Raw genomic sequence first — 230686 nt, 5'->3', positions numbered from 1 at the left:
CTTGCCGAACCTATTTTGAGATTAATATCATTATGTTTGGCCTCTATACCTTTGCCTATATGCTCTTCAAAAGTATCTAGAGTTACAATATTGTGTTCCTTCAGAATGCTATAAAGGCTTCTGCTCAGTGGATGGTTAGAGCCTCTTAGAGAATTTTTTAATACCAGGTTTTCAGTATCAGAAAGTAGCTCTCCATCGTAGATAGCATTGCTAGATTTGTTTGAAGTTATGGTTCCTGTTTTATCAAAAATTACAGTATCAATCTGTGCTAATTTTTCAATAACACTGGCATTTTTGATGTAAAATTTCAACTTACCAAATATGCGTAATAGGTTGCCAAAAGTAAACGGAGCAGAAAGCGCAATAGCACAAGGGCACGCAATAATAAGTACAGCAGTAAACACATTCATGGCTTTAGATATATCTGTGATAATCCAAAACATTGTTGCTACTAAGGCTATAAATAAAATAGCGATGGTAAAGTGCTTGCTTATTTTGTTTGTAATGGTAGCAAAACCATCGTCTTTATTTTTATTAAAAACGTCATTACTCCACAATTGAGTTAAATAACTTTGTTCAACAGATTTTAGGGCTTCAAGCTCAATAACACCAGAGGTTTGCTTGCCACCAGCAAAGAGTTTATCGCCAGAAATTTTGGATACAGTTTGCGATTCACCAGTTACAAAACTGTAATCTATTTTGCCTTTACCATTAATAAGAATGGCGTCTACAGGAATTAATTCTTCATTTCTAATGAGTATTCTATCTCCTTTTTCAATATCATAAACCTGTATAGAAGATTCGCTGCCATCAGGTGCTATTTTTGTAATTGCAATTGGGAAATAGGATTTGTAATCGCGTTCAAAGGACAAAAAATCATAAGTTTTTTGCTGAAAGAATTTTCCAACTAATAGAAAGAATATCAAACCAGCTAAACTATCAAAAAAGCCAGAACCTAAATCAAAAAGAATTTCAACTGTACTTCTAATAAATAATACCGAAATACCTAAAGCAATAGGAACATCTATATTTAGAATTTTTGCTTTTAAACCTTTGTATGCAGATATAAAATAATCTTGAGAAGAATAAAAGACTAACGGAATAGACATAATAAACATTAACCATCTAAAGAGGTGTTTGTACTGTTCTAGCCAATATTCATTGAGTTCAAAATACTCAGGGAAAGACAAAAACATAATATTGCCAAAACCAAAACCAGCAATGCCTAGTTTGTAAATTAATGAACGGTTAACTTGTTTTTTTTCGGTTTGGTAATCTTCTAAGCTTATATACGGTTCGTAACCTATAGAGCTTAGTAAAATTACAACTTGTTTTAAACTCGTTGTTTTTGGAGAATAAGAAACACGAACAGTTTTTTTTCCAAAGTTTACCAAAGAATCTGTGATACTTGTATTAAGCTGTTTCAAGTTTTCTAGTATCCAAATACAAGAACTACAATGAATGTGTGGAATGTAGAGCGTTACAATTTCTATTGTATCACTTCTAAATTCTGTAAGGTTTTCAATAATTTTTTCTTCCGAAAGAAAATCATATTTACCTTCTATTTCTTTTGGAACTGCGCCAGGAGAATTTTGTAAATCATAGTAGCAGGTAAGATTATTTTCGTTAAAAATCTCAAAAACGGTTTTACAACCATTGCAACAGAATGATTTTTCTTGAAACGTAATAGGATGATTACCACAATCATCACCACAGTGAAAACAAGTTTTGTTTTCCATTTTATTTGCTCATTTATACCTAGAGCAAAGTTGATTAATTGTGTAAGTTTAAAATATGATATTTGTCATGATTTCAATACTTTTACCGAACATCATTTAGTAACACGCTACATTCAATCTATGATTTTTCAAGACGATAAAGATGTTTTTAATGTGCTTTTTGAAGCGGTTTCAGAAGGCGTTATTGTTGTAGATAAAACGCAGCATATAGTAGCTGCCAACAAATCTGCTGAAAGCATGTTTGGATACAATAACAAAGAACTAATAGGGCAGCATCTAGATACATTAATACCAAAACCTTACAGAGCTAATCATGATACTCATGTCAATGGCTTTATGAAGCATCAAAAAAAGCGTCAAATGGGACACGGAAGAGATTTATATGGTGCTCATAAAGATGGTAGTGTTTTTCCTGTTGAAGCAGGTCTAAACCCTCTTCAAATTAATGGAGGTAACTACATTATGGCTTTGGTTATCGATATTTCGGTGAGAAAGAAGCAAGAGGAGGAGCTGCAAGAGTTAAATAACGAATTAGAACAAAAAGTTACTGCCAGAACAGAAGAGTTGAGTGCTACTGTAGAAGAACTGAAAATAGCCAATCAAAAACGTGATGCTGAAATACAAAAGCGTATTGAAGCCCAAAATAAAATCAGTAATGCGCTAAAAAAAGAAAAAGAACTCAACGAACTAAAAACAAAGTTTTTATCTCTGGTATCTCATGAGTTTAAAACACCATTAAGTGGTATTTTAACCTCGGCAATGCTGCTAAGTAAATACAAGTTGTCGGAGCAGCAAGATCGTCGCGATAAGCACATTAAAACCATCACTGATAAGGTACATTATTTAAATAATATTCTAAATGATTTTCTGTCGATAGAAAAACTAGAAACAGGAAAAGTATCTTACAATTTTTCAGACTTTATGCTAACTAAAGTTGTGGATGAGGTTGTTTATAACGCTAATATGCTTCTCAAAGAAGGACAAACTATTAAATATCCAGAGAATATTGATGGCTTATCATTGCACCAAGACGAAAAAATAATTGAGTTGGCTTTGAGTAATCTGGTACATAATGCTATAAAATATTCGCCAGAAAACACTGAGATAAGTATTGAAATTTCACAAGATTCAACCACAACAACATTTAGTGTTATTGATAACGGAATTGGCATACCAGAAAAAGACCAAAAACAAATTTTTAATCGATATTTTAGGTCAGAAAATGTATTGTTAATACAAGGAACAGGTATAGGACTTAATATTGTAAAAAGCCATTTAAATAATCTAGGTGGTGAGATTAACTTTGTTAGTAACGAAAATAAAGGAAGTACATTCACTATAAAACTACCCAATAAAGCGAAGTAATGAAACATATATTACTCATAGAAGACGACCCAATTTTAAGAGAAAATACAGCAGAATTATTAGAGCTTTCTAATTATAAAATTACAACGGCTCCAAACGGAAAAATAGGTTTAGAAACGGCTTTAGAAATTCAACCAGATATTATTGTTTGCGATATTATGATGCCAGAACTAGATGGTTATGGTGTTTTACAAGGGCTTGCAAAAACAGAACAGACAAAGCATATACCGTTTATTTTTCTTTCGGCAAAAACCGAGCGAAAAGATGTAAGAAAAGGGATGGATTTGGGTGCTGATGATTATATCACCAAACCTTTTGAAGAAAATGAGTTAATCAGTGCAATTGAGAGTAGATTAGCTAAAGCAGCTATTTTAAAAGATAATAGAGAAAGTGCTACTAACGAAGTAGAAGAAGAGCAGAGCATCAGAAATTTAAATGATTTAAAAAACTTTTTTGATGATAATGGTAAAAATTTCAGTTTTAAACAAGGTGAAATTATTTATAAAGAAGGTCAGCACTCTAACTACATCTATTTGATAGAAAAGGGCTTGGTAAAATGCCATAAACTAGACGATCAAGGCAAAGATTTAACTACAGCATTGCACAAAGAAGACGATTTATTTGGCTATACATCTTTTACAGAAAATACGGTGTATAAAGAGACTGCAGCAGCAATTAAGGAGTCGGTTTTATTAGGGATTTCAAAAAACGAATTCATTGAGATTATTAGTAATAATCATAAAGTGACCTTAGACTTAATACAACTTTTAAATGATGATTTGGTTAATGTAAAAGACCAATTATTAGAAATGGCTTATAGCTCAGTAAAAAAGAGAACAGCTCTTACCATATTAAAATTTGCAGATAAATTAGGAAGCAAACCAACCGATTTTATTAGGATTTCCAGAAATGATTTAGCAAGTGTAGCTGGTGTTGCTACAGAGAGTTTAATAAGAACCTTGTCGCGTTTTAAAGATCAAGGTATCATAGAAATTGAAGGACGAAATATTAAAGTTTTAGATCTGCAACAGCTAAAAAATATAGATTAGCACGCAGTATTAATCTCAATTACTGACAACGGTCATATTTCAGACATAGCCTTAACGCTACCTTTGTCCATACAATTATGGATAAACAAGCAATGGCTAATATTTTAATACCAACAGATTTTTCTGATAATGCTTGGAATGCAGTAGAATATGCAATAGAATTTTTTAAAAAATCAGCATGCAATTTCTATGTGTTGCATGTGTGTCGTGGTCCTAATGCTAAAGCAACTTTAGAGGATCAAAAGGTATGCAAAGAAAAATTGCAATCTCTATTGCAAAAAATAAATCAAGATCTATCGTATAATACAAAACACAAGTTTTTTTCTATTATAGACGAGGGTTACCTTGTAAGTTCTGTACGCAAGCAAATAGATCAAAATCATATAGATTTTATCGTTATGGGTACCAGAGGAAGTTCTGGCACTGTAAAGACTCCAATAGGTAGCAATGCATCTAATGTTATTACAAAAGTAAGATGTGCCACCATCGTTGTGCCAGAAAATGCCAAGTATTCTAAACTAACTGAAATTGCATTTCCAACAGACTTTCTTTCAGTGTATTCAGTAAAAATGTTAGAGTCTATTACCAATATTGTAGAGTCTAATAACGCTTCGGCAAGAGTTCTGCATATTAAAAACGATACATCAGTTTTAAATGAAGATCAAAAAAGAAATAAAGAATTGCTCGATGCTTACTTAGGCTCTAACGAGCATAGTTTTCATTTTTTATCTAATGCTCAGCTAGAAAATCAGGTGCAAGATTTCGTTGAAAAACGAAAAATTGATCTTATTACAATGCTGGCCAAAAACCTCAATTATTTTGAAAAGCTATTGTTTCATCCTAAAAATTCTCAAATAAAATACTACACAGATATTCCATTTTTGGTATTACACTAGAAATATTAGAGGAGCTGTATTAAACAATAAGTTATGGGCAAATGTGAATCTTGTATCATTAGAGAATTTAATTCTTTAAAATCATTAACTCGAGAAGAGTTAATCAGAATTTCGGCATGTAAAACAGGTAAGCGTTACAAAAAAGGAGAAATTATTTTTGAAGAAGGGGAGTCTTTAAATGGAGTTTACTGCATTAGAGATGGAGTTTGTAAATTAACTAAGCTAAGTGAAAATGGTAAAGATCAGGTTGTAAAACTTGTAGTTAAAGGAGATTTATTAGGAAAACGCTCATTGGTGGCAGACCAAAAAACAAATTTAAGTGCCATCGCTTTAAATGATATGGAAATGTGCTTTATTCCTAAAAGTGAAATTATGAACGATTTGGCCAAAAATCCTAATTTTACAATGGATGTATTAAAGGATATGGCTAATGAATTAAGAACCTCTGAAGAGTCTCTGGTTACCATGGCACAAAAGTCAGTAAAGCGTAGAATGGCAGAAATTCTTATGTACAGTCATGATAATTTTGGATTGGATGAAGAGGGTTTTTTAAGTATTGTGCTTTCTCGCGAAGATTATGCAAGTATCGTAGGAACAGCAACCGAATCTGCAATTAGAATACTTTCGCAATTAAAAAAGGAAGGTTTAATTTCTACTCATGGCAAACGAATAAAAATAGAAGATTACACAGGCCTTAAATGGATAGAATAAAGTAAGTAATCCATTAAGTAAAATAGTAAAGAGGTTGTTTGAAAAATATGAGAATCTGTCATTCTGAATTTATTTCAGAATCTCAACAGGTCGATTTTTAAATGGTTTTAGAATCTGAAACGAGTTCAGATTGACAATATATTAACTTTTCAAACAACCTCCTCTTGTTTTAGTCTACACTAAAGGTTTTGATGTCTTTAAATGGGTTAATTTTTAAATCCTTCATTGTGTTTTGATAATCTTTCCAGGTGGTATTAAAGAAATTATTGGTCTCGCCAAAAACCTTATTAAAAGCATCTTTAGCGTGCTGTATTAATGTGGTTTCTGTCGAAGTTAATCCTGTTTGGCTATCATATACATAACCTTGGGCAATTCTTAAACGCTGCATTGGTGTTACTTCTGGGTTTCTGGTAATACCTTGTCGCTTGTCTACTTTGCCCAAGTATCTGTCAATTAAACTCTCAATAGCTTTGATGGTTTCTTTAGAGCTTTCAATTTGAGCTTTGTACAATTCTTTATCAAGCTTAGATAGTTCATTTTTATAATCCTCAGCAATAGACTTACTTTTTACAAGCTGTTCAACGGCTTCAGCAGCTTTTTGTTGTAGTTGTTCTAACTCTTTTGATGCAGCATAAACTTCATCAATATTCTTTTGAGAAACATTTAGTCGAGGATCAGACTTTACAGAAATCGTTGTTTCAGAAGTTAAATTTCCATAATACAATACAGCTTTATAATTTCCTGGTTTTACAGTAACTCCACCAGGTTCTCTGTTTTGCTCACGAACACTTCTAGAAGGTCTGCTTACACCTGCTTCGTCCATGTACCACGTCCATTTATGTATGCCATTGTCTTTAGGTGCTTTTTGTTTAAGCGTTCTTATTAATCGGTCTCCGTCATATATTTTTAGAGTTAGAGAGTCCCAACTAATCTCGCTATCAACTTTTTTGTCACTTATATTTTTATCGCCTTTTTTAGCATCTGCTTTAATATCAGATTTAACGGCTTCTTTTTTATTAAACAAATACGAAAATTGAGCTCCATAAGCACGATTTTCGCCATGATACATAGCATCTGCACCAAAACGACTTCCGGTTGGTTGTTGGTAAGCGGCTTGATATGCTGTTGGTGGATTAAACAATTCAATATTAGAATTGATGATTGAATTGTTTTTAGCCAAAGCGCGCAATGGTCTAATATCATCTAAAACCCAAGCTGCTCTACCAAAAGTGCCAATTACCAAATCGTGCTCACGTGGATGAATTATCAAATCCTTAACCGACGTTGTAGGGAAGCCTTCAGTCCATTTGGTCCACTTTTCGCCTGCATTTATGGTTACATATAAACCATCATCTGTTCCTAAAAACATAAGGTTTGGTTCTTCTAAATCTTCAACTATAGCTAATGCATAGCTTTTTACATCTCTATCATCTACAATACGTTCCCAGGATTTACCATAATTCTTTGTTCTGTAGGCATAAGGTGTATAGTTAAAACGTCTGTAATCATTAGCAACTAAAAGCGCTTCGCCTTTATTTTTGTTAGAGGCTTTAATCTGTACAATCCAGCTGCCTTTTGGTAAACCAATAATGTTTTTAGAGACGTCGGTCCAGATTTGTCCACCATCTGTGGTGTAGTGTACACGACCATCATCTGTGCCAGCCCAAAGCATGTCTTTTTCAGCAGGTGAAGGCTCAATAACTAAAACAGTACAGTGATTCTCTGCGCCAGTAGCATCCATGGTTAAACCACCACTTTCAGATTGTTTTAGTTTTTCAGGATCGTTAGTTGTTAAATCTGGTGAGATAACCGTCCAGGTTTCTCCTTTATCAGTTGATTTGTGAACAAACTGGCTTCCAAAATAGATGGTGCTATTATCAAAAGGGTCTATGTTAATAGCAGAATTCCAGTTGAAACGTAACTCTACATTAGCATCAGGATGCGTTGGTCTTACACCATAATTATTACCGGTTTGCCAGTCGTAACGGCTTACGTAACCTTGCTGACTCATCGTCCAGCCGTAACGAGAATCGTCCTTATCTGGAATAACATCAAAACCATCACCAAAACTAATCTCTTGCCAGTAACTATTTCTAATACCTTGTGTGCGCCAAACGTATGCTGGTCCACGCCAAGAACCGTTGTCTTGCATACCTCCATACACATTGTAAGGAAATTCATTATCTACATTAATATGGTAAAATTGTGCCACAGGAAGATTACCAATAAATCGCCATGTTTTTCCTCCGTCTTTAGTAATATTCATACCTCCATCGTTACCATCAATCATAAAACTACCATCTTCAGGATGAATCCACCATGCATGATGATCTGGATGCACACCATTACTCACACCATAAGCAGGCATGAGTTGTTCAAAGTTTTTTCCACCATCTTCAGACACGTTTATGTATGTAAAAACTGAATACACACGGTTTTCATTTTGTGGATCGACGTAAATTTCAGAATAATAAAACGGACGATTACCGATATCGTTTTTATCGTTTATTTTTTTCCATTTAAAACCACCATCTTCACTCTTGTAAAGCGCATTTTTTTCAGCTTCTACAAGCGCATAAACTATATTTGGTTTTCCAGGCGCAATGGCTACACCAATACGACCTAAATCGCCTTTTGGGAAACCATCATCTTCAGTAATTTTTGTCCATGTTTTTCCACCATCGTGCGTCATGTGCAATGCAGAACCTTTTCCTCCAGAATTAAAAAACCAAGGATCGCGTTTGTGTTCCCACATGGCAGCAAATAATTTGTTTGGGTTAGAAGGATCCATCACCAAATCGGCAACACCAGTTTTGTTATTGGTAAACAAAATTTTTGTCCAGGTTTCGCCACCGTCAGTAGTTTTAAAAACACCACGTTCTGGATGTTCTCCCCAAGGCGAACCAATAGCACCAACATAAACCACATCTGGATTGGTTGGGTCTACAATGATTCTGTGGATGTGTCTTGTTTTTTCTAAGCCCATCAATTTCCAGGATTTTCCACCATCAATAGATTTGTAAACTCCATAACCACCATTTAATGAGTTTCTTGGATTACCTTCACCTGTACCAACCCAAATAACACTTGGATTGGATTGTTGAATTTCAACAGCACCAATTGAAGCTGTTACTTCATTATCAAAAATAGGTTCCCATTTTATACCTCCAGAGATTGATTTCCAAAGTCCGCCAGAAGCTGTTCCGACATACATAATATCTGGATTGTTGTTGACAACATCAATGGCAGTTACACGACCAGACATGCCACCAGGACCAATATTTCTTGGTGTCATATTCTTTACTAAATCCATTGAAAATTCTTGTGCAGAAAGCATCGTTATACAGCAAAGTATAGCAAGAGATAGAAAATGTTTCATTATTAATTTGGTAAGTTAATTTTCCTAAAAATAATGAAAAAGAAGCTTTAGAATTATAAAAGCGATGTTAAGTATTATTTATTCGTCTAATAAAACAGGAATAGTACTGCTGTTGTTACTGTAGTTTTCGTTAGATAACAGCCATTTTGTACCATAAACATCTTTGTATGTTATTTTATAAAGAATAGTTTTTTTACTTAGTAGTTCTTTTACAAAATCTAGATTTTTAGCGTTATTAATTTCTAAAACATTAATCTGCTCGTTTGCAGATAAAACAAAGCCTTTTATAAGTGTGTTTCTAAGGTAAGGTATAGTGTCTAAGCCTTTGGTGTTTTTAAAAATATAGTCAAATAAATCATCGGTATTATTGAACTTATGTTTTGCATCTAATTCAATTTCAACATCCTCTATAAAAGCTGGCCCAACACCTTTATTACCTATTACAAACTTAAAATTATTACCATATTCACTATACCATTGATTAAGGTGCGGAAGTACAGATGCACTTTGTTGCATTTGTGTAAGTTTGTTTTCTTCTCTGGCTAAATAGGATTGATATAGTAGCGCAATAAGAGAGATTACACTAATAAATAGCGCAGAGGTACTCATAATTTTATCAGTAGTCCAGTTGATTTTTTTTCTGGATTTTTTAGGTTTTTTTGGTTCGGTTTCCTCAGACATTTTAACTGTAAGTTTCTAGTAAAGTTAACAAAATGTTAGAATCTGAAAATATATAAATGTTACATATAAAAAGTAGTATTTTTATATTGCTATGAGTGAAAAACAAAACAGATCCGGATTCGTATTTAAAACATACGAAGCATCATATCAGTCTCCGTTTGATAAATTGTTTGAAATTTTCAAGGAATTAATCACGCATACCTCAGGAGATTTTGATGAAGCTATAGACTGGCTACGTCAATTAGATATAGAATACAAGCTTACCACACCAGAGTATACCATAGATGATTTTATTGAAGACCTTAAAAAGAAAGGATACATTAGAGAGGAAATCGATCCTAATGGTACTGGAGCTGGTAAAACGACCATTACCGCCAAAACCGAACGCGCTATAAGGCAACAAGCGTTGGATCATATCTTCGGAAAAATAAAGCGAAGCGGTTCTGGAAATCACAAAAGTAAAGGTGTTGGAATAGGAGATGAGCATACAGGTGAATTCAGGGCTTATCAGTTTGGCGATGCTTTAGAAAAGGTATCGATGACAGAGAGTTTGCGAAATGCACAAATTAATCATGGTGTAGGTAATTTTAATTTAACCGAAGATGATTTAGTTGTAGAAGAAACGCTTCACAAAAGCCAAATGAGTACCGTGTTAATGATTGATATTAGCCATAGTATGATTTTGTATGGCGAAGATCGTATTACTCCAGCTAAAAAAGTAGCCATGGCTTTGGCCGAATTGATTACAACACGCTACCCAAAAGATACACTTGAAATTTTAGTATTTGGTAACGATGCGTGGCCTATAAAGATTAAAGATTTACCCTATCTTAATGTAGGTCCATATCACACTAATACAGTAGCTGGTTTGCAATTAGCAATGGATATGCTACGTAGAAAGCGAAATACCAATAAGCAGATTTTTATGATTACAGATGGTAAACCAAGTTGTTTGCGTATGCCAGACGGACAGTATTATAAAAATAGTGTTGGGTTAGACCCTTACATTGTTAATAAATGCTATGCTATGGCACAACAAGCCAGACGTTTGCATATACCAATTACAACCTTTATGATTGCTGAAGATCCATACCTTATGCGTTTTGTAAGAGAGTTTACGCAAGCCAATAGAGGTAAGGCTTTCTATACAGGATTAAAAGGCCTTGGTGAAATGATTTTTGAAGATTACGAAAACAATAGGAAAAAGAGAATTAAAGGATAAAAATAGCTATTAGCTTTTAGGTATTAGCAATTAGTTTTATAAAAACAGAATAGCAAATAGCCAGAAGCAAATAGCCAAAAGCTAGAAAATGAAAGACATTAAAACACTAGGAGAATTAAAAACATCAGGATATCAATCTAAATCGATTAAAGACGAATTAAGAGATAACCTTATTGAAAATATAAAAAATAAAGTCACCACCTTTGAAGGTATTCACGGTTATGAAAATACTGTAATTCCGGAGTTAGAACGTGCAATCTTATCAAGACATAATATTAACCTTTTAGGATTACGAGGTCAGGCAAAAACACGTTTGGCACGTATGATGGTGAAGCTTTTAGACGAATATATACCAGTAGTTGAAGGTTCAGAAATTAATGACGATCCTTTGCAGCCAATGTCGCGTTACGCCAAAGAATTGATTGCCGAGAAAGGCGATAATACACCAATTACGTGGTTACACAGAGACGAGCGTTTTGCTGAAAAATTAGCAACTCCAGATGTTACGGTTGCAGATATTATTGGCGATGTAGATCCTATAAAAGCGGCAAATTTAAAATTAAGCTATGCAGATGATCGTGTGATTCATTTCGGGATGATTCCTCGTGCTAACCGTTGTATTTTTGTGATTAATGAATTGCCAGATTTACAAGCCAGAATTCAGGTAGCACTGTTTAATATTTTGCAAGAAGGAGATATTCAGATTAGAGGATTTAAGCTACGATTGCCATTAGACATGCAATTTGTGTTTACCGCAAATCCTGAAGATTATACCAACAGAGGTAGTATAGTTACACCTTTAAAAGATAGAATTGGTTCACAGATTTTAACGCATTATCCAGCCACTGTAGATATTGCCAGAACAATTACATCACAAGAAGCCAACCTGGACGAAAGACAAGCCGATAGTGTGTATGTGCCAGATTTGGCAAGAGATTTATTGGAGCAAATTAGTTTTGAAGCCAGAGATAGCGAGTATGTCGATGTAAAAAGTGGAGTAAGTGCCAGAATGAGTATTACGGCTTTTCAGAATTTACTCAGTACAGCAGAACGTAGAGCTTTAGTATCAGGTGATACCAATACGTCTGTGCGTTTATCAGATTTTATAGGAATTATTCCTGCCATAACCGGAAAAGTGGAGTTGGTGTACGAAGGAGAACAAGAAGGTGCAGATTTTGTTGCAAATACCTTAATTGAAAACGCCATAAAAACACTGTTTCCAAAATATTTTCCAAAGATTGAAAAATTAGAAAAGCAAGGGGAAGAAACACCATATGACACCTTGATTTCCTGGTTTTTTAATGGTGATGGTTTTGAGCTTTTAGATGATTTTAATGATGCTACTTACAAAGCAAAATTAGATGAGGTAACACCATTGGATGCATTAATAGCCGATTACCAGCCAGACATAGATCCAAAGGATGTATATTTTGAAAAAGAGTTTATTCTTTGGGGATTAACACAATTCAATAAGTTGAGTAAATATCGTTTTTCTGAAGGCTTACAGTTTAAGGATCCTTATGGAAGTTATATTAACGGCTTATAATCGTAAACACGAATTTAAATCTTGTTGCGCTTTATTTGTTTTGGCTTTTTCCAAAGCCAAAAGCCACTGAAGGACAAAAACAAAAGCCCAAATCCTATTAAAGAAGAATAGATAAGCTTAACAGATTTACTTTCAGAATTAAATAAAAAATCTACAATAGAACCGTCGTGTATCATTTCTATGATATCTGCGGTTCTTGTTTTTTCTGATAGTATTTTACCTGTATAACAATCTATTTGAAGCTCGGTAAAATGGGTTTCAAAACGCACTTTTGCGATGCCTTTTCTTGGTCTGTAATCAATACGGTTTATGGTAGCATCTAAGTTTGCATCCTTAATATGGTTAACAGCAATACTTTCAATTTTGCTTAATGGCAGTAATTCTAAAGTTGTATTCCCTGACTTTTCAGAAGGTGGTTTTAGTTGTAATTCATCTTTCCATGCCAGTAAAATGCCACTAAGGCTTATAATAGCAATAAATACCAGAAGCGACATGGCAATGTAGCGATGCCATTTTCGGTACCATCTTACAGATTTTGCTAAGGATTTGTTTTTAGATTTCACAGTTGAGCATAAACCTGCAAACTAAGAAAATTCCGTTGGTATTCTTCTTAAGAAGACGTTAACGAAATTACCAACTGTCACGAGTTTTTTTATTGGCGTCGCAAAGTTTAATAATCTCTTCAATTCTTTTTTGTCGAGTAGCTTGGCGCTTAGCACTGTGTAACCATGATAAGTAACTTTTTTGATAGCCTTTTGCAAAGTTTTTATAGTTATCAAAAGCCTGAGGATTGGCATCAAAAGCATCTTGTAATTCTTGTGGAATAATACCATTTTCTACATCATCCATTTCTGACCATTTACCAGATGCTTTAGCGAGTTCTATAACCTTGTAACCTGCTTCTTGGATGAGGTTGTTTTGTTCTAATTCTATTATGTACTTTTTGTTGAGCGCACTCCAAGTACTTTTAGGATTTCTTGGCGAAAAGTATTGTCTGCGCTTTCCATTGCCAAGACTTTTTACTGTAGAATCTATCCACCCAAAACACAGTGCCACCTTAACAGCTTCTTCCCAACGCATAGATGGCAAATGATGCTCTACTTTGTAGAAAATTAAATACACTGCTGTGTAGTTGGTATGATTGTTTAATAACCAATCGTACCAATCGGTATCGCGTTCAAAATAGAGTTCTGGTATTTGCAACTTACAGTTTTTGAGAATGAATGTAGAAATCCTTATCTATACTAAAATCTTCACCCTTAATAGGTTTAGTTTTCCATTCTGAATTTGGGAAAATCCATTCAGGTTTACCATCAATTTCAACTTCTATAGGCATGTCAAAATCTTCTACAATGTTGGTATAACAGAATTTTAATTGACCGTTTTCAATTTTATATTCTAAAGTTGGAATACGTGTATCTCTTAAATATTGATTGAAAAACGCTGTCAAATCTTTCTTGGTCATTTTACTGATGTAATCCTCAATTTGTTTGGTAGTCACAGTTTGGTGATAAAATTGAGTATTTAAACCTCTTAAGATATTTCGCCATAAAACATCATCTTCAACAAGTTGACGTAAGGTATGCAACATGTTGGCACCTTTGTAGTACATATCGCTAGAGCCTTCGTTATTTACATTGTAAAGACCAATAAGAGGCTTGTCGTTCATAATACTTCGACGTGTACCAATAACATATTCTGCACCTGCTTGTTTTCCGTAGTAGTATTCTAAAAATAAACTTTCAGAATATGCGGTAAAGCTCTCGTGAATCCACATGTCTGCAATATCTTTATTGGTAATATTGTTGGCAAACCACTCGTGACCAGCTTCGTGAATAATGATAAAATCGAATTTTAAGCCCCAACCAGTGCCAGATAAATCTCTGCCTAAGTAACCGTTTTTAAACCTATTGCCATAGGTGACTGAGCTTTGATGCTCCATACCTAAATAAGGCACTTCAACCAGTTTAAAGCTGTCTTCGTAAAATGGATAAGGTCCAAACCAATGCTCAAAAGCTTTCATCATTTTTGGAGCATCTTTAAATTGTTTTTTTGCTTTTTCAAGATTGTAAGAAAGCACCCAATAATCCATATCTAGATTGCCTTTTTCACCTTCGTAAACTTCAGAAAAGTTAACGTAATCACCAATATTTACATTAACACCATAATTGTTTATTGGGTTTTTTACAGTCCAGTGTGTGGTAATGGTTTTGTCGTGTTCTTCAGTATTCTTTAGTCTGCCGTTAGAAACATTCATAAGCCCTTTTGGTATGGTTACACTAATATCCATACTATCGGCTTCATCGTACATGTGATCTTTGTTTGGCCACCAAACACTGGCTCCTAAACCTTGGCAAGATGTCGCTATAAAGTGTTTTCCGTTTTTGTCTTTTTTCCAGGAAAAACCACCATCCCAAGGTGCATTAACAGCTTCTCTTGGATGGCCTTCATAATGCACTACAACAGAATTTACATCACCTGTATTTTGTTCATCAAGAGTTATGAAAAAAGCATTGCCATTTCGTTGTATAGTAAGCACCTTACCATTTTGAGTCACTTTGGTAATTTTCATAGGCTCTTGCAAATCTATTTGCATAACCTGATGTGGTTTTAAAACTTTGTACTGAATGGTATTAGTACCAGAAATAAATTTTTCCTCTGGCTTTACTTCAATATCGAGATGATAGTAGGTGAGATCCCACCATTGGCGCTCTGGAGTTATGCTTCCTCTGAGCGTATCTTGTTTTGTGAAGTTGTTTTTTTCTTGGAGTAATTGTGCGTTAGCTATTAGTGTACTAACTAATAAAAATGTAAACGCAATGTGTTTTTTTTTCATTTTGAATGAAGTTTAGATTCCTGTTTTTTTCAGGAACGACAGAAAACTATCTTAATATTTTGTTTGGAAAGGTAACTAAACTTTCGTGTCCGTCCTCGGAAACAGAAGCCACACCAAAAAAGAAGTTATCAATAACTATACCTTCTAAGGTAAATTCAGTAATGTTTTCTACATATCTACTGTGGTCCCAAGTAGGAGAAGTTGTGTCTCTCCAATAGATTTTATAACCTTTAGCGCCTTCAACTTTGTTCCATTGTAGTTTTGCTGAAGCTTCTACAATACCACCAATACTCACTTCGTTTGGAGCAGGTGGAGCAGAAGCAAGGCTAGCCATGGTAATTGCATTGACAGCAGTTAATTTTTTGCAATATGGAAAATTGACATGCTCAAACGTGTCTCCATAAGCAATACCATTTTCTATTCTAATATCTTGATGTTGCTGCGTGTAATTTTCATGTGCTTCCATAATTCGGATACCTGCAAAACCTAAATCGTTAAATGGTCTGTGATGTCCACCACGCCCAAAACGATCTAGACGATACACCATCATCGGATTCATTTCTGGCATATAAGTTTTGGTTGTTGTGTACACGTATCTTGCTAACTGTCGTGAAATTCCATCAACTTCTCCACCATAAAAACGTCTTGCTCTTGCTTGTCTGGCTAATTTTTCAGCATCGGTTTCGTCTGTTGTAATTGGTTCAGAAAAAATTCTGAAGGTACGATTGTCTATTACACCATCTACACCTTCAATGTTTCCAATCATGTCGTTATTAAGCACTCCAATAATTTGCCAATTATTATCCTTAGCATATTTGGCTAAACCTTGTCCACCAAAAAGTCCTTGTTCTTCACCAGATAAGCCAACAAAAATGATGCTGTTTTCAAATTTATATTTAGACAATACTCTGGCAGCTTCCATAGCACCAGCCATACCTGTGGCATTATCATTGGCGCCAGGAGCATCTGAACTATAATCATTAGGATCTGAAACTCTGGAGTCTATATCTCCGCTCATTATAATAAAGCGATTGGGATATTTTGTGCCACGCTGAATTGCAACAACATTAACCACATTCACATCTTTTACAATACGCTGATTAGTGCCTTTTTCTACCAAATTATTTTGATAAAACACTTCTAAACAATGGTTGCAATCTTTTGAAATGTTATCGAATTGCGATTTTATCCAGCGTCTTGCCGCACCTATGCCACGCGTATTAGAAATGGTGTCACTCAGTGTGTGACGTGTGCCAAAATCGGCTAAGGTTTTTACATCATTTTTTAAACGTTCTTCTGAAATGGCATCAACGATATCATATATTTTGGGATCGGTTTGTGCACCAATTAATATGATTTGAAACAGGAATAAAAATATGAGTGTTTTTTTCATTTTTAATCTATCAGTTTTAGGGTTCCAAAAATATTTGCATCTATCCAGCCACGGTTTTTATCGTCTCCTTCAACAGGAATAGAACCTATAAAATTTTCTCGTTCTACGCTGTAATCGTTGTCACAATAGGCAATGGCAAAACCTACCTTTTTGTTTGCAGCTAGTTTTACAGAATTATTAGAATTTGAATTATCATCATAGGTGTCTTTGTATAAATACATTTTAACTTCCCAAATAGAGGTCTTGTTGGTTGTTACAAGTTTAGACTCTACATGAGTGTTATATAGTTTGCCAACCTTTTCTGTAGACATATCTACAACATTACCATTAAGCGCAATGTGGTAGGCAAAAGCATTGTGATTATACTGATGTTCGCCACCACTATTATCTTCATCTATAAAAATCTCTAAGCAATCGTCATCCCACCATTTTACAAGAGGATCTTTAATGTTATCAATTAATGTATCGTCTTTTATTTCTGCTAAAACATAAAGCGCTTCATCATCCCAAGTTATTTTGAATCTTCCTGAAAAATCTTCTGCTGTTAAAGAATCGCCAAGCCAAACCTGGTCCATTGGATACCATTTTGCATTGGCCCAAGAAGCTTCATTGGCAATGCCGTCTATTTCAATGGTATCTTTTGTTTTTGAAATTTTGCGTAATTGATTTTCAGGTTTTGTGGATTTTATTGTGGCTTCTACAGTTTCTTTTTTGTCATTTTTGCAACTAAAAAAACATAAGGTAAGTAGTATGAGGATAATTGGGTTTTTCATGCAGTTTTTTATTTTTTATAATTGAATTTTACGGTTTCTATAGTGTCATCATCATTTTTAATATCTACATAAACATTCATTTCGTTTGAAGAAATTTTTTCAAACGTCATGCCTTCAAAGATAACTTTGGTTTCTGTAATTTCAATCAAAGGGAAGTCAATGGTTTCATTTTTAGTTTCCCATCCTTTTAAATCAGAGTCAAAATGTTTTAACTGAAGAATTAAAGAGTCTTCAATTTCTCGGATAACTTCAATTTCGTAGAATTGTACTTTTTCATCGACAATTAATTTAAAAGTAGCCATCATAGAGCCTCCAGAGGGTTCGCTCCAGATTTCTTCGGTTATACCACCAAAAGCTTCGCCATGCCATGTGCCAGCAATCCAAGCGATGTTTTCTAGCTTAGGTTCTAAGGTTTCTTTTTCTTGTGAAAAGCTATTTAAGCCAATGGCTAATACTAAAAGTATAATAATGTTTTTCATAGTAATATTATTGAATAAAAGTAACTTTTGAAATTAAGCCATCATTTACTTCGTAAATGGCGATGGCGTAATAAGTTTTTCCGTTAATGGTAACTTTTTCTTTATCAATGACCTTATTGCCTAAAACAATTCGGTTCATAATTTCTGCATTGAGATCAGGAACTTTTTGGAAAATTACCTTATATCTTTTTTCTATATCTTCAATTCCGCTAGAAGATATGTTTTCAGGAAATTCATATAGCTTAATGTCTTTGGTGTAAGTTTTTGTGAATTCGTCTATGTCTCTTTTGTTATAAGCTTCAAGCTGATCGTTTACAATCGTTTCAGGATTAGAAGTTGTGTTTTTATTTCTAATAAACGTCATGGATTTTATGCCATCTTTATCTACATTATAGATGGTAGCTTGTCTTATGGTTAAATTGTTTAATGTTACCAATTCTTCATCAATAACATAATTATTATGCACCATACGATTAAGCACCTTGACGTTAGATTTTTTATTGTTTTTAAAGAATTGTCTGTAGTTTTCTTTAAGAGCATTTCTGCCAGAATACATATAATCTTTAGGAAATTTATTGACAACAACATTGGCATCAAAAGCATTGGCAAAGTCATTGAGCTCTCTGTTATTAAATGGCTCTATGTGTTTTTGAACTACTGCAGCAGCTTCATCTTCTGATAGAATTGGATCTGTAACTGTTTGTTCTGTTACGTTGTTTTGAGTTTCAATATCTTGCTTATCTGATTGTAAATCTGCAGCAATCAATAATTTTGTACCGTTATTGTTTACTGCTAATCGGGTAATATCAGTAATGCCATAAGAGGAAAGATCGGCTATTTTTCTCCAGTTATTATCTTGTTTTAAGGTTAGTTTATACAAATTTCCATTTTTACCAGAGAGTAGAGTTTTACCATCTAACCAACAAATATCTTCAACATCTTTCATTGTATTTGCAATAAGCTTGTTAACTCCATTTTTAGGGTTTAAAGACCTTATTTGCCATGGTTTATTTGCTTCTTTATAGATGAAACTTACCAGATCTGAGTTAGGGATTTTATGAAATGAACGACCAACATTTGTAGCATATTTTCTGCTTGTACCATCCGTAATATTTACGACGTATAAGTTTAGTTGCTCATTCTCAATCACTGCAGAAACGATTGAGTGCTCATCGTACCAAGTATAATAAGCAACGACTAAGTCCTTGATAAGTTCTGTAGATTCGCCATTACTGAGATTATAGCTATATAAACGTTGCTTACCGTCAATGTCTAATCTAACAGCTGAAACAGCGTTTTTTTTTGGAATTTTTAATGGAGTATACTCACCTCCTTTGGTAAAGTTTATAAATGTTTTTGATTTATAATTGATGTTGTACTGAGCGATGTCTGTTTGCCCACTTCGTGTTGAAGCATATAGGATATTATCTTCGCCAAAAAAAGAAGGCTGATTATCGTAACCTTCATTATTAGATATATGAATTCCGTTTGAAACTTCAATTTTAGAGTTGCTCTGTTCTAAGTTAAATAGAAAGACTTCAGTATTAGCTTGAGAGAATGATAGGGTAGATAGAAAGGGAAATAGGATTAAAAAATAATATTTCATGAGATAGCAAGATTGATTCCCTAAATATAAGGATTATCTAGGTTGTTATAATGTGTAGATAAAATAAACATGAAGGCTTTGTACTTAAAATATCATCATAATTGAAGATACAATTTGACGAAGAAATATACAAATAAGTACATTTTAGCGAATTAATGAGCCTTTAAATGAATTAAATGATTACATAGTTCCTTTTTTTTCAATATTAGGACCACCAAACCAACTAAAAACATAAATCCTACAAAGGAGTTTAATCCCTCTATCTTATGAACTCGCCTCAACCAACCCTCAAATTCTATTGTTTTTTTATTAGCCTTTTATTCTTTCAAATTGGTATTGCTCAAAGCGCATTAGACACGGAAGATACAGACACTTTACCCTCAGATGATTTAAATGTATCTGCTGAGAGTTATACAGATAATAGACCTAAAATAAGACTTCAGTTTACGTCTTTAGGTATTATTAATAGACAAATTCTGTTAACAGTAGATGATAATTGTACCGATGGGTATGATTGGGGATATGATGGTTATTTAAATGATGTACAATTAGATGATATGTCCTGGTTAATTGAAGATGAGTTATTCGTCATTCAAGGGATAGGCCAAATTGATATGGAAGAAACATCTCTGCCGTTAAGTATTCAAAAAAGTAACATTGGAGACGTTGTAATTTCAATTCAATCTTTAGAAAATATACCTGATAACTTAAATATTATACTTCATGATACTGAATTAGATACGCATTATGATTTAAGAACCACTAATTATGAAGCTTCTTTATCAGCTGGTACTTACGATGATCGTTTTGTGATAGGGTTTCAAAACCCAAGTACGTTAAGTATTGACGATAATATAGACACGCAATTAGATTTTTATTATGAAATGAATACAAATCAACTGGTAGTTCGTAACCCAAAAAACTTAAATGTGACAGGTATTGAAGTTTATAACATTTCTGGTCAAAAAGTTTATATTATAGACGATGTTTTGAATGAAAATCATAGCAAATATGATATTACGAGCCTAACCTCAGGTATTTATATTATTAGAATGAGGACTGATGATAATGTTATTGTTTCTAAGAAAATTGTAATACAATAAAGGATAAAAAAAAGCCAATTCAACAGAATTGGCTTTTTTCATTTCTAACTTAAACTTAAACCTAAAAGCAGTATTTATTTTCTGCTTTTACTTTTTCGGCAATTTCGTTTCTTAAATCAACAATATCTGGATAGTTTTGATATTTAGTGAAACGTTTTAAGCCCATAAGCATCATACGTTGCTCGTCTCCTTCAGCAAACGATATAATACTTTCTTTACCTTTATCTTCAATGGTGTTTACTGCATTAAATAAATATAATTTAGACATTGCAATTTGCACAGCCTGAGTATCTTCACCAAAGCGTTTTGCATTCTTTTCAGTTCTTAAAATGGTAGACTCTGCCATATATATTTCTATTAATATATCTGCAGCAGCAACTAAAAGCTGTTGGTGTTTTTCCATATCTGGACCAAACTTTTGAACAGCTGCACCAGCTACCATTAAGAATACCTTTTTAAGCTTAGCAATCATTTCTTTTTCTTCAGAGAAAAGTTCTGAGTAGTCTGGTGTGTCAAACGACGGAATACCCATTAGTTCTTCTTGCACTTTCATTGCAGGACCTAATAAATCTACATGGCCTTTCATAGCTTTTTTAACTAACATACCAACAGAAAGCATTCTGTTAATTTCGTTAGTTCCCTCGTAGATACGAGCAATACGAGCATCTCTCCAGGCAGCTTCCATTGGTGTTTCTTCAGAGAATCCCATACCACCAAAAATCTGGATGCCTTCGTCAGCACAGTTTTGTACATCTTCTGATACAGCTACTTTAAGAATAGAACACTCAATAGCGTATTCTTCTACACCTTTTAGCTCAGCTTCTTGGTGAGAGTTTCCTGAAGCTTCACGAATTGCGATACGATCTTCAATATTTTTAGCAGCTCTGTATGTAGCAGATTCACCAGCATAGGCATCTGTTGCCATTTTAGCTAATTTCATTTTTATAGCACCAAAATCTGCAATAGGAGTTTTAAACTGTTTGCGCTCGTTAGCATAATTTACGGCTGTAGTTAAAATTCTTCTTTGAGAATCTAAACAAGCAGCAGCTAATTTAATACGACCAACATTTAGTGCATTCATGGCAATTTTAAAACCTTCACCACGACCAGCTAGCATGTTTTCTACAGGAACAACAGTATCATTAAAGAAAACCTGACGAGTAGAACTTGCTCTAATACCAAGCTTGTGCTCTTCTTCACCTAGAGTAACTCCGTTAGGGTTTTCTGGATCGTATTCTACAATAAATCCAGTAATGTTTTTATCATCTTCTATGCGAGCAAAAACAATCATTAAGCTACAAAAACCAGCGTTAGAGATCCACATCTTCTGGCCGTTAATTTTGTAAGATTTACCATCGGCAGATAACTCAGCAGTAGTTTTACCAGAGTTAGCATCAGATCCTGCCCCTGGCTCTGTTAAACAGTAAGCGCCAAACCATTCTCCTGTGGCTAGTTTAGGAACATATTTTTGTTTTTGTTCTTCAGTTCCGTAAAGCGTAATTGGCATGGTACCAATACCAGTATGCGCACCAAAAGCAGTACTGAAAGATCCTGTTCCTGAAGAGATATAATCACAAGTAAGACATGTAGAAACAAATCCCATTCCTAATCCTCCATAAGCTTCAGGTACAGCAACACCTAAGAAACCAAGCTCACCAGCTTTGCGCATTACTTCTTCTGTTAGCGCATAATCTTTAGCTTCAAATCTTGCTTTATGAGCAATAATTTCACGGTCATTAAATTCCATAACCGCTTCTTTCATCATTTGTTGTTCTTCTGAAAAATCTTCAGGTGTGAAGACATCTTCACAATTTGTTTCTTTTACCAAGAATTGACCTCCACGAAGGATATCTTTATTTTCTTTTGTTTCCATAAGCCTTTCCCTAACCCTTTCCAAAGGAAAGGGGATTTTTAGGGGTTTTAAATTATTACTGTATACTTTTATTTTTTGTTTTCTTTTTATTCCTTCCCTTTGGGAAGGTTAGGATGGGCTTCTAATTTAAAAATTCAAAAATTCCAGCTGCACCTTGACCTGTACCAACACACATTGTTACCATTCCGTATTTGTTTTTCATGTCACGCTTACGCATTTCATCAAATAATTGAACAGAAAGTTTTGCTCCTGTACATCCAAGAGGATGTCCTAGTGCTATTGCACCTCCATTAACATTTACAATTTCTTGGTTAAGGTCTAACTCTCGCATTACAGCTAAAGACTGAGACGCAAAAGCTTCATTAAGTTCAATTAGCTCAATATCTTTTTGAGATAAACCACCTTGTTTTAATGCTTTTGGAATCGCAGCTACTGGACCAATACCCATAATTCTTGGTGGTACACCTGCTGCTGCATAACTTACTAAACGTGCCACAGGCTCTAAGTTTAATTCTTTAACCATTGCTTCACTCATTACTAATACAAACGCAGCACCATCACTGGTTTGAGATGAGTTTCCGGCAGTGACTGAACCACCTTGAGCAAAGACAGGTCTTAATTTTGCTAATGCTTCTTTACTAGTTCCTTTTCTTGGTCCTTCGTCTTTTGAAACGGTGTATTTGCATGTTGCTTTTTTACCGTTGGCATCAACATAAGTTTCTTCTACTTCAATAGGTACTATTTGATCTTGAAATCTGTTTTCTTCAAGTGCTTTTAAAGCTTTCATGTGTGAGTGGTAAGCAAACTCATCTTGATCTTCTCTAGAGACGTTATATTTGTTTGCAACCGCTTCTGCAGTGTTACCCATTCCCCAATAATAGTCTTCATGACCAGCGTTTACGATATCGTAGTTTAATTCTGGTTTAAATCCTGTCATAGGAACAGAGCTCATACTCTCGGCGCCACCAGCAATTATACATTCTGCCATACCAGCTTGAATTTTGGCAACTGCCATAGCAATGGTCTCTAATCCTGAAGAGCAGAATCTGTTAACCGTTACACCTGGTACGTCTACTGTATTTAATCCTATTAACGAAATTATACGTGCCATATTAAGACCTTGAGATCCTTCTGGCATTGCATTACCAACAATAACATCATCGATACGAGTAACATCAAAGTCAGGGAGTTTACCCATCATATACTGAATGGTTTCAGCAGCAAGCTCATCGGCTCTTTTAAATCTAAAACCACCTTTTTTGGATTTACCAACTGCAGTTCTATATCCTTTTACTATATATACTTGTTTCATTTTTTTTAATTTCTTAAAGGTTTACCTGTTTTTAGCATGTGCTGAATACGCTCTAGCGTTTTACGTTCTGTACAAAGCGAAAGGAATGCCTCACGCTCTAAATCAAGTAAATATTGTTCTGTAACTAATGTTGGCTCAGATAAATCACCACCAGCCATAACGTAAGCCAGTTTATTAGCAATCTTTTGGTCGTGCTCACTGATGTAGTGACTTGCTTCCATGGAATCTGTTCCTACTAAGAACATTCCCAGAGCTTGCTTACCTAAAACCTTAACATCTTTACGTTTTACAGGTTGTGTATAACCAGCGTCTGCTAACATTTTGGCATGTGCTTTAGCTGTTGCAATCTGACGATCTTTGTTAACTACAACAACATCTTTTCCTTTTTGAAGAATACCTAAATCATAAGCTTCATATGCAGATGTTGCTACTTTAGCCATACCTATAGTTAAGAAATACTCCTGTAATACGTTAAGCTCTACATCACCTTTATGGAATACATCTTGTGCTCTCAACGCCATTTCTTTAGAGCCTCCTCCACCTGGAATAACACCGACACCAAACTCTACTAAACCAATGTAAGTTTCTGCTGCAGCAACAACTTTGTCTGCATGCATAGATAACTCGCAACCACCACCAAGCGCCATACCATGAGGTGCAGCAATTGTTGGGATAGAAGAATAACGCATACGCATCATTGTATCTTGGAAGTATTTGATAGCCATATTAAGCTCATCATATTCTTGCTCTGCTGCCATCATAAAAATCATTCCGATGTTAGCACCAACAGAGAAATTAGCTCCTTGGTTACCTATTACTAAACCTTCGAAATCTTTTTCTGCTAAATCCACAGCTTTGTTAAGTCCAGCTAAAACATCACCACCAATGGTATTCATTTTAGATTGGAATTCGCAATTAAGGATACCATCGCCAAGGTCTTCTATAACGACACCAGAGTTTTTAAATACTTCGTTAGATTTTCTGATGTTGTCTAAGATGATAAAACTATCCTGACCAGGAATTTTTTGTTGTGATTTTGAAGGAATATCGTAAGCAAAAGAAGCTCCGTCTTTTACAGTGTAAAATGATGTGCTACCTGATGCTAACATTTCGTTAACCCAAGCATTTGGCTCTAGACCTTCTGCTTTCATCATTTCAATACCAGCTTCGACACCAATAGCATCCCAAATTTGGAAAGGACCATGTTCCCAACCAAATCCGGCTTTCATGGCATCATCAATTTTATATAAATCGTCTGTAATTTCTGGAATACGATTAGATACGTAAGCAAATAAAGCGGCAAAGCTTTTTCTATAGAACTCTCCAGCTTTATCTTTTCCTTTTACTAATACTTTAAAACGATCTACAACTTTGTCAATTGTTTTAGTTAATTCTAAAGTCGCAAATTTAGCGCGTTGTTTTTCTCTATAATCCAGCGTATTAAGGTCTAAGGATAGAATATCCTTTTTACCATCTTTTGAAACCGCTTTTTTGTAGAATCCTTGTCCTGTTTTGCTTCCTAACCATTTGTTTTCCATCATGGTGTTGATGAAATCTGGTAAAGCAAATAACTCATGACGTTCGTCGTTAGGACAGTTTTCTCTAATACCGTTTGCTACGTGAACTAGAGTGTCTAAACCAACAACGTCTACGGTTCTAAATGTTGCAGATTTTGGGCGACCAATTACAGGACCAGATAATTTATCAACTTCTTCAATAGTTAAGTCTAAATCCTTTACCGTGTGAAACAGACTCATGATACTGAAAATACCAATTCTATTACCAATAAAAGCAGGAGTATCTTTAGCAACGACAGAAGTTTTTCCTAAGAATTGCTCTCCATAACCATTTAAAAACTCTAATACTGAAGTATCGGTTTTTGGGCCTGGAATAATTTCGAATAATTTTAAGTAACGCGCTGGATTAAAGAAGTGCGTACCACAGAAGTGTTTTTGGAAATCTTCACTTCTGCCTTCACTCATAAATTTAATAGGAATACCTGATGTGTTAGAGGTTATTAAAGTGCCAGGTGTTCTATACTTTTCAAGATTTTCAAAAACTTGTTGTTTAATATCTAATCGCTCTACAACAACCTCCATTATCCAGTCTACATCAGCAACTTTAGCAATATCATCTTCTAAGTTTCCTGTTGTAATACGATTTTTAAAAGATGGATGGTATAGTGGCGCAGGCTTAGATTTAATAGATGCAGTAAGAGCATCATTAACTAAGCGATTGCGCACAACCTTGTCTTCTAAAGTAAGTCCTTGTGCTTTTTCTTTGTCATTTAGTTCTCTTGGAACAATGTCTAATAGTAAGACATCAACACCAATATTGGCGAAATGACAAGCAATACCGCTTCCCATAATACCAGAACCAATGATGGCGATTTTTTTTATTCTTCGTTTACTCATTGTTTTAAAATGTGTTCTTTTTGATTGTATATTTTTTTATTAGAAATCATGTTATTTATAAGCTCAGCAACTTCATAGAAACTTTCAATCTTTTCAGAACTTATATTAGATTTTATGGCTTCATTAAAAGTTAAAACACGCTCTCTAGAATAGGTTCTTTTTTCTCTTCCAAATTCTGTTAGGTGAATAAGAACTCCACGTCCATCTTCTGGATTGGGTTTACGTTCTATAAGCCCTTTTTCTTCCATGCTTTTAAGTGTGCGTGAAAGGCTTGTTGCTTCCATTCCCATTTTAGGGCCAAGAGAAGTAGAAGGTGTGCCATTTTCTGGATCAATACTTAATAAAGCAAAACCAGTAGCCATTGTAGTATCAAACTTAGAGGCCTCTTCGTTATACATTTTATTTACTGCTAACCAAGTCGTTCTCAGTACGTAATCTATTGTCTTATCTTTCATTAAAATCTTGTTAGGATTCCAAAGATAATAAAAAATACTATGCATGCATAATAAATTTAAAAAAATTATGCATGCATAGTATAAGATGTTGTTTTTTGTAAAGTCCTAAGCGTTAGGTCTGTATATTTTTTCGTAGAGAGCGTCGTATTTTTCTCTAATAATACTACGTTTCATTTTCATGGTAGGAGTGAGGTGACCATCATCAATTGTCCATGCTTCAGGTGTTAATTCAAATCGTTTGATTTGTTCCCACTTTCCGAAGTGTTTATTGTATTTGTCTACTTCTTTTTGAATTCTATTGATAACAATATCTGAAGTTGCAATTTCGCTTTCTGATTTACCTATATTAAGATTTTTATGATCTATCCAGTCTCTGATAAAATCAAAATTTGGCTGTATAATAGCACCTGGCATTTTCTCGCCTTCGCCTACAACCATAACTTGTTCTATAAATAAGGATTGTTTTAAGTCGTTTTCTAAAAGTGTTGGTATAATGTACTTACCACCAGAAGTTTTAAACATTTCTTTTTTACGTCCTGTAATCTTTAAGAAGCCATCTTGATCGATAATGCCCTTGTCTCCTGTATGAAAGTAATTGTCTGTCATTACAGAATCTGTTTTTTCTGGGTCTTTGTAATAACCCAACATAACATTTGGTCCTTTGATTAAGATTTCACCATCTTCAGCAATTTTAACTTCAACGTTGTCTATTGGTTTTCCTACTGTGCCAACTTTATAGCAATTGTCTCTATACATACCTACGCCTACAACTGGAGAGGTTTCTGTAAGACCATAACCTTCCATAACTTGCATTCTGGCAGCTCCAAAAATTCTAGATAAACGCGGTTGTAGAGCGGCACTACCAGAGACCATAGTCGTTAATTCGCCTCCTAATGCTTCTCTCCATTTGCTAAAAATTAGTTTATTAGCGATGCTAAGTTTAAATTCGTACCAAGCTCCATTTGTTTTGTAGGGTTCCCATTGTTCACCTAATTCTACAGCCCAATAAAACAGCTTTTGTTTAATGCCAGAGAGCTCATCTGCTTTTAGCATAATTTTGTCAAAAACTTTTTCTAGCAATCTAGGTACTACACTCATTAAGTGTGGTTTTATTTCTTTGGCATTGTCACCAATTTTATCTAAACCTTCAGCAAAGTAAATACTTGTTCCTGCGTATTGATATATGTATATGAGTACGCGTTCAAAAATATGACAGATAGGGAGAAAACTTAATATTCTTGTTTCTCCATCTATTTTAGGTAATCGTTTTGAAGAATCTAAGGCATTACTCGTTATATTCCAATGCGATAACATAACTCCTTTAGGTCTTCCTGTGGTACCAGAGGTGTATATAATGGTGGCTAAATCATTTGGTTTTACGGCATCTTTTCTGGCTTCAACCTCATTTTGATTACTTTTATCTTTACCAAGTTCGAATAATTCAGAATAGTGTTTGCAACCATCGATATGATTGAAAGAATAGACTTCTTTTAATTTGGTGTTAGCCTGAACTTTTCTAACTTTTTCAAGAACTTCTTCGTCTGATACAAAGCAGTATGTGGATTCGCTATGGTTTAAAACATACTCGTAATCTTCAGCTGAAATTGTTGGATAGATAGGAATGTTTTGTGCACCAGTTTGAAGTATTCCGATATCCATAATATTCCATTCTGTTCTGTTGGTTGAAGAAATAACAGCTATTTTATCATCTTTCTGTACGCCAAGTCTTAATAATGCTCTACTTATGGTATTGGCTTTATCTATGTATTCTTGAGTTGACATTGGCGTCCATTTACCGTTGTATTTTGTAACCAAAGCTTTATCGGTTGGTTTATGTTTTAGTTGATAATATGGAAAATCAAAAAGTCGTTTTATGTCTGTCATAATCTAAAATCAGCAAAAAATATTAGGGGTATTTGCTAAAATAACAAATTTAGGGTTAATTATTTTGGAGTATAAAAATATTTCATGCTAAAAATATGTTTATTTATTATAACAAGCTTTTATTCAATACGATTGTAATAAAAAAAAGGGGCCATATAATTGAACCCCTTTTTTAGTATGATACTTGTTCCCCTAACTACTAACAAAATTTAAGTGATAACCCTAAGTGATTAATAAAGATCATCAGTAAAAAGTATCATTTCTTAGGCAAATATATCAATTACAGTTTATTTAAGTAGCTAGTTATTATTTAGTTTCAATTTATTTTCTGCTTTTTCATTCTTTTTAGCAATAAAAGGTTAAGGGAGTAATTACCTTAACCTTTTAAATTAGGGCTAATAACAGAAGTCTATTATAGTTTAGTAATTTTAAAACTTTGAGATTTGTTATCACTTGATATATTTAGGACATAAATACCAGTATGTAATGTTGAAAGATCTATGGTAGATGATGTAACGTTATTAGCCTTGAGAACCTCTTGACCTTGTATGTTGTATATTCTATAATTGTACTTTTGAATGTCTGTTTTTATATTAAGAATATTATTTACAGGATTAGGGTATATTTTAAAATCATTTGCTAAAGTATTGGTGATACTTAAAGTTGATTGAAGCTCGTAAGCACCAATATCTACCGTTGTGTCAAATATCCTTGGGTTGCCAGCAAGGTCTGTAGATTGGGTTACACCAGTATTAGTGCCTAAATTTACAACAGTAGAGTTTTCAGTTAATTTATAACCATTAACATTGTTTATACTATTGTATATAGGATCTGTATAGGTTATGTTATTTCCATCATTGATTATGCCTGATGGTATGTCACCATTGTTACTATCAGTTGAATTGAAGAATAAGCTATAAGATACATTTGCGCTACCAATACCATTATCGTTGTTAATATTACCATTAATACCAGAATTATTTGTGAAAATAGAATTTATGGCTACTAAATTACCGTTGTAAAAATGAATTCCACCACCTTTGTTACCAGTGTTATTAGCTATGGTAGCATTGGTTAGGTTAACGGTACCGCTTTCAATTGAGATAGCTCCACCATTACCTGAAGCATTATTTTTAAAGAATAATGAGTTATTAATGTTAAGTGTACCAGAAAAGTTTACAATTCCACCACCAATTCCATTCTCACCTGTACCTTCTGCATAATTTCTATGAAAAATACAATTAGATATAGTGTTATTACCTGCATTGTAAATTCCTGCGCCAGAACGACCAATAGCAAAGGTACTACCGTCTGTACTATCAGCATAAGAGTTTTGAATGATAAAGCCGTCTAATGTAATATTGTTTTTAACCATTTTTATTATTGTATGGCTATCTCCTGCATTAGAGGAGTTACTATTATTAATGTCTCCACTCAATGTGGTTGGATTATTCAACCAATTTCTATCGTTAACATTGGTTTCATTGCCACTAAACCCACCTAAAAGTGTTACACCTTCAGGTATTGTAAAAGTATCTGTATCTAAGGTTCCGGGTTTGTATGTGCCAGATGCCACCCATATTTCTTGTATTGTAGTACAGCTTTCGGCAAGACTCAAAGCTTCGTTTAAATCAGGTATTGCATTGGCCCAAGATAGGCCATCGTTTGTACCACCACTTACATTGGCATTTACAAAAATAACGTTACCGCTGTATATGGTACATCTACTTTCGTATGGTCCTATGTCTATAGTTCCATTTACAATTCTAGAGTTGCCATCTAAATCCTCAGTTTCATTGTTATAGCTGTTATTTCCAGCATCTAATAAAGGCGAACTGCTGCTAAGTCTGTAATTATCATTGGTGGCATCAATAAATTCAGGGTCAGAGTTTATAATATTGTTATTTCCAGAGATACCAAAATTAGAATCAAAATTAGTGTTGTTGGCAGTAAAAGAGCTTGAGGCGTCTCTTCCCATATCATTTCCTGGGTTTATAACTATGGTGTTTTGTAGTGTTACATTTGAATTTGAAAAAGCACCAATTCCGCTTCTATCGTTAGATGTGTTGTCCACCAAGGCATCGTTGGTGAAAATAGAGTTTGAGCTTTCTGTCAAATAAATTGTACCAGCTTGTATACTACCATTGTTTTTGGCGTAAAGGTTGTTTGTAGATGTTATATTACCAGCAGAAATTAAAATAGCACCACCATTTGTAGCAGTATTATTTATATACTCTGAATGCTTACTGGTGAGATTTCCAGAAATCATAATTATAGCTCCGCCATAGGCAGTAGATGTATTGTTAGAGAATTTAGAATGACTAATATTTAAGTTGGCATTAGCAACTAATATTGCACCACCTGAGCTTGAGGTTTGGCTTTCCGAGATTACTTGTGCATTACCATCTTTGAAATGAATGCCTTCAATAGTTAAATTTTTGCCATCAGAAAACAAATGTCTTTGATTGGCGCCTGCCTCCATTTGCAATATAGTTGTATCCTTTCCATTTCCGGATAAGGTTATGTTGTTTTTAAATATTTGAGAAGTTTCGGTAATTATTATTGGTGTATTGTTTGTAATAGGATCAAAAAAAACGGTTTTACCCTCACACAAGTTTAACACGGCTTTGCTAAATGAACCAAAAGCATTGCCAGTAACTTGTGTTACAACCTGATCGTTACATCCGTTCTCGTAGGCTCCTAAATCATAATTACTTCCAGTTTGCCTAGGGTTACCATCTAAATCCGTTTCGTTTAAATAGTTTGATAGTTCGCTATCACCAGCATTAATAGTTGAAGAAAATGCTAAAACTCTAAAGTCATTATTAGAGGCATCATAAAATCCAATATCACCTTGTACTTGAGTATATGGTTCTGAGCCAATGACATTAGGAACTGTTATTGTATTGTTTGAAAAAATTCTTTTAAAATCTATTCCTGCATTACTTTCACCATAAATAGTGTTTGCAACACTGTTGTTGTCAACGTGAATACTATTGTAGGTTTTTAGTTTCTGATTTACATCTAAATATATAGTGCTTGCATTTGCAGTTGCTGTATTGAAAGCAAATGTGTTGTTTCGTTCTTCTACTGCAGATGCATTAGAGCTACTTTCTAGTGCAATAGCACCACCATATTCTGCAGTATTGTCATTAAATAATGAATTATAGATTGTAGTGTATGGATTGCTTCTAAAAATAGCACCACCTTTTGTACCTGCAGTATTAGAAATAAATTTACAACGACTAAATAATGCAGTATCAGGGTTGCCACTACCACCACCTAATACAACAGCACCTCCACGTGCAGTAGCAGTATTGTTTTCAAAAGTACATTCTATAATGCTTAAATCAGTTGATATTGCTGTAATTGCACCGCCTTCTGTGGCATGGTTGTTTTTAAAAACACATCTAGAAAGGTTTAGTGATGTTGGGTAACTAGAGCTTAGGCTTTTTATTAAAATAGCGCCTCCATAAGCCTCATAAGTATTTACAACACCATTTGTGTAGCCATCCATAAATACAATGTCACTAAAGCTAACACCATTGGCATTTTCAATATCAAAAAGTCTTTGGTTAGCATTCATTTTAATGTATGCAGTTACAGGATAGTTTATAGGAAGTCCAGAAACTCTTCCCAAAATACTTACGGTTTTGTTGATGTATATTGATGAATTGAGCATTATTGGATTAGATTCAGAGCCAGCTATACCGTCAAAAATGATTTTATCACCTGGATTGGCATCGATTACTGCTTGGCGTAATGTTCCTGGTCCACTGTCGTTTGTACTGGTAACAACTATTGTTGCAGAAAATGCAGATGTTACAGAAAGCATAAATAATAAATAAAGTAGTGTTGTTTTCATGGTTATATTGATTTGATAGCTAAATTATTGACGATGATGGTTTTATTCAATACGTAGGTCTACGTAGTGTGAGTATGATAAAAAAGAAGAGGCCAAAACATTTTAAAGTTTTGACCTCTCGAAGGGTTGATTAATAGCCTCTTTTAATTTTGTTTTATGATTTTAAAACTTTCAAATTTATCATCAATAGACAGCTTGAGCATGTATATTCCAGAAGGTAGCTTAGATATATCTATAGTTCTGGCAGTTTGGTGTTTTGCTTTTAATATTTCTTGACCCTGAATATTGTACAAATTATAGCTGTATTCTATACTGTTTGTTTTAATGTTAAGTATGTTGCTTGTAGGATTAGGGTAGATTTTAAAATCATTTGCAAAAGTATTAGTAATGCTCAAAGTTGATTGAAGCTCGTATGCACCAATATCTATAATGCCGTCAAATATCCTTGGGTTGCCAGCAAGGTCTAAAGGTTCGTTTGCAATTGTATTATTTCCGGCATTAACTAAAGGCGAACCGCTTAGAATGCTGTAGTCATCACTTTCGGAATTGGTAAACATTGGACTGGTTACTGATGTTCCGTCTATATTTCCAGTTCCAATTGGGTTTTCATTTTGTAAATATGAATAATTAATTGAGTTTGTACTACTACCAGCATTGTTAATGTTGTTGTTTGAATTTGATGCTATGTTTTCATGAAGTACACTATTGGTAATATTTACAGTAGAAGAAAAGCTATGGATTGCACCTCCGTTGACAGAATTGTTATTTACTAAAGTATTGTTTATAATATTAAGTGTACCTCCTTGAGGCGATATAGCACCACCTTCTGCAGATGCTTCATTATTATAAAACAAGCTATTGGTTATAGTGGTAGTTTCTGGACCAAATTTAATAAAGGCACCACCAACACCATTACTGCCACTACCTATAGCTATATTGTTTCTAAAAATACAGTTGGTTATTGTTAAATTATCTGCATTGCGTGCATAGATTCCTGCTCCTGAGCGACCAATTGCTGCTTGTGAATTGTCTGAAGCATCGTCAGCGAAACCATTTTCAATTATTAAACCATCTAATATTACATTATTGCCATTAATGGTAATTATTGTGTGAGCATCTTGAGCATCTGGTAATGATGAATTGTTTAAGTCACCACTTAAAATGGTAGGATATAAAAAGTAATCTCTATCAGATTCATCTGTGACGTTATTTACAGGTGAAAAGCCACCTTTAATAATCAATTCAAAATCAATATTAAATGATTTTTCTTGTTTAGAGTTTTTGTTTGTAAGATATACGCCTTCTGCTATATGTATTTCGTTTATGTTGCAGTTTCTGGCATCTTTAATAGCATCTTCTAAAGTAAGAAATGCGTCTTCCCAGTTATAGCCTGTGCCTTTCCCTGATGATGCCGAAGCATCTACATAAACAATATTAGAGGGATTGCACAAATCAATTTTAAATAACTCTTTACCTACATCTATATCGTTGTATGTTAAATATAATCTATTGTTAGAAGGGGTTAAATTCTCAAAATCATCATCTAAAACAACTGTTGTTATTGTGTTGTTTTCATCTATAAAGTACAATTCATTTTCTGTACTCATAAAAAGCTTGTCTGCTACTATGGCAAACTCTTCAATGTACTGTACATTACCAACAGGTTCTGTAGTAGTGCCATTAGTTCTGTATAGCCATGTGCTATATGTTGTTCCAGAAGGGTTAGATTCAAAGTACAAATACCCATTATATTCTATAGAAAGAAAATCTGAAACCATATGACCTTCTTCAATTAGGTCGTCTACAAGAGATACTGAATTGCCATCGGTTTTATATAGTCTATCATTATTTTCGTTATTTTTTGCATTAAAATAGACATTGTCGTTAAAAGCAATAAGTTCACTTGGGTTAGAGCTTATGTCACCAAAATCATACGAAAATAAATCATCAATAATGTAAGTGCCTGCATCTGTCCCGTCAGATCGGTAAGGTTCTCTTCCGCTAGATCCATAAGCAGAAAATATTAAAATATCTCCTAAAGAAGTAAAATTACTAGGTGACGAAGGATTAGTACCAGATCTGATATTTTTTACCATTGTAGTATTGGCAAGTGTACCATCGGTTTTCCACAATTCTGCGCCTGTAGTTGCATTATAACCACTAAAATAAATGTAATTATCAGTATGCACATATAATTCTGTAGTATTACTGAAAATTGAACTATTTGCAACTGCTATTGTGCCAGGTTCTGTAAGGTTAGACTGCCATAATACAGAATCGTTAGTGTCACTGGTTGTTATAACGAAGTATAAAATATCATTAATCTCTACAAAGTTGCTTGAATAGTGATTTAAGCCACCATTTGTTAACGTTTTTACCAATTGCGTTCCTGCTACTGTACCATCACTTTTCCATAGTTCGTAATTAGAGTTTTTATTAATAATAAAAACATAATTACCATTGTAAGTTGTTGATTCTTGTATGTATTCTATTTCAGAGAGCATTGAGGTACCGTTTTCACTACCATCACTTTTCCATAATTCATATGTGTTACTGACCTCATTGTAGTAAGAAAATATCAATAATTCATCATCTATGACACTAAGCTTATCTATACTTGCATCTTGGGTTGATGATCCTGCATTTAAAATTTCGGTAGCTTCTCCAGTAGAGGTATTACAAGACCATATTGCGTTATAGTTGTCGATAAAATTACTACATACTATGTTATTTGAGGATGTGTAACCCATTACTTTTCCATTAATTTCCGAGCTTAATAAAGTTGTTCCGGAAGTAGTGCCGTTTGTTGTGTACAACCCTGTATTAGTATTTAAATAGTTTGTACCGTTGACTACTTTGAATCCAAATGAAAAGTTGTGCGAAAAAATAGTTTCTATTGTATTACCATCTAACTTATACAAGTGATATTGATTAGGTGTGTTTCCACTATAAAACAATAAGTAGTCATTTGTTTCTAATGAATTAAATTGTGTATCATACATTAATGGAGCGCCTGGCGAATTTGTAAATTGTGTGGTTCCAGAAGATGTGCCATCTGTTTTGTAGATATATATATTGCCATCTGAGTTAATTGCATTAAAGTATACGTGTCCGTTGAACGTTGTTAAGTAGTAAGGATTAGAACCACCTGAGGTGTTTATATTAGCTAGCATGGTATCTGTATTGGTTGCATAATCGTAGCTGAATATTTCTTTATTAAAAACACTAGCACCTTCTTGTCTGGTGTGTATAATTAGATTTCCTAAAACAGCATAGTTAAACCCTACATTGTCATCTATGTCTACGGTAGAAGTTCCTGCAACCGTACCATCACTTAAAAACATTCTTAAGTTATCATTTTCATTTTTATATATAGTCATAATCTGGTTGTTAAAAACGCTCAACTTATTTGAAGTTTGTTCTATAACTATATCCGAAGAAATTTTGAATGTTCCTGCATTAGTTCCATCAGTAGTCCAGATTTCACGATTACCATCATTTATGCCAACGAAACTATATTTATCATTGATAAGATAGTATAGGTTGCCATTTATATAATCTAGATCTAGGTCTTTTATTTTAATAGTACCGCTTTCAGTACCATCAGTTTCCCATAATTCTAATGAGGTTTCAGTCTTAATAAAAAAGTTAGCGACATTGTTAGCTGGTATCTTAAACAGAGCACTGAAATTAGTGTCTTCTATACCTGGTGTAATATCTTTAAGAAGATATGTACCTGCTGTAGTACCATCACTTATCCAAAGCTCAAAACCGTAAGTGTCTTCGCCTGAAGTAAAAATAACTTTGTTCCCAAAATTTACAGACCTTGAACCTAAGTTTGTAAAAGTTTCTGTATTTGCGTTTGTGTTGATATCTTTTATAAGATCTAGTTGTTGTGCTGTTCCTTTGTTGAATAACACAAGAGCAATAGTTGTAATAAGAAATGTAATTTTTTTCATAACTATATAGGTTATTGATTCTATATGCTAAATTATATTAGTGTAGAGCTCTATTCAATACGTAGGTCTACGTAATGTAATTAGGATATTTTGATACTGAATAAAAGAAAGTCCAACGCTACGTTTAAACAGGTTTTCAATGTTTTTGGTATCGTATTGATAGCGTTTAGAAAGTTGTTTTAGTGATGTGTTTTCGTTTAAAAAGTGAAGGTGAAAAATAATACTATCTAATATTGAAGGTGTAAGATCTTTAAGTTTAGGTGTATTTAGTTGCGCTAAAAATTCATCAGAATTGGTAGCCTCTATAGTTATATTATTCTGAGTAAGATGATCTACATATGTTGGTCTGCATTTAACTACAAATTGAGAATGTTTTAATTGAAAAGGGGTTGCAAGTGGCTTATGATAGGTTGTGTTGTTTTCTTCAGAATATAAAATATAACTATATCCATCGGGTTGTAATAGATGATAGTCTTTATTGCTTATGCTTACATAAAAGATATCTACAACCCAATAATTAATAGGTAAATGATATTTGTGCTTAGTGATAATAGGATGTTACAATTTTATAAGTTTCAAAATTATAACATATTGTTTGGTAGTAAAATACGTAGGCTTACGTATTAAAAAGATCTGGGTTTTGTTTTAACCAGACAAAAAGTGCATTTTGGTTGGTGGTATCTATCTCTAGCTTTTTTATAATGTTGCTTCGGTGTTTTTCAACAGTACGTTTAGAGATAAATAGCTCTTCGGCAATCTGTGTACTGTTGAGGTTTTTTTCTAAGTATTTTAATATTTTTAATTCGGTAGCAGTTAAAGTTTCAATAGATGTATTAGTGCTGCTATCAAAATGAACTGTGCTTTTTAGTTTCTTTCCTATGTACGTGTTGTTATTATTAATACTATCTAAGCATAGCTCTAACTCTTCTAAAGCACTATCTTTTGTAATGTATCCATGTATAGTTTTTCCTACTTCGTTTAGTAACGATTCTTGCTTATGAAGTGTTAAAATAATAACTTTAGTATTTATCTTATTGCGTTGTATTTCTTGTGCGACTTCGAGCCCATTTAGTTTAGGCATGTCAAAATCCAGTATAGCAATATCAGGAACTTGTTTTGAAATTTTGTTGTACGCAGTATTACCGTCGGTTGCAGTATCAATAACTTTAAACCACTTTTTTTCTAAAAATTCTTTTGTTCCATTAAGTAGTAATGGGTGGTCATCTGCAAGAATGATAGTTGTTGGCATTGTTTAACGTTTAGGAACTTTTATTTGTATCGTTGTGCCTTTTCCTTTAACAGAATCAATACTCAACTGAGCACCGATTATTTGGGCACGCTCTTTTAGAGTTTTTAATCCAAGGCTATCAATAATTTGACTGTTTTCAGACACGTCAAACCCAATACCATTATCTTTTATTTGAAGTAATACAGAATCGTTGAGGTTTTCAACCATGATGTTACAAGCTTTAGCTTTAGAGTGTTTTTCAACATTGTTTAAGCATTCTTGTAGCATTCTAAAAACAAAAATTTCTTTGTCTTTAGAAATTTCTAACTGTTCGATTTCAATAACTTCTGAATAGAAGATGTCAGAGTTTTTCTGAAAATTCTCAACCGTATTTTTAATTGAAGCTAATAAACCTAATTTTTCAAACTGAAAAGGATGAAGACTTTGAGATATATGTCTCACTTCATCAATAGTGTCGTCTATAATTTTGGTGTCTTGGTTTTGCGTATCGTTGAGCAAAACTTTATTTTTTATAAGTAACAGACTTTGGCCCACACTATCGTGAAGTTCGCTAGAAATACGTTTACGTTCGGTTTCTACATTTCTAATTAAATCTTGAGCAAAGGTTTTTTGTAGTTGTGCTTTTTTTTGTGAAAATCTTCGAGAACGCCATAAAACGATAATACTAAACAGTGCTATTAATGCTAAAATGCTAAACCATAAGGTTTGTTTTTTGAGTTTGTTTTGTTCATCTAGAAGTGCAATTTCACTATTTTGTTCTTCTATCTTTTTGTCTCGTTTTGCAGTTTCATAAAGCGTTTGGTAATAGGTTAGTGCTTTGGTTTTTTGTACAGACTGTATAGAGTCTTCAATTTTTTTTGAAGCTTTATAAAACGAAAGTGCTTCATCAGGTCTGTTTAATTTTTCGTAGACTTCAGATAAGAATTTCTGAGCCTTTCTCTTGCCTTTAATGTCGTTACTTGTAGAGACAATGTTTAAGTGCTCTATACCAAGTGTCTTTGCCTTTTCGTAGTCTTTTTCAGCAAAAGCTAGCTTTTTTATGGCTTTATAATATCTAGCTTTATGGATGCCTTCTGTGTTTTGTTGGTCTTTTTCAACTTCTTTTAAATAGAATTTTGCCTTTTCTAAACTATCATTTTCGGCATAAGCAATAGTGAGCGCATTCAATAAAATAGGGTTGAAGTAATTGAAATGATTTGATTTTTTACAAACCACCATAGCTTTGTGAAGATTCTCAATGCGTTGGGTTTCTAAACCTAGCTTTTTTAAATCGTTTGCTTCATTAACATACAAGGAAATAAGCTGTCCGTAACTTTTAGTTTCGGTGGCTAATTTTATAGTTTCTTTACGTTCTTTTTGAGCTTCTTGTATAAAACCATTAGCACTATACAATATGGCTAAGGAGTTTTTAGCAGCTATAATATTGAAAGTGTCTTTTTCTTGGGTGAAAATTTCTGAAGCTTGTTTTAGAGTTTGCGAAGCCAACGCAAATTTTCCTTCATCAGAATAGGCATAACCTTTATACAGAATAGCAAATCCTTTAACCCGATTATCATTAGCTTTTTCGGCATAAGTAATGGCTTTGTCGTAGTGAGACATTGCAGAGTCTACTTGCTTGGTAAAGTAATAACTATCGCCAGAGTCTATATATAAACCTGCTAAATTTCTAGCACTAATATTATTTTTTAAGGCTTTAAAATAAGTATTGAAAATAGCAATGCCTGTTTTAGGTTTTCCTAAAAAATTATTGTGATAATTAATAAGGTTTGTAGTATTGTAAGCCGCAATATTAAAAGAGTCTAGCTTTATAGCGAGATCTATAGTAGTACGTGCAATAGAGTCGTAAGGAAAACTAGATTTATCTCTAACAACCGATGTTAGGCTATCTAAAAGAAATAACTTTTTGGCATTATCCTTTTCAGATTGTATTTCAGTTTTTAGTTGATCTACGAGTGGTTTTAAATCTGAATCTTGAGCATTTACAGATAAAAAAAATAGTAGAGAAAATACGAGTGAAAGTTGTTTCATTTGGGGTAATTTCTCTACTAAATTAATTAAAAAAAATAATTAGTTGTTCTCAATCCACTTTCTAGCATTTACAAAAGCTTCTAACCAAGGCGACACTTCATCTTGTCGTCCATCAGGATAGTTAGCCCAATTCCATTGGAATGTAGAACGCTCAATGTGTGGCATAGTCACTAAATGCCTTCCAGTTTTATCAGTCATCATAGCTGTGTTAAAATCTGAACCATTTGGGTTGTGAGGATATTCAGCATAACCATACTTTGCTACAATATTGTATTGATCTTCAGCATAAGGAAGGTTGAATTTTCCTTCACCATGAGAAATCCAAACACCTAGTGTGCTACCAGCTAACGTTGAAAGCATAATAGAGTTATTCTCTTGAATTTTTACAGAGGTAAATGAGCTCTCGTGTTTATGAGAATCATTATGTACCATTTTACCATGCTGCTCATGCTCTGGATTAATAAGATCTAGTTCCATCATTAACTGGCAACCGTTACAAATACCAACCGAAAGCGTGTCTTCTCTTTCAAAGAAATTTTTAATGACTTCGTTGGCTTTGTCATTGTATTTAATAGCACCAGCCCAACCTTTAGCAGAGCCTAAAACATCAGAGTTTGAGAAACCACCAACAGCACCAAGGAACTGAATGTCTTCTAATGTCTCACGACCAGAAATTAAATCGGTCATGTGTACATCTTTAACATCAAAACCGGCTAAGTACATAGCATTTGCCATTTCACGTTCAGAGTTACTTCCTTTTTCACGTAAGATAGCAGCTTTAGGTCTTGGTTTGCTACTGTCAATACTAGGTAATTTACCTGTAAAATGACTTGGGAATGTATATTGAAGTGGTTGTTGCTTGTAGTTGTTGTAACGTGCTTCAGCTAAACCATTAGCAGTTTGTTTCTGGTCGAGTAGGAAAGAGGTTTTGTACCACATATCTCGTAATCTCGAAACCGTCATGGTAAATACGTCGCTTCCGTTGATGATGCTTAATACATCAGCATCAGTTACTTTTCCAATGTTATGGAAGGTAATCCCAGCTTCAGACAAGGTGTTTTCTATACTGTTATCTGTAGATTGAATAACAATACCAGCGTTTTCAGCAAATAAAACTTTGAATGAATCTTTTTCAGCCAATTCAGTAATGTCTAATTCTGCACCAAGATTGTTATCTGCAAAACACAATTCAAGTAAAGTTGTAATCAATCCACCAGAAGCCACATCATGACCAGCAACAATTTTATTGTCTTTTATTAATTGCTGAATCGTGTTAAACACAGTTTTAGTATAAGCTGCACTTTTTACACTTGGTGTGCTGTTTCCTACTTTATTATTGATTTGTGCAAACGAGCTACCACCAAGTTTAAAATCATCTTGCGATATATTGATATAATAAATATCGCCTTTATCCTTTTTGAAAACAGGCTCTACCACCTTGGAAATATCGTTACAATTTGCTGCAGCAGAAATGATAACTGTACCAGGAGAAATAACATCACCATCAGGATATTTTTGTTTCATAGACAATGAATCCTTGCCTGTTGGTACGTTAATACCTAAATCTATTGCAAATTCTGAAACCGCTTTTACTGCTTCATATAATCGAGCATCTTCACCTTCATTTTTACAAGGCCACATCCAGTTAGCAGAAAGCGAAACACTTTGCAAACCATCTTTTAATGGTGCCCAAATAATATTTGTTAAGGCTTCGGTAATAGAATTGCGACTACCAGCCACAGGATCTATTAATCCTGAAATAGGTGAGTGGCCAATACTTGTGGCAATGCCTTCTTTTCCTTTATAATCTAAAGCCATTACACCTACATTATTTAATGGAAGTTGTAATGGACCAGCACACTGCTGTTTGGCTACTTTACCACCAACACAACGGTCTACTTTGTTAGTTAACCAATCTTTACAAGCTACAGCTTCGAGTTGTAATAGTTGGTCTAAGTAATCGTAAAAATTATCTGAATTATAGGATAGATCACTGTAGTTTTTATCAACCGTATGATCTGTCATTATAGTTTTTGGAGAGCTACCAAACATGTCTTCTAAAGCCAAATCCATTGGTTTATCACCATTGGTTTTAGATTCAAAAGTAAAACGATGCTTGCCAGTAACCTCACCAACATCGTAGATAGGTGAACGTTCTCTGTCTGCAATTTTATGTAATGTGTCTAAGTGTTTTTCTGAAATGACTAATCCCATACGCTCTTGAGACTCGTTACCAATAATTTCTTTGGCAGAAAGGGTAGGATCACCCACTGGTAATTTATCTAAATCGATATGTCCACCTGTGTCTTCAACCAATTCTGATAAACAGTTAAGATGTCCACCAGCACCATGATCGTGAATAGAAACAATTGAATTTTCATCACTCTCTACCATACCACGAACCGCATTGGCAGCACGTTTTTGCATTTCTGGGTTTGAACGCTGTACGGCATTTAGCTCAATACCACTATCAAATTCGCCAGTGTCAGCAGACGATACAGCAGCACCTCCCATACCAATTCGGTAATTATCACCACCTAAAATTACGATTTTGTCACCTTCTTTAGGTGTGTCTTTTATGGCTTGATCTGCTTTTCCGTAACCAATACCACCAGCTTGCATAATCACTTTGTCATAACCGATTTTATCAGTACCTTCTTGGTGTTCAAAGGTTAAAACAGAACCACAAATAAGAGGTTGCCCAAATTTATTTCCAAAATCAGAAGCTCCGTTAGATGCTTTAATTAGAATATCCATTGGAGTTTGGTACAACCATTTGCGCTCAGGAAACGCCTTTTCCCAAGGACGCTCTTCTTCTAAACGCGAATACGATGTCATATAAACAGCTGTTCCGGCTAACGGAATAGAGCCTTTACCACCAGCAAGTCTATCTCTAATCTCTCCACCAGAACCTGTTGCAGCACCATTAAAAGGCTCTACAGTTGTTGGGAAATTGTGTGTTTCTGCTTTTAATGAAATTACAGATTCATAATCTTTGGTTTGGTAATATTCAGGAACATCAGCACGCTTTGGCGCAAACTGTTCTACAACAGGTCCCTTTATAAACGCTACGTTATCCTTATATGCAGAAACAATATCGTTTGGATTTTGTTTCGAAGTTTCCTTAATCATTTTGAATAACGATGTCGGTTTTTCTTCTCCATCAATAACGAATGTTCCGTTGAAAATTTTATGACGACAGTGTTCTGAGTTCACTTGTGAGAAACCGAATACTTCAGAGTCTGTTAATGGACGACCAATCTTTTTTGAAACACCTTCAAGATATTCAATTTCTTCGTCGCTAAGCGCTAAACCTTCTTGTTGGTTATATGCCGAAATATCTTCAATATTCTGAATCGCTTCAGGTTGAATGTTTATGGTGAAGATGTCTTGATCTAAGCTTGAAAACTTTTCAGAAATCATTGGGTCGTACCCTTTAAAATCTTCAGATGTAGAAATGAATTCTTCAATTCTAATGATGCCAGAAATTCCCATGTTTTGAGTAATTTCTACAGCATTTGTACTCCAAGGCGTTATCATGGCAGCTCTTGGACCAACAAAAAAAGCATCTACTGATGCTTGTTCTATTTTTGGCTGGTCGCCAAATAACCATACTAATTTAGATATGGTTTCTGTTGATAATTCTTTTGTGGCTTGAACAGCAAATACTTTGCTGTTTTGGTTTCCAAAGAAATGAATCATTTATGTGTTGTGTTTGGTGAAAAATTAAAAGACAAAGTTAATTTATTTTGTCAATATGAACGCTATTTATTTAAAGCTAAAGGAAAGACTTATTCAACAAGTTTTAAACAAAAAAGAGCAGCTAAAAAGCTGCTCTTTTAAATTATGATTTAATCAGTTTTTTACTGATTGTTTTGTTGTTTTGAGTAAACTTGATGATGTACACACCTGTCTTTAAACTCTCAAGGTTAAGACGCTTTGTACTTGATAACTGATTTTTGTAAACTCGCTTGCCTAAAACATCAAAAATCTCAATTGTTGTTGCTTGTGGATTTTTAAGGTTAACATTTAAATACGATCCTACAGGATTTGGGTAAATAGTAAGACGATCCAAATCATTTTCATTAATACTCAATGAAGAATAGCACGTCCATGATAAATCATCAATACCCACTCTTGCGTCTCCAGAGTCGTTATCAGAGATTTCTACAGTAACATTACCTTCTATATTAATATTGCTAATTGTGGTTGTTTGCTGAGTATCGCTGTAAGGTATAGTACCAACTATATTGCCGTTAACAACAACGTTTAGGTTGCCATCTGTGCCAGAAAAAATTCGTTGTGTTGTTACTGTAAGGTTGCCTATACCATCTGTTGCAGTTGGTGAGGTTAACACACCAGAATCAGAACTGCCTCTATAGTCTATTAAAATTGCTCTGTTGTTAATGCTTTGATCGGTTCTGGCTTCCGTTGCATTCCATGTACCATTAGTACCTGTCCAAGTTCTGCTTGTGTATTGCGAGCTGTTGGCAGGAATGTTTTCAAAATCTTCTACAACACAATCACTTCCTGGAGTACCAACTTCTGTAGTTGTACCATTTACAGCATTGCTTTGAGACGACTCGTTGCCTGAAGTATCAATTGCAATAACATAAAATGAATATGTAGTCTCAGGAGTTAGGTTAATAATATTTGCAGCAGTTGCAGTAACATTGGTGTTAAAAACACCATCTACATAAACATCGTAAGACTCTACACTAACATTGTCGGTAGAGGCTGTCCAGCTAATGTTTATAGAAGTAGAAGCTTCATTGGTAACCACTAAATTAGTTGGTGCAGTTGGCGCTTCGGTATCTGGAGTAGATACCCAAATAGCATTTACCCATTCTGGATGATCTACAAAAGGATTTCTATTACTCTGATGGTTGTAATAGATATTATTATTTCTGTCTATTTCTTTTTGAGAAACAGGATCGTTTTGATGCCATGTTAAAAGAATACTTAAAAATGGATCATCTAATACTTTGTCTGAGCTTCCGTCGAACATAGCATAGCTTCCCCAACTACCAACTTGGTCTTCGTATCGCGTTACAAAATAGAAGTATATACGAGCAATGTCTCCTTTAAATTCATCAATAGGTTCAAAAACGGTATTTGTATAACCAGCAGAATAACCACTATTGAGATTACCACCCAGTTTAGAACCATTTTGTGTTGGGTTAGAAATACCACTTTGGTTAACCAATTGGCTATCATCTACTACACCAAATGGGTAATTACTTCTAAAACCATTAACACGACCATCAGTAGGTAAGAGGTGGTGCGCATCGCTACGCATAGGTAAACTCTGATTAAAAACAGATTGCGGAATGATGTGTTCTTTGTTATAACAATCTCCTTCGCTATTGTAGTTTCCACATTCATCACTAACAGGTGAGAATGTATATGGGTCTGATCCTGTTGGGTTTTCTGAATAAGGGTCTAAAATAGTGTTGCTTCCGGTTTCATAATAGTTGTCTAAATCATAAGACGAAATAAAGCCATCCATAGCATTATAACCTTGATCGTTATGATTGTCTATGATGTTGTGAAGTTGCGTTTTTAAAGTGTATCCTGTGCCTGTTGCGCTATCGTAATAACCAGCAGGAATTTGTGCAAAAGCTACAGTTGAAAAAATTAAAGTAGCTATTAAAGTGTAGAATTGTTTCATCTATTTGGGTTTATTTTTTCTTTTCTAATAATGCCATATAAAATCCGTCAAAGCCAGATTTGTGTGCTAGGACTTTTTTGTCCTTTACAAGCGTAAATTCTTTTCCGTTTTCAGACTTTAAGAAATTTTCAACTTGTTTTTCGTTTTCAGAAGGTAAAATAGAGCAAGTTGCGTATACCATTTTGCCTCCGGATTTAACCATTTTTGAGTATTGTTCTAAAACTTCAGATTGAGTTTTTTTGATGTTTTCTATAAACTCAGGTTCTAGTTTCCATTTGGCATCAGGATTTCTTCTTAGTACACCCAACCCAGAACATGGAGCGTCAATTAATAAACGATCTGCTTTGCCATGAAGCTTTTTTATAGGCTTTGTAGAGTCGATAACTTTCATTTCAATATTATGAACTCCATTACGACGTGCTCTAACTTTAAGTTTCTTTAGTTTACTCTCGTAAATATCCATAGCAATCACTTGGCCTTTGTTTTCCATAAGTGATGCTAAGTGCAATGTTTTGCCACCTGCGCCAGCACATACATCTACAATTTTCATGCCTGGTTTTACGTCTAAAAAGTCCGCAACCAATTGAGATGATGCATCTTGAACCTCGAACCAACCATTTTGAAAAGCTTCTGTTTTAAAAACATTAGCACGTTTAGTTAGCTTTAATGCCCAAGGATGATCTGGTAAAAATTCGGTATCAATGTCTTCAGACTGTAGTTTTAGCTGTAAGTCTTTTTTGTTAGTTTTAAGTGTGTTAACTCTTAAGATAACATCTGCCTGCTCATTTTGCATGGCAATCTCTTCGGTCCAGATTTGTTCACCCAATTCTTTTACACCCAAATCATCTATCCAGTCTGGTATAGACTCGCGGAACTTTCTAATTTTAGAAAGTTCATCAAAACGACCTTTAATCTTGCGTGTTGGAGTATCTGTAAAATATTTCCAATCCGGAAGTCTTATTCCTTTTAGCGTTGCCCAAACAGCAAAAATTCGCCAAAGATTATCTCTGTCGTAAGGTGCTTTTACGTCAGCGATTTCAGAGTATAATCGTTTATATCTAACAATTTCGTATACGGTTTCTGCAACAAACCCTCTGTCTCTGCTTCCCCAACGTTTATCGCGTTTTAGTAATTGCTGTACTACTTTGTCAGCATATTCATTTTCATTGAAGATTTTGTGTAAACCATCAATAACCGCAAAACATAAATTTCTATGTAATCTCATTGCAAAAAATTAGCATGCAAAGGTAGTATAAAAGTTGGGAAGTGCTACAGTATTAGACCAAAGTCTTTTGCAAAACAAAAAAATAGAGAACAAGTTTTTGCTTGTTTCCGCATCTCAATTAAATTGCAGTAATTTCTTAAATATAATTTGAAAGAAGAGAAGATAATAGAACAACTAAAGGAAAGAAATACCGCAGTGTTTTCTCAACTTATAGATGATTACCAGCAAAAGGTTTTTGGTACCTGTATTTCTTTTGTGCCCAACAAAGAAGATGCAGAGGACTTAGTGCAAGAGGTGTTTTTGGAGGTTTATAATTCTATTTCAAAATTTAAGGGTAATTCTAAGTTATCTACCTGGATCTATAAAATAACTACTAACAAATGTTTAGAGTTCATCAGAAAAAAGAACACTAAGAAGCGAAGCGGTTTTTTAAAGCCATTGTTTAGCGAAGAATTTTCTATAGACAAGACCAATTATTTTACAGAGTTTAACCATCCTGGATTTTTATTAGAAAACAAAGAATTAAACGAAACCTTATTTAAGGCTATAAACAGTTTGCCAGAAAGTCAGGCTTCGGTCTTTACTTTGCATAAGATTGATGGAAAAAGCTATCAGGAAATTGCAGACATAACAGATAAGAGTGTGTCATCGGTAGAGTCTCTTATGTTTAGGGCTAAGAAAAACCTTCAGCAATTATTATACGACTATTACAAAAATGAAATTTAGCACAAGTTTTTTATAACTTATGCATCTAAATAACAAATGATTTATGATGAAAGATACTGAGATTAACAAAAAAGTAAATGCTACGCTAAATGTGGCAGATACTATCCAAGAGGTAAAGGTGTCGCCTTTTCTAAAGGATAGAATATTGAACAATTTAACCAATGAGGTTGATGAACCTCAAAAGGTTTGGGCATGGTTTTCTCCTAAGTTTCAGTTAGCAACTTTGATAATAGTCATTTTACTAAATGTGTATGCATATAAAGTACTGACATCGGATAATTATAATACAACCGTTGAAGAATTTGTAGATACTTATGATTTTGGAGACGAAACATATACTTCTATTTTTAATTAGTTGAGTTATGAAAAAACAAACCCTATTATACATATTGCTTGTAGTACTTTTTTTGTCTAATGCTTTTTTTATTTTTCATCATTTAACAAGCCAAGGAAATAACGATCATAAATCTCGTTTTTCTATGGTAGAAGAGTTAAACTTTAACCAAGAGCAACAAGATGCTTATAACAAGATGCGAAGTGAGCATTTTGATAAAATGAAATCCTATTCAAAAAGAATAGGTGAGTTAAAAGAAGAAATATATTCTAATAAAGGAGAAAATGAAATCTCTGAAGTGTTTTTAGATTCTGTAATAGATTTAATTGCAATAGAAGAAAAGAACAAAGATTTAGAGATGTATAAGCATTTTAGAGACGTAAGAGAAATATGTAACGATGAACAAAAAGCGCAACTCTCTAAAATTATAAACGATGCTATAAAGCGTCATGGCAAAAGAGGAAAGTCTAAAAACAAAGAATGAGTTAAGTTTATAATTTCTCTTTAAGTAGGCTTTATAGACTATTATTTGATTGATTATTGTTAATATGAAAAGCTTTGCGGTAATATCGTAAAGCTTTTTTATTTTTAAGCAAAATTGAAAGTATGCGAATTTTACTGTTTTGTTTGTTGTTATTTAACTTGTGTTCTTGTAAATCTGAAGAACCTTTAAAACAAAGAAATTTTTCTGAATTAGAAATTGAAACCTTATTGAAAGATTCGTTATTGAATGTTAGGGCTTTAGAAGTTGATAAATCTGGAACTGGTGTTTTTGCCACATCAAGAGGAGAAGTAGGGTTTATTTATCAGTCTAAGTTTTTGAATATGAGTTATACTCAAGAAGAAAAACTTATTTGCCATATATATTATGAATACAATTATGCTAAGGATTCTTTTCCAAATTTCAGAGCAGTAGCAAAAAATAGTAATTCTTTTTTTGCAATGAGTATTGGCAATCCCGCAGTTGTAGCGACTACTTCAATGGTAAATGATATGCACTTACCTGATTTTGCTTACAAGGAGATCAACGAAAAGGCATTCTACGACTCTATGGACTTTTGGAATGACCAAGAAGGTATTGCAATTGGTGACCCAACAGATGATTGTATGAGTATCATTATTACCAGAGATGGAGGTGAGACTTGGACGAAATTATCTTGTGATGATTTACCAAAAGCAAAAGAAGGTGAAGCAGCTTTTGCAGCAAGCGACACCAATATTTCAATAGTTGGAGATCATACTTGGGTAGCCACAGGAGGCAAGGCAAGTCGGATTTTATATTCGCCAGATAAGGGTAAAACCTGGGACGTTTTTGAGACACCAATTATTCAAGGCAAAGAAACTACAGGTATGTATTCTATTGATTTCTACGATGAAACCAATGGATTTGCCATTGGTGGTGATTATACCAAAGCTAACGATACTTTAAATAATAAAATAAGAACTAAAGATGGTGGCAAAACCTGGCAAGTTGTGGCTAACGGTAAAGGACCAGGTTACAGAAGTTGTGTGCAGTACATCCCAAATTCTAATGCTAAAGAATTAGTGGCTATAGGTTTTAAAGGTATTGACTATAGTAATGATTCTGGTGAAACATGGAAGCATTTAAGCGATGAAGGTTTCTATACCATTAGATTTTTAAACGACTCTGTAGCTTATGCAGCAGGAAAAGGACGTATTAGCAAGTTAACTTTTAGAGAATAAAAAAGTTTTTTTGTCAATCTGAACTCGTTTCAGATTCTAAAATAAATTCAGAATGAAAGATTAATTTTAGTTTCGTCTGTTTTGTCTACGGTCTTTAAATTCTTTTAACCTATCTAAAAGCTTACGGTCAAATTCTCGTTCTGCTCGCATTAAGGCTATAATTTTTTTACTTGAGATTACTTCTTCTAATTTAGACACTAATTCTCTGTTTAATTCGTGTTTTTGGTCTTCAATGTCAAGCATTTCATTAAGTAAGATTTTTGCTTCTTCTTCGGTTAGATCTTCTGGCTTTTTTTCTTTTCTTTTTAAAACCGATTCTTTTCTAAGTTCTTCTTTTTTAACTTCTATTTCATTGTAAATAGGCCAAAATTTTTGAGCTTCTTCAGAAGTTAATTCTAACTTATCTGTAATAAAAGCTACTTTTTGAGCTTTTATTCGTTCTTTGATTTTTTCACCTCCTTGTGCAAAATTTGTAGCACTGGTTAATAAAAGTATAAATAGGATTAGTTGTTTCATTATAATGTTTTTATTGTTGTAAAATTGTTTCAATATCTGTGTTTTCTAAAAGATATGATTCTATATTTTCTTCATTATATTCTGTTTCTACCACAGTAAAATCTTCTTCCAGAATGTCTGCTTCTACTAATAGTTGGGCTAGCTCATAACTGTCTAAATCACTATTTTCAAAATAGGTTTCTACCATTTCTGCAGATACTTCTTGGGTGTCGTTATCGTTATTAATAAAAATTGCAAAAAGCAATACTAAAGAAGCAGCAATGGCAGCTATAGAATAGAAGGTTTTTCTAGCGTTAAGTTTTATTACAGGTTTATCTTCTAATTTGTTGAAAATTTTATCATCAAGCGATTCAAAATAACCATCAGGTGTTGTAAAACCAGAATTATTAATGTCATCTATAGTTTCTTTAGTTTTAAAACGCTCAAAGAATCTATCCTCAAAATTTTCAAGGTAGTCTTCAGGTGCTTTAAAACCACTAGATTTAATGTTATGTAATTTTTCTTTTTTCACGTTATGCTGAACTTATTTCAGTATCTATTTCTTTGACTTCAAAATAATAAATAGGTTTAATCTGAAGTTAAAAAGCTTTCTATTTTTTTTACAGCTATATGATATGAAGCTTTTAAAGCTCCTTCACTGGTTTCTAATATTTGGGCGATTTCCTTGTATTTAAGATCATCGAAATATTTCATATTAAAAACGAGTTGTTGCTTCTGTGGAAGCGAGGCTATAGCGTTTTGTAATTTTAATTGTATTTCATCTCCTTCAAAATAAACATCGGCTTTGAGATTGTCAATTGCTAATTTTTGATGTTCCTCATTAGATAGTTGCATGCGTTTTGCATTTTTATTGATATGCGTAATAGATTCGTTTGTAGCGATGCGATATAGCCAAGAGTAAAGTTTACTATCTCCTTTGAACTTGTCTATATTACGATACACCTTAATAAAAGTGTTTTGCAAGACGTCGTCTGCATCATCATGAGAAATTACAATTTTTCTGATATGCCAATACAGACGCTCTTTATAGAGGCTCAATAATTCTCTAAAAGCCGCATCTTTAGTTTTAGTGTCTTTGAGGCGTAATATAAAGTTTGTTTCGTTTGTCAAGTAAATTACTTTTCTATTTAGACTATTGAAATTAGTAAAAGTTTAAAACTGAAAAAAATAATTATTTGGCCTTTGATTCAAGTATTTGTAAACCAATGGTTTTTGTTTTTAAATATCGATTAAAAGCAAAAAAACACGATAAAAAGCATTTTTTTCTTGTTTACTAGGTTTATTTGTTATATGTTTGACACAGCTTAACCTATTAAATTGTTATCAGTTTCCCCAAATCTGGTAACAAAAACGAGAAGGATGCATATTGTTTGCATCCTTTTTTTATGCTTGATATTTTTCTATTTGTCTGATAATTTTATGTTTAGCTCGATTATTTGTTGGGTTTTTTGCTGAGATGTTGTACATTGTTATGTTATCTCTTAGTAAGATTTTTATGTAATGAAGATTTTTTCTCTACTTTTTTTGCTGGTATTCTCCACTTGTATTTTTGCTCAGGTAGGTGTAGGTACAACTGAGCCCAAAAGTACTTTAGATATCAATGGTAACTTATCTGTAAAAGTTGTTAGTTTGGTAGGAAATGGTACCGGAACTCAGACAAACGCAGGTTCTACTGTAGAGATAGATGATGGTGTTTATATTTCGGTTAACCCTCAGGTTCAAGACGATACTTTTGAATTACCTAATCCATCGGAGGTTCCTGGACGTGTATATTTTATTAGAAATGTAAATCCAACAAACACTATAACAGCTAAGATTGTTACTGATACAGGTCAGTTGTTTTCTTCCGGTAGTACCACAAATGGTTCAAATGAAATTTACTTGTACGAAAGTGGTAGTGACTTCCGTAAAAGTGTCATTGTAATTAGTGATGGTGCTAATTGGACCTATTTTTTTGGTTTACTATAGAAGTTATTCAAAGCTCTGCATAGCTACCAGTTTCTTGTAAGCACCATTTTTGGCTAATAATTCTGTGTGTGTACCTTGTTCTACAATTTCGCCTTTTTGCATTACTACAATTAAGTCTGCGTTTTGTATTGTAGATAGTCTATGTGCAATTACAATTGATGTTCTGTTTTTCATCATGTTTTCCAGAGCATCTTGTACCAAGCGTTCGCTTTCTGTATCTAGGGCAGAGGTTGCCTCGTCTAATATCATGATAGGTGGATTTTTAAGCACTGCACGTGCAATACTTAAACGTTGTTTTTGTCCACCAGAGAGTTTATTTCCAGAATCTCCAATATTAGTGTCTATGCCTTGTGGTAATTCTTTTACAAATTCCCAAGCATTAGCAATTTTTAAAGCATCAATAACTTCGTCATTTGTAGCATCCTCTTTTCCTAATAAAACATTGTTTTTAATAGTATCATTAAATAAGATAGAATCTTGAGTAACAATACCCATTAAGTTGCGCAAAGAGTGTTTTGTAAGTCCTTTTATGTTATCGCCATCAATAGAAATACTTCCTTCGTTAACATCATAAAAACGCGTTACAAGGTTGGCAATAGTACTTTTCCCACTTCCAGATTGACCAACTAAAGCAACACTTTTTCCTTTAGGTACTGTAAGTTGAAAGTTTTTGAGCACTAAATCATCTTCATATTTAAACGAGATGTTATCAATGCTAATTTGTGATGTAAAATCGGTTTTAGTTTTAGCATTTGGAGTATCTTCTAATGGAGATTTTGTGTTTAATATTTCTAAAACACGCTCTGCAGCAGCATTACCTTTTTTAACACTATAACTGGCTTTACTTATAGCTTTTGCTGGTGTTAGAATATTATAGGCTAATCCCATATAAACGATAAATAGACCAGCTTCCAGGTTGCCATCATTTAAAACCATTTGTCCTCCGTACCATAAAAGTATAGAGATAACAAGAATGCCTAAAAACTCACTTGTAGGTGAAGCTAAATTTTGACGATGAAGAAGGTTGTTAGAAAATTTATTAAATCGATCTGTGGATTCTTTGAATTTGTCGCCAAATATCTTTTGAGAATTAAACCCTTTTATCACTTTAAGACCTCCTAATGTTTCTTCAATAATAGACAATAATTGCCCTTGTTCACTTTGTACTCTGTCTGAACGCTTTTTGAGGCTTTTTCCAATTCTTGAAATAATAAATCCTGAAACTGGAATAAAAATGAAGACAAATAAAGTAAGCTTAGCACTAATTAAAAACATTGTAATTATCGTAAAGAGAATCATTAATGGTTCTCTTACAATAAGTTCTAATATAGATAAGAAGGATGTTTGTATTTCTTGAACATCTGTTGTTATTCTTGCTATAGTGTCACCTTTTCTTTTTTCTGAAAAATAAGCAATTGGTAGGTCTACAACTTTATCGTAGAGTGCATTTCTAATATCTTTTAGAACACCGTTTCTTAAAAAGGTAATAAAGTACATAGCCAAGTAGCTAAATAAATTTTTAAGCAAAAACATACTCACTACTAAGACAACCATAAAAATAAGAACATCATCATGCCCTTCATTGGCTTTTTGAGTTACAAAATAGTTTAAGTAGCTTTCTAGATAATCTTTTACGTTGCCAATACCTTCCCAAGTTGGCTTTGTATTTATTTGCTTTGTTTTATCAAATAAAACATTAAGCATAGGGAAAAGAGACACCATTGCTAGTGTACCAAATAAAGCGTAAAAAATATTACTTATTATGTTTAAAACTGCAAAGGTTTTGTAGGGTTTGGCAAAGCCAATAATTTGCTTAAAATAATTCATGTACTATAAATTCATATCCTTTAGGATGGCATCAATCTTACTTTCCAATAACTGCTCCGTTGTTGCAAAAGCAGACACATTGTCAAGATCTGTATTGACACTGATGTAGAATTTAATTTTAGGCTCAGTCCCACTTGGTCTCAGAGCAATTTTGCTACCTTCTTCTGTATAATAAATTAATACATTAGATTTTGGTACATCTATAGTAGTTTCTTCTAAAGTTTGAAGGTTTTTAGAAATTGAAGTTTGGTAATCTTCAATTAGCACCACTTTTTCGCCATTAATTTCTTTTAAAGGATTGTTTCTGGCATCAACCATCATTTGTTTGATTTCTGCAGCACCTTCAATCCCTTTTTTAGTAAGCGATATTAATCGCTCTTTAAAGAAACCATGCTCAACATATAGATCTATTAGTTTTTCGTATAAAGTTTTGCCTTCTGCTTTAGCTTGTGCTGCAATTTCGCAAGCTAAAAGGGTAGAGGTTACAGCATCTTTGTCGCGCACAAAATCGCCAACCATAAAACCAAAACTTTCTTCACCACCACCAATAAAATCTTGTTCTGGGAAGTCTTTTATCATTTTGGCAATCCATTTAAAACCTGTTAAGCCAATTTTGCATTCTACATCGTATGCATTCGCTAACACAGACATCATTGGTGTAGAGACAATCGTAGAACCTACAAACTGATTACCGTTAATTCTTCCTTCTTTTTTCCATTGTTTTAAAAGGAAATCGGTCATTAAAATCATGGTTTGGTTACCATTCAGAATCACCAATTCGTTTTCTAGATTCCTCACTACAACACCTAATCTGTCGCAATCTGGATCTGTACCAATAACAATATCTCCATTTACTTTCTCAGCTAATTTCATAGCCATTTTTAGAGCTTCTGGCTCTTCTGGGTTTGGTGATACTACAGTTGGGAAATCTCCATTTGGATCTTTTTGTTCTTCAACAATATTTACATTGGTATAACCAGCTCGTTTTAGAGTTTCTGGTATTGCCATGATAGATGTACCATGAAGCGATGTAAAAACGATATTTAAATTTTCTTTAGCTTTTGTAGCGGTATTAAAACTTCCATTTTTTATAGAAGCATCAATAAAAACATCATCAATGGCTTTGCCTATATATTCAATTAAATCTGAATTTGCTTCAAACTTAATCTCAGAATAATCGAGTTTGTTTATTTCTGCAATAATTTCTCCATCTTGTGGTGGAACTAATTGTCCGCCATCTTGCCAATACACCTTATAACCATTGTATTCTGGTGGGTTGTGAGAAGCTGTAAGTACAATACCACAATGACAACCCAAATGCTTTAGTGCAAAAGAAAGTTCTGGTGTAGGTCTTAAATCTTCGAATAAATAAACCTTAATACCATTAGCAGAAAATACATCAGCAACCACTTTACCAAAAGTTTTACTGTTATGTCTACAATCGTAAGCAATGGCTACTTTTATCTGTTCACCAGAAAAAACTTGATTTAAATAATTACTAAGCCCTTGAGTGTTTTTGCCTAATGTATACTTATTAATTCTGTTAGTACCAAGACCCATTATGCCACGCATTCCTCCTGTACCAAACTCTAAGTTTTTGTAAAAACTTTCTTCCAGTCCTTTAGGATCTGAAGCTATCATGTTTTTAATTTTGTCTTGAGTATCTTGATCAAAAGTTGGTGTTAGCCAAGTGTTTACGCGTTCTAATATTTCTGGTTTTATATAAATCATAAGTGAAAAGTATTATTATACAAATGTAAAAAATCTTACGCTTGCAAGATTGAATCTTAGGGATTATTACATTTATTCAGAGACATTTAATGCTTCCTTAACGTAATAACGTTGTTGTTGACGTTTGGATCTTAAAATAAGTTCTCCTAAGAAGCCAGCAATAAATAATTGAGATCCTATAATCATAGTTGAAAGTGCAATGTAAAACTGAGGTCTGTCTGTAATAAGTCTCCCTGTAGGGTTAAAAAACAATTTGTCTAAGCCTAGATAAAACGAAAAACCAAAACCAATAATAAACATTATAACTCCAAGAGCACCAAAGAGGTGCATTGGACGTTTACCAAAGCGAGAAACAAACCAAATGGTTATAAGATCTAAAAAACCGTTGATAAAGCGATTCATTCCAAACTTGGTATGGCCATATTTTCTGGCTTGATGCTGTACCACTTTCTCACCAATATTAGTAAAACCAGCATTTTTGGCAAGTACTGGTATGTATCTGTGCATTTCGCCATACACATCAATATGTTTTACAACTGTATTGCTGTAAGCTTTAAGTCCGCAGTTAAAATCGTGAAGTTTCACTCCAGATGTTTTTCTGGCAGCCCAATTAAAAAGTTTTGATGGTAAATTTTTAGCAATAACAGAATCAAAACGTTTCTTTTTCCATCCAGAGACGAGATCGAAGTTCTGATTGGTAACCATGTCATACAATTCAGGAATTTCATCAGGATTATCTTGTAAGTCTGCATCCATAGTAATAACAACATTACCTTTGGCAGCAGCAAAACCAGCATGTAAGGCTTGGGATTTTCCAAAGTTTTTTAAAAACCGAATGCCTTTGACACAAGCATTAGTTTTAGCAAGTTGCGAAATTACTTGCCAGGACGTATCTGTACTGCCGTCGTCTATAAATAGAATTTCATAAGAAAACGAATTGGATTGCATCACAGATACAATCCAATCGTGTAGTTCTTTTAAAGATTCTTCTTCGTTGAGTAGTGGTATAACTACTGATATATTCATATTTTGAAAGCTCTAATTTATAGACTTCAAAAATAAACGAAATTATTTAAGCAGCGTGTGGGTCAGATTTTTTAACCACTAGAGCTACAATTAACCCTACAATACTAAATCCAACAAGTTGGTATGCAATAGATTTTAGAGAATTAGTTATGGTAAAGAAACTTCCCTGAGCTTCTAACTGTTCTAGAGTTTTATCTATTGTTTCTTGAGGCGCTCCCCAATTTTCCATCATTCTTAGTTGAGATTCTATAATTTTCTCTTGAAGTATTGCTGCTGCTTCCGGATCTACAAAATTAAAAATAACCAAACCTACAATGGCAGGAATTGCAATTCCAATAGCTACAGCAATAAAGAAAGCCGTAAAAGCGTCTTTAAAGGAAATATAGCCACCCAATATACTTCTGGCTTTTAAAGATGATATTACTCCAAAAATTATAACTAATACCATTTGGCTAATTCCAAACCACCATTTTGTAAAAAGATCTAAATAAGCAGCATAGCCAATTACTGTTAAAGAAGATAGGATTAACGCCAGATAGATACCGTATTGTGTAGCAGAAGATTTATAAGATTTTTCCATAATAAAGGTTATTTTTGTTAGTTAATTGATTAGTTAGTATTCAAAGATACTAATTTGTTACATCAAAATATGAAATAAAAATTATCAAAAAGATTGTAGAATTGCAAAATTTACTTAAATTTGCACCTCGAAAAAATCGAAATTATTTAAAGCAGATAGCGATGAAAGCAGGAATACATCCAGAAAATTATAGAGTAGTAGCATTCAAAGACATGTCTAATGAAGACGTATTTTTAACTAAGTCTACTGCAGAGACAAATGAAACTATTGAGGTTGATGGTGTTGAATATCCATTAGTAAAATTGGAAATTTCTAGAACTTCTCATCCTTACTACACTGGTAAATCTAAATTAGTAGATACAGCTGGTCGTATTGATAAATTCAAAAACAAATACGCTAAGTTTAAGAAATAATCTTAGTTATTTAGATATTTTAAAAAGCCTTTCTTTTGTAGAAAGGCTTTTTTTATTTTTACATAAATTCAAATTTAGATGAACTACATACTTTTTGACGGACCGTACAGAGATAATCTCTTACCTTTTACATACACAAGACCTGTTGCAGAAATTAGAGTTGGCATATTAACGATTCGTCAGAAATGGGAATCCTTCTTAGAATATACCACAACCACTGTTACAGAAGATTATTTGTCTGACAAGTTTCCAATGGTAGAAATGGAAGAGAATATAATGATTAATGCTTCTTTTTTGCCAAATACTGAAGTTGTAGAGCTTGTTAAAAATTTAAATCATAATCAAGCGTTGTTTAAAGACGAGGATGTTATTGCTTTTTTTGCAAAAGAAGGTGAAGAGGTTAATGATTTTTCAAATTTTGAAGCTATTGAATTTGATGGTGATATTTTGAAAATTGAAAACACTTGGGATATTTTTTCAAAAAATGGCGGAGCTATAGAAGAGGATTTTAATCTAATTACCAATGGAAGGAAGTCAGAGCCTATTCCTGCAACGGTAAAAACTCTAAACCCTGAAAATATCTTTATTGAAAAAGGAGCAAAGCTCAATTTTGTAACCTTAAACGCTAGTTCTGGTCCAATTTATATTGGTAAAGACGCAGAAATTATGGAAGGCACAGTTGTTAGAGGTCCCTTGGCACTTTGTAATAACGCAACACTAAAATTAGCAACCAAAATATATGGACCAACTACAGTAGGACCTCATAGTAAAGTAGGAGGTGAGGTAAACAATTCTGTAATTTTTGGTTTCTCTAACAAAGGACATGATGGTTTCTTAGGAAATTCAGTATTAGGCGAATGGTGCAATATTGGAGCAGATTCTAATAATAGTAACCTTAAAAATAACTATGCTGAAGTGAGACTCTGGAATTACCAAACAGGAGGATTTGCTAAAACAGGTTTACAGTTTTGTGGCTTAATGATGGGCGACCATAGTAAGTGTGGAATCAATACTATGTTTAATACTGGTACAGTTGTTGGTGTAAGTTCTAATATCTTTGGTAGTGGATTTCCTCGCAATTTTGTACCAAGTTTTTCTTGGGGAGGCAGCAAAGGTTTTGTAACATATAAAACCAACAAAGCTTTTGAGGTTGCAGAAGTAGTAATGGGAAGACGCAACGAGGAGTTTACAGATCTAGACAAAGCCATTTTGGAGTATGTTTTTGAAGAAACAAAACAGTACAGAAGAGAATAGGTGTATTTTAGACAGTGTGTTTTGTTCCATTTGTATCTGTACTAAACTATAAATCATTACAATAATTAAAGTATGACATCCAAATTTACACTACTAACTGTTTTATTATGCTTTACTTTCGGATTTTCACAAAGTGAAGATGTTGAAGTAAAAAAATTGAAGATTAATACAGAGTTAGACCATTTTGCTGCTCGTGTAGTTGGTGATAAAGTTTTTTTTAGTCACAACCTTACAACCAAAAGAGGTCGACCGATAAAAGATAAGTATGATGGTTTTATTTACATTATGTATGAAGCACCATTAAGCGAAGATGGTGAAATAAAAGACGAACAACCAATTGTAAAAACAGAATTAGGACGTTTCAATATGTCTTCAGCAACCTTTTCTAAGGATGGTAAGTATATGTATTTTACGACCAATCATATAGATAAAGGCACTAATAAGTTGAAAGGTATAGAAACCTATAATCTACAAATTCAGCGTGCCGAATATGAAGAAGGTAAAGGTTGGACAAATTTTGAAACCTTACCATTTTGCGATCCAGATCATAATTTTGCGCATCCAGCATTAAGTCCAGATGGAAATACGCTTTATTTCATTGCAGATGTTAAAGGAACCAAAGGAAAATCAGATTTATACAAGGTTTCGGTTTCTAATCACGACACTTATGGTGAAGTAACAAGTTTAGGTGAGACTATAAACTCATCGCGTACTGAAATCTTCCCGTTTGTAAGCGCAGATAACAAACTGTATTTTACTTCGGATAGAAGAGGAGGAAAAGGGGGTTTAGATATTTATGTTTATGATTTGGACTCTGATGATACAGAGCAAGAACCAAAATCTTTAGAAGAGCCTATAAACAGTAAAGGGGATGATTTTTCTTTCTTCTTGAATCAGGATTTAACGACTGGCTATATTTCATCACGACGTTATAAAGGTGAAGGTGGTGATGATTTGTATTATTTTGAGAAGTTTTAAGGTTGTTTCTCGCAAAGCCGCTAAGCTGCAAAGTTTTATTTTTAATTGTGAGGGTTGATATTAGTGCGTTATCTCCAATTGTAGAGAGGATTAAATATCAATAAACTTTGCGAATCTGCGCCTTAGCGTGACTATTCTGTCTTTTTAACTTTCTTAAGTTCCAATAAATTCGTTGCATTGATTCCTAGGTCTTTCACCTCTTTTCTGGTAAAACGTACTACTTCATCGTAAAACATAGGAACAATTGGTGCTCTATTTATTATCAAAGCATCCATTTTAGTATAAAGCTCAGCTCTCGCTTCAGGGTTGATTTCTAAATAAGAAGCTTCATACATTTTATCAAATTCAGAACTAGAATAATGTGTGTAATTTGGTCCATTCGGCGCAAAATTCTTACTGTAATAAAGCGACAGATAATTTTCGGCATCAGGATAATCTGCAATCCAGCTTGCTCTAAAAAAGTCGAGTTGACCATTAGCTTTTGCATCCTTTAAACTCGAAGCAGGAATTACATCTACATTAACATTAATACCAATTTTCTGAATTTCGCGTTGAATAAATTCACAAAAACTTAAATAGTTGCTCGTAGTTGTTAAGGTCACTTCTGGCTTTTGGATACCAGTTTCAGATTTAAATTCTAAAACTAATTGTTTTGCTTTTTCGGGTTGATAAGTAAAACCGATAGTATCATCAAAACCTGGTAACCCTTTTGGGATAAAGCCACCAGTTGCAGGTATACCAATGCCGTTTCGCAGATAAGTAATCATCTTGGTTCTGTCAAAACCAAGGTTAATGGCTTGTCTTAATTTTAAAGCCTGAATTTCTTCCACTTCAGTTTCCATAAAAAATGCCAGATATTCAGTGTTGAGGTATGGTCCTCTAATCATATTTACGTCATCAGCATACAGTTCTCTAAGTTTGCCTTCAGCGGTTAAAATTTCATCCTTGTAAGAGGCATCTAAACCAGAAACAAAATCGATATTGCCTTGTGCAAATTGTAAAAATTCACTTTGTTTATCTGGTAAAAATGTAATGGCTATGGCTTCAAGATAAGGTAATTGCTCTCCCTTTTCATCAGTTTCAAAATAATTGTTATTACGTCTAAAAACGAGTTTTACATTTTCTTCCCAACGCTTAAATTTAAACGGACCAGTACCAATAGGATTAGATCTAAAATCACTGCCATAATGCTCTACAATTTCTTTAGGAACCACAGAACAATATTTCATGGTGAGTAGCCCTAAAAACGCAGGAAAAGGTTGTTTTAATTTAATCTGAAATGTAGAATCATTTAAAGCTGCATAACTTTCTACTTTTTTAAGCACCCAACTTCCTGGTGAGGCTAGTTTTTCGTCTTTAAGTCTGTTGAAGCTGTATTCAAAATCTGAAGCATTAACTGTTCTTGTGGAGTCTTTACCGAACAAATAGTGCTTATGAAAATATACATCTTTTCTAAGGGTAAAGCTGTAAGTTTTGGCACTGTCTGTAACCACCCAATTTTTAGCAATGCAAGGCATTACGTTGAGCTGATCATCCATTTGAACCAATCCATTAAAAAGCTGGTGTGTAGCCCAAATATCTGCTAAATCTTTAGAGAAAGCAGGATCTAAAGAACTGATGTTTTTGTGCTCATTATACCTGAAAACTAACAAGTCATTATTCTTATTGTTTTTAGAAGAACACGAAAACAAAGTAATACTAAAAATTAAGAGGCTGAATAATAAGGTTTTAATGGGTTTTTGCATCTAATTAATATGTTGTAAATTTGCCAACTTGGTAAAAATACAAGAATGAACCCAACAAAAAAAGTCGCATTTTATACTTTAGGTTGTAAGCTTAATTTTTCTGAAACTTCTACAATAGCTAGAAGTTTTAAGGATGAAGGTTTTGCACGTGTAGACTTTAATGAGGAAGCGGATATCTATGTAATTAATACGTGTTCTGTAACAGAGAATGCAGATAAACGTTTTAAAACTATAGTAAAGCAAGCGCAAAAGGTAAATCCGGAGGCATTTGTTGCAGCTGTAGGTTGCTATGCGCAGTTAAAGCCAGAAGAGCTTGCAGATGTTGATGGAGTAGATTTGGTATTGGGTGCAACAGAAAAGTTTAAAATTACCGATTACCTAAACGACTTAACCAAAAACGATTTTGGTGAAGTGCATAGTTGTGAAATAGAAGAAGCCGATTTTTATGTAGGTAGTTATTCTATTGGAGACAGAACCAGAGCATTTCTAAAGGTGCAAGATGGTTGCGATTACAAATGTACTTATTGCACAATTCCTCTAGCAAGAGGGATTTCTCGTAGCGATACTATGGACAATGTTCTTAAGAACGCTCGTGAAATTTCTGAGAAAAACATAAAAGAAATTGTTTTAACAGGAGTAAATATTGGTGATTATGGTAAGGGTGAATTTGGAAACAAAAGGCACGAGCATACTTTCTTAGACTTGGTTACCGAGTTAGATAAAGTAGAAGGTATAGAGCGTTTAAGAATTTCTTCCATTGAGCCTAATTTATTGAAGAATGAAACCATAGAATTGGTTTCAAAATCTCGAGCATTTGTTCCTCATTTTCATGTGCCATTACAAAGTGGTAGTAACGATATTCTAAAAAAGATGAAGCGTCGTTACATGCGAGAGTTGTATGTAGATCGTGTTTCAAAAATAAAAGAAGTAATGCCACATGCTTGCATTGGTGTGGATGTTATTGTTGGTTTTCCTGGTGAAACCGAAGAGCGTTTTCTGGAAACTTACAACTTCTTAAATGAGTTGGATATTTCCTATCTACATGTATTTACATACTCTGAGCGCGATAATACAGAAGCTGCAGCAATGGATGGAGTAGTGCCAAAAAATGTAAGGTCAAAGCGTAGTAAGATGTTGCGTGGTCTATCAGCCAAAAAAAGAAGAGCTTTTTACGAAGCGCAGATAGGAACTACAAGAACTGTTTTGTTTGAAGGTGAAAATAAAGAAGGTTACATTCATGGCTTTACCGAAAACTATGTAAAGGTTAAAGCACCATGGAATCCAGAGCTGGTAAATACGTTACACACCGTAGAATTAACCAAAATAGACGAAGACGGATTAGTGCGTTTTAACTTTGTGCACTCTAATAATACTGTTAAGGCAATTTAGTTGGTCTAATAAATCTGTGACTTAACGATTTAATTTTAATTGCTGTATAGCCGCAAATACATTTATCCAAAACTAAGTATTCGTTATCATATGAAGCGTTATAAAATAACTTCATTTTTAATAATTTTATTCTCTCTGGCGCTAATGTCTTGCTCAGAAGAGGATCATGAAGATAATGGAGTTGATATTTTAGGTGTTTGGGAAAATACAGAAACAAATACTGAGACTACAACAACGTATAGACTGGTTTTTGGTGCAGATAAAATAGGAATTAATACAGAAAGTATTCAGTTTGCTTCTGGTGAAATAATTTCTAACGCATTATCTTTTACTTGGAAACTGAATGGTAATGAAGTTAATCTTTATGATGCTAATGAAGTGCATATAGATACTTTTACTATTACAAACGAAGGCCAACTTTTTTTAACCAATAGTTCTCTTCAGCTAGAAAAAGTTTCGGATGATTACACACAATTTTTTTGAAATTGAGATATAAACCATAAAAAAAACCGAAACAAATTTGTTTCGGTTTTTTTATTTATTCTATTTCAGATTATATGCGAATACCAACTGGTAGCATACGCTTGTACTTTCTGTTGCTTCTTACAAACTTTGCAATTTCAGGACTTGTAGGTACTACACTAATGTTTCTTTCTTTAATATCAGCAAATACCATCGCTAAAAAATCTTTTTCAAATTCGGTAGATTTTACCGAAGTAGGAATTACCATCTTAGTTAAAAATATTTTTCGCTCTTGTAAAGAGTACTCAATAATGGCCATGTCATTTTCAACTTTTAATTCATATTGACGTAAAAAGTCATTATCAATTAATTCAGCAGTTTCAGTCATAATTTTCCTTGTTTTTTAAGTTAGCGGTTGGCAAGTAGATACTATATTTTATATAGTTTTGCTGTGCAAAGGTACAAAAAATCGACGTAAGTTTTAAATTAAGGTTGTTAAAACGTTAAATAATAGGTTTTTAACGGCTTTTTGGAGCCTTTAAACTTACATTTATACATTAAAATTTAGTTATGATCTCAAACCTTACCCATGTATATTTAATGCCAGGAATGGCTGCCAATCCTACAATTTTTGAGTATATAAAACTGCCAGAAGATAAGTATCAAATTCATTGGTTAGAATGGCAAATACCAGATAAGGATGAAACATTACAAGATTATGCCAAGCGTATGTGTAAGTTTGTAGAACATGATAATGTGGTGTTATTAGGAGTTTCATTTGGAGGTATATTGGTTCAGGAAATGAGCAAATTTTTAAATGTTAAGAAACTCTTTGTAGTGTCTAGTGTAAAGTCGCATCACGAACTTCCAAAACGCATGAAGTTGCTAAAATACACCAAAGCCTATAAGATTTTACCTACCAGATTGGTTGGTAATATAGAGCTTTTGGCAAAGTACGCATTAGGAGAAACTATAAAAAAACGAGTAGACCTTTACCAAAAATACCTTTCTGTAAATGACACGGTTTACTTGGATTGGGCCATAAAACAGGTGGTGTGCTGGGAGCAAGAAGAACCAAATATAGACGCTGTGTATATTCATGGAGATAAGGATATGGTTTTTCCAAATTCTTGTGTTGGTAATTGTATTGTTATCAAAGGAGGAACTCACATAATGATAATTAATAAGTATAAATGGTTTAACGAAAATTTACCAAAACTTATAGAGTCTCATACTTGAAAGAGAACGGTTTATTACTTACATTTATAAAAAAATAATAGTATGAAGACTTTAAAAAATATATTAGCAGTAGTAGGGCTTGTGTGCGTATCAGGATTATTTATTTTTTCTATGCAAAAAGCACCTTCAGACGAAACTATAGGCAAAGAAGATCCTTTAGTAAATGATTATAATGTATATGCCTTGGAGATGCCAGAAGGCTTAAACTTTGCAGGAGAAAAGATACCTGTAGAAAACCCAGACATACACGAAAGAATGGACAGAGAGCTTTTGGTTAACACTTACTGGCAGTCTAACGGATTGCTTATGTTTAAAAGAGCACAGAAATATTTTCCTGTTATAGAACCAATATTAAAAAAGAATGGAGTTCCTGATGATTTTAAGTATTTGGCAGTAATAGAAAGTGGCTTAACCAATGCTGTATCACCTGCAGGTGCCAGAGGTTTTTGGCAAATTATGAAAGCTACAGGTAGAGAAAATGGATTAGAAGTTAATAATAATGTAGATGAACGCTACAATCTAGAAATGGCAACTGAGGTTGCTTGTAAATATTTAATAAAAGCCAAAGAGCAACTTGGATCTTGGACATTGGCAGCAGCAGCATACAATGCAGGTAATGCAGGTATTTCTAGACGATTAAAAGAACAAGGAGTAAGTAATTATTACGATTTGCTTTTAGGTGAAGAAACAGGTCGTTATATGTTTAGAATAGTGGCATTAAAAGAAATTTTAAACAATCCTTCTAAGTACGGATTTAACTACAACAAAAGCCATTTATACAAGTATATACCAACATACAAAGTAGAGGTAGATACAGCAGTTACAGACTTTTCTCAGTTTGCAAAACGATTTGGCATTAACTACAAAATACTAAAGATTCACAACCCATGGTTAAGAGAACCACATCTTAATAACAAATCTCGAAAACTATACACCATAGAAATTCCTAAGGAAGGGTATTATAATGTTCAGCCTTAATATTTGGAATACATAAAAGAACATATTTGGCAAATACTTATAGGACTTAACTATGTCTTAGCGACATCAGCAGTAGTTACCGTACTTTTTAAAAAGATAAATCCAACAAAGACATTAAGTTACATTATTGTTTTGTTGGTTTTTCCTTTTGTAGGACTCATTGTATATTATCTCTTTGGACAAGAATACAGAAAGTCTAAAATTTTTAATAGAAAACATGTTTTAAACCAGTCTGTTGTAAAGCAAATACAAAAAGAGCTAGAGTTAGATATCAAGACCATTGAAAGTGTAGATGAGTTGCTTGATGAAAAATCAAAGCTTATTAGACTTTTATATAATAGTGAAAAGTCTAAACTCACTGTAAAAAATGAAGTCAAACTCATTAAGAATGGTGACAAAAAAATGCAATTGTTATTAGAAGATCTAAACAATGCGAAGCATCATATACATATTGAATATTTCATAATTAAAGATGATACCATAGGGACAAAGTTTCTAGACGTATTATGCCATAAAGCAAAAGAAGGCATAAAAGTTAAAATAGTAATAGATGATGTAGGTAGTGATATATCATCTAAAATGAAGCGCAAGCTAAAAGACAGTGGAGTAGAGCTGCGTAAATTTATGCCTGTACTTTTCTCTAAATTTACAGGAAAGATGAATTATAGAGATCATAGAAAAATTGCTATTATCGATGGGAAAATAGGATATGTTGGTGGTATAAATATCTCAGATAACTATGTTAATTCTAACGATACAAGATATTGGAGAGATACACACATTAGAATAGTTGGTGAAGCTGTTAGGCAACTTCAAATATTGTTTTTTACTACTTGGGATTTTACAAATGAAGAAAACGTAAAAATTTCAAAAGACTACTTTCCCGAAAATGATTGCAAAGATGATGTAGCATTACAAATAGCAGCCAGTGGTCCGGATACAGATTGGTCTAACATTATGGAATCTATTTTTGTAGCCATCACTAATGCAGAAAAATATATTCATATTACCACACCTTACTTTATTCCTAACGATGAGATTGTAACAGCACTACAAGTAGCAGCAAGAAGTAATATTGAAGTAAAACTAATTGTGCCAAAAAAATCAGATTCCTGGATTGCAGAATATGCTACCAATTCTTATCTAGAAAAATTACTTGAAGCAGGAGTAGAGGTTTATCAGTATACCAAAGGATTTGTACATGCTAAAACTATGGTAATAGATGATGTTTTTAGTACCGTTGGCACTGCAAATATGGACTATAGAAGTTTTAATATAAACTTTGAAGTCAATGCTTTAATTTATGATAGGCCATTTGCCAAAGAACTGAATCAGATTTTTAGTTCAGATCTAGAGCATACGTCACAGTTAAAACTAGATGTATGGAAAAAAAGAGCAAAGTCTACCAAGCTTATAGAAGCTTTAGCGCGTTTAGCAGCACCATTATTATAATTTTTTTAGCGACGGCTTCTTCTATTTTGTCTGGCAGAAGTAGGTTGTCCGTAGTGTTGTCTTGGTATAGAAGCTTTTTTCATTTGTTGCTTCATCATTTTTATTTGGTCAGCAAGCATATTACGTTTGTCAAGCTTTTCTGCTTCAGATAATAATTTTTGAGCTTCTTGTTTTTTGCGTTTAGAAAAAGCAATACCAGCTAAGTTTAATTTTGCCATTGCCAAATCATGATCCATAGATAGCCCAAGAGTAATGGCTTTTTTAAAGTGCTTTTCAGCCTCATTCATGTTGGTTTGAGAAACCATAATACCATTAAGGTAGCTAAGATACCCTTGCTGTTTTTTTACTAAAGAACTTTCAGGATTTTTAATTTTATCTAACCATTTTTTAGCACCTTCAAAATCTTGCTTACGCAATTTGAAGAAAGCTAAAAGAATCATTTCATTTTTATAATAAAGGAAAATAAATATCGTAGAAAGTAATAAGTACATAATCCCATTACCAATGTACCCTTCGGTAAACTGGTATATGGCGTATCCGATTATTAATGCAGCTATTACTAATTTTATATTTTTATTGAACATTTTTAAGGTTTAAATATTGAAGTGAGCAAAGGTAATAAAAACAAATAAAATTTTTTTGAAAATAGTACTTGCTAAAGCAAAAACTTGTTGTATATTTGCACCCGGTTTTTGAAAGAACCATCAACGATTAATTTAAGAATTCAGGATTTTAAAAATATAAGACAATGCCAAAAAGAACGTTTCAACCGTCAAAAAGAAAGAGAAGAAACAAGCACGGTTTCAGAGAAAGAATGGCTTCTGTTAACGGAAGAAAAGTTTTAGCACGTAGAAGAGCTAAAGGAAGAAAGAAATTGTCTGTATCTTCAGAATTAAGACATAAAAAATAATGATTAACAATTGTTAATATTTTAAAGGTGTTACTTAGGTGTAACGCCTTTTTTTATACCCAATCGATATTTATTTTTGCAAACCAAAAGACAATCTCATGCCTAAAAACAAAAACATTAAATCTATTTTATTAATTGGTTCTGGCCCAATCATTATCGGTCAGGCTTGCGAATTTGACTACTCTGGTTCTCAGGCGTTACGCTCATTACGTGAGGATGGAATAGAAACAATTCTTATAAATTCTAACCCAGCAACTATTATGACAGATCCTGCAATGGCAGATCATGTTTACCTGTTGCCGTTAACTACAAAATCTATTGTTAAGATTTTAAAAGAGCATCCTCATATAGATGCAGTACTGCCTACAATGGGTGGACAAACAGCTCTTAATCTTTGTATTGAAGCAGATGAAAAAGGAATTTGGGAAGATTTTGGAGTAGAAATTATAGGTGTTAATATAGATGCTATTAACATTACTGAAGACAGAGAGAAATTTAGAGAATTAATGCTGGAGATTGGTGTGGGTATGGCACCACAAGCTACTGCTACTTCTTTCTTAAAAGGAAAAGAAATAGCTCAAGAGTTTGGTTTTCCTTTATGTATTAGAGCTTCTTTTACACTTGGTGGAGCAGGTGCTTCAATCGTATATGACGAAAAAGAGTTTGATGAGGCCTTAACCAGAGGTTTAGAAATCTCACCAATACATGAGGTGATGATTGATAAAGCCATGATGGGATGGAAAGAGTACGAGTTAGAACTTCTTAGAGATAAAAACGATAACGTTGTTATTATTTGTACTATAGAGAATATGGATCCTATGGGTATTCATACAGGAGACTCTATAACGGTAGCACCAGCAATGACCTTATCTGATAAGACATTCCAAAAAATGCGTGATATGGCAATTCATATGATGCGTAGTATTGGAGATTTTGCAGGTGGTTGTAACGTACAGTTTGCAGTAAGTCCGGATGAGGAAGAAGAAATCATTGCTATTGAGATTAATCCACGTGTATCGCGTTCTTCTGCATTAGCAAGTAAAGCAACAGGTTATCCAATTGCAAAAATTGCGGCGAAGTTAGCTTTAGGTTATACATTGGATGAGTTAAGTAATCAGATTACAAAATCTACATCTGCTTTATTTGAACCAACTTTAGATTACGTTATTGTAAAAATACCACGTTGGAATTTTGATAAGTTTGAAGGGTCAGACAGAACTTTAGGTCTTCAAATGAAAGCTGTAGGTGAGGTTATGGGAATTGGACGTTCGTTCCAAGAAGCATTGCATAAAGCGACGCAATCATTAGAAATAAAACGTAATGGTTTAGGTGCAGATGGTAAAGGTTATAAGAACTACGATCAAATTATAGACAAGCTTACCAATGCAAGTTGGGATCGTGTCTTTGTATTGTATGATGCTATACAAATGGGAATTCCATTAAGTCGTATTCACGAAATCACTAAAATAGACATGTGGTTCTTAAAGCAATACGAAGAGTTATTCCAGTTAGAAAAAGAAATTTCTACGTACTCAATAGACTCTATCGATAGAGAATTACTACTTGAAGCTAAGCAAAAAGGGTATGGTGACCGTCAGATTGCACACATGCTTAAGTGTTTAGAAAGTGAAGTTTATAACAAACGTAGAGAGCTTAAAATAAACCGTGTTTATAAACTTGTAGATACATGTGCTGCTGAGTTTAAGGCACAAACACCATATTACTATTCTACATTTGAGAGTGAAGTAGAAACTGCAGACGGACAAGTTTCTGTAGCTAACGAAAGCGTTGTTACAGATAAGAAGAAAATCATTGTATTAGGCTCTGGTCCAAACCGTATTGGACAAGGTATTGAGTTCGATTATTGTTGTGTACATGGTGTACTAGCAGCATCAGAATGTGGTTACGAAACCATCATGATTAACTGTAACCCAGAAACTGTTTCTACAGATTTTGATATTGCAGACAAATTATATTTTGAACCTGTATTCTGGGAACATATCTACGATATCATTCAGCATGAAAAACCAGAAGGTGTTATAGTACAGCTTGGTGGACAAACTGCTTTAAAGCTAGCAGAAAAATTAGAGCGTTATGGTGTAAAGATTATGGGAACAAGTTTCCAGTCTTTAGATTTAGCGGAAGACAGAGGAAGTTTTTCAACTTTATTAAAAGAAAACAACATTCCTTATCCAAAATTTGATGTAGCCGAAACAGCAGACGAAGCTTTAGCAATTGCAGATGTATTAGACTTCCCTATTTTGGTAAGACCTTCTTATGTACTTGGTGGACAAGGCATGAAGATTGTAATTAACAAACAAGAATTAGAAGAGCATGTTATAGATCTTTTAAAATCTATACCAGGAAATAAACTTTTATTAGACCACTATTTAGATGGCGCAATAGAAGCAGAAGCTGATGCGATTTGTGATGGTGAAAATGTGTACATTATTGGTATAATGGAGCATATTGAACCATGTGGTATTCACTCTGGTGATAGTAATGCAACATTACCACCATTTAATCTTGGTGAGTTTGTAATGCAGCAAATAAAAGATCATACTAAGAAAATTGCATTAGCGCTTAATACGGTTGGTTTAATCAATATTCAGTTTGCTATTAAAGATGATACGGTTTATATCATTGAAGCAAACCCAAGAGCATCTCGTACAGTGCCATTTATAGCTAAGGCTTACAAAGAGCCTTATGTAAACTATGCAACCAAGGTAATGTTAGGAGAGAATAAAGTAACGGACTTTGAATTTAACCCTCAATTAAAAGGTTATGCAATAAAACAGCCAGTTTTCTCTTTTAATAAGTTTCCAAATGTAAATAAGAAATTAGGACCAGAAATGAAAAGTACCGGAGAAAGTATCTTATTCATTGAAAGTCTTAAAGATGATGAATTCTACGATTTATATTCAAGACGAAAAATGTATTTGAGTAAATAATTAAAAAACCGCGATTTAATTCGCGGTTTTTTTTTGGTCTGATTTTTGAATATAAAAAAAGATATCAAATAAATTTGTAACTTAGCTTAAAACATAATTCATGAAAAGAGCTTTACTATTATTTTCCTTTTGTCTATTTCTTAATTTTTCCCATGCTGGAGAAGAGGATAGACGTTGGATAGAGTTTGATTGTCATGATTGTATTACAGAATTGAATGTAATAGATGTGTTTCAGACAATTGATCAGGAAGATTTAGAATTTGTTATCTCTCCAAATCCAGCAAAAAATAAGTTAAATGTAACATTACCAAAAGGGACAGATGAAGCAAGTATAGAAGTATTTGATGTTTTGGGTAAGCGTGTACACAAAGGAACGATTACTAAGTTAGCCTCTTCTGTAAATGTGTCTAGTTGGAAAAGTGGAGTTTATTTAGTTAAGGTCTCTGATGGAAAAACCTCACAGACCAAAAGATTTATTAAGCAATAAAAATACAAAGCACTTATAAGTTAAAGTCATTTCCTTAAAACGAAATGGCTTTTTTTTATTAGTTTTTAATGCTCAGGAAGTTCAACCTTTACACGATAACCTTCTAGTTGATCAATATAATTTTCTAACGAAAAATTAATGCTATCAAATTCAGTTTTTCGCTGATGCTTGGTGTTCATTCTTTTTATAGCTTTCAAGAATCGTTTTACTTCATTTTTGTCATTTACAATAAGACCAGGAACTTTTTTAGGTTTGCCATCATCGTCTTTTGCAACCATTGTAAAATAAGAAGAGTTACAGTGCTTTTTTACACTAGTCTGAATGTTTTCAGACTCAACTCTAATACCAACAACCATTGATGTAGAGCCAACATAGTTTACCGAAGCTTTCATGGTTACTAATTCGCCAACTTCAATAGGGTTTATAAAATCTACAGTATCAACAGATGCAGTTACACAGTAACTTCCAGAATGTTTAGAAGCACAAGCAAAAGCAATTTGGTCCATTAAGTTAAGAATGTATCCTCCATGAATTTTACCACTAAAATTAGAATGTGAAGGTTGCATAAGTTGAGATATGCTTACCCTTGAAGAATCGACCGTTTTATACATAAGATTTTAAATTTAAAAATATTAGGCTAACGACTATAGCGATACCAAAACTAATTAACGTACCTATTAAAATGTATTCTGTAAGTTTTCGCTCTTTAGTAGAAGTTAAATCGCCAAATCTAAATACCGATTTTGCTGTAATTAAAAAACCAACAGCTTCCCAATGACCTACAATAATGAAGATAAAAACTAGCAATCTTTCTAAAATACCAATGTATTTACCTGCATCTTCTAAAGATTCGTTATCCTCAGTATATTTTGAAATATCCCATTTTGAAAAAATGGTTTTCATAATTATTGAAGTTGGTTGTGTTAAAAAAGCCAGACAAATTACTAAGAGCAGCGCAGAGGTGCTTATCGATAATGAAGGCGCTACATCATCATAAAACATTGCTGCGGTAATAAGAAATATAGCTATAACATGAAAAACCTGATCTGCAAAAAAGTAAAAACGCTTCGTCTTTTTTTTCTGAAGTATGAGTTTAAGAGCATCAATGCTAAAGTGAGAAATACCTACAAGTAGAATTAATAACCAATACGAAAAATCCCAGACCAAAAGAAGCATTAAAGCGATATGAACAGCTATGTGTACATATAACCATTTAGATTTTAATTTCTTTTTTTCTTTGTCCTTTACCCATTTTTTAGGTTGAAGAAAAAAATCACCAAGAATATGAGCGAGAAAAAGTTTTAAAAGAATTAGCGCCATCTTTAGCTTAGATTTTTAGTGGTTAGTGCTGTTATGTGTTTTTCGTATAGGTTATTTAGTTCAAGGATTTCATCAATATTTGCGCGTGTTAAACGTTTGCTTACAGCATCTTGATTAATGCCTATTTGTTTAGCAATTTCTTTTTGGTTGCCATAATCTGTTTCTATTAATAGCTTTACGGCTTCAGCAGAATTTACTGTCCAGTTGTCCATTATTATACTGGCAAACCTAAAATACAAATTAAAAATTGTATCAAAGTTATAATCTGAAGACTCATTTTTTATATCAGACTTTAGGCTAAGATTAATTTTATTCTGTTTCATAGCATCTAGCATACTACCAGAATTTAAATAAACAGGACCGTTAGATTCTGATACTCCTTGAGCATTGTAAGTTTTATGTCCTAAACCAATGGCTAACCTTACATCAAAACCTTTTATAGATTTTATACAAGCCTTAATATATATAGCTTTTTTGAAAGTTGTTTTAGCATCTTCAATTTCTAACTGAAAACTATCTCCTCTAAAAATTTCATATCGAGAAGCGTCTTTAGTTACAAAATCTAAAGCTTGCTTTAGTGGTTGTAGCCACAAATTTTGGTCTACTACACTTCTGGAGTTTATAATGTCTCCAGTTATTACACTTATCATGGCATCTAATATTTACGTAAATATATGCCATAAATACGGAATAAACAAATATATGCCATATAAACAGCATATTTTTATTTATGCCTTAATTTAGGAATACTTAAATATCGTCTTCAGAAGCACGTTTAATAATGCTTTCAGGTAATGCTTTTTTTGCTTTTGCACCCATTTTCTTAATTTTTTCAACTCTCGAAATTAGGTTGCCTTTACCTTCAACAAGCTTATTCATTGCTGCGGAATAATCGTTTTTAGCAGCATCTATTTTTTTACCAACACCTGTTAAGTCGGTTACTAAACCTTCAAACTTATCGTACAACGCACCAGCTTGTTTTGCAATTTCAATAGCGTTTTGTTGTTGTTTTTCGTTATTCCACATGGTGTCTATGGTACGTAATGTTGCTAAAAGAGTAGAAGGAGTAACGATTACAATGTTTTGTTCAAACGCTTTATTGTATAGTGTGTTATCTTCGTTAATGGCAACTGCAAAAGCAGGTTCTATAGGAATAAACATCAACACAAAGTCTGGCGACTCAATGTCATATAAATCCTGATAGTTTTTAGCTGATAGTTGATCTACGTGTTTTTTTATAGAATTAACATGAGCCTTTAAATAGAGTGTGCGCTCGTCATCTTCAGCATTCACTAAGCGCTCATAATCGGTTAGTGATACTTTAGAATCTATAATCATTTTCTTATTATCAGGTAGGTGCAACACCACATCTGGCATTACACGAGAACCATCTTCGCGCTGAAAGTTTTGTTGTACAAAATATTCACGGTCTTTTTCTAAACCAGACTTTTCTAAAACACGCTCTAGTACCAATTCGCCCCAATTACCTTGTGTTTTGCTATCGCCTTTTAAAGCTTTTGTAAGATTAGTGGCTTCCTTAGCCATTTGCTGATTAAGATCTTTTAAGCCCAACAATTGCTCTTTTAAAGCCGAATGCATGCTAATACTTTCCTTTTGAGAATCCTCAACTTTCTTTTCAAAGGTTTTTATCTTTTCTTCAAGCGGATTAAGAATATTTTTAATGTTCTCTTTATTCTGAATGGTGAACTTCTCTGACTTTTCATCTAATATTTTAGAAGCCATCAATTCAAAATCCTTGCGTAACTGCTCTTGTTGTTTGGCAAGTTCTTCATCGCGTTTTAGGTTTTGTTCTTGTAGATTTTGAAATTCTGTATTTCGTCTAGAAAGTTCAGTATTTAAAAAATCTTTTTCTCTTCTTATGTCTTCACGTTCCGTTTCAATTTTAGCAATCGTAGCTTTTAAATCTTGTAGTTGTTGATTAAAAAGTACATTCTGTTTTTCATTTTCTGTTTCAGAATTTTGTTTTAATTCTTCAAGCTGCTGGTTGAGGTTAGCATTACGCTCTTCCAGCATACTGGTGCTACTTTTGCTTTTTAGTTGCGAAAATTTTAAACCTAAAAAAGCACCAATTGCAGCAGAAAAAATGATAGCGATAAATAAAATAAGTGTGTCGGTCATAAGATGAAAAAGAATTTCATCAAAGATAATTTATTTGTTATTCAGAAGGAATGAAATGACTGAAGAATCTCTAAAAAATAGATTTTTCAGTGTACTAAGAATCATATTACTTTTTCACTCTAAAACAACCAGAAGTATTATCAAACTTGATTAAATCACCAGGAAAAAGCGATTCAAAAACACCGTTAGAAATTAAGTTGCAAGGTTCATCAAAAACCACGCTGTCCTTTTGCATTACAATCATTTTGTCGCAAAGTTGAATAGCTAAATCTATTTCGTGAGATGAAAATAAGATGGTTTTTTTTGTGTCTTTTGTTAACTTCTGAAGTAGTTTTAAAATGTATGCTTTATGATACATATCGAGATGCGTAGTTGGCTCATCTAAAATGATAATGTCTGTATCTTGTGCTAACGCACGTGCAATCATAACTTTTTGAAGCTGGCCATCACTGAGTTCGTAACACTTTTTGTCTTTTAAATCTGGAATATTTACTTGCGCTAGCGCATTATTGACAATGCGGATGTCTTCGTTAGAAAGATTGCCAATCCAATTGGTGTACGGTTGTCTTCCTAAAGCAATGAGTTCAAAAACCGAAAGATTTTTTGATGTTATAGCTTCAGTTAAGACTATACTTAGTTGCGTGGCTAATTTACTAGCAGAAATACTTTCTAAAGCTTGATTATTGAGTAAAATGTTGCCACTAAGCTTTGGTTGCACACTAATAAGTGTTCTTAATAATGTGGATTTTCCGATACCATTAGCACCAACCAAACCAATTAATTGTCCGTTTTCTAATTCAAAATTGATGTTATCAGAAATAACCGTTTCTTTCTTTTTGGTTTTGTAACCAATGGAAAGTTGTTCAGCCTTTAGGATGGTATGTTGGTTGGCTGTCTTCAAAATTTAATAAATGTTCTGTCATCCTGAACTTGATTCAGGATCTCATTAGATGTCGCATCATGTGCGGAATGACAATTAACTTTTACCTTCATACTTCTAACTTTTTTAAAACATCATTTTTCGCTGTCTTACCAATAACCAAATGACTACTGGTGCACCAACTAGGGCTGTAATGGCATTAATTGGTAACGTGTAATCGCTGCCTGGTATTTGCGCTATGCTATCGCAAATGAGCATAACAATAGCACCAAACAAAAATACTGCAGGTAATAAGATTTTATGATTTGTGGTTTTAAAAATTTGACGTGTTAAATGCGGAATAGCCAAGCCAATAAACGCAATTGGGCCAGCAAATGCAGTAATAGTACCAGCAATAAGACTTGTAGCTATAATAATTAAAAGTCGGCTTTGTTTAAGGTTGAGTCCTAAACTTTTTGCATAATTATCTCCTAGTAACAAACTGTTTAAGCTTTTAATTGAAAAAACACTAATTACAATACCAATAGCATAGATTCCAAAGAAAATTAAGATTTCTTTCCATGATAAATTGCTCAAACTACCAAATCCCCAAAAAATGTATTGTTGTAGTTGCTCAGCAGAACTAAAATACGAGAGTACACTAACCACAGCAGCTGTAATACTGCCAAACATTAAACCAATAATAAGAATAGCCATTGTGTCTCTAACTCGGCTAGACATGGCTAAAACTGCCAGTAATACTAAAAAACTACCCAAACTCGCAGCGATAACAATACTCCAATTAGACATTATGCTGCCAGCTAAAAGACCTCCAAATAAACTTGATCCCAGAATGACCAAAGAAACACCAAGACTTGCACCAGAACTTATGCCTAAAACAAAAGGACCAGCAAGTGGGTTTCTAAACAATGTTTGCATTAAAAGCCCAGAGATACCTAAGCCAGAGCCAACAAGGATAGCTGTGATGGCTTTTGGTAACCTAAAATCTATAATAATAGTTTGCCAGATTTTGTTTTCGGTAGAGCCAAATAAGCTAGAAAAAACGGATTTAAAAGGAATGCTTACCGAACCTAAACTGATGTTTAAAAAAAAGCACACCAATAGTAATACTGCAAGCACAGTAAATGTTTTGTAATATGTGTTCTGACTATTCAACTACTCAAGAGGTTTAAAAAAATGAGGTGTGTAGTCCTTTAACAATTCAGGATGCCCAATTTTAATAAGGTCTTTTAAAATATAATCTGGTCTCGTCGTACCAAGTTCGTAGTATAAAACACCACCTGTTTTTCCGGTTGTATTGGTAAAACTATAAATAGCTTTATTTTTAAAAGCTTCAAAATTAGTGTAAAGCGTATTAGCGCTTTCTAGCTGTTCTAAACTTCTAAAATACGAAGGACTTAACCATAAATCAGCATCTTTAGCTTTTTCAAAAACGGTTTCGAAACTTAGCTTTAAACTGCCATTTCCTTCGGTGTCACTCCATAAATAGTTAAGATTGGCATCTTTTAAAAATTGGGCCTCAAAGCTAGAGCCATTAGGAAGTTCCCAAACATTACCATTTACAACACCACTTAAAACGGTAGGTTGATGCTCAGCATTTAAAGCAATTTTTTTAGCTTCGAGATAATTGGTTTCTATAGTGTTGAAAATAGAATCTGCTTGCTTTTCTTTATTAAATAAAACACCAAAGAACTTAATCCACTCAGCTCTTGCCAAAGCAGAAGACTCTACCCAATCTCCATTGTAAATTACAGGAATACCAGCTTTTTTAATAGTTTCGAAGGTTTTATTAACACCATCAACACCAAAACCGATAACCACATCAGGATTTAGTTCTAGTAAAACTTCGGTATTAATGCCTTCGTTTTTGCCTAATTCTCTTACGTCGTTAGCTTCTATACGCTGTCTTGTTTTTTCTGAAGACACGTAATCTGTACCAGGAAAACCAACTAAACTTTCTTCGATGCCCAACAGTTCTAATGCAGGAATATGTGTTGTTGAAGTTACAACAAGCTTTGCGATGTTATCCGTAATTACACCATCGTAAGCATCGCTAGGAAAGGTCATTTTAGCTAACTGTTCTTTTGAAGCTATAAGGTATTTGTAACTCTTTTCGGCCTTAGGCCAAGGTGTTTTTATGGTTAATACTTTATAGTCTGTAAAATCTTCAAAAGAAAACCCTTGTGCATATTTTAAGTTTATACGATTCTCTGTTTTTACAGGTAGCGGTTGGGTATTGCTCTTATCGTCTTTACAATTAAAAAAGAAAAGCGGTAAAAGTGCAAAAAGGACGTAAAATGGATGTTTCAAGGTCTATTAAAATTTATTTCAAAAGTAATATTATTTCAACATTTGAATTCAACATGAAACAAAATGTTTATTTTCGCGGTGAATTTTGGTTTGACTATGATTAAATCTTGAAACGATTCAGGATTGCAAAGTCAATTAAAAGGGAATTTGGTGCGAATACTATTTTCAATTCCAAAACTGTTCCCGCAACTGTAAGCTACAACGCTTGTTATAACCTTCAATGTCACTGGAATTTTTTCTGGGAAGACCAATAACAAGACGCAAGTCAGGAGACCTGCCAATTTTCCTAATTAAACATTAAAGCTTTCGGGAAAAAAGCTTTTGAGTTATGAGACATTTATTTTTAGCATTATTATTTTGTTGTGTGTTTATGTTTTCAAATGCACAAAAGCCATCAGATTCAATTCATAAATTGGATGAGGTGGTATTGAGCGACGTAAAACTAAAGCGTTATTCTAACGGTTATAAGGTTACAGTGCTTAATGATTCTGTGATTAGAAAAAACGGCAATTCGCTTACAGATTTATTACGATTTAATACCAATATCTATTTTAAAGAAAATGGCTATGGTATGGTGTCTTCGCCATCTTTTAGAGGTACTAATGCTTCGCAAACAGCTGTAGTTTGGAATGGTATTAATATAAACTCTCAGCTCAATGGTCAAGTAGATTTTAATTTGTTATCGACTTCAAACTATAATAATGTAACCATAAGAAACGGAGGTGGAAGTGTACAATATGGAAGTGGAGCAATAGGCGGAAGTATTCATTTAGCAAATACTCTAAATTTTGATAAACACTCTGACCATAATATTCGCTTAGATTATGGAAGTTATGATACTAAACGTGCTAGTTATAACGCCTCGTTTAGTAATGAAAAATTAGCGATTAATGTTGGTGCAGCTTATTTAGATTCTGATAATGACTATAAAATATTAGGCACAGACAGAAAAAATGAGAATGGAGCTTTTAAAAATTTAGACCTGAATTTTAATCTAGGATACTTAGTATCTAATAAAGATATTTTAAAGCTATACTATCAAAGTTTTTATAGCGACAGAGCATTTTCTTCAACCTTACTAGCGCCTTCAAACAGTAAATACGAAACTGAAGATTACAGAGCAATGGTAGAGTGGAGGCACCTTCACAAAACCTATACATCTACATTAAAGGTGGCTTATTTATCTGAAATATTTAAATATTTTGAAAATAGAGAGTTAGATAATTATTCTAAAGGAAGAGCAACGACTTATTTGATAAAGCATCGTTTTGAAAAGCATTTAAACGAAGCAATAACCTTTAATGTTATTACAGATTATGCCTATATAAATGCTGAAGGTAATAGTTTTGACGATCCTACAAGAAATGCGTTTTCTGCCACAGCAATTTTTAGTCATGCACTAAACGATAAGTTAAACTACAACCTAAACATTAGAAAAGATATAATCTCAGATTTTGAGAGCCCTTTTGTAGCATCAGCAGATTTTAGATATCAACTGTTAAGCTTTTATGCTTTAAAATTAAATGCTTCAAAGAATTTTAGAGTACCAACGTTTAATGATTTGTATTGGAATCCTGGTGGAAACTTAGACTTAAAACCAGAAGAATCGTATCAAATAGATTTAGGACATCAATTCAATTTTAAAAATTCTGAAGTTAAGTTTAATGCGTTTTATATTAAAACATCAAATCTTATACAATGGAGGCCAAATGCAGAAACTGGCTATTGGAATCCGGTTAATGTGGCCAATAGCTCGCAGTATGGTTTAGAGCTTGAAGCAACAGTGCGAAAACAATTAAACGAAAATCATAAATTTTTACTTTCATCTTCGTACGCTTATACTATTGCTAACGATGACGATAAAGATCAGTCCTTGTTTTATGTGCCAAAGCATAAAATAAACACCTCTTTGGCATATGATTTTAAAGCCTTACAGTGCTTTTACCAACACTTAATAAATGGTGAAGTTCAAATAATAGGTGGAGATCTAAGAGGTTATAATGTTGCAAATCTTGGTGTAGACTATAGATTAAATAACAACGGAAAATTAAAATATACACTTGGTCTTAGAGTAAACAATATATACAATAAATATTACGAAAATGTGGCATTAAGACCAATGCCAAACAGAAACTATAATCTAAACTTAAATTTAAATTTTTAAACAATGAAACTAAACAAATTACTTTTACTTTTCTTGTCTATATCTGTATTATTAACGTCTTGTAGTGATGATGATGACAATGGATCAAGTGCGCCTTTAGGTGATTACGAAAATGGAATTTTAATTTCTCACGAAGGAAATTTTGGTCAAGGAAATGCTTCGGTAAGTTTTGGTACTTATGACTTATCTGTAATAGAAAACGACATTTTTTCTTCAGTAAACGGAACTGCATTAGGAGATACAGCACAGAGCATTGGGTTTTATAATGATTTGGCTTATATCGTACTAAATGCATCAAACAGTATTGAAATTGTAAACAGATATACTTTTGAAAGTGTAGCAAGTATTACAACAGGTCTTAACAACCCAAGATTTGTAGCTTTTTCTAATGGAAAAGGATATGTTACAAATTGGGGAGATGGTGGAGTTGCTACAGACGATTATTTAGCAATAATTGATTTAAACACAAACACACTAAACGCACAGACCATTAGTGTAGAAGAAGGTCCTGAGGAAATAGTGGCTAGTGGAGATAAGGTATATGTAGCGCACCAAGGTGGTTATGGACAAAACAATATTGTTTCTGTGGTAAATGCTAACACAGATGCCGTTACTACTACAATAACAGTAGGCGATGTACCAAACTCATTAGTTGTGTCAGGAAATAATCTATGGGTTTTATCTGGCGGTAAGCCTTCTTGGACAGGAGATGAAACTGCAGGAAAATTATCTAAAGTTAATATTTCAGATAACAGTGTAACTTCTATCGATTTTACGTCTACTCAGCATCCAAATTTCTTAGCTGTTGAAAACAACACGTTATATTACTACATGTCTGGAAGTGTTTATAGCATGAATGCTAATGCTACAACTTTGCCAACAGATGCAGATATTACAGGTTTAAATTTCTATGGAATGTCTGTTAATAATTCTATTTTATATGGTGTAGATGCTGGCGATTTTACAAGTAATGGTTCTGTTTTTGCATACGATTTATCTACAAATACATTATTAAATTCTGCATCAGTGAATATAATTCCTGGTGGAGTTTATTTTAACTAGTTAGTTTTCTATAGGCTTTGTAACTCTAATTCTATAAGTATGAATGATCCTTTTTATATGAGCTGTTTAGATATATATACATCTTATGGTGAGGATTCTCAAATTGAAAAATTACAAGAAGCTATAGCATTGTCTAAGCCAAATGTAATGCCTTTATTAAGTTGGGATATTTATATGTCGCATTACAAAGATAAAATTGAAGCGTCGGTTAAGCTGGCAGAGTTACGCCAGGTGTTGTCGTTTTCAAAGAAGTTTCAATGGCAAAATGATATTGAGACTGTATTTAATAAAAAGGATTACGAAGCTCTTATTATTACCGATAAGAATCAGAAGATTATTTGGGTAAATAATGGATTTACTGAAATGACAGGATATTCAAAAACTTTTGCACTAAATAAAACACCAAGATTTTTGCAAGGCGAATCAACTGATAATAAAACCAAAAGTAGAATTAGAGAACATATAACTAAGCGTAAACCTTTTAAAGAAATTTTACATAACTATAAAAAGGATGGCACACTATACAAATGTGAAGTCCAAGTAATTCCTTTGTATAATAAAGAAACTACACATTTTATAGCTTTTGAAAAACAAGTAGTATGATGGATATAGAAACAAGAAAGAAGAATTCTAGAACTACTATTTTTAAAGCAGTTTTTCCGAATACAACAAATCATTACCATACGCTTTTTGGTGGTACTGCAATGCAGTTAATGGATGAAACCGCTTTTATAACAGCTACTCGTTTTAGTAGACAACAAATGGTAACGGTTAGTAGTGATAAGATAGACTTTAAAAAACCTATTCCAGCAGGTACTATAGTAGAATTAACAGGTTATGTAACCTATTTAGGTTCTACAAGTCTAAAGGTAAGAGTTGATATTTTTGTAGAAGAAATGTACACAGACTCCAGAGAAAAAGCAGTCTCTGGCGAATTTACCTTTGTAGCCATTGATGAAAATAAAAAGCCAATAAATATTCTTTAATAAAAAAGCCGCTCACTGAGCGGCTTTTTTATTATTCATTATCTATATACATTTCTTGTTCAAAAGGTTTAAATAACCTTTTGTCATTAACAGGTTCAGGACCCGAAATAGTATTGTAATTAAATCTTCCGGAACCAGATATATCTTGCAGAGCAGCTTCTAATAAGGGTTCATTAATTTCACCTAAAACACCAAGAGTACTTGGATATTCTCTTAGTTCTATATTAGGTGTTAAACCTTCTGTAGGTACTAATTCATCATTTACGTTTACTGAATTAGCAACCAGAGGTTGCATGGCATAAAAATGTCCAGGATTTCTTCCATTGTATCCAAGGTCTGGAGAATCGTATATGGTAGTAGAAATTTGTGTTTTACCAACAGTGTTTTCGCCAATGACCACAACATCAATATACGCGCTTAGACTATTAATAACCAACTCGCTTGCCGAAGCAGTTCTTCTATTGGTTGTTAATACGTACACTTTGTTAAGGTTTAAACTATTTATAGCAGCTCCACCAGCACCAATAGAGTTGGTAAATAGGTAGTCTCTATTGTTACTCGCTAAATTTTCGTTATAAAATGCCTTAGAATATACTTGTCCTGTAAATTGCCCAGTAATCATGCTACCTAAATAAGCAGCAGTTTGTACAGATCCTCCACCATTATATCTTAAGTCTAGCACCAGCTCAGTAACTCCGTTTGAAGCAAAATCACCAAAAACATTATTAAGCGCATTATTAAAGTTAGAATTGAATTGATTATACATTAAGTATCCAACTTTGGTATTGTTATCTAATGTAATGGTCTTAGCAATATGAATAGGGTTTTCTGAATATTGTACTTTGGTTAAAGTTTCACTTTCTCCGTTTAATGTTACAATATCATCATTAACGTCTTCGGTGCCATTATTGTCATAATCGGCAAAATTTAAGGTGTACGTTTCTTGAGATAAAAGTTCAGGATAGTTAGATGCTGTTAAGTTAGTGCCATCAACAGCTCTAAATATCATATCGCGTTGTAAACCTGAATTATCGGCTTCACTATCATTTAATACCAATGTAATAGCACCAAATATATCTGTACTGCTACCTGGAACAAAATATAGATTAAATTCCAAACCATTGTTTAAGCTAACGCCTAAAAATTGATTTCGTAAATTGATATAGTTATCTGTAATAATACTAAATCGATCTATAGTTTCTGGTTGGTGTTTTAGAGATTCAAATAACGCTTCTGGAGATTCAAAATCAGCTAAGTAGTTAGAGTATTCTTCATTTGTTGCAAATCTGTCATTAGCCAAATCAGGAATTTCAGATTTGTATAGATAAACAGCGTTCATGCCTTTCCATACAAAGTCCTTTACACTAGATGATGCAACTAAGTTATCATCAAAATCTTCAGAACAGCTAGATATGATTGTTGTGACGGCTAATAAAAGCGCCAGTAATTTTAAATTTTTCATCATTTTTCTTTTTTAGATAGCTTTTTTACTTATGTCTGTAAAACTCTAAATTTACTTACATTATTATAAATAAAAAAACTTTGTAACAAAATGTAATGTGTATCGTCGTAATTATGAAAGCAAGTAAAAAAGGCTTTCAACCACCAATCAAATAAGTAATGAAGCAGGCAGATTTTGTAAGCTTAGTAATGCCATTTAAGGATAAAGTATTTCGTTTAGCCAAACGTTTATTGGTGTCGCGAGAAGAAGCAGAAGATGCTACGCAAGAAATACTATTGAAATTATGGAAGAATAAAGAGAAGATAGAAGACTATAAAAATGTTGAAGCCTTCTCTATGACAATGACAAAGAATTTTTGTTTGGACAGACTAAAATCTAAACAAGCACAGAATTTAAAAATTGTTCACAGTAATTATACAGATAACAATGCGTCATTACAAAAGCAAGTAGAAGCTAAAGATAGCTTAAACTGGGTATCTCGAATTATGGAAGATTTACCAGAGCAACAAAAAATAATTGTACAACTAAGAGATATAGAGCAGTACGATTTTGCAGAGATAGCAAAAATGCTAGATATGAATGAAACCGCAGTGCGTGTTAATCTATCTAGAGCAAGAAAAACAATAAGAGAAAAATTAACTAATACACATAGACATGGTATTAAATAATATTGAAAAGTTAATAGAAAAGTACAACAATGCAGAGACAACACTAGCTGAAGAAGCACAGCTAAGAGATTACTTTACAGGTAGCGATGTTGCACCGCATTTAGAACACTACAAACCAATGTTTGTATACTTTTCTCAGGCACAGCAAGAGCAGTACACTAAAGACGTTCCATTAAAACCTAAGAAAACAAAGATGTATCAATGGATTTCTGTCGCAGCAGTTGCAGTTCTTATGTTAGGTCTTATTATTCCTCGAATTCTCGGTCCTTCTCAAGAAGAGAGAAGAAAAAAAGAATTAGCAATGGAAACTTATAATAAGGCTATGGAAGCTTTAAGTTTAGTTTCAATAGGAATGAACGAAGGTAAAGAACAACTTAATTCATTAAGCTTAGTTTCAGAAAACTTAAATCAAGGTTTAGAAGAAGCGAGCAGACTAAGTGAGTTTTCAAAAGCAACAAACAGAATATTTAAAAACAAGTAACAAACACACAAAAATTAAAGAATTATGAAAAAATTAATTGTAATAATAGCGCTTATTATAGCACCAATGCTATCAGGAGCACAGAGCATCTTTGATAAGTATGAAGATATGAAAGAAGTAACATCAATAGTTGTTACGCAAAAAGCTTTCAGAATGTTAGCCACTATAGATCTAGATGTAGACGATCCGGAAGCTAAGGAGTTTATGGAAATGGTAAAAAAGATTACAGGTCTTAAAGTATTTACTACAGGAGATGAAAAAATATCATCAGATATGAAAAGTACTGTAGATAAGTATTTAAAATCCTCTGCTCTTGAAGAGCTAATGCGTATTAAAGATGGAGACCAAACCGTTAAGTTTTATGTTAAAGAAGGTAAAGATGAAAACCATGTAAAAGAGTTATTAATGTTTGTAACAGGACTTAAAGAACTTACAGAAGGTAAAGACATAGAGATTAATGGTAAGAAACGAGAAATAGAAACTGTTTTATTGACCTTAACAGGAGACATAGATCTAAGACAAGTGTCTAAAATTACAAACCAGATGGATATTCCTGGTGGAGACCAGTTAAAAAAGGCAGGAGAAAAACAAAATTAAAATGATACAATCAATCAAAAAATCAATAGTAATGTTGCTTTTGGTTGTGGCTTATACAAGCTGCAACCAAGGGCCAACTTTGCAAACTTACTTTGTAGATAACCAGGTAAAACCAGGTTTTTTATCTGTAGATGCACCAATTAGCCTACTTAACATAGAAGAGGTTAATCTTACAGAAGAGCAAAAAGAAGCCTACGAGTCTATAGATAAACTAAATATATTAGCCTATAGACTAGATAATAGCAATATGGCGGAATATGATGTAGAGCTTGCAAATGTAAAAACCATTCTAAAAAATCCTAAGTATGAAGAGTTAATGCGTGGTGGAAATAGTGTAGATGGTCGTTTTATGGTAATGTTTATAGGAGATGTAGATAATGTAGATGAGCTTATTCTTTTTGGTAATGCAAAGGATAAAGGCTTTGTAGTTGCCAGAGTTTTAGGTAACGATATGAATGCAGGAAAAATAATGTCTCTGCAATCTGTACTTAAGGATATGGATTTTGAAAATGCGAACCTAAAAGGTATCACCGATTTTATAAAATAAATAAACTGACAATTTATTTAGAATGTTAATTAGAATCATCCTGAAGCTTGTCTTCAGGATGATTTTTTTTAGTGTCATTTTTTAAAGCGTACCAAAAAGCCAAAACAAACATACCACCAAGAAATCCAAGCAATAGCGTTTTGATAATAAAATAATCTAATACCTCAAACATTCCAGAAGTAAATAATCCTAGTGCTGTTATAGCCACAAAAATTAGCGCTAATGTATTTCTGTTTAGAGGAAAAAAGAGTTTCATATTCCAGTATAATTGCTTGGTGATATAGCTTTTAATTCAGATTTTATAGCATCTGAAACCTCTAATGTATCAATAAATTCTGAAATGGATGTTTTAGTAATTGCTTCGTTGGTTCTTGTTAAGCCTTTTAAAGCTTCATACGGATTAGGATAACCTTCTCGACGAAGAATTGTTTGAATCGCCTCTGCAACAACAGCCCAATTGTTTTCTAGGTCTTGTTCAAATTTAGCAGCATTTAGAAGTAATTTTCCTAAACCTTTTAATGTAGATTTAAAACCGATAATTGTGTGTCCAAAAGGGACACCAACATTTCTTAATACTGTACTATCTGTAAGATCGCGCTGTAATCTAGAGATTGGTAATTTTGCAGCAAGGTGTTCAAAAATGGCATTAGCAATACCTAAGTTACCTTCACTGTTTTCAAAATCTATTGGGTTTACCTTGTGTGGCATAGCCGAACTACCAACTTCGCCTTTTTTAATTTTTTGTTTAAAGTAATCCATAGATACATACGTCCAGATATCTCTATCTAAATCTATGATAATGGTATTAATACGTTTTAAAGCATCAAACAACGCAGCCATGTGGTCGTAGTGCTCTATTTGTGTAGTTGGAAACGAGTGTTGTAAGCCTAATTTTTCTTGTACAAATGATGTTCCAAAAGCTTTCCAGTCAATATTAGGGTAAGCTACTTTATGTGCATTAAAGTTACCTGTAGCACCACCAAACTTAGCAGTACTCGGCACATCATTTAAAAGATTGAATTGTTCTTTTAATCGTACTACAAAAACATCAATTTCTTTGCCTAATCGAGTAGGAGAAGCAGGCTGTCCATGTGTTCTTGCTAGCATTGGAACAGCTTTCCACTCTTCAGCTAATTCTTCAATTTTATTAAGAAGAATATTATATTCCGGAACATAAACATCGTTCATAGCTTCCTTAATGCTTAGCGGAATAGCTGTGTTGTTAATGTCTTGAGATGTTAATCCAAAATGAATAAATTCTTTATGTTCAGATAAATCTAAAGCATCAAACTTTTCTTTTATAAAATACTCAACCGCTTTAACATCGTGGTTGGTTACTTTTTCAATTTCTTTTATAGCAGCTGCATCAACAGCAGTAAAGTTTTTGTAAATAGCTCTTAAGTCTTCAAAAACACTTGAGGAAACTGATTCTAGTTGAGGTAACGGTAGTTCGCAAAGTGCAATAAAGTATTCAATCTCTACAAGAACGCGATATTTTATTAAAGCTTCTTCAGAAAAATAATTGCCTAAAGCGTCTACTTTAGATCTGTATCTACCATCTATTGGTGAAATTGCGCTAAGTGCTGTGAGTGCCATTTAAGTTGATTTTTAAGAAGCATCAAATATAGCAAAGTTAGGTCTAAGCAGGAAGCATGAAGTAAGAAGTTTTTTTGTTGAGGGTTGTCTGTTTAATAGTTCAATTATATGGTCGTCAGTTTTTTGATGTTTAAAGGTTTTTTAGATTACGTTTTAAGAATTTACACAGTTGTTAATATCACTACTAACTACTCACTTTCTTAATCTTCTTCAAAATATGCCTTGCTCTGGCTTTAAACCCTGAACTTTGCATCTGAAAATCGCGTTCTAAAATCATAGCGAGTTCTGGATGAATCCAATCGTACTCTGTGCCAAGTAAATAAAGTGAATTCATGGAGTAGGCTTTTGGTGCAATTTTTTCGTCATTAATCATCCAGTCAAAACAGGCTTCAATAATTTTTTCTTTATGACTTTCGCTTAAATGTTGTTTTATTTTAGAATCAGATTTTCCGTAGTAAGCAGTTGTTAGATATTCGCAAATTTTAGCCATTGGTCTTACTGCAGGATCAAGATGAACACTGCTAACGTTGTTTGTAAACGTATCTAAATGCGGAATAATAGCTTCAAGGTTTTCGCCACACATAAACTCAAAGACCCAAGCTGCTCTGCACGAAATTTTATCGTCCACATCAAATAAAATTTCTAAAAGAGGTTCTAACAGTTCAGGTTGGCTTAAAACCAAATTGGCATAGTAGAGACGCTTCTCTCGCGAGTGGTTAACGTAATTTAATTCTTCGTAGAGTTGTGCCTTTGTCAATTTATTTTTTTTAAATTTCAACTTCTAAATTAATTAAAAATGAAGATTCTCAAAAAAATCTTAATACTGCTTTTGGTAGTTTTTGTAATAGCTCAGTTTTTTGGACCAGAAAAAAATGATGGAGATATCACCTCTGTTAAGCCATTTTTGCAAGCTACAAATCCACCTCAAGATGTAATGGCTGTTTTGAAAAATTCTTGTTTTGACTGCCACAGCGACCATACACGTTACCCTTGGTATAGTAAAATTACACCAATAAATTATTGGATGGCAGACCATATAGAACATGGAAAACGTGATTTTAACATGTCTAAATGGGATGATTATTCAGATAAACAAAAAGACCATAAGTTAGAAGAACTTGCAGAAGAAGTAAAAGAAGGTCATATGCCTTTGCCTAGTTATACTTGGGGACATAGTGATGCTAAACTTTCTAATGAGCAGATTGAAGCTGTTGAAAAATGGATAAAAATGGCAAGAGTTTTCTATATCTTTTCTAAAGAACCACAATAGTTATTAGTGAGTGGTTAGTAGATTGTAAATAGTATTTTTGCATTATGAAAAATTTGCTAATCATTGGGTTTGTTTGGCCAGAGCCTAAAAGTTCTGCTGCAGGTAGCAGAATGTTGCAGCTCATAGAACAATTTCTATATCAGGATTTTGAAATTACTTTTGCTTGTGCAGCCAAAACATCTGCTAATACCTACGATTTATCTCAACTAGGTGTAAAAACACAAACCATACTGTTGAATGATTCGTCTTTTGATGATTTTATAAACCAACTACAACCAAATGTAGTGCTTTTTGATCGTTTTATGGTAGAGGAGCAATACGGTTGGCGAGTGGCAGAGCAGTGCCCAAATGCTTTACGTATTTTAGATACCGAAGATTTTCATGGCTTACGAAAGGCTAGGGAACACGCTTTAAAAGCAGGTGTAGAGGTAACGATTGAACACTTACAAAACGATACCACCAAACGTGAAATTGCAAGTATTTACCGTTGCGATGTAAGTTTAATAATTTCAGAAGCAGAAATGGTGATCTTAACCCAACAATTTAAGATAGACGAAAGCTTACTCTATTATCTACCTTTTTTATTAGAGCCAATAGAGGAAGAAAAGATAAGTAGTTTGCCAACTTTTGAAGAGCGACAGCATTTTATAGCCATTGGTAACTTTTTGCATCCACCAAACTATGATGCTGTATTGTATCTAAAACAAGTTATTTGGCCTTTAATACGCAAGCAACTTCCCAAAGCAGAACTGCATATTTATGGTGCTTACAAATCTCAAAAAGTAATACAACTGCATAAAGAAAAGGACGGTTTTTTAATAAAAGGATTTGCTGATGATGTGAATGATGTAATGCAACAATCTAGAGTTTGTTTGGCACCATTACGTTTTGGTGCAGGGTTAAAAGGCAAACTAGTAGACGCTATGCAAAATGGCACACCTTGTGTTATGTCTGTTATAGCAGCCGAAGGTATGTTTGGTGGTTTGTGGTCACTGAACGAAGTCGAAGTGAACGGTTTTGTAGAAAACCATCCAGAAGCTTTTGCCCAAAAGGCAGTAGAACTCTATACAAATACAGGAGTTTGGAAAGACAAACAGAACAACGGTTTTAAAGTTTTAAATCTGCGTTTTGATAAAGCTAATTTTAAAGATGAGTTTGCACAAAAAATGGAAGCCCTAAGTATAGGTTTAGAAAAACATCGTCAAAACAATTTTATTGGTCATATACTACAACATCAGACTTTGCAAAGTACTAAGTATTTGAGTAAATGGATTGAGGAGAAGAATAGGTGAGGTTTTGTTATTTGTTTTGGCTATGGTTTCGTTGCGTGAAAATCAGTAGGATTCTTTACTTCATAGTCGCAATTAATTAAACATGTTGTTAGCGGTAGTTTTTATTATTTCGTATTCTGTATGTTCTTATCATATTTTCCAATTCTCTATGAGTTACATTCAGTGGGTCAATTGCTATTTTTTCAAACTCACCCTCATCGTAAAAATAAGTCAGGTAGGATTTTGCTGATTTTCCGTAACCTTCTTGCACAACTTCCTCACTTTCTATACATAACCAGTTTTTAAATTCAACATTTTTAGTTTTGATTCCTTTCGAATCTAATATTATTTGTGGTTTGTTATTAAATGCTTTTTGGGATTCTTTTATTGTATTATAAAGTCCAATTCCAGCCATAACTGCACCTAAAACATATTGCTTGATTTCTCCTTTAGTGAAAAAATAAATTCCAACTCCGATTATTAAAATTGAAATTCCAAGTTCGAAATAGTTGTATGCTTTGGAATAGTAAATTTCTATTTTAGGAGGAAGAGAATAATCTTCTCTATACTCAACTTCTTGCTCAAATTTTCTTTCAAGTTCTTTGAGTTTTCTTTTATCCTCAGTGTTTCTGATTTCGGTTTTTTCCAAAATATTTCTGTCATTCCAAATCAACTTTTCTTGGATGGCTCTTTTTTTTAATTCGTGAACGTTTCTTACATTCTCAAATGCCCAAATTCTCCATTTGGTAATCATAAAACTCCAAATTAACCAAGCTAAAACAAATCCAAGTAAGAATGCTAATCCAATTCCCCAACCAGGTATTAAGTTCTGTTTTGATAAGTATAGAGCTAAAGCTGGGCAACCAATGAATGCTATAAATACTGGAATATTCACAATTAAATGTCCTCTTTTTATAGCTTTATCGACTGTTATTTGTTCTCTCATTCGGATTTGGGTTCAAATTATCGCTAACGTTCAGGATATGAATCCGTTTCAATGATTTATACCTACCGGTAACGAAGTTCGACGAAAAATTTCAGAAAATCAAGAGTAATAGCTTATTAAAGATAAGAAAAGAGGTGATTTAAGAGTTTTTGGGATTAAATACTTTTTTGTAGTTCAGTAAATTTCTGTAAAACATAAATACGAAACTAAGAGTCCAGAGGTAATATCCTAAGCCATAACCTGTGATTTTTCTATAAATATTGTTCGTTCCTGTGGTGATTTTGTCAATAAACAAAAAGGAGATGCCAAGTATAAGTGCTAAAAGACTAAAATATATGGATATCTTTTTATGTCTATATGCCCAAGAAAGTATAATACAAAGGTTTGCTATCCATGATATACCTGTGTCAAAAACCACATAGAACCCGAAAATTAAAGCTAGATACCCTACACAGGTATTATTTTTATCAGTAAAGAAAGCATTTTGAGTTAATGAAATAACAAATAGAATGACACTACAGTAATAAAAGATATTTGAGTTTGTTCTTTTCATTAGATGTTTTGTTTTTCAATAAAATGCTTGTTATCAGTCTATGAAACTTTATGCTCAGAATTACTTAAAATTAAGAGTAATGCGAAATTCGTTTAAACTAACCACAAATTCAAGTTTCTGTTAAAATAGTTGCGTAAAATCTAAATGTAAAATATATTTGTCATATAGTAAAAATAATTTTACTAATTATAAAATATATTTGTCAATTATGAATACAGAAAAACTAATCGATTGCGAGCGCAGTCATCTTTTAAAAATTACAAAGTTTAGGTTGCCACATCAGTTTATAGTAGTTGGTGTAGTTGTGGCTGCAATATCTATAATTATGATGTTTGTTAGAGCATCAGTTATGGACGGAGATACAGAATGGTTAAAGTTATTGCTTCAAAAAACATTACTTATTGGTATGTTGTTAATGTCGGTCTCAAAAGATAAAATAGAAGATGAAATGACCGTTAGTTTAAGAGCACAATCTTATACTGTTGCATTTATTGTTGGTGTGGTCTATGCATTAGTAATGCCTTATGTAGAATTTGGTGTATCTAACGTAGTGCATTCCGGTGGCGAGGTTTATAAAGACTTGGGTGATTTTCAGGTATTGTTATTTATGCTTATGATTCAGTTAATGTTTTACCACACTCTAAAACGCTACAGATAATGGAAAATACAATAAAGGTAGAACGTGCTATTCTTAATATAACGCAAAATGATTTAGCAGAAAAAATAGGAGTATCTCGCCAAACCATAAACTCTATTGAAGCTAATCGCTATGTGCCATCTACAGTATTGGCTCTAAAATTATCAGAGGTGTTTGGTAAACCTGTTAATTCATTTTTTAAATTAAGTGATTCTGATTATGAATAGAATTTAAAATATATTTAATTTAAATATCAATACATTTGTATTTGTCAATGTATTTATATGATATGAATTTAAGTCAGGTTGAAAAAATATCTAAAGCATTAGGTGATAGTCATCGGTTAAAAATTTTGCAGCAGATGCAAAAAAATAAAGGTAAATTAGAATGTACCGAAGCTTGTAATTTATTGTCTTTAGCACAACCATCCGTTAGTCATCATATAAAAAAGTTAGTTGAAGCTGGATTAATACACCAGTATAAAATTGGAAGACATTACCACTATGCTTTAAATCATGAAGTTTTGGATATGTATAGAGAAGCATTAAAACAACTCTAATTTTTTTCATTAATACATTGAAATATTTCAATATATAAATAAAACGAGATGTTAAAAAAACAAACAGCATATTCCATATTAGACTTGGCTATCTTATCCAAAGGATCATCCTTGGCTCAAACGTTTAAGAATACAATAGAATTAGCACAAGAAGCCGATAAGCTTAATTATAAGCGGTATTGGTTGGCAGAGCACCATAATTCTGAAGCTATTGGTAGTAGTGCTACAACTGTATTAATTGGTAAAGTTGCCGATAATACTTCGCGCATTAGAGTTGGTTCTGGTGGAGTAATGTTACCCAACCACTCGCCATTAATAGTAGCAGAGCAATTTGGTACTTTAGGAACCTTGTATCCTAATCGTATAGATCTAGGTTTGGGTCGTGCTCCAGGAACAGACCAAGCTACAGCAAGAGCAATAAGAAGTGATTTTTTTCAGGCAGCACAATCGTTTCCAACAGAGGTAGAAAAAATTCAGAATTATTTTTCAAAATCTAATGCATCAAGCAAAGTAAGGGCTAATGTGGCAGAAGGTGTAGATGTGCCATTATACATTTTAGGATCTAGCACAGATAGTGCACATTTAGCGTCTCGTAAAGGTTTACCTTATGCTTTTGCAAGTCATTTTGCAACAACACATTTGTTTAATGCTTTGCAAATTTACAGAGACCAGTTTAAAGCTTCAGACGTTTTAGCTAAGCCTTATACTATAGCAGGAGTCAATGTTATTGTAGCAGACAGTGATGATGAGGCAGAGCAGATTTCTACATCAATGTATCGTATGATTTTTAGTTTGCTTACAGGGCAGCCAACTTATTTACAAGAACCAACAGCAATGACTTCAGAGTTACGAGCAATGGCTCAGCATCCTTCTGTACATCAAATGCTTAAATATAGTTTTATAGGAAGTAAAGCCACAGTAAAAACTAAAATAAGTGAATTTTTAAAACAAACCGAAGTTGACGAGATTATCGTTGCAACCAACATTTATTCTATTGAAGACCGTATAAAGTCTTACAAACTTTTTTCAGAAATTATGAATGAACTTAATGTTGAAAGCGTTGGAACAAAAGGAACTATAACAAATTTATAAACTCTTTTACGCCTTCAGTTGCGGTTTTAGCAATTACATTAATATTTTGATTTCTAACCACAGCAGGTTTAGGGTCTATGTAGTAAATTGGAGTATCATCACTAACATAATGCATTAAACCAGCAGCAGGATACACCTGCATACTTGTACCTATAATGAGTAAAATATCTGCAGATAAGCAGATTTCTACCGCTTTTTCTATCATTGGTACATCTTCTCCAAACCAAACAATATGAGGTCTTAGTTGGTGTCCGTTTTTACAGGTGTCGCCTAGGTTTATATCATCTGTCCAAACCTTTATATCGTTTGGGTTTCCTGTACTACGTACTTTTCTAAGTTCACCATGAAGGTGTACTACATTTGTGCTACCAGCGCGTTCATGCAAGTCGTCTACATTTTGTGTAACTATGGTTATCTTATAGTCGGTTTCTAGCGATGCTAAGGCTTTGTGTGCTTGGTTTGGTTGCACTTCCTTAAGTTGTCTGCGTCTTTGGTTGTAGAAGTCTAAAACCAGTGCTGGGTTTTCTCTAAAACCTTCTGGTGAGGCTACTTTCATAACATCATGTCCTTCCCAGAGACCATCATGGTCTCTAAAAGTTTTTACACCACTTTCGGCACTCATACCAGCTCCGGTTAATACAACAATATGTTTCATGCTTAGTGTTAGGGTTTAACTTTCCAGTTTTTATAAATTTTAGATTTTACAAAGGCTTCTAGTTCATTAGAACCATCGGCTTCTTTTTCTTCAAAAAAATTGGTTAATTCTTTTTTGTCATAGCCTTCATCAACCAGGCTTTGAGCAATTGCTAGAGTTTCTTCTAAACGATTCTGATAGGTGAGGCATATCATTTCGCCTACGTGAGCAGAAAAGCTTGCAGGATAATTTATCTTAATGTAATGATAGCTTTTCTCAGCATTTTTATAATCTTTTTGTAGTAGATAAGCATTAGCTTTCATAAGATTTAAAAAATCATCTTCTGTTTCAAACATTAGCTTATCTATGTAGATATGAACCATTTTGTAATTTTCTTTCAAGAAATAGTAGTCTATAAGTTTTAGGTACAAAGTAGGATCGTCTGGATATAACTCAGCAAATTCACCGAGAGTGTTTTCATAAATTTTATCATCGTAAGAAGAAGCTATAAGGGCTTTAATTAAAAGAAAAAACTTTTCTTTTTTTAGAGGTCCGGTAATACTATTTACCATGTTGTAGGCTTCTTTGTACTTACCGCTTTGAAGTAGTTTTTGAGCACTAATAACCTTAAACATGCTACTTACCGTGCTTTCTTTAGAGTTTAAAGTATTATTCTTTTCATCTTCTAAAGACATTATAAAAATGCGATTTAAAGTTTCAGAAAGATGTTCGCCAGATAAGTAGATATAGATGTCATTGACTTTTATGTTTTTGCCATCAGTACATACTTTGTAGTCGTGATAGTTTATGCCAGTTTCTTCAGAGTACATTCTAAAAGTAAAATAGTATGCCTTTTGTACAATGCTATATCTGTAATTAACAATGTTGTAGTAGGCACCATTTTCAACTTCATAAACAATTTTTTCGGCTAGTTTATCGCCAGCTTTACCAACACCATTTAAAAACCCTTTAACGTAAGATTTGTTGGCATCATAATCAATACCATTTATTAGTTTCTGTTTAAAAGATTTAGTGTCAAAGTATTTGTTAAAGCCATCTGTGCTTAAATCATGGAAAGAAGCTTCAATTTCTCTGGCAAGCATTGAAACTTTTTCATCATTTTCTTTAGATTCTTTGAGTAATTCACAAGAACAGATAGATTTGTCCTGAAAAGCAGTTGCAAACTGAAAAATTAACAGAAATAGAATAGAGGTAAGGTATTTTGATTTCATAGCAGTATCTTATCAATCAATAAATATAATCTTTTTATGACCGAAACAAAGCTTCTACAATATTTAGAAACCCATCTTACAGAGAATAGAAGAGAGCGTTTTAAAAAAGTATTGGCTCAGCGCACCAAGCATTTTACTGTAGCTACAGAAGATGTATATCAGTTACATAACACAAGTGCAGTAATACGCTCTTGTGATGTGTTTGGTATACAAGAAGTAAATATTGTTGAAGAGGTAAACTCTAAACGTATTGACAGAGAAATAGCCATGGGAGCGCAAAAATGGGTAGACCTTAACCGCTATCATACAACCAAGTCTTGCATTGAAGATTTAAGAGCTAAAGGATACCAGATAGTAGCAACAAGTCCGCATGCAAAGGATTGCGATCTTATAGATTTTGATATAACAAAGCCCTCTTGTTTCTTTTTTGGACGCGAAACGGAAGGATTATCTCAACAAGTAATAGATGAGGCAGATTGTTTTTTAAAAATACCTATGGTAGGTTTTACGGAGAGTTTAAATATTTCGGTTTCTGCCGCTATTATTCTTCAGCACGTTACAGCAAGATTGCGTAAATCTGATATTAACTGGCGGTTAACAGAACAGGAATATTTGGAAAAGCGTTTTGACTGGATTAAGAAAACACTGAAAGATTATGATGCCATTGTAGAACGTTACAAATCGGAACATTAATTTTTGTAATTTTAAGTACTAACTAAAAAAATAAAATTATGATGACTGCACTTTACATCGTACTAGCAATTATTGCCTTAATTGTATTACTGGCTTTAATAGCACCAAAGACCTACAACGTAAGCCGAAGCATTACTGTAAATAAGCCAGTAACAGAGGTTTTTGATTATTTAAAATATATAAAAAACCAAGATGAATGGTCTCCATGGAAAAAGAAAGATCCAGATATGAAACAAGAATTTACAGGTACAGATGCTACTGTCGGATTTGTATCTAGATGGGAAGGAAACAAAGATGTAGGAACAGGAGAACAAGAAATTATAAAGATTACAGAAAACAAATCGGTAGAAAGTCAATTGCGTTTTTACAAACCATGGGAGTCACAATCTGATGCATACCTAACCACACGTGCTGTTGGAGAAAATGCTACAGAAGTGGTTTGGGGATTTAAAGGGGTAAATAAAATGCCTTCAAACATTTTCTTTTTATTCTTTAATATGGATAAAACAGTAGGAAAGGATTTTGAAGAAGGCTTAAATGATTTAAAACGTATTTTAGAGTCTAAATAATTATGCTATGGTAGGATGGTTCGAAATTCCCGTAAATGATATGTCTCGTGCTAAAGCGTTTTATGAAGCTGTTTTTAAGGTTGAAATTCAAAAAGTGGATTTTGGAGGATTAGAAATGGGTTGGTTTCCAAATCACAATGGAGGAGAAGGAGCAACAGGAACTCTCATTAAGCAAGAGTCATATATACCTAGTCAAGAAGGTACGTTGGTTTATTTTATGTCTGATGATGTTCAAAACGAATTAGACAGAATAGAAACAGCAGGTGGTAAGATTTACCAGCCAAAAACTAAAATTTCTGACGAACACGGTTTTATGGGAGTGTTTATAGATACCGAAGGGAATAGAGTAGCGCTACACTCTAATGCTTAAGAATTTTTAAGCTTTATCTTTCTTCTTGTTTTTACGCTCTTTACTGCGTTGAATGACCTTGTATTCTTCGTAGCACTCACTTATTGCATCTAGAATTTGAAGATCGTTAGCAGTGTTTATAAAGTCTTTAGAGTAGTTACACTGGTTAACGATTTCATCTAAATCGTACTTGGTAACTTGTAGTAAAACCATGAGCATTTCTCTATCAAAACGCTTAGCTAACTGGTTTCTAATTTCGTCGTCTTCTTTAATTTTCTTTAGCTTGTGCATTTCGTTTGGCTTCTTACCAAACATATTGTAAAGAAAATCAGCAGGATTAAAAATAGCACCTAAAACTTTGGTCGCAATGTTAGGTTTTCCACCTTCGTAGGCTTTACCATACAATCCAGAAATACGATATTGGTTGTTGTTTGTTATAGGTATTTGTTTAATATCTACTTCTAAATATCCAGTAAGTTCCAAAGATTTTACAGTAACTTCTTCTAGCGCTAGAGCTAATTCGGTCATTACAATTTCAGTATTACCAAACTTTAACCAGTCGTTTGTAACTCTTACTTTAATAGATTTGTAACCTAAATAAGATAAGTGTAATGTATCGTTAACTTTTGCTTTAATTTCAAATTTACCATCATCATCAGTAGCTGTACCCACAACTTGATTAATATTTACAATATTAACTTCACTCAACGCTTCTTTAGTAGAAGAACTTGTTATGGTTCCTTTTACTGTTTCAGGTGTTTTTGTGGCAGTACTATCTTGACTATAGCTATAAACTGTAGTGAAGCATAAAAAAATAAATAGTAAGTGTCGCATAGTGTTAAATACAATGTAAAGGTAATAAACAAAACGGATATTGCTGTTTTTAGTAAAATATTTGACTAAATATTAACAAGATGCAGTTTATAAAAAAAGCCTCCGCTTAGGAGGCTTTAGTTTATTTTCTACGAGATCTACGTGGTCTGTCAGATGCTGAGCGTCTTCCTTTTTTAGGTGATCTGTCAGAACGTCTACCTTCTGGCTTATTAGAGTCGTTACTACGTCTAGAGCGTCTTTCGCCTCTAGGTCTATCGTTGTTGTTACCCTTGCGTTTTCCACCACGACCTCTGTCGCGTCTTCCGCCACCACTACGTCCTTTATTTTCACTAACTTCTACATTAACAAAGCGACCGTTGTGTTTAAATTCTGTGAAAAATGCTAAGACTTTTTCTTCATTCTCTTTTTCAGTATTAAAGAAAGAAAAACTATCCTTTACATCAACTTTAAAGACATCGTCTCTACCAAGTTCTAAAACTTCTTTTAAGAAATCCTTTAAAGACATCCAGTCATAGCCATCTTTACGGCCAACGTTTATAAAGAAACGCGTGTCCGAACCAGAAGCTCTTCCACCATCATCACTACTACGACCAGAATCTGAAACTGCAAGATCTTTTGAGTTTTTATAATAGTTAAAGAAACGTGTAAACTCTACTGAAAAGAACTTCTTTATTAACTCGTCTTTTTCGGTATCTTCAAACAGTTCGTTAATGCTATCTAAATATTTATCAATTTCATGATTAACTTCTGTATTGTGAATCTTGTTGGCTAAACTCATTAATTGTACTTCGCAGATTTCCATTCCAGAAGGAATATCTTTCTTTTCAAACTGTCTTTTAATGATGCGCTCTATACTTTTAATTTTTCGTACTTCGCTCTTGGCAACAATAACCATAGAAACACCAGTTTTACCAGCTCTACCAGTACGTCCAGAACGGTGAGTGTAGGTTTCAATCTCGTCTGGTAATTGGTAATTGATAACGTGTGTAATATCGTCTACATCGATACCACGAGCCGCAACGTCTGTAGCTACAAGCATTTGTATTTGCTTGTTTCTAAAAGATTTCATGACTAAGTCACGTTGATTCTGGCTTAAATCTCCATGTAAAGCACCTGCGCTGTAGCCATCTTCAATCAATTTTTCAGCAATTTTTTGAGTATCGCGTTTTGTTCTACAGAAAATTACCGAGAAAATATCTGGATTGGCATCTGCCAGACGCTTTAAAGCTAGGTAACGATCACGACCATTTACTAAATAATACTCGTGAGAAACATTGCTTGTGCTTTCATTTTTATTTCCTACTGTGATTTCAATAGGATCGTACATAAATTCTTTTGCAATGCTAGCCACTTCTTTTGGCATCGTTGCAGAGAATAGCCAAGTACTTTTATCTGTTGGTGTATGAGCCAGAATATCTGTGATATCTTCATAAAAGCCCATATTTAGCATCTCATCAGCTTCGTCTAATACACTGTATTGTATTTTTGAAATATCAACAAGGTTACGGCTAATCATGTCTTTCATACGACCAGGAGTGGCTACCACAATTTGTGCACCCTTTTTTATTTGTTTTGCCTGGTCTGTAACACTTGCACCACCATATATAGCTACTACATTTAAGCCTTTACAGTGTTTACCATAAGCTTTTAGCTCATTAGTTATTTGTAAACATAACTCTCTGGTAGGCGAAAGGATTAATCCTTGTGTAGTTCTACTGTTAACGTCAATTTTTTGTAGCATAGGAAAACCAAATGCTGCAGTTTTACCTGTACCTGTTTGAGCTAAAGCTACAAGGTCGCGCTCTTCTTCTAATAATACCGGAATTGCTTTTTGTTGGATTTCACTTGGTGTTTCAAACCCTAAATCTGAAATACCATTAAGAAGGTCTTCGTTAAGACCAAGTTGTTGGAATGTACTCATTCTTGTTTTTTATGTATGCGATAAATTAATGTAGTGTTACATTAGAAGCGTATCGACATACTTAAACCAAAACTTCTTGTAACACACCTCACTCTGAGGTTTTCACGTTTTTTATATGTTTTACGCGAATTTTGGCGCAAAGATACTCTTTTATTTGACTATACGAATATTAATAGATTAAAGTAGAAATAAATGTTTTATTTAATTATATATTTGAGACAATCTAAATATTTATATAAAATGAAAAAATTAATAATTTTAGCCACTTTATTCTTAGGTTTTTTTGCTAATGCTCAAGAAACAGAAGCAGAAAAGCAAGCACGTGCTGTGGAGTTGATGTCTAAAAAAGTAGACATAACTGTTGATGAAGAGTTATTTAAGACAGCAACGCCTAATGCTTATGTATCGGAAAGTCCTAAAGCAGTTGTTATGGGAATGTATGTGCCAGAAAATTATGATAATGCTAAGAAAAAATTAGGTGAGAATGCTACTGCTCAAGACTTTGAGGTTACAAGTTCTGGTGAGAAAGAAATAAATGGTATTAAAGTGCTTTATATGTATGGAACATCTGAAGCAGAAGGTGTAAAATTAGAGAATAAGATTTATTGTTATGAAGTAGATAAAAATACCTGCTTGATGCTTATAGGAATGCTAGAAGTTGAAGCAGACAAAAAATATTCTGACGCAATAGATGCTGCACTTAATTCCGCTATTAAGAAACAAGATTAAATACCTTATTAAATATTAGTAAAGTAGCTGCTTATGCCATTCAATATACTTTGTATGGCGTAAGATGCTAATATTAGTCCCATAACCTTACTCAGTACAGTAATACCATAATCTCCAATTACTTTGTGTAGTTTGTTTGCTGCAAGTAGAATAAAACAAGTAGCTCCAATAACTGCAAGTACAATAAGAGTTGTAAACGTTTGTTGTTTTATGGAGTAAATGTGGTTGTTGGTCATAAGTACTACAGCCATTATAGCACCTGGTGATGCAATAGAAGGTATTGCGATTGGAAAAACAGTAACGTGTTTGTAATCTGTAATACTACTTTTCTCTTGTTCTGGTTTTCCTGCGCCAAAGATCATAGTAAGGGCAAATAAGAATAAGATAACACCTCCAGAAATCTGAAAAGCATCTAACGATACAGACATACCTTCTAATATAAGCTGCCCAATAACTATAAAAAAGAGAAGTATAATAAAAGCTACTACACAAGCTCTTATTGCTATTTTCTTTTTATGTACAAGATCAAACTCTTTGGTAGCTTCTAAGTAAACAGGTATAGACCCAATAGGATCTATTACTGCAAATATTAAGAAGATAGTAGATAAAATTTCTGCCATATTATTCAATTCTTTTTGCTTGAGTTGTAAAAGATAAACCTTGTTGTCCCATGGTAGAAGTCATTACGCCTTCAAAAAGTGGCTCTGGACAATTGTCGGGTATTTTCCATTCAAAAATAAAATTAGAACCTGTTCCGCCAGAAACATCTATTTCGTCTATTACAATTTCTGTTGTCTCCATAGGCGCAAGGTATATAGGGAAATCAAAATACTTTCTTACAGATTTACCATGAGTATCATAATACTCTGCTCTTAAAAGGTAGATTGTATCTCTGTCACTTGTATTTCTCATACTTGCCATAGAGGTTAAGTTGTGTTTGGTGTGTTCTGTTAAGCTGTAGATCTGCGAGTATATAGATAGGTAAGACTTACCGTAAGATAAAGAGTCGCTTGCGTTTAACTTTATAGCTCTTTTAGACCAGTTTTCTGGATTTAGAGCTGTATTCTCTTTTTTAGTTTCGCAACTAAAAGCAAGTAATAAGGTGAAAATTAAATAATGAAATTTCATAAGCTTGTAATTGTTATGGCGTTTATTTAATGTCGCTTTTTTTATGTTTTAAGCACATTTAAAGATAACAGTAAAGTGCATTAATTCATATATTTTCTGTTAAAACTCATTTAAAAATTGAATGAGTTGAGTTACTGCTTTGCCACGATGACCGACTTTGTTTTTTTCTTCTAAAGAAATTTCTGCAAATGTTTGGCTGTAGCCTTCAGCTTTAAAAATAGGATCGTATCCAAACCCTTTTTCTCCTTGTTTTTCTGTTGTTATTTCACCTTTACAGATTCCGGTAAAAGTTTTTAGTTCACCATTAAGGTGCAAAGCAATAACGGTTTTAAATTGTGCTGCGCGAGAACTAGCGTTTTCAAGATGAGATAACAATTTATTCATATTGTCATCTGCATTGCGCTGAGGGCCTGCATAACGTGCAGAAAGTACGCCAGGCTCACCATTTAATGCTGTAACTTCTAAACCTGTATCATCTGCAAAACAATCATAGTTATAATTGTTTTTTACGTATTCAGCTTTTTGTATAGCATTGCCTTCAATAGTAGGTTGTGTTTCTGGTATGTATTCGAGGCAACCAATATCTTCAAGGCTTAAAAGCTCTATAGTTTCAGGAATTAAAGATTGTACTTCTTTTATTTTGTTTTTATTGTTTGTGGCGAAAACGATTTGCATTTCAATTTATTTTTTTCAAAAATACTTCATTAAAAGGGATAATTTAAATAACATTTTATTTAGAAGAAATTAGGGATTATTTATGACAATTATCAGTTGATGATAAGGGCTAAATTTTGTATCTTAGATAAAAGGAAATATTAATTTAAATAATTGAATTATGACAGTAAATTTTCAATATGTAAATACAGATGTAAGTGAGTCATTATCGGCTTATATTAATGAAAGATTAGAAAAATTAGCAAATAAATTTGAGTTCCTTATTTCTGCTCAGGTATATATAAAACACGAAGATCCAAACCACGAAGCAGGTAAAATATGTAATATAGAACTTAGCTTACCAGGACCAAGAATTTTTGCTACTTCAAATGAGCATACATACGAATTGGCTGTAAATCAAACTATAAGTGATCTAAAACGTCAATTAGAAAAGCGAAAAGAAGTATATAAAGTATATTAACGTTAGTTGATGTGTTAATTAGGAAAAACGAGTTTTATCTATGATGGTAAGGCTCGTTTTTTAGTATTGTAAAACCTCGATATAATTGCTCTGTAAAAAATAAACGAACCATTTGATGCGAAAACGTCATTTTAGATAACCCTAACTTTCCGTTGGCTCTTTTATACACCTCTTCAGAAAAACCATACGGTCCGCCAATAACAAAAATTAAAGTTTTTATACCAGAGTTCATGTGCTTTTGCAGATATGTAGAAAAAGCAACAGAATCCATCTGTTTTCCATTTTCATCTAGCAAAATTAGCACGTCTGAATTTTGAGTTTTTGCCAAGATTAGCTCTCCTTCCTTTTCTTTTTGTTGGTCTTCAGAGAGGTGCTTCACTTTTTTAAGATCTGGTATAATCTCAAATTCGAATTTAATATAGTGGCTAAGCCTTTTTTTGTAATCTTCAATTAAGGTCTGAAGGCTTTTGTTGTCCGTTTTGCCTATGGCGATGAGTTTAATATTCATATGCTTTTGTCAATTCGAGTGATTTTATTTTCAATTGCTATTGAAATTTGAATTGTACCGAGAGGTCTTTTGCAACTGGTTCTCGATACAAATTTATTCGTTTTGCTCATAAATTCCCTCGAACTGACGTAAGATTTATTAAACGTTTCAAATTTCAATTTCCTATTTTTACATTAAATATAAGATCACATGATTTCAAAAGAACAATTCCAAACCGAAATAGATTTAATTATAGCTAATGCCATTAGAGAAGATGTAGGTGATGGCGATCATAGCTCTTTGGCATGTATACCAGATTCTGCTACGGGAAAAGCTAAGCTTTTAGTAAAAGATAATGGTGTCATTGCAGGTATTGAGTTTGCTAAGCAAGTGTTTGCTTATGTAGATAAAAATATGAAGGTTGAAACACTTATTACCGATGGAAGCAGAGTAAAGTACGGAGATATTGCATTTTTTGTAGAAGGGTCTTCACAGTCTATCCTTAAGGCAGAACGTTTGGTGCTTAATGCCATGCAGCGCATGAGTGCTATTGCTACAAAAACCAGAAAGTTTGTGGATTTATTAGAAGGTACAGGTACTAAAATTTTAGATACAAGAAAAACGACACCAGGAATTAGAGCTATAGAAAAATGGGCTGTAAAAATTGGAGGAGGAGAAAACCACAGATTTGCATTGTATGATATGATTATGTTAAAAGACAATCATATAGATTTTGCAGGTGGAGTAACCAAAGCCATTGAGCAGACTAAACAATATCTTAAGGATACAAATAGAGATTTAAAAATTATTGTTGAAGCACGTAATCTTGAAGAGATAAAAGAAATTCTAGATTGTGGTGGAGTATACAGAATTCTTATAGATAATTTTAATTACGAAGACACAAGAAAAGCTGTAAAACTTATAGGAAATCAATGTCTTACAGAATCCTCAGGAGGTATTAACGAAAAAACTCTAAGACACTATGCAGAGTGTGGTGTAGATTATATTTCGTCTGGTGCATTAACACACTCTGTTTATAATATGGATTTAAGTTTAAAAGCAGTCTAGAAAGTCTAAAAATCTAACCATATAAGTAGTCTAAATCTCTAAAGCTGAATGACAAAACATATTGAAGATAAACTAGATAAAATACCTGTAATCAATCTGTTGGTTAGGTTTTTTAAAGAAATCCGACTGCCTGGTTTTGAAGGTTTATCTATCTACGACTTGTTAGAACTCTATGTAATGGGTATTGTAAAAGGTGCACTTACCACACGAGCCAGTGCTATTGCATTTAGTTTTTTTACAGCTATTTTTCCTTTTCTATTATTTGTTATTATTGTAATGCCTTACATTCCAATTGATGGATTTCAGGTTGAGTTTGAACGTTTTCTTAATGATTTTTTACCACCACAAACATCAGAATTCTTTTTTGCCAATATTTTTGAAAACATAAGTGGTGGCTCTGGTGCAGGATTATTGTCTTCGGTGTTTCTGTTATCCATGTTGTTAATGGCAAATGGTGTAAATGCTGTATTTTCTGGTTTCGAAAACTCGTATCACGAGCAATTAACACGTAATGTGTTTCAGCAATACATGTATGCACTTGGTGTAGCGTTGATTTTGGCAATTCTTGTGCTTTTAACAGTTGCTGTTTTTGGATATTTTCAGATATACATTTTAAGTCCTATTTACGAAAGTTTTAGTGGTGAGGTGTTGGGAGACAATAGCCAAGGAGTAGGTTGGATTATTTTTGCAAAATACATGTTCTTTGTAATTATGGTGTATCTGGCAACAGCAACATTATATTACTTTGGCACTAAAGAAGGAAGGCATACCAGATTTTTTTCAGTAGGCGCTTTGCTTACTACTTTAATGATTATTCTTACTTCTTATCTTTTTGGTATTTACATCGATAATTTTTCACAATACAACAAGCTATATGGTTCTATTGGAGCACTATTAATTTTATTATTGTACTTATGGCTAAATGCAAATATTTTGCTACTTGGCTACGAGTTAAATGCCTCATTACGATTGTTAAGAAAGATTAATAATAATATTAAAGCTAATTAAAAAAACTACCATAGAGATTCATTGATGACTTACTTTCTAGATGTCATATTGCCAATACCGCTTCAAAAAGCGTTTACCTATCATATAACTGAAGCAGAAGCTCAATTTATAAAACATGGTATGCGAGTGGCTGTACCCTTTGGTAAAAGCAAAATTTATACAGCTCTAGCATATAAAATTCATACCAATCCACCAACAGCTTACGAAGCCAAAACCATTCATCAAATATTAGATGAAGCGCCAATAGTTACAGATTTACAGTTAATTCTTTGGCAGTGGATAGCAGGCTATTATATGTGTAGTTTAGGTGAGGTAATGCGTGCAGCAATGCCAAATGCTTTTATTATAGAAAGTGAAACTGTTCTTGTTAGAAATGAAAATATTGAAATCTCTGAAGCAACTTTAAAGGATGATGAATTTTTAATATACGAAGCCTTGCAATATCAATCATCTTTAAAAATTGAAGATGTGGTTTCTATTTTAGATAAAAAACGAATTCTTCCAGTAGTAAATAGTTTGGTGGAAAAGGGAGTATTGCAGCTGCAAGAAGAACTTTATGAAAAGTATAAACCCAAATTGGTACGCTATGTAAAGCTTCATGAAGCACATAAATCTGAAGAAAAACTTCAAGAGCTTTTAGAAATTTTGAGTCGTGCACCAAAGCAACGCGAAGTTATTTTAACCTTGTTTACACTCGAAGCTTCAGAACAAAAACCAATAAAAGTTTCAGAATTAAGCGAGCGAAGTGGAGCGTCAACAAGTATCATAAAAACCTTGGTTGATAAATCCATTTTACAAGAATACTTTATACAAACCGATAGAGTTCAGTTTGAAGGAGAAGGAGATGAGCAAACTAAACAATTAAGTGACGCACAAACCCAAGCACTTGAAGCGGTTAAAGGATCTTTTGATACAAAGTCTGTAACATTATTACATGGAGTAACATCTTCTGGAAAAACGGAAATCTATGTAAAGCTTATAGAAGAACAACTAAATCTTGGAAAGCAAGTATTATATCTACTACCTGAAATTGCTTTAACAACGCAATTGGTACAGCGACTACAAGATTATTTTGGCGAAAAGGTTGCGGTTTTTCATAGTAGATATTCTAGTAATGAGCGTGTTGAAGTATGGCAAAATCTTAAAAACAATTTAGAAAAAGCACAGTTGGTTATAGGTGCACGTTCGGCTTTATTATTGCCGTTTTCTAATTTAGGATTGATTATTGTAGATGAAGAGCATGAGCAATCCTACAAACAATTTGATCCTGCACCGAGATATCATGCCAGAGATGCAGCCGTTGTCTTAGCTAACATACACAAGGCAAAAACACTTTTGGGCTCAGCAACACCAAGTCTAGAAAGTTATTTTAATGCTACACAAAATAAATATGGATTTGTAGAATTAAAAACACGTTTCAACAATGTGCTTATGCCAGATATTGAGCTGGTAGATTTGGCAGATAAGTACAAGCGTAAACGCATGAATGGTCATTTTTCTGACCGTTTAATTGAAGAAATGACAGAAACCTTGGACGAAGGTTTTCAGATTATTTTATTTCAAAACAGAAGAGGATTTTCGCCAATAGTAGAGTGTACAACTTGTGGTAACTCACCACAATGTCCTAATTGTGACGTAAGCTTAACGTATCATCAATACAAAGATCAGTTGCGTTGTCATTATTGTGGCTATTACTCGGTAATGCCAAAAGCGTGTCAGGCATGTGGTAACGCTACCTTAGATACTAAAGGTTTTGGTACAGAACAGATAGAAGAAGAAGTGAAAACACTTTTTCCAGAAAAGAAAGTGGCTCGTATGGACTTAGATACTACACGAGGAAAGCATGGTTTTGAAAGAATCATTTCTAAGTTTGAACAACAAGAAATAGATATATTAGTAGGAACTCAAATGCTTACTAAAGGACTAGATTTTAGGCAGGTTAAACTTGTAGGCATTATGAATGCCGATAACTTACTCAATTTCCCAGATTTTAGAGCGCATGAGCGTAGCTATCAATTAATGACACAGGTAGCAGGCAGAGCAGGCCGAACAGATATAAGAGGAAAAGTGCTGATTCAGACTTATAATCCGCATCATAATATTTTGCAACAAGTATCTACAAATGCTTACAAAGAGATGTTTGCAGAGCAGATGAATGATCGTTACAATTTTAAATATCCACCAATCTATCGTTTAATTAAAATAACGTTAAGGCATAAGGATTACAACAGAGTTAATCTAGCAGCAGATTGGTATGCTAAGTCTTTGAGACAGGTGTTTAAAGCAAATGTTTTAGGACCAGAGTTTCCTCCAATTTCCAGAATACGTAATTTATTTAATAAAAACATCTTAATCAAGATTCCGCAAAATCAATCCTTGGCAAAAACCAAAGAAGCGATTATAAAAATAGATAACAGTTTTAATGCAGTTAAGGATTTTAGATCGGTTAGAGTAGTGCTGAATGTTGATAACTATTAGATATAAAAAAATCCCAACAGTAGTGTTGGGATTTTTTTATATCAATGTTAGTAGAGATATTAGAAAAGAGTAGTTGTTCTACATATTATTCAAAGCATCTACTAATTGTGTTTTCTTATTTCGACTCAAAGGAATCTCATAAGCACCTACTTCAACATTTTTACTATTAAAGCGATCAATTTTGTCTAAATTCACAATATAGGATTTATGAATTCTTAAAAATTTCCCTTCGGGTAATTCTTTTTCAAAAGCCTTCATTGTAGATAGTACTACAAGGCTGTTTTCTTCTGTTACAACTTTTACGTAATCGCCTAAAGCTTCAATCCATTTAATATCTTTAATGTATACCTTACGTTTTTTAAGGTTACTTTTTACGAAGATGTGTTCACCATCAGTTTCGTTAAAGTCTAATTTTAACTTATGCTGCTCAATAGCTTTTTCAACAGCAGTATTAAAACGTTCTTTGGTGATAGGTTTTTGAAGATAGTCGGTAGCATCGTAATTAAATGCTTTAAAAGCATATTCGGTTTTACCAGTAACAAAAATAATTTGGGGTTTGTTGTTAAGTACATCTAGGAGTTCAAAACCGTTTAATACAGGCATTTCAATATCTAAAAAGATAAGATCTACTTTGTGGGTATTAAGACCGTTTTTTGTTTCTAACGCACTGCTATACTCTGCAATAAGATTAAGTGAGGAATGATTCTCAATTAACTTTACTATAGAGAGGCGCTGAATCGCAGAATCATCAACAACTACACAGTTTAAAGTCATAACATTAATATTTTATTAGGTTAAGATATCGACAATAGTACAATATTTTCGGTTAAAAAACAAATTTTACCGACAAACAGTAAAATTTAACATAATAATTATTGTGGAAATTGTTAGAAACTTTACAGTGTAAAACGTTGCTAGAATTAGAAATAATGTGTATTTTTGCAGCCGTTTTAACAATAAACAAATATAATTAATTATGAATCATTATGAAACTGTTTTCATCTTGAATCCCGTTTTATCTGAAGATCAGATAAAGGAGACAGTTAAGAAATATGAGGATTTCCTCGTTTCTAAAGGAGCAAAGATGATAGCCAAAGAAGATTGGGGCTTAAAAAAATTAGCTTACCCAATTCAAAACAAAAAAAGTGGTTTTTATCACTTATTTGAGTACCAAGTAGCTGGTGAAGTTATTGAAACTTTAGAATTAGAGTTTAGACGTGATGAGCGTTTTATGCGTTACTTAACTGTAAAATTAGACAAGCACGCAATTGCTTGGGCTGAGAAGAGAAGACAAAGAAACAAACAAAAAGCTTAATTATGTCATCAATAGAACAACAAGCAAAAGGAAAAAAAGATGGTGAGATTAGATATCTTACACCATTAAATATAGAGACTCAAAAGACGAAGAAGTATTGTCGTTTTAAAAAGTCTGGTATTAAGTATATAGATTACAAAGATCCAGATTTCTTATTAAGCTTTGTAAACGAGCAAGGTAAATTGTTACCAAGACGTTTAACAGGAACTTCTTTAAAATACCAAAGAAAAGTATCTGTGGCAGTAAAAAGAGCTAGACACTTAGCCTTAATGCCATATGTTGCTGATTTATTAAAATAAAATATCATAACAATGGAACTTATATTAAAACAAGACGTTGAGAATTTAGGATTTAAAGACGATATTGTAACAGTAAAGAGCGGTTATGGTAGAAACTTTTTAATTCCTCAAGGACATGCTGTAATGGCTACAGCTTCAGCTAAAAAGGTTTTAGCTGAAACTTTAAAGCAACGTGCATTTAAAGAAAAGTCAATTATAGAGGCTGCACAAAAAACAGCTAATGCGTTAGCAGAATTAGAAGTTAAAATTTCTTCTAAAGTAGGTGCTGGCGATAAGCTTTTTGGATCTGTAAACAATATAGATTTAGCAGCAGCTTTACAAAACGAAGGTCACGACATTGATAAAAAATATATCAACGTAATTGGAGGTAACGTAAAGCGTTTAGGAAAATACAATGCTGTAATTAGATTACACAGAGAAGTAACTATAGATTTTCCTTTTGAAGTAGTAGCAGAAGCTTAATATTTTCAAAATTTAATATTTATAAAAACCGTTTAGTTTCCTAAGCGGTTTTTTTATTAATAAAACCTATATTTTATTAAGGTATAATGTTGAATTAATTCTGGTCTAGTGCAGAATTTCATCTTTTTCATCATGAAAAAAATCTTTTTTTTATTTCTCATTTTAGGAGTTGTAGCTTGTAAAGACTCTAAGTCAAATACAGGGTTAGAGCAGGTGCAAAAATCTAAACTCATTGAAGTGTTTAGAGCTTCAAAAACTAATTATCCGAGTATTAGTGTGCATAGAGGCGGAAAAGGCATCAAGCATTATCCTGAAAACAGCTTAGAAACCCTAAGGTATGTGAACGATAGTATTTCGGCAATTTTTGAAATCGATATTGCACAAACCAAAGATGGATCTTTAGTCTTAATGCATGATAATTCTATTGATAGAACCACAAATGGAAGCGGTTTGGTGAAGAATCTTACTTATAAAGAATTAAAAAAGTATAGTTTAGTTGATGACTATGGAAACCAAACCAATTATAAGATTCCTTTATTTTCTGAAGTTTTAAAATGGAGCAAGGCAAACAACGTTATTTTAACAATTGATATTAAGAGAAGTGTAAGCCAAAAAGATGTAATAAAGGCTATAGAAAAGGCAGAAGCAAAAGATATAAGTATTATTATAACATACGATGTTGAGCAAGCAAAATCAGCTCACAGTCTGGCACCAGACCTATTACTTTCGGTTTCTGCAAGAAATGATGAAGAGTTTGATAGATTATTAAAAGCTAATATACCAACAGAAAACATGCTTGCTTTTACAGGAACGCGTTTGTCGGATAAATCTCTATATCAAAGGCTTCATGATAATGATATCGTTTGCATTTTGGGTACATTAGGCAACTTAGATAAACAAGCAGAAGCCAAAGGAGAAAAACTATATCTACAGTGGAAGAAATTAGGAGTAGATATTTTAGCTACAGACAGACCTTTTGAAGCACATAAAGCAATAAACAATTAATTCTGATGAAATACGCAAGATTAACAAAAGAACAATTTGAAGAGTTACACCAGGAATTTATTAATTTCTTGGCAACACAATCTATAACTGCTGATGAGTGGGAGGATATAAAAAAAAATAAACCAGAGGCTGCAGAACAAGAGCTAGATGTATTTAGCGACTTGGTTTGGTATGGTGTATTGAGTAAGGTAGAATACCTAGAGCATATTTCTCCAAATCAGATTCATCTTTTTAAATGCAGAGAAAACGATATGCACCTCATAGCAATTAAGTTAAAAGAAGATAAGGCAGATTTAACGACTAAAGAAGGATTTCAATGGCTGCGAGATAACTTGTTGTCTGATGATATCGAATTTTTCAACGCAAAGAAAGACTACTCAGAAGATAAGCACCAGGATATTTTTAAGCTAATTCAACAAGGAGCTAATATCACTAAGGGAGACTTATTTCAGTATTTTGAAAAACTTATAAGACAGTAGTAGTTTAAAAGCCTCTACTTTGTTCTTCACGTTCTTTAACACGTTTTTGTTTTATATCATTTTTTTGTCTTTCTACAGAACCAAACTTTCTGTGATAGGGAAGAGGTCGTCCATAATCTTTATCCACATCATCAAGAAGTAGATTTCGGATAAAATTATTTATTCGATTAAAAAACTTTAGCATAATTATTCGTATCTAAGAGATTCTATAGGATCTAATTTTGCTGCTTTTGTAGCAGGATAAGAGCCAGAAATAATAGCTACAATAAAAGCAATGCTAGTTGCCCAAATCATGGCTACCCAAGGTGTTGAAAATTCTAATTCAAAAGCAGCTGCTATTCCCCAACCAATCAGAATACCCAAAATAATACCTAAAATTCCACCAAGTTGTCCAATAATGATGGTCTCAATAAAAAATTGAAAAGCTATTGTTCTTCTTTTTGCACCTAGAGCCTTTCTAATACCAATCTCTCTAGTACGCTGAGTAACAGAAACCAACATAATATTTAATAGCGCTATTGTTGAGCCAACAATGGTAATAATACTAATTACCCAAGCAATAACATATAAAGCAAAAGTGTTTTCAGCAGCACGGTTTAGTAAATCATCACTTCGCTCTATACCAAAATTATTTTCTTCAACAGGATTGAGGCCGCGTACATTTCTAAAGGTTAGAATAGCATCATCTTGAGCACCTTCGAGCATATCTGTTTTATCTACTTTAACACTTAGAGTGTAGTTTATATTTGCGTTGGTAAAGATAGATCGTGCTTTTTGTATTGGTAGTATTACAGTTAAGTCTTGATTGTTGCCAAACGTAGAACCTTTCTCTTTTATAACTCCAATGACCTTAAACTTAGATCCTCTAACGCTTATCGTTTTATCTATTGGGTTTTCATTAGGAAAAAGCGCCTTTTGCAAATCGCTACCAATAACACAAACGGTATTGTTGTTTTCAACGTCAGCAAAATTTAAAGAACGACCATTCTCAATTTCTAATCCAGAATTTTCAATATAGTTTTCATTTGCACCAATAACAGCAACTTCAGGATCGGTCTTTTCGTTTTCATATTTTACTTCAGATGTAGCAGAACCATAAAAAGAAACCGCAACTTTAGTATAAGGGTAGTCATAATTGTCAATAAAATCTTTTACGTTTCTATAACTTATAATAGGATTAATTTTCTGACGCTCTCTACTGCTTTGACGTTGAGCTCTAAACTCGTAGCGTTGAAAATTGAAAGTATTAGCACCCATTGAAGAAAAATTACTAGAAATAGTATTCTCTAAAGCAGATACACCACTTAATATGCCAACCAATGCCATAATACCTATAGCAATGATTAAAACCGTTAAAATGGTACGAAGTAGCTGGCTTTTTATAGAACCAAAAGCAATTTTTACATTCTCTTTAGCTAATGAAAACATAGTAATGTTTGAAGTTAGTTGGATTGTTTAAAACCATAAGACGTCTCAAACACCATAAAGTTACTATAAATTTAAAATTACTTGGGTATGCCTCTAAAAATTATAATATTTTTGTGACTTAAATATGAAGTTTCACTAAAAGAGATTCCCACTTTCGTGGGAAATATTATGGCACAAAAACCAAGTATTCCAAAAGGTACCAGAGATTTTAATGCAGTAGAGGTTGCAAAACGTTCTTATATAATGAACATTATAAAAGAGCGATTTGAGTTATACGGATTTCAACCGATTGAAACACCAAGTTTTGAAAACTCAGATACTTTAATGGGAAAATATGGTGATGAAGGAGATCGCTTGATTTTTAAGATTTTGAATAGTGGTGATTATTTAAAAAAGGTTTCTGATGAAGATTATACTTCAAAAGATGAAACTAGAATAACGTCTAAAATCTCAGAAAAAGCCCTTCGTTATGATCTTACAGTGCCTTTTGCACGTTATGTCGTACAACACCAAAATGAGATAGAATTTCCGTTTAAACGTTATCAAATACAGCCAGTATGGCGTGCAGACCGTCCGCAAAAAGGCCGTTTTAGAGAATTTTACCAATGTGATGCAGATGTTGTTGGTTCAACGTCGTTATTTCAAGAGGTTGAGTTTGTACAATTGTACGATGCTGTGTTTACAGCTTTAGATTTAAAAGGAGTTACTATAAAAATCAACAACCGTAAAATTTTATCTGGTATTGCAGAAGTTATTGGAGCTCAAGATAAACTTATTGATTTTACAGTGGCTTTAGATAAGCTCGATAAAATAGGAGAGGAGAAGGTAAAAGAAGAAATGCGCAGCAAAGGCATTTCAGAAGATGGTATTTCTAAGTTACAGCCTTTATTCTCATTAGAAGGAGATTTTGGTACGCAAGTAGAAAGCTTAAAATCTATTTTAAACACCTCTGAAGTAGGACTAAAAGGTATTGAAGAATTAGAGTTTATAGATGCTTCAATTTCTAAATTAGGATTAAAAACGGCTAACCTTCAATTAGACGTTACTTTAGCCAGAGGACTTAATTATTACACAGGTGCAATTTTTGAAGTGGCTGCTCCAGAAGGTGTAAAAATGGGCTCTATTGGTGGAGGAGGTCGTTATGATGATCTAACAAGTATATTTGGAAAACCAGATACAAGTGGAGTAGGAATTAGCTTTGGCTTAGATAGAATTTACCTGGTTTTAGAAGAACTTAATTTATTCCCAGAAACAATAACTGATGCCACCAAAGTACTCTTCATTAATTTTGGTGAGAAAGAAGCTATGGCTTGTTTGCAAGCCGTAACTAATTTGAGGCAACATGGTGTTAAAGCTGAGTTGTATCCTGATAGTGCTAAAATGAAAAAGCAAATGACCCATGCTAATCGTCGTAATATTCCTTATGTAGTTTTAGTAGGAGAGGAGGAGCTAAATTCTGGCACTTATACTCTTAAAAATATGAAAACAGGCGAGCAAGAGAAGTTAAATATTCAAGAGTTATTATCTACACTAAAATAGAGTAATACATATATTATAAAAATTAAAAAGCCCTGAATTAATTCAGGGCTTTTTTGTAGTTAAGATTTAAGATTTGGGGCAAAAATTACTTTACTAAAACTTTCTTAGTCGATACTGAACCGCTTACAGTATATAACTTAATAACATAAGTTCCAGTGCTTAAATTCTTAACATCATATTCAGAGTAACCGCTCTCTGAAATGCTTTCTAATTTTTGGACAGATTGTCCGAGCATATTAAATAGTTCTATATATTTTACCTCTACAAGATTAGGGTTTATTAATACAATTTTCTCTTTATCATTAGAGTACAATACATCTAGACTGCTGATGTCTTGCTCATCAATTCCGAGTGAGTTAGACATGATTTTAAAGGTAATTTCAAATCTATCTAAGTACTCATCTTCACTTAAGAATATTTCATATGCATTAGTTCTTAAATCATGAAAGACGTTTAATGCTTTATCGTGTAAAAAAATATTTACACTATCAGGCACATTTTCTAGAGCATTGATAGAAAAAGTACTTACACCATCTGTACTTGTTTTAATTCCGAGTGGATATACAGTAGTAAGGCTGGCATTATCGTTAGCTTGAATAATAAATTTTTCATCTTCAATCATCCAAAACATATCGTCTGTTTGGTCTTCGTTAAGGTGAGCATCGTAAGCCCAATCTATACCTTCAGTTGTGTTTTCGTCTATAGTTAATAGAAGTTCTCTCTGTAAATGCATAGTATTACATGCTCTGTAGCCAAATCTAAATTTCATTCTGTCATCTACATCAACAGCTTCAGAATTTTGATTGTTTGAAGAATTAGCAGATCTCATAAAAACTGAAGAGGAACCACCTTCCTTAGTAAAAGCACGTTGATCGTTTTCAAAATTTATAGTGCCATCGCTAATACCTGAAACAAAGAATCCTTGACTTACAGGTACGTATCTACCTGGTGTTTTTGTACCTACACCAACTTGAGCAACATCTGGATCTGGTGCTGGTGCTGGTACACCTCCAGAAAGGTTATAAATTGCATATCCACCTTGATATTGTTGTAAGACATGAGATCCTCCACCCCAATGTTCCCAGAACTGAAGTGCTCCTGTAGTATTAGGATTGTCTAAAATAAATTCGTTAGCATCTAATGATGAAGCGTAAGGGTTGCCAATTAAGTAATCATTATCAACGTTAATTGTTAAACTAATATCTCCATTGTTTGGTCGTCCTAAGAAAACATAATTTTGATCGTCTAATATACCACCAGAGTCTGGACCTTTCATGGTGAAACCTTCTCCGGCATATATAGTACCTGTTCGTCTTACATGTTGCCAAGCAGAGTAGTCATCACTTGGTAAATTTGCAAATTTCCAAATCCAATAATCTGCAATTCTTATTGGGTTTGTGTCTGCACCATCGTAACCAGAACTCGAAAAGTTAACAGGATTACTTCCATCAAACATTACATCTTGTACAGAATAACGATAATTGTTTATTGCAGTGTCTACATCGCCAACAGGAGATGACCAGTAATTGTAGGTGTAAGTGTCTGCAGTACCTTGCTGATCTTTTTCAAGTTCACCATTAATGCCAACTAGCAAGTCACTATCTTCTGTTTGTATAAGCTGAGAATCTCCCTCTAGGTCAATTTTGCTGGTTAAATTTAGATAATGAGATACTGTAATGCCACTACCTGTATTTGTAGTATTGTCTCCATTTAGGGTTAGTGTATTTGCATCAACATATAACCCTAAAACATTTCTGTTTTCATTGTTGCCAGCAGGTAATGTACTGTTGTCCATTGTGACATTGTGAGCGGTTCTAACAATGTTCCAATTTACGGTAACACTTGGGTCAACTATAGAAGCAGTACCTGGAGTGTATTGAACGTCTCCGTTCACCCAAGTAGCGTTAGTGTCCCAATCACCATTTTGAGTTGATTCGTATGGTAATGGTGCTGTTTGTCTGTCAACAGTATCTAGGTTTCTCAATGCACCTTGATTACCATTTCCAGAAGCATCATCTGTGTTTGTGTATGTGTAAACAGACATAGGGTAGTAGCCTGCTAAGTCGCTCCATGGTACGGCATTAATATCATTTTTTGTTATCGAAGTTGGTAATACAGTACCCATAACCTGACCAGCGTTTTCTTCAATTTCTTGATTCATTACAAATCTTAATTGATCCTCAGTTAGAACTGTATTCCAAACTCTTACTTCATCAATATTTCCTCTAAAATGTTGCGTAGTAGTATTTTTACCTGCAGCAGCAATTAAGAAAGAATCGTTTGTTGTAGTTGGAGCTGTTTTTGCCTCATTTTTATCTAGCACACCATCTATGTATATAGATGCGGTTGTGCCATTGTATATAACCGATACATGGTGCCATTGATCATCTGGGATACTTGTATTAGATACAGTTATTTGATCTGTACCATTTTTCCAATATGCTTCTATTCTATTATCATCTAATATCCTTAAGTCGTAACCTTGAGTAAAAGTTAAGTCTCTTTTTGATAATATTGATTTTGTGCCAGAATCTGCAGCATCACGCTTTATCCAAGCAGAGACTGTAAATCCAGAAGGGTCTAAGTTTAGATTGTTTTCAATGTCTATATAATCTCCAGAGCCATCAAAATGGATTGAGCGAACAACTTCAACTTGTGGTGCATACCCAAAAGTAATATACTTTGTACCGTCAAAATCGTATTCAGCTTCTAGGTTTCCATTACCATCAGAGCTCATAACTCTATAGTTTGCAGTAGGATCAAAGATACCTGTGTTAGAAATAAACATGTAGTAATTACCAGGAGGTGATATGTTTCTTATTGCATTTTGAGGTATTCTAACTTTTACAGTTGGAATATCTCCACCATTCTCAACAACTTTCCAAATACGTTGCATAGCAGTAAAGCTTACATTAGTGGTTAGGGAAGGAGTTATATCAGAACTCATATTAACTGTTACCGTTGACGCAGAAAGGTTAAGATCAGCACCATTATTTCCCCACATTAAATATTCTTTATCATTTAGGGTTGTTGGGTTTGAAGATTTGTTTTCTGTGTTGGTATCATAGATGTCTGTAAGTCCAAATGTTAAGATTCCTTCAGTAAGACCTGTTCCGTCTGTAGCATCATTGACACTACTAGACTGTTTTTGGTTTAACTCTGAAATATCATCTCTACCAATACCTGCAATGTCATAATTGTAACCTGAATTTGCAGATTGATCCCAAATAACTGTACCATCACTATCTACATAGTCTTGGGATGTTCCATTTGTTCCTAGGGTAATACCATATTTAACAGCTAGATAGGACTGAATTCTGTTTCTGGCTTGTGTTAAATCGCTGTCGTTATTTGTTATAGAATAAGTTACAACTTCTGCAATTCTTCCATCAAAACTTCCATTCCAATATTGACTTCTTCCAAGCCAAAATCTTGTGTTGTTAACAGAAGCAAAGTCAGCCGCATCGTTGGTGGTATCTCCAACTTGATTTGCGTTGAGATAAAGTTCAGTTCCAGTATCTGAATCATTATTTCTAATGTTTACGATACTAATTTGATTATAATCATGACTACCTGAGGTATCAGCTCTACCATAACCAGGTCCACCACTGGTTCCTGAAGTAACTCCAATACAATAAGCAAAGTATTCACCAGTAAATCTGGCACTATATCCACCATAACCAAAACCTGTAACATCTTCTGTTTGGGTATCGTTAACGGAAGGGTCTGTACTTGTAAATGTATCTAGCGGAATCATACTAGTTGTTACAGTAGGATCTGGCATTAATACCACAAACATATCAGTACTATTAAAACCTCCAGTACCTGAGAGTTCATCTCTACTACCATCGTTAATAATATAGGTCATGTCTCTATTTGCAGTAGAATTGTTATTTTCAAAATCTATAACAGGATTGAAGTTAAAGTTTCTTGTTGTATTATTTCTGTATACAGGTTCTTGTCCTGTAACAACAGTTTTAGCATCATTGCCTTTACCATTATCTATCCATGTATTAACTAAAGAACCATTTATGCCTTCACTGCTTCCGTCTAACATATCGGCTTTTAGCCAAAGGTCTAAATTATTGGCAACTCCACCAGGAGCTTCGGTAATGTCGCAATAGGTTGTACCTGTAATGGTTATATTATCTATAAAAATTTCATCATCATCATCACTAGCGTTCGCTCTAATTCTAAAACGACCGTTGCTAGTTCCTATTTGGTGTAAATCACTTCTTAGTGTAACTGTTTTACTGTAAAATATAGCTGTAGTTGTTGTTTCAAAATCAGCATCTTTTGAAGATACTGTACCACCTTCGAAACTTTGAGAATATGTCCAGGTTGTACCTCCATCTGGACTATATTCTATAAGGAATTCTTCTCCATTTTCTACGCTATCTGGAGCAAAGAAGAATTTAAAATCTACTTTATCATAGTAGTATAATTCAAACGTTGGAGAGTTAAAAGCTGAAGCATTTCCTGAGTTATCTCTAACTCTTAAGCTATGGCTACCGTCATAAGACCAAGTAGCGTCGGTAACTCTTGATGCGTCACTTCCTCCAGAAGTCCAACCATTTTGATCACTTTCAAATGTGGCATTGTGCAATATGTATTCGTCACAGGCTAATGCCGTGAACCCTCTACCTTGTATATTAAAGTTATAAGGATTCTCATCACTATCATCATTTAATATCGTTACAGTGGCTGTTCTTAAACCAGCACCGCTTGGGTTGAAAGTAATTGCAAAAGTAGTGTTAGAACCTGATGCAATACTACTAGAAGGTATTGTAGTTACTGTGAAATCAGTAGCATTTGTACCACCAATAGTAACATATGGTGAAACACCAATTAAATTTAATGTGTTTGAGCCACCAGTATTTTCAATTATAAAGGTGTTTTCTTTTGTACCGCTGGAAATGTCAGCGTAGCCAAAGTCTGTGTAATCAGATAAGGAAGGTGTGGTATCACCATCTGCTATGCTATTTCCGTTTCCAGTAATATTAATTTCAGGAGCTGGAGATACAGCTGTGAAGTTTACATTATCTATAGCTATATCGCTACTCCAACCGTTGCTTCCAGAGTTACCACTTATAGCTCTAAACCTTAGCTTTATGGTTTGCCCTATATAAGCCGATAAATCTATAGAATCTTGATTCCAAACATTACCTAAATTACCGGAAAATGTTCTCAGTGTTGTAGGGAAGCTTGCACCATTATCTGTACTTATTAACACGCTTAATGTCCCAACGTTAGCTCCATACATATGGTAGCTATAGCTAAATGAAGCGGAACCTACAGAAGTTATATTAAAGCAAGGGCTATCAAAATGAGCTGATCGACTTGGGAAATTTGGGTTAGAAGCCTCTATATACATATACCATGTATCACCATCACCAGATGAAGGTCCTGTGTTAGAAGAAGGGGTTCCTCCAGAATTTCTAGTCCAGTTAAAGTTATCTCCTCCTCCTTGCGTCCATGAACCTGAACCAGATTCAAAATTTTGGGAATAAGGAAAGGTTGATATAGTAGAGCCACAAGTTTGCGAAAAGATTAATGTGGTAAACAAAATTGCACATACAAAAATTGCATACCTAATCACGGTTTTGGTAATTGTTCTCATAAGCGGTTAAATTTTAGTTTTTGGGACTAAATTCTGGACAAACATAATTATTTTATCCGTGAAATGCAAAAAAAACCGACAAAATGCAGGGCAGTGTAGTTTAAAGAGTGTTTTTTGTCGTTGAATGGTATGATAAATGGGTTGTATGGAAAAAACAAAGCCGAGATAAAATTCTCGGCTTTGTTATACTATTTTAAGCTATTTTTTTACTTAATAATTACTTTTTTAGATGTACTTGAAATGTTGTCTGAAATTTTTAATAAATAAACTCCAGAACTAATATTTGTTGTGCTAAGTGTATTTATAGCACTTCTGTTGTTTAGTTTGTTTCTAAAAACAAGTCTTCCTTGCATGTCAAAAAGGGCTGCTTGAGTTTCGGATGTCAATGTTCCTTTAATGACTATCTTATCATTATTGCTATAAATCTGCAGTATTTCTATATTAGATTCATTATTAGATAGCGTTTGGTTGCTAAATCTTAAATAAAATCTACCAGTATCAGAAATTGATGATGAAGGTGTAAATGTATATTCAGATTCGTTTAATAATGTAAATGTATTTGTAACAGCATCTTCTAGGTATACATTGGTATTAATGCTTGAGTTGGTTAAGCTTATAGTTACTTGCTCACCTTGACTAGCATTGACACCAAGAGGAATAATAGTGCTGTCGTTAGCGTCATTAAAATTAATAGCTTGTATAGCCATATCTTTTCCTTCGTTTTCATTTACTAATTCAGAGTAGATTGCAAAATCTGATGGAGCGTTATTAAAATGACTTGCATCATAGCCAAGATCTAATCCTAGAGATGAGGTATTGGTAAGGTATATATCTGTGCTAAAATTTTTCTCAGCAGATGTTAATACGATGCTTCCAAACTCTGGAGTATTATTGTTTCTTCCAGATATAAAATCATCAGAGCTTCCAGAAGTTTGCATTGCAGTTGTAAAGGAAACATTACCACCTCCATCTTTTGAAGACACAAAGAAACCTTGTCCTGGAGCAATAAGAGTGTTTGGATTAGCAGAAGCGTAAGCAAAATTCCAAATGGTCCAATAACTCCCGTTAGAATTGTCTGCATCATAGCCATAAACAGCAGCTGTAGATGAATCAAATTCTGATATGTTAGCTGTTAAGAAATCTTCTAATCTTATGTAAGAAGGGTATGGGTTTCCTATTAAATTCCATATCTCGTAAGTAGAACCGGTTTTTGCAATAGGAACATTAACAGTCTCTGTAGTTACTGCACCTGTAAATGTAAATGTGCTATTGTCTGTAGAAGCTGTTCTGTATCCTTTACCAGCATCTAAAGTGCTTACTTCTGTATTAGAATACGTTAGATAGTCACTTGTAGTTTTGTCAAAAGGGCCAAATAGATAAAGTGTTTCGCCAGCATTGGAGAGGATGTTAGAGTTGTTAGAAATAAAATCTACAAAACTCTCTCCACTAAAAGGCGGAGCAACTAAATCATTTCTGTTAGTATTAGAGTTGACATGTCGATTATATTTTAAGTTATCTGAAGCACTTCCTGATAGAAGAAGGCTTGAAAATTCATCTGAATCTGAATGCATTATAAAGTCTCCGCTATTAGAAATATTTCCATTAACAGTTATTGCATTTTCTTTACTAACATTAAAAGTTGCGCCTGAAGCTACAGTAACGCTATTAACTTCAATATTTGAGGAGGTATTATATGATCCGTCTAAAATCATAATATCCTCAGCTCCTGTTAAATCTGTTGGCGCACTAGGTGTCCAAGTAGAGCTACTGTATAATAAACCATTAAATAAATATATTGTGTAGTCTTCAACTTCACCATAAGTAAAGGTTTCACAAGGGTCAGGAACATCATTGTACTTTAATGCTACTCTCATTCTTACGTTTCCTGTCGCAATATTAGAAGGAACTGTAAAATTACCTGATTTTACAGAGTCTCCACTTACTGGACCTGCAGTGAAAATTTGCTCACCAGCATCTTCAAAATCCCCATCTCTGTTATAATCTATCCATACAGAATAGCCTAAATTATAACTTGTTGTAATATTATACTGAGGTGTAATACTTATTGAATAATTTGTGTCTTTAGAAAGGGTAGTACTTAAACCGGTAAAATCAGTATATAATGCATCACCAGAGGTGTTATCAATAGTATTAAGTTGAACTCTGTTTATTGCAAAATAAAAATTTGTATCTGTTGCTGTAGATGAACAATAGGTTAAATCAGTTGTTGTAAAAGTTGTAAGGTCTGTGTATTCAGAGGTTGAAGATATACATCTACTTCTTACTTGTACTTCATAATCAGTGTTAGGGTCTAAATTGGTTAAGGAATAATTAGAACTTCCATGATCGTTAATTTCTATCCATGTGGAAGTACCAACTTCGCGATATCTTAAGTCGTAGGTTGCTGATGGAATATTATCCCAAGTAATTTCTGCGCTAGATGCTGTTACTGAATTAGAATCTAGATTTGTTGGCACAGTAGTTTCACAAGGAATTGTAAGGCCTATAATTTTAAAGTTATCAAAAAAGAAGCCTTCTCCATTTGCAGAATAGTTTTCAAATTCGTTTCCAGAATCGGTACGCATTCTAAATCTAAATTGTACACTAGGAGCTTCAAAAAATGTGCTGTTTTCAGAGCTATTAATAGTTACTTCTTCCATAATCCATTTATCCATTCGGTCTCCATCATAAATGTGTCCAGAACTATTATTATCTTGGAATGCTTCATCTGATGCGCCCTTTGCATTATGATCGTTGGTGCTTGAAGAAGATTTTGGTTTGGAGTACTTTCCATTTAAAGTTGTCCATGTAGATCCATTAGTTGATGCTTGAAACTCAACCAAATCAAAATTACGTTCAATATCCCATTTTGAGTAAAATTGAATTAAAACTTCAGAAGAACTAGATAAATCATAGCTACCTGTAGTGGTTAGTGTTTTGGTTGTGTTGTTTGCGTAAGGTGCGGTGTTTCCGGTTCTTAATGCATTAGATCCAGAGTATGCGTCTGCAGAAGAGTTGCTCCATCCAGAATTTGTCCAACCTGTTAATCCGTCAGTATCTGCATCATGAGAAAATAAAACAGATGGCTGATAATACTTTTCAATATTAGCTTCATAAAAAACACCATCATCATTAGAAAGTTGAATTTTATAAGCAATCTTATCGTCTGGCTGAATGCTAGGATCTAAAGTAATTGAAGCACTAACATTACGCTGTTCTAAAATTGCCATTCCTGTCTGTGTAGCAGGAGGAGTAATGTTTGTTATGTTAGAAGAAATAGGTGTTACGTTAAGTGTAAAATTACTGGCTGTCTGACCTACTCTTTCTATTGCAAAATCTAAGTTAGCAGATGTGCTATTAATATCACTTTGAGTTAAATCGTGAAATACGGCATACTTACCTCCATGATAAGCACCCATTAAAGAAATTCTTACAGAACGTTTAGCAATAGGGACAATGCTACTTGGAGAAGGCCAAAAACCTTCACCACCATGCTCTGGAGTAGTGGCCAAAATATTCTGGCCAGAACCAACAGATCCATTTGTATCTGCACTTCCACCAACCATCCAATCGTCGGCAATACCATTTGCAGGAGTAAAAATTGTAGCACCAGATACGTATCTATTATATTTAGTCATATCCTCATGCCACTTATGCATTTCATCTTCTCTACCAGAAACAAATGTCGGATTACCACCATAAGGATGTGGTATTGAGTTGGCATAAGTATGATTCCAAATCGCTGTTTTAAAATTTCTACTTAATATAAAATCTACCATAATCTGAGTCTCTGGCTCAGAGGCAGCACTTGGTCCTCTGTAAGAATCACTGCTTGCAGTTCCTGATGATCCAGATCCTGCACTTCCCCAGAAATAATCAAAATTTCTATTTAAATCTACACCTCTATTCGAAGATGAATTACTAGTTCCACCAGCTCCAGGTCTTAAATTTTTACGTTGCATTCCTGTACCTGAAGGATTAAGATGTTCGTTCCAACGAAGACCATCTGGGTTTACAACAGGCACAAAATATAATTCGTTATTGTCTACTAAATTTTTAATTGCAGGATCTGTATTATAATTTTCGATGAGATACCACATAAAATAAATATTATTCATCAAAGCGCTAACCTCTCTAGAGTGTATCATAGAGGTAAATAGCATTTGAGGTTTGGTTCCCTCTGGTGTTGTTGACTCATTACCAGTGATTCTTACATAATATATAGTATTAGGGTCCCATCGAGAGGTTCCTATACCATTATATGTTAGACCATTATTTGTAATTGTACTAGAAGGGTTTCCCCAAGTGGTTTGTCCTGTTGAGGAAGCATCTTGTTTTGCAGAGACAATATTTAAACCGTTACTTACAGAATATGTTCTCATACTATCCAATTCTGTTTCCATTTCACTAAGAGTTAAACAGCCACCCATAGAACCTAAGTTGAATTCAGATGGTAATGACCAATCTTTTTCATTAAGTTCACCATATTGCAGATAGCTTTCAATTAAGGTTTCTGATACAGAACCTCTTTTGGCTGTTTGCATATTTTTTTGAGATAAACTTTGAGCTCTCTCAAGGGCGAGCTGCGACTTAGCATACGGTAAATCATTTTCTATTCTTAAACTTTCAAATGTTTCTAAATCATCTATTTCTACAGAATAGGTAATACCGAATTGTTGTAGTAAACTTTTATCATGCGCAGAGACGTCTAAAATTAAGTTATTTTGAACATGCTTTACACCACATCTTAAATCTATACCTTCTTCAGCTAATAGATTTAAGGTTTCTTGAGAGGGATTTAAAATTTTTATTCTCGAATGATTTTCTTGCGAAAAAGAATATTGCAACATTATTGTGAATATTGCAATTAAGCAGGTAATTTTTCTCATTAGTTTGGGGTTTAATGAATTTAATTTGAGCGCTAATATATCAAAAAAATTCAAAAATCATCCGTAAAATGCAAAAAAAACCGATGAAATGCATTTTAAGGTCAGATTACATTTTTTTTGAAGTATTTAAAAGCATGTGTTTTTACTTTTCTGTTAGTTATCTTTTTTTATCTTTATTGTCCCTTAAAAATCTAATTTTCAATTCATTTTTTGTAACAAAAGAAATTATGTAATCTCTTGAAGTTTCAAGAAGAAAAGTGTTATGTCTAAATTCAATAATTAAATTCAAAATAAAATAAACCAATATTAAAATGAAGCTATTGCCAATCAATCAACAATTAAAAACAATAATCTACAGTCTAGTCTTAGTGCTGTTTGCATCATGTAGTAGTAGACCAGAAAGCTTAAAAGCAATACCAGAGAACACTAGTGCTATTGCTGTAGTAGATGTATTTTCACTTTACAAAAAAGGAAATCTTGAAGATTTAGATGATTTAGAATTTTTTAAAACATTTCAGAAAGAAATAAGAAATGAGGATAAAAAAGTAGCTAATTTTTTAGAAGACCTTAGAGAAGATCCATCAAAGACAGGAGTAGATTTTACCAAAGATGTTTTTATGTATTACATAGATGAAGGTACTGACGAAAAGTTTGTTTGTGTTTCCTTAGATCTTAAAGATGAAGAAAAGTATGCAGAGTTTTTAGAAGATATTTTTGATAAAGGAGGTGTTGATTTTGATGTTGAAAAAGAAGATCTCTACAAATATATTAAAGTACAAAACGAAGTCGTTTTTGCTTGGGATAGTAACAAAGCGTTAATTGTAACTGCACAGAACTGGTCTAGTAGAGAAAATCTAGAACTAGAGGTAGAATCTTTATTTGAACTTAAAGTAGATAAGCAGATAGTTGTAAATAAAGAGTTTATGTCTTTTTACAGCAACAAGAAAGACGTTAACTTTTGGGTATCATCCAACATATTAGAGTCTAGTTTCTATCTTAAAGAGTTAGAAAAACAATTTGATGTAGACATGACAGATAACTACATTTCTGCTTCTTTAGAGTTTGAAGATGACCGAATTAGTCTTCAAGGTAAAATGTTTCCAAATAGAGAAGTAAGAGAGATGATGAAAAGAGATAACGTTTGGGATCATGATTTTAATAATGCCCTTTTAAAGTTTTTGCCAAAGCAAAGTTTTGCTAATCTGGCAATGTCTTTTAATCCTTCTGAAAATTATAAAGTAATGCAAGAGCAAGGAGAACTAGAAAGCATTGAAAAAGAATTTGAAAAAGAAATGGGCTTTGAGCTTGAAGATCTGATAAAAAGTATAGAAGGATCTATGGTTTTTAGTTTATCTAACATAGAAGAATCAACTTACACCTATGACACCTACAAAATGGTGTATAATGAAAATAAGACCAGACGCTTCGATGCTTCAACTAATGAATATTATTATGAAGGAGGTTATGAATACAGAGATACCACAGAAACAAGAACAAAAACATTACCTGTAATGTCTTTGGTTTTTGATATAAATTCTGATAAATATCTAAAGAAGGTTATTAAAAAAATACCTGAAAGTGAAATTGAAGAGAAAGACGATTATTACGAAGTTAAATTAGATGGCTCTTACTCTGGATACTTTGCTTTTGACGACGATACATTTTTGTTTACTAATGATAAAAAGAGTATAAAGGCCTTTAAAGATGGTGGTTTAGGATCTAAAAGCTTATCAGGTTCTTCTAAATTATCAGATTTTTCAGGTGGAGGATACTATGCTTATTTAAACTTAAATTACGACGATTATCCTAAAGAGGTAAAGAAGATGATAGAAGAAGAGCAAAATGATAAAGAAGAAGAGGTTTTTGAAATTTGGACAAATTTTGCAAGAGGTATTGAGTTAAAGATGATAGACAATTTTACCTTAGAGTTTAATTTAGAAACTAAGGATAATGGTAAAAATAGTTTGCAACAATTATTAGAGCTTATGGATGAAAGCTTCAAAAGTTTTTCTTCACTATAAGTCTTATGCAAATACGTTTAAGCAATTTAAAACCAACATACATGTCAGAGGCTGAATTATCGGCTTCTGACATATATCTACAAAAGGAGGTCGTTTTTGAAAAAGGTAAAAAATACTTAATCAAAGCAAATTCTGGCCACGGTAAATCTTCGGTATTAAACTTTATTTATGGAAGTAGCCATAACTATACAGGTGAAGTGGTATACAGTAAAAAAGAAGATTCTGTTTTTAGCTTACGCCAAACAGAGATAAGCTACGTTTTTCAAGACTTTAAATTGTTTCCTAGCCTAACGCTTTTTGAAAATATTCAGTTAAAAAACAAACTAACACACCATAAATCTACTGAGCAAATAGATGCGTTAATCAACAAAATGCAATTAACTCATAGACGAGACAGTTTGGTAGAGACATTGTCTCTTGGTCAGCGACAAAGAGTTGCAATTATACGAGCGTTGTGTCAACCTTTTAATTTTTTGCTGTTAGACGAGCCTTTTAGTCACCTGGATAGTTCAAATATTAAGATTATTGTAGATGTATTAAACAAAGAATTAGAAGAGCGCCAAGCATCAGTAATTATTACGGCATTAGACGATTTGCCATTTTTTGAATTTGATAAAACTATAAATCTTTAGTATGCTCATTAAACTACAAAAGAAGACACTTGTCAAAATTCAATTAATAGGCTATATACTTACCTTATTTATTGGTGTTTTTATTGTTTTAACAACGCTTCAACTGTATCAAGATGTAAAACCGTTATTATCTGAGCAAACAGATGTTTTTAGCGATAAATCCGCAGTGATAAGTAAAGAGGTGTCTGTATTTAAAAGCGTTAACAAAGACCGAATTTATTTTTCATCTAAAGAAATAGAAGAGCTAAAAGAACAACCCTTTATAAAAGATGTTTCTGTTTTTAATAATGCTGATTTTAGAATTAAAGCCTATTCTAACCAATCTGAAAATATACCGCTGTTTCAAACAGATTTGTTTTTTGAAAGCATTCCAGATGCATATATAGATGTAAAAACAGAAGACTGGATTTGGAATGAAAACGATGAGGTTGTACCTATTATAATTCCAGAGAATTATCTAAAATTATACAATTTTGGTTTTGCCGAAAGCCAAGGGTTGCCAGTATTGTCCAAAAATACAATATCTCAAATCACCTTTAATTTAAAGGTCATTGGAAACTTTAATAGCGAAGTGTATAAGAGTAGGATAGTAGGCTTTTCTAATAAGATCAATTCTATTTTAGTGCCAGAAACGTTTTTAGAATATGCAAATAATAAGTTTGGACGTTCCAAAAAATCTAGAATAAGCCGACTGTTAGTTACATTTAACAATCCTACAGACGAAAGAATTTTACAGTTTTTTAATGAGAACAATTATTCTATAAACAAAGATAAGCTTGAGTTTAGTAAACTTTCGTTTTTCTTCAATTCTGCATTAGTGTTTGTAATAGCGGTAGCACTGATTATTCTTGTGCTTTCTATAGCTTTTATTTTATTAAGTTTTAATTTAATAATACAAAAGAATAAAGCTATGATTTCAAATTTAGGAGCTATTGGATATTCTTACAAATCGATATCAAAATTTTACCAGATTGTCATTTCATTAGCAACTGTAATAGCTATAGTGCCTGCAATAATTTTGGGTATTGTAGTCCGAAAAATATATTTAGAAAGATTAGAATCTTTATTTGAATTTTCTGAAAGTAATAGTTTTATCCTCATCTTAGGAGTCGCTATTTTATTAGTGTTATGTCTGTCGTATAGTTTTATTATTTTAAGAAAAATGAAAGCGATAGTATTACCCAAAAGCTAGGTTTAGAATTAATATTGAAATGTGTAGTAACATTCTATAAATAAAAAACGGTTGAGTTTTATCTCAACCGTTTTTTTTGAAGTATGATAGATCTTAGTAGGTAGATTATAACATAGAAAATCTACTGATTATTTATTTCCTTTAGTATATCTAAAACCAAAACCAAAGCGCTTTTTGAAGCTTCTAATTGATTAAAAGTACCTGAAATATATGTGTCTAATTGCGGACAATACCACAAGAAAGAAGCGGTACTACCAGAATGTCCAATGAACTGTAAGTCACTTTCTGTATTGGTTAATTCACCTATTGAAACTTGTCTTATTCCAAAGCCGTAATTCATTCCTTTAGTTTCGTTTACCCAGTTTTGCATGGCTAATCTTGTATCCTTTTTTACAATTTTATCTGTATTGTAGGCTTTTAAAAATGCAATTAAATCGTGAGTGGTAGAGACCAAACCGCCTCCGCCCCAATCCGCACTTAGGCTTTTTAATGATGATAATTCATATTGACTCGCATAAAATTTAACAACAGGTAATTTGTTATCTATGGCTTTAGACTTTAAGTTAATGTACGAACTGTTCATTTTTATAGGTTGAAAAATGTTCTGTTGAAAGAAGTAATCTAAAGATAAACCACTGACGTTTTCAATAATTAAGGCTAAAAGCACATATTCGGTATCTGTGTAATGATAACCTTCACCAGGAATAAAATGAGGTGTCATTTTTTCTTTTGAAAACTGAATCATTTCTTCTGCAGACCACAATTTATTCGGATTCATTAATAGTTGATTAATGATATTTTGACTTCCATCATTTGTTGAACCTGTGAAATAATCAGGTAAACCAGAGGTGTGTTGTAATAGATGTGCTATGGTTAATTCTTTAGAATAGTCTTTACCATCTAAAACATGAAGATTAGTAATCAATGAATCTGGTAAATATCGAGTAATCTTATCTTCAAAATTTAATTGTTTTCGATCTTTTAAAATACCAATCGCTGTTGCGGTAAACATCTTGGTAATGCTAGCTGTATAAAATGGATGATTTATTGAAATAGAATCTTCTTTACTTTCTGCTAATTGAACATCAATATCTCGAGATTCAGAATATACATGAAGTATTCCGCTCTTAATGTTCTCTTTTTCTAATTCGGTTTTAAATAATTTTTCAATGCTTTCGCTTATTGTGTCCTGAGCAATCGCCGATAATCCAACGAAGCATAGTAAACCTAAAAGTATATTTCTCATAAGGTTAAAGTTTTACCAAAGTGCTTTAAGTTAAAATTTTATACCAATATAAAGGTTGGGTTCAAATAGAAAATAGGAATCCCACTTATTGTCTAACTGCTTAAATGATTCTGGCGTATTTGTATCAAAATGCCAAACATTACAATGAAATTGCGGTTCTATAAAAAACTGCTTCTTTTTACCAAAGGCAAAATGATAACCTACATGATACGAGTTGTAAAGTTTAAATCCGTTGGCTATTTTCTTGTCATCAAGATCTAAATAGGTTTTATACAACGGTAAAACTTCAACCGAGGCAAATAGTCCTTTCCAAAGCATGCGCTGATAAGATATACCAACACCCGTTTCGCGTAAATAGCCAGGATAAAATTCGGTTTCAGAATCTATTTTGCCTCTAAGTCCATCCCACCATTGTATACCCATAGGTTGAAATAATCGCCAAGTGGCTAATTTAACACCAACAATGTTTTTTGCATCAAGTTCGCGTTTAACATGCAATTCAATGTGTTCTGTGTTGGTTCTTTCTCCACCTTTCCCAATATTACCTAAAATAATAGCTGGAAAACTAACTCTGTATTTCAAGTCGTGATTACCAAGTTTTGACGATTCTGATTTCTGTTGTGCAAAAACATTAAGTGCGCATAATGTTAAGCAGATAAATACTAATTTTTTCATTGTGATTGATTTTTAAATTGTTCGTTTTTGATTAATAATTTGATGTTACAAAGATGTTAAAGAAGTGAATGCTAATCGTCCTGAATTATGATTTGAAACTTCTTTGAAATTCAGTACTTAATATTGATTTTGAGTTATTTGAATAAAAAAAGGCTTAACACAATTAGTGCTAAACCTTATAATAATCCTTATAATTTTACTTTAAATTAACGCTTCTGGATGCGATGTGAGTTTATCTACATTTCGTGTAATTTTATCGATATCCCAATCCCACCATTTAAGTTCTAATAATTTAGAAATGGTGTCATCAGAAAACCGCTTTTTAATCAATTTTGCAGGATTGCCTCCAACAATAGTGTAAGGTTCTACATCTTTTGTTACTACTGCTTTTGCGGCTATAATAGATCCATCACCTATGGTTACACCAGGCATGATGGTAGCATTGTGACCAATCCACACATCGTTACCAATTACAGTATTGCCTTTAGTTGGATAACTTTTACCATCCATAGCGTGTTGCCATGCACCACCAAATATGGCAAACGGATATGCTGATGTTGCTTCAGTTAAATGGTTGCCGCCATTCATAATAAAAGTTGTACCAGATGCAATCATGCAAAACTTTCCAATGATGAGTTTATCGCCAATAAAATCGAAATGATATTTTACATTTTTTTCAAAATTTGAAACAGCTTCAAAATCGTCGTAATAGGTGTAATCACCAACCTCAATGTTCGGATTTTTGATGTAGTTTTTTAAAAAACATAGCTTATCATAATTGGCTAACGGGAAAACGGTATTTGGATCTGGAATATTCATAATTTATAGCGTTTTAGCTTCTTCTCTAAAATAGTCTTTTAAATGATATTTTCCGTAGGTAGGCGCCACATTATCGTCTGCCATTAACGTTAAGAAAAATTCAATCGGACCATAGGTTTTTACACTAGTAAAAGTTCTTAAAGTCCAAATAGTGAATCGTCTTAAAAAATCTGGTAAATGTGTGATTTTTATTGGTTTATTTAATGATGTTAACGCTAGTTTACTAATGTCATTAAGACTTAAAACCTCGGGTCCGCCTATGGTTATTGTTTTGTTGTAATCCTTCAAATTATCGATAATCGCATTGGCTAAATCTTCACCATGAATTGGATTGAATTTTTGACTGCCAGATCCAAATAAATACACACGACCCGATTTTGCCATTTGTAAAAAGTCTTTCATATCTGAGAAAAACCCGTTAGGTCTTACAATCGTGTAATTTAACCCTGAAGTTTTTAAAGCATCAACAAACTTTTCCTTGGCTTCAAAAATCTTCAAATTTCGATACTTATCGCCATTAATGGCAGACACATAAACAAAATGATTAACACCACTTTTTTTAGCTTCAATAAGCAAATTCATATTCGCTTGATAATCGACATCCATATAGGTTAAACCATCTTTTTGCCTAGTAATACCAACGGTTGAAATGACCGTGTCTATACCTTTACATATATCTCTTAATGTTTCTGGCTTGGTGACTTCAGCCTGCTTAATTTCCAGATAATTTTCATTAGGATTATCTATCTGATTTGGATTACGGACAATTGCAACTACCTGGTTTTGTTTTTCGATTAAAACCGTTAATAAATGCCTTCCTAAATAGCCTGTAGCACCTGCTAATAATATATTGGTATGTTGCATTTTTTCGTGTAATTTAAAATTGAATCTTAGTTAAATTCGTTGGTCAACAGTTGCTGAATTATGGCATTGCGCTGCTCTCCAGAATCGTCTTGCTGATTGCTTAATAGCACAATGGTAGCGTTGTGTTCCGGTACAAAACCAATCATGCTCCAATAACCGTCTATATCGCCACCATGCCAGTAAAGTGTGGTATTGCCTTCTTGTGTGGTAAACCAACCTAAACCAAAATCTACGTAGCCACTTGGTACATCTTGAGCAAATATTTCATCTTTTTCAGCAGTAGTAAACCAGTTTGTTTTTACCGCATTTGTCCATGTTTCCATATCTTTTGGTGTGCTGCTAAAATCTCCAGCTCCAAACGCTAAATTCATTGGGTAAACACTGTTAGCATTACCATTGTTGTAGCCTTCTGCATGTGTGTTTGGGTTAATATTGTCTGTACCTCTGTAGGTATTTGTCATTTGCAAAGGATTAAAAATATTCTGCTGAATGTAGTTGTGGTAAGACATATCAGTAAGCTCTTCAACCAACAACGCAGCGATAAGGTAGTTAGAGTTACTGTATTGTTTTCCTGAGCCAGGTGTGAAATTGAGTCCGTTTTCGGAAATGAGTTCAATAATGACTTCATAGATATCTTCTTCATCAAAAAAGTAGCCTTGTTCTGTAGCGTCTTCAACAACAAATTGATAATCTGGAATACCTGATTGGTGCGATAAAAGTTGAGCAATACTAATTTGATTGCCAAAAGGAAACTCAGGATCAAATTCGTTTAACGTTTGGTTGTAATTAGAAATATAACCATCGCGTTTTAGCTGAATAATAGCTGCTGCAGTTAAGGTTTTTGATACCGAACCAATACGATAGGCTAATTCGTAATCTTGAGGAAGTGCAGTGTTTTCATTTGCTAAACCAAAGCCTTGTCGCACTAAATCGTTCCCATTTTTTGTAATAATAGCGTAGCCATTAAAGTTGGTGTCGGCTAATAAATTTTCAGCGGTTGTGTAATTAATGGCTGGTGTGTTGTTGTCATCATTTGTTGAGCATGATGTAAAAAGTATTACCAGACCTATTGCTGATGCTACTAGTAATTTGTGTAAAGTTGTCATAACTGTTCGTTTTTTAATTGATTATTTGATACTGCAAAATTGAAGTATAAACAGTTATGTGTCGTACTAAATTATAATGTAGAACGTTCGGAATTTATAAAAAGAAGCGGCTTACTTGTTATGTTGCTGTACCCATTTACTCGGTGTAATACCTTCAGTTTTTTTGAAAAAAGTATTAAACACACTTTTAGAATTAAAACCACTATCGTAGGCCAAACCTAGGATTGTAAGATGAGAATTTTTAGGGTCTAATGCTATAGTTTTAAAATGATTTAGGCGAAAATAGTTTATAAAATCATTAAAATTCTTATTGAATTCAGTATTAAGCAACCAAGATAATTTATTAGGATGTAAACTAATACTCTTGCCAAGTTCTTTTAATGAAAGGTTTGGATTTAGAAATGGCTTATTGTTTTTTATGAAATTTTCTAGAATCAACTTATACCTAATAATTTCAGAATCAGATAAAGGTTTTAAAGGTTCTCTTTCAATTTTATTTAGAACTTCTTTTTTTGCTGGAATTAGTTCTGGTGAAATAAATTGCTTTACTATTAATTGAAAGCGTTTATCTTCTCTTAAAGGATCTAAGAAAGGATCTAATTGAAAATTGACTAATTGTCCTACTTTCAGTTTCATTTTATCTGCAAAAATATCTAATGCTCTTTCTTTATTTCCAGAATGTATCAGTAAATAAAAATGCCAAGGATAAATATTTTTGAAACCTTCTTCAACATCAATAGCCTTAATATCAATAGCTACATTTAATTGCCTTTTATTAATCAAACAAAATAAGGCTTCACATATTTTGGGACTAATAAGTTGTGGCATTATGGCTATATAATTCTCAAATTTAGAAGTGTCGTTTAAGAATATAAAACAAGCTAATTTGGTCTCTATTGCTAAACTAAAATTAGGATCAATTTTTAAGCATTCTTCTAAATGTTTTATGGACTCTGTGTACTCTCTTTTTAGAAAATAAATGTTACCCTTAGTGAAATGATGATTCGGTGACAAAGGACTTATTTCTATAGCCTTATTAATATTTAACAGGGCTTTTTCTAGTTGGTTAGTCGCCATGTAAATTTCAGCAATACCCTCGTAAGCGATAGCATAGTTTGGGTTTTTGTGTAATGTATTTTTTAGTAAATCGATACCTTTGTTGTAGTTCCAATCATTCCAAAAGCTTAATGATGATTGAGAAAAACACGCTAAATAAGATGATGAATTAATTTTTAAGCCTTGATTTAAATAACTTTTAGCAAATTTTTCGCCTTCTTGCTTATTTATTAATCCCCAACTCGATAAAATGCCATAAGATCTGCATAATGTAAAGTATGCATCATAAAAATTTTTATCGACTTCTATACTTTTTTTGTAACAATCTATAGCCTTAATGTAATCTTCTAAAACCCAATTAAGCTGATATGCTCTACCTTTTAAATATAACTTATATGCATAAATATTTTTAGTTCCAATTATAGATATGTGGTTAGATATGTATAGATGTCCAAAATTTTCCCGAATCTGTTCAGCAATTATTAAACTTATTTCGTCTTGAAGCTCAAAAATATGGTCTAATTTTCTATCAAAATTTTGTGACCAGATTTGAAAGCCATCATTTGTTCGTATTAACTGAGTATTAATTCGGATTCTGTCATTAAATATTCTAATACTACCTTCTAGGATAGTTGCAACACTTAGTTCACAACCAATTTGCCTTACATCCTTATTGTTATTTTTAAAAGCAAAAGAAGATGTTCTGGCAATTACTTTTAGACCTTTAATTTTGGTTAAGGCGTTAATAATCTCTTCAGTAATACCATCACAGAAAGACTCATTATCAATATCATTGCTCATATTGACAAAGGGAAGGACAGCGATGGATTTTGAATTGGTTTTCAATTAAACTATTGCAATGAAATAATTTACGATTCGAAATTAAATAATTTAACAAAACCTAAAAATAAATTTAGAGAACATTTTTTAACGGATGTAATTCAAAAAAATCTTACAATCATGAAGACGTATAGATTTAGTTACTTCCTTAACTGACAGATTCTAACAATTAGTTTGAAATAGTTTTTAAATTTGAGGAATGAAACATCTCAATCAATCATTCTTCTTTTTATTTTTCTTTTGTTCAACGTTCTGTTTTGCTCAAAAAAGTACAGACAGTTTATCGTACTACAGAGGTATTGCAATGCATCCTAAAGCATCATCAGATTTAATAAATGCTTCGGTTTATTTTAATGAACAATTAGAAGCTTCTAAAACAACAAAAGATGTACATACTCAACTAAACAGTCTTTATTATTTGGCAAGTATCAATTATAAAATTGGTTTTTATGAAGAGAGCGAAAAATTGGCAATGAGAGCGATTAAAATTTTAGATGAAAATTCAACAATAAGCAATAAAAAAGCCTACAAAAAGAGTTTTTACAATCAACTTGGTGTGTTGTATTCAGAGCAACAAAGTTATGATAAAGCAGTAGAGTTGTATAGTCGTGTACTAAAAGTGGCTAATAGTACAAAAGATAGCCTTATAGCTTATAATAATATAGCTAATGTCTATAAACGAAATAATTTAATTAATGAATCACATAAGTTTTCGGTAAAAGCACTGCAACTAACTTTAGAATTAAAGGATACAATATCTATAGCTATGGTGTTGAATAATCTTGGATATATAAAAACGAGATTAAACGACTTTAAAGAAGGACGAAAACTGTTATATAGAGCACTAGAACTTAGAAGACAGTTAAAGGATTCTTCTGTTTTGTATAGTAGTTTTTCAAACTTAACAAAATACTACATGGCTACAGACAGTATGGATATGGCCAAATTTTATGCAAAAAGAGCACTGGACTTTGCTAGTAAACTTAATTCTGCATCGTATAAACAAAATGCGCTTGGTTTGTTGGTGCAACTTAGTCCAGATAATTATTCAAAAGCATATAAGGCTATAAATGATAGTTTAATAGCAGAAGATAAAGCTCGGTCTAATCGGTTTGCTCTAATGCGTTATGATTATTCTGAATTTGAAAGACAAGCTCTAGAAAGTCAATTGAGAGTAGAACGTCAGAGGTCTAGAGCAATAATTTCTACTTTGGTAGCTATAGGTGTTGTAATGCTTTCTGTTTTAGCATTTTTCTTTTTTAGAGCTAGGCATAGAAAAGAAAAATTACAACAAGTTATTATAACAGAATCCAGGATTTCTAAGCAAGTACACGATGAGGTAGCAAATAATGTTTTTCAGATTATGACAAAGTTTGAAAACAATACCTACCAGAGACATTCTCTAAGAGATGAGTTGTATCTCTTATACCATAAAGCTCGCGATATATCTAATCAGCATAGTTTACTCGATACAAAAGTTTCGTTTAGAGAAAATCTAGAAGCGTTATTAGAAAGCTATGAATCCGAAAACACCAACATTGTTGTTAAAGGGTTGGCAGATGTAAGATGGGATGTTTTTTCTGATGTCTATAAAAACACCATTTATAAAGTATTGCAAGAGTTACTAATTAATATGAAGAAGTACAGTGACGCGTCTTTAGTTTTAATTCTTTTTGAAAAAGAAGGTAAAAAACTAAAAATAAATTATTCTGATAATGGAGTAGGAGCCGAACTTGTAAAGCATACAGGATTGTTTAATACGGAAAACCGTATCCAATCTGTTGGTGGTACTATTATTTTTGATACACAACCAGAAAAAGGGTTTAAAGTAAAAATTGTGATATGAAGACGTTAAAAAAAGTTCTTATAAATGATGACCACGATGCAATTGTAGAAAGTGTAGCTCAGGTTTTAGAAAAGAGTGGAGTTGCAGAGATTGATAAAACACAATACTGTGATGAAGCCTATTTACAACTAAAAAAGGCTGAGTTAGAAAAAAAGCCTTACGACTTAATTATAACAGATTTGTCTTTTAAAAGTGATTACAGAAATGCAACACTTGCATCTGGAGAAGATTTAATAGAACAAATACGTGTAGATAAACTGGCAATTCCGATTATTGTGTATTCTATGAAAGATCAACTACAAAAAGTACGAGGATTAATAAAAAAGCAAGGAATTAATGGGTATGTATGTAAAGATAGAAATGGGTCTAAAGAGTTAAGCACAGCTATAAAAGCAGTTTTGGCAGGCGATTTGTTTTTGTCTCCTCAAGTAGATAAGGCATTGCAACCAAAGTCTAAAATGGAAATTGATGATTTTGATATTCAACTTATCAATTTACTCTCAAAAGGATTCTCTCAAGAAGATATAAGTGAAGATTTGAAATCAAAAAGTATCACACCAAATAGCCTTAGTACTATTGAAAAAAGGCTTAATAAATTAAAGATTCAATTTAGAGCTAATAATACAATTCATTTGGTAGCAATTACAAAAGATTTGGGTTTAATTTAAGTCTTTTACGGTTAACCGTAATCTATTGTATAGATGTACTCATATCTTTGAGAGTAATATAATTAATATTGTTATTGATATTAAAACTTAGGGGATAAAAAAGGCGTGTATGTTTTACATGCCTTTTTTTGTTTTTTTAGAGATATCGGTCTATGAAAAGATTAAATTTTGTTCATTTAGTAATAGTGAACGACATCCAATCTTATTTAATCATATGCCACTATAAAGAGTTATTTTTTCTATTTCTTCTTTAATTAATTCATAGGCTCTATAATGTCCCAGATCATTAAAATGGGTGCCATCTATTGTGGCTTCATTATCTTTGCCTATTAGGTTTTCACTTCGAATGTAAAATACATTTTTGTTTGTTTTAGAGATGTTATCATAAGTTTCTTTCAGGGCTTTGTTTTGTTCTTTAATGAATGATTTTGTACCAAAAATAGATTTATCATCTTTTTTGAAAAACGCAAAATCCCTTATAACACTCTCAATAAGGACAATAGGAGTTTTATTATCAATAGAATTGATATAATTAATCGTTTTAGGTAAATTCTTTCTTATAACATCTGCAGAAGAATTTGGTGTACAATCTAAAATTATTAAAGATGGGTTTGATGTCATAGCATATTCTATAATCTCTTTTTCAAACCATCCATTGCCACTAAATCCTAAATTAATAACGTCTTTGTTAAGTCTTCTTTTTATTAGCGCAGAGTAAGTAAGGCCAGGTCTTGATGCAGAAGCTCCTTGAGTTATACTTGTACCATAAAAAATTATTGGACGAAATGTATCAATAATCTCTTTTTTAGGATTACTTATTCTAGCATTTTTATCTATTCCAATCTCTAATAAGTCAATTCCATCGTAAAGTGGTAAATTTAATAAATATTCACGGTTAATGGTTTCCATTCCTTGGATTACAAGAGCTTCATTTTTATTGGTTCCATTTGGTTTTGCAACACCAACAAATTTCCAATCATTGTCATTGTATGCATATAGGTCTAATCCTTTGGCTGTTATTGGAGTCATGTTTGAAGGATTTCTGTTGTCTTTTAGTTTCCATCTAATTTTTATAATTGAAGAGTTAGAAGAAAAGCGAATGGAAATTCCAGCTGAGTTTTTAGAGAGTCCCCAAACAGGTTTTCTTACTTTGTTTTTAGAGCTTAAAGGAAGACGCTCGTAGTTTTTTGTATTAGGAAGTTGACCAATTATTTTAAAATTTGAAGCATCATAGAAATCTGTAGCAATATCATTTTGATCTTTTAGTTTAGCTTCTTGTATTGCGGTTAAATTTTCTGGAAAAAATTTTGACTTTATTGTAGGGTAGTACCGATAAAAAAAGAACAGTATTCCGGATAGTAAAATAATATTTAATATAACAGAAAATTTTTTTATTACTCCCTTTTTCATTTGTGTATTGGTTTGATATTGTGATTTTTAATTTCAAATATTATTAATAATCGTAATATCTACTTACGGTTAGCCGTATGTCCCCTTTTTTTTAGGGTAATATTTTTGTTAAATGAATTTTATACAGAAAGATAAATCTGTAAATAATAAGTAAAGTATTCCGTTTTGTTTTTTGGAGCGTAAGTAATAATATTAAAAAGCTCTAATTTTCTTTTAATGACAGCGCATAGTAATTAACTGTTATACAAAGACCGTTTAGAAATTTTAATAAAAACACACATTATTTAATAGCATATCAAATAATGAACTAAAAATTAAGATTTTGATTTCGTGTGGTTTAAGTTTTTTTGTGTCGAGATCGAGATTTGAATTCGAGACCTCCGGGTTATGAATTTACGAAATTAGGTTGTAAATCCTTGGTTTTCAGTGTTTTGAAAATTTACAAAAATGTTAAATCGTGTTCAAATCGTGTTCGGTTTGTGTTCACTGATTAATGCTTCAAATATATAAAAATAAGTTGATATTTTTATTTGATTTTGGTTAGTTCAGAATAATTGATTTTATGGATTATTGATTCAACATTACTATCCACCTTGGGACTAAACAAATCTTTACTTACGGAGTAAGCATCCAATTTATCTTCTGGAAAACTAAAATGAAGGATATCTTCAATATCTGATTCCTTTAAATCAACGGACAACCAATTGTGAGTTAACTCTTCATCTAGGATTAAAGGTTGTCTATTCTTCTTATTATGAATTTTAGCAAATAAAGGTGACGCTTCTTTTGTCAGAATGGTAAAAGTGATGTAAGTGTCAATTACAGTATAAAGTCCTGCTAATGCAAGAGGTTTATCAGCTTTGTCTTTAAAATGAAAAGGATATTTTTTGCCTTTATGGTCATGCGGCTCAAAAAAACCTGAGACTGGAACTATGCAACGGTTGTCCATAATCGCCTCCTTATAAATAAAGTGATCAAATGCTTTTTCGGATCGTGCATTTAGACCACCACCATAGCGCACAGATTCTTTATGATATTCTTTTATATCGTCCTTAGTCTTATAGTTTGGTACTATTCCCCAAATTCCTGGTGCTAGAACGTCTGAACGCTCTTGAGGTATAACAAGCATATTTGGGTGCGAAAAACCGTTATGATGATAAGTAGGTTTATCAAAATAGGATTCCATAGAAGAATCAACTATGTTAACGTTGAAATGCTTCTCTAATTTTTTGACCTTATCAGTAGTACTTGTGTGAAAACACATATTCTATTTTTTCTTAAAATTAAGAAATCCTGTTGATAGTTTTTAAATTAAGATGAGATGTGTTTCTTGGATCAGGCTTTATCGATAATTTTCTGCTCTTAACTATTACCATGCTGTAAAAACCAAACCGATCCTTTATTGTACCATAACATGCATAAACGCCTAAACCATTAATAGGATACTTGTCAACGACGTCAGTAAAGTGTACTGCGTCAAAATAATTACCCATTTTATCAATAAATGTACTTAATCTCATAAGTTTACCTTGAGATGTCTTATTAAATCTTGTGGTTACCAAACTGCCATAAATAAGTACATTTTTACCAACAAAATCTTTCATCTCATTAGCCATGACATCGCTGTTCATCTCTTCATCGATTAAGTTAAAGTAATTGCATAAAGGAAAACCTAAAAGTTCCATTTCATCATAGGCATCTTCGACCCAATTCGTTTTAAGTTTAGGAAGATTAAATTGTCTATGCTGGATTTTAAAAAGTTGTGCCTGTTTATTTTTAGATCCATTAGCATTGATTTTAAAAATGGCTTGCCACAACAATTCCGTTTTATGTTTTTTTGTAAACCTAAAGGCGTTGATACGTATGAGAATCGTTAACTGTTCAATGCTAATAGCTAAACGGTCTATAAAATCATCAAGGGATTTATAAATTCCATGTAATTGCCTTTCACTTATGATTCTTTGAATGGTATAAGATTCCAAATTTTTAAGATAACCAAAACCTAAGTAAATAGAAGTTCCTATTAACCTATTAGGATGGTCGCTTTTATTGATACAGGGCAAACAAATATTTGCACCTTGTTTTTTAGCTTCATGTAAATAATGTTCTGTGCTATAAAAACCTCCACCATTGTTTAAAACAGCAGTCATAAACTCTAATGGGTAATAACATTTCAAAAACAAACTCTGATAGCTTTCTACAGCATAAGAAGCCGAATGACCTTTAGCAAAGGCATAGCCTGCAAAACTTTTAATCTGATTCCATACCTCAAAAATCAAATCATCATTAAAGCCTTTATTTCTACAATTGGATATGAATTTTTGTTCTACCTCTAAAAACTCTTTCCTTGACCGATATTTACCGCTCATTCCACGTCTTAATATATCCGCTTCACCAAGTGTAAGATCAGCAAACTGATTGGCTACTTTAAGTACATCCTCTTGATAAACCATAACTCCATAAGTTTCTGGCATTATTTGCTTTAATATAGGATGTGCATCTTTTCGTTTTTCTGGGTTCCGATGACGTTTTATGAATTCATCTTTCATTCCTGAACCAGATACACCAGGTCGGATAATGGAACTTGCAGCAACAAAACCCAGATAATCATCAGTTTGTAGTTGTTGCATTAAACCACGCATTGCTGGTGATTCAACATAATAGGCACCTATTGCACCACCAGTTTTTAAAAGTTGATTGATGTTTTTATCTGACTTAAATGCTTCAACGTTCGTAATGTCTATATCTCCAACTTCAGGTCTGTTAGTTTTAATTATTTCTAAGGCATCTTTAATTTTAGCTAAACCACGTTGACCTAAAATATCAAACTTAAATATGCCAACATCTTCAGCTATAATCATATCAAATTGAATCGTCGGAAATCCTTTAGGCGGTAAATCCGTAGCTGAATAGTAATGAACAGGTTTCTCTAGTATTATTATACCTGCCGAATGTACACTGATGTAATTTGGGAATCCTTCTATTAATTTACCGTACCGTAAAACCAGTTTTGACAGGTCGTCTAAATTAGAATATGAATAACTGCCTTTACTTAACTTATCGATCTCTTCTTTTGGCAAACCGAAAACTTTGCCTAATTCCCGAACTACAGCACGATACTTAAACGTATTGTATGTAGCCATTAATGCGGTATTTTTAAACCGTTTAAAAATATATGCGGTTACGTCATCTCTATCTTTCCATGAAAAATCTATATCGAAATCTGGTGGCGATGCCCTAAACGGATTTATAAACCGCTCAAAGTACAAGTCTAGTTCTATAGGGTCAACATCGGTAATTCCAATAATATAGGCAACTATGCTATTAGCACCACTACCTCGACCAACATGAAAATAGCCTTTGCTTTTAGCATAACAAACAATATCATAATTAATTAAAAAGAATGATACAAATCCTAGATTTTTTATAGTACTAAGCTCAGTTTTTAACCGCTTTTTGACTGGAGGTAAAGGGTTTTTATACCGTTTATTTATGTTCTCATAACATAAACGCTCTAATAGTATATAATCATTTTCAGAAGAATCCGTATAGAGTTTTAGATTTTGTGATGTTCTGTTATTACCGAAAGAGAAATCAATCCTACAATCTTCAAGTACATACCTTGTGTTATCTAGTATAAAGGGGAATTCTTTAAAGACTTCTTCTAAATTTGCTTTTGAGTACATTTTGTCTGTTAACAAGCACTCTTCAGATTTATCTAGTTTGCTTAATAAACAGTTTTTATCAATGGCACGCAGTAAGCGATGAGCGTTAAAGTCTCTTTTATTTCTTATTGTTACTTGTTGCTGTATAACTAATTTGTTCTTTTGTGAAAGCAATTTAGAGAAGCGTAATTTTCTGAGTTCTTCAACAGAAACACCTATAAATTCGTTATCCTTAAATGCCGTTTTTTCTAGTTCTAAAACTTTTTCAAAAGGGTAGATTATATAGCAGTTTTTAAGCGGTAAATTAGGAGTATCGGGTAATTCCATTCCATTTTCAGAATAATGAGACAAGTATTGATTTAATTCCCTAAAACCCTTATTGTTTTTTGCTAAACCAACATATAATTGGTCATTACCGTTTCTAAAATCAATTCCAATTACTGGTTTAATTTCAAAATCTTTTGCTTTCCTGATAAAGTTCAAGCAAGCAGAAGTGTTGTTGATATCGGTCAAAGCCAAAACATCAATATCATTTTCCTTGGCAAGCTCTAATAACTCAATTTCAGAAAATGTACCGTATCGTAAGGAATAATATGTATGACAATTCAAATACATTATTGTTTACGATGTGCCAATAATATTGGTGGTTCACCACTAAAAGGATTTTGAAAACGTCCTATAGTTTTTGCTCCCATTGATGAAGCTCTCATAATGCTCAACTCTCCATAACGCATCCGCACTTTGTCCATGGCATTATAAAGGTTAACCATCTCTTCGGTATCATCAAATAGATTTATTTGGTAATGCCCACTAACTATATCGCTAATTTTAACTCCAACTAATCGTATAAGTAAACGTCGTTGGTACAATTTTTCAAATAGTTCAAGTGCTCTAGGGATTATGACATGATCCGCACTTGAGTATGGAATTTTTACTTGCTTGCTATAAGTGTTAAAATCCGAATATCTAATCTTAACACTTATCGTTCCTGCGAGTTTATTTCCTCTTCTCAGTTGAAAAGCTAAATTTTCTGCCATTGCAAAAATTGTGGTCTTTAAAACGTGTAGATCAATTGTATCCTTATTGAAAGTGCGTTCGGTTGAAATTGATTTACGTTCATGAAAAGGTACAAGAGGTGGGTTATCTATACCATGTGCCCGTTTCCAGATTGTTTTACCGTTGATACCCAAAGCACTAACCATCATTTCCAAAGGCATTTCTTGTACCACTTTTACCGTGTCTACACCAAGATTGCGCAATATCTGATATGTTTTTGTCCCTACGGATGGAATTTTCCTAATGGATAGTGGTGCTAAGAAGTCTTTTTCAAAACCATTATCTATTTTCAACTGGTTATTAGGTTTTGCTTCTCCAGTAGCAACCTTAGAAACTATTTTGTTTGCGGATAAACCAAATGATATAGGCAGTCCAGATTCCTTGATAATACGCTTTCGTAATTCTGATGCGTATTTATAGCAACCATAAAACTTATCCATACCAGAAAGGTCGGCATAAAACTCATCAACGCTTGCTTTTTCAAAAACAGGAACACTTTCCTTGATAATCTCAGTTACTATGTGGGAGTATTTGGTGTATATGGAAGAATTACCTCGAATAACTACTGCTTCTGGACATAATCTTCGGGCAACTTTCATAGACATACCGGAATGCACTCCAAATGGACGAGTTTCATAACTGCAAGCAGCTACAACACCTCGATCACCTGTTCCGCCAACTAATAAAGGTCTATTTTGTAAACGTCTATCAATAAGACGTTCGCAAGAGACAAAAAAAGTGTCTAAATCCAAGTGTAAAATATTCTTTTCCATTTTACAAAATTAGCTACATATGTAAGTAATTATTGCTTATATTTGTAGTATTATGAATATTGTAGCAAAGAACATTCGTCATCTAAGAAAGCTCAAAGGCTTAACACAAGAAACACTGGCAGAAAATCTAAAAGTATCAAGGTCTAGGATTGGATCATATGAAGAGGGTAGGTCTGCACCAACTATTGAATTTCTTATCCAGTTATCCGATTTTTTTAGATTACCAATCGATATATTGTTAAGAAATGATTTGACAAAATCTAAAGATGCTTCATTCATTGAAATTGGGAAACAACGTGTACTGTTCCCTATAACAATAGATGCAGATAATGATGATTTAATTGAAATAGTTCCTGCAAAAGCATCCGCTGGTTATCTTAATGGTTATGATGATCCTGAATATATTGAGCAACTTCAAAAGATTAAACTTCCTTTTTTACCCACAGGAAAGCACAGAGCTTTTCCAATAAAAGGGGATTCCATGTTACCAATGAAGGATGGTGCTTTTGTGATAGGTAGGTTCATAGAAGACCGAAGTGATATTAAAACTGGTAAAACCTATGTTTTGGTAACGCTAAATGATGGTATGGTCTACAAACGTGTAATTAACAATATAGATTTTAACGGTTCATTGCTATTGATGTCTGACAATAAAACTTACAACGATTATTGCGTACCTATTGATGAAGTTCTTGAAATTTGGGAATTTACCTGTAGTATTAATACCCAAGAGTATACCGAAGAAGAACTCAAAATAAGTAGTATTCTTGGTATGTTTAATGAACTTGGTATTGAGCTAAAAGCTTTGGAAAAGGTGGTGAGGTAAGGCTTTTGTTATTGTATTATTTATGAATTTAAATTATATAGATATGTACTTAAAATCTCTATATTTCATTACTTTATAATTAATCGCATATATGGTTTTTAATAATATATTTCGTTATTTTCTTTAGAGTTTTTCCTGTTTCTGGATGACGGCCTAAATCAGTAAAAAATTCATACTCTTTTTTTTTGTTTTTACCATACCAAACACGTTCAGAACCATCTGGATAAAAAAACTGATAATTACAATCTGCTTGAATTTTTTTAAAATTATCTATCCGTTCCTGTTTGTAAACCTTTAGATCGCCTAATTTATATTTTTTTAAATCCAATTCAACTTCTTCGTAGTGATCTGTTTTCCATATCATGAATTTAGGTTTATCATTACTAATGAAAAACAAAACTGTTATTAAAACAGTAATTATAATAAAAAAACCTAATAGATAAATTTTCTTGGAACCTTTCTTTTGATTTTCTATTTCAACCGTTATGTCATTTATATTTTCATTTGATTTAATAAAGTCATTATAGTTTTTAAAACCTAGATACTCACATAATCCATTGACGGTTTCATTTCTAGAAATATTTATATGTTCATCCTCAAGAGCCTTTTTATAATAATTTCTTAGAGTTCTGGAATTGGTTGAATGTTTAATGTCTTCTGTTAAAAATGTCGCAATATGCTCTGATATTGAATTAATAGATGGATGATTTGATCCGTTTTTTATTAATTTTTCTCGACCTCTACTAAAGGCTTCAAGTATTAATTTTTTATGCATAATAGGTCGGTTTTTAGTGGTATTAAAATTAAAAATTTAAACAGGAAAAATGATGGAAATTTTTTTTCCAATTGGTTTCCATACCTTTTCCTAATTCTTTCCATTGTGGATATAAATATCTTTTTTCATTTGTAGTAGAATTGATTACCGCCTTAGGCGTAATAAGGTTTACGAAATTCGATTCTAATTAATGGAGTAGCAAGGTGAAATGGCATTGCTATTTGGGAAGTAACAATTCTTTTTACTTCTGCTCTCCATACTTCCCAAAGAAGAGATTACTCTTCAAACTTAGTCTGTGTTGCTATGCAATAAATAGTCCGAAAACCTCGGACAGCAACACTATTGTCAAATTTCAAAAATCATATACAAAATGAAAAAAATATCTATAATTCTGTTTACGGTTTTCCTCAATATGGCTTTCTTCTCATGTAATCCTGAGAGCATAACCGATGAAGCAATACCACAAGCTTGCTGTGATGAAGATGGAGAAATACCACCACCGCCACCACCACCGCCAACAGGCTCTGGCGATTAATAGTATCAAGGTTTAAAGGAGGAATACATTTATTTGTATTCCTTTTTTATCAATTAAAAAGTTCCTGTAATATTGGCGAAATAGTTGTTGTCTAGAATTTTTGTTTTTAAATGATTTAATCTTTGCGTGCTTTATTTAGTTAATTTTTTGAGAGACCAATGATGAATGAATTATTTTAGGGCTTATTTGGGGTTAAACACATCTATAAGCAAAGTAGACACAGTTTTATTGAGAAATTACTTGTGTTAGAGACAATATGTAGCGTAAAAGGATATTTAAAGGTATAAAGATTAATAAAATATATCCATGATAAAAATTTCATAAATATTATTTATTGTTGCTTAAGTGTTTGGATATTAGTAGTTTTGAATACGTTGTGAAGTGTTGATTTTAGAGTTAGTATGAAATAGGTTTTTTTATAAAAGTTTTCAATTCATACATGAATTCTTCTTTAGAGTTAGAAGTACCTAGTAACTTATAGTGTTTTATACCTGATTTCTCTAGCCAATCAGCCCAAAAAAGTTTTATAATTTCAAAATCATTCGGAGTAATTGTTTGACTACCCGTTTTTCTATTGAGTGATCTATCATATATTTCAGAAACAAATAGTTCTATGTTTTTTAGGTTTATATTATTAATTGGTATTATCCCATAACCAGAACTTTCAAAAAAAGATTTTAAATCAGGGTTCCCTGATTTTAAAAAAGCTGATCTAAATTCATCAATTTTAGACTTCGATAAATAATAACACTTTTTAGAATGACAATTCTCTTTGCCGTATAATCCGGCTTCAATATATCCATCAGTGAGTAGAACTACGATATTTCTTTGTAAGTTTTTGACTTTATTGCCATTAGTGGTGATTATTGTCGTGTTTTTTTTTATAATAGCGGAAGATATTTCCTTTTTTAAGAAATTGTAAATGTCTCCACCTGTAGTGTGTTGTTTTGCTTTTAAATATATGTCTTCTACTTCTTTAGTTATAGTATCAACTTTTTGGTTTATTCCACCTTTTGTTAAATAGTTAATACGCGTGTTAGGTGACATTTTAGATAGGTCCATTTTTAATTTTTCTATGCTAATATGAAATTTACTAATTATGTCAGGGTTGGTAAAACGAAATTGTATAACATCTTTTTGACCTAGAACTCTATTATTTATCTTGTAAAGATTTGGATAATAACTTTTATAAATATTAGTTATTAACTCCGTATCAAGAATAGGCTTTGTGTATAAATCCTCAATTCTATTAGATAAATCAGGAGTGATAATGATATTTAGATGTTCATTAACGATCGTTTTCTTTTCAGAAGAGCAGTTGATAAACAATAAAGAGATTAAAATAAGAAAATATTGTTTCATTAGGATTCAATTTTTTTAACGTTTTCAATTAGCCACTTGTCACATGCAAGCATAGCTTCTTGAGATTTAATGATAGCTTTATCTACTGCATATTCGTCATGGAGCCATTCGTTCCAACCCTCAATAAATGCGCTAACTCTATCTTTTAAACTACTTAATGATATTTGTATATTGTCATTTTCTATATCGTTTTTATATACATCAGCTTTTTTTCTTATATCAGCAATTTTATTGTTAGTATCTTGAGTTATTTGCACTAATTTTGAATCTAGTTCTTTAGGCAGAAATATTAAAGACTGCTCCAATTGAAGAAGTTGATTCTCTAGTTTTTCAATTTCTAAATCTAAAATGTTGGCATCCTCTTTACAGGCAGAAATGTTTTCATTCAATTTTTTAATTTTTTCTTTTAGGTATTTTATTTCAAGAATCATTTTTTCTCTTCCGGCTTGTGTGCTTCGAGCTTTAAAAAAAGCGATTAACTTGTCCATTAAAATAGCTAAAAAGAAGAATGGGATTGCTCCAAGAAAGAAGACAAGCCAAAAATTTATATCAGTTAACATCGCGTTAATAGAGTAATCAGGTATAATGCCTTTAGATAAATGGTTAATTTCACCGATAGTTGTTGCAACTTTGATCGCAATAAAAATGTCTAATCCTATGACGGCAGAAAAAAAAGTAGTTTTTAAAAGATTTTTCTTTCTTGAGGTCTCATTTAAGTTGTGAGCACAGTATGCAATTGTAAACGGAATAAATACAAAAAATCCAATGTAAAATAATGCTGTCCCGCCTTTTATATAAGCTTTTGATAACGCAGAGGCTTCATAAACTTGAGGGTTCTCAATTACGCCTAGTTTAGCAGCCTCAAGTGAATCATCATAAGAATACAGCATAATGTATGCAGAAGAGGAATAAAACAAAACCATACAAATAGATAGTCCAACAAAAAATATAATTAAAGGAATAAATTCATGATATTTAAATTTAGGTTTTACAAACTCAATATTAAGATCGTTTATCTTCTCTTTGTAATTATCTTTTTCTTGTTCTAAGTTTTTAATTTTTGTGTTAAGTGTGTTGTGTTTCTCTGTTTCTTTAAGTTTTATCTTTCCGTTTATATCTGTTTTTTCAAATTCTAATTTCTTTTCCTGTGCTTGATTTTCTATTTGTAATGTATTTGTTTTATGATCTTTCTCAGAATTATAATTTTGGGAAAATTCAGCAACTTTATCATCTATTTTCTGGAGTAATTTTTCTTTGTTTAAATCATTCTCTTTTTTGTCTGATACAAATAGATGATATAGAGAATCCATTGATTTAGATATAACTTGAGCATCACCACTAACTTCCTTAGCTTGTTCATATGCCTTGTTTTTAATTTCTTCTCTATTTGTCTTTTTAATTTCTGCTGAAATTATGGATTTAAAAATGTCATCTGATGAAATTCTCGGCTCAAAAGTTTTTGTGTTTAGTCCTTCGTCTTCTAAAGATGATTTCGGCTTTTTTGTTTTTTTAGTAAAAAATGATAACCAACCATTATTTTTGGTGTTTTCATTGGATGATATAGTTGAGTTTTTTATAGTAAGTTCATTGAAATCCTCTAATAGATCTTCTATTGTAGATTTCAAATCTGTTTTTATAACGGATTCCGAATTGTTTTTTCGGGCATTAATAGTCCAATTATATGAACCATGAAATGCTGTAGTTTTATCTATTATGCAATATTTTTGATGCATTATACCGTACCCCTTTCCTTTAATTCGGAAAATTTTACCACCTGAAGATTCTAGAGCTTTGAAGTTTAATTTACGATTGTCTTTATTATCACCAATAACTACGGATACATCTACATTAGCTTGAGATTTTACTACTAAGATATCTAATAATGATTGATCTGTAAACCATGCTGATACCACATAGATGCTAGAAGTGGCAGAGTTAAGACTATTAATTAAGTTTTCATAAATTTCGGTACCTTTGAGTAGAGATTGATTCATTATGCTCTTGGTTATTTGTTTTTAATTGACTGACATTTGTTTAGGTTTTTAAAATCCAAACTTATATCAAATTTAAAAGGTTTTGTTACGGTTTTCCGTAAGGTGACTTTTTCAAAATTTTTTAAATTTATTTTTTAAGAATTCGTCTTTAAATGACTAGATGAATAACTCATTTTATTTAATTTTAAAGACCCTTAAAATTAATTCTAAGTTTTATAAATCATTGCGCTGCTTGTAATGATTTTGTTATTAATTTAAAAATCAATCAATGAAATTACGATTTCTGTACGCATGTTTATGTCTTTTTTTGTCTACAGTTCAAGCCCAAAAGCTTTCTTTAAATGATTTAGAAAATATCTGCCAGAAAAAAAACTGGGAAAGTGTTAACCAGTTTTTAATGAATAAAGGATGGGAATATTACGAATCTTCAAAAGGAGATTCTGAAAGTTACAATACTATTACTTGGTCATACAATAAATCTTATGACGATAAAGCATCAGCATGGTTCTATCTGTATACATTTGAAGGTTTTCCAAATAAAATCAGTTATTCTGTTTTTAACAAACCATCTTATACTGCAATTCAGAAGGCTTTAGGCGTAAGAGGATACAGGCTTAAAAACAGTGAAATTGAGGATAATGAATTAATATCAACTTATGCTAATAAAAAGTTTTTGCTTACCATTTCTACCGAGAAACGAGAAAAAGACAGTTATTCCAGTTTCGATAAAAGTATTACAGCATATGGTTTTACGCTAATCAAAAAATCGAGTGCATATGATCCCGGTAATGGTTTAAAAAAACTATACTTTGATAATAGCCAACAAGTGGAAATCATCTACAATGTTAAGGATGGTAAGTTTGAAGGAGATTATAAAGGGTACTATAGAAATGGCAATTTAAGTATTGAAGGTGTTTATGAAAATGATAAAAAACAAGGTTCATGGAAAGAGTATGACGAGAATGGGAATGTATTATATGTTTATAATATTAATAATGGTGAATTGGATGGTGAATCAATAGAATATCAGCCTGACGGAAAAATCAAAAAGACTAAGGTTTTTAAAAAAGGAATATTACACGGAGAAACTATAGATTATTTATACAATGAAGAAACAGGTAGCTTAAAGGTTAAATTGGTTACAAACTATTCAGAAGGCAAATTAGAAGGTGAGACTAAATTAATTTATTTCGATGAAGACCAGAACCAGCGAGTACTCTCAAAAGTAATGTTTGAAAATGACTTAAAAAATGGTTTTGCACAAGAAATTTCAGAAGACACCTTAATAATAACCAATTATAATAATGACAAGCTTCACGGAAATTTTAGACGCTATAGAGATTTAAGAAAATTGTTAGTAGGAGGTATAATACAAACCGATACAACAAAGCTATATCTTACAGATAGTGGTCAATATCAAAACGGTCTTAAAACAGGATATTGGAAACATTATGATCTTGCTGGTGGTTTAAGCGAAGGAAATTATAGTAAAGACTTAAAAACAGGACCTTGGAAATTCCATTATTCAAGAATGAGTAGTAACGATAAGGAAGAGCCATATTCTCAAGAGCTTTATCTTGTAGAGAATTATACCAATGGTATGCGTAATGGTGTTTCAGAACGATTTTCACAATTACGTTATGAAGCATATAAGTGTAATGAATTAGATGAAAATAACAAACCTGTAGACTCTTGCAAAAGACGTATATATACAAAATTACACCTCTTAGCTAATTACAAAGATGATGAACTGAATGGCGAGTATGTTCTAAAAGATAGCCTAGGTAATTTACGCTTTAAAGGCAATTACAATTATGGTAAAGAACATGGAGAATGGATTGAAAGCTATACCATTGAAACAGAAGAAGACCCAATATACGTCTATAAAAAAGGAAACTACCAAAGCGGAGCTAAAGATGGGAAATGGATTGAATATCTTAACGATGAGCATATCTTAGTAGAGAGTAATTATAAATACAATCGTTTAAATGGCTTATATATCAAATACAACCTTGAAGGTATAAAACAAGAAGAAAAGTTATTTACAAGTAATGAACTTAAAGAACTCAGAGTATATGATGCACAAGGGCAAAACATAGAAAAAGTCTATAAAATCTTATCGGAATCCCGAAGTGCATACAAAGTACGTTTTATCAATCACTTTAAAGAAGGAGGTAGGCTTGAAGCCGATTACCACATCGCTAAACCAACTGAAAAAGTCCCACATTTCGATTTTAGAGAATTGTTTCATAAAGAAATGAAAGGGTCTAGTAAAAGCTACCAAGATGGTGTTGTTTTATTAGCCCATGCAGACGGAAGTATTTCCTTTCAAGGTAATATCTATAAAACAGCTATGACAGGTACTTGGGAACATAACTATCCAAAACAAAATGTAAAGATTATTACTAAGTACGTAGATCATAGTAATAAACCTAATTCCGAAACATATTATACTTTAGATGCCAACCAATTATTTGATGGTGAGTTTATCTATACTGATGATGATACAGGTAATTACGAAGAACGACGAATTAGAGATGGATTGCGTAATGGAACAACAACCTACTACAACAAAGCAGGTGATAAGCTTAAAAAAGAAAAATATAAAGACGGAATTTTAAAAGACTAACTAAATATAATGACCCAACAAAACATAAAACAACTAGAAACCGAACTTTGGGACGCAGCAGACGACTTAAGAGCCAATTCTAAATTGACCGCTGCCGAATACAAAGACCCATTATTAGGTCTAGTACTACTGCGTTTTGCACAAAACCGTTATGAAGATGCCAAAATTGAAGTGCAAAACAACCTTCCTATTAATCCACGTACAGGAGAAAAACGAGAAGCCAATAAAGAAGATTATACCGCAGCTGGTGCTATTATGTTGCCAGAAAAAGCCAAATACGATTATTTAGCCAATTTACCAGAAAGCGAAGATATAGCACAAGCCATTAATAATGCTATGAAGCTTATTGAAGCCGAATATCCAGACCTAGAAGGTATTCTGCCAAAAAGCTATCAAGAGTTTGATGACAAACTACTGCGCGATTTGGTACGTGTATTTAATAAAGACGCCGTAAAAAATGCTAAAGGCGATGTGTTTGGGCGCATTTACGAGTTTTTCTTAATGAAATTCTCTATGCAAGGTGCAGGTGCGCAAGAAGGTGGTGAGTTTTTTACACCACCATCATTAGTTAACCTTATCGTAAACTTTATACAACCTAATCATGGTATTGTTCATGATCCTGCTTGTGGTTCTGGTGGTATGTTTGTGCAAACCGCACATTTTATAAAAGACCACGACAACAAAAACGTTAACGAAGCCATTACTGTGTATGGTACAGAGCTAAAAAGCAACAACACGCGTTTAGCTAAAATGAACCTTGCCATACATGGTATAGAAGGTAAAATTATAGAAAGCAATAGCTTTTATAGCAATCCGCATAACCTAACAGGAAAGTGTGACTTCGTTATGGCTAATCCACCATTTAATGTGGATAAGATAGATGCGAAGAATAAATTTTTAGCAGATGACGAGCGTTTACCTTTTGGTGCACCATTAACAGGAAAAGGCACCATTAGCAATGGTAATTATTTATGGATGCAATATTTCCATAGTTATTTAAACGAAACTGGAAGAGCAGGTTTTGTAATGGCAAGTTCTGCGACTGATGCTGGCAATGCCGAAAAACTAATACGCCAAAAACTGATAGAAACAGGCGATGTAGAATGTATTGTAGCCATAAGCAACAACTTTTTTTACACGCGTAGCTTACCATGTCATGTATGGTTTTTTAATAAAGGCAAAAAAGCTGAAAACAAAGACAAGGTGCTCATGATAGATGCCCGAAATACCTTTAGAAAAGTTAGCACTACCATTAACGACTTTAGCGACGACCAACTAGAAGGTTTAACTGCTATTATGAATGCCTTTAGAAACAACGATGTCACCTTGAGCTGTCATCCTGAGCTTGTCGAAGGAATAGTCGAGAACGCTTGGTTAGCAGAACACTTCCCAAAAGGCAAATACCAAGACGTAGAAGGCCTATGCAAAATAACCACATTAGAAGAGATTAAAGAGCAAGACTACAGCCTAACACCAGGTCGCTACGTAGGTGTAAAGATTGATATAGATATGGATTTTGACTATAAAGGGCGAATGCAAGCCATACATACCGAACTTGCCCAACTAAACACCGAAGCCAATACCTTAATGCAACAAATACAAAGCGTGAAGTTATGAGGGAAGGTTGGGATAAAGTCGAATTAGGGAGAATTTGTTCTATTAAAGGCGGAAAGAGATTACCGAAGGGTCATGAATTGATAGAAATTGAAACAGATCATAAATACATAAGAGCACGTGACATTAAAAATGGTAAGATTAATTTTGATCAACCAACTTATATAAGTGAAAGTACCTTTAACTTGATTTCCAGATATATTGTTAACAAAGGAGATGTAATTATCACTATTGTAGGTGCAAATATAGGAGATACAGCAATGGTTACTGGAGAATTTGATGGAGCAAATTTAACTGAGAATGCTGTTAAACTGGTTTCAGATAAAGATAAAGCAGATTCTTTGTTTTTAAAATATGCTCTAGTTCCTAATTATATGAAATATTATTTTCAAATTGTTGCATCAGGAGCTGCACAAGATAAATTAGGTATATATAAGATAAAGAAAATAAAAATTAACCTACCACCACTAAAAACCCAACGTAAAATAGCCAGTATCTTATCAGCCTATGATGATTTAATAGAAAACAACCTAAAGCGCATTAAGCTATTAGAAGAACAAGCACAACTCACCTATGAAGAGTGGTTTGTACGCTTTAAATTTCCTGGTCATGAAACTACAAAGTTTGATGAAGAGACTGGGTTGCCTGAGGGTTTTAATAATGAGAAATTTGAAAATTTATTTACAATTAATAATGGTTATGCCTTTAAGAGCAATGATTATAGAAATGATGGAGTAAAAATTTTAAGAACAAAAGATTATTCTCAGACTAAATGGATATCAATTGATCAACCAATTTACTTGAGTAAAAAGAAAGCTGAAAACTATAGTAGATATTTTGTTAAAGAATATGACTTAATGTTAATTATGGTTGGTGCTAGTATTGGTAATTATGGAATAGTCCTTCCAAAAGATTTAGGCGTATTGCAAAATCAAAATCAGTGGGCAATTAGATCAAAAAATAAAGAATATAATTTCTTTAAGATATTAATGATGGAAGATTTAATTAAAAGTCTATTAAACAAGAAAACAGGAGCAGCAAGAGATTTTTTTAGAGCTTCATTTTTAAAAGAAATGGTAGTAGTAGTGCCAGATAATTCAATAATTAAACAATTTAATGATTTGATAGAGCCTATTTATTCAGCAATAAATACTTTGTTTAGCCAAAACCAACACTTAAAAGAAGCACGCGATATATTGTTACCACGCTTAATGAGTGGGATGATAGATGTAGAGAAGCTAGAGGTTGGAAGCTTAAAGTATGTGGTTAATGATAGTTTGGGTATGGTGGCAGAGGATATTGAGAAATATAAAAGAGCTTAAATGACACCAAAAGATAAATTAAAAGGATACGGCTTTGTTTATGCTGGGGAATGGTTAAAAACAACTAATAAAAAAAAACGTATTGATTATTCTTTAGATGATACAACTAAAAATCAAGAAGACTTAAATTATGCATTTGTTGAAGGAGACAAAGTGTTTTATATAGGAGTTACTACGAAAACACTTTATAAAAGAATGAATGGTTATAAATATGGTAAAGCAAGTGAAAAAGATAAATACGGAAAGGTAGAGGCTAGTACCAATAAAAATGTATATAAACGTATTCTTGATTTATTAAATAAAAATAAAAAAGTAGAAATATATATACTTCCAGAATTAGATTTAGGTGATTATAAATGCTTAAAAGTGAGTTCGGTGTCAGGGATTGAACATAGTTTAATAAAAGAATTTGATAATGGAGATTTATTAAATAAGAATGTTACCAATTCTAAGGATAAAGAAGAGCCAGTAAAAAGTAATTATATTTCCGATGATGGTAAAGAATTCGAAATGCCTCTCAAGAAAGAATATTACAATAAAGGAAAAATTGGTTTTCGAATGAAAAGTTCACATCTCTTACCATCCACTTCTGGTGTTGAAATGATAGTAGTAATTGAAGGTGAAAAGAAAATAAAAGGAACTTTTACAAGGTCAGGAAAAACCAAATCATTTAACGGTAAGAAAAAATTGAAAAAATGGTATTTGGATAACTTTAAATTAGATGAGAAAGTTTTAGTCAAAATTTTAGATTGTAGAACTCTTGAATTGTCGAAAATATAAAATGGTCTAATTAAAAATGGAACTATATCAAATTACCAAGGATAATGAGTGGGATGGTAGACCCTTCGGTAAGCTCAGGGCAAGTTGTGGAGGAGTTGAAACAAATAACTTAAGTAGTAAACAGATGCTGTAAGTACGCATATATGAAAGCTTCAGATAAATTTATATTATACGATAAATTCAATACACCTTTAACAAAACAAGAGTTTAGCAAGGCTAGATTATTATATCTAAATTGTATTGTTAATAATGAGTTTTCATTACCAGCATCCAGTGCTATAATAGAGCAGATACAATTGGTTAAAAGACAACCAAAAGAAATAGGTCCTTATAAAAACCTAACAGTTTTTGAAGCGCTTAATAGAATTGCTAGTGACTTGGTATTATTAGAAGGAGCAAGACTTATGTTTAACGGAAAGATACCAGAAATTATACCAAATACCATAAAGCTAAATATGGGTAATAAAAGCGGGTTTGATTTTATTGTAAATACAACACGCAATAAAACAGTATATGGTGAGGCTTTTAATGTTGCCCATTCTTTTGCAAAAGTTAAAATGAGGCAAACCATAGATAAGATTGTAAAATACACCTCATTACACAAAACCAATCAAGCTATAATTTTTTGTAATAAAGAGGTTAAACAAACTATCCTGAAATATAAAAATAAGAAAGAAGAGAAATTACTACAGCAACAATTTGTAATCCACAAATTATTTTGTGACTACGAAAACTTAAGCTATTAATTTTTAGACAGAGTATAGATGAAGCAAAGTGAATTAATTGTAGGTACATGTTTAATTGAGAATTTTTTTGATACAGATGCACATGTTTCTTTACCAGATTACCAAAGACCATATGTTTGGGATTACGTAAAACTGGAGCAACTGTATAAAGATTTTGAAGATCATTTTTTTATTGATAATGTATACAATGAAAATGCACCTTTATATTATTTAGGTTCAATTTTGCTATTTGAAAAAGACAAAAACACCTATGAGGTTATTGATGGTCAACAACGTATTACTAGTCTTTTAATTACAGACTATGCATGGAATAAAGATGAAAGCTTTTTAGAAAGCGGATATTGGAATTTAGAGTATAACTCATTATTGTCTTCTGCTAATTTAAAGCAAAACTATCAATACATAAAAAGCACCATAACAGTTGTAAAAAAACATATACAAGATATATTTTCAAAATTAGCATTTACAGTAATTATTACAAATTCCGAGGATGAGGCATTTACTTTTTTTGATAGTCAAAATGCAAGAGGTGTAACGCTTAGCGCTGTAGATTTTTTAAAATCTTATCATTTAAGAGAGTTAAAAGGGAAAGAAAGTTTACAAGCTATTTTTGCAAAAAAATGGGATAGAAATAATACAGGACAATTTTTAAATGACTTGTTTAATTTGATACTATGGCGAAGTCGGCAATGGAAAGGCAAGCATTTATATTTTGAATTTAAAGATGCCATATTAGACAACTTTCAAAAACAAACTATTAAAGGGAAGGATGGTGAAGCAATACGTCTTTACCCAAATGTTTTTAATTCCTTATCCAGTTCACTAACGTTTTGTGAATCTCAAGGTGTTGTTGTACAGCCCAACGCGTTAAATTTACAAACTACAGCAGAACAATATCCTTTTGCTTTAAGACAACCCATACAAAAGGGAATTGGTTTTTTTCTTTATACAGAGAAGTATTTTGCTATATATCAAATGCTCTTTATCGAAAATAGATTTGCAGATTTCACTAATCTATATAATACGTTATTACGTGGCGTTAGTTATTATTTTAGAAGTTTTTTTAGACTAGCAATAATATCATATTACGACAAGTTCAAGGAGGTAAAACTAATAGAGTGTGCCTTATGGTTAGATTATTTGTTAGGTAGTTATAGAATTAATCAAAACTCAATTGTATCGCAAACTGTAATTAAAATACTAAGAGATAATAATCAAAATTTATTAGATGTTATAGAAATGTCTTATAGACCTGAAGATGTTTTTAGGTTTATTGAAAGCATTACAACAGATGAGTTTTATAATAAAAAAACATCTGATCTAGGAGGTGAATTTGGTGTAAGAAGAATTTATTTACAAAACAACTTGGATTTTTATGAGGCAGTGCGAAATAATGAAAAGCAATTGAACAATAAGAAAAGATGGTTAAATGAATACATTAATAAAAACAAGTAACCTACAGATATCCTCTATTGAATTAACACTAAAATCTATTGTAGAAAAGGATTTGTTGTTTAATATTCCTATTTATCAAAGGTTATATGTTTGGGGAGAACAGCAGATAAGAACTTTGCTTGCAGATTTATACAGGGCATATCTTATTGATAAAGACAAAAACTATTATTTAGGAGGTATCATGCTCACCGAGAATAATAATAAACTAGACTTAATTGATGGTCAGCAACGTTTTACAACACTTTGGTTAATTAGTAAGGTTCTTGAGGGAGACTTAGGGAAGTTTAGTTATACATACGAGAAAAAAAGAAAAATTGCTAGAATTAGTTTTTCGGTTAGAGATTTTGCAAACCAGTATTTTAATTATACCAACGCTTCAATTAGTTTAACACAAGATGAAATAAAAGAACTAGAACCTATTAGTGACGGAATTGAATTGATTAGAAATTATTTAAAAGATGAAATTGATGAAAAAGAACGGATAGAGTTTTCAAGTTTTATTTATAATCATGTATTGATGGTAGCTACTAAAATGCCAAGTGATACAGATGAAAATAAAGTTTTTGAGGCTATGAATAATAGAGGTGTTCAGCTACAACAACACGAAATTTTAAAATCAACTTTACTTAGTAAAATCAAAAAAAACAGAGACGAAATGCACCAATATGCATTGTTGTGGGATGCTTGTTCTATTATGGATGATTATTTGGAAAAGAACATAAAATTGGTAGCAAATTTAGAATGGAAACAACTCTTTCCCGATATTGATAAAGGAGAGAAACAAGATGAGCTTCCAAATGATATTTTAAGAAGGTTATCAGCCCTAGAAGATGAAAAACCTAGTAATTTTTTATTAGATATATTAAATGAAGAGATTTTAGAAACTGAGCAAGAAGTTATAGATGATACTATTAAAAAAAAGAAATCAAAAAAAGGAAGTGAAAGTGAAAGGGTAAGAAGTATCATAAGTTTTCCAATGTTATTGCTTCATACACTAAGAATTTATCAATTTAGAGAAATCAAGGATATAACCGCAGATGATAGTGCAGAAGTAAAAGGCAAGGATTTAATTCGGATTTTTAATAGCTACAGTTCTTATTTTGAAACCGAAAAGAGTGTCAAGGCTTTTATAAACTTACTTTGGAAAGTGAGAAAACAATTTGATAAGTATGTTATTAAATGGATTAGTAATGATGAACAAAAAGATGAAATTCATTTGATTAAACGATTGTATCAAAGTGAAACAGCATTTCAAAGAAGAGCACCAAAAACTAATGAGGGCTTTGCTTTATTGCAAAGCATGTTGTATCATTCTCAACAGATAATTACTCATTATTGGCTAACACCTTTTCTTAACAAAATGCTAGATGTTGATGATGCGAGTCAACTTAATACTTACCTTGAAAAGCTAGATAATGAAATGTTTTGTAATGAAAGAAGGGATCTGAGAACGATAAGTTTTGAAGTCATGCAATATGGAGTCAATGAACTAAAAGGTAACACAGATTTTGTAAAGAAAACTTTAAAATCAAAATTAGGTACATCGTATCCGAGTTATTGGTTTTATAAGTTGGAGTATATTCTGTGGTTAAATAGAGATATTCTTAACAAAAAAGATAGTTGGCAAGATTATAAAATGACCGCCAAAAATTCCGTTGAACACATTTCACCTCAGAACCCAAAACCTGAGGACGTAAATATTGTCTTCGATTTAACAGATTCCGAAGAAAAAAGGGTTAACAAGCAAAACGATTTTGGTAATTTAGTTCTATTGTCACCTGGAATGAATTCTGAGTATAGTAATAAAACATTTAATTCTAAAAAGGTAGATTTCATGGATAAAAAAAGATTAGATTCATTAAAATCTGATTTGATTTTTAATAATGACAAATGGAGTTGGGCTAAATGTAAACTTCACCGAAGACAAGTGATAAAATTATTTGTAAACCATCTAGAAAACTAAACAATCATGAGCTACGAATATTCAGAAGACGGTTTAATAGAGCAAGCTACACAAGATGTGTTAGAAGAATTAGGGTGGACTGTAGTGACTGCTTGGAAAAAAGAATCTTTCGGCACAGAAGGTTTATTAGGTAGAGAAGATAAAACCGAGGTGGTTTTAAAACGCTACCTATTACAAGCATTACAAAAACTCAATTCTAATCATCCAGATGTAGCTTATGAGCAGGCAATAGAGTTAATTACCCAAAACGTAGCAGATCAAACTTTAGGTAGAATCAATAAAGAAAAAACCGACTATCTTAAAAATGGTGTGCCAGTAAGTTATACCAATACTAAAGGCGAATTGGTTAAAACTAAGCTAAAAGTATTTGACTTTAAAAATTACGAAAACAATCACTTTTTAGCGGTTAGACAGTTTGAGGTTTTAGGAGAGCTGTATTTACGTAGACCAGATGTGGTAGGTTTTGTAAATGGTATTCCCTTAGTGTTTTTTGAGTTAAAAGCGCATCACCAAGATTTACGTCATGCCTACAACGATAATTTAAAAGATTATAAAGATACAATACCACATGTGTTTCATAACAATGGATTTGTGATTTTGAGTAATGGTACAGATGCTAAAGTAGGTACTATAACTAGCCCTTACAAATTCTTTTTAGAGTGGAAACGTATAGAAGAGGAAGAAGAAGGTGAAGTTAGCTTAGATACTATGCTACGTGGTACCTGCGCCAAACATCGTTTGATGGATATTTTTGAGAACTTTCTCTTATTTGATGATTCTCAAGGAGATGTTATTAAATTAATGGCTAAAAACCACCAATACATTGGTGTCAATAAAGTTATAGACAATGTTGATAATATAGAGGATCTAGAAGGTAAACTTGGTGTGTTTTGGCACACGCAAGGATCTGGTAAATCCTATTCTATGGTGTTTTTATGCGAAAAAATTCATCGTAAACTTGGTGGTTCTTATACGTTTTTAATTGCGGTTGATAGAACCGAGTTAGAAAATCAGTTATATGATACATTTTCTGGTGTTGGTGTTGTAAACGACAAAAATATAATAGCTGGTAAGAAAAAAGGCATGACAGGTCGTGAGCATTTGCGAGAGTTATTAGCCGAAAATCACCGTTATGTATTTACGCTTATTCATAAATTTTCGATAGACCCAAAAGTAGAAAGCGAATATCCACTTATTACAGAGCGAAAAAACATTATCGTCATCAGTGACGAAGCCCATCGTACACAGTCAGGTACTTATGCAAGAAACATGCGTTTTCATGGTTTGCCAAATGCATCCTATTTAGGCTTTACAGGAACACCAATTATAAAAGAAGAGGAAGAGCTTACCAAAAATATTTTTGGTGAATATGTGTCTATTTATGATTTTAAACGAGCGATTGAAGATGAAGCAACGCTTCCTTTGCGATACTTGAATAGAGGTGAAAAGCTAGACATTATTAATCCAGAATTGGATGAGAAAATGGCTGAGGTTTTTGAAAATGAAGATTTAGATGACGACCAAAAAAAGAAATTAGAATACCTTTTTAATAGAGATTATCCAATATTAACGTCTCAACCAAGATTAGAAGCTATTGCGAAAGATTTGGTTTGGCACTTTAACGAACGTGGTTATCAAGGTAAAGCCATGTATGTGGCTTTAGATAAACCTACTGCGATAAAGATGTACGATTTGGTACAGCAATATTGGCCAGAATACCTTAAAGAACTACAAAAGCGCATAGATAATGCAACAGATCAACAAGAAGAACAAGAACTAAAACGTAAGTACAATAGAGTTAAAGAAACCGAAGTTTGTGTGGTAGTCAGTGGTGAGCAAAATGAAGTGGATAAATTCCGTAAAATGGATTTAGACATTGAAACACACCGAAAAAAAATGGTTGAGCGTAATCTTGAAAAAGAATTTAAGGACGAAGACAATCCGTTTCGTTTAGCAATAGTCTGTGCCATGTGGATTACAGGTTTTGATGCGCCATGTGTGTCTACAGTATATCTAGATAAACCTATTAAAGGCCACACATTAATGCAAACTATAGCAAGAGCAAATCGTGTGTATGATGACGAGAAAGAAAATGGGTTAATTGTCGATTATGGTAATGTCTATAAGCAATTAGAGAAGGCGTATTCTATTTATGGAGAAGGAAGTAAAGGGTCAGGTAATACAAATAAGCCAGGAAAACCAGTAGAACCATTAGAAGATGTTGAGGTAGAGTTAAAACAATCCATTAAAGACGTAAAAACTTATTTAAAAGAGCTTAATTTTTCTTTACAAGAGTTAAAGGATGCCAAACCAATGTCTAAAATTGCTAAAATAAAACAAGCAACAGATGCTGTATGTCTTAATGAGACTACAAGAACTACATTTGAGACGATGGCGCGTAATGTATTTAGAAAATACAAAGCACTATTTCCTTCGGATAAATTAAAGAAGCATGTTAAAGATTTTAATGCAATCGAAGCCATTTATACAGCTCTCAATCAAAATGTAAAAGGAGCAGATGTAACGCAAATCATAATGGATCTTCAAGCGATTGTGAGCGAAAGTGTAACTATTCAAGATAATATAATTAAAGAAGATGAAGAAGAAGTGTATGTTGATTTAGCATCTTTAGATTTTGATAAATTAAGAGCAGCTTTTGCTAAAACACCACGAAAGAACACTTTAGTGTTTAATTTACAGGATGCGATTGAGCAACGTTTAGAACAAATGATGAAAGAAAATCCGTTACGGATAGAATTTTACGATAGATATAAAAAAATCATAGAAGAATATAACAAAGGAAAAAGTCTTGAAGATACCATGAAGACGTTTGAGAACTTAAGTGATTTTATAAAAGATCTTTCTTTTGAAGAACAACGTGTAGTTCGTGAAAATTTAAAAGATCAAGAAACCTTAGCCATTTTTGATTTATTAAAAGAAGGGAAAGAGCTTACAAGTAAAGAAATAAAAGCAGTTAAAAACGTAGCAGCCAAAACTCTTGAAACCCTAAAAGAAGAAAAATTAAAAATTGATAACTGGCGTGAAAGCAGACAAATAAAAGCACAGGTAAAAAGCTTAATTTATGACAATTTACTGTACTTGCCACAAGAGCGATATTCAGATGAAGAAGTAGGAATAAAAACAGCCAATGTTTACCAGCATATCTTTACTAACTATTATGGAAGTGCAAAGAGTGTTTATTCCAATGTCAGTTAATAAATGTTTTTTAATAAAATCTTTAATGATTAACATATTTAATTCATAACAACCATTCAAAACTGTTTTGGAACGAGGTCGATAAAATACTGCCGAATTATGATGCGCAAATCCATTGGTTAAAAATTAATGGTGCTGGTATGGATTTGTAGCTCACTAAAAAGCCAATCGCTAAACCAGAAAACGAAAACTTAAATCATACATTTATAAAGATCTAGGATATAATTTAGTTAAATGATTTTAGACAAATACCAACCATACGGAGAAATCCTAAACAGAGGTTATTCATCAACCGCAAAAGTAACAGATGAAAGTGGTGAAATTTATTTTGCCAAATGGATAAAAGGAATTGAACAAAACTCGCAACCGAGTAAAATTCTTTACAACAAATTAAGACACTTAAAAAAAGCAGTTCACAATTCTTTGCCAAAAATTTTTGAATATGATTGGGACGAAAATCAAAGTGCTTATTGCATCATATTCGAAAACAAAACCGCAACTTCTTTAGAAGAAAGTGTTTCTGAAGTTAAACCAACTTATTTTTTAAAAGGAATTGAACAAATTACAAATTGCTTACAGCAATTGCATCTAAAACACAAACTTACTCACGGAGATATAACGCCTGCCAATATACTTGTAGATGAAAACTTTGATTTCTACTTAATTGATTTTGGAGTTTCTGATATTTCCGCAACATTAAGCCAATCACAAGAATTAGAGATTTTCGCAAAAGCATTTGCATCACCTGAAAAATGGGATAGAAATATCCAAAAGGGATTCTCTTATCAATCTGATATCTATTCTATAGGTAAAGTTATTGAATGGTATTTTGAAAAGAATGGAATTAATGAATTTGAAGAAATAAAAAAACTAATAGATAAAAGTTGTGAGCAACTACCATCTAATAGATTAAATTACACTGCTTTTTTAGAGCAATTATCTAAAATAGTAAACGAAATATCGTTTGATAATGTGAATACAGTTTTAATTGATGGCGAATTTAACCCAGAATTAATTGAAGAACTTAACAACAAATATATTGATGAAACAATTGATTTTATACCAAAGTTTGATGTTAGTCCAAAATCAGGAGGAAATATATTAATTGACATAATAACTTATAACTATAATATCCACTGCCTGTGGTTGATTTCTGAAAACAAATTACTAATTAGAAACTATGAGCATAAGTCAGGAAATGAAATTAAATATAATAGGGTTTTAAAAAAAGGAACAACATTGGGTTTACCAATAGTTTACACTTCGCAATATAGTTATGGTAAACATTTTAATTTAACACCATTTTTCAAGAAAATACAAAAAGAAAAGCAACACGAAAGAGATTACAGAAAAGGAAAAAGAGAGATTACTAAAGAACTGAAATTCTTTAAAGATTTAGTTGATAAAGAATTGGATGTAATTAAAAAAAACTCATTGAGACTTAGGTTTGTGAGTTTTGAAAAAAAAGGAAACCATGAAATTTCATTTAAAATTCAAGACAACGAAAAATACAGTAAAAATGGTTTAATCTACTCTCACATTGACAAGGCAGGGAATTTAGATAAAGAAAATAAAGATCCTATTCAATTTATTATAAGTGATACTGTGGACGAAAAAAAAATGAAAGAGCCATTATTGTTTTCTGGAGTTGCTTATAATTTCAATAATAGATCACGAGTTTTAAGGTTTAGAGATTGTGAAGGTTTAACTTTTAATAAGATACCGAAAAATGGATACATATTTGAAGATACAAGTAAACAAGAGGTTGAGAAAAGAAGGCAAAAAGATGCTATCAGAAAAGTAGAATATGATGAAGTTCAAAATAGAGATTTAATACATTATATTTTTAATCCTCTAGATATTCCAAAAAAACCTATAGATAAATATGGATTAGAGAAAGTTTATCAAACAGATCAATATGGGAAGGAGTTTGGATATAGTGCTAATCAACAAACTGCAATACTAAACGCAATACATAGAGAACCTTTAACAGTTATTCAAGGACCACCTGGAACAGGAAAAACAACTGTAATCACAGAAATTGTTTTTCAAATTTTAAATAAAAATCCTGATGCTAAAATTTTAATCACTTCTCAAACAAATGATGCAGTTGATAATGTGTTAGAAAACCTGTTAGAAAAAAAAGTTCCAATTGTCCGATTAAGTGGTGTCAGAAAACCAATTAAAAATTTACAAAAACATACTTTAGACAGAAAAATTGAGGGTTGGAAAGAAGAAGTAAGAAAAAAAACTAAAGCCAATTGGAAACCATATAAAGAACAATTTAAAAAGGCACTAGAAAAAGAGAATATTATTCTATTACCCATTTTTGAAATCCTTTCTTCCAATAAATTATGGAAAGTAAAAAAGCAACAAATAGAAAAAATGCTAGAACGTTTCAATATGTTTAAAGGTTTAGAAAAATCTTTAACTTCTGAAACAGAGTTTATAACTTCAATCAATAGTTATGTAAAAGTAAATTTTGAAGAATATTTTTTAAAACAACAAATATTTAATGATTGGTTGGCAACAATTAGTTCGTTAGATGAGAATAGCAATCTCAATCAAAAATTAATAGATAGCATTAGGGTAATTGGAGCAACAACAAATCATATTGCATCAAAAAAATATCAAAAATATAATTTTGAGTTTGACTACGTCATAATGGACGAAAGTGGTAAAGCAACCACAGCAGAAGCTTTAATACCAATTGTTATGGCTGATAAACTAGTTTTAGTTGGCGACCATAGACAATTACGACCAATGCTAACTGCAAATCGAGAAGTTGAAAAATGGTTAAGAAATGAACATAAGAAAGAATCAGAAGACTTAGAGTGGGATGATTATTTCAATAGGCCGAGTTTATTTGAAAATATTATAGAAATTATTGATGACGATTTTAAAAGTCAGTTAGAGGAATCTAGAAGGAGTTCTAAAGATCAAGTTTTACTTACTTCAAAATGCTTTTACGAAGTAGAAGGAGATGAACCAATAAAACCAGTCAAACGAAATTCTGACAAGGAACATAATCTTGATTTAAAAATTGATAGTTCAATTATCTTTCTTGATATTGGAAATTCATACAAAAGTGAAATTGACGGAAATGGTTCGTCTAGAAATAAATTAAGTGCTGAATTAATTCCAGAACTTCTAAATGGTTTAGATAAATTTAATAAAGTAAAGAATTACACAATTGGTATTCTTTCAGGATATTCAGCACAGAAAAAAGAAATAACAAAAGTTCTTAATCGTAAAGTTAATTACCGTAAACTTAAAAATGTAAAATCTAACAATGTAGTTATAGATGTCGTAGATAAATTTCAAGGTTTAGAAAAGGATATTATCATTTTTGATTTGGTAAGAAGTCAGCAACAAACATTAGGATTTTTATCTAATGCAAATCGTATTAATGTCGCTTTGTCAAGGCAAAAAAAACTATTAATTATTGTTGGAAATTTAGATAGCATATTAAGTGCAAAACCGCCAAAAGATATAGAAATCACAAATCAAAAACCAGCATTACAAAAATATTTAAGTGAATTGAAGAAAGATTGGATTGTTAAAAATGTAGAACAAATATTTTGATGGATATACAAGAAATACATATAAAGTTAGACAAACAATGTCCAAGCGATTATAAAATAAATGAAATTATCCAATTTGCATATCCTTATAGACGAGTTCGTGTTAACGCAACTGTGAATAAATCGCCTGAAAAATCAATACAACAAGTCTATTCTGTTTTGTTAAGAACAATAAAAGCAGGTTACAATAAAGAAGAACAAATAATCGAGTTTTTAGGTCTTAACAAAGAAGACTTTGTATTAAGAGAATTATACTTTTTGCGTGAAAGAGGCTTTGTAGATTTTGCTTCAGGTATTTGGTTAGTAACCGAACAAGGAGAAGAATTTGTAAAGGATAATAGTATTTTAAAAATTCTAGAAGAGGAAGAGTTCGAATTTTTAATTGATGGAATATCTAATGAAGCTTTAAATAAAGATTTCAATACATATCAAGTTAAACAGGACATTAAAAGATTACCATCTGAAATAACATATCCTAATAGAAATCCTGAATTATTAAAAGATAGGAGTGTACAGCTTTCTGATATCTATAAAAATAAGAATGAAGGGGCAGCCTATTTAATAGATTATGACAAGTCTAATATAAGATTTGATAGTGAAAATAAAGAATTCTGTTTGTACTATTTTATTGAGTATGTTCCAATAAAGGAGAGAGAAAATGAGTTAGAGCCGTATATGGAAATCAGAAATATAGATAAAGATATTTCTAAACAAAAAAGAGTAACTGGAATTTTAAAAAATAGACATCAGGAGTTAATCGATCTATTATCGGATTCTGAAAGAACTAGTTTTTCAAAAATTCAAGAAGAAAATTTAGAAGTCTTTAAATCAGTAGTTGAAGAGCATAAACTAATTGAACTACAAACATTATCCGTTTGGGAAACGCAAGAAAAATTTGCTGAAGCATTAAAAACAGTTAAATCTAAAATACTGATAGAAAGCCCTTGGATAAAGCGTGCAACTTTGAAATATATTGAAGCCTTTGAACAAGCATTGAAACGGAATGTGAATGTGATTGTACTATACGGCATTGAAGAAAAAGATGAACATCATAGAAAAGCTGAAAAGGAAATGGAGCGATTGGCTAGCCTGTATGAAAACTTTCATTTAATACATTTGCCTACTCATTTTGATAAAATAGGTAATTTTAGAATGACAGGAACTCACAAAAAACTAATTATTAAGGACAACGACTACTATATAAACGGAAGTTTTAATTTTCTATCGTTCAATAAAGAACAAGGTCAAAAAATAGCAAACGAAGAAAGCACATTAATTCCTCAAAATGTGGAAATGAAATGGGAAAATACCCTGAAAGAATATGAAATTAACCTTAACTTGAAATGATAACATTTAGAAGACATTAATATAAATATTAAAATCTATTTATTTATCTAAAGTGTGCAATTACAAGTTTTTTATGCCCTTTTATTTTTTAAAAATTTTAAAACAGCCTCCTCAAAAACATCAACAGGAATCCTGTGTTCTAAATATGGAAGGATTTTAATATCAATATGCTGATCTGTGTTAAGATGGTCACCAATGTAATTTAGTGTTCCTTTTGGGTCTACAACGGTGTCTTTTGCACCTAGTACTATAGAAATGTTATTTCCATTATTAGAAGGTGTAATAGGTGTTTGCTGTTCAACTGATCTGGAAGCTAGAGCAGGATTAAAAAGTAAAGCTGGCTTTTGTATCAGTTTACAAAGATGAAACCCTGTATAACCTCCCATGCTACTGCCTATAATAACATCTATAGTTTTGTTTTTGTAAGTGTCGTATAAACACTCTATAGCATTTGGGATATTGTGATAATCTATTGAAGGTGATATCACAGTACCATATTGCTCTAAAATTGTTCGTTTTTCAGGGCTTAATGAGCCATTAAGACCATGAATATATAATATTGTCATAATTGATTTATTGTGGTCTTAAATATACTATTTTGCCTTCCAATAAATCATAATATGGATACGCTCCTAGAGCATTTGGATTCATGTTTTTCACTAAGTGAAAACGATTATCCAATTTTTCCAATAGAGTATCTATATCACCTTTAGTTGCAGGTCTATTTTTACGAGGAGTAAAAATGGATTTTACACCATCCGCAGCTAGCGATCCAAGTGCTGCATTTCCAACTCCTGCCGCTGAAATCTTTTCTTTATGAGGTATTTGAGGAGCGTTGGAATCTTTAAGCTTAGGTAAGTTCTCTTTTGTGTTGTTTAAATTAGCTTTACGTTGCTGATATGCAGAGGAGCGACAAGAATTACTACAATATTTTTGTACGCGTCTTCGCTTTGGTTCAAATTCTTTGAAGCAATATTCGCAGGTGTAATATTTAGTCTCTTTTATCATTTTACGTAAATTAAACGTTTAATTTACGTAAAATTACAATTTTAACCATTGTTAAACAATTCTTCATCTACATTAAAAACATTAATTAAGAGGTCTGCATCTACAGTATTAACATTTGGTTTTGCCTTTTTTGTTTTTTGTTTTGACTTTTCAGGCATCAGTCTCTTAACAGGGTTTTCTTTAAGTGATTTAGGAATTGTTATAGGTTTTCTATTTTTAATTTCTTCGAAAGATGGAAGCTTAACATTAAAAGTTTTGTTGAGGTTTGCTATTCGTCTCCACTCACCAAATCTTTTAACAAGATCAGTTTTATGATTTAAGGTGATTTTGTGTTGCAATTCTAAATAACTTTGAATTCCTGATAAGTAATTTGATGCTTGATGTTTTGCATCGTTTTGTGTAAGTTCTGTAATTCTTAACCAAGTGTCTAAACTTTGAAAGTACTTGTTTAGAAAGTAAAGAAAACTCTCTTTGTCTAATGAATTGCTCATTTTTAGTATCTCAAAGGTGTTTGATTCTAATAACTCCTTATTATTAATGATGAGCATACCTTCAACAACCGATTCCATAGGTTTTAAATTCCCAATAGAATTCCTAACAATTAATGTATTAGTCATTCCTATAACATCTAGTGCTTTTAAATCCATACCTGATGCCTCTTCAAATACATTTCTTGGGTAAAAGAATATAGCTGGCTGGGAAATTCTTTTAATCAAATTTTCTAATGTTTGATTTTCCATAGCTTATTTCTTTAATAGATTTGAATAGTCCTGTGGTAATTCTGCATCAATATCTCTTAAGTATTTTTCTAAAGCTGTCATAGTGCTGTGACCTGTAATAAGCATTAACCTACTTTTTGCCTCAAAAGGCGAGGAGTCTTTAGCCATTGCTCTGTATAGTCTTGTAATAAAGGTATGTCTAAAACTATATAAGGTATAATCTTTATTAAAACCTAACTCCTTTTTTACAGCCGAAAAACGCTTACCAAAATTGGTTCTTCTATTTACCTCTGTAGCATCCCATTGACTTCCAATTTTGTTAGGAGTAAACAATAGGTCTTCTGGTTGGCATTTTGAAAGATCAGGCAGTTCTTCAAACAAAATGTCTGGTATGAGTTTAGTCTTTAAAACTTTATTCTTGGCTTCAAATTTTAGAGTCTTTTCATCAAAATTGATATCCTTAATTTTCAATCGACAAACTTCTAAAGGTCTTAGAAAGTTATACGAAATGAATTTAATGTAGAGTAGGAGAATTGGATCTTCCTTTTCTAGGTGCGTAAAAATACGCTCTTGCTCCTTGTCTGTATAGGTTTTGTGTCGTTGAGGTTTAGACTTTAGCGATTTAATACTCTTAATAAAATTACGCTCTATAATTTCATTATCCTCTAAAACCTGAAAAATTGTACTAAACACCGTTTTGTAGTTATTTCTATTTCTTGGAGAGGATTGAAGCTGTACCTCATTAAGAAATTCTAGGACGTGCTTTTTTTCTAAATGCTCAATATGTGTTATTGCTTTATGTCTTTTTTTAAGCCATCTGTGAAATTTATAGATACGAGATGTATAGTCTTCGAGTGTTTTTGCTTTGGTGACGTTGGTTTTTAGCTCTAATGCACGGTTAAAAGCGTCTAAAACCTTTGGTGACAAGGGTTTTGGTGGTTTTTGCTTTTCTGGATTTTGTGTTGTTTTTTCAACAGTTTTTGGCTCTGTTTTGGGTATAACTTCAGAAACGTGTTCTTTTTCGTGTTCCTTCTGCGGTAAAGTTTCTGTAGATTTTAAAACTTGTTGATTTTCAATTATTTGTGTTTGTTTTTGAGTGTGCTTTTGGTAAAGTGATGTGTTGTCTTCAAACGGATTATACCCTTGTTTCAAAAACCGTAATAAACGCTTCTTATATAGACTAAGTACACTATAGCGCTCGGCTTTGGTTTTAAATCGATTTGCACCTCCGTAGATGTTTTTCATGCGTTTCATCTTTCCCGTCTCCGGGTTACGGTACGAAAAATAAACGTACCATCGCTTACTTAAATCTCCGTCTGCATCAAAAATTTTTGGAGGTGAGAATTTTCTTTTGTGTTCCAAATCGTGTTCTAAATCGTGTTCGTTTAAGAAGTCTAAGGTAATCAAATCATAAATAATACACATAAAAAAACGGTTTAGCGTGAACTAAACCGTTGATTTTGTGTAATTTAAGTTTTTGTAGCGAGATCGAGATTTGAACTCGAGACCTCCGGGTTATGAATCCGACGCTCTAACCAACTGAGCTACCTCGCCATTTTTGCGGTTGCAAATATATAAACAAAATTCAGTACCACAAACAATACATTCTAAAAAAAATATTTTTAGTCTAAAGTTTTGAATTGTATCATAATTGCATATATTGAGCAAATAATTAAATGCTTCTATGGACGATAAAGAAAAATATGAAATGGAGTTTGTTATTCAAGCATCTCCATCTTTAATTTACCAATATATATCTACACCTTCTGGCTTATCTGAGTGGTATGCCGATAATGTTAATTCTCGCGGAGAACTATTTACTTTTATTTGGGATGGCTCAGAAGAACAAGCCAAATTACTTACCAAAAAGAGTGGTGAACGTGTGAAATTTAGATGGATTAGCGATGAAGAGGATGGCGCAAGCTATTACTTTGAAATTAGAATCCAAGTGGATGAGATAACCAAAGATGTATCTCTTATGATTACAGATTTTGCTGAAGAAGACGAAATAGATGAAGGTAAAATGCTTTGGGAAAATCAGATTTCTAGTCTAAAACAAGTTTTAGGCTCAAGGTAACCCGTAACTAACTCAACTATTATATCTTTGTCTCGGTTTAATTTAAAAAACTAAATCGAGACTTTTTTTATGGTAAATTTTAATGGAAATCTTGTAAGCTCTCAAGACACTTTGTTCACTTCAGAAAATAGAGGCTATAAGTATGGTGATGCACTTTTTGAAACTTTAAAAGTGGTTAATGGTAAAATCTTTTTTTGGGAAGATCACTATTTTAGATTAATGGCATCAATGCGTATAATTCGTATGGATATTCCTATGAGTTTTACTATGGAATTTTTAGAAAATGAAATTCTTAAAACTATTGAGGCTAACGACTTATTAAGTTCTTCAGCACGAGTAAGATTAAATATAGATAGAGGTGAAGGCGGTAAGTATTTACCTTCAGAAAATTCAAAAGTTACCTATAGTATTATTACAGAAGCGTTTGATGAACCTTTTTATACAGTTAAAGAAGGTCAAACATATGAAGTTGATTTGTACAAAGACTTTTTTATAGCGCCTGGTTTACTTTCGGGTTTAAAATCTAATAATAAAGCGATTCAGGTTATAGGAAGTATTTATGCTAAAGAGAATGATTTAAACAATTGTTTAGTACTTAATACCAATAAATCCGTTATTGAAGCGTTAAATGGAAATTTATTTTTAGTTAAAGGAGATAAAATTAAAACTCCACCATTAGAAGATGGTTGCCTAAAAGGTGTAATGCGAAAACAGGTTTTAGAAGTATTATCTAAAGATGTTAATTTATACATTGAAGAGGCATCTATTAGTCCTTTTGAACTTCAAAAAGCAGATGAGTTATTTATTACTAATGTAATTCAAGGTATTATTCCTATTACAAAATATAGAAAGAAAACTTATGGGTGCCAATTGGCTAAGGATCTAACAAATAAATTAAACGCTAGGATAAGATTAGGTGCTTAATTATAACTAGGATTTTCAGGTGCATTAGACCATATTTTATAGTCACCACCAAGCTCTAGCATTTTTTCGCGCCAAAAAGAATTACAAGACTTTGCAATAATCTCATTATTGTATATGTTCTCAGAAACAAGCCATGCATTAGATTCTAGCTCGTTATCTAGTTGCTGTTCTGCCCAACCAGAGTAGCCTAAAAAGAATCTAATATCGTCTTTGGATATCTTATTGTTATTTATGAGTTCTATGACAACGTTAAAATCACCTCCCCAAAAAATTCCATTAGAGATCTCTATACTATCAGGAATTAATTCTGGCGATTTATGAATAAAATACAGGTTATCCTGTTCTACAGGCCCACCATTGTAGACCTTAAAGTCAGAGTCTGTACCTTCAATAAGGTCTTTTAAGTTATACTCTAAAGGTTTGTTTAGAATAAACCCAACAGAACCCAAAGCATTATGATCTGCTAAAAGAATCACTGCTCGGTTAAACGAAATATCTCCGATTATGGATGGTTCTGCAATTAACAAATTGCCTTTTTGGGGTTTAATCATTATAAAAATGTGCTTTTTCTTAACTAAATCTAAAGTTTTTTTAGGAATTAAACAACTTTAGTAGTATTAAAATTATAGCAAAAATAAAGCCTGCTCATTGAGCAGGCTTAATATTTTTAAGAAAAAAACGTCTTAGTTTACAGCGTTGCTTAAATCAGAACCTGCTTTAAACTTTACTACATTTTTAGCTTTAATCTTGATAGTCTTACCAGTTTGAGGGTTTCTTCCATCTCTAGCAGCTCTTCTAGAAACTGACCAAGATCCAAATCCTACTAAAGAAACTCTGTTTCCTTTTTGTAAAGCACCTTCAATATCAATTAATAAAGAATCTAACGCTTTTTTAGCAGCTGCTTTAGTAATTCCAGCATTCTCTGCCATACCATTGATTAAATCTGTTTTGTTCATAAATTTTAAATTTAAATTGTTAAATATTCAGTTTTTAAAAAAAAGATTTTTAAAAATCCGTACACAAATTTATCAGTAAAATTAAGCCACGCAAGTAATAGCAAGGGAAATCGGCGATTTTGTTAATAAATCATGCTATTTGTTAATAAAGCTGTGCATTTTGTCGAAATTTTCACGATCTCAATAATAACAAGGCTTTACAGAAGTTTAGAGTTTTTAGAAAATTCAAAACCATTTAATAACGATTTTACATCCATTTTTCGTTTGCCTGGCAACTGCATTTCTTTCACTTTTATGTAACCTCCTTGGCATGAAACTTTTAGTTCATTTTTGTCTGAAAAAATTAAACCTGCTTCAAAATTATGAGGTTCATAGATCTTTTCTACTCCATAAAGTTTCACCGAAAGTGGTTTTTCTTCTTCATTATCTAGATAGCACCAAGCGGTAGGAAAAGGATTTAAACCTCTTATCTTATTATATATAGTATCTAAATCTTCAGACCAGTCAATTTTACAATTATCACGATTAAGTTTGTAAGCTGTTTTTAAGTCTTCAGATTTAGGTTGTATTGTTGTTGTTGCATTTCCTTCTTCTATAAGTTTTACTGTTGTTACAACAAGTTTACTTCCTATAGCCATAAGCTCATCATGTAATTGACCTACGGTAGTATCTTCTTTTATATTGGTTTCTTCACTGAGTATTATGGCTCCTGTGTCAATTTTTTCGTCAATAAAAAATGTTGTAACTCCGGTTTTCTTTTCACCATTTATAATTGCCCAATGTATTGGTGCTGCTCCTCTGTATTGTGGTAAAAGTGAGGCGTGTAAATTAAAGGTGCCAAACTCAGGCATTTGCCAAACAACTTTAGGTAGCATTCTAAACGCAACAATAATTTGTAGGTTAGCTTTAAGGGCTTTTAATTCCTCAATAAAGGATTCGGCTTTAAGATTTGTGGGTTGAAGTATGTTTAAGTTGTGCTTTTGCGCAAATTCTTTTACAGCAGAAGATTTAAGTTTTTGACCACGACCAGCTTTACGATCTGGAGCAGTTATTACGCCAACAACATTATAATTATTATCCAATAATGCTTTTAAGGTTGCAACAGCAAAATCTGGTGTACCCATAAAAACAATTCGTAAATCGTGTTTTTGTGTCATAGTATTGTATATGTATTAGCGTCTGTGATTTTTATTTTTTTTGTTTCGATGAGTGTTTTAAGCGCTTCTATTAGTTCTGTTTCGGTACAAGTAATAGCCTGTAGTAGTTGGCGCGAAGATAAATCTTCTTCGCCTAAAATATCTAGAATTTTGCTAGCAAGATTACCATTTGTTTTAGCTAGTGGCTTGACTTTTTTTTGAACACATACTGAGCATAAACCACAATCTTCTTTTGGTTTTTCGCCGAAGTAGGTGAGTAGTTGATTGTTTTTGCAAACACTATTGTTGTTAACGTAATTAATAACCGAAGCAACTTGTTGGTGTTTTAGCATGTGTTGCTGCTCAACGGTCTTTATTATTGGGTTTATGGTAATGCTATCTTCACGAGGCTTTAAAAACGTAATTTCAGAGTCTGTATTTGCCATTTCTAGGCTAATGATTTCGTCTTTCTCTAATTGTTGTAATTGGTAGATTACTTTTTTTTCTGATATACCAGATTTGTCTATTACCAAGTTTAGGTTCACTTTTGTTTCATAATCAAAAATGCCACCATATGTACGCAGTAAGACCTTAACCAAGGTGTTAAAATCCAGGTGCCTTTCTAAGTACTGAAACAGCGTATTGTTAGATATTAAAAACTGAATTTTAGTTCTAAAATTAAAATGTTGAGTTAGTGCTATAATAGAGTTTCGGTCTAAAACAGTAAGTGTATTGTAAGTAATGCTTGGATTTAATTTGTAAGTGGCACAAAATGTTTTAAAATCGAATTGAAAGGTGCTGTTTTCTCCTTCACCATATGCAATTTGAAAATAGTTACACAGCTTCTTATAAATGGTTTTTACATATTCTGAAGATGGTAATGTGCTTAAAAATTGCTGTTTTAAGTGATCCTCATCTATAGTTTGTTTTAAGATTGTGGCACTTGCTAACTGACCATCTCTTCCAGCTCTTCCTGCTTCTTGATAATAACTCTCTAAACTCTCTGGTAAATTAAAATGAACTACGTTTTTTACGTTAGGTTTATCAATTCCCATACCAAAAGCCGTTGTGGCTACCATAATAAGCTTTTGCTCGCTAAGCCATAGCTGTAGACGTTCATTTTTTTCTTTATTAGTAATGCCTCCATGGTAAAAGGTTGACGAAAACCCTTGGGCTTCTAAATAATTACTAATATCTCTTGTAGCTCGTCTGTTTCTTGCATATACAATAGAGCTGCCTTGATTTTTGTTTAAAATATGCTTTAACTGAAACAATTTGTCTTCAGTTTCAATAACTTGATAAGCAATATTATTTCTTGTAAAAGAAGCCTTATGTATTTTAGGAGCTACAAAATCTAAGTTGGTTACAATATCATCTATAATGCTATATTTTGCAGAAGCAGTAAGTGCAATACAGTTTGCTTGTGGATGTATCTGTCTTAGGCTAGCAATATTTTTGTAAGCAGGTCTAAAATCATTTCCCCATTGGCTTATACAATGAGCCTCGTCTACAGCAATAAGGTTTACACGCATTTGCTCTATACGCTCTTGTACTAACGGTTGTTGCAAGCGCTCGGGAGACAGGTATAAAAATTTGTAATTACCATAAATGCAATTGTCTAATTGCGTGTCTAAATCTTTATAAGACATGCCAGAAGTAAGTGCTATGGCTTTTATACCTTTTTGTTTTAGAGTAGTTACCTGATCTTTCATTAAGGCAACAAGTGGTGAAACCACAATACAAATACCCTCTCTCATTAAAGCAGGAATCTGAAAACAAATCGATTTTCCACCACCAGTTGGTAACAAAGCAAAGGTGTCTTCGTTTGCTAATACAGAATTGATAATGTCTTCCTGTAATGGTCTAAAAGAAGTGTAATTCCAATAACGTTCTAAAACTTCAATAGGATGCATTACTACAAATTTAAGACCTCTAAAATAAAATCTGTACGTTTTTCTATAGTTTCAAACGGAACATCAATTAATTGATAGCCAAACTTCATATATGTTTTTAGAAGGTGATGATGTATTTCTATGGCTTGTTCAAAATTTTCATAGCGTTCGCTGTCACTTGTGAAAATCTCTTGCCAAGGCGCAAGTACAAACACATGGTCGTAGTTATTGTTTTGAGATGAATCTTCAAAATATTGAGGATAGTCATCTCCAATATAATCCATGTAAGCCAAAATGTCTGGTATACCTCTGTCTAAAAAAACAGCATTTACATTTTCTTTAGAAGCATCATTATACTGTTGCATTCTACCTTCTAAAAGTTTTTCGCTAAAGAGCAGAGGTTCAGTTAAAAAAAGCTGTTCTATACCATCTTTTCTAGCTTGTAGCGTTACCTCTCTAGAGATTTCATCATAGCATAAAAAACCTCGGCTTTTTAAGTGATTTATTATTGAAGATTTTCCGGTACCAGGACCACCTGTAATTACTATTTTCTTTGGACTCAAATTGGCAGTATTTTTGCAGTAAAAATCGTGATAAAATATTAAAACCAAAAATGCAAAGTAAGATGTATCTTTGTATTTATAAAAATTGATAATGGATAAGAATAAAAAATCAGAAGAATTTTACAAGAAATTAAAAAGCCAATTACAAGACACAGCGCTTTGGCCAACAGAATATTTATATAAGTTTATTGTAGATTCTGATCCCTCAAAAATTGAACAAATAAAGTCTTTGTTTAACCATTTGGGAGCAGTGATAAATACAAGGCCTTCTAAGAATGGTAAATACACAAGTGTTTCTGTAAATGTTAGAATGAAAAACCCAGACGAAGTCATTGCAAAATATAAAGAAGTAGGAGAAAAAGTAGAAGGTGTAATTTCCCTATAAAATTTCTTCTAAGCTAGCTATTTTTTTGTACTTTGCGACAAAACCTAGAAACTTCAGGTTTATATAATTTACTACACATTTTATATTTTGATTGATAATTTAGAATACAACACTGAGCGCGAGCATTTAATAATACCAGAGTATGGACGTCATCTGCAAAAAATGATAACTCATGCTAAGACGCGCGAGACAAAAGAAGAACGAAACAAACTGGCAAAAGCTATTATTTCTGTGATGGGAAATCTTCAGCCTCACTTAAGAGATGTGCCAGATTTTCAGCATAAGTTATGGGATCAGCTTTTTATAATGGCCGATTTTGAACTAGATGCAGATTCGCCTTACCCAAAACCTTCTCGCGAAGAATTATCAGCTGGACCAGATCCTCTAAAATACCCTCAAAACCATCCTAAATACCGTTTTTATGGTAACAACATAAAGACAATGATAGATGTAGCTATTACTTGGGATGATGGTGATATGAAAGAAGCGCTAATTTATACGATTGCAAATCATATGAAGAAGTGTTATCTCAATTGGAATAAAGATAGTGTAGAAGATAACGTTATTTTTGATCATTTGTTTGAATTATCAGGTGGTAAAATAAACCTGAAAAACAGTGAAGAGGACTTAAGTGATTCTTCTAGCTTATTGCGTACTAAGACAAAGTATGGCAATAAAAGCAATTCTAAAAAGTCTAAAAAGAAATATTCTAACAACAGAAAACGTTACTAATAACGAATGGGTACATTTAAAATAGAAGGCGGACATCAGTTAAAGGGTTCAATAAAGCCTCAAGGTGCTAAAAATGAAGCCTTGCAAATTCTTTGTGCAGTATTATTAACTCCAGAGACTGTTATCATTAATAATATTCCAGATATTATCGATGTTAACAAGCTTATTGCTTTACTAAAAAAGCTAGGTGTTAAAATAGAAAAATTAGGAAAAGGCTCTTACAGTTTTAAGGCTGATGATGTCAATTTAAAATATTTAGAATCAGCAGAATTTAAAGAAGACGGTAAAGGTTTACGAGGCTCTATTATGATTGTCGGACCTTTATTAGGGCGTTTTGGTAAAGGATACATTCCAAAACCAGGAGGAGATAAAATTGGTCGTCGTCGTTTAGATACCCATTTTGAAGGTTTTATTAATCTTGGAGCTAAATTTAGATACAACAGAGAAGATTATTTCTATGGTGTAGAAGCAGATGAACTACAAGGAACCTATATGCTTTTAGACGAAGCTTCTGTGACCGGAACAGCAAATATTGTTATGGCTGCTGTTTTGGCAAAAGGACAAACTACAATCTATAATGCAGCTTGCGAACCATATTTACAGCAGTTATGTAAGATGCTAAATAGAATGGGAGCCAAAATCTCTGGTATAGGATCTAATATGCTTATTATTGATGGTGTAGAAAGCTTAGGTGGTACAGAGCACAAAATGCTACCAGATATGATAGAAATTGGTAGTTGGATTGGTTTAGCTGCTATGACAAAAAGTGAGCTTACCATAAAAGATGTAAGTTGGAATGACTTAGGGCAGATTCCTAATGTTTTTAGAAAACTAGGAATTACCGTAGAGCAGCAAGGAGATGATATTTTTATTCCTGCGCACACAGAAGGGTATCAAATTCAGAATTATATAGATGGTTCTATACTTACAATTGCAGATGCTCCTTGGCCAGGTTTTACACCAGATTTATTGAGTATTGTTTTGGTAATAGCAACACAGGCTAGAGGTGAAGTTTTAATACACCAAAAAATGTTTGAAAGTCGCTTATTCTTTGTAGATAAGTTGATAGATATGGGAGCTAAGATTATTCTTTGCGATCCGCACAGAGCAACTGTTATAGGTCATGATTTTAAATCGCAATTAAAGGCAACAACAATGACATCGCCAGACATTAGAGCTGGTATATCATTATTAATAGCAGCATTATCTGCAAAAGGAACATCTACAATTCATAATATAGAACAGATAGATCGTGGTTACGAGGACATTGATGAACGTCTTAGAGCAATAGGTGCTAAGATAGAACGTGTTCCTGGTAATTAATAGATTATCATGAATAAGAAAATTAAAAGCTTCAATTATATAATTGAAGCTTTTTTATTATTGCAAAACCCTGAGTTTTAATTCAGGGTTTTTAAAATTGTTTATTGAAATGGTTATTTCTTATAAGACATGGTGTCTTGAGTTTGTAACGTTCAGATTTTGAATTTATTGTGTGCATTTGTAATTATTTTAAAGCCGATTTATAAGTCGCCAAACAGCGCTCTCTGGCTTCTTTATGATCTACCATAGGTTTAGGGTAAGTGAGTTCTTGATAGTCTGGTACCCATTTTTTTATGTATTTATGGTCTTTATCAAATTTCTGAATTTGAGTTGTCGGATTAAATATTCTAAAATAAGGAGCAGCATCTACACCAGAACCTGCTACCCATTGCCAATTACCAACATTACTTGCCATTTCGTAGTCATGAAGCTTTTCTGCAAAATAGGCTTCGCCCCAACGCCAATCTATAAGTAAATGTTTGCACAAAAAGCTACCAACCAACATGCGCACTCTATTGTGCATAAAACCTGTTTCGTTTAGCTCACGCATTCCAGCATCAACCAAAGGATAACCTGTTTTTCCTTCACACCATTTTTTAAAATCATCTTCATTATTTCGCCATTCTATACGATCGTATTTTTTCTTAAAGGCTTTGTCTTTTGTATGCGGAAAATGCCATAGGATTTGCATAAAAAACTCACGCCAAATCAGTTCTTGCCAAAAGATTTCATTTTTTTCGGCTATGGCTTTTTTTACCATTTTACGAACACTTACGGTTCCAAAACGTAAGTGAGGTCCTAAACGAGATGTGCCATCTTTAGCTGGGAAATTTCGTGTGTCTTCGTAATTTTGAATGAGGGTTGGTGTAACATCATAATCTGCAATCTCTTGGCTAGACGTTGTAAAACCTATATCTGATAAACTTAAATTTGGCAAGCGTGTTTGTGCTATTAAATTGTCTAGATAGTTGTTGGTGTAAAAAATTTCTAAATCAATTGTTTTGAATTTTTCCTTCCATGTACGCATGTATGGTGTGTAAACAACGTATGGATCACCATCGTTTTTTACGACTTCGTTTTTTTCAAAAATCACTTGATCTTTGAAGGTTTTAAATTCAATATTTTGTGCTTCTAAAAAGGATAGAATTTCTTCATCACGCTCTTTAGCATAAGGCTCATAATCATGGTTAGTGTAGACGGTATCAATATCAAAATCCTCAGTAAGTTGTTTGTAGATTTCAAGTGGTTTGCCGTGATATATGGCAATACTGCTGTTATGCTTGTCTTGCAAGGTTTGTCTCATATTTTGCAAGGTTCGGTGTATAAAGATAACACGAGCATCGTCTTCTGGTAATTTATCTAATATTTCAGAATCGAAAATAAAAATTGGTAAAACAGGATGCTCGCCTTTTAAGGCTTCATAAAATCCTACATTATCATCTACTCTAAGGTCTCTACGAAACCAAAATACATTTACTGCTTTGCTCATATTAATATTTTCCGAAAAGCGCTTCAAGCTTTGTTGTTCTGTAATTAAAAATTTCTTCAAGTTTTGGTTTTACCAAAAAAGGATGCACCATTTGCCCTAAGATTCCCATAGGAACTTTATAATCTACAATATCTTCCATTTCTACACCACCTTCAATTGGCTTTATAAAATGCTTATGATGCCAAAGTGCATAAGGACCAAAACGTTGTTCATCTACAAAATATTTTTTGTCCTTAACGTGTGTGATTTCTGTAACCCATTTTGTTTTAATACCTAAAACAGGTGTAACAATATATTGAATAATTTGCCCAGGAAACATAGGTCTGTCAGCACCAGAAAGTATATGAAAGCCCATATAATCTGGAGTAATGGTTTTTAAATTTCTTGGATCAGATAGAAAATTCCATGCTTCGTCTACAGAGATTGGTAAATTCTGTTTTTTGTGTAGAGTGTAAATTTTCATGATTAATTATTTAAAACAATGTAGGCATTGAGCGATGTTGCTATGCACAACCAAATGATGTAGGGCAGAAGTAGATATTTGGCATATTTGAGCCTATCGCTTCTAAATGTGATGAAAAAATAAAGAATGACCAAGGTTAGTAGAATTATAACTCCAAGTCCAACAGTTGTTAAGTGCTGATTAAAAAAGACGAAGTTCCAGCCAACATTCAAAATGACCTGAAAAATATATATCATCCATAAATATTTTGAGGCTCTTAATATAAAGAGCTCTGCTAAATACCAAGAAAAGCAAGCCATAATGGTACTCCAAGCTACGCCAAAAAGCCAACCAGGAGGAGTCCATGGAGCTTTATTCAGACTTAAATACCAATCGGATGTTGGTCCATTATCCATCAGCCAAACTCCTAATGCTAAACCTCCAAAGTTGATGACTAAAAACAGTATGAGATATTGGATTTTTTTCATCAAAAATTAAAGTTTAAAACTTACAATGCCACAATCCATTTCAAAAATTTGTCCAGATAACGATGAAGCTTTATCAGACAATAAAAACTTAGCCATGTCAGCAACTTCTTCAGGTTGAAGGATTTTCTTTAGAGGATGACGCTCGTTCATTTTTTCAATCATACTGTCATTCCTTAAGAGTTTTGAAGCCAATTCTGTGTTAGTTACTGTTGGTGCAATTGCATTAACACGTACCGTTGGCGCTAATTCTGCTCCTAAAGATTTTGTTAAGCCTTCAACCGCTGATTTTGAAGCAGCAACACTTGCGTGAAAAGGCATTCCTAATTTTGCAGCAACTGTACTAAATAGCACAATAGAAGGATTATTTCCTTTCTTTAATGCTGGTAAATATTTTTGAATTGCCTTTACAGCACCTATGACATTGAGGTTAAAATCATCTTGAAAATCCTCAATACTCAAACGATTAATGGGTTTAAGATTAATGCTTCCAGGACAATACACTAAACCATCTGCGCTTTCAATATCAGGTAAGTCATCTGTGAGAATATCACAGGAATAATGCGTTATATTACCACCAGAAATTGCAGGCTCAGTTCTACTGATATTAACAATGTTATCATAAGAAGAAAGCAAAGACGAAATTAAGGCTTTGCCAATGCCTTTGCTTCCTCCAATAACAATTATAGTTTTCATTATGCTGCAGTTAAAGGCTTACCTTTCAGACGTTTTTCGATCTTTTGTTTTATAACCGTAAGGCGCTTCATAAGATCCATAAGTTTTTGGTCTTTTTTCTTTTTATAAACCTCGTTTACACCAAGGATAATATCTTTTGCTTCTCTTGCAGCTAAAATTCTGTCGCTTGTTGTCTTGAATGAAAACTTTCTGTTTTCAAATTCTTTGGCTTGATCTAATATATCCATAACTTAATTATTTATATAATTTTGAATTTCATTGATTTTTTCTGGTGTATTAAAAATTCCACCATAATAGGTCGTTACTGTTGTAGATGTGTCATCTTGAACACCTCTTGACGATACACAAAGGTGTTTGGCATCTATAATTACAGCAACATCTTCGGTTTCTAAAACCGTTTTTAGTTCGTTAGCAATCTGATTGGTTAATCGTTCTTGTACCTGAGGTCTTTTGGCGTAATACTGAACAATTCTATTAAGTTTAGAGAGTCCAATAACTTTTCCTGAAGATTTGTAAGCAATGTGTGCTTTTCCAATAATTGGTACAAAATGATGTTCGCAGTTAGAATAAAATGTAATATTCTTTTCTACCAACATTTGGTTGTATTGATATTTATTATCGAATAATGCAACTTTAGGTTTATTTTGAGGATCTAAACCCGAAAATATTTCTTCAACGTACATTTTAGCTACACGGTCTGGTGTGCCACTTAGAGAATCATCTGTAAGATCTAAGCCTAGTACATCCATAATTTCTGAAAATAAAATAGAGATTCTGCTCTTTTTTTCTTCATTAGACATATCGAAAGCATTTGCTTTCATTGGTGTTTCTAAGCTGGTGAATAAGTGGTCGTCACCAATGGCTTCTGTGCTAAAACCATTAAGTTTTTGACCATTGTTTTTGGAAATTGCTTTTGTATTCATAGCATCTTTTTAATGTGCTGTCTTTAAGTACTCCAAGCTTAAATCAAAGCACGTGTTAACGTTTTGAAATAGAGTTATTCGTTATTGTTTTTTGACGCGAGCATTTAAATCTGCCTTTGTCAAATGTTCGTTTCTTTGTGTGTTTAGTTGCTCTTCCTTGTACGCGTTTTCGCCATAATCTAAAGCTACTTGGCTTTAATTCTTTTCGCATTAAAGTGATGACTTCTTGCTCTTTTAAATCGAATTGAAATTTTATCGCTTCAAAAGGTGTTCGGTCTTCCCATGCCATTTCAATAACCCGATCAATATGTCTTTGTGTTAAATCCATAAGGTGTCAGGCATTTTATAAAGCATGTCATGCTTTGTCTTTTGGTCGATTAACTTGTCAAAAAATTTCTTATTTTCTTTAAAAGTTTTGTTAGCTCTAAAGTGCACAAATTTTCCTTGCGCATGTATGCTAGAACCATTGATTTTATAAATAACCAAATGGTAATAAGGTATAATCCAAGTAAAGTTTTTTAAGCCTTTTGTAATATGAATTAGAATGCCTTTTGGTCGTAGTTCTATATTACCATAGTTAATATCTGACACTATGTTTAGCACTTGTTGTAAATTAGGACTAACTTCATCTACAATCATACGCTTAGAACCTACACCTCTTAATTTCAATTTCTGTACCAAACAAAAAGGACTGCCAACAAGGTCTGCAATGATTTGTTTGTGTTCAGAATTATAATGTGTAGTATCTATTAGCATACTCAAATATACAAAATGTTTAACCTTTATTTTAAAAAGTTAAACAAAAATTAACAAGGAATTATGATTGTACTATTTTTACAGTGAGAGCAGAGCCGTTTAGTTGTTTCGTAAAAGGCTGTTTCTGTCTTTTAGAGTATGTCGTTTTAAAATGCGAAAACTTTCTTTTACAACATCAGGATCTTTCTTCATATTCCATAAAATATCGCTGGCACGCTTTCTGTTTTCTTTAATATCTACAATGGGTTTTGGGTAGTCTTCGCCTAATTTAAAGTTGTATAAGCCTTGCTCTAATTCGGTCATTAGGTAAGGTTCATGAATAAAAGGCACATCTAAATGTGCAAGTTCTGGCACCCATTTTTTTATAAACTCAGCATCAGGATCATGCTTTAGTCCGTTTAGTGTTGGGTTGTATATTCTCAAATTATTTATTCCGGTTTCACCAGCTTGCATTTGCAATTGCGGAAAATGAATACCAGGTTCAAAATCTAAAAATTGTTGCGATAAATGTTCTGAAGCATTTTGCCAAGGTTGCCATAAAATATGTGTAAAAAACGAGACGAGCATGGCACGCATTCTAAAGTTTACGTAACCTGTCTCTACTAAACAACGCATACTTGCGTCTACTAGAGGGAAACCTGTTTGGCCTTCCTTCCATGCTTGTTGGTATTTTAAAGAAATACTCTTTTTTAATTTGTGATACCCTTTGTTAACACTTTCGTTTTCCATGGTGTGTTCCATTTCAAACTTTTGAATGAAATGGGCTTGCCACCGTAATCGTGATAAAAAACCGCCAATATGTCGTTTATCCTTGCTCTGTTCTTTAATATTTTGAGCTTTTTGAAAAATCTGTCGGATAGAAACATTTCCCCAAGCAATATAAGGCGAAAGCCTACTACAACTCGTACGCGATGCTTCTGGTTTTGATATGTTGAACATGTAGTCTTTATGACGATTTTCAAAAAATGACGAAGCATATTTCCATGCGATAGAACTTCCTCCTTTTTGAAATAAAGAGTCTTTTGGTGTGTCTAAGTTTGTAACTGTTAGTACACTTTCTAGTTTTGAAATAGCATGAAGGCTTATTAACTGATTGTCTTCTGGATGAAACTCTAGAAGTGGTTGACTAATATAGTCTTCCCATTGTTCTAACCAGTTGTCTCTATTGGTTAGTCCACGCTCTACACCATTGTTTTTACTTTCGTTCCAACGGATGAAATTGTTACGACAATAACGTGTAAATTCTTTATCTCTGTTGTATGTCACTAAAATACCAGTTTCAACATGAGAGAAAATGGCATCTATTTTATAGAATTCTTGAATTAAGTTAAATGCTGTTTGAATATCACTCGTAACGCTTAATATTTTGGTATTATATGGCTCTAATTGCTTGTTAAGGTCATTGATTGACTCTTTAATAAAATTAAAATGTCGTTCACTATAATGATTGTCGTTTAGTAAGATATGTTCAAACACATACAGCAGTAGCGTAGGTTTACCAGTGCTGAGCGCATTAGTAATGGCTTCATTATCCTGAAGTCGTAAATCGCGTTTTAGCCATACAACATTAATATGTGGTTTGTTCGTCATTATAGCGTGTTCAGGAATTTTTCTGCGTTATTAAAATGGTTTTCGAGAGTGTCTTTTTTCATACGATCAAGGTTGCCTAAAAGCATACCTAATCTAGGATTGCTATCAAAAAAATCACGATGTTTATCCATAAAGTTCCAGAACAAGCCATCCCAAGTGTCTTGCCATTCGCCTTTGCTGTAGTTACTCATTTTCATGATGTAGTTACTGCTGCTTATGTATGGTTTTGTAGACATTAAACCACCATCGGCAAACAGGCTCATGCCATACACATTCGGCACCATAACCCAATCGTAGGAGTCGATAAATAATTCCATAAACCATTGGTAAACTTCATCAGGATCGAACTCACAAAGCACCATAAAATTCCCAAGAATCATTAGGCGTTCTATATGGTGCGCATAACCTGTTTTTAGTACTTTTTTTATCACATCATCCACAGGTTTTATTCCTGTTGAACCGTCGTAAAATGATGCAGGGATTTTGCGATCAAAGTTCCAGAAGTTTTTAGTGCGCTCTTCTGTTCCTTTTACTTCGTAAACACCTCTTATAAACTCGCGCCAGCCTAAAATTTGCCTTACAAAACCTTCTGTTGAATTGATAGGTACGTCATTTTCTTTAGCATAAGCAATGGCTTTATCAATTACATCTGAAGGGTTTAGCAAACCAACATTAATTAATGGTGAGAGTAAACTGTGGTTTAAAAAATGTTCTTCCTTTACAATGGCATCTTCATACACACCAAATTCATGAAAACGATAGTCAAAAAATTGCTGTAACCACGCTTCAGAAGATTCAAAATCTATAGGATAATTAATGAAGTCATTCAGTTCACCATAATGATTGTCAAAATGTTTTTCTGTATACTTTTTTGCTTCCTCATAGTATTCTGACCGTTCAGGAAACTGAATATTTGGTGGTGTTTTGTCTTTTGGATATTTCTTTCGGTTTTCAGAATCATAAGTCCATTTGCCTCCTTCAGGTTCTTTGGAAACCATTAAAATGTCTCGATTTTTTCGTTGTTCTTTATAAAATGAAGTTTGAAAAAATTTCTTTTTTGAAGGTTTAAAAAATGAGCTGAGATCTTTTTTTGTATTGATAAACAGTGGACTTTCGTACCATTCAACTGTAATGTCTTTTGCCTTTGATTTAATACGCTTTTCTAGCCAATTGTCTGTTGGGTCAATAATATGAAGCGTTTCTGCACCACTGTCAATCAGTTTGGGTATCAATGTTCTGATGTCACTATCGTCTGAAGTTGCTTCAATATAATGAACAGTTTTACCTTTAGACCCTAAAAAATCACCGTAAGCTTTCATAGATGCTCTATGGAACGCTATTTTCTGTTTATGAAATTTATAGTGCTTAAAAAACAGATATTCTTCAATGAGGTAAATAGCTGCATCAATTTCTAGAATTGGTGAATCCTGAAATAATTGATGTGGAAATATTAATGCTGTTGCTTTCTGTTTCATATTTTAATTATTTACACCCCTAAGGTCCCCTCAAGGGGACATTTGTTCTCTAGTCATTTTTGAGTATTGTCCCCTTGAGGGGACTTTAGGGGTGTTCTCAAAACAAACTCGGTTGTAACCATAGGTTTCTAAATTTTCCATTGCTGTCGTAACGCTCGGCTTGCAATTGCACATTGAATTTACGATCACGAGGATCGTTACCAACTCCAGCTACATACATCCAATTGCTATAGTTGCTGTGCACATCATAATCGAGTAGGAGCGACTCAAAATACGCAGCACCTATACGCCAATCTAACTCTAGTTCTTTAGCAAAATAGGATGCTACGTTTTGGCGACCTCTATTACTCATCCAGCCAGTTTCTTTAAGTTCGATCATGTTGGCATTTACAAAGTCAGATGCTGTTTCACCATTTATCCATTGTTGAATTTGCGCTTGATTTGTAGACCAATTATAATCTTTGTTTAGTATGCCTTCGAGTTTAAAAATCTGGTTGCCATGCTTCAGAGAAATGTATTTGAAATAGTCGCGCCAAATCAATTCAAAAATTAGCCAGTAAGTCGATTGGTTTTTATAATGTTCTTTTTCAAATTCTTTTACTTTCCAAAAGATCGTTCTGGCAGAAATACTGCCATTAGCCAGCCAAGGCGAAAATTTTGAACTATAATCCTTGCCTACCAAACCGTTTCTCGTTTTCTTATAAAAACCTAATTTTTTGGTGTTGAAAAAATAGTCATCCAATCGGTTTTGGGCCGCAGTTTCACCACCTTTAAATGGAAATGCTGAGTGTGGATGTGTTTCAAAATTATTAAAGCCTAAATCTGAAAGTGTTGGAATTCTTGTGGTGTTTTCAATGCGATTGCTTTTTGGCAGTTTTGGTATTTCAACCTCAGGCCTAATACTGATGTATTTTTCTAATTTTTTTCTGAAAACTGTAAAGACTTGCGGTGTTTTAGAAATCTCAAAATTGATATCTTCAGGATGAAACAAAAATTGATTATAAATGTGATGCCAAGTCACGTTTTCAATGTTTGCTTTAACTGCATTTTCAGAGTCTATTTCTTCTTGTGTCCATTCCTTTTGAAGGTAAATGGCTTCAACATTTAATTTGTCGCAAAGTTTCGGAATTATTACTTCGGGATGCTCGTTATATACTAGTAATTCTATGTTGAGTTCACTGAGTTGTGTTTTTAAATCCTTAATGGTTTCAATTAAAAACTGTGCTCTAAATTTTTCTGTTTTTCTAAAACCAAAAGCATCAATTTGATAGTGTTTAGGATCGAAACAATACACACCAAAAACAGTATTGCCATTTTTAGTAGCTTCACTTAAAACAGCATTATCTATAGTTCTCAGGTCATTTCTAAACCAAATCAGATTTTTTGTGTCGTTCTTCTGCATTTTTCGCTACAATATTTTACGTTGTCCCAATTCTTTGCCCATTTTTTGCGCCAGATAAAAGGTCGTTCACAAACTGGACATATTTTTGTGGGCAGATGTTGCTTTTTTATACCTTTCATTTTTTATTAATCAAAGCGTTGATCATTCCGTTAAAAACAAAAGCGTGAAAGGGTAGAACTGCGTACCAATACAGCCGTCCCCAAATTCCTCTAGGTCTAAAAACAGCACGTTGGTAAAGTTGATTCTTTACAATTTTGAATTCTAACCAGGCTTCTCCAGGTAAGCGCATTTCAGCAAAAAGAAGTAGCCGCTTTTCGTCTTTATCGGCAAAGAGCACACGCCAAAAATCTAATGCGTCACCAGCTTCGAGATAGTTATCGTGTGTTCTTCCACGACGCAAACCAACTCCGCCAAAAATCTTATCGATATAACCTCTAATTTGCCAAAGTCCATTAAAACTGTACCAGCCATTACGGCCACCAATACTCCAAATTTTATTGAGTGTGTAAGTTTCATCTTGTACAGTTCTGTGCCTTATATCTTTAAAGCAACCATAGTTTGGAAGCTCAATATATTTTGAAAGTTGAACATTAAAACGTCCACTACTTATAGCGTCTTTCCAGCTGGATACAACAGCATTTTGTTCAATTTTTTGAAATGCTAGATTTACAGCTGTTTTGTAATCTACAGGCTCAACACCAATAATTTTATTGATGTTGCTAGGTTTGCCAATGACTTCAACCTTCATACTATCTACCAAAGCAGTAGCTAGTTTAAATGATGTAGAGGTTACAAAATACAACCAGAACGATGATAATTTGGGTGTTAAAACAGGTAGTGTTACAATGTAGCGTTTTAGCTCACGAACTTCGGCAAATTGAAGCAACATTTCCTTGTAGGTAAGGACTTCTGGACCAAAAATATCGAAGGATTTATTGTACAATTCCTCTTTGTCTAATCCGCCAGAAAGAAAAGCCAAAACATCTCGAATAGCAATAGGTTGTGTTTTGGTTTTTAACCATCGTGGAGTTATCATAAAAGGTAGTTTTTCTACAATGTCTCTTATGATTTCGAACGAAGCGCTACCACTACCAACTATAATTCCAGCTCTAAATGTGGTAAGTGCGTAGTGGTCTGACTTTAATGTGTTTTCAACTTGAAGACGAGATTTTAAATGTTTTGAAAGAGAGTTGTCGTTGACGATTCCGCTGAGATAAATTACTTGTTTGCAACGTGTGGCATTTACCAAATTCTTAAAATTCTGAGCGCACTGACGTTCTAAATCTTCAAAATCGTTTGAACTTGTAGACATAGAATGTATCAAGTAATAAGCAGCATCTATATCTTGAGGAATTTTGTTGGGTTCAGGATTTAAAAAGTCGAGTTTAATAAAGGAGCAAGAGGGATGATTTTCAATTTCATCTGGAATACGATTTAAATCACGAACACAACAAACGAGCTCATGCTCATCTTCTAAAAGCTGAAGTGCTAATCTTTTGGCAATATAGCCTGTTGTACCTGTGAGTAATATTTTCATAAAAGCCCCTTTTAATTCCCCAAAGGGGAAATCATATTGTTTCATTTGTCACTTTGAGCGCAGTCGACATGTCATTGAATTAAATAACTTCAACTTTTTAAATTTTTATTGATTAGAAAGGTTCATTTTAGGTCTTTGATATTCTAAACGTGAGTTAGAACTTGGAACAGCATAAGCATCTAAACCATTAATTGCAGCAACGTTTCCTTTTGATAAATTGATAAAACCATCTTTCTCTAATAAGCCATCTTTTATATACAGTTTTTTGATTTTTCCTATCAATAAAATGGTGTCATTAGCTTTTATTGGGTATTCTTCTACATATTCCATTGCCAATTGTAATGGACAGTTTTTTACAAAGGGAGCTAAAAAATCGTCTTTATATTCTTCTTCTAGCTTGGTAACATCGAACTCTGAAATAGAAGCTTCGTATTTTGCAGAAGTGTGATGCGCATCTTCAATAATATGTTGATGAATATGATTTAACGTGAAAAAACCAGTTTCTTTAATATTATCATACGTGTTTCTAATAACTGTAGTTGGTCTCAGAAAAAAGCCCAGCAAAGCAGGATCTGATCCTAGATGCGTCACCGAACTAAACACAGCTACGTTGCTTATATCATCCTTACTTTTTGTACCAATGAGATTCGCAGACTTGTATCCAGAACAACTATTGATAAGGTTTATGCGGTATAAATGATGCATTTGGTTTATATCCTTGATATCAAATTCTATCATTTATAGCGTATTAAAGTTGTTGATTTTGATGTCTTTAGCTTTGAGGTCGAACATTAAGTTATAGAGCCCAAAGAAGGTTCTATTGATGTAAATAAAATGTTTAGAACCACGATTACCGTTCATGTTTCTCAATTCTGTACTCTTAGAATATTTTTGTCCCATTTCTGTAATTTTTCCGAAGAATTCCGCATCAGAAAAATCGAAAGTTTCCGAATGAAACGGTTGGGTAAACAAGCTTAAAAGTTCATGAAACATCGCTGTAAAAAAGGTGATTTCTTCTTCAGAATCATCTTTTCTTAAGATTTCTAGTTCGTAGAGTTTTTCTTTAAATTTTTCAGGATGATTGATGGTATCTTTTTCCGCAAGTTCAAAATAAGGTGTGTAAAATTCCTCAGGAATGGCTTTCATACAACCAAAATCTAAAGCAATTAAGTTGCCTTCCTCTGAAATCAAAAAATTACCAGGATGTGGATCGGCATGTACTTTTTTCAATTTATGAATTTGAAACATGTAGAAATCCCACAGCGCTTGTCCTAATTGATTGGATAATTCCTGATCTGTATTGTGTTGTACAAATTCAGAAAGATGCTCACCTTGCATGTAATCCATGGTGATAATGCGCTCTGATGAAAATGCTTCATAATAATCTGGAAACTTCAGATTTGGAATGTGTTGACAAGCTTCGGCAACAGCTTTACTTTGTTGTAACTCTAAGATGTAATTGGTCTCTTCGGTAAGTTTGTTTTCTACTTCTTTGAAATATTTATCAGAATCTTTGCCCTTAATATTAAACATCTTAATAGCAATTGGTTTTACCAAAGCTAAATCAGAAGCAATACTTTCTGCAACTCCAGGATATTGGATTTTCACAGCAAATTTTTTCCCATCCTTTTCGGCCAAGTGAACCTGGCCTATGCTTGCAGCATTTACTGAAGTTGCATTGAAAGTATCGAATAATTCTTCTGGGTGTTTCCCAAAATATTTTTTAAAAGTTTTAATAACCAAAGGCGCAGACAATGGTGGTACTGAGAATTGCGATAACGAAAATTTTTCTACGTAAGCCTGTGGTAAAATGCTTTTTTCCATACTAAGCATTTGTGCCACTTTTAGTGCGCTGCCCTTAAGTTGTTTTAGGCTGTCATAGATATCTTCGGCATTATTTTGGTTGAGACGTTCCTTGGCTTCCTCTTCGGATTTAGTGATTTTGTCTCCGTAATATTTTAAATAGTTAACACCAACTTTTGCACCTGTAGACACTAACTTCGTTGCTCTTGATATTTTTGAAACTGGAATTTTGTCAATCGTCTTCATACGTTCATTTTAAATTTTTCTTTGTAGATAAACTTTCCGAAGTCAATAAGGCTTTTTAATGGAGTGGTATCGATAAGATCGAAGCTGGTATTGACAGATTTTTCGATGAATACATCGGTTTTTTCGAATGCTTTAGAGGTGTCATCCATCCAAAACTTTATGGTCATCAATAGCTGAATCCAAGCGGATTCTTCTATGCTTCGCTTTTGAAGTTTTTCTAATTTTTCTTCTTTGAGATCTAGTGTTTTAATATCTAAGGTTGATATGTAATTGGTAAAACTAGATTTTAAACCTGATAGCGATTTAAGCGTCTTGAGTTTGTTTTTTTCTTTTTCAAGTGCATAATTTACATAGCTTCTGTTGGCTGTAAGCACTTCGAAAAAGGTGTAGTAGAAACTCAAAAGTTTGTTTCGCGCATCAAAAGATTGGTAGTCTTCGCTTTTTTGTAAGACCTCGTGCGTATTATTAAAAAAAGCTTTGAAAATGCTTCTTTCTAAGGCTTCAAAAGAATTGAAATGTTCGTAGAATTTTTGCTCTTCAAAATTGTTGTCTTTAGAAAAGACATACACAGATTTGGGTTGTTGGTTGTGCGTTAGCACATAATCCATGTATAATGCTATTAAATCTGCTTGCTCTATGTTTTTTTTCTTTGCCATTGTAATTGATTTACAATGTAAAGATACTAAATGTTTAACTATTTGTTTTTAAAGTTAAACAAAATTTAACTAAACTTAGAGTAAGCAGATTTATGAATTAGGCTTTTTGTGATAAATAGTATTTTTTTCTTAACCAAAATGCGACTCTAACTAATAGTATTAAAGCAGGAACTTCTACCAAAGGACCAATAACACCAGTAAAAGCTTGACCAGAGTTAAGACCAAATACAGCAATAGCAACAGCTATGGCTAATTCAAAATTATTACCAGCTGCTGTAAAAGCAATAGCTGCATTTTTATCATAAGGTGCACCCATCGCTTTGCTTATAAAGAAACCAATAAGAAACATTAGCACAAAATAAATTAATAATGGTAAGGCTATGATAAGTACATCTCCAGGAATTTCTACAATCAATTCCCCTTTTAATGAAAACATAATTACAATTGTAAATAATAATGCAATGAGTGTTAACGGTGAAATAGCTGGAATAAACTTTTGAGTATACCAAACTTCACCTTTAAGCTTAACAAGTACAACACGCGATAGAATGCCAAGTAAAAAAGGTATTCCTAAATAAATTGCAACACTTTCTGCAATGGTTCCAATAGAGATGTCTACGATGGCACCTTTAAACCCAAAATAGGGAGGAAGAACAGTGATAAATAGGTAAGCATAAAAACTATAGCCAAACACCTGAAAAATACTGTTAAGAGCCACTAAACCAGCTCCGTATTCACTACTGCCTTCTGCTAAATCATTCCAAACTAAAACCATAGCAATACAACGCGCCAAACCAATAAGAATGAGTCCAACCATATATTCTGGATAATCTTGCAAAAAGATTATAGCCAAAACAAACATTAAAGCAGGACCTATAATCCAGTTTAAGACTAAAGAAATGGACAATATTTTTACATCCTTAAATACTTTTGGTAGCAAGCTGTAATTAACTTTTGCCAGTGGTGGATACATCATTACAATAAGTCCGATAGCAATAGGAATGTTTGTTGATCCACTACTAAAGGAATTAACGATTTCAGGAAATTCAGTGAAAAAATTACCAATAGCAACACCAACAATCATAGCTAAAAATATCCAAAGCGTTAGGTAGCTATCCAGAAAACTTAGCTTCTTTTTCATTTATGATATATGATTTATTTGAGAAAAGATAAACTTCATTTCTGTAGCAATTTGCACGCTACGTTCGTTATAAATCTCAGTTTGTTGCGGTGTGCCATCTGATACTTTAGGATCTTCGTAAGTAATAGGAATTCGCTTTTCTGCACCAGCAATAAAAGGGCAACCTTGATCTGCCGAAGAGCAAGTCATTATGGCTGCAAATTCATTTTGAGGATTAAACTCTGAAGTAATGGTTTTTGAGAATCCGATGATAGGATGCGCATTTTCGGCATATTTTAAACTGTACACAGGATTGTTGCCTTCAGATAATGGTTCTACATTAAATCCAGCGTCAGAAAGTGTTTCTGCTGCTACAGGAAATAAGGCTGTTGCTTCTGTACCTGCAGAATAACAAAACAAGTTTTCTATCCCAAAATAAAAGCCAGTCGCTTGTGCCCAAGCTTGTGAGAGGTGACTTCTTCTGGAATTGTGCGTGCAAATAAAATTGAGATTTACAGTTGCTTTAGCATCAACTTTAGACTGAATAAAATCTATTAAAGGTTGAAGTACTTTTTTTCGTTCTTCAGAGATTGAAGTGGTATCAAAGTCCTCAATAGTATCTTTTAATGTTGAATATATCATGGTTTAGTTTTTGGATTTAACAACAGTTGCCATCAGGTGAACAACATGGTTCATCATCAGTTAAGGTTGAAAGTTGACGTTTTGGTTTAGCTTCAGGAATACCACATTTGTCTTTAGCTAAGCAATCAGTTTGCTTTGTGGTTAATAAGAAGTTAGTGCCATCGAATTCTAACCCAAATTTTCCAATCGTTTCACCTTGGTATTCTACTTCAATAGGAAGGTTTTCATTAATGTTTAATTTTTCAATGGAAAGGTTAATGATGTTCACTAATTTTTCAGGATGTAGCCTGTGATCATAGTCATCGGCATTCCATAATTGAAAATTAACAACGTCTTCGTTTCTTATTGTTCCTCCACAATCGATAAATAGTTTGTTTATTTTTCCGACTTCAGTAACATGAAAATGCGAAGGAACCAAGTCTCCATTAGGTAATTGAAAAGCAATCTTATCTAGAGTACTTAAAGCTGATGTAATCTCTTTTAATGTCATAATATTTTAAGTTTAGCAGCAGTCGCTACTGTTATTATTTTTTTGTTCTATAAAGTTTGAGATAACAGATTTCATGTTATTCCAGTTTTCTTCATCTATACAATAGCAAACACTGGTACCTTCGATGTTTCCTTTTATAAGACCAATGTTTTTTAATTCTCTTAAGTGCTGGGAAATAGTGGCTTGTGCTAAACCAATTTCGTCTACTAAATCGCCACAAATACAAGTGTTAGATTTAAAAATCTGTTGTAAAATGGCAACTCTGGCAGGATGAGCAAATGCCTTAGCAAGAGTTGCAATTTGGTTTTGTTTTGTTGAAAATTTCTCTGATTTCGTTAATCCCATAATTTGATTAATTATTATATTGCAATATTACGATAAAAGAAATTTAATAATGTTATATAGATGTTATTTCTTGTGTTAAAGTTTCATTTTAAGGATTCGTTAACATTCTTAGGTAGGCTTATATTGTAATTTTATCGTTAATAACAATCAACACTTTTCAAAAATGAAAAAACTAATACTTTTTGTATTTGCATTGACGCTTACAGTTTCTGTAAATGCTCAATTACAAACACCACAACCTAGTCCTTATAGTAAGGTAGAGCAGAAGGTTGGATTAACAGATGTTACAGTAGAATATTCTAGACCAAACATGCGAGGCAGAAAAATCTTTGGAGATTTAGTGCCATTCGGAAAGTTATGGAGAGCAGGAGCTAACAAAAATACTGTTGTTACTTTTAGTGATAATGTTACAGTAGGCGATAATGAGTTAAAGGCTGGTAGCTATGCAGTTTTTATTACTCCTTCAGAGAAATCTTGGGAAGTTGTTTTTTACACAGATACTAATAATTGGGGAACACCACAAAAATGGGATGAGTCTAAAGTGGCAGCTAAAGTAAAAGCTGAAGTTTATGAATTACCTATTGATATTGAGACGTTCACAATTTCTTTTGATGATTTAACTAATGATTCTGCAATGATTGGTTTTATGTGGGAAAAAGCATACGCAGCTGTTAAGTTTGATGTGCCTACTAAAGAAAAAGTAGCAGCGTCTATGGATAAAGTAATGTCAGGTCCTTCTGCAAATGATTATTATTCTGCTGCAGCATATAATTTATCTGAAAATATAGATTTAGACAAAGCTATGGAATGGATTGATAAGGCTGTAGAAATGACAAAAGACGAGCCTCGTTTTTGGTTTTTAAGAAAGCAATCCTTAATTCATGCTGCAAATGGAGACAAAAAAGGTGCTATTGCTGCCGCTAAGAAGTCTCTTGAAGGTGCAAAAGAAGCAAAGAATGCAGATTATATAAAAATGAATGAAGATTCTTTAAAAGAATGGGGAGCTATGTAAGGTAGTTTCGTTTCTAACAATAGAAAATAAAAAGCGCAATCAATTTGATTGCGCTTTTTTATTTTATACCATTTGCTATAGAGAAAAACTTATGCAGTTTTTTTGTTGAAGACTTGTAAAAGGTTTGCAATTATGATGACTACAACACAACCAAATAAATTGAGCCATAGATAAGGCATCCAGTCAAAAGCCCAACCAATAATTACAATAAATTGTGTGATAAGTGCACCTATAAAGACCGCATTTCCTTTTATGTGTTTAAAGAAAAAGGCCAGTAAAAAAATACCAAGAACATTACCATAGAATATAGAACCGATTATGTTTACGAGCTGAATTAAGTTTTCTGCCAAATCTGCAAAGCAGGCAATAATTATAGCTACAATTCCCCAACCAAATGTAAACCACTTGGTCATGTTTACCATGTGTGTTTCACCTTTATCTTCTTTGAGATTTCTACCATACAGATCAATAGAGGTAATCGTTGCTAAAGCATTAATTTCTGATGCAGTTGAAGACATAGCTGCCGATAAAATTACAGCCAATAATAAACCGATTAAACCTGTCGGTAAATGATTCAAAATAAATCGAATAAACATGTAATCTCGGTCATTGGTCTGTGTGTCTTTGGCAGCGTCTTTATAGAGTGTTTTTAATTCAGCCGACTTGGTTTTGTAAGCTTCGCTTTTAGGGTTAGACTCTAGTTGTTTAACTGATTTTTCTAGAGCGATATAGCTTGCCTTATATTCTGGATCAATGGCCTTTTTAATTAAGAATTTAGACTCTAAGCGATAGCTCTTTTCAATACTATCTATTTGAAATAATTCTTGTTTTAACTCAGGTTTATTCTCTTTTGCATAAGCAGAACTAAGGCGTTGCTTCATATCAAACAATTCTGATTGTTTATTTTGAAGTGCTCTGTATTCATTTCCATATTCTGAAGCTAAAACGATTTCAGTAGACTTATCAATAAAATTTAATGGTGAAGGATTAAACTGATAAAACACAAATACCATAACACCAACCAGAAGAATAAAGAATTGCATAGGCACTTTTAGTAGTCCGTTAAAGAGTAAGCCCATTTGCATTTCCTTCATGCTTTTTCCAGAAAGGTAGCGTTGCACCTGACTTTGATCGGTACCGAAATATGATAACATTAAGAATGTGCCACCAATAAGTCCTGTCCAAACAGTATAGCGATTTTCTAAATCGAAAGAAAAGTCCAATACCTGCATTTTTCCTGTAGCACCTGCAATATCAATAGCATCTACAAAAGAGACGTCATTAGGTATAAGATTAATGATGATGATTAACGCAGCAATCATACCTGCAAAAATCACAAACATTTGCTGTTTTTGGGTTACTGTTACAGCTTTAGTACCACCAGAAACGGTATAGATAATAACTAAAACACCAATGATGATGTTGAGCGTAACAATGTTCCAGCCTAATACAACAGATAGAATAATGGCAGGAGCGAATATGGTAATACCAGCAGCTAAGCCACGCTGAATTAAGAATAAAATAGCAGTAAGCGTTCTGGTTTTTAAATCGAAACGATTTTCGAGAAATTCGTAAGCCGTATATACTTTAAGCCGATGGTAAATAGGAATAAATACCAGGCAGATAATAACCATGGCAATGGGTAGTCCAAAATAAAATTGAACAAATCCCATACCATCAGAAAATGCCTGACCTGTGGTAGAAAGGAATGTAATGGCACTGGCTTGTGTTGCCATTACAGACAAACCGATAGTCCACCACTTTGTAGAATTACCACCTCTTACATAATCCTGAACATTTTTACTACCACGTGTTTTCCATGTGCCATAACCTACAATTATAGCTAACGTAACAATGAGAACGGTCCAATCTATCCAGTCTAAAGTCTGTTGCATAAGCTTAGGCGAATGAAGCAGTTATAAAATAAAATAATACGATATAAAGTGCATTTGCAATGAGTACGATGGTGTACATCTTATCCCATTTTTGTTTTGGTTGTTGGTTTTGCATATTAATCAGTTGTTAGTGGATGGAGGTTAGTTTTTTAGTTTATTAGTCTCTTCTTTACCAGCAGAAAGCAGGTTAGCAAAAAGACGATATGCGCCAGAAACACCAGCAGGAAACTCTCTAAAAAAGCTTAATCCTGTGTATATGTAGTTTCCTTTTCCGTATTTGGCAACCAAGAGACTCCCTTCTTTAGAAGACTCGCCTTTATCGTTCATAGATAGAAGTGGTGTAAATTCTTCTGACCATTCATTTGGGAAATATAAACCACGTTCTTGTACCCAACCTTCAAAATCTTGTGTTGTAATTTTATTAGGGAAATTTAAAAGTGAATGGTTAGGATTAAGTATGGTTACCGAAGCATTTTCATCGGTAACACGATCTCTTGAAAGTTGTAAATGGTATGGTGCTAAATCATCAACTTTTAGACGTCTGTTAGTGTTGTACTGTACGATAAGGTTTCCGCCTTCTTTAACATAATCTAGTAAGAATTTTTGTTTAAATTTTAATTCATCTAAAATATTGTAAGCTCTAATACCAACAACAACAGCATCAAAATTAACCAGGTTTTCAGCTGAAATTTGTTCAGGTTTTATGATGGTAACGTTGTAGCCAATTTGTCTTAAACTCTCTGGTACTACATCGCCAGCACCTTCAATATAGCCAATGTTATTGCCTCGTTTTTCAATATCTAAACGCACCACTTTACTTTCGCTAGGCATCAATACAGTCTGAAAAGGAATATGACTGTAATCGATCTCAATAAGTTCGTCTGTATAAAAATTACCGTTGATGTTTACCATTGGAGTAATAAGACCTTCGCTTTGAGTTTTTGGAGGAATTACAGTAAATACAACTTTTTGAACATCGCCTTTATTTACAATTTCAATTTTTTGCTTTTGCGGAAATACAGTCCAATCATTAGGATAAGCCATTTGCACATAGCCTTCAATAGCATCTCTACCAGCTTTTACAGTCACTTCAATCTCTTTTTGTTGATCGTTGTCAAAAATGAAAACTTTGTCAGATATGCTTGCAGAAACTTCTGGTATCACTTCAAAAGGTCTGTATAATTCACCTTTATCTGGCTCAGAATAACGATAAATAACTGACTTTGTAAAGGTTATTGGAGTTCCTTCAATATTGAGATTAAAATCAACAAAAACAGCTCTTGGTGTTTCAGGACGACCAATTAAATCCTGGTTGTCTACATGATACATACCAAGTGTACTCTTTTTATTTAACCAATATGGAGTGGTGTAAGAAGCGTTTTTTGGTATGGTTATGCCTTCATCAAAATTTAAACGTTGATTGTTCTGCATCTTCATGTTTTTTGAAGTGCCACTGTTTAGAGTAGAAAGCTTGTAGGACACTAAATCTATTGTAGCATTACTACGGTTTAAAGCTTCAATGTTAAGGCTAACCGTTGTGTTTGGTGCTGTGTAAGGTACATTTGCTGAAGCTTCTAGATATAAGCCTGCACAAGCTTCAATAATTGTTTTTAGTTCTTTGGTTTTAACCGATTTCCAATGCTTGTCTTTTATATTTTGAAGTAGTTTGTAAGCTTCTAATAATTGTGGTAGGTGTGTTGCAGGATTTCTAAAATTAAAATTTTGCTCTACCTTATAAAGAATCTCTCCAACGGCTTTTCCACCTTTTACACGACTCCAAGAGGTATCAATACCTTCAAAAATATTATTGCTACCGTTTAGAGGTTCGCCTTTAAGAAACTCAATATATTCTTCTTGTGTACCTCGTTGCGACAAACGTCCAAATCCTTGACATAAATGCTGACTGCTTGCAATAGCAGCAACTTCATTGTTAGATAGGCCTTTAGAAGGGTAGAAGACACCAATATCAAAATTTAGCATGTTGCTTTTGTCGGCTTCTTCAAACTTTTCCTGGCTACCATAAAACCACCAAGAGGTATTAAAAAAGATACGTTTTGGTTGCCAGGTGTCTGTAAGTTGTAATTGCGAAGCATATTTTGAAGCATCGTTAGCTAAATCAAAAGCTTCCATACTTAACATGGCAGAGCTTGTATGATGACCATGAGTTGTACCTGGCGATCTATGATCGAAACGATTAATGATGATGTCTGGCTTAAAATTTCTAATCGTCCAAACCACATCAGATAATACTTCGTCTTTGTTCCAAATGGCTAAGGTTTCGTCAGGATGCTTAGAATAGCCAAAGTCGTTAGCTCTAGAAAAACGTTGTTCGCCACCATCTACACGACGAGCTGCTAATAATTCTTGAGTTCTTATGACTCCGAGAAGTTCTCTAATTTCTGGTCCTATAAGGTTTTGTCCACCATCTCCACGTGTTAATGAAAGGTAAGCAGTGCGCGCTTTTACCTGGTTAGACATATAAGAAATTAATCGCGTGTTTTCATCATCTGGATGCGCTGCGATATAAAGCACTGAGCCCAAAACATTAAGTTTTTGGATGGCTTCGTATATTTCTGAGGAATTGAGTTTTTTGGGTTGTTGTGCTGATAAAGTAGTTAAACAGCTAAAAACAAAGAGAATACAGAGTCTAATCTGAAACATGTGGTTATTTAGTTAGTGTGCTTTTCAAATATAAAAAAGTTGGTTACTATAACCTTGTTTTTAGGGTTTGTTTAACGGTTTTATGCATGAGAAGTTAGTGGTCTTATTTCGAAAAATTTTAGGATATGGTATAACTTAAAAAAAATAACGGTTTGAGGGTTAACTCAAACCGTTATTACTTATATAACTTGTTGAAGATTGTTTTTTCGTTTGTTAGGTTACTTCATATACTTATCTAAAAATGCAAGCACTTTTTCGGGATGTCTACCAAAGTAATTGTAACCATCTTTAAATCTAAAAGGCGTGTTTTCTATCCAATGGATTTCCTTTTCTTTACTACCAAGAAGATCAAAAGTCTTTTGTCCATCTTCAGGGTTTTTAGTCCAAGCATCATCTTTTACTTGTATCATAAATACAGGCATTTTTACGTTTGGTGCTGCTGTATGCGGTGTCATTTCATCCATTAACCATCCGCCCATTTTTAATAATTCAAAGTCAACCAAATCTAAATATTGACTTACACCTTGTAGACCTGAAAACGCTTCATAAATAGCTCTCATAGACACAACCATTGGGCTTACCATACATGCTACATTTTCAAATAATTCTGGATAACGACTAATGGCTTCGTATTGGGAATTTCCACCCATACATTGACTGTAAAGTGCAACTTTCATTTTGCTTAATCTTGGGTGATTATCTACATATTGTTTTACACCAACACAATCACGCCATTCTAATTGGCCTATTCCGCTAACTCCGTTGTTAGATGATCCGCTTCTTCCGTGATTTCTTATGTCGTAAGCCAAAACATTGTAACCAGCATCTGTTAAATGTTTCATTTGAATTACAAAATCAATTTCAACATTGTCGTATCCACTAAAGGGTAAGCCAAAATGTCCTTGAAATCCTGAACGGCACATAGGTAAGGCGTGATTAAAAATTACTAATTTGTTACTTTCTCCACCTTTTGCAGGAATATACCAACCATCTAAAGGCACACCATCTACACCTTTAAGAAAAACATCTTCCCAATCTGTCATTCCGTAGTCATCTGGTGTTTTATGAATAACACTTCTAAAAGGTTTACAAACATTAGCCAATCCTATTACTTTCTCATAATCTGCTTCAGAAATTTCATTTAGCTGTTTAATCGCATTTTCTATTCTTTCTTTTGACATTCTTGCTTTATGAGTCGAAGCTCTTTCACTTCCGGCTAGATTTACTTCATTTTCCATTGTATATTATTTTAAATTAATGATACAACAAAATTACAGAGAGCTGTCTGTTTAGGACTAAAACAGATTACTTGAAGACTGAAACAAATTACTGTTTACGAAAAATAGTAGGTGTAACACCAACTTCTTTTTTAAATAATCGGGTGAAATAGGTTGGGTAATCAAAGCCTAAACTGTATGCAATTTCGCTTACAGAAAGTGTTGTTTGTTTAAGTTTTGATTTGGCGATTTGCAAAATGTAATCTTGAATATAGTTTTGGGCAGATTTACCTGTGAAATGTTTAATTAAATCACCAAAATAATTTGAAGAGAGATTAGATTTGTTTGCAAAATAACTTACCGTTGGTAGTTTTTTGATTTGTGTAGCGTCATTAAAATAGGCATCTAAATTTTTCTGAAAATCAGCTACTACTTTGTTGTATAATGAACTTCGTGTATCAAACTGTCGTTTGTAAAACTTTTCAATATAAGTTAGAATTAAATTAGCGTAGGATGTTACAATGTCTTTTGAAAACTCTGTGTTATTGTATTCGGAATATGCTTTTTCAAATAAATCTAATAAAATTTCTTTCTCTTCATCCCTTACAAACAAAGCCTCGTGATTGTTGTAATGCATAAAACTATACCGTTTTGCATATTTATCGAAAAAATTAGAACTGATTAAAATGTTATAACCAGTCATAGGTTTTTCTAAATCCCATTCTAGAGTGTTGTTTGGTGCATCAAAATATAGAAAAGAGTCTGTTTTATCAAAGTCTGTTCGACCATAAATATCACTATCATCAAAATCCAGTTTTAATGCCAAAAGATAAAAGCCAATTTTTATGGGTTCTGACTTAAGAGGGACTTTGCTTTTATCATCATAGAGCACCATTAAAATATCTTCGTCTTTTAGGGTTTCTATATTTAGGTATTCTGCGAAGTCTGGTATGTTATATTTTTGGTTCAATAGATGTTTATTAAAAAAGGATTTATCTTTTTGTTGAAGAAAAATACTAAATTTTAGAGGTTTTCCGAAATTACCGTCAACATTGGGTTTTAGTAAATGTATAAAAATAGAATGTCCTTATGGTAAATAATCTCGGTGAAAACTTGTAATTATAATGACGAATTTTTCAAACAATGCACCAAAATTCATTAAAAATGAAATAACGAATACGATATAAACATTCTTTCCAAATTTTTTGTGTAATAGAACTAAAGGAAGAAGACAATTAAAAAACAACATCAGCCAGTAAGCCCAAGCATATGGTCCTGTAGCTCTTTTTATAAATGCATAATTACTAGAGTGAGGCAACATAAGTATGAGTAGCCAGCATAATATAGTTATAACACAATAGCTGATTATTATCCACTTAATAAATTTTAAAGGTACAGCTATACTATTTGCATTAATGGATATTTTTAGGACGATAAGTAGTAATACAGGTAGATAAATATAGGAAATGATGTGCCTACTTATGAATATTGGGATTTCAAAAAGTTTATCTGCTAACTCCATCAAGCTAAGTTACAACCACTTTTTTCGTTTGAAGTAATAAAGCATAGCCAAGAACATTAAAATCATAATTCCCCAAAGTACATGATAGCCATATTTGTAATGCAATTCTGGGATGTTTTCAAAATTCATACCGTAGATGCCAGCTATAAACGTAAGCGGAATAAAAATGGTGGCAATGATAGTAAGGACTTTCATCACTTCGTTCATTTTATTGCTAATGGTAGTCATGTACATATCCATTAAACTCCAGATCATTTCGCGATAGATGTCGATGTTTTCAGATACTTGTATTAAGTGATCGTAAATATCTCTGTAATATGTTATGGTGCGTTTGTAGATGAGAGGATGCTCGCCTTTTTCTATACGATTTATAATTTCGCGAAGCGGAAAAATAGCACGACGAACTTTTAATATTTCTCGTTTAAGTTGTTGTACTTCAATATTTATGTTTTCTCTGGCATGACCAGAAAAAAGTTCTGTTTCTAGATCTTCAATTTTATTGCCTAGAGTTTCAATAATGCTAAAATAATGATCTACTATAGCATCTATGAGTGCGTACATTAGGTAATCGGATTTTAAGCCTCTAATGCGTCCATTACTCAATCGGATGCGTTCTCGTATAGATCCAAAAACATCTCCTTCTGCTTCTTGAAAAGTGATTACGTAGTTTTTTCCGAGGACAATACTCACTTGTTCTATGATAATATTTTCGTCTGTATCATAATAGAGCATTTTTAGCACTACAAAAAGATAATCATCGTACTCATCTATTTTAGGACGTTGTGTTGTATTTACAATATCTTCTAGTACTAAAGGGTGTAAATCGTACTGTTTTCCTATGTTTTCTATCTGTTCTGTATGCTTAAGACCATCTACATTTATCCAGGTAACAGAGTCTGTTTCTTTGTAGTTTATGGCATCTTCTATGTTTAGAAGAACAGATTCTTCAATATGGTCTTTAGTGTAATCAAAACATTCAACATGAAAATCTTTGTCGGATTTTTGACCTGTGTAAATAAGGGTTCCAGGAACTTGTCCTACATGTTTTTTGTACTCTTGGGTACGCTTTTTAATCTTTTTTTTCAGCATAATTTATAGAATACTACTATCGTCTAAAGCATCTTTCTCCATTAAAGTTACAGCTTTTTGAAGAATTAAGTTGTTTGGATAGGTAACCAAATCTCCATTGTCTTCTCTTAGAATAAGTTGAAAGGCTCTAATATCTTCAATAATAGCTTCTACAGGATAGTCTTTATCGTGTATTTTTATTTTATCACCTACTTTATACGGAAACGAGAAAAACATAATAACACCAGAGGTGACATTGCTTAAGATAGACCATACAGCAAACAAACCAACACCAATTACAGCAAAAACAGAAGAGAATACAAGGGTTATGTCTGATGATTTAGCACCAAAAATAAAAGCTTCAATCAATAGAGCAAGTAATACCAAAGTTACAGTAGCATATCTGCCAATAAGAGCTGCTCTGGCTTCTGTTGTACCGCTTTTTTGTCCTATTTTTTTTACCGTAAGTACAATGATTGCTCTAGTGACTAACAATATTATTAATACTATAGCTGTGTATATTAATTCGTCTTTGTAAACCGACATATTTTTAATTTGTATTTTAAAACAAATATAATCTAGATAAAGTGATATTATCTCAAATTTAAACTATCTCTTAAGATAATATCGTTGTTACTTTTCTTATTCCAGTAATCTGTTTTTAGCGTTTTTAATTTTATAGCCTTAGTTGTAAGTGTTTTAGCATTTTTACCAAAACCACTATTCGTGGTTTCTTCCCATCCATTAATTTCAAAAGGAAAGTTAGGATTGAAGGTGATTTTTAGAATTCTGTTTAATTCTGAAAAAGTAAGTATATAACTGTCTTTTTCTAAAGTAGCTCTGGCTTTGTACGCTTTAAGTTCAACATGTTTTAATCGTATGAATTCTAAAGAAGGAATTACATCAATTTCTCCAACCGGAAGCATGTTAGGATCTATACGGAGTTTTGTCCATAATTCATTTTCTGTCCATGTTTTTTCTAAGTTGAAATTTTGATCAGCTTCACCTTGAAAATAGGAGTGTGAAATAATTTCAAAATCATCACGATTATTAAGTTGTGTGTACACATGGCCACACCATTCTTGCACAGAGGCAGATATTTTTAAAGCATGTTGGTTATTGGCAACAGGAAAAAAAGTACTCTGCATTATAGAATACGGATAGATGCCTGTGTTAAAGGCTTTGGTAGTATTTAGCTTCAAAATAGGGATGTTACTTTCCTTGTAATTGTCTGCTTTTACTTGTGTGTCTGGTAAAAAATCTTCGGTAACAAAAACCAAAACCGCTTTTCCATTTCTTATTTCGCCATAGCGTGCTTGTTCTAGTTGGTAAGATGTAATTTCTGCTTCGCCTGAATACCAATAATCTTTAAATGCTTGCGATAACTTGGTTACAGGTTCTTTAGTTTTGGTGTCTGGACGTAAACTTTCCGAAATTTCAGAAGTGGTTTCAACAGCTTCTTTACAACTTAGAAATACCAATGCTAAAACAGGGAGTATGTAAAGTAACTTTTTCATCTAATTAAAATTTAAATAAACTGCTTGTCAGTAATTTAACGATGTTGATAAGAATTATTTACCGACTCACTTTATCTATCTGTTGATAGGTAAGTGCTTATTATAGGCTTCTTAACAAAGTTACAATTTGCTTAAGGCTTAGCAATGCTATTTAACGTTTCGTAAAGTAAATGTGTAGGCAGGCCAACAACGTTGTTGTAAGAGCCTTCTATATTAGTAATAGCTATAGCTCCAATCCATTCTTGTATACCATAAGCACCTGCTTTGTCTAATGGTTTGTAGGTGTCTACATAATACCAGATTTCGTCGTCTGTTAAAGTCTTAAAGGTTACTTTGGTTGTAGTGTTTACAAGCTTTTGTTGGTTGGTTTGTGTAAAACAAATAGAGGTCATTACCTCATGGGTTTTGTTGCTAAGCGATTTTATCATTCTAAAGGCATCATCCTTGTCTTTTGGTTTTTCAACAGGTTTGTTGTCTAACCAAACAATAGTGTCGCTTGTTATTAAAATGTCTTTTTCTTTGAGTTGCCTTTTAAAGGCTTCAGCTTTTAATTTTGCTAAATAATCTGTGATTTCAGTACCTTTTAAGGTATCTGGATAAACTTCATCAACAGGGTGAAGACGCACTTCAAAATCTATATTCATAGACTTTAAAAAGGCATGGCGTCTAGGAGAAGCAGATGCTAAAATGATGTTGTAATCTTTTAATTTTTCGTTTAGCATATTACTTCAAAATAAAAGGATAAAGACTCATAGAAAGCATACCAGTAAGCATAACTAGTTTTAGCATCAAACTAATATGTTTATAATGCGATTGCTGCTCTGCGTTAAAGATTTTTAGGGTAATATAAATTAGTGGTGCAACAACAAAAATTAAAAAGTAACCAACTAAAATCTGTTGTGTGTATAGAGTTGTAATTATGTAATACACTACAGCAAAAAGCGGTATTAGCGCTAATACAAATGCAATTTTATTTGCTCTATCTCTGCCTAAAACTATTGGCATGGTCTGCATACCAACTTTATGATCTCCGTTTATATCTTCAATATCTTTTACAACCTCTCTAACAAAGTTGATTAAAAAAGCAAAAATGGCATAGTCTCTTATAATTTCTAAAAAAGGCATGTTTGCTACATTTTTAAAAGACATCATAGAAGGAATTAATTCAAAAATACCAACTACTAAAATGCTTAGCGCTACTACAATAGATACAACTATATTTCCTATTAAAAACATTTGTTTTAGTGCAGTGGAGTAGATGTACAATAAAGCCGAACTAATAAAAAATACCACAAATAATGAAGAGTAATTAATAAGGTGCGAAAGGTAAAATCCTAGTCCAACACCAATAACATTTAGTAGCATAAAGTACGTGTAACCATCTTTCTCAGAAATGTGTTTATCAATGATAACTTTGTTTGGTTTGTTCACCTTATCGGTGTCAACATCATAGATGTCATTAATAATGTAGCCTCCTGCAGCAATACATAAAGTTACAAAAACCAAAAGCGCAAAAGTAAAAGTACTTAGAGTAGTTGTAACACCTTGACTTGCGCTAAAAGGAAGTAATAGAGCATATCTAATTAAGATTTGCACAAGCGCAATCATAACAAGGTTTTTCCAGCGAATGAGGTTAAGAAAATGAATCATTTATAGTGATTAATGTGAAAGGATTTGATTAATTAAATAGTAAGCAACATATACCACAAAACCAAAAATAATAAGGCTAATTGCAACAGTTCTTTTAAAAAGCTTTTGCTCTTGATTTCGGATTTTGTTCTTTATTTTTTTTTTGTCTTCTTTAGTAAGATTTTTGTGCATAAACTCCATTTGGTAATGGAGATGAGCTTCTAGATCTAGCTTTTCTTTATAAACAGAAAAGGGAGTGCTTGTTTTTTGGTTAAAAGTAGATTGGTTGTTGCCAAAACCTATATAACCAAAACCAGTGCTATGTCTTCTGCTTCTACGAGCCATATTATTTGTTAAATAAAAATTGAAGGAGTAAAAATATCAAATATACAGTTACCCAAATTAATATGTGTTTTACAGGAATAGATTTCTCTTTCTTTTTTACGTCTGTTGAAAATTCAAAAGCATCATCAAAAAAAGTTTTTCCTTCAATTGCATTAGAGTAATATTCTTTCAATTTTTCAGCGGTTTGTTCGATGTGATTTTGATTAACATCTTGGTTTATTAAAAGTGTATTAAACAGCAATTTTTCGCTCATCACTTTATTTTGAATTTGACTAGTATCTAGAATAGTTAATTGAAAACCATAGTCTTTTGGATGAAAAGAATTAGAAATTTTGATGATTCTATTTCTTTTTTTGTTTGTGTAAATTAACGTATCAACGATAATAGAGTCAGATTTAGATCTATCACTTTCGTGTTTTAATTCGTAATTAAATTCTTCTATTAGATAGTTAAAGGAAGCTCTGGCTTTATCTCTAAAATTTTTACATCTTTTTTTATATTCTGAAGACTCCATAACTTTATAGCCAACTGTCTACTATAACCTATATCTAATCGTATTTAGCGTCAAAATTACCATTCCATTTGTAGTGTACTTTTAGCACTTGCTCAATAACATCTCTGGCAGCACCTTTTCCTCCATTTTTATGTGAAATGTATTTTGAAATGGCTTTAATCTCTGGTGCAGCATCTTGCGGACAACATGGTAAACCGATAAGTTCCATAACAGGATAATCCGGAATGTCATCTCCCATGTACAAAACCTCAGAAGCTTTAACGTTTTTCTTTTCTAAATAATCGTTGAGTTGCTCTATTTTATTGTGTGCACCAAGGTAAATGTCTGTAATGCCTAAACCTTGAAGACGCTTACGAACACCTTCGTTAGAACCACCAGAAATTATACATACATTAAAACCAGCATCAATAGCAGTTTTTAAGGCAAAGCCATCTTTAATGCTCATTGTTCTAAGCATTTCGCCCGTTGTAGTAATGGTAACAGTACCATCGGTTAATACACCATCTACGTCAAAAATAAAGGTGTTGATGTTTACAAGGTATTCTTTATAGCTTTTATTTTCAGATTTATCCATTTGTTACTTTATATGTCACTTCGACTACGCTTCAGTGACCTGTTAATTTTTTGCTTTTCTATGTTTGTTTAGCCTAGTCGTAACACCATGCGTTTTCTTTATAGAAGCGGTTAGCATTTCATAAATAGCTTTATGCTCTTCGTTTTCAATTTGTTTTAGATGACGTTTTATAGTCTTTTTATCGTTGCGTTTTGCAGGTCCTGTTTGCGCCATGTATGGCGACATATCTTGCACTTTTTTTGCAGTTTCTAGTATCAACGGTTTTAGAATATCAAAGTTAATACTCTTTGCATCACTAATTTCATGAGCTATTCTGTACAATTGATTGGTGAAATTATTAATAAATACTGCCGAAAGATGTAACGTTTGTCGTTGCTCTGTATTTATCTTATGAGCTGTACAGCCTAAAGCTTCTGCTAAATCTTTCATTAACTGAAGGTTTGCTTTTTCGGTAACTTCAACGCAAATAGGAACTTCACTAAAATTCACCTCCGCATCTTTAGAAAAGGTTTGTAAAGGATAAAAAACAGCACGCTGATTTTTTTTGTCCATATCATGGATAGAAACACTGCCAGAGGTGTGTGCAATCAATCTGTTTTCAAATGGTAAGGCTTTAGATAATGCCGCAATACTATCATCGCTAACAGCCATAATGTATATGTCTGCAGTTTTTAGCTGTGATAAATCGTCAATAGTTTCTACCTCATTGGCATAAGAAGAAATAGCTCTGTAAGTACGGTTGTACCATTGTTTTACGGTAACATCCTTAGCGTTTTTAAACGCTTTATATAAATGTGTGGCAACATTACCAGCACCTAAAATTGTAACTGTTATCATGCTGTAAAAATAGTAAGATTTAGATTAAAAGAATAACTTTGAGGTATGAGTAAATCTGATATTAAAACCAGAGAAGATATTTATCATTTAGTCTCGCAGTTTTATGCTAAAGTGCGTAAAGATGAGGTGTTGGGACCGTTTTTTAATACAACCATTAAAGATTGGGATACACATTTAGAACATCTTACAACGTTTTGGGAATCGAGTTTGTTTTTAAAAACGCGCTATTATGGCAATCCTTTAGAAGCTCATGTTAAGGTAGATGCAGCTCATAATCACAGCATTAAAAACGAGCATTTCGGACTTTGGTTAAACCTGTGGTACCAGACCATTGACGAACTTTTTGAAGGCGATTATGCCGAAAATGCAAAACGCAGAGCTCGCAAAATGGGTACATTTCTATATCTCAAAATTTTTGAAGCCAGAAACACATAACGATTACTTCTTATTACTTTTGTCGGTTTATATCCTAAAACCAAAATTATATGAAGTTACTTAAAGAATTTAAGGAGTTTGCTGTAAAAGGAAACATGATGGACATGGCAATTGGTATCATCATTGGTGCAGCCTTCAATAAAGTTATAGATGTCTTGGCAAAGCAGGTACTATTACCTCCATTATCATTATTATCTGATGGTGCACGTTTTAGTGATAAGCGATTAGTTCTTAGAGAAGGTGTAACCGATACTTCAGGTGCAATAACAATAAGTGAAGTAGCTGTTGAATATGGAAAACTCTTCGAAGTATTTTTAGATTTTTTAATCATAGGATTTACCGTGTTTATCGTTGTAAAAGCTATGAATAAACTAAGAAACAGAGCTCAAGACACTAAAGATAAAACTGTAGCTACACCAAAGGATATTCAGTTGTTGTCTGATTTAAAAACATTAATGGAAGAACAAAACCGACTTTTAAAATCTCAGGTTTCAAAATAAATGAAAATACATTAGCGAATTTTAACGCTTTTTGGGAAGTTAAAAATAAAGTCAAGCCACTAAAAAGCATTATCTTTGACGCGCTTAAAAAAAGCCCTTGAGACTATGCAAAAGAAAATCGCAAACTTCCTCTTTTCAACCAAACTTACCGCTGTTTTATTTATTGTATTTGCCGTTGCCATGGCTGTTGGTACAATACTAGATGCACCAGCTTACGGAAATCCAACAGATCAATCTCCAACACCTTACACCAGAACATTGATATACAATACCTGGTGGTTTGAGGCTATTATGGTGTTTTTTGTTATCAATTTTGTAGGGAATATTTCACGCTACAAACTTCTTAAAAAAGAAAAGTGGTCTATACTAATTCTTCATGTGTCTTGGATTTTAATCATCGTAGGAGCTGCAGTTACCAGATATATTGGTTACGAAGGTATGTTGGCAGTAAGAGAAGGCGAATCTGAAAGTCAATTTCGTTCTCAAAAAACATACATAAGCGGAAGAATACTTGGTGATTACGAAATTAATGGGCAACTACAACAGCTTCCTGTTATGGAAGAAGTAGATTTTTCGTCTCGTTTAGATAATAAATTCGAAAGAACATATAATTACGGAGGTTCTCAAGTTACCTTCAAACTAAAAAAGTTTATTCTTGGTGCAGAGAAAGATGTTGTACCAAATGAAAATGGCGAAAACTATCTTAAAATTGTAGAAGCAGGTGCAGATGGTAATCCGCACAACCACTTCTTAAAAGAAGGAGAGGTATCTAGCTTGCACAATGTTCTTATATCACTAAACAAAGAGCAGCAAGGTGCTATCAATATAATTAATACAGACGAAGGGTTGTTTGTTAAGTCTCCTTTTGAAGGTGAGTATATGACTATGGCAACAGGCCAAACAGGCACGCTGGCAAAGGATAGTTTACAACCATTAATTCTTAGATCTAGATACATTATTGGCAATATGCAATTGGTGTTTCCAAAACCAGTTACAAAAGGTGTATTTGATGTTGTAAAAAAACCAGAACGTCTAAAAGGAGATGACAGTGGTATTGTTTTAGAAGTTTCGGCTAATGGAGAAACTAAAGATGTAAACATTATTGGTGGTCCATGGACGTATTACAGAGTTGAAGAATTTAAAGTTGGCGGCTTAGAATTTGCATTAAGATTTGGCTCTAGAATGGAGCAATTACCTTTTGAAGTAAAACTAAACGATTTTATTTCTGAAAAAAGACCAGGAACAGATATTCCTAGAACTTTTGAAAGTAAGGTAACCGTTATAGATAAAGAGCAAGGCGACTTTGATTTTCATATTTACATGAATCATGTTTTAGATCACAGAGGATTTAGATTTTTTCAAGCCGATTTTGATAAAGATGAAAAAGGTACAATTCTATCTGTAAATCACGATCGTTGGGGAACATACATTACCTACACAGGCTATATGCTGTTGTACTTTGGACTTATAGCTATTTTATTTGCTAAAAACACCAGGTTTGATGACATTAGAAAGCGCCTTAAAAAGCTTAAGGAAAAGAAGGTGAAAATAATGACCACGTTGCTTCTGTTGTTTAGTTTAGCTGGTTTTGCTCAAGACCACACACAAGACGATGGGCATAACCACTCACAAGAGCGACCAACAAAAGCAAGTTTAGATTCTATATTAAAAGCTAATATAACACCAAAAGAGCATGCTGGTAAGTTTGCTAAAATGGTAATACAAGACTACAGCGGACGTATGATGCCAATACATACTTATGCTTCTGAAATGCTCAGAAAATTAAGTAAACACGATACATACGAAGGTCTAAATGCTTCTCAGATTTTCTTATCTATACAAGAAAGTCCGATGTTATGGTACAATATGCCAATTATATATCTAACACCTAGAAAAGCAGATTCTATAAGAACTATAATAGGTGTAGATAAAGATCAGAAGTATGTGAGTTTGTTAGACTTTTTTGCTGAGAATGGCAGAAATAAACTTGGACCATATATAGAAGAAGCTTACAGTACTCAAATTCCTAATGGATTTCAGAAAGAAGTAAAAAACACTTATGATAGATTAAGCCTATTGTCTGATGTTATTGAAGGTAGAAATATTAAAATCTTTCCAATTCCAGAAAACGATAATAATAAATGGATTTCTTCTTTTGAGTTTAAGCAAGGAGGTTACGACGAAGCTATTAAAGATGAGTCGTACAAAGCATTTGTGAAAAATGGTTTTGGCTATTATTTAATGACCTTAGATAATGCAAAACAAACAGGAAATTTTGATAATGCTGATAAGTTGTTGGGTGATTTTAGAAAAACACAACAGAAATATGGAAGCGAAGTTATGTTATCTGATAAGAAGGTAGAGTCAGAAATTTTATATAACGAGTACGATATTTTTAAGCAATTATTTAGCTGGTATATGTATGCTGCTACATTTTTATTTGTGTTTATAATTGTTCAAATATTTTATCATAAAAGCAAGGCTATAAACATAATTGTAAAATCCTTGGTTGGTATCGTAGTGGTTCTGTTTTTATTACACACGTTAGGGTTAATATGGCGTTGGTACCTATCTGGCCATGCACCATGGAGTGATGCGTACGAGTCTTTAATATACGTGGCTTGGTCCTTAATGCTTTTTGGTTTATTGTTGGCGTACAACAGACAACTTTTACCTAAAAAAGTATCATTTAAGTCATTTGTGCCTTTTTATGGTCTTTTTGAAAAGCGATCATCTGACTTAACCGTTGCAGCTTCGGCATTTGTAACTTCAATGATACTAATGATTGCTCACTGGAACTGGATGGATCCTGCAATAGCAAATCTTCAACCTGTTTTGCAAGGGTATTGGTTAATGATTCACGTTTCTGTGATTGTAGCGAGTTATGGACCTTTTACATTAGGAATGATTCTGGGTGTTGTATCATTGTTATTAATGATTTTTACAACTAAAGAGAACAAAAAACGAATGGAAATAAACATAAAAGAGCTCACCATTATTAATGAAATGGCATTAACGGTAGGTTTAATTATGCTAACTATTGGTAACTTCTTAGGTGGTATGTGGGCAAATGAAAGTTGGGGACGTTATTGGGGCTGGGACCCAAAAGAAACATGGGCTTTAATTAGTATTATGATTTATGCCTTTGTTGTACATATGCGTTTAGTGCCAGGACTACGTGGACGTTGGATTTTTAATTTATTATCTATACTCGCCTTTGCCAGTATTTTAATGACCTATTTTGGTGTTAATTTCTATTTGTCAGGACTGCATGCTTATGCTAGTGGAGACCAAATCTTGAGTTTTGAAATAAGTGCATATACATTGTCTGTAATTGGCGTTATAGCAACTGCAGCTTATTTTAAGCATAAGAAGCATTACAAATAGTATTTTGCTATGTCATTGTAATTTTTCTTAAATTGAGGTGTTAAAAACCAACCCTCAAAGAATGAATTACTTCAAAAAAATAGGAACAGCAAATGTTTTAATGCTCATTTTGTGTGCAGTTATTATCCTTGTTGCCGAATACTTATTTTTAACAGGATATCAGATGCACGGCTTGTTTGTAGGCCTTTGGGCACCTACATTATTAGGTGTAATGATATACTTAAAACTTGTAGACAATGGAAGCAAATGATATCGTATTATGGTTTTCTGTTGTAGTTGTTGTCTTAGTTGCTATTTGGGCAATTTTAATGATTCGTGCTTATAATAAAGCTAGTAAAAATGATTAATAGGTTCACTTTTAGCACAGTCAGGAAATCTATTTTGTTCTTATTTTTAGGATTTATATTTTCTACAATATCTGCTCAAATTCCGATTGAAAAATACAGAGATGAAATATTGAAATTAAAGTCTGAAGCCGATATAGAAGTGTATTGGCATAGTCTTTACAGTGTAGATCAAGATACCTTATTAAAGTTGCCCACAGATGACATTACAAAATATGATTCTCTGTCTACAACTCTTATGATTAAGACAGCTTTAATGTTTGAGGTTCATGGGAGAAAAGTATACAAGAAGAATAATGTTGTGCCTGTACTTAATTTTACTCATAATTATTTAAGTGAAGCTAGTTTAGTCTTTTGGTCAATTATAAATCAATGTGTTGAAGTAGGAGGGCAGATAGATACATTTGCTACAGGCTTTCCAGCTTACCAATTAGAAGCTATTGCTAATAATTTTTATAAATATTCATTATCTGGTCAGCAAGATAAACATGAAAAATTAGTTGATAATATTGAAGTTTTATCAATAGAATCAGTTGCTTCTAGGCTTGAAGAAGCATATGTTAATCAAAAAAGATTAAGAGTACTTAATATAAAAGAAGTTGTAGGTCAGTGGTTTATTCAGCCATTTAAAAATTTTAAGGAAGATTACTGCTTTGAGATTGTAATACTGGAAGATAATAATATATACATTAAGCATAAGGAATACCTTCAGAAATTAGTTCCTTTAGATTCAGAAAAAATCATAGAGACATTTAAAATAGAAAATGAGCCATTTGGTTGGTATTATAAATTAGATGATCAAAACCATCTTAAAATGTTAGACAGTAATAATTCAGTTCTTATAGAATATACACAATGTAATTATTGACTGTATTTTTAGCTAAATCTAGATTATTCAAAAATAAAACCCATATTTGTGCTATTATGATTGCCTAATTTACCTATCGGATATAAAACGTCAACACTTCATGTGATGTAATAATGTTGAACATTTCTGTATGTTCAGCTAAAACTAATCGTACATTTTTTTAAGTTATGCAGTCTAATAAAATTTCAATAAAACAGTTTTTCAAATATTTAAAAATTGCTATTTCAGGAAAAGAGCAAGAATTTACTTCAGGTAGCATTCGCAAAGCAGTTTTTATGCTTTCTATTCCTATGATTCTAGAAATGTTAATGGAATCTATATTTGCTATTGTTGATATTTTCTATGTGTCTAGAGTAAGTGTAAATGCCGTTTCTACAATAGGCCTTACAGAGTCTGTTATAACACTAGTATATGCGGTAGCAATAGGGCTTAGTATGGCTGCTACAGCTATTGTTGCCAGACGTATTGGAGAGAAGGATAGAGAAGGAGCGTCGCAAGCAGCAATACAAGTTATAGGTTTGGGAATTATTGTAGCTACGCTTATAAGCGTTGTTGGTGTTCTTTATCCAAGAGAAATATTGCAATTAATGGGAGGAGAACCAGATCTAATAGCTGAAGGTTATAGATATACTCAAGTATTATTGGGAGGCAACGTTACTATAATGCTTTTGTTTTTAATCAATGCTATTTTTAGAGGAGCAGGTGATGCATCTATAGCTATGTGGGCTTTGGTGTTATCTAATGGCTTAAACATTATTTTAGACCCGATTTTTATTTTTGGTTTAGGGCCAATTCCGGCTTTAGGTGTACAAGGTGCAGCTATTGCAACAACTATAGGTAGAGGAATAGCAGTTGTTTTTCAACTTATGGTATTGTTTTATGGTTGGAGTAAAATTAAAGTTGGATTTAAAGATTTGGTATTTCGTGCAGCTGTTATGTTAAACCTAGTTAAAGTATCGTTAGGTGGAATAGGTCAGTTTTTAATAGGTACATCGTCTTGGGTGTTTTTAATGCGAATTATGAGCGAGTTTGGTAGCGAAGTTTTAGCAGGTTATACCATTGCAATACGAGTTATGATGCTTACACTTATGCCAGCTTGGGGAATGAGCAATGCTGCTGCTGCTTTAGTTGGTCAAAATTTAGGAGCTCAAAAACCAGATAGAGCAGAGGCTTCTGTTTGGAAAACAGGAAAATATAGTGCAATTTTTATGGCTTTTGTATCTGTTGTATATCTCATTTTTGCACCGCAAATAATATCTTGGTTTACGCAAGAAGCAGAGGTAATAAAAAGTGGAGCGCTATGCCTTAGGATTATAGCTGCAGGATATGTTTTCTATGGTTATGGAATGGTAATTATAAATGCATTTAATGGAGCAGGAGATACAAAAACACCAACTTGGATAAACTTTATTTGTTTTTGGTTGTTTCAGTTACCGCTTGCTTACATCACAGCATTAGCTTTAGATTTTGGCCCTTTAGGTGTTTTTATAGCCATAACATTAGCAGAGGTTCTTATAACTATTTTAAGTCTTGTTTGGTTTAAAAAAGGGTATTGGAAAACGACACAGGTTTAGGGCAGTTTCGGAGTAATTTTTCTTAATTTTATTCAATAATTATAATACTATGTCAAAAGAAAAATTAGGGTTAAATACCATCTGTACACATGTAGGCGAAATAAAGGATGAGCAGTTTAAAGGTGCTGTTTCGCCAATATATTTAAGCTCGTCTTATGAGTTTTTAGATGTTGATGTTAAGCGCTACCCAAGATATTTTAATACACCAAATCAAGAATATTTATCCAAAAAAATAGCAGCATTAGAACACGCAGAAGCAGCTTTGATTTTTGGATCAGGCATGGCAGCTATAAGTCATATGTTTTTAGCGTTTTTACAAAAAGGAGATCATTTGGTTGTTCAGAACACTTTGTATGGTGGAACACTGAATTTTATAAAAGAAGAGTTTCCAAAATATGGTATAGAATATACGTTTACTAATGGTTATAAAGTTGATGATTTTGAAGCTGTTATTCAACCTAACACAAAGCTTATTCATATTGAAACACCTTCTAACCCTTTATTAACTATTACCGATATTAAAGCTATTGCTAAGCTTGGTAAATCTAAAAATATCGTAACATCTATAGACAATACGTTTGCGTCTCCAGTAAATCAAAATCCAATAGATTTAGGCATTGATTTGGTAATGCATTCGGCAACAAAGTACTTTGGCGGACACAGTGATATCTGCGCAGGTGCTGTTGCTGGTACAAATGAGCATATAGAGCGCATTTGGAATGTAAGTAAGAATCTGGGAGGCAGTCTTAGTGATATGACCGTTTGGATGTTAGAGCGTAGTATGAAAACTTTAGGCTTACGTGTAAAAGCACAAACCAAAAATGCTATGAAAATGGCAAAATGGTTAAATAAACACCCAAAAATAGCCAAAGTGTATTATCCTGGTCTAAAATCGCATCCAGAGTATAATTTGGCAAAGTCTCAAATGAAAGGCTTTGGTGCTATGTTGTCTTTTGAATTGGTAGATGATCTCGATGCTTATCAATTTCAGAAATCATTAACATTAATTAAATCTTCTATGAGTTTGGCAGGTGTAGAAAGTACAGTAATTTCGCCACACTTAACATCTCATGCATTGTTAACTCTAGACGAACGCAAAAACGTTGGTATTAGCGACCAATTAATAAGGTTTTCTGTAGGTATTGAAGATGTTAAAGATTTAAAACAAGATATAAATAATGCCATAAAGCGCATTTTAAAGTAAAATTTATGAAACTAGATATATTGGCAATAGGTGCTCACCCTGATGATGTAGAACTGGGTTGTGGTGCTACAATAGCAAAAGAAGTAGCAAGAGGAAAAAAAGTTGGAATTATAGATTTAACCAGAGGTGAGCTAGGTACAAGAGGAACTGCAGACACAAGAGATGAAGAAGCTTTTAATGCAGCTAAGATTCTTAACGTAGCGATGCGAACTAATATGAAATTTGCTGATGGTTTTTTTGTTAATAATAAAGAACACCAGATAGAACTTATAAAGGAAATAAGAAAATACAGACCAGAAATTGTTTTGTGCAATGCAATAGATGATAGGCATATAGATCATGGCAAAGGGAGTAAGCTGGTAAGTGAAGCCTGTTTTTTGAGTGGTCTGAGAAAGATTGAAACCAAGCTAGATGATGAAAATTATCAAGAGCCATGGAGGCCTAAAGTTGTTTATCATTATATACAATGGAAAGACTTAAAGCCAGATATTATTGTAGATGTAACAGGTTTTGTAGAAAAGAAAATGGAAGCTGTTTTAGCATACAAAACACAGTTTTTTGATCCAGATAGCAAAGAACCTCAAACTCCGATCTCTAGCAAGAACTTTACAGACAGTATTATCTATAGAGCAAGAAATGCAGGGCGACTTATAGGTACTGAATACGGAGAAGGTTTTACCGTAGAACGCTATCCTGCAGTAGATTCGTTATTTGATTTAAAATAAATAAAGAAAACGTTTTGTAGAAAAGGTTAAATAAATTACATTTGCAATCCGATTTTAAATGGTGGTTGTAGCTCAGTTGGTTAGAGCGCCTGATTGTGGTTCAGGAGGTCGTCGGTTCGAGACCGATCTTCCACCCAAAAACGCAAAGCCTTTCAGAAATGAAAGGCTTTTTTTGTTTATCTATATTAAGGTTTGTTATTCTGTAGCTTTATCTACAACGGGTTTGTTAGCTCTATTAGCAATTTCCCATGCTGTATGAAATACCAAGCGAGTTCTATTCTCTAATAAATCGTATTCTATCTTATCTGGAGTATCACTTGGTCGGTGATAATCATCGTGCGTACCATTAAAATAGAATATTACAGGTATATTGTTTTTTGCAAAGTTGTAATGATCAGATCTGTAGTAAAAACGATTAGGATCATTATCATCATTATAAGTGTAGTCTAACTCTACATTACAGTATTTTTTATTTACCTCTTCTGAAATATTGTGTAAATCTGTACTAAGCTTGTCGCTTCCTATAAGGTATACATAGTTTCTGTCTCCTTCTTTTCTATTAGGATCTGTTCTTCCTATCATATCTATATTTAGATCTGCTACAGTATTTTCTAAAGGAAAAATAGGGTCGTTATCAGTGTAGTGTCTAGAGCCTAAAAGCCCTTTTTCTTCGCCAGTAACATGAAGAAAAAGAATAGAGCGCTTAGGACCATGACCAGATTTCTCAGCTATTTTAAAAGCCTCAGCAATTTCTAGTATTGCTACTGTGCCAGAGCCATCGTCATCTGCTCCGTTGTATACTTCACCATTTTTAATGCCTTCATGATCTAGGTGTGCAGAGATTACTACAATTTCATCTGGTTTTGTAGAACCTTTAATGTAGGCAACGACGTTTTCTGAAGTAATTTGTTCAGATTTATTTTCTATTTCTATGCTTAAATCGGTTGTTAATGTTTTTGCTTTATCATCTTCTAATATGGAAGGATATAATGCTTTTGCTAAATTTTCAGTTATCATTAGCATCATCATTTCATCTTCATTACTTTTTAAAGATAAACGACCAGAAGCGCCACTTTCAGCTTGTCTTTGATAGTATGGAGCATATCTGGTAAACATATTTGTGTCTAACAAAATTAATCCTTTAGCACCGTTTTCTATAGCAGCATCTCTTTTGCTGGATAACGATTGGCGACCATTAGACCATTTTGTGTCTTCCTTACTTCCTGTTGTTACGTAATTACCGTCAGCATCTTTAGGCTCACCAGCTTTGGCTAAAACAATTTTACCTTTAACATCAAGGTCTTTATAGTCCGAATAGTTTTCGGAATGAATTCCGTAACCAACATATATTATTTCTTTTGTTGAAACATTTGTACTGCCAGAAGCTCTTAAAACCATATGGTCTTCAAAACTTTTAAAGTCTGTACCATTTATAGAGATTTTTGCTTCGGCAATGCTTTGCTTTTCGAGTGGTACTTCTTGAAAATAATCATCATTTCCTAGAGGTGTTGGTATACCTAATGCTTGATATTGAGCTTTTAAGTATTCAACGGCCATTTTTTGTCCTTTTTCACCAGTTTCTCTACCTTCAAACTCGTCTGAAGCATATTTATAAAGCATTTCTTTAAGCTCTTCTGCTGTAATTGATGAAGCATATTTTTTTGGGTCTTCAACTTTTGCTTCATTTTTATGTACTGAAGATGAATTGCTTTTTGAAGATGTACCGCAACTGGTAATTAATAGTGCAGTAAAAAAGAATAATGATAATTGTTTCATTTTATTATAACGATTTATTTAATCCTAACAAATTTGGCCTAAATTACGAAAATCAAAATTAGCCTTGTTGTTTGGTTGGCTTTCTTTTAGTAAACTTTAAGATTATATAATTTCTGGTTTTAAGCGTTCTGGTGAATTTGCCAAATACCATGCTGTAGCAAAGATGAGTTTTGTGCGTTTGGTAAGTAGTAGATAATTAATTTTATCTGCAGTATCTGTTGGTTTGGTATAATCTTCGTGTTCTCCATTGAAGAAGAAAACTACAGGAATACCTTTGGTAGCAAAGTTATAGTGGTCTGATCTGTAATAGTAACGATTATGATCATTTTTAGCATTAAATTCATAATCTAATTCTAAATTTACAAAGTTGTAATTAGCTTCCTGAACAACAAAATGTAACTCAGAACTTATACGATCTGCACCTATAACATAGATGTAATCTTCATTGTTTTTGTGCTTTTTATCTACACGACCAATCATGTCTATATTTAGGGTAGTCACAGTTTCTTCTATAGGAAAAACAGGATTGTTTGTGTAGTATCTTGAGCCATAAAGTCCAATTTCTTCACCTGTTACATGCAAAAATACTATACTACGCTTAGGACCGTTGCCATCTTCTGCAGCTTTTTTAAAAGCCTCAGCAATCTCTAACACAGCAGCAGTACCAGAGCCATTGTCGTCTGCTCCAGGATAAACCTCGCCTTCTACAATACCTTCATGGTCAGAGTGTGCTGTAATGTAAATATATTCGTTAGGAAAAACAGAGCCTTCGATATAAGCAATAACGTTCTGAGAATCTTTTACGTCATCAGGTAAGCTTGATTTAGGTACTTTTTGAAAGTAATCAGGATGAGTTGTGGGAGGTTTTATGCCTAGTGAATCATAATACGTTTTTATGTAATTACAGACCTTATTATGGCCTTCTTCACCAGTCATGCGACCATCGTATTTTTCTGAAGAAACTTCTTCTACAAAGGCCCTAAGTTCTTCAGGAGTAATAGTATTTATATAGTTTTCTACAACGCTTTTATTGTTGTAAGAAATACTGTTTTTTAACTTTTCAATTTTTTCACTGTGTCTTAATGTAGCGCAAGAACCTACAAGAATAAGTGCAGAGGTAACTAAAATTTTCATTTAACTAATACTTGTTATAATTTAATTGTTACTAAACGTTATCATTTATTCTCTTGCGAAAAATTGGGGCTAAATGATAAAGAGTACATGTAACTGTTTGACGTTAGCAAAAATAAATTAAAACTTTGAAATATTTTCTTACAGTTAGTTTGAAATTTTAGATATCTTCATCAAAGTCTATTTCTTCTAAAAGTTCTTTAGAATCTTCAAGATTTTCTTCGTCTCGTTGTTCTAATTGCTCAGTGTTACCAACCTCTGATGTGTAGTAAACGCTTTTGTATACCGTTAAGACTAAAGCAATGATTACCATTAAAAATATATATTGAATAGATTTTGTTTTGGAATTGTCTTTTTTTGATAAAAAAACAATTATTAACCCAGCAACAAAAGCAATAGCAATAGGTATAACAGAAAGATTAGAAAATGGTGTAACGGCTATAATAACAGCCAAAACAGCAGCTATAAATCCTAAAATTATGATGAGTTTCTTTCCCATGGTTTTTTTAATGTTTTAATCCGGTTGCAGATTGTATTTTTAATTCGCCATTACCAACAGCAATTTTGAACTTTGCGTATACAGGAATTTTGTTTTGGTCTGCGGTTAACCAAAGTAAATTAGAATTACTTCCTTTTAGTACATCGCTTCCTTTTACAGATAGAGCTAATTTATAACATTCTTTAGATCCAATATTTGTTGAGATGGTCTCCTTGCTAATATATTTTAAAGTAATTGTAGTTTCTTTATTATCAAAAAGCACTGTGAAGTCTTGTTGGTCTCCAGGTGTTGCTTTATGAATGTCTAGATTTCTTATATAATACAATGTGCTTACGATGTCTTTTGTAGTAGCATTAATTTTTACATTCTTGTTTTCATCCCACGTTGTACCATCTTTTCTTTTTTTACGCTTTAAGCTTTTTACCAATTTAGCTTTATGGTTGTACTTATACTGCATAAACTTGTAATAGCCACCTTCACTAATATCTCTTTTGTATAAGTAGGGAGTCAACGTTTTAGGGTTGACATAACTTTCGTACAAATCTCTAATTTTAAAGAAGTTGTCCCATTTTTTATATGTGGCAGCTGTACACTTTAAGCGCATTAGACTATTTTTTGAAGTCTTAACCTCACTAGTCTCCATTTTTACTTCGGCAATGTCTGTTAAAATCCCAGACATGTTATAAGAGGCAGAAAAGACTAGTTTTTCACCAAAGCCAATAGTATTATTTTGAGCATTTGCCAACAATCCGCATAAAATTGCAATAACAAAAAAATATTTTTTCATAGAGATTGATTTGTAATAATAATGATGTAACTATCATATAATGTGCCGAAAATACAATGCATTATTTAATGTTGCTAATTTTTTTTAGGTTCACTTAGAAACATTTTTTAAAAAACTATTAAAAAATCTTTGGCTACTTCAAAAAGGGTTTTATATTTGCATCCGCAATTGGAGAAATGGCAGAGTGGTCGAATGCACTGGTCTTGAAAACCAGCGAGGGTCACACCTCCGGGGGTTCGAATCCCTCTTTCTCCGCCAAGATTTATTCAAAATCGATCAAAGTCCTGTAAACACTATGTTTACGGGACTTTTTAGTTTCTACAAAACAGCAAAAAGTGTATTAAAAACCATTCTGTTGGTGACCTTTTGGGTGACCTTTTTAAAACCTTTTTTAGGTCACCTATTTGTTAATAACTGTTTATAAATCAATTAGTTAAACACAAAATAAGACCTAATTATTTCGTAAATTAATGTATAATTTTAAAGGTCACCAGAATGAACAAAACATTTGGATTATTATTCTACTTGAAGAAAAGTAAGGTAGATGCACAGGGCAAATGCCCTATTTATCTTCGTATTACCATAGATGGTAAACGTACAGAAATCAGTACAAAGCGCAGTATTGAAGTTAATAAATGGAACAGTCAAGGCAATAAAGCAATTGGAAGAACTGAAGATATTAGAGAACTTAACGCCTATTTAGATTCCCTTACTACAAAAGTATATCAAAGTCAAAGAGACCTAATTCAAGACAATAAAGAGGTCACTACAGAAACCCTAAAGAATAAGTTTTTAGGTATTGAAGAAAAAGAGCGTACACTCATAACCATTTTTGAAAACCATAATACACAAGTAAAAAAGTTAGTTGGTAGAGAATTTTCAGCAGGTACTTTAGAGCGCTACAAAACCGTATGCAAGCATCTTAAAGAATTTATGCAGCATCAGTATAAAGTAAGCGATATAAGTATTAAGCGAGTAAACCACCAATTTATAACAGACTTTGAGTTTTACTTAAAAACCGTTAGAAACTGCGGACACAACAGCACCATTAAATACATAAAGAACTTCAAAAAAATAGTGCGTATTGCTCTGGCTAATGGTTGGATAGCAAAAGACCCATTTTTAAATTACAAAGTACGTTTAAAAGAAGTCGAGCGTCAATTCCTTTCAGAAGAAGAAATACAAACAATGCTCGAAAAAGAATTGCACACCAATCGATTAGAGCAAGTAAGAGACATTTTCATTTTCTGTTGCTTTACTGGTTTAGCCTATAGCGACGTTAAGAAGCTCTCAAAAGATAATTTGGTATTTGGTATTGATGGGGATAAATGGATTAAAACAAAGCGTACTAAAACCGATACACGCAGTAATATTCCACTACTTCCAACAGCTTTAGAGATTATAAAGAAATACGAAAACCACCCAGAGGCAGTAACAAAAGGTGTTTTACTTCCTGTATTAAGCAATCAAAAGTCCAATGCCTATTTAAAAGAGATAGCAGACTTGTGTGGTATTAATAAAAACTTAACCACCCATTTAGCGCGACACACCTTTGCAACTACGGTAACATTGTCTAATGGTGTACCAATGGAATCAGTAAGTAAAATGTTAGGTCATAAATCACTTAAAACAACCCAACACTATGCTAAAATATTAGATAGAAAAGTAAGTGATGATATGGCAATTTTAAAACAAAAGTTCGCTAATAAAACCAATGTAGAAACATCCAAGCGTTTAGCCAATTAGCAGATATAAACATCCATTATTATTGTTTTAGTGTTAAACTAACTAAAACCCTTGTAAACGCGAGGGTTTTACTGTTTTTTATGATTATAAATACGTTAATAACTGTTAATAAGTTTGTTTTATGTAAAGCTCAAAATATCGTAAATTAACACAATATAAATCAGGTATTTACACCTTTTAATACATTTTAATATAGAATGACATTCGAAGTAATTACAAAGGATGATTTAAAGACTCTAAAACAAGAAATCATCACAGAACTGAAGACAATTTTAGGAAGCCAAACAGAGCAAAAAAAGTGGTTAAAATCAGCAGACGTAAGAGAGATGCTTAACATCTCACCAGGTACGCTACAAAACTTACGTGTAAACGGCACATTACCCTTTACCAAGATGGGTAAAACAATGTACTATGAGTATGACGACGTAATCAAAATTTTAACCCAAAACAAAAGTGCCTAATGAGATTAACATATTTTCTACCTAACAATTTAGATTTAGAAAACCTTATAAATGAAAATAGACCAAAATTTAAACCTTTTAATTTGCAAAAGGCTAAATATCTATTACATCTAATAAGTGCGGTAAGACACAACAAGAAAAGTTTACTTACAGAGGACTATGTAAAATTATCCTCTAAATCGATGCAACACAAAGTTCATAATTATTATAAATATTGGGACTATTTCATCAATGAATTAAAAATTGTAGAAAGGGACGAATCGTATCAAGTTAACAAGGAATCAAAGGGTTATAGATTTACTGAAAAATATCGAACCCCTATTATTCCTTCCGAAGACCAAATACAAGATACTTCTTTGCGTAGAAAAATTATCCAAAACTTGAACGCTATTAATTTGTCGGTTAAAAATTATCCCTATTTAAATAAATGGTATAATGATAAACTTCAAATTGATTTCAATTTAGCAATTAAACTGATTGAAGAAGAATATGAGTTAAAAAAGGATAATAAAGAACTTTGGGATTACGATTTTATCAAAGAGAAATTTAAAAGTCCATTATACCAAAGAGACCACGCAATAATGTCGGTAACAAGATTACGCGACAAATATTATGCGCTTAAAAGAGATGAGAATGTTTATCGGTATCATACAGTGTTAACGAATATGCGCAGTATATTGCGTAATGCGATAACCTACGATGGCAAAAAACTATTTACGCTTGATATTACAAACAGTCAACCCTATTTGAGCACTATTTTATTATCACAAGACTATTTAATCAAATGTGACCCTGAAAATAAAAGTTTATCGATAAGTCTTGACGATCCGCGGAACCTATATGCTTCTTTTTCTAATAAAATAATTAATAATTTATCTATAAATCAATATAATTTTAAATTAAGTGATTCTTACATTATGTTAGGACTTTTTAGGGAATCCCCTATGAATACTGATATACAAGAGTATATTAGACTGGCAGTTGGTGGGCGCTTCTATGAGGAATTAGAAAAGAAGTACAAGGAGGATTTAGGAATCACATTTGAGTTAAGAAAGGATATTAAGGCTACCGTTTTTCAGGTGCTCTTTACTGCCAATAATTATTTTGGATGTGAAAAAGCAAAGCCTAAAAAGCTATTTGCTGAATTATTCCCAGAAGTCTATAAGATATTTTCAGATATTAAAAGAACGGATAAGACTGTTTTACCTCGTCTATTACAAAGCATTGAGAGTTATCTTATCGTTGATATTATTTGTAAGAGAATTTCAGAAGAGATACCTAATGCACCTATATTTACTATTCATGATAGTATTTCAACTACTGAAGAATACATTACTGATGTTCGCAGAATTATGGAAGAAGAATTTGAAAAGAAAATTGGTAAAGCCCCTATGATAAATTGTGAAGAATGGAGCAAAAACAAAATGATAAAGCATCTTGAAAAGCTTAAACAAAAAACTTTTGCAACAGCATCATAATACAAATAAGCCCAACCTTTTAGGTTGGGTTTTCTTTTTACGGGTTTCCTTATTCTTACAATAAAAAATATTCATACATTTAATATTTTTTAAAAGCAAAGGTCAATCAAAAGAATGAACAAAACCAATACCAGAAAAGCACTTAATCCAGCATATAGAAAACATAAACCGCTTCGTAAAGACGTCAATACATTTGTAGAAGAGTTAAAAAAATGCCTTCAAGAAGTAAAAATTAGTGATGATAATGGAGAAAGCGAAGAACATATTAAATCGCACTTCATTCAATTTTTCAACAATACATTTTATGCTGAAAATTATATTAATACTAAAGACCGTATTGATTTAGCTATCTATACAGGTAAAACTGCCAAATCAGATGTTAGTGTTATTATTGAAGCTAAAAAACCAAGTAATAAAGCCGAATTTTTAACAGAAACTAATTTAAACCGTAAAGCATTACAAGAATTACTATTATACTACCTACGCGAGCGTGTAGATAATCAAAATAATAACATTAAGCATCTTATTGCTACCAATGGTTACGAATGGTTTTTATTTAAAGCCGAAGACTTTTATAATTACTTCTATAAAAACAAAGCACTATTAAAAGAATACAAAGCCTTTAGAGATGGTTTAAAAGACACCTCAAAAAACGAACTCTTCTATAACGAAATTGCTAAAAAATATATAGAAGAAGTACAACAAACACTTCCATTTGTTCATTTAGACTTTACCAAAACCAACTTTAATAAGTTAAGCGATACGCACTTAAACACGTTATACAAAATATTCTCTAATGTACACCTTTTAGGACATTCGTTTGGTAATGATAGTAATCAACTTAACAAAACCTTTTATAATGAGTTGTTACACATTATAGGTTTAGAGGAAGTAAAAGATAAAGGTAAAAAAGTAATAAGTCGTAAAGCCGAAAAAGACCGTGACTATGCCTCACTTTTAGAAAGTACCATTTTTCATTTAGAAGACAGAGACTATCTACACAAAATAAAAAGCATAGATAACAATAACGAAAAAGCATTTAACGCTGGTTTAGAGTTATGTCTTACTTGGGTAAACAGAATACTGTTTTTAAAACTTTTAGAATCGCAATTGCTAGCCTATCATAAAAACAATTCAGTTTACAAATTCCTTAATAGCAAATTTATAAATGGTTATGATGATTTAAACGACCTATTCTTTTCTGCATTAGCAAAAAAAGAAGAAGACCGCCACCCAAGATTTAAAGACAAATACCAACATATACCTTATCTAAACAGTTCGCTTTTTGAACGTAGTATATTAGAAGACGAAGCTTTCGAAATTTCTGCGCTTAACAATGATGAAATTGAAATATACAACAGTACCGTTTTAAAAGACGCTAACGGTAAAAAACAAAAAGGAAAACTAAAAACATTAGATTACCTATTCTTGTTTTTAGATGCTTACGATTTTGCTACAGATGGTAACGAAGGTATAGAAGATGCTCAAGAAACAAAATCTTTAATTAACGCATCAGTATTAGGTTTAATATTCGAAAAAATTAATGGCTACAAAGAAGGCTCTTTCTACACACCTGCATACATCACAATGTATATGTGTAAAGAAACTTTACGTCGTGCAGTAGTGCAAAAGTTTAAAGAACAAGAAAACGACCAAATAGAAACCTTTGAAGACCTACAATCCTATTGCCAACGCTATTTTAAAATAGACGATATAAAACGCTTTAACACCATAGTAAACAGTTTACGTATATGCGACCCAGCAGTAGGTTCTGGTCACTTTTTGGTTAGTGCTTTAAACGAGCTTATTGTAATTAAAAACCAATTAGGCATTTTAGCAGATGCTAAAGGTGTCTAGTCCTGAAATATGGCTACAGGTTAAAGATTGATTTACGCTGTTTTTAAATATACCATATTCGGTGTTTTAT

Annotated in this window: 204 protein-coding genes, 3 tRNA genes and 1 riboswitch (1 of these 208 cut by a window edge); of the genes, 89 read left to right on the top strand and 118 right to left on the bottom strand. The window is 32.9% G+C overall.

From position 1 onward, the window contains the following. Positions 1 to 1739, bottom strand: the 5' portion of a protein-coding gene (locus P7122_RS12310; protein ID WP_278006102.1) for a heavy metal translocating P-type ATPase. It extends 637 nt beyond the left edge of the window; the window shows 1739 of its 2376 coding nt (coding positions 1-1739); its start codon is at positions 1737 to 1739; its stop codon lies beyond the left edge, outside the window. A 120-nt stretch (positions 1740 to 1859) separates the two neighbouring features. On the opposite strand from P7122_RS12310, the gene P7122_RS12305 reads away from it, so the two are divergent. The 4 genes from P7122_RS12305 (at position 1860) to P7122_RS12290 (ending at position 5760) form a co-directional block, all read left to right on the top strand. Next, the gene (locus P7122_RS12305; RefSeq protein WP_278006131.1) at positions 1860 to 3104 is read left to right on the top strand and encodes a PAS domain-containing sensor histidine kinase; all 1245 of its coding nucleotides are present in this window, start codon (positions 1860 to 1862) and stop codon (positions 3102 to 3104) included. Beyond that, positions 3104 to 4153, top strand: a complete 1050-nt coding sequence (locus P7122_RS12300) for a response regulator (protein WP_278006101.1) — start codon at positions 3104 to 3106, stop codon at positions 4151 to 4153. The genes P7122_RS12305 and P7122_RS12300 overlap by 1 nt, the downstream gene beginning before the upstream one ends. 77 nt (positions 4154 to 4230) lie before the next feature. Beyond that, entirely contained in the window at positions 4231 to 5049 is an 819-nt protein-coding gene (locus P7122_RS12295; protein ID WP_278006100.1) for a universal stress protein, read from the top strand. A 33-nt stretch (positions 5050 to 5082) separates the two neighbouring features. Further along, positions 5083 to 5760 carry a Crp/Fnr family transcriptional regulator gene (locus tag P7122_RS12290; protein WP_278006099.1) on the top strand — a complete coding sequence of 226 codons (678 nt, stop codon included), beginning with the start codon at positions 5083 to 5085 and terminating at the stop codon, positions 5758 to 5760. A 169-nt stretch (positions 5761 to 5929) separates the two neighbouring features. Here the strand turns inward: P7122_RS12290 and P7122_RS12285 are convergent, their stop codons facing one another. Together P7122_RS12285 and P7122_RS12280 are read right to left on the bottom strand one after the other, a co-directional pair. Continuing rightward, entirely contained in the window at positions 5930 to 9139 is a 3210-nt protein-coding gene (locus P7122_RS12285) for a VPS10 domain-containing protein (protein ID WP_278006098.1), read from the bottom strand. 78 nt (positions 9140 to 9217) lie between these two features. Beyond that, a complete protein-coding gene (locus P7122_RS12280; RefSeq protein WP_278006097.1) occupies positions 9218 to 9820 on the bottom strand; it encodes a hypothetical protein in 603 nt (200 codons plus the stop codon). A 91-nt stretch (positions 9821 to 9911) separates the two neighbouring features. On the opposite strand from P7122_RS12280, the gene P7122_RS12275 reads away from it, so the two are divergent. Next, a complete protein-coding gene (locus tag P7122_RS12275) occupies positions 9912 to 11042 on the top strand; it encodes a vWA domain-containing protein (protein WP_278006096.1) in 1131 nt (376 codons plus the stop codon). Positions 11043 to 11130: 88 nt separating this feature from the next. Beyond that, positions 11131 to 12588 carry a MoxR family ATPase gene (locus P7122_RS12270; protein ID WP_278006095.1) on the top strand — a complete coding sequence of 486 codons (1458 nt, stop codon included), beginning with the start codon at positions 11131 to 11133 and terminating at the stop codon, positions 12586 to 12588. Positions 12589 to 12602: 14 nt separating this feature from the next. Here P7122_RS12270 and P7122_RS12265 read toward each other — a convergent pair whose 3' ends face one another. From P7122_RS12265 to P7122_RS12235, 7 genes are all read right to left on the bottom strand, one after another. Beyond that, positions 12603 to 13151: a PepSY-associated TM helix domain-containing protein gene (locus tag P7122_RS12265; protein WP_278006094.1), complete on the bottom strand. Its 549-nt coding sequence runs from the start codon at positions 13149 to 13151 to the stop codon at positions 12603 to 12605. Between the two features lie 67 nt (positions 13152 to 13218). Next, entirely contained in the window at positions 13219 to 13791 is a 573-nt protein-coding gene (locus tag P7122_RS12260) for a YdeI/OmpD-associated family protein (protein ID WP_278006093.1), read from the bottom strand. Between the two features lies 1 nt (position 13792). Continuing rightward, positions 13793 to 15424 carry a M1 family metallopeptidase gene (locus P7122_RS12255; protein ID WP_278006092.1) on the bottom strand — a complete coding sequence of 544 codons (1632 nt, stop codon included), beginning with the start codon at positions 15422 to 15424 and terminating at the stop codon, positions 13793 to 13795. 46 nt (positions 15425 to 15470) lie between these two features. Continuing rightward, positions 15471 to 16817 (bottom strand): M28 family peptidase, encoded by a 1347-nt coding sequence (locus P7122_RS12250; RefSeq protein ID WP_278006091.1) that lies wholly within the window; start codon positions 16815 to 16817, stop codon positions 15471 to 15473. A gap of 2 nt (positions 16818 to 16819) precedes the next feature. Beyond that, the gene (locus tag P7122_RS12245) at positions 16820 to 17590 is read right to left on the bottom strand and encodes a sugar-binding protein (RefSeq protein ID WP_278006090.1); all 771 of its coding nucleotides are present in this window, start codon (positions 17588 to 17590) and stop codon (positions 16820 to 16822) included. A gap of 8 nt (positions 17591 to 17598) precedes the next feature. Continuing rightward, the gene (locus P7122_RS12240) at positions 17599 to 18069 is read right to left on the bottom strand and encodes a DUF6265 family protein (protein WP_278006089.1); all 471 of its coding nucleotides are present in this window, start codon (positions 18067 to 18069) and stop codon (positions 17599 to 17601) included. 7 nt (positions 18070 to 18076) lie between these two features. Further along, positions 18077 to 19675 (bottom strand): nuclear transport factor 2 family protein, encoded by a 1599-nt coding sequence (locus P7122_RS12235; protein ID WP_278006088.1) that lies wholly within the window; start codon positions 19673 to 19675, stop codon positions 18077 to 18079. A 266-nt stretch (positions 19676 to 19941) separates the two neighbouring features. Here P7122_RS12235 and P7122_RS12230 point away from each other — a divergent pair, with 266 nt between their 5' ends. Then, positions 19942 to 20778, top strand: a complete 837-nt coding sequence (locus tag P7122_RS12230) for a DUF8693 domain-containing protein (protein WP_278006087.1) — start codon at positions 19942 to 19944, stop codon at positions 20776 to 20778. A 61-nt stretch (positions 20779 to 20839) separates the two neighbouring features. Here P7122_RS12230 and P7122_RS12225 read toward each other — a convergent pair whose 3' ends face one another. From P7122_RS12225 to P7122_RS12170, 12 genes are all read right to left on the bottom strand, one after another. After that, the gene (locus P7122_RS12225; protein WP_278006086.1) at positions 20840 to 22651 is read right to left on the bottom strand and encodes an acyl-CoA dehydrogenase FadE; all 1812 of its coding nucleotides are present in this window, start codon (positions 22649 to 22651) and stop codon (positions 20840 to 20842) included. A 121-nt stretch (positions 22652 to 22772) separates the two neighbouring features. Next, on the bottom strand, positions 22773 to 23963 hold the full coding sequence (locus P7122_RS12220; protein WP_278006085.1) for an acetyl-CoA C-acyltransferase: 1191 nt from the start codon (positions 23961 to 23963) through the stop codon (positions 22773 to 22775). A gap of 5 nt (positions 23964 to 23968) precedes the next feature. Next, positions 23969 to 26377 (bottom strand): 3-hydroxyacyl-CoA dehydrogenase/enoyl-CoA hydratase family protein, encoded by a 2409-nt coding sequence (locus tag P7122_RS12215; RefSeq protein WP_278006084.1) that lies wholly within the window; start codon positions 26375 to 26377, stop codon positions 23969 to 23971. Continuing rightward, positions 26374 to 26832, bottom strand: coding sequence for a MarR family winged helix-turn-helix transcriptional regulator (locus P7122_RS12210; RefSeq protein WP_278006083.1), 459 nt, complete (start codon positions 26830 to 26832; stop codon positions 26374 to 26376). The genes P7122_RS12215 and P7122_RS12210 overlap by 4 nt, the downstream gene beginning before the upstream one ends. A 105-nt stretch (positions 26833 to 26937) precedes the next feature. Continuing rightward, a complete protein-coding gene (locus tag P7122_RS12205) occupies positions 26938 to 28716 on the bottom strand; it encodes an AMP-dependent synthetase/ligase (RefSeq protein WP_278006082.1) in 1779 nt (592 codons plus the stop codon). A 412-nt stretch (positions 28717 to 29128) separates the two neighbouring features. Next, positions 29129 to 32581, bottom strand: coding sequence for a choice-of-anchor Q domain-containing protein (locus P7122_RS12200; protein WP_278006081.1), 3453 nt, complete (start codon positions 32579 to 32581; stop codon positions 29129 to 29131). Positions 32582 to 32724: 143 nt separating this feature from the next. Continuing rightward, complete coding sequence (locus P7122_RS12195; RefSeq protein WP_278006080.1) at positions 32725 to 36540, bottom strand: T9SS type A sorting domain-containing protein; 3816 nt, start codon at positions 36538 to 36540, stop codon at positions 32725 to 32727. Positions 36541 to 37156: 616 nt separating this feature from the next. Then, positions 37157 to 37789 (bottom strand): response regulator transcription factor, encoded by a 633-nt coding sequence (locus P7122_RS12190; RefSeq protein ID WP_278006079.1) that lies wholly within the window; start codon positions 37787 to 37789, stop codon positions 37157 to 37159. 3 nt (positions 37790 to 37792) lie between these two features. Beyond that, positions 37793 to 39817 (bottom strand): tetratricopeptide repeat-containing sensor histidine kinase, encoded by a 2025-nt coding sequence (locus P7122_RS12185; protein ID WP_278006078.1) that lies wholly within the window; start codon positions 39815 to 39817, stop codon positions 37793 to 37795. Between the two features lie 39 nt (positions 39818 to 39856). Then, complete coding sequence (gene purL, locus P7122_RS12180) at positions 39857 to 43519, bottom strand: phosphoribosylformylglycinamidine synthase (protein WP_278006077.1); 3663 nt, start codon at positions 43517 to 43519, stop codon at positions 39857 to 39859. Between the two features lie 142 nt (positions 43520 to 43661). Further along, on the bottom strand, positions 43662 to 45488 hold the full coding sequence (locus tag P7122_RS12175) for an endonuclease (protein ID WP_278006076.1): 1827 nt from the start codon (positions 45486 to 45488) through the stop codon (positions 43662 to 43664). 10 nt (positions 45489 to 45498) lie between these two features. Then, positions 45499 to 46713: an RsmB/NOP family class I SAM-dependent RNA methyltransferase gene (locus tag P7122_RS12170; RefSeq protein ID WP_278006075.1), complete on the bottom strand. Its 1215-nt coding sequence runs from the start codon at positions 46711 to 46713 to the stop codon at positions 45499 to 45501. 147 nt (positions 46714 to 46860) lie between these two features. On the opposite strand from P7122_RS12170, the gene P7122_RS12165 reads away from it, so the two are divergent. The 4 genes from P7122_RS12165 to P7122_RS12150 all read left to right on the top strand — a co-directional run bounded on the left by P7122_RS12165 (position 46861) and on the right by P7122_RS12150 (position 49477). Continuing rightward, on the top strand, positions 46861 to 47439 hold the full coding sequence (locus P7122_RS12165) for an RNA polymerase sigma factor (protein ID WP_278006074.1): 579 nt from the start codon (positions 46861 to 46863) through the stop codon (positions 47437 to 47439). Between the two features lie 43 nt (positions 47440 to 47482). Continuing rightward, positions 47483 to 47794 carry a hypothetical protein gene (locus P7122_RS12160; RefSeq protein ID WP_278006073.1) on the top strand — a complete coding sequence of 104 codons (312 nt, stop codon included), beginning with the start codon at positions 47483 to 47485 and terminating at the stop codon, positions 47792 to 47794. Between the two features lie 7 nt (positions 47795 to 47801). Continuing rightward, positions 47802 to 48257 (top strand): Spy/CpxP family protein refolding chaperone, encoded by a 456-nt coding sequence (locus P7122_RS12155; RefSeq protein ID WP_278006072.1) that lies wholly within the window; start codon positions 47802 to 47804, stop codon positions 48255 to 48257. Between the two features lie 122 nt (positions 48258 to 48379). After that, on the top strand, positions 48380 to 49477 hold the full coding sequence (locus P7122_RS12150) for a WD40/YVTN/BNR-like repeat-containing protein (protein ID WP_278006071.1): 1098 nt from the start codon (positions 48380 to 48382) through the stop codon (positions 49475 to 49477). A 66-nt stretch (positions 49478 to 49543) separates the two neighbouring features. Here the strand turns inward: P7122_RS12150 and P7122_RS12145 are convergent, their stop codons facing one another. Genes P7122_RS12145 through P7122_RS12135 form a run of 3 tightly spaced genes read right to left on the bottom strand, consistent with a single transcriptional unit; the run spans position 49544 to position 51103 of the window. Continuing rightward, positions 49544 to 49993: a sensor of ECF-type sigma factor gene (locus P7122_RS12145; protein ID WP_278006070.1), complete on the bottom strand. Its 450-nt coding sequence runs from the start codon at positions 49991 to 49993 to the stop codon at positions 49544 to 49546. Positions 49994 to 50003: 10 nt separating this feature from the next. After that, a complete protein-coding gene (locus P7122_RS12140) occupies positions 50004 to 50504 on the bottom strand; it encodes a hypothetical protein (RefSeq protein ID WP_278006069.1) in 501 nt (166 codons plus the stop codon). Positions 50505 to 50560: 56 nt separating this feature from the next. Further along, complete coding sequence (locus tag P7122_RS12135; protein WP_278006068.1) at positions 50561 to 51103, bottom strand: RNA polymerase sigma factor; 543 nt, start codon at positions 51101 to 51103, stop codon at positions 50561 to 50563. Positions 51104 to 51493: 390 nt separating this feature from the next. Between P7122_RS12135 and P7122_RS12130 the strand changes: the two genes are divergently transcribed. Beyond that, on the top strand, positions 51494 to 51961 hold the full coding sequence (locus P7122_RS12130) for a hypothetical protein (protein ID WP_278006067.1): 468 nt from the start codon (positions 51494 to 51496) through the stop codon (positions 51959 to 51961). Between the two features lie 3 nt (positions 51962 to 51964). Here P7122_RS12130 and P7122_RS12125 read toward each other — a convergent pair whose 3' ends face one another. From P7122_RS12125 to P7122_RS12110, 4 genes are all read right to left on the bottom strand, one after another. Beyond that, on the bottom strand, positions 51965 to 53788 hold the full coding sequence (locus P7122_RS12125) for an ABC transporter ATP-binding protein (protein ID WP_278006066.1): 1824 nt from the start codon (positions 53786 to 53788) through the stop codon (positions 51965 to 51967). Between the two features lie 3 nt (positions 53789 to 53791). Continuing rightward, the gene (locus tag P7122_RS12120; RefSeq protein ID WP_278006065.1) at positions 53792 to 55519 is read right to left on the bottom strand and encodes a phospho-sugar mutase; all 1728 of its coding nucleotides are present in this window, start codon (positions 55517 to 55519) and stop codon (positions 53792 to 53794) included. A 72-nt stretch (positions 55520 to 55591) separates the two neighbouring features. Continuing rightward, positions 55592 to 56545 carry a glycosyltransferase family 2 protein gene (locus P7122_RS12115; RefSeq protein ID WP_278006064.1) on the bottom strand — a complete coding sequence of 318 codons (954 nt, stop codon included), beginning with the start codon at positions 56543 to 56545 and terminating at the stop codon, positions 55592 to 55594. Between the two features lie 46 nt (positions 56546 to 56591). Continuing rightward, positions 56592 to 57125 carry a DUF4199 domain-containing protein gene (locus P7122_RS12110; protein WP_278006063.1) on the bottom strand — a complete coding sequence of 178 codons (534 nt, stop codon included), beginning with the start codon at positions 57123 to 57125 and terminating at the stop codon, positions 56592 to 56594. Positions 57126 to 57286: 161 nt separating this feature from the next. On the opposite strand from P7122_RS12110, the gene P7122_RS12105 reads away from it, so the two are divergent. From P7122_RS12105 to P7122_RS12095, 3 genes are all read left to right on the top strand, one after another. Further along, the gene (locus tag P7122_RS12105) at positions 57287 to 57538 is read left to right on the top strand and encodes a type B 50S ribosomal protein L31 (protein ID WP_278006062.1); all 252 of its coding nucleotides are present in this window, start codon (positions 57287 to 57289) and stop codon (positions 57536 to 57538) included. A 78-nt stretch (positions 57539 to 57616) separates the two neighbouring features. After that, positions 57617 to 58792 carry a GlmU family protein gene (locus P7122_RS12100; protein WP_278006061.1) on the top strand — a complete coding sequence of 392 codons (1176 nt, stop codon included), beginning with the start codon at positions 57617 to 57619 and terminating at the stop codon, positions 58790 to 58792. 72 nt (positions 58793 to 58864) lie between these two features. Beyond that, positions 58865 to 59770 (top strand): TolB family protein, encoded by a 906-nt coding sequence (locus tag P7122_RS12095; protein ID WP_278006060.1) that lies wholly within the window; start codon positions 58865 to 58867, stop codon positions 59768 to 59770. A gap of 131 nt (positions 59771 to 59901) precedes the next feature. Here P7122_RS12095 and P7122_RS12090 read toward each other — a convergent pair whose 3' ends face one another. After that, positions 59902 to 61515, bottom strand: a complete 1614-nt coding sequence (locus tag P7122_RS12090) for an ABC transporter substrate-binding protein (RefSeq protein WP_278006059.1) — start codon at positions 61513 to 61515, stop codon at positions 59902 to 59904. A gap of 45 nt (positions 61516 to 61560) precedes the next feature. Between P7122_RS12090 and mtaB the strand changes: the two genes are divergently transcribed. Next, positions 61561 to 62904 carry a tRNA (N(6)-L-threonylcarbamoyladenosine(37)-C(2))-methylthiotransferase MtaB gene (gene mtaB / locus P7122_RS12085; protein WP_278006058.1) on the top strand — a complete coding sequence of 448 codons (1344 nt, stop codon included), beginning with the start codon at positions 61561 to 61563 and terminating at the stop codon, positions 62902 to 62904. Between the two features lie 90 nt (positions 62905 to 62994). Then, a complete protein-coding gene (locus P7122_RS12080) occupies positions 62995 to 63387 on the top strand; it encodes a hypothetical protein (RefSeq protein WP_278006057.1) in 393 nt (130 codons plus the stop codon). Positions 63388 to 63457: 70 nt separating this feature from the next. Here the strand turns inward: P7122_RS12080 and P7122_RS12075 are convergent, their stop codons facing one another. Continuing rightward, positions 63458 to 63754, bottom strand: coding sequence for an N-acetyltransferase (locus P7122_RS12075; RefSeq protein ID WP_278006056.1), 297 nt, complete (start codon positions 63752 to 63754; stop codon positions 63458 to 63460). A 182-nt stretch (positions 63755 to 63936) separates the two neighbouring features. Between P7122_RS12075 and P7122_RS12070 the strand changes: the two genes are divergently transcribed. Genes P7122_RS12070 through cls form a run of 3 tightly spaced genes read left to right on the top strand, consistent with a single transcriptional unit; the run spans position 63937 to position 67035 of the window. Further along, on the top strand, positions 63937 to 64605 hold the full coding sequence (locus P7122_RS12070; RefSeq protein ID WP_278006055.1) for an alpha/beta hydrolase family protein: 669 nt from the start codon (positions 63937 to 63939) through the stop codon (positions 64603 to 64605). Positions 64606 to 64647: 42 nt separating this feature from the next. Continuing rightward, positions 64648 to 65583: a lytic transglycosylase domain-containing protein gene (locus P7122_RS12065; protein WP_278006054.1), complete on the top strand. Its 936-nt coding sequence runs from the start codon at positions 64648 to 64650 to the stop codon at positions 65581 to 65583. Positions 65584 to 65586: 3 nt separating this feature from the next. Continuing rightward, a complete protein-coding gene (gene cls / locus P7122_RS12060) occupies positions 65587 to 67035 on the top strand; it encodes a cardiolipin synthase (RefSeq protein WP_278006053.1) in 1449 nt (482 codons plus the stop codon). A 5-nt stretch (positions 67036 to 67040) separates the two neighbouring features. On the opposite strand, the gene P7122_RS12055 is transcribed toward cls, so the two are convergent. Further along, positions 67041 to 67619, bottom strand: a complete 579-nt coding sequence (locus P7122_RS12055; protein ID WP_278006052.1) for a tetratricopeptide repeat protein — start codon at positions 67617 to 67619, stop codon at positions 67041 to 67043. Between the two features lie 164 nt (positions 67620 to 67783). Between P7122_RS12055 and rpmH the strand changes: the two genes are divergently transcribed. The 3 genes from rpmH to P7122_RS12040 all read left to right on the top strand — a co-directional run bounded on the left by rpmH (position 67784) and on the right by P7122_RS12040 (position 71383). Then, positions 67784 to 67945 carry a 50S ribosomal protein L34 gene (gene rpmH / locus P7122_RS12050; RefSeq protein ID WP_138434274.1) on the top strand — a complete coding sequence of 54 codons (162 nt, stop codon included), beginning with the start codon at positions 67784 to 67786 and terminating at the stop codon, positions 67943 to 67945. Between the two features lie 98 nt (positions 67946 to 68043). Beyond that, the gene (gene carB / locus P7122_RS12045; RefSeq protein ID WP_278006051.1) at positions 68044 to 70896 is read left to right on the top strand and encodes a carbamoyl-phosphate synthase large subunit; all 2853 of its coding nucleotides are present in this window, start codon (positions 68044 to 68046) and stop codon (positions 70894 to 70896) included. Between the two features lie 100 nt (positions 70897 to 70996). Then, complete coding sequence (locus tag P7122_RS12040; RefSeq protein WP_278006050.1) at positions 70997 to 71383, top strand: T9SS type A sorting domain-containing protein; 387 nt, start codon at positions 70997 to 70999, stop codon at positions 71381 to 71383. 65 nt (positions 71384 to 71448) lie between these two features. On the opposite strand, the gene P7122_RS12035 is transcribed toward P7122_RS12040, so the two are convergent. From P7122_RS12035 to P7122_RS12005, 7 genes are all read right to left on the bottom strand, one after another. Next, positions 71449 to 71994, bottom strand: coding sequence for an acyl-CoA thioesterase (locus tag P7122_RS12035; RefSeq protein ID WP_278006049.1), 546 nt, complete (start codon positions 71992 to 71994; stop codon positions 71449 to 71451). Continuing rightward, the gene (locus P7122_RS12030) at positions 71987 to 72703 is read right to left on the bottom strand and encodes a DUF3307 domain-containing protein (RefSeq protein WP_278006048.1); all 717 of its coding nucleotides are present in this window, start codon (positions 72701 to 72703) and stop codon (positions 71987 to 71989) included. The genes P7122_RS12035 and P7122_RS12030 overlap by 8 nt, the downstream gene beginning before the upstream one ends. A 2-nt stretch (positions 72704 to 72705) precedes the next feature. Beyond that, positions 72706 to 73353, bottom strand: coding sequence for a SatD family protein (locus P7122_RS12025; protein ID WP_278006047.1), 648 nt, complete (start codon positions 73351 to 73353; stop codon positions 72706 to 72708). Between the two features lie 100 nt (positions 73354 to 73453). Next, entirely contained in the window at positions 73454 to 74842 is a 1389-nt protein-coding gene (locus P7122_RS12020; RefSeq protein ID WP_278006046.1) for a DNA recombination protein RmuC, read from the bottom strand. Positions 74843 to 74948: 106 nt separating this feature from the next. Next, positions 74949 to 75743 (bottom strand): ABC transporter ATP-binding protein, encoded by a 795-nt coding sequence (locus P7122_RS12015; protein WP_278006045.1) that lies wholly within the window; start codon positions 75741 to 75743, stop codon positions 74949 to 74951. A 105-nt stretch (positions 75744 to 75848) separates the two neighbouring features. Beyond that, a complete protein-coding gene (locus tag P7122_RS12010; protein WP_278006044.1) occupies positions 75849 to 76877 on the bottom strand; it encodes a FecCD family ABC transporter permease in 1029 nt (342 codons plus the stop codon). Next, positions 76878 to 78032, bottom strand: coding sequence for an ABC transporter substrate-binding protein (locus P7122_RS12005; protein WP_278006043.1), 1155 nt, complete (start codon positions 78030 to 78032; stop codon positions 76878 to 76880). 80 nt (positions 78033 to 78112) lie between these two features. Beyond that, a riboswitch (cobalamin riboswitch) is annotated at positions 78113 to 78318 on the top strand. A gap of 42 nt (positions 78319 to 78360) precedes the next feature. Between P7122_RS12005 and P7122_RS12000 the strand changes: the two genes are divergently transcribed. The 4 genes from P7122_RS12000 to P7122_RS11985 are packed head-to-tail and all read left to right on the top strand — an operon-like array spanning position 78361 to position 82244. Beyond that, entirely contained in the window at positions 78361 to 80196 is a 1836-nt protein-coding gene (locus P7122_RS12000; protein WP_278006042.1) for a TonB-dependent receptor plug domain-containing protein, read from the top strand. Positions 80197 to 80199: 3 nt separating this feature from the next. Continuing rightward, complete coding sequence (locus P7122_RS11995) at positions 80200 to 81258, top strand: YncE family protein (RefSeq protein WP_278006041.1); 1059 nt, start codon at positions 80200 to 80202, stop codon at positions 81256 to 81258. 39 nt (positions 81259 to 81297) lie between these two features. Then, positions 81298 to 81861: a PAS domain-containing protein gene (locus P7122_RS11990; RefSeq protein ID WP_278006040.1), complete on the top strand. Its 564-nt coding sequence runs from the start codon at positions 81298 to 81300 to the stop codon at positions 81859 to 81861. Beyond that, entirely contained in the window at positions 81861 to 82244 is a 384-nt protein-coding gene (locus P7122_RS11985) for an acyl-CoA thioesterase (protein WP_278006130.1), read from the top strand. The genes P7122_RS11990 and P7122_RS11985 overlap by 1 nt, the downstream gene beginning before the upstream one ends. Positions 82245 to 82275: 31 nt before the next feature. Here the strand turns inward: P7122_RS11985 and P7122_RS11980 are convergent, their stop codons facing one another. Next, a complete protein-coding gene (locus tag P7122_RS11980; protein WP_278006039.1) occupies positions 82276 to 83709 on the bottom strand; it encodes a GFO_1087 family putative carboxy terminal peptidase in 1434 nt (477 codons plus the stop codon). A gap of 155 nt (positions 83710 to 83864) precedes the next feature. Between P7122_RS11980 and P7122_RS11975 the strand changes: the two genes are divergently transcribed. The 4 genes from P7122_RS11975 to P7122_RS11960 are packed head-to-tail and all read left to right on the top strand — an operon-like array spanning position 83865 to position 85999. Continuing rightward, on the top strand, positions 83865 to 84374 hold the full coding sequence (locus tag P7122_RS11975; protein ID WP_278006038.1) for a GFO_1088 family ECF-type sigma factor: 510 nt from the start codon (positions 83865 to 83867) through the stop codon (positions 84372 to 84374). Then, positions 84361 to 84855, top strand: a complete 495-nt coding sequence (locus P7122_RS11970) for a PG0215 family putative anti-sigma factor (RefSeq protein WP_278006037.1) — start codon at positions 84361 to 84363, stop codon at positions 84853 to 84855. The genes P7122_RS11975 and P7122_RS11970 overlap by 14 nt, the downstream gene beginning before the upstream one ends. Positions 84856 to 84879: 24 nt before the next feature. Beyond that, on the top strand, positions 84880 to 85452 hold the full coding sequence (locus P7122_RS11965; protein WP_278006036.1) for a GFO_1090 family protein: 573 nt from the start codon (positions 84880 to 84882) through the stop codon (positions 85450 to 85452). Between the two features lies 1 nt (position 85453). Further along, positions 85454 to 85999 carry a GFO_1091 family lipoprotein gene (locus P7122_RS11960; RefSeq protein WP_278006035.1) on the top strand — a complete coding sequence of 182 codons (546 nt, stop codon included), beginning with the start codon at positions 85454 to 85456 and terminating at the stop codon, positions 85997 to 85999. Between the two features lie 25 nt (positions 86000 to 86024). Here the strand turns inward: P7122_RS11960 and P7122_RS11955 are convergent, their stop codons facing one another. From P7122_RS11955 to P7122_RS11945, 3 genes are all read right to left on the bottom strand, one after another. After that, positions 86025 to 86255 carry a hypothetical protein gene (locus tag P7122_RS11955; RefSeq protein WP_278006034.1) on the bottom strand — a complete coding sequence of 77 codons (231 nt, stop codon included), beginning with the start codon at positions 86253 to 86255 and terminating at the stop codon, positions 86025 to 86027. Beyond that, the gene (gene purB / locus P7122_RS11950) at positions 86252 to 87595 is read right to left on the bottom strand and encodes an adenylosuccinate lyase (protein ID WP_278006033.1); all 1344 of its coding nucleotides are present in this window, start codon (positions 87593 to 87595) and stop codon (positions 86252 to 86254) included. The genes P7122_RS11955 and purB overlap by 4 nt, the downstream gene beginning before the upstream one ends. A 184-nt stretch (positions 87596 to 87779) precedes the next feature. After that, positions 87780 to 88352, bottom strand: a complete 573-nt coding sequence (locus tag P7122_RS11945) for an adenylosuccinate lyase (protein WP_278006032.1) — start codon at positions 88350 to 88352, stop codon at positions 87780 to 87782. A gap of 39 nt (positions 88353 to 88391) precedes the next feature. On the opposite strand from P7122_RS11945, the gene P7122_RS11940 reads away from it, so the two are divergent. Together P7122_RS11940 and P7122_RS11935 are read left to right on the top strand one after the other, a co-directional pair. After that, positions 88392 to 88865 (top strand): heme-binding domain-containing protein, encoded by a 474-nt coding sequence (locus P7122_RS11940; RefSeq protein ID WP_278006031.1) that lies wholly within the window; start codon positions 88392 to 88394, stop codon positions 88863 to 88865. A 44-nt stretch (positions 88866 to 88909) separates the two neighbouring features. Beyond that, positions 88910 to 90157: a glycosyltransferase gene (locus tag P7122_RS11935; protein WP_278006030.1), complete on the top strand. Its 1248-nt coding sequence runs from the start codon at positions 88910 to 88912 to the stop codon at positions 90155 to 90157. Between the two features lie 88 nt (positions 90158 to 90245). On the opposite strand, the gene P7122_RS11930 is transcribed toward P7122_RS11935, so the two are convergent. Together P7122_RS11930 and P7122_RS11925 are read right to left on the bottom strand one after the other, a co-directional pair. Beyond that, positions 90246 to 91082, bottom strand: a complete 837-nt coding sequence (locus P7122_RS11930) for a hypothetical protein (protein WP_278006029.1) — start codon at positions 91080 to 91082, stop codon at positions 90246 to 90248. Positions 91083 to 91221: 139 nt separating this feature from the next. Continuing rightward, the gene (locus tag P7122_RS11925; RefSeq protein WP_278006028.1) at positions 91222 to 91635 is read right to left on the bottom strand and encodes a hypothetical protein; all 414 of its coding nucleotides are present in this window, start codon (positions 91633 to 91635) and stop codon (positions 91222 to 91224) included. Positions 91636 to 91843: 208 nt separating this feature from the next. Between P7122_RS11925 and P7122_RS11920 the strand changes: the two genes are divergently transcribed. From P7122_RS11920 to P7122_RS11905, 4 genes are all read left to right on the top strand, one after another. Continuing rightward, positions 91844 to 92293, top strand: coding sequence for a hypothetical protein (locus tag P7122_RS11920; RefSeq protein WP_278006027.1), 450 nt, complete (start codon positions 91844 to 91846; stop codon positions 92291 to 92293). Next, positions 92293 to 92499: a helix-turn-helix transcriptional regulator gene (locus P7122_RS11915; protein WP_278006026.1), complete on the top strand. Its 207-nt coding sequence runs from the start codon at positions 92293 to 92295 to the stop codon at positions 92497 to 92499. The genes P7122_RS11920 and P7122_RS11915 overlap by 1 nt, the downstream gene beginning before the upstream one ends. A gap of 62 nt (positions 92500 to 92561) precedes the next feature. After that, positions 92562 to 92831, top strand: coding sequence for an ArsR/SmtB family transcription factor (locus P7122_RS11910; protein WP_278006025.1), 270 nt, complete (start codon positions 92562 to 92564; stop codon positions 92829 to 92831). A gap of 48 nt (positions 92832 to 92879) precedes the next feature. Continuing rightward, a complete protein-coding gene (locus P7122_RS11905; RefSeq protein ID WP_278006024.1) occupies positions 92880 to 93923 on the top strand; it encodes an LLM class flavin-dependent oxidoreductase in 1044 nt (347 codons plus the stop codon). On the opposite strand, the gene P7122_RS11900 is transcribed toward P7122_RS11905, so the two are convergent. Next, positions 93907 to 94578 (bottom strand): SIR2 family NAD-dependent protein deacylase, encoded by a 672-nt coding sequence (locus P7122_RS11900; RefSeq protein ID WP_278006023.1) that lies wholly within the window; start codon positions 94576 to 94578, stop codon positions 93907 to 93909. The genes P7122_RS11905 and P7122_RS11900 overlap by 17 nt on opposite strands. Positions 94579 to 94586: 8 nt before the next feature. Beyond that, positions 94587 to 95789: a tetratricopeptide repeat protein gene (locus P7122_RS11895; protein WP_278006022.1), complete on the bottom strand. Its 1203-nt coding sequence runs from the start codon at positions 95787 to 95789 to the stop codon at positions 94587 to 94589. Positions 95790 to 95825: 36 nt separating this feature from the next. On the opposite strand from P7122_RS11895, the gene P7122_RS11890 reads away from it, so the two are divergent. Genes P7122_RS11890 through P7122_RS11880 form a run of 3 tightly spaced genes read left to right on the top strand, consistent with a single transcriptional unit; the run spans position 95826 to position 97421 of the window. Further along, entirely contained in the window at positions 95826 to 96482 is a 657-nt protein-coding gene (locus tag P7122_RS11890; protein WP_278006021.1) for a TrmH family RNA methyltransferase, read from the top strand. A gap of 38 nt (positions 96483 to 96520) precedes the next feature. Beyond that, positions 96521 to 97051: an SRPBCC family protein gene (locus tag P7122_RS11885; protein WP_278006020.1), complete on the top strand. Its 531-nt coding sequence runs from the start codon at positions 96521 to 96523 to the stop codon at positions 97049 to 97051. Positions 97052 to 97058: 7 nt separating this feature from the next. Continuing rightward, positions 97059 to 97421, top strand: a complete 363-nt coding sequence (locus P7122_RS11880; RefSeq protein ID WP_278006019.1) for a VOC family protein — start codon at positions 97059 to 97061, stop codon at positions 97419 to 97421. A gap of 6 nt (positions 97422 to 97427) precedes the next feature. Here P7122_RS11880 and P7122_RS11875 read toward each other — a convergent pair whose 3' ends face one another. Then, the gene (locus P7122_RS11875; protein WP_278006018.1) at positions 97428 to 98234 is read right to left on the bottom strand and encodes a carboxypeptidase-like regulatory domain-containing protein; all 807 of its coding nucleotides are present in this window, start codon (positions 98232 to 98234) and stop codon (positions 97428 to 97430) included. A 121-nt stretch (positions 98235 to 98355) separates the two neighbouring features. Further along, the gene (locus tag P7122_RS11870; protein WP_278006017.1) at positions 98356 to 100155 is read right to left on the bottom strand and encodes a DEAD/DEAH box helicase; all 1800 of its coding nucleotides are present in this window, start codon (positions 100153 to 100155) and stop codon (positions 98356 to 98358) included. A gap of 240 nt (positions 100156 to 100395) precedes the next feature. Between P7122_RS11870 and P7122_RS11865 the strand changes: the two genes are divergently transcribed. Continuing rightward, positions 100396 to 100884, top strand: coding sequence for a hypothetical protein (locus P7122_RS11865; RefSeq protein ID WP_278006016.1), 489 nt, complete (start codon positions 100396 to 100398; stop codon positions 100882 to 100884). A gap of 8 nt (positions 100885 to 100892) precedes the next feature. Here P7122_RS11865 and P7122_RS11860 read toward each other — a convergent pair whose 3' ends face one another. The 3 genes from P7122_RS11860 to P7122_RS11850 form a co-directional block, all read right to left on the bottom strand. Next, positions 100893 to 101504: a MarC family protein gene (locus tag P7122_RS11860; protein ID WP_278006015.1), complete on the bottom strand. Its 612-nt coding sequence runs from the start codon at positions 101502 to 101504 to the stop codon at positions 100893 to 100895. Between the two features lies 1 nt (position 101505). Further along, on the bottom strand, positions 101506 to 102012 hold the full coding sequence (locus P7122_RS11855; protein ID WP_278006014.1) for a DUF3124 domain-containing protein: 507 nt from the start codon (positions 102010 to 102012) through the stop codon (positions 101506 to 101508). 99 nt (positions 102013 to 102111) lie between these two features. Next, on the bottom strand, positions 102112 to 102687 hold the full coding sequence (locus P7122_RS11850; RefSeq protein ID WP_278006013.1) for a non-canonical purine NTP diphosphatase: 576 nt from the start codon (positions 102685 to 102687) through the stop codon (positions 102112 to 102114). A gap of 160 nt (positions 102688 to 102847) precedes the next feature. On the opposite strand from P7122_RS11850, the gene hpf reads away from it, so the two are divergent. Beyond that, positions 102848 to 103147: a ribosome hibernation-promoting factor, HPF/YfiA family gene (hpf, locus tag P7122_RS11845; protein WP_278006012.1), complete on the top strand. Its 300-nt coding sequence runs from the start codon at positions 102848 to 102850 to the stop codon at positions 103145 to 103147. Between the two features lie 34 nt (positions 103148 to 103181). Here the strand turns inward: hpf and rlmH are convergent, their stop codons facing one another. After that, positions 103182 to 103655, bottom strand: coding sequence for a 23S rRNA (pseudouridine(1915)-N(3))-methyltransferase RlmH (gene rlmH, locus P7122_RS11840; RefSeq protein WP_278006011.1), 474 nt, complete (start codon positions 103653 to 103655; stop codon positions 103182 to 103184). Between the two features lie 189 nt (positions 103656 to 103844). On the opposite strand from rlmH, the gene nadC reads away from it, so the two are divergent. From nadC to priA, 3 genes are read left to right on the top strand one after another with little or no spacing between them, the layout of a single operon-like run. Then, positions 103845 to 104702 carry a carboxylating nicotinate-nucleotide diphosphorylase gene (gene nadC / locus P7122_RS11835; protein WP_278006010.1) on the top strand — a complete coding sequence of 286 codons (858 nt, stop codon included), beginning with the start codon at positions 103845 to 103847 and terminating at the stop codon, positions 104700 to 104702. 48 nt (positions 104703 to 104750) lie between these two features. Continuing rightward, positions 104751 to 105710, top strand: coding sequence for a YihY/virulence factor BrkB family protein (locus tag P7122_RS11830; RefSeq protein WP_278006009.1), 960 nt, complete (start codon positions 104751 to 104753; stop codon positions 105708 to 105710). Positions 105711 to 105734: 24 nt separating this feature from the next. Further along, positions 105735 to 108188, top strand: a complete 2454-nt coding sequence (gene priA / locus P7122_RS11825; protein WP_278006008.1) for a replication restart helicase PriA — start codon at positions 105735 to 105737, stop codon at positions 108186 to 108188. A gap of 78 nt (positions 108189 to 108266) precedes the next feature. Here priA and P7122_RS11820 read toward each other — a convergent pair whose 3' ends face one another. Continuing rightward, positions 108267 to 108962, bottom strand: a complete 696-nt coding sequence (locus P7122_RS11820; protein WP_076620930.1) for a LytR/AlgR family response regulator transcription factor — start codon at positions 108960 to 108962, stop codon at positions 108267 to 108269. Positions 108963 to 109164: 202 nt separating this feature from the next. On the opposite strand from P7122_RS11820, the gene rpsF reads away from it, so the two are divergent. The 5 genes from rpsF (at position 109165) to P7122_RS11795 (ending at position 111748) form a co-directional block, all read left to right on the top strand. Further along, positions 109165 to 109503: a 30S ribosomal protein S6 gene (rpsF, locus tag P7122_RS11815; protein WP_138434238.1), complete on the top strand. Its 339-nt coding sequence runs from the start codon at positions 109165 to 109167 to the stop codon at positions 109501 to 109503. After that, complete coding sequence (rpsR, locus tag P7122_RS11810) at positions 109503 to 109802, top strand: 30S ribosomal protein S18 (RefSeq protein ID WP_171032511.1); 300 nt, start codon at positions 109503 to 109505, stop codon at positions 109800 to 109802. The genes rpsF and rpsR overlap by 1 nt, the downstream gene beginning before the upstream one ends. Before the next feature lie 12 nt (positions 109803 to 109814). Then, the gene (rplI, locus tag P7122_RS11805; protein ID WP_278006007.1) at positions 109815 to 110264 is read left to right on the top strand and encodes a 50S ribosomal protein L9; all 450 of its coding nucleotides are present in this window, start codon (positions 109815 to 109817) and stop codon (positions 110262 to 110264) included. 132 nt (positions 110265 to 110396) lie between these two features. After that, positions 110397 to 111269, top strand: a complete 873-nt coding sequence (locus P7122_RS11800) for a glycerophosphodiester phosphodiesterase family protein (protein ID WP_278006006.1) — start codon at positions 110397 to 110399, stop codon at positions 111267 to 111269. A gap of 5 nt (positions 111270 to 111274) precedes the next feature. Beyond that, positions 111275 to 111748, top strand: a complete 474-nt coding sequence (locus P7122_RS11795; RefSeq protein WP_278006005.1) for a DUF6495 family protein — start codon at positions 111275 to 111277, stop codon at positions 111746 to 111748. Positions 111749 to 111752: 4 nt separating this feature from the next. Here P7122_RS11795 and P7122_RS11790 read toward each other — a convergent pair whose 3' ends face one another. Together P7122_RS11790 and P7122_RS11785 are read right to left on the bottom strand one after the other, a co-directional pair. After that, on the bottom strand, positions 111753 to 111875 hold the full coding sequence (locus P7122_RS11790) for a hypothetical protein (RefSeq protein WP_278006004.1): 123 nt from the start codon (positions 111873 to 111875) through the stop codon (positions 111753 to 111755). A 59-nt stretch (positions 111876 to 111934) separates the two neighbouring features. Beyond that, positions 111935 to 113176: an ABC transporter permease gene (locus tag P7122_RS11785; protein WP_278006003.1), complete on the bottom strand. Its 1242-nt coding sequence runs from the start codon at positions 113174 to 113176 to the stop codon at positions 111935 to 111937. A gap of 168 nt (positions 113177 to 113344) precedes the next feature. Between P7122_RS11785 and hisS the strand changes: the two genes are divergently transcribed. Then, on the top strand, positions 113345 to 114715 hold the full coding sequence (gene hisS, locus P7122_RS11780; RefSeq protein WP_278006002.1) for a histidine--tRNA ligase: 1371 nt from the start codon (positions 113345 to 113347) through the stop codon (positions 114713 to 114715). Between the two features lie 85 nt (positions 114716 to 114800). Here hisS and P7122_RS11775 read toward each other — a convergent pair whose 3' ends face one another. Both P7122_RS11775 and P7122_RS11770 read right to left on the bottom strand, forming a co-directional pair. Further along, positions 114801 to 120335, bottom strand: a complete 5535-nt coding sequence (locus tag P7122_RS11775; protein ID WP_278006001.1) for a DUF8202 domain-containing protein — start codon at positions 120333 to 120335, stop codon at positions 114801 to 114803. 206 nt (positions 120336 to 120541) lie between these two features. Beyond that, positions 120542 to 125224, bottom strand: coding sequence for a M14 family zinc carboxypeptidase (locus P7122_RS11770; RefSeq protein ID WP_278006000.1), 4683 nt, complete (start codon positions 125222 to 125224; stop codon positions 120542 to 120544). 311 nt (positions 125225 to 125535) lie between these two features. Between P7122_RS11770 and P7122_RS11765 the strand changes: the two genes are divergently transcribed. From P7122_RS11765 to P7122_RS11755, 3 genes are read left to right on the top strand one after another with little or no spacing between them, the layout of a single operon-like run. Further along, positions 125536 to 127245, top strand: coding sequence for a DUF4836 family protein (locus tag P7122_RS11765; protein WP_278005999.1), 1710 nt, complete (start codon positions 125536 to 125538; stop codon positions 127243 to 127245). Positions 127246 to 127286: 41 nt separating this feature from the next. After that, on the top strand, positions 127287 to 127877 hold the full coding sequence (locus tag P7122_RS11760; protein WP_278005998.1) for an ATP-binding cassette domain-containing protein: 591 nt from the start codon (positions 127287 to 127289) through the stop codon (positions 127875 to 127877). A 1-nt stretch (position 127878) separates the two neighbouring features. Beyond that, positions 127879 to 129069: an ABC transporter permease gene (locus tag P7122_RS11755; RefSeq protein ID WP_278005997.1), complete on the top strand. Its 1191-nt coding sequence runs from the start codon at positions 127879 to 127881 to the stop codon at positions 129067 to 129069. 121 nt (positions 129070 to 129190) lie between these two features. Here the strand turns inward: P7122_RS11755 and P7122_RS11750 are convergent, their stop codons facing one another. From P7122_RS11750 to P7122_RS11725, 6 genes are all read right to left on the bottom strand, one after another. Continuing rightward, positions 129191 to 130315: a serine hydrolase domain-containing protein gene (locus P7122_RS11750; RefSeq protein WP_278005996.1), complete on the bottom strand. Its 1125-nt coding sequence runs from the start codon at positions 130313 to 130315 to the stop codon at positions 129191 to 129193. A 30-nt stretch (positions 130316 to 130345) separates the two neighbouring features. Beyond that, positions 130346 to 130990, bottom strand: a complete 645-nt coding sequence (locus P7122_RS11745; protein WP_278005995.1) for a hypothetical protein — start codon at positions 130988 to 130990, stop codon at positions 130346 to 130348. A 201-nt stretch (positions 130991 to 131191) separates the two neighbouring features. Next, entirely contained in the window at positions 131192 to 131809 is a 618-nt protein-coding gene (locus tag P7122_RS11740; RefSeq protein WP_278005994.1) for a CatB-related O-acetyltransferase, read from the bottom strand. A 3-nt stretch (positions 131810 to 131812) separates the two neighbouring features. Then, positions 131813 to 132673 carry an SDR family oxidoreductase gene (locus tag P7122_RS11735; protein WP_278005993.1) on the bottom strand — a complete coding sequence of 287 codons (861 nt, stop codon included), beginning with the start codon at positions 132671 to 132673 and terminating at the stop codon, positions 131813 to 131815. 26 nt (positions 132674 to 132699) lie between these two features. Next, complete coding sequence (locus P7122_RS11730) at positions 132700 to 133779, bottom strand: serine hydrolase domain-containing protein (protein WP_278005992.1); 1080 nt, start codon at positions 133777 to 133779, stop codon at positions 132700 to 132702. Between the two features lie 111 nt (positions 133780 to 133890). Continuing rightward, entirely contained in the window at positions 133891 to 135681 is a 1791-nt protein-coding gene (locus P7122_RS11725) for a tetratricopeptide repeat protein (RefSeq protein ID WP_496196797.1), read from the bottom strand. Positions 135682 to 135874: 193 nt separating this feature from the next. On the opposite strand from P7122_RS11725, the gene P7122_RS11720 reads away from it, so the two are divergent. Further along, positions 135875 to 137521: a tetratricopeptide repeat-containing sensor histidine kinase gene (locus P7122_RS11720; RefSeq protein ID WP_278005990.1), complete on the top strand. Its 1647-nt coding sequence runs from the start codon at positions 135875 to 135877 to the stop codon at positions 137519 to 137521. Further along, complete coding sequence (locus tag P7122_RS11715) at positions 137518 to 138189, top strand: DNA-binding response regulator (RefSeq protein WP_278005989.1); 672 nt, start codon at positions 137518 to 137520, stop codon at positions 138187 to 138189. Before P7122_RS11720 ends, P7122_RS11715 begins: the two co-directional genes overlap by 4 nt. Before the next feature lie 210 nt (positions 138190 to 138399). Here the strand turns inward: P7122_RS11715 and P7122_RS11710 are convergent, their stop codons facing one another. From P7122_RS11710 to dinB, 4 genes are all read right to left on the bottom strand, one after another. Next, complete coding sequence (locus P7122_RS11710) at positions 138400 to 139599, bottom strand: SGNH/GDSL hydrolase family protein (RefSeq protein WP_278005988.1); 1200 nt, start codon at positions 139597 to 139599, stop codon at positions 138400 to 138402. A 526-nt stretch (positions 139600 to 140125) separates the two neighbouring features. Beyond that, the gene (locus P7122_RS11705; protein WP_278005987.1) at positions 140126 to 140863 is read right to left on the bottom strand and encodes an SOS response-associated peptidase; all 738 of its coding nucleotides are present in this window, start codon (positions 140861 to 140863) and stop codon (positions 140126 to 140128) included. A 19-nt stretch (positions 140864 to 140882) separates the two neighbouring features. Beyond that, the gene (locus P7122_RS11700; protein WP_278005986.1) at positions 140883 to 143879 is read right to left on the bottom strand and encodes a DNA polymerase III subunit alpha; all 2997 of its coding nucleotides are present in this window, start codon (positions 143877 to 143879) and stop codon (positions 140883 to 140885) included. Then, positions 143879 to 145093 carry a DNA polymerase IV gene (dinB, locus tag P7122_RS11695; RefSeq protein ID WP_278005985.1) on the bottom strand — a complete coding sequence of 405 codons (1215 nt, stop codon included), beginning with the start codon at positions 145091 to 145093 and terminating at the stop codon, positions 143879 to 143881. Before dinB ends, P7122_RS11700 begins: the two co-directional genes overlap by 1 nt. 52 nt (positions 145094 to 145145) lie before the next feature. Here dinB and P7122_RS11690 point away from each other — a divergent pair, with 52 nt between their 5' ends. Next, positions 145146 to 145919 (top strand): XRE family transcriptional regulator, encoded by a 774-nt coding sequence (locus P7122_RS11690; RefSeq protein ID WP_278005984.1) that lies wholly within the window; start codon positions 145146 to 145148, stop codon positions 145917 to 145919. A gap of 79 nt (positions 145920 to 145998) precedes the next feature. Here the strand turns inward: P7122_RS11690 and P7122_RS11685 are convergent, their stop codons facing one another. Next, the gene (locus tag P7122_RS11685; protein ID WP_278005983.1) at positions 145999 to 146694 is read right to left on the bottom strand and encodes a hypothetical protein; all 696 of its coding nucleotides are present in this window, start codon (positions 146692 to 146694) and stop codon (positions 145999 to 146001) included. 412 nt (positions 146695 to 147106) lie between these two features. Here P7122_RS11685 and P7122_RS11680 point away from each other — a divergent pair, with 412 nt between their 5' ends. Then, a complete protein-coding gene (locus P7122_RS11680; protein ID WP_278005982.1) occupies positions 147107 to 147229 on the top strand; it encodes a hypothetical protein in 123 nt (40 codons plus the stop codon). Positions 147230 to 147625: 396 nt separating this feature from the next. Here the strand turns inward: P7122_RS11680 and P7122_RS11675 are convergent, their stop codons facing one another. Further along, complete coding sequence (locus P7122_RS11675; RefSeq protein ID WP_278005981.1) at positions 147626 to 148591, bottom strand: hypothetical protein; 966 nt, start codon at positions 148589 to 148591, stop codon at positions 147626 to 147628. Continuing rightward, positions 148591 to 150585, bottom strand: coding sequence for a phospholipase D-like domain-containing protein (locus tag P7122_RS11670; RefSeq protein ID WP_278005980.1), 1995 nt, complete (start codon positions 150583 to 150585; stop codon positions 148591 to 148593). Before P7122_RS11670 ends, P7122_RS11675 begins: the two co-directional genes overlap by 1 nt. A 268-nt stretch (positions 150586 to 150853) precedes the next feature. On the opposite strand from P7122_RS11670, the gene P7122_RS11665 reads away from it, so the two are divergent. The 11 genes from P7122_RS11665 (at position 150854) to P7122_RS11615 (ending at position 169241) form a co-directional block, all read left to right on the top strand. Further along, positions 150854 to 153214: a toxin-antitoxin system YwqK family antitoxin gene (locus tag P7122_RS11665; protein ID WP_278005979.1), complete on the top strand. Its 2361-nt coding sequence runs from the start codon at positions 150854 to 150856 to the stop codon at positions 153212 to 153214. Between the two features lie 9 nt (positions 153215 to 153223). Next, positions 153224 to 154831, top strand: coding sequence for a type I restriction-modification system subunit M (locus tag P7122_RS11660; protein ID WP_278005978.1), 1608 nt, complete (start codon positions 153224 to 153226; stop codon positions 154829 to 154831). Further along, positions 154828 to 156150 carry a restriction endonuclease subunit S gene (locus P7122_RS11655; RefSeq protein ID WP_278005977.1) on the top strand — a complete coding sequence of 441 codons (1323 nt, stop codon included), beginning with the start codon at positions 154828 to 154830 and terminating at the stop codon, positions 156148 to 156150. The genes P7122_RS11660 and P7122_RS11655 overlap by 4 nt, the downstream gene beginning before the upstream one ends. Then, on the top strand, positions 156151 to 156930 hold the full coding sequence (locus P7122_RS11650) for a GIY-YIG nuclease family protein (protein ID WP_278005976.1): 780 nt from the start codon (positions 156151 to 156153) through the stop codon (positions 156928 to 156930). It begins immediately after the preceding gene. A gap of 143 nt (positions 156931 to 157073) precedes the next feature. Next, positions 157074 to 157676 (top strand): hypothetical protein, encoded by a 603-nt coding sequence (locus tag P7122_RS11645; protein WP_278005975.1) that lies wholly within the window; start codon positions 157074 to 157076, stop codon positions 157674 to 157676. An 18-nt stretch (positions 157677 to 157694) separates the two neighbouring features. Then, positions 157695 to 159131 carry a DUF262 domain-containing protein gene (locus P7122_RS11640; protein WP_278005974.1) on the top strand — a complete coding sequence of 479 codons (1437 nt, stop codon included), beginning with the start codon at positions 157695 to 157697 and terminating at the stop codon, positions 159129 to 159131. Next, positions 159106 to 161094, top strand: a complete 1989-nt coding sequence (locus P7122_RS11635) for a DUF262 domain-containing protein (protein WP_278005973.1) — start codon at positions 159106 to 159108, stop codon at positions 161092 to 161094. The genes P7122_RS11640 and P7122_RS11635 overlap by 26 nt, the downstream gene beginning before the upstream one ends. Before the next feature lie 6 nt (positions 161095 to 161100). After that, positions 161101 to 164310 carry a type I restriction endonuclease subunit R gene (locus P7122_RS11630; protein WP_278005972.1) on the top strand — a complete coding sequence of 1070 codons (3210 nt, stop codon included), beginning with the start codon at positions 161101 to 161103 and terminating at the stop codon, positions 164308 to 164310. Positions 164311 to 164351: 41 nt separating this feature from the next. Beyond that, positions 164352 to 164462 (top strand): YgjP-like metallopeptidase domain-containing protein, encoded by a 111-nt coding sequence (locus P7122_RS11625; protein WP_278006129.1) that lies wholly within the window; start codon positions 164352 to 164354, stop codon positions 164460 to 164462. 82 nt (positions 164463 to 164544) lie between these two features. Beyond that, a complete protein-coding gene (locus P7122_RS11620; protein WP_278005971.1) occupies positions 164545 to 167895 on the top strand; it encodes an AAA domain-containing protein in 3351 nt (1116 codons plus the stop codon). After that, complete coding sequence (locus P7122_RS11615) at positions 167895 to 169241, top strand: phospholipase D-like domain-containing protein (protein ID WP_278005970.1); 1347 nt, start codon at positions 167895 to 167897, stop codon at positions 169239 to 169241. Before P7122_RS11620 ends, P7122_RS11615 begins: the two co-directional genes overlap by 1 nt. Positions 169242 to 169312: 71 nt before the next feature. Here P7122_RS11615 and P7122_RS11610 read toward each other — a convergent pair whose 3' ends face one another. From P7122_RS11610 to P7122_RS11590, 5 genes are all read right to left on the bottom strand, one after another. Further along, the gene (locus P7122_RS11610) at positions 169313 to 169807 is read right to left on the bottom strand and encodes a YqiA/YcfP family alpha/beta fold hydrolase (protein WP_278005969.1); all 495 of its coding nucleotides are present in this window, start codon (positions 169805 to 169807) and stop codon (positions 169313 to 169315) included. A gap of 7 nt (positions 169808 to 169814) precedes the next feature. Continuing rightward, the gene (locus tag P7122_RS11605; RefSeq protein WP_278005968.1) at positions 169815 to 170249 is read right to left on the bottom strand and encodes a hypothetical protein; all 435 of its coding nucleotides are present in this window, start codon (positions 170247 to 170249) and stop codon (positions 169815 to 169817) included. A 41-nt stretch (positions 170250 to 170290) separates the two neighbouring features. Then, positions 170291 to 170989, bottom strand: coding sequence for a hypothetical protein (locus tag P7122_RS11600; RefSeq protein ID WP_278005967.1), 699 nt, complete (start codon positions 170987 to 170989; stop codon positions 170291 to 170293). 3 nt (positions 170990 to 170992) lie between these two features. Beyond that, positions 170993 to 172393 carry a tyrosine-type recombinase/integrase gene (locus P7122_RS11595; protein WP_278005966.1) on the bottom strand — a complete coding sequence of 467 codons (1401 nt, stop codon included), beginning with the start codon at positions 172391 to 172393 and terminating at the stop codon, positions 170993 to 170995. 55 nt (positions 172394 to 172448) lie between these two features. Beyond that, positions 172449 to 172522, bottom strand: a tRNA-Met gene (locus P7122_RS11590). A gap of 130 nt (positions 172523 to 172652) precedes the next feature. Between P7122_RS11590 and P7122_RS11585 the strand changes: the two genes are divergently transcribed. Together P7122_RS11585 and P7122_RS11580 are read left to right on the top strand one after the other, a co-directional pair. Next, positions 172653 to 173045 (top strand): START-like domain-containing protein, encoded by a 393-nt coding sequence (locus tag P7122_RS11585; protein ID WP_278005965.1) that lies wholly within the window; start codon positions 172653 to 172655, stop codon positions 173043 to 173045. A 69-nt stretch (positions 173046 to 173114) separates the two neighbouring features. Further along, complete coding sequence (locus P7122_RS11580) at positions 173115 to 173969, top strand: aminotransferase class IV (RefSeq protein ID WP_278005964.1); 855 nt, start codon at positions 173115 to 173117, stop codon at positions 173967 to 173969. On the opposite strand, the gene P7122_RS11575 is transcribed toward P7122_RS11580, so the two are convergent. The 5 genes from P7122_RS11575 to P7122_RS11555 all read right to left on the bottom strand — a co-directional run bounded on the left by P7122_RS11575 (position 173966) and on the right by P7122_RS11555 (position 178516). After that, on the bottom strand, positions 173966 to 174520 hold the full coding sequence (locus P7122_RS11575) for a YqgE/AlgH family protein (RefSeq protein WP_278005963.1): 555 nt from the start codon (positions 174518 to 174520) through the stop codon (positions 173966 to 173968). The two genes, P7122_RS11580 and P7122_RS11575, sit on opposite strands and share 4 nt — an antisense overlap. 132 nt (positions 174521 to 174652) lie before the next feature. After that, entirely contained in the window at positions 174653 to 174925 is a 273-nt protein-coding gene (locus P7122_RS11570; protein ID WP_278005962.1) for an HU family DNA-binding protein, read from the bottom strand. A gap of 197 nt (positions 174926 to 175122) precedes the next feature. Continuing rightward, complete coding sequence (gene fmt / locus P7122_RS11565) at positions 175123 to 176082, bottom strand: methionyl-tRNA formyltransferase (RefSeq protein ID WP_278005961.1); 960 nt, start codon at positions 176080 to 176082, stop codon at positions 175123 to 175125. Further along, positions 176079 to 177974, bottom strand: coding sequence for a RecQ family ATP-dependent DNA helicase (locus P7122_RS11560; RefSeq protein ID WP_278005960.1), 1896 nt, complete (start codon positions 177972 to 177974; stop codon positions 176079 to 176081). Before P7122_RS11560 ends, fmt begins: the two co-directional genes overlap by 4 nt. A 2-nt stretch (positions 177975 to 177976) precedes the next feature. Continuing rightward, positions 177977 to 178516, bottom strand: a complete 540-nt coding sequence (locus P7122_RS11555; protein ID WP_278005959.1) for an AAA family ATPase — start codon at positions 178514 to 178516, stop codon at positions 177977 to 177979. Positions 178517 to 178607: 91 nt separating this feature from the next. Between P7122_RS11555 and P7122_RS11550 the strand changes: the two genes are divergently transcribed. The 3 genes from P7122_RS11550 (at position 178608) to murA (ending at position 180956) form a co-directional block, all read left to right on the top strand. Further along, complete coding sequence (locus P7122_RS11550) at positions 178608 to 178901, top strand: DUF493 family protein (protein WP_278005958.1); 294 nt, start codon at positions 178608 to 178610, stop codon at positions 178899 to 178901. Positions 178902 to 178988: 87 nt separating this feature from the next. Next, entirely contained in the window at positions 178989 to 179633 is a 645-nt protein-coding gene (locus tag P7122_RS11545) for a DUF4290 domain-containing protein (protein ID WP_278005957.1), read from the top strand. Between the two features lie 6 nt (positions 179634 to 179639). Beyond that, positions 179640 to 180956 (top strand): UDP-N-acetylglucosamine 1-carboxyvinyltransferase, encoded by a 1317-nt coding sequence (gene murA / locus P7122_RS11540; RefSeq protein WP_278005956.1) that lies wholly within the window; start codon positions 179640 to 179642, stop codon positions 180954 to 180956. Between the two features lie 184 nt (positions 180957 to 181140). On the opposite strand, the gene P7122_RS11535 is transcribed toward murA, so the two are convergent. From P7122_RS11535 to P7122_RS11440, 20 genes are all read right to left on the bottom strand, one after another. Next, complete coding sequence (locus tag P7122_RS11535) at positions 181141 to 182445, bottom strand: cryptochrome/photolyase family protein (RefSeq protein WP_278005955.1); 1305 nt, start codon at positions 182443 to 182445, stop codon at positions 181141 to 181143. A 1-nt stretch (position 182446) separates the two neighbouring features. Next, on the bottom strand, positions 182447 to 182908 hold the full coding sequence (locus P7122_RS11530; protein WP_278005954.1) for an SRPBCC family protein: 462 nt from the start codon (positions 182906 to 182908) through the stop codon (positions 182447 to 182449). A gap of 2 nt (positions 182909 to 182910) precedes the next feature. Continuing rightward, a complete protein-coding gene (locus P7122_RS11525; protein WP_278005953.1) occupies positions 182911 to 183375 on the bottom strand; it encodes a TspO/MBR family protein in 465 nt (154 codons plus the stop codon). Between the two features lie 6 nt (positions 183376 to 183381). Further along, positions 183382 to 184068, bottom strand: a complete 687-nt coding sequence (locus P7122_RS11520; protein WP_278005952.1) for an SDR family NAD(P)-dependent oxidoreductase — start codon at positions 184066 to 184068, stop codon at positions 183382 to 183384. After that, a complete protein-coding gene (locus P7122_RS11515) occupies positions 184068 to 184295 on the bottom strand; it encodes a hypothetical protein (RefSeq protein WP_278005951.1) in 228 nt (75 codons plus the stop codon). Before P7122_RS11515 ends, P7122_RS11520 begins: the two co-directional genes overlap by 1 nt. Positions 184296 to 184298: 3 nt before the next feature. Beyond that, positions 184299 to 184991 carry a GTP cyclohydrolase I FolE gene (folE, locus tag P7122_RS11510; protein ID WP_278005950.1) on the bottom strand — a complete coding sequence of 231 codons (693 nt, stop codon included), beginning with the start codon at positions 184989 to 184991 and terminating at the stop codon, positions 184299 to 184301. A gap of 55 nt (positions 184992 to 185046) precedes the next feature. Next, positions 185047 to 185319, bottom strand: a complete 273-nt coding sequence (locus tag P7122_RS11505; protein WP_278005949.1) for a TIGR03643 family protein — start codon at positions 185317 to 185319, stop codon at positions 185047 to 185049. Beyond that, a complete protein-coding gene (locus tag P7122_RS11500) occupies positions 185310 to 185747 on the bottom strand; it encodes a hypothetical protein (protein WP_278006128.1) in 438 nt (145 codons plus the stop codon). The genes P7122_RS11505 and P7122_RS11500 overlap by 10 nt, the downstream gene beginning before the upstream one ends. A gap of 99 nt (positions 185748 to 185846) precedes the next feature. Then, positions 185847 to 187337, bottom strand: coding sequence for a cryptochrome/deoxyribodipyrimidine photo-lyase family protein (locus tag P7122_RS11495; protein ID WP_278005948.1), 1491 nt, complete (start codon positions 187335 to 187337; stop codon positions 185847 to 185849). Continuing rightward, positions 187337 to 188812, bottom strand: coding sequence for a cryptochrome/photolyase family protein (locus P7122_RS11490; protein ID WP_278005947.1), 1476 nt, complete (start codon positions 188810 to 188812; stop codon positions 187337 to 187339). The genes P7122_RS11495 and P7122_RS11490 overlap by 1 nt, the downstream gene beginning before the upstream one ends. A gap of 97 nt (positions 188813 to 188909) precedes the next feature. Continuing rightward, positions 188910 to 190214, bottom strand: a complete 1305-nt coding sequence (locus tag P7122_RS11485) for a DASH family cryptochrome (RefSeq protein WP_278005946.1) — start codon at positions 190212 to 190214, stop codon at positions 188910 to 188912. Continuing rightward, positions 190187 to 190333: a DUF2256 domain-containing protein gene (locus P7122_RS11480; protein ID WP_278005945.1), complete on the bottom strand. Its 147-nt coding sequence runs from the start codon at positions 190331 to 190333 to the stop codon at positions 190187 to 190189. The genes P7122_RS11485 and P7122_RS11480 overlap by 28 nt, the downstream gene beginning before the upstream one ends. Beyond that, positions 190330 to 191751: an SDR family oxidoreductase gene (locus P7122_RS11475; protein WP_278005944.1), complete on the bottom strand. Its 1422-nt coding sequence runs from the start codon at positions 191749 to 191751 to the stop codon at positions 190330 to 190332. Before P7122_RS11475 ends, P7122_RS11480 begins: the two co-directional genes overlap by 4 nt. Positions 191752 to 191856: 105 nt before the next feature. Next, positions 191857 to 192489 (bottom strand): flavin reductase family protein, encoded by a 633-nt coding sequence (locus P7122_RS11470; protein WP_278005943.1) that lies wholly within the window; start codon positions 192487 to 192489, stop codon positions 191857 to 191859. Next, entirely contained in the window at positions 192490 to 193800 is a 1311-nt protein-coding gene (locus tag P7122_RS11465) for an ABC1 kinase family protein (protein WP_278005942.1), read from the bottom strand. It abuts the gene before it with no gap. Beyond that, the gene (locus tag P7122_RS11460; RefSeq protein WP_278005941.1) at positions 193797 to 194456 is read right to left on the bottom strand and encodes a TetR family transcriptional regulator C-terminal domain-containing protein; all 660 of its coding nucleotides are present in this window, start codon (positions 194454 to 194456) and stop codon (positions 193797 to 193799) included. Before P7122_RS11460 ends, P7122_RS11465 begins: the two co-directional genes overlap by 4 nt. A 97-nt stretch (positions 194457 to 194553) precedes the next feature. After that, positions 194554 to 195597 carry an ACR3 family arsenite efflux transporter gene (gene arsB / locus P7122_RS11455; protein WP_278005940.1) on the bottom strand — a complete coding sequence of 348 codons (1044 nt, stop codon included), beginning with the start codon at positions 195595 to 195597 and terminating at the stop codon, positions 194554 to 194556. Further along, positions 195598 to 196218: an arsenate-mycothiol transferase ArsC gene (locus P7122_RS11450; RefSeq protein WP_278005939.1), complete on the bottom strand. Its 621-nt coding sequence runs from the start codon at positions 196216 to 196218 to the stop codon at positions 195598 to 195600. Between the two features lie 16 nt (positions 196219 to 196234). Then, entirely contained in the window at positions 196235 to 196708 is a 474-nt protein-coding gene (locus tag P7122_RS11445) for a DUF6428 family protein (RefSeq protein WP_278005938.1), read from the bottom strand. Positions 196709 to 196720: 12 nt separating this feature from the next. After that, positions 196721 to 197053 carry an ArsR/SmtB family transcription factor gene (locus tag P7122_RS11440; protein ID WP_278005937.1) on the bottom strand — a complete coding sequence of 111 codons (333 nt, stop codon included), beginning with the start codon at positions 197051 to 197053 and terminating at the stop codon, positions 196721 to 196723. A gap of 163 nt (positions 197054 to 197216) precedes the next feature. On the opposite strand from P7122_RS11440, the gene P7122_RS11435 reads away from it, so the two are divergent. Then, complete coding sequence (locus tag P7122_RS11435) at positions 197217 to 198065, top strand: DUF2911 domain-containing protein (RefSeq protein ID WP_278005936.1); 849 nt, start codon at positions 197217 to 197219, stop codon at positions 198063 to 198065. A gap of 89 nt (positions 198066 to 198154) precedes the next feature. On the opposite strand, the gene P7122_RS11430 is transcribed toward P7122_RS11435, so the two are convergent. From P7122_RS11430 to P7122_RS11370, 13 genes are all read right to left on the bottom strand, one after another. Further along, complete coding sequence (locus tag P7122_RS11430; RefSeq protein WP_278005935.1) at positions 198155 to 199960, bottom strand: sodium:solute symporter family protein; 1806 nt, start codon at positions 199958 to 199960, stop codon at positions 198155 to 198157. A gap of 141 nt (positions 199961 to 200101) precedes the next feature. Continuing rightward, positions 200102 to 202621, bottom strand: a complete 2520-nt coding sequence (locus P7122_RS11425; protein WP_278005934.1) for a PIG-L family deacetylase — start codon at positions 202619 to 202621, stop codon at positions 200102 to 200104. A gap of 218 nt (positions 202622 to 202839) precedes the next feature. Beyond that, positions 202840 to 203859 carry an alpha/beta hydrolase family protein gene (locus P7122_RS11420; protein WP_278005933.1) on the bottom strand — a complete coding sequence of 340 codons (1020 nt, stop codon included), beginning with the start codon at positions 203857 to 203859 and terminating at the stop codon, positions 202840 to 202842. Between the two features lie 88 nt (positions 203860 to 203947). Beyond that, positions 203948 to 204808 carry a helix-turn-helix domain-containing protein gene (locus P7122_RS11415; RefSeq protein ID WP_278005932.1) on the bottom strand — a complete coding sequence of 287 codons (861 nt, stop codon included), beginning with the start codon at positions 204806 to 204808 and terminating at the stop codon, positions 203948 to 203950. A 561-nt stretch (positions 204809 to 205369) separates the two neighbouring features. Further along, positions 205370 to 206449: a magnesium/cobalt transporter CorA gene (gene corA, locus P7122_RS11410; protein WP_278005931.1), complete on the bottom strand. Its 1080-nt coding sequence runs from the start codon at positions 206447 to 206449 to the stop codon at positions 205370 to 205372. 3 nt (positions 206450 to 206452) lie between these two features. Next, positions 206453 to 206974: a mechanosensitive ion channel domain-containing protein gene (locus P7122_RS11405; protein WP_278005930.1), complete on the bottom strand. Its 522-nt coding sequence runs from the start codon at positions 206972 to 206974 to the stop codon at positions 206453 to 206455. A gap of 47 nt (positions 206975 to 207021) precedes the next feature. Further along, positions 207022 to 207945 carry a septum formation inhibitor Maf gene (locus P7122_RS11400; RefSeq protein WP_278005929.1) on the bottom strand — a complete coding sequence of 308 codons (924 nt, stop codon included), beginning with the start codon at positions 207943 to 207945 and terminating at the stop codon, positions 207022 to 207024. A 131-nt stretch (positions 207946 to 208076) separates the two neighbouring features. Then, positions 208077 to 208667: a Maf-like protein gene (locus tag P7122_RS11395; protein ID WP_278005928.1), complete on the bottom strand. Its 591-nt coding sequence runs from the start codon at positions 208665 to 208667 to the stop codon at positions 208077 to 208079. Between the two features lies 1 nt (position 208668). Continuing rightward, positions 208669 to 209595: a geranylgeranylglycerol-phosphate geranylgeranyltransferase gene (locus tag P7122_RS11390; protein ID WP_278005927.1), complete on the bottom strand. Its 927-nt coding sequence runs from the start codon at positions 209593 to 209595 to the stop codon at positions 208669 to 208671. A 9-nt stretch (positions 209596 to 209604) separates the two neighbouring features. After that, a complete protein-coding gene (locus P7122_RS11385; RefSeq protein WP_278005926.1) occupies positions 209605 to 209919 on the bottom strand; it encodes a hypothetical protein in 315 nt (104 codons plus the stop codon). Between the two features lies 1 nt (position 209920). Then, complete coding sequence (locus P7122_RS11380) at positions 209921 to 210433, bottom strand: hypothetical protein (RefSeq protein ID WP_278005925.1); 513 nt, start codon at positions 210431 to 210433, stop codon at positions 209921 to 209923. A gap of 34 nt (positions 210434 to 210467) precedes the next feature. Next, positions 210468 to 211007, bottom strand: coding sequence for a KdsC family phosphatase (locus P7122_RS11375; protein ID WP_278005924.1), 540 nt, complete (start codon positions 211005 to 211007; stop codon positions 210468 to 210470). 42 nt (positions 211008 to 211049) lie between these two features. Next, on the bottom strand, positions 211050 to 211844 hold the full coding sequence (locus P7122_RS11370; RefSeq protein ID WP_278005923.1) for a Rossmann-like and DUF2520 domain-containing protein: 795 nt from the start codon (positions 211842 to 211844) through the stop codon (positions 211050 to 211052). A 45-nt stretch (positions 211845 to 211889) separates the two neighbouring features. Between P7122_RS11370 and P7122_RS11365 the strand changes: the two genes are divergently transcribed. The 9 genes from P7122_RS11365 to P7122_RS11325 all read left to right on the top strand — a co-directional run bounded on the left by P7122_RS11365 (position 211890) and on the right by P7122_RS11325 (position 221017). After that, positions 211890 to 212279, top strand: coding sequence for a group III truncated hemoglobin (locus P7122_RS11365; protein ID WP_278005922.1), 390 nt, complete (start codon positions 211890 to 211892; stop codon positions 212277 to 212279). Positions 212280 to 212329: 50 nt separating this feature from the next. Beyond that, the gene (mscL, locus tag P7122_RS11360; protein ID WP_278005921.1) at positions 212330 to 212779 is read left to right on the top strand and encodes a large conductance mechanosensitive channel protein MscL; all 450 of its coding nucleotides are present in this window, start codon (positions 212330 to 212332) and stop codon (positions 212777 to 212779) included. A 105-nt stretch (positions 212780 to 212884) separates the two neighbouring features. Continuing rightward, the gene (locus tag P7122_RS11355; protein ID WP_278005920.1) at positions 212885 to 216166 is read left to right on the top strand and encodes a cytochrome c biogenesis protein CcsA; all 3282 of its coding nucleotides are present in this window, start codon (positions 212885 to 212887) and stop codon (positions 216164 to 216166) included. A gap of 61 nt (positions 216167 to 216227) precedes the next feature. Then, positions 216228 to 216416 carry a hypothetical protein gene (locus P7122_RS11350; protein ID WP_278005919.1) on the top strand — a complete coding sequence of 63 codons (189 nt, stop codon included), beginning with the start codon at positions 216228 to 216230 and terminating at the stop codon, positions 216414 to 216416. Positions 216417 to 216505: 89 nt separating this feature from the next. Then, complete coding sequence (locus P7122_RS11345; protein ID WP_278005918.1) at positions 216506 to 217378, top strand: hypothetical protein; 873 nt, start codon at positions 216506 to 216508, stop codon at positions 217376 to 217378. A 167-nt stretch (positions 217379 to 217545) separates the two neighbouring features. Further along, a complete protein-coding gene (locus P7122_RS11340; protein WP_278005917.1) occupies positions 217546 to 218952 on the top strand; it encodes an MATE family efflux transporter in 1407 nt (468 codons plus the stop codon). A gap of 49 nt (positions 218953 to 219001) precedes the next feature. Then, on the top strand, positions 219002 to 220156 hold the full coding sequence (locus P7122_RS11335; protein WP_278005916.1) for a trans-sulfuration enzyme family protein: 1155 nt from the start codon (positions 219002 to 219004) through the stop codon (positions 220154 to 220156). Between the two features lie 5 nt (positions 220157 to 220161). Further along, the gene (gene bshB1 / locus P7122_RS11330; protein ID WP_278005915.1) at positions 220162 to 220881 is read left to right on the top strand and encodes a bacillithiol biosynthesis deacetylase BshB1; all 720 of its coding nucleotides are present in this window, start codon (positions 220162 to 220164) and stop codon (positions 220879 to 220881) included. Positions 220882 to 220941: 60 nt separating this feature from the next. Further along, positions 220942 to 221017: transfer RNA gene (locus tag P7122_RS11325), tRNA-His, on the top strand. Between the two features lie 59 nt (positions 221018 to 221076). On the opposite strand, the gene P7122_RS11320 is transcribed toward P7122_RS11325, so the two are convergent. From P7122_RS11320 to P7122_RS11305, 4 genes are all read right to left on the bottom strand, one after another. Next, positions 221077 to 222657, bottom strand: a complete 1581-nt coding sequence (locus P7122_RS11320) for a M28 family peptidase (RefSeq protein ID WP_278005914.1) — start codon at positions 222655 to 222657, stop codon at positions 221077 to 221079. Positions 222658 to 222759: 102 nt separating this feature from the next. Next, positions 222760 to 223791: a M28 family metallopeptidase gene (locus P7122_RS11315; protein WP_278005913.1), complete on the bottom strand. Its 1032-nt coding sequence runs from the start codon at positions 223789 to 223791 to the stop codon at positions 222760 to 222762. Between the two features lie 157 nt (positions 223792 to 223948). Beyond that, entirely contained in the window at positions 223949 to 224287 is a 339-nt protein-coding gene (locus tag P7122_RS11310) for an FUSC family protein (protein ID WP_278005912.1), read from the bottom strand. A gap of 7 nt (positions 224288 to 224294) precedes the next feature. Then, on the bottom strand, positions 224295 to 225074 hold the full coding sequence (locus P7122_RS11305; protein ID WP_278005911.1) for a DUF3108 domain-containing protein: 780 nt from the start codon (positions 225072 to 225074) through the stop codon (positions 224295 to 224297). Between the two features lie 170 nt (positions 225075 to 225244). Here P7122_RS11305 and P7122_RS11300 point away from each other — a divergent pair. The 5 genes from P7122_RS11300 (at position 225245) to P7122_RS11280 (ending at position 230616) form a co-directional block, all read left to right on the top strand. After that, positions 225245 to 225332: transfer RNA gene (locus P7122_RS11300), tRNA-Ser, on the top strand. Positions 225333 to 225569: 237 nt separating this feature from the next. Continuing rightward, positions 225570 to 226820, top strand: coding sequence for a site-specific integrase (locus P7122_RS11295; RefSeq protein WP_278005910.1), 1251 nt, complete (start codon positions 225570 to 225572; stop codon positions 226818 to 226820). A gap of 197 nt (positions 226821 to 227017) precedes the next feature. Further along, on the top strand, positions 227018 to 227281 hold the full coding sequence (locus P7122_RS11290; protein WP_042241164.1) for a helix-turn-helix domain-containing protein: 264 nt from the start codon (positions 227018 to 227020) through the stop codon (positions 227279 to 227281). Then, positions 227281 to 228759: a hypothetical protein gene (locus P7122_RS11285; protein ID WP_278005909.1), complete on the top strand. Its 1479-nt coding sequence runs from the start codon at positions 227281 to 227283 to the stop codon at positions 228757 to 228759. The genes P7122_RS11290 and P7122_RS11285 overlap by 1 nt, the downstream gene beginning before the upstream one ends. A 114-nt stretch (positions 228760 to 228873) precedes the next feature. Continuing rightward, entirely contained in the window at positions 228874 to 230616 is a 1743-nt protein-coding gene (locus tag P7122_RS11280) for a type IIG restriction enzyme/methyltransferase (protein ID WP_278005908.1), read from the top strand. Positions 230617 to 230686 lie beyond the last annotated feature (70 nt).

The sequence above is a fragment of the Winogradskyella marincola genome, assembly GCF_029624125.1.
Lineage (GTDB): Bacteria > Bacteroidota > Bacteroidia > Flavobacteriales > Flavobacteriaceae > Winogradskyella > Winogradskyella marincola.
This window is presented reverse-complemented; position numbering and strand designations above follow the sequence as displayed.

Excerpts from the sequence above, each read along its gene's own strand:
- P7122_RS12305 (WP_278006131.1), top strand. The coding sequence starts at position 1,860 with ATGATTTTTCAAGACGATAAAGATGTTTTTAATGTGCTTTTTGAAGCG.
- P7122_RS12300 (WP_278006101.1), top strand. The coding sequence starts at position 3,104 with ATGAAACATATATTACTCATAGAAGACGACCCAATTTTAAGAGAAAAT.
- P7122_RS12295 (WP_278006100.1), top strand. The coding sequence starts at position 4,231 with ATGGATAAACAAGCAATGGCTAATATTTTAATACCAACAGATTTTTCT.
- P7122_RS12290 (WP_278006099.1), top strand. The coding sequence starts at position 5,083 with ATGGGCAAATGTGAATCTTGTATCATTAGAGAATTTAATTCTTTAAAA.
- P7122_RS12285 (WP_278006098.1), bottom strand. The coding sequence starts at position 9,139 with ATGAAACATTTTCTATCTCTTGCTATACTTTGCTGTATAACGATGCTT.
- P7122_RS12280 (WP_278006097.1), bottom strand. The coding sequence starts at position 9,820 with ATGTCTGAGGAAACCGAACCAAAAAAACCTAAAAAATCCAGAAAAAAA.
- P7122_RS12275 (WP_278006096.1), top strand. The coding sequence starts at position 9,912 with ATGAGTGAAAAACAAAACAGATCCGGATTCGTATTTAAAACATACGAA.
- P7122_RS12270 (WP_278006095.1), top strand. The coding sequence starts at position 11,131 with ATGAAAGACATTAAAACACTAGGAGAATTAAAAACATCAGGATATCAA.
- P7122_RS12255 (WP_278006092.1), bottom strand. The coding sequence starts at position 15,424 with ATGAAAAAAAAACACATTGCGTTTACATTTTTATTAGTTAGTACACTA.
- P7122_RS12250 (WP_278006091.1), bottom strand. The coding sequence starts at position 16,817 with ATGAAAAAAACACTCATATTTTTATTCCTGTTTCAAATCATATTAATT.
- P7122_RS12245 (WP_278006090.1), bottom strand. The coding sequence starts at position 17,590 with ATGAAAAACCCAATTATCCTCATACTACTTACCTTATGTTTTTTTAGT.
- P7122_RS12240 (WP_278006089.1), bottom strand. The coding sequence starts at position 18,069 with ATGAAAAACATTATTATACTTTTAGTATTAGCCATTGGCTTAAATAGC.
- P7122_RS12235 (WP_278006088.1), bottom strand. The coding sequence starts at position 19,675 with ATGAAATATTATTTTTTAATCCTATTTCCCTTTCTATCTACCCTATCA.
- P7122_RS12230 (WP_278006087.1), top strand. The coding sequence starts at position 19,942 with ATGAACTCGCCTCAACCAACCCTCAAATTCTATTGTTTTTTTATTAGC.
- P7122_RS12225 (WP_278006086.1), bottom strand. The coding sequence starts at position 22,651 with ATGGAAACAAAAGAAAATAAAGATATCCTTCGTGGAGGTCAATTCTTG.
- P7122_RS12220 (WP_278006085.1), bottom strand. The coding sequence starts at position 23,963 with ATGAAACAAGTATATATAGTAAAAGGATATAGAACTGCAGTTGGTAAA.
- P7122_RS12215 (WP_278006084.1), bottom strand. The coding sequence starts at position 26,377 with ATGAGTAAACGAAGAATAAAAAAAATCGCCATCATTGGTTCTGGTATT.
- P7122_RS12210 (WP_278006083.1), bottom strand. The coding sequence starts at position 26,832 with ATGAAAGATAAGACAATAGATTACGTACTGAGAACGACTTGGTTAGCA.
- P7122_RS12205 (WP_278006082.1), bottom strand. The coding sequence starts at position 28,716 with ATGACAGACATAAAACGACTTTTTGATTTTCCATATTATCAACTAAAA.
- P7122_RS12200 (WP_278006081.1), bottom strand. The coding sequence starts at position 32,581 with ATGAAAACAACACTACTTTATTTATTATTTATGCTTTCTGTAACATCT.
- P7122_RS12195 (WP_278006080.1), bottom strand. The coding sequence starts at position 36,540 with ATGAAAAAAATTACATTTCTTATTACAACTATTGCTCTTGTGTTATTC.
- P7122_RS12190 (WP_278006079.1), bottom strand. The coding sequence starts at position 37,789 with ATGCCAACAACTATCATTCTTGCAGATGACCACCCATTACTACTTAAT.
- P7122_RS12185 (WP_278006078.1), bottom strand. The coding sequence starts at position 39,817 with ATGAAACAACTTTCACTCGTATTTTCTCTACTATTTTTTTTATCTGTA.
- purL (WP_278006077.1), bottom strand. The coding sequence starts at position 43,519 with ATGATTCATTTCTTTGGAAACCAAAACAGCAAAGTATTTGCTGTTCAA.
- P7122_RS12175 (WP_278006076.1), bottom strand. The coding sequence starts at position 45,488 with ATGAAACAATTCTACACTTTAATAGCTACTTTAATTTTTTCAACTGTA.
- P7122_RS12170 (WP_278006075.1), bottom strand. The coding sequence starts at position 46,713 with ATGAGATTACATAGAAATTTATGTTTTGCGGTTATTGATGGTTTACAC.
- P7122_RS12160 (WP_278006073.1), top strand. The coding sequence starts at position 47,483 with ATGATGAAAGATACTGAGATTAACAAAAAAGTAAATGCTACGCTAAAT.
- P7122_RS12155 (WP_278006072.1), top strand. The coding sequence starts at position 47,802 with ATGAAAAAACAAACCCTATTATACATATTGCTTGTAGTACTTTTTTTG.
- P7122_RS12150 (WP_278006071.1), top strand. The coding sequence starts at position 48,380 with ATGCGAATTTTACTGTTTTGTTTGTTGTTATTTAACTTGTGTTCTTGT.
- P7122_RS12145 (WP_278006070.1), bottom strand. The coding sequence starts at position 49,993 with ATGAAACAACTAATCCTATTTATACTTTTATTAACCAGTGCTACAAAT.
- P7122_RS12130 (WP_278006067.1), top strand. The coding sequence starts at position 51,494 with ATGAAGATTTTTTCTCTACTTTTTTTGCTGGTATTCTCCACTTGTATT.
- P7122_RS12125 (WP_278006066.1), bottom strand. The coding sequence starts at position 53,788 with ATGAATTATTTTAAGCAAATTATTGGCTTTGCCAAACCCTACAAAACC.
- P7122_RS12120 (WP_278006065.1), bottom strand. The coding sequence starts at position 55,519 with ATGATTTATATAAAACCAGAAATATTAGAACGCGTAAACACTTGGCTA.
- P7122_RS12115 (WP_278006064.1), bottom strand. The coding sequence starts at position 56,545 with ATGAATATATCAGTAGTTATACCACTACTCAACGAAGAAGAATCTTTA.
- P7122_RS12110 (WP_278006063.1), bottom strand. The coding sequence starts at position 57,125 with ATGGAAAAATCTTATAAATCTTCTGCTACACAATACGGTATCTATCTG.
- P7122_RS12105 (WP_278006062.1), top strand. The coding sequence starts at position 57,287 with ATGAAAGCAGGAATACATCCAGAAAATTATAGAGTAGTAGCATTCAAA.
- P7122_RS12100 (WP_278006061.1), top strand. The coding sequence starts at position 57,617 with ATGAACTACATACTTTTTGACGGACCGTACAGAGATAATCTCTTACCT.
- P7122_RS12095 (WP_278006060.1), top strand. The coding sequence starts at position 58,865 with ATGACATCCAAATTTACACTACTAACTGTTTTATTATGCTTTACTTTC.
- P7122_RS12090 (WP_278006059.1), bottom strand. The coding sequence starts at position 61,515 with ATGCAAAAACCCATTAAAACCTTATTATTCAGCCTCTTAATTTTTAGT.
- mtaB (WP_278006058.1), top strand. The coding sequence starts at position 61,561 with ATGAACCCAACAAAAAAAGTCGCATTTTATACTTTAGGTTGTAAGCTT.
- P7122_RS12080 (WP_278006057.1), top strand. The coding sequence starts at position 62,995 with ATGAAGCGTTATAAAATAACTTCATTTTTAATAATTTTATTCTCTCTG.
- P7122_RS12075 (WP_278006056.1), bottom strand. The coding sequence starts at position 63,754 with ATGACTGAAACTGCTGAATTAATTGATAATGACTTTTTACGTCAATAT.
- P7122_RS12070 (WP_278006055.1), top strand. The coding sequence starts at position 63,937 with ATGATCTCAAACCTTACCCATGTATATTTAATGCCAGGAATGGCTGCC.
- P7122_RS12065 (WP_278006054.1), top strand. The coding sequence starts at position 64,648 with ATGAAGACTTTAAAAAATATATTAGCAGTAGTAGGGCTTGTGTGCGTA.
- P7122_RS12055 (WP_278006052.1), bottom strand. The coding sequence starts at position 67,619 with ATGTTCAATAAAAATATAAAATTAGTAATAGCTGCATTAATAATCGGA.
- rpmH (WP_138434274.1), top strand. The coding sequence starts at position 67,784 with ATGCCAAAAAGAACGTTTCAACCGTCAAAAAGAAAGAGAAGAAACAAG.
- carB (WP_278006051.1), top strand. The coding sequence starts at position 68,044 with ATGCCTAAAAACAAAAACATTAAATCTATTTTATTAATTGGTTCTGGC.
- P7122_RS12040 (WP_278006050.1), top strand. The coding sequence starts at position 70,997 with ATGAAAAGAGCTTTACTATTATTTTCCTTTTGTCTATTTCTTAATTTT.
- P7122_RS12035 (WP_278006049.1), bottom strand. The coding sequence starts at position 71,994 with ATGTATAAAACGGTCGATTCTTCAAGGGTAAGCATATCTCAACTTATG.
- P7122_RS12030 (WP_278006048.1), bottom strand. The coding sequence starts at position 72,703 with ATGGCGCTAATTCTTTTAAAACTTTTTCTCGCTCATATTCTTGGTGAT.
- P7122_RS12025 (WP_278006047.1), bottom strand. The coding sequence starts at position 73,353 with ATGATAAGTGTAATAACTGGAGACATTATAAACTCCAGAAGTGTAGTA.
- P7122_RS12020 (WP_278006046.1), bottom strand. The coding sequence starts at position 74,842 with ATGACCGACACACTTATTTTATTTATCGCTATCATTTTTTCTGCTGCA.
- P7122_RS12000 (WP_278006042.1), top strand. The coding sequence starts at position 78,361 with ATGAGACATTTATTTTTAGCATTATTATTTTGTTGTGTGTTTATGTTT.
- P7122_RS11995 (WP_278006041.1), top strand. The coding sequence starts at position 80,200 with ATGAAACTAAACAAATTACTTTTACTTTTCTTGTCTATATCTGTATTA.
- P7122_RS11990 (WP_278006040.1), top strand. The coding sequence starts at position 81,298 with ATGAATGATCCTTTTTATATGAGCTGTTTAGATATATATACATCTTAT.
- P7122_RS11985 (WP_278006130.1), top strand. The coding sequence starts at position 81,861 with ATGGATATAGAAACAAGAAAGAAGAATTCTAGAACTACTATTTTTAAA.
- P7122_RS11980 (WP_278006039.1), bottom strand. The coding sequence starts at position 83,709 with ATGATGAAAAATTTAAAATTACTGGCGCTTTTATTAGCCGTCACAACA.
- P7122_RS11975 (WP_278006038.1), top strand. The coding sequence starts at position 83,865 with ATGAAGCAGGCAGATTTTGTAAGCTTAGTAATGCCATTTAAGGATAAA.
- P7122_RS11970 (WP_278006037.1), top strand. The coding sequence starts at position 84,361 with ATGGTATTAAATAATATTGAAAAGTTAATAGAAAAGTACAACAATGCA.
- P7122_RS11965 (WP_278006036.1), top strand. The coding sequence starts at position 84,880 with ATGAAAAAATTAATTGTAATAATAGCGCTTATTATAGCACCAATGCTA.
- P7122_RS11960 (WP_278006035.1), top strand. The coding sequence starts at position 85,454 with ATGATACAATCAATCAAAAAATCAATAGTAATGTTGCTTTTGGTTGTG.
- P7122_RS11955 (WP_278006034.1), bottom strand. The coding sequence starts at position 86,255 with ATGAAACTCTTTTTTCCTCTAAACAGAAATACATTAGCGCTAATTTTT.
- purB (WP_278006033.1), bottom strand. The coding sequence starts at position 87,595 with ATGGCACTCACAGCACTTAGCGCAATTTCACCAATAGATGGTAGATAC.
- P7122_RS11940 (WP_278006031.1), top strand. The coding sequence starts at position 88,392 with ATGAAGATTCTCAAAAAAATCTTAATACTGCTTTTGGTAGTTTTTGTA.
- P7122_RS11935 (WP_278006030.1), top strand. The coding sequence starts at position 88,910 with ATGAAAAATTTGCTAATCATTGGGTTTGTTTGGCCAGAGCCTAAAAGT.
- P7122_RS11930 (WP_278006029.1), bottom strand. The coding sequence starts at position 91,082 with ATGAGAGAACAAATAACAGTCGATAAAGCTATAAAAAGAGGACATTTA.
- P7122_RS11925 (WP_278006028.1), bottom strand. The coding sequence starts at position 91,635 with ATGAAAAGAACAAACTCAAATATCTTTTATTACTGTAGTGTCATTCTA.
- P7122_RS11920 (WP_278006027.1), top strand. The coding sequence starts at position 91,844 with ATGAATACAGAAAAACTAATCGATTGCGAGCGCAGTCATCTTTTAAAA.
- P7122_RS11915 (WP_278006026.1), top strand. The coding sequence starts at position 92,293 with ATGGAAAATACAATAAAGGTAGAACGTGCTATTCTTAATATAACGCAA.
- P7122_RS11910 (WP_278006025.1), top strand. The coding sequence starts at position 92,562 with ATGAATTTAAGTCAGGTTGAAAAAATATCTAAAGCATTAGGTGATAGT.
- P7122_RS11905 (WP_278006024.1), top strand. The coding sequence starts at position 92,880 with ATGTTAAAAAAACAAACAGCATATTCCATATTAGACTTGGCTATCTTA.
- P7122_RS11900 (WP_278006023.1), bottom strand. The coding sequence starts at position 94,578 with ATGAAACATATTGTTGTATTAACCGGAGCTGGTATGAGTGCCGAAAGT.
- P7122_RS11895 (WP_278006022.1), bottom strand. The coding sequence starts at position 95,789 with ATGAAATCAAAATACCTTACCTCTATTCTATTTCTGTTAATTTTTCAG.
- P7122_RS11890 (WP_278006021.1), top strand. The coding sequence starts at position 95,826 with ATGACCGAAACAAAGCTTCTACAATATTTAGAAACCCATCTTACAGAG.
- P7122_RS11885 (WP_278006020.1), top strand. The coding sequence starts at position 96,521 with ATGATGACTGCACTTTACATCGTACTAGCAATTATTGCCTTAATTGTA.
- P7122_RS11880 (WP_278006019.1), top strand. The coding sequence starts at position 97,059 with ATGGTAGGATGGTTCGAAATTCCCGTAAATGATATGTCTCGTGCTAAA.
- P7122_RS11875 (WP_278006018.1), bottom strand. The coding sequence starts at position 98,234 with ATGCGACACTTACTATTTATTTTTTTATGCTTCACTACAGTTTATAGC.
- P7122_RS11870 (WP_278006017.1), bottom strand. The coding sequence starts at position 100,155 with ATGAGTACATTCCAACAACTTGGTCTTAACGAAGACCTTCTTAATGGT.
- P7122_RS11865 (WP_278006016.1), top strand. The coding sequence starts at position 100,396 with ATGAAAAAATTAATAATTTTAGCCACTTTATTCTTAGGTTTTTTTGCT.
- P7122_RS11860 (WP_278006015.1), bottom strand. The coding sequence starts at position 101,504 with ATGGCAGAAATTTTATCTACTATCTTCTTAATATTTGCAGTAATAGAT.
- P7122_RS11855 (WP_278006014.1), bottom strand. The coding sequence starts at position 102,012 with ATGAAATTTCATTATTTAATTTTCACCTTATTACTTGCTTTTAGTTGC.
- P7122_RS11850 (WP_278006013.1), bottom strand. The coding sequence starts at position 102,687 with ATGCAAATCGTTTTCGCCACAAACAATAAAAACAAAATAAAAGAAGTA.
- hpf (WP_278006012.1), top strand. The coding sequence starts at position 102,848 with ATGACAGTAAATTTTCAATATGTAAATACAGATGTAAGTGAGTCATTA.
- rlmH (WP_278006011.1), bottom strand. The coding sequence starts at position 103,655 with ATGAATATTAAACTCATCGCCATAGGCAAAACGGACAACAAAAGCCTT.
- nadC (WP_278006010.1), top strand. The coding sequence starts at position 103,845 with ATGATTTCAAAAGAACAATTCCAAACCGAAATAGATTTAATTATAGCT.
- P7122_RS11830 (WP_278006009.1), top strand. The coding sequence starts at position 104,751 with ATGACAAAACATATTGAAGATAAACTAGATAAAATACCTGTAATCAAT.
- priA (WP_278006008.1), top strand. The coding sequence starts at position 105,735 with ATGACTTACTTTCTAGATGTCATATTGCCAATACCGCTTCAAAAAGCG.
- P7122_RS11820 (WP_076620930.1), bottom strand. The coding sequence starts at position 108,962 with ATGACTTTAAACTGTGTAGTTGTTGATGATTCTGCGATTCAGCGCCTC.
- rpsF (WP_138434238.1), top strand. The coding sequence starts at position 109,165 with ATGAATCATTATGAAACTGTTTTCATCTTGAATCCCGTTTTATCTGAA.
- rplI (WP_278006007.1), top strand. The coding sequence starts at position 109,815 with ATGGAACTTATATTAAAACAAGACGTTGAGAATTTAGGATTTAAAGAC.
- P7122_RS11800 (WP_278006006.1), top strand. The coding sequence starts at position 110,397 with ATGAAAAAAATCTTTTTTTTATTTCTCATTTTAGGAGTTGTAGCTTGT.
- P7122_RS11795 (WP_278006005.1), top strand. The coding sequence starts at position 111,275 with ATGAAATACGCAAGATTAACAAAAGAACAATTTGAAGAGTTACACCAG.
- P7122_RS11785 (WP_278006003.1), bottom strand. The coding sequence starts at position 113,176 with ATGTTTTCATTAGCTAAAGAGAATGTAAAAATTGCTTTTGGTTCTATA.
- hisS (WP_278006002.1), top strand. The coding sequence starts at position 113,345 with ATGGCACAAAAACCAAGTATTCCAAAAGGTACCAGAGATTTTAATGCA.
- P7122_RS11775 (WP_278006001.1), bottom strand. The coding sequence starts at position 120,335 with ATGAGAACAATTACCAAAACCGTGATTAGGTATGCAATTTTTGTATGT.
- P7122_RS11770 (WP_278006000.1), bottom strand. The coding sequence starts at position 125,224 with ATGAGAAAAATTACCTGCTTAATTGCAATATTCACAATAATGTTGCAA.
- P7122_RS11765 (WP_278005999.1), top strand. The coding sequence starts at position 125,536 with ATGAAGCTATTGCCAATCAATCAACAATTAAAAACAATAATCTACAGT.
- P7122_RS11760 (WP_278005998.1), top strand. The coding sequence starts at position 127,287 with ATGTCAGAGGCTGAATTATCGGCTTCTGACATATATCTACAAAAGGAG.
- P7122_RS11755 (WP_278005997.1), top strand. The coding sequence starts at position 127,879 with ATGCTCATTAAACTACAAAAGAAGACACTTGTCAAAATTCAATTAATA.
- P7122_RS11750 (WP_278005996.1), bottom strand. The coding sequence starts at position 130,315 with ATGAGAAATATACTTTTAGGTTTACTATGCTTCGTTGGATTATCGGCG.
- P7122_RS11745 (WP_278005995.1), bottom strand. The coding sequence starts at position 130,990 with ATGAAAAAATTAGTATTTATCTGCTTAACATTATGCGCACTTAATGTT.
- P7122_RS11740 (WP_278005994.1), bottom strand. The coding sequence starts at position 131,809 with ATGAATATTCCAGATCCAAATACCGTTTTCCCGTTAGCCAATTATGAT.
- P7122_RS11735 (WP_278005993.1), bottom strand. The coding sequence starts at position 132,673 with ATGCAACATACCAATATATTATTAGCAGGTGCTACAGGCTATTTAGGA.
- P7122_RS11730 (WP_278005992.1), bottom strand. The coding sequence starts at position 133,779 with ATGACAACTTTACACAAATTACTAGTAGCATCAGCAATAGGTCTGGTA.
- P7122_RS11720 (WP_278005990.1), top strand. The coding sequence starts at position 135,875 with ATGAAACATCTCAATCAATCATTCTTCTTTTTATTTTTCTTTTGTTCA.
- P7122_RS11715 (WP_278005989.1), top strand. The coding sequence starts at position 137,518 with ATGAAGACGTTAAAAAAAGTTCTTATAAATGATGACCACGATGCAATT.
- P7122_RS11710 (WP_278005988.1), bottom strand. The coding sequence starts at position 139,599 with ATGAAAAAGGGAGTAATAAAAAAATTTTCTGTTATATTAAATATTATT.
- P7122_RS11705 (WP_278005987.1), bottom strand. The coding sequence starts at position 140,863 with ATGTGTTTTCACACAAGTACTACTGATAAGGTCAAAAAATTAGAGAAG.
- P7122_RS11700 (WP_278005986.1), bottom strand. The coding sequence starts at position 143,879 with ATGTATTTGAATTGTCATACATATTATTCCTTACGATACGGTACATTT.
- dinB (WP_278005985.1), bottom strand. The coding sequence starts at position 145,093 with ATGGAAAAGAATATTTTACACTTGGATTTAGACACTTTTTTTGTCTCT.
- P7122_RS11690 (WP_278005984.1), top strand. The coding sequence starts at position 145,146 with ATGAATATTGTAGCAAAGAACATTCGTCATCTAAGAAAGCTCAAAGGC.
- P7122_RS11685 (WP_278005983.1), bottom strand. The coding sequence starts at position 146,694 with ATGCATAAAAAATTAATACTTGAAGCCTTTAGTAGAGGTCGAGAAAAA.
- P7122_RS11680 (WP_278005982.1), top strand. The coding sequence starts at position 147,107 with ATGGCTTTCTTCTCATGTAATCCTGAGAGCATAACCGATGAAGCAATA.
- P7122_RS11675 (WP_278005981.1), bottom strand. The coding sequence starts at position 148,591 with ATGAAACAATATTTTCTTATTTTAATCTCTTTATTGTTTATCAACTGC.
- P7122_RS11670 (WP_278005980.1), bottom strand. The coding sequence starts at position 150,585 with ATGAATCAATCTCTACTCAAAGGTACCGAAATTTATGAAAACTTAATT.
- P7122_RS11665 (WP_278005979.1), top strand. The coding sequence starts at position 150,854 with ATGAAATTACGATTTCTGTACGCATGTTTATGTCTTTTTTTGTCTACA.
- P7122_RS11660 (WP_278005978.1), top strand. The coding sequence starts at position 153,224 with ATGACCCAACAAAACATAAAACAACTAGAAACCGAACTTTGGGACGCA.
- P7122_RS11655 (WP_278005977.1), top strand. The coding sequence starts at position 154,828 with ATGAGGGAAGGTTGGGATAAAGTCGAATTAGGGAGAATTTGTTCTATT.
- P7122_RS11650 (WP_278005976.1), top strand. The coding sequence starts at position 156,151 with ATGACACCAAAAGATAAATTAAAAGGATACGGCTTTGTTTATGCTGGG.
- P7122_RS11645 (WP_278005975.1), top strand. The coding sequence starts at position 157,074 with ATGAAAGCTTCAGATAAATTTATATTATACGATAAATTCAATACACCT.
- P7122_RS11640 (WP_278005974.1), top strand. The coding sequence starts at position 157,695 with ATGAAGCAAAGTGAATTAATTGTAGGTACATGTTTAATTGAGAATTTT.
- P7122_RS11635 (WP_278005973.1), top strand. The coding sequence starts at position 159,106 with ATGAATACATTAATAAAAACAAGTAACCTACAGATATCCTCTATTGAA.
- P7122_RS11630 (WP_278005972.1), top strand. The coding sequence starts at position 161,101 with ATGAGCTACGAATATTCAGAAGACGGTTTAATAGAGCAAGCTACACAA.
- P7122_RS11620 (WP_278005971.1), top strand. The coding sequence starts at position 164,545 with ATGATTTTAGACAAATACCAACCATACGGAGAAATCCTAAACAGAGGT.
- P7122_RS11615 (WP_278005970.1), top strand. The coding sequence starts at position 167,895 with ATGGATATACAAGAAATACATATAAAGTTAGACAAACAATGTCCAAGC.
- P7122_RS11610 (WP_278005969.1), bottom strand. The coding sequence starts at position 169,807 with ATGACAATATTATATATTCATGGTCTTAATGGCTCATTAAGCCCTGAA.
- P7122_RS11605 (WP_278005968.1), bottom strand. The coding sequence starts at position 170,249 with ATGATAAAAGAGACTAAATATTACACCTGCGAATATTGCTTCAAAGAA.
- P7122_RS11600 (WP_278005967.1), bottom strand. The coding sequence starts at position 170,989 with ATGGAAAATCAAACATTAGAAAATTTGATTAAAAGAATTTCCCAGCCA.
- P7122_RS11595 (WP_278005966.1), bottom strand. The coding sequence starts at position 172,393 with ATGTGTATTATTTATGATTTGATTACCTTAGACTTCTTAAACGAACAC.
- P7122_RS11585 (WP_278005965.1), top strand. The coding sequence starts at position 172,653 with ATGGACGATAAAGAAAAATATGAAATGGAGTTTGTTATTCAAGCATCT.
- P7122_RS11580 (WP_278005964.1), top strand. The coding sequence starts at position 173,115 with ATGGTAAATTTTAATGGAAATCTTGTAAGCTCTCAAGACACTTTGTTC.
- P7122_RS11575 (WP_278005963.1), bottom strand. The coding sequence starts at position 174,520 with ATGATTAAACCCCAAAAAGGCAATTTGTTAATTGCAGAACCATCCATA.
- P7122_RS11570 (WP_278005962.1), bottom strand. The coding sequence starts at position 174,925 with ATGAACAAAACAGATTTAATCAATGGTATGGCAGAGAATGCTGGAATT.
- fmt (WP_278005961.1), bottom strand. The coding sequence starts at position 176,082 with ATGACACAAAAACACGATTTACGAATTGTTTTTATGGGTACACCAGAT.
- P7122_RS11560 (WP_278005960.1), bottom strand. The coding sequence starts at position 177,974 with ATGCATCCTATTGAAGTTTTAGAACGTTATTGGAATTACACTTCTTTT.
- P7122_RS11550 (WP_278005958.1), top strand. The coding sequence starts at position 178,608 with ATGGATAAGAATAAAAAATCAGAAGAATTTTACAAGAAATTAAAAAGC.
- murA (WP_278005956.1), top strand. The coding sequence starts at position 179,640 with ATGGGTACATTTAAAATAGAAGGCGGACATCAGTTAAAGGGTTCAATA.
- P7122_RS11535 (WP_278005955.1), bottom strand. The coding sequence starts at position 182,445 with ATGAGCAAAGCAGTAAATGTATTTTGGTTTCGTAGAGACCTTAGAGTA.
- P7122_RS11530 (WP_278005954.1), bottom strand. The coding sequence starts at position 182,908 with ATGAAAATTTACACTCTACACAAAAAACAGAATTTACCAATCTCTGTA.
- P7122_RS11525 (WP_278005953.1), bottom strand. The coding sequence starts at position 183,375 with ATGAAAAAAATCCAATATCTCATACTGTTTTTAGTCATCAACTTTGGA.
- P7122_RS11520 (WP_278005952.1), bottom strand. The coding sequence starts at position 184,068 with ATGAAAACTATAATTGTTATTGGAGGAAGCAAAGGCATTGGCAAAGCC.
- P7122_RS11515 (WP_278005951.1), bottom strand. The coding sequence starts at position 184,295 with ATGGATATATTAGATCAAGCCAAAGAATTTGAAAACAGAAAGTTTTCA.
- folE (WP_278005950.1), bottom strand. The coding sequence starts at position 184,991 with ATGAATACAAAAGCAATTTCCAAAAACAATGGTCAAAAACTTAATGGT.
- P7122_RS11505 (WP_278005949.1), bottom strand. The coding sequence starts at position 185,319 with ATGGATTTAACACAAAGACATATTGATCGGGTTATTGAAATGGCATGG.
- P7122_RS11500 (WP_278006128.1), bottom strand. The coding sequence starts at position 185,747 with ATGCTAATAGATACTACACATTATAATTCTGAACACAAACAAATCATT.
- P7122_RS11495 (WP_278005948.1), bottom strand. The coding sequence starts at position 187,337 with ATGACGAACAAACCACATATTAATGTTGTATGGCTAAAACGCGATTTA.
- P7122_RS11490 (WP_278005947.1), bottom strand. The coding sequence starts at position 188,812 with ATGAAACAGAAAGCAACAGCATTAATATTTCCACATCAATTATTTCAG.
- P7122_RS11485 (WP_278005946.1), bottom strand. The coding sequence starts at position 190,214 with ATGCAGAAGAACGACACAAAAAATCTGATTTGGTTTAGAAATGACCTG.
- P7122_RS11480 (WP_278005945.1), bottom strand. The coding sequence starts at position 190,333 with ATGAAAGGTATAAAAAAGCAACATCTGCCCACAAAAATATGTCCAGTT.
- P7122_RS11475 (WP_278005944.1), bottom strand. The coding sequence starts at position 191,751 with ATGAAAATATTACTCACAGGTACAACAGGCTATATTGCCAAAAGATTA.
- P7122_RS11470 (WP_278005943.1), bottom strand. The coding sequence starts at position 192,489 with ATGATAGAATTTGATATCAAGGATATAAACCAAATGCATCATTTATAC.
- P7122_RS11465 (WP_278005942.1), bottom strand. The coding sequence starts at position 193,800 with ATGAAGACGATTGACAAAATTCCAGTTTCAAAAATATCAAGAGCAACG.
- P7122_RS11460 (WP_278005941.1), bottom strand. The coding sequence starts at position 194,456 with ATGGCAAAGAAAAAAAACATAGAGCAAGCAGATTTAATAGCATTATAC.
- arsB (WP_278005940.1), bottom strand. The coding sequence starts at position 195,597 with ATGAAAAAGAAGCTAAGTTTTCTGGATAGCTACCTAACGCTTTGGATA.
- P7122_RS11450 (WP_278005939.1), bottom strand. The coding sequence starts at position 196,218 with ATGATATATTCAACATTAAAAGATACTATTGAGGACTTTGATACCACT.
- P7122_RS11445 (WP_278005938.1), bottom strand. The coding sequence starts at position 196,708 with ATGACATTAAAAGAGATTACATCAGCTTTAAGTACTCTAGATAAGATT.
- P7122_RS11440 (WP_278005937.1), bottom strand. The coding sequence starts at position 197,053 with ATGGGATTAACGAAATCAGAGAAATTTTCAACAAAACAAAACCAAATT.
- P7122_RS11435 (WP_278005936.1), top strand. The coding sequence starts at position 197,217 with ATGAAAAAACTAATACTTTTTGTATTTGCATTGACGCTTACAGTTTCT.
- P7122_RS11430 (WP_278005935.1), bottom strand. The coding sequence starts at position 199,960 with ATGCAACAGACTTTAGACTGGATAGATTGGACCGTTCTCATTGTTACG.
- P7122_RS11425 (WP_278005934.1), bottom strand. The coding sequence starts at position 202,621 with ATGTTTCAGATTAGACTCTGTATTCTCTTTGTTTTTAGCTGTTTAACT.
- P7122_RS11420 (WP_278005933.1), bottom strand. The coding sequence starts at position 203,859 with ATGGAAAATGAAGTAAATCTAGCCGGAAGTGAAAGAGCTTCGACTCAT.
- corA (WP_278005931.1), bottom strand. The coding sequence starts at position 206,449 with ATGCTGAAAAAAAAGATTAAAAAGCGTACCCAAGAGTACAAAAAACAT.
- P7122_RS11405 (WP_278005930.1), bottom strand. The coding sequence starts at position 206,974 with ATGTCGGTTTACAAAGACGAATTAATATACACAGCTATAGTATTAATA.
- P7122_RS11400 (WP_278005929.1), bottom strand. The coding sequence starts at position 207,945 with ATGAAAAAGTTACTTTACATACTCCCTGTTTTAGCATTGGTATTTCTA.
- P7122_RS11395 (WP_278005928.1), bottom strand. The coding sequence starts at position 208,667 with ATGCTAAACGAAAAATTAAAAGATTACAACATCATTTTAGCATCTGCT.
- P7122_RS11390 (WP_278005927.1), bottom strand. The coding sequence starts at position 209,595 with ATGATTCATTTTCTTAACCTCATTCGCTGGAAAAACCTTGTTATGATT.
- P7122_RS11385 (WP_278005926.1), bottom strand. The coding sequence starts at position 209,919 with ATGGCTCGTAGAAGCAGAAGACATAGCACTGGTTTTGGTTATATAGGT.
- P7122_RS11380 (WP_278005925.1), bottom strand. The coding sequence starts at position 210,433 with ATGGAGTCTTCAGAATATAAAAAAAGATGTAAAAATTTTAGAGATAAA.
- P7122_RS11375 (WP_278005924.1), bottom strand. The coding sequence starts at position 211,007 with ATGGATAAATCTGAAAATAAAAGCTATAAAGAATACCTTGTAAACATC.
- P7122_RS11370 (WP_278005923.1), bottom strand. The coding sequence starts at position 211,844 with ATGATAACAGTTACAATTTTAGGTGCTGGTAATGTTGCCACACATTTA.
- P7122_RS11365 (WP_278005922.1), top strand. The coding sequence starts at position 211,890 with ATGAGTAAATCTGATATTAAAACCAGAGAAGATATTTATCATTTAGTC.
- mscL (WP_278005921.1), top strand. The coding sequence starts at position 212,330 with ATGAAGTTACTTAAAGAATTTAAGGAGTTTGCTGTAAAAGGAAACATG.
- P7122_RS11355 (WP_278005920.1), top strand. The coding sequence starts at position 212,885 with ATGCAAAAGAAAATCGCAAACTTCCTCTTTTCAACCAAACTTACCGCT.
- P7122_RS11350 (WP_278005919.1), top strand. The coding sequence starts at position 216,228 with ATGAATTACTTCAAAAAAATAGGAACAGCAAATGTTTTAATGCTCATT.
- P7122_RS11345 (WP_278005918.1), top strand. The coding sequence starts at position 216,506 with ATGATTAATAGGTTCACTTTTAGCACAGTCAGGAAATCTATTTTGTTC.
- P7122_RS11340 (WP_278005917.1), top strand. The coding sequence starts at position 217,546 with ATGCAGTCTAATAAAATTTCAATAAAACAGTTTTTCAAATATTTAAAA.
- P7122_RS11335 (WP_278005916.1), top strand. The coding sequence starts at position 219,002 with ATGTCAAAAGAAAAATTAGGGTTAAATACCATCTGTACACATGTAGGC.
- bshB1 (WP_278005915.1), top strand. The coding sequence starts at position 220,162 with ATGAAACTAGATATATTGGCAATAGGTGCTCACCCTGATGATGTAGAA.
- P7122_RS11320 (WP_278005914.1), bottom strand. The coding sequence starts at position 222,657 with ATGAAACAATTATCATTATTCTTTTTTACTGCACTATTAATTACCAGT.
- P7122_RS11315 (WP_278005913.1), bottom strand. The coding sequence starts at position 223,791 with ATGAAAATTTTAGTTACCTCTGCACTTATTCTTGTAGGTTCTTGCGCT.
- P7122_RS11310 (WP_278005912.1), bottom strand. The coding sequence starts at position 224,287 with ATGGGAAAGAAACTCATCATAATTTTAGGATTTATAGCTGCTGTTTTG.
- P7122_RS11305 (WP_278005911.1), bottom strand. The coding sequence starts at position 225,074 with ATGAAAAAATATTTTTTTGTTATTGCAATTTTATGCGGATTGTTGGCA.
- P7122_RS11295 (WP_278005910.1), top strand. The coding sequence starts at position 225,570 with ATGAACAAAACATTTGGATTATTATTCTACTTGAAGAAAAGTAAGGTA.
- P7122_RS11290 (WP_042241164.1), top strand. The coding sequence starts at position 227,018 with ATGACATTCGAAGTAATTACAAAGGATGATTTAAAGACTCTAAAACAA.
- P7122_RS11285 (WP_278005909.1), top strand. The coding sequence starts at position 227,281 with ATGAGATTAACATATTTTCTACCTAACAATTTAGATTTAGAAAACCTT.
- P7122_RS11280 (WP_278005908.1), top strand. The coding sequence starts at position 228,874 with ATGAACAAAACCAATACCAGAAAAGCACTTAATCCAGCATATAGAAAA.